Source organism: Steroidobacter agaridevorans (assembly GCF_009932555.1).
GTDB lineage: Bacteria > Pseudomonadota > Gammaproteobacteria > Steroidobacterales > Steroidobacteraceae > Steroidobacter > Steroidobacter agaridevorans.
The window spans coordinates 115,447-329,757 of sequence record NZ_BLJO01000008.1 but is presented as its reverse complement, the minus strand read 5'-3'; the positions used below and the strand labels follow the sequence as shown (position 1 = coordinate 329,757).

The following is a 214,311-nucleotide window of genomic DNA, read 5'->3' as shown; positions in this document are numbered from 1 at the left end:
ACCGTCATGACGGCGCTCGACTGCACCGACCACGGCGCCGGATCGCCGTAGCCGTTGATCGCACGCAGCACCACGAACGCCGCGAGAAAGCTCAGGGCCAGCAGCAGCACATTGCGGCGTCGCTGCTCTGACTCCTGGCGGAAGATGAATCCCAGTCCATAGCCCAGGCACATGACACCGAACCACGGGATCGCCGGATAAGGAATGAAGCCGCGAAGAAACAACGTCGGCCCGGGCTGCATGGTGAGAAACCACGCCTGCGTCCATGGCCCCAACTGCGTGGCATCGATCGCCGAGGCCACGAACTGATGACCGACGACGATCGCCGCGCCCAAGGCGAGCACGGTCATCGCCGGCAATCTCACCACCAACGACATGAGCACCATGCTGGCGCCGATGGCCCAGATCACCTGTCCGAAAGCGAGCGGCGGGCCCCAGTTGAAGCCGAAGCCGATAAGGGTGAACTCGAGCACGATCAACCACAGCCCGCGCGTCAGCAGGAATCGGCTGAGCGCCGCCGGCGCTTTGCCATTGGCCCGCTGCATGAAGATCGACACGCCGGCAAGAAACACAAACGTGGGCGCGCACAGGTGCGTGACCCAGCGCGTCATGAACAGCAGCGGAGTGGTCTGAGTCAGATCGGTCGCGCTGAAAAGGAATGCCGGCGCATGCACATAGTCACGAACATGATCGAGCACCATCAGCACGATCACCAGACCGCGCAGCAGATCGATGGCATCCAGACGCAGCGCCCCGGCGCGCGTCAGCGCAACTTCTTTCGCAGCGGTTGCTGCCGAACTTTCGCCGACGCCGACGAATTCGGGAGACACAACGGGGGCTAGGGCGCGTTCGTCCATGCTGACTCCAAGGGCCGAGCAGATTCCCGGGCCGAACGGCCGGGATGCGCATTTGCGCATATTGCGCGGGCCAATGCGTACCTACTTTGGTCAGCGCCCGTGCCTCGCGCAAGCCATTGCGCAGTGTGGCACTATCGCCGCCCTGTCACTCGAGGGTGTTCTATCGATGTTGGCCCAAAGCGCCACGAATGACTGGCCTGCTGCCGTCGAAATCCTCAACGAACACGGCCGCTCGCCGTTCGTGCTGATCTGCGAGCACGCCTCGAATCACATCCCCGCGGAGTACAATAAACTCGGACTGGACGAGAAGGAACTGATACGTCACATCGCCTGGGACATCGGCGCGGCCGAGGTCACACGTGCTTTGTCGAAGCGACTCGACGCATCGGCGTTCCTCGGCGGTTATTCCAGACTGCTGATCGATCTGAACCGTCCGCTGCACGTCGCCGACAGCATCCCGCTGCGCTCGGAAGCAACGGACATTCCTGGAAATCTCTCTCTGGAGGCCACGGAGAAGGAACGACGTCGCCGATTGATGTTTCATCCGTTTCAGGATCGGCTGCGCACGCATCTCGAAGAGCGCAATGCCGATGGGCGGCGCAATGTGCTGGTCGCGATTCACAGCTTCACGCCCGTGTATCTCGGGCAGCAGCGTGTGTGGCATGCCGGCGTGCTGTTCGACAAGGCCGCGCTGATGGGCCAGGCGCTGATCGCTCAGCTCAGCCGGGATCCACTGCTCAATGTCGGCGCCAATGTTCCGTATGGCGTGAGCGCCGATGCCGACTATGCGTTGGTCGTGTACGGGGACCAGTTGGACAATCCGGCCGTGCTCATCGAGATCCGCAACGATCTGATCGCGGATCCCGATGGAGTCGGAGTCTGGACGCGCAAGTTGGAAGACGCATTGCGCGCCGTTGAACAGTTGAGCTAACGCGCGACGTACATCTCGCGCCCGCCCACCACGGTGCGCACGACCTTCACGTTGATGATCTCTGTCGCCGGCACCGCGAACAGATCCTTCGACAGCACGGCGAAATCAGCCAAAGCGCCCTGCTTCAACACGCCGACTTTTCCTTCCTGAAATCCCGCCCAGGCGTTCTCGGCGGTGTATGAACGCAACGCCTCGGCAACGGTGATCTTCTGCTGCGGCAACCAGCCATTCGGATTCGCGCCGTCTGCAGTGCGCCGCGTGACGGCAGCATAAATACCCGTCAGCGGATCGAGCGGCGCCACCGGCCAGTCGGATCCGAACGTGAGATGCGCGCCGGAGTCGATCAGGGAACGAAACGCATAGGTGCCTTTGAGACGCTCCGCACCGATGCGCTTCTCCGCCCAGCGGCCATCGTCGATCGCGTGCGCCGGCTGCATGGACGGAACAACGCCCAGCAGCCCGAATCGTTTGATTGCAGCGGGCGTGAGGTGTTGAGCATGCTCGATACGGAAGCGCCAGTCCTGCTTCGGCCCGGCCTGCTCCACTTTCTCGAACGCGTCGAGCAGCCAATCGTTCGCACGATCCCCGATCGCATGCACGGCGACGTGCAGACCCGCTTTGCTGGCAGCCGTGATCGCGGTACGCAGTTGCTCGGGGTCCACCATCGTCAGGCCGGTGGTATTCGGCGCATCGTCATAGGGTTGGTGAAACCAGGCGGTGGTCGAGCCAAGCGAGCCGTCCACAAAACCTTTCAATCCGCCCCAACGCAGCCACGCATCGCCCGAGCCGTTGCGCTGCTTGTATTCCGCGGCCTTCTGCCAGTCGGCCAGTGGCGCAAAGGAATAAATGCGCAGGCGCAGTTTGTCGCTCGCCCTGGCGCGTCGATACAACTCGATGACTCGCCAGTCTTCGATGCCGCCCATGTCGTGCACCTGGGTCACTCCACGAGCGACGGCGTGCTCCATCGCGCGCTCCAGCCCGTCGGCCAGTTCCTGATCCGAGAGCGGCGGAATCGCCTGGTTGACCAGGTTCATCGCGTTGTCTTTCAGAACGCCGGTCGGCCGGCCGTTCTGGTCCCGAACGATCGTGCCGCCTTCGGGATCGGCGGTGTTCTCGTCGATGCCCGCCAGTTTCAACACCAGCGAATTCGCCAGCGCCATGTGACCATCGAGGCGCGAGATGAACACTGGCGTATTGGCCGTGTCCTTGTCGATCCAATCGCGCGTCGGCAGCTCGCCGCCCCACAGCTCGTGATCCCAATTGCCATCCTTGACCCACTGGCCCTTCGGTGTTTTAGCCGCGGCCTGTGCAATTCGCTTCGTGAACTCAGCGCGAGTCGCGGCGTCACGCAGATCGACCTGCGCGAGCGCCATGCCGCCGTTGATGAAATGCACGTGGTTGTCGATGAAACCGGGCACCACGAACGCGCCTTGCAGATCGACGACGCGAGTCTTCGGGTCTGCGAGCTTGCGGACCTCGGCAGTGCTGCCGAGAGCGACAATGCTGCCGTCATCGATGGCGATCGCTTCAGCTTTCGGCTGCCGGGCATCGCCGGTCCACACATTCGCGTTGAAATAAACGGCATCGGGCGCCGCTGACGCCGCACCGCCCGCCGCCTGCAACACGAGCGCGGCCACCGTGACGCTGATCGTTTTTCTTAACATTGTCGGCTCCCTCGCCATCGTCCCTGCGTATCTGGCCTTAGTGCAACCTCGTCATCCCCACAGCGCCGGCGTCGGCCAGGACATCACACCGGTGCGGTCGTACTGGATCGGATTCGCCCAATCTTCAGCCTGCAACAGCGGGCCGTCGAGATCCACGACTTCACACAGCTGCGCGAGCACCATGCCCGGCGCCATGCCGACAGAGCCGGTGACCATGCAGCCGACCATCAATCGCAAGCCTTCGGCGCGGGCTGCCTGTGCAAGCTCCAACGCGGCGGTCAAACCACCGGTCTTGTCGAGCTTGATGTTCACGAACTCATAGCGGCTCTTCAAACGCGGCAGATCGTCGATGGTGTCGATCGATTCGTCCGCGCACACCGGGATGGGCGAACGCCCGGCGACCAGATCGTCATCGCCGCCGACTTTCACCGGCTGTTCCAGCAAATCCACGCGCAGCTCCGCGAGCTTGGGGCCCAGCGCATACAGCGTCGGCACATCCCAAGCCTGGTTCGCATCGACGATGAGGCGAGAATTCGGAGCACCACGGCGCACCGCTTGGACACACGCCAGCGGGTCTTCTTTGTTCACTTTGATCTTGATCCACCGGTAATGCGCCAAACCGCGGGCGGTCTTCTCATATCCCTCGATGGAACGGATGCCGATGGTCATGGCGCTCGCGATTTCGCGAGTGTTGCCGACACCAGCCAGGTCCCACGCGCGGCGACCCGTGCGCTTCGCTTCCAGATCCCACAACGCCGCATCGACGGCATTGCGGGCGCCCCCGATGGGCAACAATTTCAACAACTCAGCGCGCGTGATGCCCGATTCGATCCTGGTACGCACCGCTTCGAGCTGCGCCAGCATCGAATCGGGCGTCTCGCCGTGGTAATCGACGCCCGCCGCTTCGCCGCGACCGACATGGGGGCCATCCTGCAATTCGACGATGATGACATCGCTGGTCGTGTACGTACCGCGCGCAATGACGAAAGGCTCGCGCAGCGGCCAGAGTTTCTTTTGAACGGTGAGCTTCACACGGACTCCTGATGCATCCCGAGGGTCTGGGCGAACGGCAAGGATACCGAAAATCTGGGGCCGTCAACGGAAACGCCGGTCGGCGACGAATGGATTGGTCTGGCGCTCCTGCCCGAACGTGGACAGCGGCCCATGCCCCGGCACGAAGCGCACGTCGTCGCCGAGCGGAAACAGGTTCTCGCGAATCGATCTGACCAGCGTGTCGTGATCGCCGCGCGGAAAATCGGAGCGGCCGATCGAGCCGGCGAAAATCACATCGCCGACCCAGGCGAATTTCTGTCTGGCGTGAAAGAAGATCACATGGCCGGGAGTGTGGCCGGGACAGTGCCGCACCTCGAGCGTCTCCTCGCCGACCGTGACCTGATCGCCCTGCTCCAGCCAGCGATCGGGCGTAAACGCCTCAGCCTGCGGAAAGCCGAAACGCTGCGTCGCTTCGGGCAATTGATCGATCCAGAATTGATCGTCCCGATGCGGCCCCTCGATCGTCAGCCCACGCAGCTTCGCGAGCTCCGCCGTCGCCGCCGCGTGATCCAGGTGGCCGTGAGTCAGCAGAATCTTTTCCAGCTGCAAGCCTTCACGATCCACTTCCGCCAACACCCGATCCAGATCTCCGCCCGGGTCGACCACCGCGGCGCGCTTGCTGCGCTCGTCCCAGATGATGGAACAGTTCTGCTGAAACGGCGTGACGGGAACGATCAGGGCTTTCATGGTCCGGCATGGTACCCCATCGGGTAGAATCCTCGCCCATGCCGATTCAAACCCTTTTCCCCACCTACATTTACAGTGCTCCGTTGCAGCGGAGCGATTGGCGCAAGTTCAACAAGCAGCTGCTGCGCGAGTGCCTGCAACTGCAGTTCGACGATGAAGCGGGCCAGAAATGGTCCGAGAAAAACTATCCCGGCGGCTATACGTCGTATCACTCGGCGCACCGGATGCAGCAGGTGTCGCCGACCTTCCAGCAGTTGGAAAAATATTTGCGCCGGCACGTGAGCGCGTTCGTCAAAACGCTCGAGCTCGACATGACGGGGCGCGAGCTGGCGATGACGGACTGCTGGGTGAACATCATGCCGCAGCAGGTGGCGCACAGCATGCACCTGCATCCACTCTCCACGATCAGTGGCACGTACTACGTGCAGACACCGAAGGGCTGTGCCGGCCTGAAGTTCGAGGATCCGCGCCTGGAAAAATTCATGGCCGCGCCGCCGCGCCGGGCCGATGCGAGCCCGGCGAATCGTGCATGGTCGGTGGTGCCCGCCGAAGCGGGCAAGGTCGTGCTCTTCGAAAGCTGGCTGCGGCACGAGGTGCCGGCGAATCCGGTCGTCGGCGAGCGCATCAGCATCAGCTTCAACTACAACTGGTTCTAGCCGAACACTGCCGGCAGTTCGCGCAGCACCCGATGCACGAACTGCACGCAGATCGAGCCTTCGCCGACGCCTGAAGCAACGCGCTTCACGCTGCCCGAGCGCACATCGCCCACTGCAAACACACCCGGCAAGCTCGTTTCCATGATGTACGGCGCGCGGCTCAGCGGCCAGCGTGCGGCCGTCAGCTCGTCCTTGCTCAAGTCGGCGCCGGTGCGCACGAATCCCTTCTCATCGAGATTCACGCAATGCTTCAGCCATTCGGTGTTCGGCGCGGCGCCCGTCATTAGAAACACGTGCCGGATCGGCCGCCGCTCCCGCTCGCCCGTGCGCGCGTCGGTCCAGGTCACATGCTCCAACTCGTCTTCGCCTTCCAGGCAAGCAATCTGCGTGCGTGTGTGCAAAGTGATGTTGGGCGACTCCTGGATGCGTCGGATCAGATAGTGAGACATTGTCTCGGCCAGGCCCTCCGAGCGCACCATGATGTGCACGTGCCGGCAGCCGCCCGCCAGAAACACCGCCGCCTGGCCTGCGGAGTTGCCGCCGCCGACCACGATGATCTCCTCGTTCTGGCACATCTTGCCTTCCAGGTGCGTGGCCGCGTAGTACAAGCCCACGCCGGCATACTTGTCCAAGTTCGGCAGATCGGGCTTTCGATACTGCGCACCCGTCGCGATGAGCACAGTGCGGGCGCGCGCGATGCGACCGTCGGCCATCTCGATGCGATACGGCCAGCTATCACAATGCAATGCCACGGCGTCGCATGCGACATGAAACCTGGCGCCGAACTTCTGTGACTGCACCAACGCGCGCCCCGCCAATGCCTGGCCGGTGATGCCCGTCGGAAATCCCAGATAATTCTCGATGCGTGAGCTGGTGCCCGCCTGGCCGCCGGGAGCGAAGCTGTCGATCACTCGCACGTCCAGCCCTTCCGACGCGGCATACACCGCACCCGCCAGGCCTGCAGGGCCGGCGCCCACGACCAGCACGTCGTGAATCGCCTCGGGATCGATCTCCGGATTGATCTCGAGGAACTCCGCCAACTGCCGCAAGCTTGCGTGACTGAGCGCGCGGCCACGACCGATGACAGCGGGCACATCAGCCGCGGTCAGGCCGGCCCGTTGTAATAATTCCGCCGCTTCCTTGTCCGCGTCGGCGTCGAGATAAAAGTGTGGATGCGCATTGCGCGCCAGGAACTCCCGCAACATCAACGTGTGACCGCAGTAACGCGAGCCGATCAGCGTCATCGCGCTGTTGGGTGAGGAGATCAATCCCATGCGACGCAGGATGAACGCGCGCATGAAGATCTCGCTGAGCTCGGCATCCGTTTGCACGACGACGCGCAGATCGCTGTCGGTAACGACGAGCACCTCGCCCGCTTCGCCGACCTCCACGCGGGCGAAGCCAGGCGTGCCTCGCAGTGTGCTCATCTCGCCGGCGAAATCGCCCGGAACGAGCGGCTTGATGACCTGCTCATCGACGCCAGGCACTGTGACCTTCAGGCTGCCGGCGAGCACCACGATCATCTTGCGCTCATGATCGCCGGGCTCGATCAATACCGTTCCTTCGGTGGTCTGCAGATGCACGCCATGCGGCTCGAGGCGCGCGATCTGCGCCTTCGTGAGCTTTGGAAACATCTGCTCCCGACGCTTTTCATACAGCTCGTTTGGCATGAGCGCACCGTGTTACCTGGCGAGGAGAGCCGCCACTTTGTCGAACAGCGATTGCATGCCGGCGGACACATCGTGAATCTGGCCGTTCACGAAGATGCCGGGGGTGCCACGCACACCGCTGCGCCGGCCGCTATCGATGTGCTCGCGAATCCGCTGCCGGTAGATCTCGTCGTCCATCTCGGCGCTGTAACGCGCCATGTCGAGATTCAGCTGCTCGGCATAGTGCTGCAATTGATTGGACTTCAGGTGCAGCTGATTGACGAACAGCAGGTCGTGCATCTCCCAGAACTTGCCCTGCGCAGACGCCACCTCGGACGCTTCCGCGGCACAAAGCGCGTGTGGATGCACTTCTTCGAGCGGGAAGTGACGGAACACGATCCGCACCTGCTCCGGAAAGCGGCTCAGCAACAGCTTCAGCGAAGGCGCGGCCTGCTTGCACGTCGGACATTCGAAATCGCCGTACTCGACGATGGTGACTGGCGCGTGCGCGGGCCCGCGCGAGTGATCGATCGTGGTGACTGGCGTCGCCAGGTCGTGCTGCTGATTCATGCATCCTCCTGCGCCGGCCGGCAGCCGGCAACCAAGCCCGATACTACCGCCGATCGTGGGCACCGGAGTTGAATCTCAGTGCTTTTCGGTCGGGATGTGCTCCATAGCAGAGGAGCGGTGCGCGCATATCGGTAATTTCTGGGCGAGTGAGCCCGAAATGCGAGGCTTTGGCGCTGCCCGTGGTGCTTACATAGACGCATGGACACTGCACACAACCTCGCAGCTCGCAAGACAGTCGTACGACTCATTGTCGAATCTGCGCTCGTCGCGGGCGCCGCGCTGAGTGCACCTGCCCTCGCGCCAGCAGCGCCGCCGCCACTCTTGCTCGCCAACGACTACGACGACGCGGAAGTGGATCTGTCGCGCTACTGGGTGAGCGAGAAATACGACGGCGTGCGCGCTTATTGGGACGGCAAGCGCTTGGTCACTCGCGCTGGCAACACGATTCATGCTCCAGAATGGTTCACGCGCGACTGGCCCACCGACCCTCTCGACGGCGAACTTTGGGCAGGCCGAGGGCGATTCGAGCAAGTCACCGCAACGGTGCGAGACCTCGAGCCCAACGACAGTGCCTGGCGTCACATCCGCTTCATGGTCTTCGATCTGCCCGCGCACGGCGGAATCTTCAGCGCGCGGCTGGAAACACTGCGAGCTTTGCTCGCGTCGACGCACATCGACTGGCTACGTGAAGTAACACACTCGCGCGTCACAGATGAGGCCGCACTCCACCTTCAACTGGAGACCGTCGCCGCGGCTGGTGGCGAGGGCTTGATGCTGCATAAGGAAGATTCGCTGTATCGCGCCGAGCGCAACGACGATCTGTTGAAGTTCAAGCCCTATCAAGACGCCGAGGCGCGGGTCATCGCGCACCTGCCTGGCCAAGGCAAGTATCTCGGCATGCTCGGCTCACTGCTCGTGCGCACCGCCAACGGCACGGAGTTCCGCATCGGCACCGGCTTCACCGACGAGCAACGCCGTCTGCCACCGCCCATCGGCAGCTCGATCACTTACAGCTATCACAACCTGACCGCTCGCGGCATCCCGCGTTTCGCTCGCTTTCTACGCGCGCGACCGCCGGATGAGGGGGTCCAGGATCCGGATTGATTTCATGTACAGATAGATGTACATTTTGGCGAATGGAGCAAAGCTATTCCATCGCCGAAGCTCGAGCCAACTTGCCCACCCTCATCGACCAGGTGGAGGCGGGCGTGGCCGTTGAATTGACTCGCAGAGGCAAGGGAGTCGCAGTCATGATCTCAGTCGCCGAATATCAACGCCTGCGCAGCAAGCGCACCTCCTTTCAGGACGTCTATCAGAAGTTCCTGAAGAAACATTCGCTCGCCGAGGTCGGCCTGGAAAAGGACTTCGCCCGCAAGCTCCGCGATCGGAGCCCCGGACGCAAAGTCGAATTTTGAGTCCGCGCCGTGCTGCGTTACTTGCTGGACACCAATGTGGTGTCGCAGCCGATGATGAAAACGCCTTCGATCGGCGTCCTGCGGAAGCTCGCAGCGATCGCGGATGAGTGCGCGATCGCTGCGCCGGTGTGGCACGAGCTGCAGTTCGGCTGTAAACGTATGCCCGCCGGCAGACGGCGCGACGCTTTGCAAGACTATCTCGCGGATGTGCTCAGCACCTTCGAGATCTTGGCGTACGACGACCTGGCGGCAAAGTTGCACGCGATCGAGCGCGCGCGCCTGGAGGAACAAGGTATGACAGTACCCTTTGTTGACAGTCAGATCGCCGCCATCGCACAGATCAATGAGCTCGTACTCGTGACGGAAAACGTGCGCGACTTCGCGCCCTTCAAAGGGCTGACGGTAGAGAACTGGTCTTAAGTTAGAATCGGCTCATCTTCCGCAGGCAGGATGACGCCGTTGCAGCTCTCACACGTCGACTCGGCGGTTATCGGCGTCTGGCGCTGGCAGGCAGCCATCGCCACTTTCATTGTCGCGGTTCCCACGTTCGCATTCGGCCCCTCAATACCCTGGCTCTGGCCGCTCGCGCCGGCGCTGGTAATCCTCTGCGGCGGCTTCCTCACGTGGTGGTGGCCGGCGCTTTCGTATCGGCACTTGCGCTTCGGTGTTGACGAGACGGGCATCGCGATCGAAAGAGGCGTGATCTGGCGGTCGCGGATTGCGCTCCCGCGCGTTCGCATTCAACACACCGATGTCTCGCAAGGCCCGCTCGAACGCCGTTACGACATTGGCACCTTGAAGATGTACACGGCGGGCAGCAGGCACACGATGATCGAGCTGCCTGGATTGCGGCACGAGGACGCCATCGCTCTGCGCGATGCGCTGCTCGCCGAAGGAGCCGGCAGTGGCGTCTGACGGCAACTTTCAGCCGACGCTTCGGCTGCACTCGCTGTCATGGGTGTTCGGCCTGAGCAACGCGATCAAACAAATGGTCCTGCCGCTGATCGCCCTGCTCTTCTTCAACGTGCGAGACGACACGCCGGGGCCGTTCGGTCCCTGGATCGTGCCCGCCATCGTCGCGTTCGTCGCAATTCGCGCCGTGTGGGTCCAGCTCACGTTCCGCTATGGCTTCAGCCCGACGGGCCTGGTCGTTCGCGAAGGCATGATCTTCCTCAACACGCGTTACATCGAGTACGCACGCATCGAAAACATCGACACGGAACGTCGCTTGTTACATCGCCTGCTCGGCGTCGCCGAAGTGCGCGTGCAGACATCCACGGGCGGCAAGCCGGAAGCGCTGATCAGCGTGCTCGACCTGGCCGCCGTACAAGACATGCGCGACCGAGTTTTCTCGGAAGCCAGGCCCGCCGAGCAGACAGTTGCGGCGCCCGCTGAAGACACCCTGCTCCACCTGGGCATCGGCGAGCTCGTGCGTCACGGCCTGATCGACAATCGCGGAATGATACTGGTCGTGGCGGCCTTCGGCGTGTTGCACGAAGCAGGCGTGTTCGTCATCAACGAAGAGCTGTTCGATCGCGTGCTGCATTCCCCATCCGCGGCCGGACTCGCCGCACTCGGCCTGGTGATGCAAATCGGGCTGGGCATTCTCACGATACTGGGCGCCATCGTCGCCGTGCGCATCCTGTCGGTGATACTGGCGATCGTCACGTTCTACGATTTCAGATTGACGCACGTCGCCGGCGATCTACGCGTCCGTTATGGGCTGTTCACGCGCGTCGCCCTGACCTTGCGAACGCGGCGAATTCAAGCCGTCCATCAGAACGAATCGCTGCTGCATCGCTGGTTCAAACGTGTGTCGCTGAATGTCGACCTCGCCGGCGACAGCGGCGTTGGCGAGGGCAGCGGCGATAGTTCACGCAACAAGACGCGATGGCTCGCTCCCGTTTGCCCAGCAGACGCCGCCCCCGAACTCATCGCCGCCGCTTTGCCCATGCTGGATCTGAGCGCCGAACCCAACTGGCAACCATTGGCGCCCGGCGCGCGAGGCCGCATCTTTCGCAAAGCGTTGCTGTGGTCAGTTTTGATTTTGACTGCGCCGGCCATCTGGTATCTGCATGCAGGCGCGATCGTCATCGTGCTCGGCTGCATTCCCCTGGCCTGGATGCATGCCCATTTGTACGTGAAGAACACTCGCTGGGCGCTGGCGCGCGACGCCGTGCTGTTTCGATGTGGCTGGCTGAATCGCCGGCTCTCCATCGTGCCGCGCAATCGAGTGCAGACCTTGAGCATCGAAGCGACGCCCTTCGATCGACGCAGCCGCATGGCGAGCATCTACGTCGACACCGCCGGCGCCAGCGCGATGACGGCGGGAATCAGGATTCGTTATCTGGGCGCCGACGTGGCGCAGAGATTGGCGGCCGCTCTGTATCGAACGGCCGGCGTGACGGCGTAACAGCGTCAATCGCGTGCGAGCGATAACACTCGCGAGAACGGCGAATCCGTCTTGCGCCACAGGCGACGGCGCAGCGACGCCATCGCGATGATCATGCCCGGCAGGATGCCGCTGAGCGCGCTGTACAGATAATTGCGATCGGTGACGTGATCGGCCTGCACCAGCAGCGCCAATCCAAGCAGCGTGCCGAACACGGCGCCTATGAACGAGACCTCGAATCTGAACCTGCCGGCGGCAATCCGCCAGCGACGCGTCACGTAGTCCATGCTGCTGGCCCATACCGAGCCGCACAACATCATCACCAGGCCGTTGCTGAGGCCGGACAACTTTTGCGCGACGACCAGCACCAGGCCGATCCACATCACGGTCGCGATGAACGCCGCGATGACGTGGCTGCGGTAACGCGAGCGGAAAAACGTCTCGCAGAACTCCACCATCAACGCCGTGCCTATGCCGACGGCGATGCCGGAGGGATACATCCATTCATGAATGCGCCCGATGCTCAGGCTGTCGAAGTAAGCGAACAGCGCACCGGCAATCGTGCCCAACGCGATCGAGCGACCGAAGGCGTTGAAGATCGCGCCGGCAGCGTCGTCTTCGCGGCGCGCGACGATGCGACTCTGCAATTCACGCAGCGATTCGAAGCGAGCATCCGGCCGCGGTGACATCGCACGCATGATGGCGCGAGCGATCTGGCGCGGAATGTCGCGACGGACCCGCTCGATCGGCTGCACGGCGCCCATCGGCACGCGACCCGTCAACAATTCATACATGAGCACGCCGAACGCGTATTGGTCGGCACGCCAGTCGACTTCCTTCGCATCGGCGTGCTGTTCGGGCGCCATGTAGTAGGCGGTGCCCAGGTTCATGCCGGTGCGGGTCAGCTCGTTGTTCTGATAGGCCCGCGCGATGCCGAAGTCCATGAGCTTCACGACGCCGCTGCTGTCGATCCAGACGTTCTCGGGCTTGAGATCGCGATGAACGATGAAACGATGCGCGTGACGCAGCGCTTCGAGCAACTGCTCGCCGATCGCGGTCGCTTCCTCGACCGGGAACGGCTTGCCGGTTGCGAGCTGCGCCTGCATGCGACGACGCAAGCTCACGCCGCGCAGGCGCTCCATCGTGAAGAAATATCGGCCGCTGGCCACGCCCACGTCGAACACGCGAACGATGTTCGGATGAGCGAGCTTGCAGGAAACCTTCGCTTCGGCAAGGAAACGAGTGCGAGCGGCATTGCTCGACAGCAACTCGTTGCGCAGCACCTTGATCGCGACTTCTTCGTCCTTCAGACGATCCCGAGCCGCGAACACACGACCCATGCCGCCGTCGCCGAGCACTGCCTGAATCTCATAACGCCCCTGGAGCACGACGCCCGGGCCGATGACGACGTTCGAGCCCTGATGAACCTGAGTTTCCTGCTCGCCGACGTCATCCATACGCATCATGGTGACGGCTTCGCGATTGACCTGGCGGGTCGCAGGCTCGGTGGCGCTGCGCGCAGTCTGATAGGCGGCGACCAGTCGGGCCAGATCCTGTTGGGCCGATTCCTGGGCTGCCGGAGTCTCAGCGTTGATGAGCTTGTGCTGGAGAACCGCCAGACGATCCGTATAGTTTTGCCATAACGTGGCAGGATCGTCGGCTGACTCCAGCCCGAGCAGCATCAGAGCGTTCTCCAGACGGCTGGACATAGTAGTTAGCGCTTACTTCCGTGCAAAAACCAAAGCAACGTTTCATCCCGGACTTTTTGTAATCCCGCGTATCGATTCCGGGGGGGACACATTGCACTAGGGCTGACTGCTTGAAAAGTGCCTCCACCAGCAGACACTGCCCATGACAGCGGAAACCTGATAGCACTGCCTCCGGCGAGGCTGCGCCAAGGTCCATTCGACCGATTATCGGCCTTGCAATGCCAGTCGTCGGGCGGCGAACTTTCGGCAACCCTGCCGCCATAGGAAGGTTCGCGCGCCTGTCGCCGATCACCCACTGCGCTTGCGCAAAAGTTAGCTGCCGCCCCGGGCCGTTTGCAACACGGCCCTGGAATGATGAACGAGACTTCAGTTTCTATTGGCCGTGCCGGCGATGCTTGCAACGCATGGCCCATTGGTGACGGGCATGCAGACGCTCCGCTTCGCTATCGGCTTCCGGCGGCAATTTGCGAATCGCCTGCAAGGCGGTGGAGTGCGCGATGGCCACTTCGGGATCGGTTTGTAACAGCGCGCGATAGCGCTCCAGGAAGGCCTGCTCGACCGGCGCCCCGACTCCCGACAGCAGCGCGACCGCATGGGCGCCGATGGCTGCGATTTCGGACACGGGCAGGTCGCCCTCGTGCAGGGCGTGATCGACGTCGGCGATCAACTGATACAGCGGCCGCAGCCATTCCCATTGGGGATCCCCCATGATCTGACGCAACAGGGCCAACGGCGATTGCTGACTGCCGAACTTGCGCTCGACCGCGATCACCACTCCCAACAGTCCGCGCAGGGCCCGGCTCGCATCCTCCAACGCATGCAGATCAGGCGAATCGGCTCGAGTCATGGGCAGCAGCTCCGGTTGGCATTGCGCCTATCCTGCGCCCATCCCCCCCTATTTTTCACGTCGACGGCACGCTCCGCGCAATGCCCTGGTGGCACGCCCGGGGGCTCAAACCGACATCCGCAACGATCTCTCGCCTTAGAGAGACCCTCGCTCGCATGGATGAAGCCTATGTAGCGGCGAGAGTCAGCAGGTCACCGCGCCCGGTTCCCCCTGGCGCGGCAGCTCCTCCTCCGCAGCGATGGGGCCGGGCGAGGGTCTTCTCTTTCACTCAGGATCGGGCGCGTCGGCGCTTGGGCGCCGCTGCTCCCGCCCGGCCAGCGTCGCTGACACGCACTCGAACCGCGTGCGTCGACTTCACTTCTTCCAGCACGAAGTACGTTTGCGTGTGACGGACGCCGCGCACGTTGACGATCTTGTCGCCGAGCACGCGCCGATACTCATCCATGTCCTGCACGCGCGTCTTGATCAGATAGTCGAAGCCGCCGGCCACCATGTGGCACTCGACAATCTCCTCCACCAGCTGCACGGCTTCCTTGAAGCGCTGAAACACGTCCTGAGTGGCGTGATCGAGCGTGACTTCGGTGAACGCCAGCATGCTCTGCCCGAGGCGCTTCGAGTTCAGGTGCGCGTAATAGCCGTCGATGAATCCTTCACGCTCCAGGCGGCGCACACGCTCGATACAAGGGGTCAGCGTTAGATTCACGGTGCGTGCGAGCTCCGCGACGGTCAGCCGCCCGTCGGCCTGCAATAGCGACAAAAGCTGTCGGTCGACGCGATCCAGTTCACGGCTTGGCGGATTGCTGCTCATGGCGATCTAGTAATTCCTCCTATTCTGGCTCGCTCGTTTGGCAGACTCTACTGCCAAACACTCGGTATTGTAGCGCAATATGCTCCGGGACAGGCGGAGCGGACCAGCACCCGCTTCGCTACCACCATAACTCCAGCGAACTTCCGACCAGCAATGTTCGACCATCCTTCGTTCGACCGGCACGAGCGCGTGGTCTTCGCGCACGACGCCGCCACCGGCTTACACGCCATCGTGGCTGTCCACTCCTCCGCCAGAGGCCCGGCCGCCGGCGGCTGCCGCTTCTGGCACTACAACTCCACGCAGGACGCCGTCGCCGATGCCCTGCGCCTGTCGCGTGGCATGAGCTACAAGAACGCGATGGCAGGCCTGCCGCTCGGCGGCGGTAAAGCGGTCGTAATGTTGGACACCCACCGGCCGAAGACGCCGGCCATGCTCGAAGCCTTCGGCCGGTTCGTCGATTCGCTGCAGGGTCAATACATCACCGCCGAGGATGTCGGCGCGTCGGTCGCCGATATGGAAATCGTCGCCGGCCAGACGCGTTACGTGAGCGGATTGCCGCGGACCGCAGTGACTTCCGACGGCAATCCCAGCCCGAAGACGGCGCTCGGTGTGTACCTCGGCATCAAGGCAGCGGTGAAATTCAGACTGAAGAAGGACGAACTGCGCGGCTTGACCATTGCAGTGCAAGGCCTCGGCGGCGTGGGTTACGAGCTGTGCAAGCTGCTCGCCGCGGACGGCGCGAAGCTGCGCGTCGCCGATGTTCGCGAAGCCGTGACTCAGAAGGCCGCGACACAATTCGGCGCCGTTGTATCCAGCCCGGACGGGGTTCTGTTCGAGCGCGCCGATGTGATCGCGCCCTGCGCATTGGGCGCGGTCTTCGACGCCAACAGCATCTCGAAACTGCAAGCGTCCATCGTTGCCGGCGCAGCGAACAATCAGCTCGCGACGGCGCAGGACGGCGCGCGACTGCATTCGGCTGGCGTGCTGTACGCCCCCGACTATGTGATCAATGCGGGTGGCATCGTCAGCGTCGGCCGTGAATATCTGGGCGGCGCGACGGCCGAGTCCATCCTCGCCGAGATTCACCGGATTCCAGTTCGACTCACCGAAATTTTTACGCGTTCCAGCGCGACCAATCGTCCCACCAGCGAGCTGGCGGACGAGATGGCCCGTCAGCTGCTTGCGGAGGCCCGATGATGCGATCCCGTTTGCACGTTCCGAGACCGCCGGCTCGTCCCGGCGAGAAACCGGATTTCAGTTATGTCGCGGTTTCTCCGGCAGGCGCTGCCGCCCGGCCCGATCCGAACGCGCCGTTGAACGAGACCGAATTTCTGTCCCGCGAAATGGTCCGCGTGCTCGATGACAAAGGCCGCGCCGTCGGCCCCTGGAATCCGCATCTCGCTGCGGCCGATCTCGAGCTCGGCCTGCGTCACATGATGCTGACGCGCGCCTTCGATGACCGGATGCATCGCGCCCAGCGCGGCGGCAAGATCACTTTCTACATGAAGTCCACCGGTGAAGAAGCCGTCTCGGTGGCCGCCAACATGGCGCTGAAGCCCAGCGACATGATGTTTCCTGCGTATCGCAATCAGGGCCTGCACATAGCGCGCGGCCTGAAGATCGTCGATCTGATGTGCCAGCTGCTGTCCAACAGCCGCGACATGTGCAAAGGCCGCCAGCTGCCCGTGATGTATCACTCCGCCGAAAGCAATCTGTTTTCAATCTCGGGCAATCTCGCCACCCAGTTCCCACAGGCAGTGGGCTGGGCCATGGCCGCGGCCATCAAAGGCGAGGACCGCATCTGCTCGACCTGGCTCGGCGATGGCAGCACGGCCGAAGCCGACTTCCACTACGCGTTGCTGTTCGCGCAAATCTATAAAGCGCCCGTCATCCTCAACGTCGTGAACAATCAGTGGGCTATCTCGACGTTCCAAACGTTTGCTGGCGGTGAGGGCCGCTCGTTCGCCTCGCGCGGCCCCGGCTACGGCATGCCGGGCATTCGCGTCGACGGCAACGATTTTCTCGCCGTTTACGCTGTAACTCAGTGGGCTGCCGAGCGTGCGCGCACTGGCGCCGGCCCGACATTGATCGAGCTCGTCACCTACCGTGCCGCGCCCCACTCGACCAGCGACGATCCGTCGCGCTATCGCCCGAAGGACGAAGAGAAGAGCTGGCCGCTCGGCGATCCGATCGAGCGCTTGCAGGGCCATCTGCGGACGCTCGGCGCGTGGTCCGACGAACAGGAACAGGCGCTCGCGAAAGAATACGAAGAGCACGTCAACCAGGCGTGGAAAGAGGCCAACACCTACGGCACGCTCACCGACGGCCCGCAGCTCGATCCTGAAACCATGTTCCAGGACGTGTTCAAAGAACAAACGCCCAACCTGGCCCGCCAGCGCATGCAGCTGGCGCAGGAATTGAAGGAGCGCGCGCAGAAATGACTCAGATGAATATGATCCAGGCGCTCAACTCCGCCATGGATGTGATGATGGCGCGCGATCCGGGCGTCGTGTTGATGGGCGAGGACGTGGGCTACTTCGGCGGTGTGTTCCGTGCCACCGAAGGCCTGCAACGCAAGTACGGCGAGCATCGCGTGCTCGACTCGCCGATCGCCGAGGGCGGCATCGTCGCCACGGCCATCGGCATGAGCATCAACGGGCTGCGTCCGGTCGCGGAAATTCAGTTCGCCGATTACATCTATCCGGCCTACGACCAGATCGTCAGCGAGCTCGCGCGCATTCGTTATCGCAGTGGCGGCGACTTCTGCGCGCCGGTGACGATCCGCACGCCTTGCGGCGGCGGCATTCGCGGCGGCCAGACTCACTCGCAGAGCCCGGAAGCGCTGTTCGCGCATGTGTCGGGCCTGAAGGTCGTGATGCCGTCCAATCCTTACGACGCCAAAGGCTTGTTGATCGCCTCCATCGAAGAAGACGATCCGGTGATCTTCCTCGAGCCCAAGCGACTGTATAACGGCCCGTTCGATGGCGATCCGAACAAGCCGGCGGTGGGTTGGAACTCGCATGCTCGCGGCGATGTGCCGGAAGGCCATTATCGCGTCGAGCTCGGCGTCGCCGATATCGTTCGCCCGGGCAGCAAGCTCACCATCATCACCTACGGCACGATGGTGCACGTCTGTCTCGCCGCCGCCGAAAAAGCCGGCGTCGATGCCGAGGTGATCGACCTGCGCTCGATCGTGCCGCTGGATGTCGAAACCATCGTCAACTCGGTGAAGAAGACCGGCCGCTGCATCGTCGCGCATGAGGCAACGCGCTTTGCCGGCTTCGGCGCCGAGATCCTGTCGACCGTTCAGGAAGAATGTTTCTGGCACCTGGAAGCGCCGGTCCTGCGCGTCGCGGGCTGGGACACGCCCTATCCGCACGCGTTCGAGTGGGAATATTTCCCTGGCCAGGCGCGCGTCATTGCCGCCATTAAAGCAACGATGGAGGCGTCATGAGCCGTCATGTGGTGAAACTGCCGGATCTCGGCGAAGGCACGGTGTCTTCCGAGGTCGTGGCGTGGAAGGTCAAAGTCGGCGATGTCGTCGGCGAAGACCAGCCCATAGTGGAGATGTCGACCGACAAGGCCGTGGTCGAGCTTCCCGCGCCGGTTGGCGGCAAAGTAGTTTCGCTCGGCGGGCAGCCTGGCGATCAGATCGCGGTCGGTGGCGAACTTTACGTGCTGGAAACGGACGCCTCGGCGGCCGTTGAAAGCGCGCCCGCCGCGGCTCCGGCTCAGGCCGCAGCGCCGGCGAACGCTTCCAGCGCCGCCGCCGCGAGCAACGGCGTCGCTCAGCCTGCAACGGCCAAAGCGTCAGGCGGCCGAGTGATGGCATCGCCTGCGACGCGCGCACGCGCGAAGCTCGCTGGCATCGATCTCACGACCGTCAGCGGCAGCGGCCGCGACGGCCGCATCCAGCGCCAGGATCTCGACGCGGCGATCAATGATCGACAAGCCGGCAAAGCGCCCGCTCCCGCATCCACCCCGAGCGGGCGCCAGGTGCGTACCGGCACGGAAGAGATCCGCATTCTCGGCGTGCGTCGCGTGAGCGCGCAGCGCGTGGCCGATTCGAAGAGAAACATTCCGCACTTCGCGTATGTCGAAGAAGTCGACATGACGGAGTTGGAGCGGCTGCGCAAACATCTGAACTCGCAGCAGCCGAAGGGCTCGCCCTCCTACACCTATCTGCCGTTCCTGGCGATGGCGCTGGTGCGGGTCGTCGAGCAGTTCCCGAAGGTGAACTCGCGTTATGACGCCGAACGCAACGTGCTCATCCGTCACGACGGCGTGCACATCGGCGTTGCCACTCAGACCAGCGATGGTCTGAAGGTGCCGGTCGTGAAGCATGCCGAATCGCTGTCGCTGAAGGAGATTGCGGCCGAGATCCGCCGCGTCACCAACGCGGCGCGCGAAGGAACCGCGAGCCGCAACGAGCTGCAGGGCTCGACGATCACGATCACCAGCCTCGGCAAGCTCGGTGGCATCGTCTCGACGCCCATCATCAACGCGCCCGAAGTTGCCATCGTCGGCATCAACAAGGCGGTCGAACGCCCCGTCATCGTCAATGGCGAGGTCGCGGTCCGGTTGATGATGAACCTGTCCTCCTCGTTCGATCACCGCTTCATCGACGGCTACGACGCCGCCGAGACCATTCAGGCGCTGAAAGAAAAGCTCGAGCAGCCGGCGACGATCTTCATCCGCGATTGATGCTTTCCCCTAAGCGGCGGGCGTGTGATGCAAGTCACACCGCCCGCCGTGCAGGCCGCGGCCGTTGCGCCGCATGACACGATTCCCCGCGGCCTGCTGAGTCGTTTGCGAACGGCTTCTCACCGCGCAGTCAGCCGCCACCTTACATTTGCTGCCTCCCCTGGATCCGTCTATGGACTCGGCAGCCAGCACCATCCGTCAGTTTTTGATCGAAGCGCAGCGACGCATCGGCTGCCATGCGGTCGGCTTCACTTCGCCCTCGCGCGATGACTTCCATTTCCATTGCCGCAGCGACGACGCGCGTGAAGTGGAAGAGATGCTGCGCGGGATTGCCGATACTTTCCTGGCCCAGATCCGCGAGACCAACAGCCCGGTGATTCGCAACCGCGTCCGCTACGAGAATGGCGGGCCGATGATCGGACGCTTCCTGGTCGCGCCGGTGTTCGGGTCGTCCGGCGAACTGGCGGGCGCCGTGATGATGTATCGCCTCGCCACGGAAGACTCCTTCGAGCAGGGCGATCTCAAGAAAGGGGCGCAGCTGAGCCGTCAGCTCGCACGGTTGTTGTCGCTACCCGCTGACCCGGTCACTGGATTGATCGCGCGTGCCGGCATCGAAAAGCTCGTCGATTGGCGCTTGAAGGCGCTCGGCGAACGCGCCAATTCCAGCGTGCTCTACGGCGACATCGATCGGCTGCACGTCGTGAACGACATGTTCGGCTTCGAAGCGGGCGACCGCGCCATCGCAGTCGTCGCGAATGCTCTAGCCGCAGCGCTTGCATCCGAAGACGCGGTGTTGAGCCGCCTGTCGGGCGATCGCTTCACCATCTTTCTTCCCGACTGTCCTCTGCCTCGAGCGCAGAAGATCGCGACGCGACTTCGCGAAGCCGTGCAGGCCCGCTCGCTCGTTGTTGGCGACGACTCGATCCCGCTGTCGATCTGCTTTGGCGCAGCGGTGTTGACGATCGGCGAGCGCAGCTTCGACCACTCCCTCGCCGGCGCCGAAGTCGCCTGCAAAGCCGCCAAGGAGCGCGGCCGCAATCGGGTCGAGGTCTATGAAGTTTCGGACACCAGCATCATTCGTCGACGCGAGGACATTTCCATCGTCGGCCGGCTGCGCAGCGCCCTCGAGGAAGGCCGGTATCAGATCTTCGGCCAGCCGATCGCCTCCCTGCTGACGCGCGACTCGGTGCACCGTTACGAGATGCTGCTGCGGATCATCGACGAGAAAGGCCGCCTGGTACTGCCGGGGTCTTTCATGTCGTCGGCTGCGCGGTATCAGTTGATGCCCCAGATCGACCGCTACGTCATCGCCGATGTGTTCAAACATCTGCGCGGCGCCAGTGCACGACCTGGCTTCAGGCCGCTGCATGTTTCCATCAACCTGTCCGGCCCGACGCTCGGCGACGATGCCTTCCTCGACTGGGTGCAACTGCAGATGGACGAGCACGGCGTGACCGGCGAATGCCTCACTTTCGAGCTGACCGAAACCTCTGCAGTCAACAACATGGAACACGCTCAGCTGTTGATGAGCACACTCGGCGCCCGCGGCTGCCGATTCGCACTCGACGATTTCGGCACCGGCCTGAGCTCGCTCACGCACCTGAAGAACCTGCAGTTCTCTTCGTTGAAGATCGACGGCTCGTTCATCCGCGACCTGCTGCATAACGAACGCTCGCAAGCGCTGGTCGGCGCCATCGCCCAGCTGGCCGGCGCCATGGGCATGGAAACGATCGCCGAGTACGTCGAGACGCCCGAGATCTGCATGCGCCTGATCGAGCTGGAAGTCCAATACGGCCAGGGCTACGCCATCGGCAAACCCCGGCCGCTCAATAGCATTCTCGCCCCCGCCGCCGGCCTGCTGCACGCCAGCTGACGCGTTTGCGCTAAGCTAGCTGCATTCATTCATAAACAGATGGCGCTGCTATGCCCTGGCCGGATCCGATTTCCCTACATGGCGATCATGCCTTTCTCGAGCCGCTGAGCCTGGCCCGGCACGATGAGTTCGTCGAAGCCGTGCAAGACGGCGAGCTGTGGAAGCTGTGGTACACCTTCATCCCCTCGCCCGAGCAGATGAAGTCGGAAATCGACAAGCGCCTCGAGCAGCAGCGCAAGGGAACGATGCTGCCGTTCGCGATCGTCGCCTCGGACACGGGCAAGGCGGTCGGCATGACGACTTACATGAACATCGACGCCGAAGCTCGCCGTGTTGAAATCGGCAGCACCTGGTATCGCAAGCAAGTCCAGCGCACGGCGATCAATACCGAATGCAAGCTGATGCTGTTGACGCATGCGTTCGAGAATCTCAACTGCATCGCCGTCGAGTTCCGTACGCACTTCTTCAATCATCAAAGCCGCCGCGCCATCGAACGGCTCGGGGCGAAGCTCGACGGCGTGCTGCGCAGCCATCGTCGTTCGAGCGACGGCACGCTACGAGACACCTGCGTGTACAGCATCATCGCCAGCGAATGGCCGACGGTGCGCTCACACCTTCGCCATCAACTCGCGACCCGCGGCGTCAAATCTCCTTGAGATTGGCGAGGAACTGCGCTCGCCGCTCGGCATAACCCTGGGCGGCTTTCATCAGGTTCTCCACGTCTTCGTCGGTCAGCTGCCGCGCCACTCGTGCGGGCGCGCCGAGAATCAATGAGCGGTCGGGAAACACCTTCTTCTCGGTGACCACCGCGCCGGCGCCGACCAGACACCCCTTGCCAATGACCGCGCCATTGAGCACGACCGCCTGAATGCCAATCAACGAGCCGTCGCCGATCGTGCATCCATGCAACATCGCCTGATGCCCGATCGTGACGTTCTCGCCGACGTTTAGTTGGATACCAGGGTCCGTGTGGAGTACCGCGCCTTCCTGCACATTGGAGTTCTTACCCAATGTGATGACGTCGTTGTCGCCTCGGATCGTGGCTCCGAACCACACGCTTACGTTTTCCGATAGCACGACGCTGCCGATGACACTGGCATTAGGAGCGACGAACACGCTGTCGTGGACGGAAGGGATGCGTTCGCCGTAGCGGTAAACTGGCATGGGGACTCCGCGGGATCAGATGTTGGTTGCGGCGTGCATTCTAACTGGAGCCGCCGTGGGCATGTCACGCGTCAGCGGCCCGCCGCCTTGAGCTGGGCTCCCATCTTCGCCCCTTCCTCTGCGATCTCAGCGCACTCTCGATACAGCGCGCCGTTCGTGTCCAGCGCTTGTGAGCAGAAGCGCATCAACGCGTCCGTCGCGAATTCGATCTCCTGGCTCGACCACTTTCGCAACAGCGTGCGCTTGTAGTCGACCAGGTAACTTCGGAGGTACCACTCCGCGCTCTCTTCGACATCCGCTTGGGCGGAGAGGTTATTCAACAGTTCGCTGATCGATTGGATGGGGTCCGGCATGCCGGGCATGATACAGGGGGTCGCTGGGCGCAGCCCGCATCACTTTTCGCGCATGGAGAACCGAAACCACTCCCCGTGATCGCGTCGAAGCTCGATCGCCTTGCCCTCGGGAGAACGGAGACGCACGGCTGAGTCAGGGTAAATCTGCAGAAGATCATCCTGCTCGAGAGCCAGTGCGCCAAGGATCTCGATGGCCTCTCGATGATCGCGAGTTACATAGGCGGTCCCCCGGACAAGATCAACGACGGTGCCTGCGGCGACTGGCAGCACTTCCGCTCGAATGACCGGTTCCTCCAACGAAACCGTCTCGGCGGATCGTGGCCTCACAGCCGAATCATCCGGTTCAGACGCGCAGGAAGCGATTGCGCCAGCGACTACGCAGAACAGCACGATGCAGCTCTTTCGCATTCTTCGCTTCCTTCGGCCGTATGACCCCTGGCAAGGGCGTCGTCGTTGATCTTTTGATCAACTCATGAAATGCTATGTTGATGAAAAAGTCAACACCAGCCCTGCCGGAGATCCTGGGCTCGCTCGCCCGCTCGGCACGCGCGCGTAAGTTGAGCGACACAGAATGGGCCGCCCGCGCCGGCTTGCGCAAGGAAACGCTCTCCCGGCTGCGTCGTCGCGACTCCTGTGATTTTGCAACCCTGGATGGTCTGGCAGCCGCAGTCGGCGCGCGCATCGCGGTCGTAAGCGCCGATTGGCCCGAATGCTCGCCCGATGGGCATGTTCCACTGCAAGTCCATCGCGACTACGAAGAACGCCTGCTCGATCTTTGCGCCTCGCAAACGCTCGATCTGCAACGCTGGACCGATCTCGGCCCACGCTTCTTCATGGCGGGCCTCGCGGTGATGCTGGCGAGCGTGCCCGAACTCGACCGCCGCGGCCTGCTTTCGCTCGCGGAGTCACTGCACCCCGGCGCAAGCGAACCCGTCGTGTTCGAACAGTGGCTGAAGCGCAGCCCAGTGCGCCCCTCGCGCTTTCTGCCCATGCTTGCAGCGGAGATGAAACATGCGGCCTAGCCCGTCCGCGCGACCGGAATACGTGGCCGCCTTCAGCGAACTCGTCTCACGCATCGCCCAGCCACTGAGCGCGCTTCCAAAGCGTGCACTTCCCATCAAGATGTATGTTGCCGGCGGCGCCGCCATGCACTTCTACACGGGCTCGCGAACTTCCAAGGATATCGACGCCGCCTTCTCTCATCGCATCGCCCTGCCCGAAGACCTCGAAGTGACGTATCGCGACGCAGACGGCAGCGCGCGATTGTTGTACTTCGATCGACAATACAACGATACGTTCGCACTGATGCACGAGGACGCGCGAGACGACTCGGTGTCGCTGACCCTGAAGGGCATCGATGCCGGAGTTCTGGACGTCCGTTTGTTGTCCGCCCTGGATCTGGCGATCAGTAAGATAGGTCGCTTCAGCAGTCAGGACCGTGAAGACGTGATGACCCTGGCGAAGCATGACCTGATTCGCTCGGCGGTGTTACGAAAACGGGCAAACGAAGCGGTGCAGGCTTACGTCGGCAATCTGGACAGCCTGCGCAGCTCCATCGATCTCGCCTGCAGGATTGTTGAAGATGTGGAGAAGCAGAAATCGTCGGGGCGGGTGAGGAAATAGCGGCCGCAACGGTCAGCCGCATTCACTTATCGGTGGCGCGCCGTCGAGGCTGGCGGATGGCACGAGGATGATGTCGAATGGGTCGAAAGAAAGAACGTTACGCTCCTACCGAACGCATCGGCGTCAATGCCGTAGATGGGATCGTCCTCAAGGAACTAGGCTGGATTTTTCGCGAGCAGCCGATCGTGGACTTCGGCATCGACGCACATATCGAGCTCTCCGCTCATGGCGATCCCACGGGCAAGCTCATAGCGCTGCAAATAAAAACCGACGCCACTCGCTCCAGGTGCCCCAAAGGCGGCTACGTATATCACGGCGATACGACACACCTGGACTATTGGCTGGGTCATGCGCTTCCAGTAATTCTGATAGTGCACTTGCCCAAATGCGGTGAAACCCTTTGGGCACAAGTTACCGCCGATGCAGTCAAGCACACCAGGAACGGATGGAGCATCCGCATCCCCAGGCGGAACAGCCTCGGGCGGGCCACAAAAGCCGCCCTGAAAAAAGTGTTCGAAGGAACGCCAGGGCAGCAGCGCCTGAGGAAACTCACGATCGATCTGCCTCTCATGCGGCACATCAAGGCTGGCAACAAGGTTTCCGTGGAGCTGCAGGACTGGGTGACCAGATCAGTCGGGCGCACCTCCATCAAGGTATTCATTGACGACCGGAGCGACGAGCAGCACTCCAACCACGCGCTCACGTACTTCAGCGGGCACAGCATCAGCGGTGTTGCGCAAGCCCTCTTCCCGTGGGCGAAGGTCAGTCTCGACGAAGACTTCTACGACATGAACGACGAGCTGACGCCACCATGGTACGAAAGCCCGGATCCCGACGCTGATGCCGAGCAGGAAGGAGAGTCCGTTGCCTCCGTCGAGCATGGCCCTCGCATCTATCCCTATGCCGAGCTGGGTGGAGGCGAGGTTCGAGTATATCGACTCCAGCTCGACCTGAACGGCCTGGGCGATGCGTTCCTGACACTGTCGGACCATTTAGAGAGCGAGTGAGGAACGACAGAAAAGTACGTCGGGCCGACGCCGCGCGCCCGCCCGGAACTCCTCCCCCACCCCAGCCCTTCCGCATACAACTCCCTTCCTCTGGGACCTTGTCATGCGCACTCCTACAAAAATCGCGATCACATCATTCACGGCCTCCCTGGTCGCCACCGCCGCTGCGACACATGCCGCCGAAGTCACAACCCAGATGACGCAGGATCAAGGCTACGGCGCAAACCCCGAACTTCCCGCGCCGGACAAATCTCTCATTCCCACGGTGAACGTTGCTGAAGCAAAGCCATGGGCGGCCGACCAGGCGCCGACGCCGGCGAAGGGACTGGCCGTGTCTCGGTTCGCGTGCGAGCTCGATCATCCTCGGTGGTTGTATGTGCTGCCGAATGGCGATGTGCTCGTTGCGGAGACCAATGCGCCCGAGCGGCCGGAAGATAGCAAAGGCATCAAGGCATATTTCCAAGGCAAGGCGATGAAGAAGGCGGGCGCGAAAGTGCCCAGCGCCAATCGCATTACGTTGCTCCGTGACGCCAACAGCGATGGCAAACCGGAGGTGCGCACGAAGTTCATCGAAGGCTTGAACTCGCCGTTCGGCATGGCGCTGGTGGGGACAAATTTCTATGTTGCGAACACCGACGCGATCGTGCAATTCAACTATGAGCCGGGCCTCACCGAGATCAAACAGAAAGGAATGAAGTTCGTCGATCTGCCCGGCGGCCCGTTGAATCATCACTGGACCAAGAATCTGATCGCGAGTCCGCAGGGCGACAAGTTGTACGCCACGGTCGGCTCGAACAGCAATGTCGCCGAGAACGGCATTCAAGCGGAGCAGAAGCGCGCGGCGATCTGGGAGATCGATCGCGCTACCGGCGAGACGCGAGTGTTCGCATCCGGGTTGCGCAATCCGAATGGCATGGACTGGCAGCCGCAGAGCGGCGTGTTGTGGACCGTCGTGAACGAGCGCGATGAGATCGGTCACAACCTCGTGCCCGATTATTTGACGTCGGTTCAGGATGGTGGCTTCTACGGCTGGCCGTACAGCTACTATGGCAAGAATGTCGATGAGCGAGTCGAGGAACAGCGCCCCGACCTGGTCGAGAAGGCGATCGTGCCGGACTACGCGCTCGGCTCGCACACGGCCGCGTTGGGACTGGTCTTTTACAACGGCGAGCTGCTGCCGGACAAATATCGCAACGGCGCCTTCATCGGCCAGCACGGCTCATGGAATCGCGAGCCGCGCAGCGGCTACAAAGTGATCTTTGTTTCTTTCGCGAATGGCCGCCCGATCGGCATGCCCGAAGAGGTGCTGGGCGGATTCATCGGCTCCAAGGGTGAAGCCCGCGGCCGACCGGTTGGCGTGGCGGTCGGCCGCGATGGTGCGCTGCTGGTCGCCGACGACGTGGGCAACTGCATCTGGCGCGTTACGCCGGCTGCGTCGCAGGTAAGCCAAGCTGCAGACGCATCTGCTTCCGGAGCAGAGTCACGCTGATCACGGCCTGCACGGCGCTCGCTACGATCGACAGATACCAGACGTGCTCGATCTGGTAGCCGGGCTGCGACGTGAGCCACATCAGCGGCACTGCGTACACCAGCAATCGCGAGGCCGAGCTGAGCAGTGCCGGCACCGTGTTGCCCAGCGCCTGGAACAAGCCCGAGCAGGTGAAGATCAGCCCGCTCATCACGAAATTCCAGGAGATCAGGTGCAGGAACAACGCGCCGACGCGAATGACTTCGGGATCCTTCGAGAAGAACGCCACCAGCGCTTCCGGCCGCCACTGACACAGCACCATCACTGCCAGCATGACGCTCACACATTGCACGGAGGCCACACGAAACGTCTCGCGCACGCGTTCCATGCGCTTGGCGCCGTAGTTCTGGCCGGCGATCGGCGCGACCACGAACGCAATCGCCATGGCCGGCATGAAGATGCCTTGCATGATGCGTGAGCCGATGCCGAAGCCGGCCTGAGCGGCCGCGCCGAAGTCACGAATCGCCCAATAGGTGATCGCGGTGTAAAGAAACATCAGCGCGAACTCGCCGCCTGCCGGCAGACCGACGCTGAGCATGCGCCGCCATACCGCGACGCGCGGCTGCCATTGCTCGGGATGGAAAGAAACGTACTTCTCCAGCCGCCCGAAATAAACAGACAACAGCACCACGCCGGCCGCAATCGAAATCGTGCTCGCCAGGCCCGCACCGGCAACGCCCATGGCGTAGCCCGTGCCCCAACCGGCGATGAGCACCGGAGCGAGCGCCGTATTGAGTAGCACCGTCAAGACTTGCACGACCATGGTCGGCTTGACGATGCCCGTGCCACGCAATGCCGAGGACATGGATACGAGCGCGAACTGCAGCGCCAGTCCCGGGAAGAACCAATACAAGTAGGCCTTGCCCGCCTCGATCGTCGCTTCGTCGGCGGCGACCGCCTGTAAGTACGGTCCGGCCATGAGATACCCGGCAACGATCACGATCAAACCGCACAGCGCGGCAATGAGCAGCGACTGGTTGAACACCAGATTGGCGTCCTGCTGATCCTTGCGCCCCACCGCGTGCGAGATCAGCGCCACCGTACCGACGCCGAGCACCTGCGTGAGAGCCAGCACGATGAACATGACGTTGCCGGCGGCACTCACGCCCGCGACGGCGGCGTCGCCCAACGCGGCCACGAAGTACAGGTCGACGAAGTAATACAGGGTCTGGAACAGCATGCCCGCCGCCGTCGGCACCGCAAGCGAGACCAGGTGCCCGGCGATGGAGCCTTGTGTGAGATCTTTCATGCGCTGTCGGTCATGCGCCGCCCGTCTCGGGCCAGACGCGGATGCTTCAGAACTGGGGAGACGCGTATTGTGCTCGAAGTCGGGCCCGGTTGCGGGCTTGTATGCGATTTTTGTCGTCCCCATAACCGGGAAATCCGACCCGATCCGGTAACCGACCTCATGAGCGACTCGACCGCTGCCTCCGCCTCCGGCATCCACCTGGTGTGCGGACACTGCGATTCCGTTGTGCGAATTCCCGCCGACCGCCTCGAGCAGGGCCCGAAGTGTCCGAAATGTCATCACGGGCTATTCGAGGGGCATCCGCTGGAGCTGACCGCCGCGGCGTTCGAGCGTCACTTGAGCCGCAGCGGCCTGCCTCTGATCGTGGATTTTTGGGCGCCCTGGTGCGGCCCCTGCAAGATGATGGCGCCGCATTACGAAGAAGCGACCCGCCGCCTGCAGACCAAGGCGCGTTTCGCGAAGGTCAACTCGGACGATGAGCCGTCGCTGTCGGCGCGCTTTGGGATTCGAGGCATCCCGACCCTGATCGTGTTCAAACAGGGCCGGGAGATCGCGCGGCAGTCCGGCGCGATGGATCTCGGGGGGCTGTTACGCTGGTTGCAGCCCCACGTGCAGTAAGGTCAGGCGGAAACGCTAGCCCACAGCTCTTCGATCTTCTTGCGACCGGCGGCGTCCGGCAGGCGCCCGCGACCGGCGAGCTGATTGTCCTTCAGGTGTGTGATCTTGGTCGTGCCCGGGATCACCGCGGTCACGGCCGGGTGCGAGATGTTGTACTTCAAGAACAACTGCGCCCAGCTGGTCACATCGTAATCGGCCGCCCATGCCGGCAGCGGCTTGCCCGCGACTTTGGTCAGCACGCTGCCGCGACGGCCGCCAAGCGGCACGTTGGTCAGCACCGCCACGCCCTTCTCTTTCGCGAGCGGCAGAATCTTCTCCTCCGAGCCGCGATTGTCGATCGAATAGTCGACCTGCAGAAAGTCGAGCTTCAGCCTGTTGAGCGCCTCGATCACCTGCGGATACTGATCGTCGGTGGACGTCGTGATGCCGATGTAACGCACCTTCTTGGCTTGTTTCCATTCCTGCAGCTTCGGAAACAGCGCGTCGATGGCGTTGAAGTTATGAATCTGCAGCAGGTCGATGCGATCGGTCTGCAGTCGCTGGAACGCGAGCTCCAGCTCGCCGTCGCCGCTCGCGGGCTCGCCGCGAATCGGCGTCTTGGTCGCGAGGAAGATCTGATCGCGATTGCCCAGTTCCTTGAGCAGCTTGCCGATGACGACTTCGGATTCGCCATAGCCGCGCGCGGTGTCGATCACTTTCGCGCCGAGCTTGGGAAAGTTCTCGAGCACTTCGCGTCGAGCGGCAATGTCTTCCGGCGCGGTGACGCTGTATTGATTGGTGCCGAGGCCGACCACCGGCAGCTTCTCACCGGTCGAGGGAATCGGCTTGGTGATCGCAGGCAAGCTGTCCGCCGCCTCGGCGATGGCGCCGCTCAATGCAAAGCCGACGCCCGCGGCCATGCCACTTTGAAGAACTTCCCGACGCGTGAACACTGAACTCACAACGACCTCCGAAAAAAGATTCTTCCCCAGGCAGCCACACTGACGAATCCGACTGACCTCACGATGACTCGAAGCTGACAGCAGGCTGACGTCGCGCTCACAAACTGAACGCTTTGGGAGGAGCGCGTTTATGACCTTCGGACACGAAGGCTGTCAATAACATCGGCGTAACACTGCATCCGATCTCTGTTGCATTACCGAATATTGGCATCGAGAGCACCGCCGCTCCGCTTATTTACCAGAGGTCGGAAGTCATGAGATCGACGAGAACTTCAGCGGCATGGGCCGCGGTGGCGATCGCCACCACGCTGCTCGGCGTAACGATCGTCAACGCGCAAACGCAAACCAGCGTCGTGCCGACGAGCGGCGTCGCGAAAGGCGTTACGTTGCCCAACTCGAGCCTGTATGCGCTGACCAGCGACAACTCGCTGTACATCCTCAAGCCCGGCGCCACTTCGTATGTGCGCGGCGGCCGCGTCGACGTCTCCGACGGCGGCAATCTGATCGGCATCGACTTCCGTCCCGCCGACGGTCAGCTGTACGGCCTGACCGATCGCGGCGGCCTGTACACCATCAATCTCACGTCGCGTTACTTCGGCGCGAGCACCAAGGTCAGCCAGGTCAATCCGCGCTTCAGCGGCGGCTTCGGCGCGTTGGTCGATTTCAACCCGGTGTTGAACGCGTTGCGCATCACTGGCAGCAACGACCAGAACATCGCGGTCGTGAACGACGCCAACGGCGGCAACCTGAACACAACCGCGGTCCAGACCAAATTCACTTATGCGCAGGGCGACGTGAACTTCGGCAAGGATCCGGAGATCGTCGGCGGCGCGTACAACAACAACTTCAACGGCGCGACCGCGACGTTGTTCTATCTGGTCGATCACGACCTGGACACGCTGGTCACCATCTCCGGCAAGAACGCCACCGGCAGCTCCAACACCGGCGCGGGCCTGTTGCAGACCATCGGCTCGTTCGTCGATGAGTACGGCAATGCCCTGAACATGTCGCCGACCACCGATTTCGACATCTACACCGATGCGTACGGCAACAACTTCCTGGTCGGCCAGACCACGCGCCTGCTGTTCTCCATCGATCTGACGCAGATCGATCCGAACCTGCCTCTGGGCAGAACGCAGAAGGTGGTCGTGAAGCGCGGCCAGCCGGCGCCGCTGCCGGGCTCGACCGCGCCGATCACTGGCGGCGTGTTCGACATCGCGGTGGTGCCGCGCCGGTAACTGTGCGGACTGCAAACCTCTGGTGAATCCAGGCCCGGACGCCAACGCGAATTTGGGCCACTGACAATCTTCGTTTTCCCGGAAGCCATCGTCGCGGGGCTCGCGGCGGTGGCTCTTTTTTAGGAGTGGCCCTTTTTTTATAGATGGCATTAGTAGGATCATTGCGGTCCGTTCATTTTCGGGCAGCAACAAGGATCCTCGATGCGCACGCGACTGATAACGACAACATTGCTGGCAGCCCTGCTCGGCAGCGCCAGCTTCGCGGAAACCCCGCAAACAGAAAGCTGGAACGCGCTCAACGGCGCACGCTCGCAGGTCAGCGCCGCCACCAGCGTCTCCAAAGAGCGCCTGGCCCGCATCGATACGTTGATGCAACAGTATGTGGACGAGAACCTGATCGCCGGCGCGGTCGCCCTGGTCCTGCAGAACGGCCAGCTCGTGTACCAGCACGCCGCCGGCTGGGCCGACAAGGAAGCCGGCACGCGCATGAGCACCGACACCATCTTCCGGATCGCCTCCCAGACCAAGGCGCTCACCAGCGCCGCCGTCCTGCAATTGCAGGAACAGGGCAAGCTCGTGGTCACCGATCCGGTCAGCAAGTACATCCCCGAATTCGCCAGGACCACGGTAATGGTGAACGGCAGCGCCGTGCCCGCGAAGCGGCCCATCACACTGCGCGATCTGTTGACTCACACCGCCGGCATCTCTTACGGCACCAACCCGGAAATCGCCGCGCTCTACAAGGAGAAAGGCCTCGGACCCGCCGCGGGCATGGGCTGGTACACCGCCGATAAGAATGAGCCGATCTGCACCAGCATGGAGAAACTCGGCTCGCTGCCGTTCGTCGCGCAGCCGGGCGAAGCCTGGGTCTACGGCTACAACACCGACATTCTCGGCTGTGTCGTCGAGCGCGCCTCGGGCATGGCGCTGGATGAATATCTGCGCAAGAACATCACTCAGCCGCTGGGTATGAAGGACACGAACTTCTTCTTGCCGAAGGAGCAGCGCAGCCGGCTGGCCGCCGTGTACGGCACGGGCACGAATGGCAAGATCGCGCGCTCCGCAAACGATGCCAAGGGACAAGGCCATTATGTGGACGGACCTCGCCGCAGTTTCGCTGGCGGCGCCGGCCTGCTCTCGACCGCCGCAGACTATGCGCGCTTCCTCGAGGCGCTCCGCAATGGCGGCGCGCTTGGCAACGCGCGCATTCTTTCACCTCGCAGCGTCGCCTTGATGACCACCAATCAAATCGGCGACATCTACAACAAACCCGATATGGGATTCGGCTTCGGCTTCGAAACGGTCGAACGGTTCGGCGCCAGCGGCCTGGAAGCGCCCGGCGCGTTCGGCTGGGGCGGCGCGTACGGGACCAATTATCGGGTCGATCCCACCTCGGGCCTGGTCGTCGTGCTGATGATTCAGCTCATGCCGAACGGCACCGACTTCCGTGAGAAGTTCGCGAGCATCGTGTATCAGTCGCTGCTGCCTCAACAGTAGCGATCAAGGGTCGGTCGCGAACATCGTGATCAATGTGAGGAATGCGAAAGCCTGCGCCACCGCGTTGACGGCGGCGCTTCCTCTTTCTTGCCGCAACGCGCTTAGCGTTGCGGCAAAACCCTCGGCGAGATCCACCTTGGGCTGCCAGCCCAGCACGGCTTGCGCCTGACGCGAATCGAACGCGGCATCGTTCAAGTAGAAATCCATCCGACGGCGATAGATCGGCGGATTGATGTTGAGCACCTTGCAGGTGTCTTCGACGACGGCCGCCAGCGCCAGCATCGGCTTCAGCGGCAGGCGAGGACCGAACACGGGTCGGTTCGCGGCCTGCGCAATTGTTTCCAACATTTCGCGCAGCGGCACGGCCTTCGGTCCGGCGACGATCAATTCCTGATTCGCAGCCATCGGCGCCGTGCACGCCCGCAGGAAGGCATCGGCCAGATCGGTCACATAGATCATGTGCCGCCGCCCCTCGCCCGGCCCGAACAGCGGGAACCGTCCTTTCTGCACTGAGCGGAACAGTTTCAACAATCGCTCATCGCGCGGCCCGTAGACGGCCGTGGGGCGGAGAATGACGTACTCCATGCCAGCCGAGGTCGCGATGTCCCGCACCTGCTCGTCCGCAGCGAGCTTGCTGCGCTCGTAACTGTTCCAGGGCCGGATCGGCGTGCTCTCGTCGATGGTGCCGGCGACGCGCTGGCCATAGATGCCGGCAGTCCCGCACTGGACGAAGCGTTTGACTCCAGCCGCAGCCGCGGCGCGCGCCACATTCGACGTGCCCTCGACATTCATTCGCCTGAAATAACTTTCGTCGGCGCCGGACTCGCGGAACGCGGCGGCAAAGTGGCAGACGCTGTCCGAGCCTTTCACCATGTCGGCAAACGACTCGGGCTTCAGGACGTCCCCTCGCCGCAGCGATGCGCCGTGCGCGCGTAACCGCTCTATCACCGCTCGATGTTTGGCTCCGTCGCTGCGATACAGGCCGATGACTTCATGGCCTTCCGCCACCGCCCGCTCGACGAAATGCGCCCCAATGAAACCCGTGGCGCCAGTCACGAAAATCCGCATACATCCGCCGATATTGTTACAAACGCATTTGCAAAAGTTATACGTAACGCATGCAAATGCATGAGCACATAGATTCGTTCCAGGGCCGGCCCGGTTATTTCTGAACGACGCCGGCTGTGGCGCCGAGCGCGCAAAGCAACATACCCGTTGCCATTTCATCACAAGCGTATTACATGCTGCCCTGGCCTCAGTCGTTCCGGAGTTACTCATGAACAACAATGCTTCCGGCTCCTTGCGTTTGGCCGCCAGCCTGCCCCTGTTACTGATGACGGCGCCCGCGATGGCGCAGACCGCTGGCGAAGGCAATAAAGAGATCGAACAGGTCATCGTCACCGGCACTCGCGTCGCGAATCGTTCGGCCCTGGACACCGCGGTCCCGGTCGACGTCGTGAGCGGCGAGCAATTGCAAAATCTGGGTGTCTCCGAAGTGAGTCAGGCGCTCTCGGTCACCGTGCCTTCGTTCAACTTTCCGCGCCCCGGACTGAACGACGGCACCGATACGGTGCGTCCAGCGACGTTGCGCGGCCTCGCGCCGGATCAAACATTGGTGCTGGTGAACGGCAAGCGCCGGCATCAGTCCGCGTTGATCAACATCAACAACAGCATCGGTCGCGGCTCGACGGCGGTCGACCTGAACACCATTCCGAACGCGATCATCCAGTCCGTCGAAGTGCTCCGAGATGGCGCATCGGCGCAATACGGCTCGGACGCGATCGCCGGCGTGATCAACCTGCGACTGCGCACCGACAACGAGGGTGGCGATGCCGGTGTCATTTATGGATGGCGCGAGACCAGTTATGACGTCCTCGTGGGCAGTCCGCCCACCAATCCCCCTGGCGCGAACTTCTCCTCACCGCCGAGGCGCAGCCGCGATATGTCCGATGGCGAGACCTTGACGGTGTCTGCCTGGAAAGGCTTGCCCATCGGCACCACCGGCTCGGTGGTCATCGCTGCCGAATATAAAGATCAGGAGCACACCGAGCGCGGCGGTTACGACATGCGTCGACAGTATCCGCTGGTGAATGGCGCATACGATCCGCGTGAAGCGACTTTCGACCGCTACAACTCCTGGTACGGCGAGCCCGAGCTCGATCAGAAGACGGTGTTCGTCAACGCCGAGTACGAAGTGGCGAGCGGCGCGAGCATTTACGGCTGGGCGAGCTGGCAGGATCGCGACGCCGTGTCGGCAGGCTTCTATCGAATCGCGGGCGACGATCGCAACACCATCCAGATCTATCCCGACGGCTTCCTGCCATTGATCGCGCCGGATGTCGTCGACATCTCCGCGGCTGTCGGCACGAGCTGGCGGCTCGGCGAATGGGACATGGACTCCTCGCTCACCTACGGTCGCAACGAAATGGATTACGAGGTGCGGAACTCGTTGAACCGCTCGCTCGGCACGGCCAGCCCGACCACGTTCGATTCCGGCGGCTTCGACTACGATCAATTGACATTGAACGTTTCCGGCGTGCGCACCGTCGACGTCGGCCTCGCCTCGCCGCTCAACATCGCCGTCGGTGTCGAAGCACGGCGAGAAACATTCAGCATTCACGCCGGCGAGCCGAACTCGTATCTCAACGGCGGCGTCCGCCTGGCCAACGGCAACCCCACCCAATCGGGCGCGCAAGTGTTTCCTGGCTTCCGTCCCGAGAACGAAGTCGACGAAGACCGCACCGCTGTCGGCGCGTACATCGACCTGGAAGCAAACATCACAGAGAAGTTCCTGACATCGGTGGCGTTGCGCGGCGAGAGCTATTCGGACTTCGGCGAGAACCTCGCGGGCAAGCTGTCGTTGCGCTATGACTTCGTTCCGCAGTTCGCGATGCGCGCCTCGGTGCAGAACGGCTTCAAGGCGCCGTCGTTGCAGCAGCAGTACTTCTCGACCACCTCCACCAACTTCATCGGCGGGCTGCCGTTCGACATCGCGACGTTCCCGGTGAACAACCCGGCGGCGATCGCGCTGGGTGCGCAACCGCTGGATGCGGAGGAGTCGTTGAACTACTCGCTGGGCGCAGTCGCGCGCCTAGGCGACCTGACGATCACGGTCGACGCCTATCGCATCGATATCGAAGATCGCATCGTGCTGTCGGAGAACCTCACATCCCCCGACGTCGTGAACTATCTCACCGGCCTCGGTTTCGTCGGCATCGGCGGCGGCCGCTTCTTCATCAACGGCGTCGATACGACCACCGAGGGCGTGGACATCGTGATGAGCTATCCCTGGTCGACGGACGCCGCCGGGCGGTTCGACTTCACGGTCACGGCCAACTTCAACTCCACGGATGTCACTAAAGTCCCGACGACCCCGCAGCTGTCGGCGCTGCCCACGCCGCCCATCCTATTCAATCGCTTCAACGTATTGAGCTACGAGGAAGGCACGCCGGAGAACAAGTTCTCGGCAATGATCAACTGGACACTCGGCGGCTGGGGAGCAACGCTGCGCGCGACCCGCTATGGCGAAGTGCTGTCGCCTGACCCGAATCCGACACTGGACTTCACTTTGTCGGCAACGACGCTGGTGGACCTGGAGGCGCGCCTCGCCATCACCGAGCACATCAAGCTCGCGTTCGGCGCGGACAACATCACCGACGAGTATCCCGATCCGCTGCCGCCGCAGAACAATCTCACCGGCACGCAGTCGTTCTCGAACTACTCGCCGTTCGGCCGCTCCGGCCGCTTCGTCTATGGGAGAGTCAACTACACGTTTTAACGAGTAGCCACAGCGACGGCGGCGCAAGCCATCGCGGCCCCCGTGCCACGATTGATTCTGCGTACCGCCGTCGCGCTCTTGAAGACCCGGCGAGCGCGAGCCGCGAGCACTACATAGGCGCCCAACGTCAGCGGCAGCAGGATGGAAATCGCCACGACCATCTCGGCGAAGCCGAGTAGAGTCAGCTTTTCGAGCCGCACGACCGTCGGCAACAGCGCCACGAAAAAAATCATGGTCTTGGGATTGGCGAGCGTCAGCGCCAGACTACCCAGGAACAACTGAAACGGTTTCTGGCCCACCTCGATATCAGGCCCCTCATCCGAGACCGGCGCGGCGGGCGCGGTCCACAGCTTGTACGCGAGATACAACAAATATGCTGCGCCCGCGTACTTCACCACGACGAATACCGCATGCGCGCTCTGAGCGAGCGCCGCAAGCCCCGTTGCCGCAAATGCAAACCAAATGAGATCGCCGACCAGGAAGCCCGCGATGAACGCCGGCGCGCCGCGAGTGCCTTTCGCCAGCGAACGCGCGATCACGGCTGCGACGCCTGGGCCCGGCGTAGCGACCGCCAGCATATAAATCGCGGAAAAAACCAACAGACCGTACAAGGACATAAATTGCTCCTCCCGCCGGCGCACATTCGTTCGAGCCATCCATGCCACGATGTTCGCAGCAACCACGTATTGAGAATAACCCGAAACACTTCGAGGCGCAGTGATCGGCAGAGGAATCTTGCAGCCGTGTGACCGGGCCGCTATCGGATATCCGGTGGTGACGCCTGCCTCACACGGGAATATTCTTTTCTTCGCGGGTGACATTGATGCACTCGTGGATGCGAGAGATCGCATCATGGTGACAGAAGGAAGTGGGGGAAAGATGACCATGAACAGAGTAGTTAATTTCTCAGGAACGATGCTGACGCTCGGAGCTGTCGCGATGAGCGTCACGCTGGGGGGCTGCAGCACGCGCAGCGAATCGTTGCCAAAATCCGTCGTCCAGTCGTTCGAACAGGCGTTCAACGCGGACGACCTCGACGCCACCGTGGCGTTGTTCGATGACGATGCTCAGATCCTGCCGGAGCATGGCCCGGCGATCACCGGCCGCGAAGGCATCTCGGCGTTTCTCAAGGATCAGATGACGCCGGTGGTGTCGTTCAATACCGAGGCCGACATGAGCCTGATCCGCAACGACATCGCGATCGAGCAAGGTCACTATCGCGTGCGCGATGTACGGCGTGGCTCGGATGTCGAGGCAGGCAAGTACATGCACGTGTGGCGCAATCGTGGCCACGGCTGGAAGCTCTATCGTGTGATGTACAACACCGACGTCGCCACGTCGACGGCCGTGTCTGTCGCACAGGCGGCGGAGCAGGACGGCACCGGCTGACCGGTGCCTGATGAATGACTACATCGGACCACCCGCGATGTCGGCGTTGACGTCGATCGAGGTGGTCCGGGACAGCGGGTCACCATTGTAGAACACCGCCGCCTTGATCACCGTCGCGCGCGGCACCTGGAACACATCTGTATACGCCGACGACTTGGCGGTCGGCTCCATGCCATTGGTGGTGTAACGAATCTCTCCGAGCGGCACTTGCTTGGCGAGCTCGACCGAGATGCGTCCGCCCGATTCGCCGCGTTTGAACGCCATTACGCGAAACGCCGCATCGCTGTAGCGTACGCCGAGACGCGAATAGCGCCCCAGCATCGCAACCATGCGCGGTTGAAAATCGGGCCAGCGCAATTCCGCTGACGGCGTCCAGCCGATTTCCGCCAAGGCCGCCGCGCGAGGAAACGTCATCTGCTCGATGGCTTCTTCGTTGCCATCGGTGCTGGTCCACACGCTGGCCTGCACGCCGATCAGACGACTGCGATCCTGCGCCGACAACGCCGCCGGCGCCGGATCGAAACGGTACACATCGCCCAGACTGAGAATCTCGCCGGACTTGCCGCGATCGTTGGGTGCCGTACTCTGCGGACGATCGAGGCTCAGCAGCGTCGCGGACGAGACGATCACTTCATAACCGGACGCGACCGCGCCCAGCGCACCGTCCAGGCCGCGCGCCGTCATGATGATCGAGTCCGCCGGCACGCCGCCGCCGAAGATGGCGTCCCAGCCGACGATGCGCCGCTTATGTTTCTGCGTCAGCTCGCTGATGCGCTCGAAGAAATATCGCTGCAGCCGGACTTCGTTGACGATGCCCAGCTCGCGCATGCGGGCCTGCACGCTGGTCGATTGTTTCCATTGATCCTTGGGAACGTCGCCGGCGCCGATGTGGATGTATTCGCCCGGGAACAGCGCGGCGACGTGCGCGAACACGGCATCGAAGAACGCAAATGTTTCTTCTTCGACATTGTAGAGATTCATGCCGGCGCCCGGCGAGTCGGCCGCACGCAGCGCCGGATAGGCCGTGGCGGCGGCGGTCGCATGCCCTGGCATCTCGAGCCCCGGCACAACCGTCACGTTGCGAGTCGCGGCGTACTCCACCACCTCGCGCACATCGTCGGCCGTATAAGAGCTCAGGCCGCCGGTCAGCTTGGGATATTTCGGAATCTGCAGCCGCCACGCCTGATCGCCGACCAGATGCCAATGCAGGACATTGAGCTTGTGGAGCGCCATGAAATCGATGTAGCGCTTGATGAACGCCACCGACTGGTACTGGCTCGCGGAATCCAGCAGCAGGCCGCGCCAGCGCATGCGCGGCTGGTCGACGATCCGGATGCCAGGAATACGAACCTCCTGCACGACCGTCGACTGCTGGGTGGCCAGCTGCCACAGCGTCACTGCACCGTTGAACAAGCCACGGGGATCCGTCGCCGAGATCAGGGCAGCTTTGGAGGAAACGTCGAGCTGGTAGGCTTCCGGCCCCGCGCCAGGCGGACTACCGCCCAATGCAAAGACAACGGATCGCTTCGGCGCCTCCCCGGCCGACCCCTGAACGATCACGGGGCGTAAACCGCGCGTGCGCTCGATCAGCTCACCAAAGTAGTGCGCAACAGCCCGCGCCCGCGCATCGCCGTAGACGATCTGGGTCTGTGAATCGAGCGTCAACGAGCCGCCCTGCGACTCCACGCTGGCCGGCCAGGGAATCAGCGATATATCGCTGGAACGCTCCGCCCCCAGCGCGCCGGCAGCCAGGCAAAGGAACAGCGAAACAGCAGCGACCAGACGGTTCATCATTATTTTCCTCCCTTCGCCGTCAGATGCAGGAGGTATGCCCATAACGGCTCCACACAATTCTTATGTGGCGGCCGCGCCGGGGCGTGACTCTAATAGTGGCTGCAAGGGGGGATCAATAAGATGCTTGCCAAAGCCGCGATTCGGACTGTCGCATATTCAGCATGGACTGTACTGATAGGGGCACTCACCCTGTCATGCGGCCCGACCCAGGCGCAGGAAGGCGCGAAACCGCCGGTTGCTGCCGATTCCGCCGCCCTCGCCCGCGCCCAGGCAGCCATGGAAACGCCCCATCCCGGCAAGGCTGTCTACGAGCAGAGCTGCGCCGCCTGCCACGCTCATCCCGAAGCCACGCGCGCACCGGCCCTGGATGCGCTCAAGGCGATGCGCTACCAGACCATTCTGTATGCCTTGAATGAAGGCAAGATGAAGGTGCAGGCATCGGCGCTGAGCGCCACGCAGAAGGCGGCGGTGATCGATTATCTGGTCGGCCGCGAAGCCACTTCGGATGAATGGCTCACCACGGCGATGTGCTCGCCCGAGCGCCGCAAGGTCAATCTCGATGCCCCGGCGACGGTCACCGGCTTCGGTTTCGATCCCAAGAATCATCGGCACCTGACCGCCGCCCAAGCCGGACTGCGCACCGCCGACATGCGCAATCTCGAGCTCGCCTGGGCCATGGGCTTCCCCAAGGCCACGCAGATGCGCTCGCAACCCGCCATCGTCGGCACGACCCTGTTCCTGCCCGTCGCCGATGCGCAGCGCGCGTTCGCCATCGATATTTCAGGACCGCCTTGCGTGCAGTGGGTTTACTCGCATGAAACACCACTGCGGACCGGCGCCGCCTTCGGCCAGCTGCCGAACGGTCGCAAAGTCGTCGTGTTCAGCGACGTGGCGTCGAAGGTGCACATGCTCGACGCCGCCACCGGCCAGCTGCTGTGGCTCCAGGCGGTCGGCTTGTATCCGTTGTCGCTGACCACCGGCACGCCGGCGATTCATGGCGATCGCGTCTACGTGCCGATCTCTCAATATGAGATTTCGCTCGGCGGCAACGACAATCACGAATGTTGTCGCACACACGGTGCGGTCACCGCACTCGATGCGATCACCGGCAAACCAATCTGGACCGCGCACACGATGGAAGAAGCCAAGCCCGTGCGCGATCGCGGCGACGGCAAGATGATCTACGGTCCTTCGGGCGCGCCGATCTGGAACTCGCCCGCCATCGACGCCAAACGCGGCGTGCTGTACGTCGGCACGGGTGAAGCGACGTCCGAACCCGCCGCGCCGACGACAGATGCGATTCTGGCCATCGACCTGAAAGACGGCCGGATCCGCTGGTCATTCCAGGCCACCGAGAACGACATCTTCCTCACCGGCTGCGCCCGCAATCGCAACGGATTGAATTGCCCGAAGAGCTCCGTGCATCGTGACGTGGACTTCGGCGCTTCCGTGATCGTCGCGCAACGTGCCGACGGCTCCGATGTGATACTCGCCGGCCAGAAGTCAGGCACGGTGTGGGCGCTCGATCCGGATCGGAATGGCAAGCTGGTGTGGCGCCAGGATTTCGGTGAAGGCTCGCCGCTCGGCGGCATCCACTGGGGCATGGCCTACGACGGCACGCGCGTGTTTGCTCCGATCAATCGGCCGTATGCCTCCGCCGCGAAGGCAGATGGTTCGCAGAAGCCTGGTCTGAATGCGGTGCGCGTAGATACCGGCGCAGTCGAGTGGACCTATACAGCAACGCCCGATTGCTCAGGCAAGCGCGCCGAGCTGGTGAAAGCCTGCGCGACCAACATTGGTTTCTCCGGCGCGCCCACGGTGATCGATGGCGCCGTGGTCAGCGGCAGTCTCGACGGTTTCCTGCACGCGTTCGACGCGAAGACTGGTGAGTTACTTTATAAGTTCGACACCGCGCGAGGCTTCGATACATTCAACGGCGTGACGGCGAGCGGCGGCGCGATCGACAACGCGACCATCGTCGCAGCCAACGGCATGCTGTTCGTGAGCTCCGGCTACGGCTTGTTCGGGCAGATGCCCGGCAATGTGCTGCTCGCGTTCAAGCCGAAGGCGAAGCAGGCGCCGGCGACGACGTCGCCCTGAGCGGATCAGTCGCCGAAGAAACGCCGGTACAACACCAGGAACTGATCCGCCGCGAGCTTGAGATTGGTTTTCCAATCCTGGCCCGAGGCGTGATCGGCGCCGTCGGTCACATACTTCACCGACGTGAACGCGACGCGCTCGAGCAGGCAGACCTTGGCGAGCGCGTAGGCCTCCATGTCCATCACATCGCATTCCATCGCGATCTCGCTCATGACGAACGAGTCGCCGCTGCCGCACTCGCCGCCCGGCAGCTCGGGGAATAGCCGCGGAAATTCCAGTCGCGGCGGGATTTCTTCGAAGGGCGTGACTCCGAGCGGCACACCGAGGCCCGTCACATCCATGTCACGCTGAACAAAGGCGTGACACTCCAGGATCGTCCCGGTGCGATGACGGCGGCTGCCCACCGTGCCGAAGTTGATGACTTGCGGCATGGGCACCCCGGCGCGCACGTATTCGGACAGTCGCCGCGTCAGGCTATATGTCGCATTCACCTTGCCGATACCGGTATACAACACCGGGATGCCGGCGCGCTCGAACACGCCCTGGCTCTCCAGCGGCAGCGCCATCACGATCAAGGGGTCCGAATAATCCTGGTTGTGTACTGAGGCCATAGCGGCGCAATCATAGCAGCAGCCCGCGTGATGGCCGGTGGGCTATGCCTTTACAATACGATGACAGGAACAACGGGGAGCGCCATGTCCTTCTGGAACCGCCGCAAGAGTCTCGAGTCCGTCAGCGCCCGGCAATCGCACAGCGCGCTGCGGCCCACGCTCGGTTGGCTGCATTTGATCAGCCTGGGCATCGGCGGCATCGTCGGCACCGGCATCTATACGCTGATCGGCGTCGGCGCGGGGCTCGCGGGCCCGGCGGTCATCATCTCGTTCGTCGTCGCCGGCCTGGTCTGCGCCTGCGCGGCGCTGGCGTACACCGAGATGTCGACGATGATGCCCATGGCCGGCAGCGCCTACACCTACAGCTATGTGGCGCTCGGCGAGTTGCCGGCATGGTTCGTGGGCTGGACATTGATCCTCGAATACACGGTCGTCTGCAGCGTCGTCGCGGTCGGTTGGTCCGGCTATGCCAGCGGCTTCATCCAGGCGTTGGGCATCGGCGTTCCCGACGCCTTGCTCGCCGGCCCCGCCGCAGGCGGCGTGATCAACGTACCCGCGATCGTGATCGCCTTGGCGGTTGCCGGATTGCTCGCACTGGGCTCGCGTGAGAGCGCGACAGTCAACCTGATCCTCGTGTTCGTGAAACTGGTCGCGCTCGCGACGTTCGTCGCGCTGGCGATTCCGGCGTTCGATGCAGGCAACTTCGAGCCGTTCGCGCCACACGGCTTCGGCGCGACGGAAATCGAAGGCGCCAAGTACGGCATGATGGGCGCCGCGGCGGTGATCTTCTTTGCATTCTATGGCTTCGACGCGGTCTCGACCGCGGCCGAGGAAGCGAAGGATCCGGGACGGGATCTGAAGATCGGCATCATCGGCTCGATGATCGCTTGCACATTCATCTATATGGTCGTCGCAACCGCTGCGATCGGCGGCTCGCGCACCGATGCGCTGGCGGCCAGCGGCGAGCCGCTCGCCATGGTGTTACGCAATCTGGATCATCCGGTCGCGGCGAAATTCATCGGTCTCGCGGCCATCATCGCGTTGCCCACGGTGATCATGGCGTTCATGTACGGCCAGTCGCGCATCTTCTTCGTGATGGCCCGCGATGGGCTGCTCCCTCAGCGCTTGAGCGTCGTCAATGAGAAGTCGGGCACCCCGGCCCTGATGACGATGGTCACGGGTGTGATCGTCGCAATCATCGCCGGTTTCCTGCCGCTGCAACGAATCGCCGAAGTCGCCAATGCCGGAACGCTGGTGGCCTTCATCGCAGTGGCCGTGTGCATGCTCGTGCTCAGGAAACAAGCACCGAACGCGCCACGCCCGTTCCGCACGCCGGCGTACACGATCGTTGCATGGGCGGCGATCGTGGGCTGCGCGTATTTGTTTGTGAGCTTGCCGGGAGTGACGAAGTTGACGTTCGTGATCTGGAACGCGATCGGCATCGTCGTTTACTTCGTGTACGCGAGGTATCAGAGCGCGCTGGCTCGGGCGTAAGGGACGCCAGGCCACATCGAGATGTCACCTGATCTTCTACCATCCATCCTGGAAATCCGACGCATCACCCAGTCGCTTGCGATGCTGGATGCGATCCTGTGCCCCGAATGGGAGTATCGCTACTACAGCTTCAACAGCGGATGGGGGCCGGGCGAAGAGATGGCGTCAATGCGCACTGGCGAGGGCGATGACTGGTTCTTGTTGATCGACGCCACTGGAGCGGCGATCAAAGGCTTCGCCCACGAGCTTGCCGATGACCTCTTGCTTCCACAGAACATCCAGGCGCAGGTTCCACCAGACTTCGCATCGTTCCTGAGCGAGCCCGCATTCTCGATGCAGCAGGCAACTTTCTGCTATTGGCGACGAACCAACGATTCATCTTGGAGCAAGGTGAGCAGCGCACTAACCGATGACGGTTCCGATGACATGCTGAAACTGGTCGTCTCGGACGCATCCGCTTACAAGGAGTGGGCTGAGGGCTACTATGAGATTCCAGTATCGCTGAATGCCGTAGCGGCACTGTTCTCTCATCAGCCACTCAACGACTCGGTCATTCGCGCGCTCAATCCGGACGCCGCTGTGAACTCCGTCTATGCAGAAGCTAGCGAAATTGGCTATCCATATTGAGGCGATAACTTAGATAAATCGCGTCGCCGAGTTATCAGCTACGCCAGCGAAAGGAGACCCATGCCTGTCGTCGAACTACTGCATTCAGCTCTTGAGGCGCACAGCATTGCGAGCACCATCGACGGCGGCTGCGTGCGCCTGCTCGACTCGGATCTGGCGCTCGAACCTCGCGTCTTTGATGGTCCTGACAACGCGCACTCCAAGATCATCCAACTTGATATCGTCGCTCATTCAGCTCGGATCGCACCTCGCTGCATCATTGAATCCATGGCTGGGTTGGGCTCCGATCGCTCAGCAGCGGAAAAAGACGCCTTCGGCAAATTCCTTCTGGGGTCGTTTCATGTCTTGCTCGCGGCTCTAGCCGACCATTCCTGTGAGTCGACTCCCACGGAGTGGCTGCATTGGCCAGGAAGAAACAGTGCGTGGCAGATATGTGATGGGCCGCTATTGGTGCACTCGAGTGGATCCAAAGTGACTACCTACCCAGAATTCATGCCGCAGCTGCAAGAGCTCTTCGTGAACTCGGTGTCGCCCGGCATGCATTGGGTTCGCGTCTTCGTTGCCTCGTTCGATCGAAAAACGGTCGGAGCGGAGGCTCTCTTGGACAACGAGCCATGGCCTGAAGGTGCAGCGCTCGTAAACAGCTGGGACTGGGCCTTTCCAGAAGAGTACCGATCAGTGCGCCACTTCTTCGTGGCCGTGCCTTTGCCAAGCGGTGTTGTAACGCCGGCAGTGATCAGCTAACTCGCCTTCGAGGGCGCGCAGTGCACATGGACTTCAAAGTTGCCGAGACATTCCTGAGCTTGAATGTCGCAGACATGGATCGCGCCGTAAGGTTCTATTCAAGGGTATTGGGGGCGGCGACGACATGGACTTCGCCGCATTGGTCCTCCCTTAACGTAGCAGGAGTTCGCATCGGGCTGTTCGCGAATCCAGGTCATGAAGGCGGTCGCGTTGGCCTTCACTTCGTAGTCAGCGAGCTTGGGGCAGCGTGCGCCTCAGTCACAGATGCAGGCGGCATCATCGTGTCGGCAGCTTCAGAGGTCGCTCCCGGCGTTGTGGTTGCGGAGGCCTCGGACACGGAAGGCAATGTATTCTCGCTTCAAGAAGCCAGGGGCAAGCTTAGAATTTAACAGTTGGCAACTCAGCTGGAGTGTGGTTTGGGACAACTGATGCAATCTCACAGCAAGCCGCTGTTCAGCGTGAAGTTCACATCGTCTCGTACTTCTCCTTGCCCACCGATCTCGCTGGCTCCATGCGCGACACTGACCGGAGTTCCAGGGCGGGCAGAAGTACTCGATGCCCGGAGCGACGATGATCTACCGGTGGGACAGGTCACGCGACAGTTTAATAGAAAGCGAGAGCCGAGCTTGACTGTGGCGCCGGATTGCGTCACATCGAAGCGTCACCCGGCAACGTGACGTCGCTTCATGTCGGCACGCGGACTGCACGTATTCTGATCCGGCGCTGAGCTTCGCATGGCTGACGTTCAAATACGCATCTCAAAACCAATCGCCATCGTTGCTCTTGGCCTTGGCATGCCTGCTATCGCCGTCATCGTGGCTGTGCTTTCGTGGGTGATTGCCACTGAGCTATTCAAGGGTCGATTTGATCCGCTGGCGCTACCCGTAATCTTGATAGTTGCGCTCTTTGGCAGGCTGTTGTGGGTCATGACCCAGCACTGGGAATCGCTGTTTACGACCTTCCGTGTCTCCGATGCTGGCGTCGAGATTGAGAACCGCCGTTACGGCGCGATCGCACTTCAGTGGAGCGAAATCGATTCGGCCTCTTATAACAAGCTCTTCGGGCTGGTAACGCTCCATTCGTCAAAACTGAGCAAGCCCATCGGGATCATGAACAACAACACAGCGCAGATGTCCGAAGAGTTCGAAGCCGCCCTGGAGATGGTGCGGAAGTACCTGGCCGGGCGTATCCAGGAGCAACTCGTGTGATACGAGGGCACGTCCAATCTGGAGTTCTCTATTCCGCCGATACCGGCTTCGCGGAATAACGGAACACGTACTTCATCGCGTCGCCGAGCGTGCCGCCCCACACGCCCCAATTGTGCGCGCCATCGACGATGCGCAATTCCGCCGGCTGCCGATTCGCTCTGAGCAGCGAATATAACTTCGTCGCATCGGCCTCGATCATGAACTCATCGTCGTCGCCGGAGTTGATATACATCGGCACCGGCATCTTCTTCGCCAGGTAGCCCTGCCACAGCGACGGATAGTTCAAGCTCGTCCACACCTGCTCATCGAAGGCCGGCTCGCCGAACGTCCCAACCTTTCGAGCACTCGAATTCGGCGGCGGCAGCGGTGCATAAATCGCGGGCGACAACAGCGCGGCGGCCGCGAACATCTCTGGATACTTCAGGACGAAGCGCAGCGATCCGTAGCCACCCATCGACAAGCCGCCGATCAATCGCCCTTCTCTGGTTCGCAACACACGCAGGGTCTTTTCGACCTCAGGAAACAGATCGCGAAGCACCGCCGTTTCCATCTTCTCCTTGCGATCGACATACCACGTCACGCCCGCGTCGGGCATCACAATTACCGCCGGGGGCATGTCGCCGCTTGCGATCAAGCCATCGGCAACGGACTGAACCTTCCCCTTGTCGACCCAGTCCCGACCGGAGCCCCCATTGCCGTGAAGGAGATACAGCACGGGATAGCTCAACCGCGACGTCTCGTAGCCGGTGGGCAAATAGACCTCGTACTTCCACTCCCGGCCGAGCGCGTTCGATTTGAACTCGCGAGTAACGACATCGCTCGCGAACGCCGCCGAGGAAAGCAGCAGCGCGCCCGCTGCCAGGAACAGGGATCGCCAGACTCGATGGAGTTGATGCATTACTTCGCCGCCGCAGCCTTCTCTTCTTCGCGCGCCCCGGACAGGATTCCCGGCAACGCGTAGTTGCCCTCGTGGCAAGCATACTCGTAGATGTTCCCGTCTGCCGGGACGAACGGCAGCTCACCGGTGATGCGCTCGGTGAACGTCGCCGGATCGTCGACCGTGAAGCGATACACGATCTTGTCGTCCGCGACGCGCGTAAATCTTTCCGTGATCACCGCCTGCTCCGAGGAGCCCCGGAAACTCTGCTCCTGGCGGAAGTTGCGCGTCTGGACGACGAGCGTGTCGCCCTCCCAGCGCCCCACCGAATCGCCCATCCACTTCCGCACCGAGCCCGGCACATGCTCGTCATCGATGCGGATGATACGCGCGTCGTGAACCATTTCGACCAGGATCATCACGTAGCCTGGCGACTGCACGATCTGGTAGTAGCTGTTGTACATGACCGGCAGCATCGGCGGCCCCGACGAGTAGCCGAACGACAGCAAACATCGCTCGCCGAGTGCCCGCCCTTCCGGCCCGTCATTGGAACGACCGATCTTCGTCGCGTCCATCCGCTTCCGCGCAGCCTCCGTGAGCGGCGGCACACGGCCGTTGAGCGGCTCGATGATCATAGAGGTTCGATACTCTCCGTCGATCTGCGCCACGCTCATGCCGCGATCGGTCCAGAACAAGTTGTAATTGCCGACCGGCGGCAACGACGCGGCCGCTTCGATCTTCTTGTCCGGATCGCTGGGCTGGGCGTCGGCTTCCACCGCGGCGATCGCTGCTTTGCTGATTGCCGCCGCCTCTGCATCGGTGAATGCACGACGCGTCCCGAGCTCGACCGCGCGCTCCATCGGTGTCGCCGTTTGATTGGTCCACACACCTTGCAGGTCAGGCGTGCCGTCCGCGAGTCGCGGCGCCTGATAGCGGCGGTTGGCGCCGTCCGCCGAGTGCGCCGTCATGGCTGCCACTGCAAGCGCAACGGCAAGGCCGATCGGCAATCCCTTGTTCATCCCCCACCTCGTCGATTTGTGACGTAGAACGCAGCTGTCGCCGAATTGTATCGATACGTCAACACGACCCCGTCGCAGGACACGCACAAGATTTATTAAGAAGGCGTCGCACGCGCCGATTTGACCCCGCTCGCGCGTGGACAGAGCGCACGCTCCAACGCACACTAACTGCGCCCAATTCACTTTGTCGGCCAATCGGTTAAACGGAATTCACATGCGCAACCTTCATCGTGCCGGGATCCTGCTGTCGTCATTCCTGCTGAGTCCGCATGTGCTGGCCGCGGCCGGCGTCGCGGACAATTTTCGCCTGACGGATCATCAGGGCGTCTCCCACGAGCTCTACTATCTTTCCGACATGAAAGCCGTGGTGCTGCTCGCGCAGGGCAACGGCTGTGACGCGTCCCGCCAGGCAGTCACGACCGTGCAGGCCCTGCAAGGCAAATATGAATCGCAGGGCGTGACGTTCCTGGCGATCAATTCGAACCTGAGCGATTCGCTGCAAGCGGTCGGCAAAGAAGCCACTCAGGCCGGTATCAAGCTGCCCATCATGCTCGACGGCACGCAGCTGGTCGGCGAATCGCTGAACCTGGTCAGCAACGGCGAAGTGCTGGTCCTGAATCCGAAAGGCTGGAAGATCGCCTACCGTGGCGATGCCAGTGGCGTCGCCGGCGCGATCGATGCGGTGATGGCCGGCAAGCCTGCACCCGCCGCCACTGCCGCCAAGGGCTGCGCGATCAAGATGCCCGAGCGCGACAAGCGCAGCGCGCACGCCAACATTTCCTATGAAAAGGAAGTCGCGCCGATCCTCATGGACAAGTGCGTCGTGTGCCATCGCCAGGGCGGCATCGGCCCCTGGCAGATGACCAACTACGACATGATCCGCGGCTTCTCGCCGATGATTCGCGAAGTCGTGCGCACGCAGCGCATGCCGCCCTGGCATGCCGATCCGCACTACGGGGTGTTCAGCAACGATCGCGGCCTGAGCCCGGCGCAAGCGAAGACGCTGGTCCACTGGATCGAAGCGGGCTCGCCGCGCGGCGCAGGCGCCGATCCGCTGTTGTCGCAAAAGAAGGATTGGCCGAAGTGGGAACTGGGCGAGCCGGACCTGGTGATCGAGCTGCCGCCGTTCACGACACCAGCAACGGGCACGATCCCGTATCAGAACATCAAGCTCGACAACCCGCTCGATCATGACGTTTGGGTGCGGGCCGTCGACTTCCTGCCGGGTCAGCGCGCGGTGCTCCATCACATCATCGCGTCGGCGGGCGGCGAGACTCGCGGCAATATCAGCTTGAACAACTACGTGCCCGGCGCGCAGCCGCTGCAGGTGCCGAAGGACAACGGCATTCTGCTGCCAGCGAAGTCGAAGCTGCATTTCCAGGTGCACTACACGCCGAACGGCCAGGTGCTCACGGACGTGACCCGCATGGGCCTGTACTTCATGAAAGAGCCGCCGAAGTACAACTTCCGCAGCATGATCTTCGTCAACGCCAAGCTGAAGATTCCGCCGAACACCAAGTATCACGTCGAGAAGGCCGAGCGTAAGTTCGATCAGGACGCGGTCATCTTCAGCCTGCATCCGCACGCTCACTTCCGAGGCAAGTCCTCGAGCTTCGTCGCGCACTATCCGGATGGGCGTGAAGAAACGCTGATCAACATTCCGACGTATGACTTCAATTGGCAGTCGACCTACGACCTCGCTAAGCCGCTGACCGTCCCGGCCGGCACCCGCGTCGTCTACACGCAGGTGTTCGACAACTCGGTGCAGAACAAGGCGAACCCGGACCCGAACCGCGAAGTCACCTGGGGCGAGCAGACCTGGGAAGAGATGGTGTTCGGCGTGATCCGCTATCGCAACGTCAAAGAAGACCAGAAGCAGCCGAAGAGCTCGGAGCCGAACCAGGCCGAGCTGTTCAGCGATATGCCCAACACCTGATCCGCACCGAGGCGAGCCGGAGGCAATCTCCGGCTCGCCTCCTCGCCGATATATATCGTTACACTGGCCAACGTTTCTTTGCACTGGTAACGATCGCGTCGGTTCTCTGACGCACGCTCCGCGCTGTCGCCGATCGCCGAATTTTGCGCACGGCTTGTAACTCCAGCTTGCAGAGCTAATCTTTCTTTCATCATTCTTCACAAACGCCGCGAATCCGTGCATCATGTGCCTGCGGTTCGATAAAAACAGCTCATAAAAGGCCGCTTCCCTACAGCAAAGAAACATTTAGCGCGCGCGTGTGCATCACAAAACGCGCAGCTCATTCCTGAGCGCGAGGCATTTCACTCGTGCTGAAAAATGCATTGGCTCGTCTTCCTGCGCTGCATACAGTGCGCCCGGTTCAAACGTACCTGTTATGTACCGAGGAGATTTGACGATGCGTATGTTGGCGATGGCGAGTGCGATTGCGGTCTGCACTCTGGCGACGAGCAACCTGGTTTCGGCGGCGGCCCCTTCGTACCTCGCCCAGGCGACGCTCGCGACGCCGGTGTCGGCTGCGACCGAAACCGAAATCTCCGGCGTGACGTGGCGCTGTGAAGCCGACAAGTGCGAGGGCAAGGGCGACCGTCGCGGCAGCCTGGACTCGTACATGAAGGAATGCCGCAAAGTGGCGGAAACGTTGGGCAAGCTCACGTCTTACGCGAGCCGCGGCCGCGACATGAGCGCGCGCGACGTGCAGAACTGCAACAAGCTGGCCGGCAAGACCGAGTGATCGTTCGATCGATGTGAGTTTCGCGCGGCCGGGCAATGCAGCCCGGCCGCACTTCAGCAGAAAACAACGATCAGCTGTCAGCGCGCGTCAGGCTGACGATCTTGCCATCCACGATGACGACGAGCATCGGCAAGGATCGCGACGAATTCCGATAGATCCACCGCTCCGTCACCGTCTGCCTTTCCGTCTTCACACGCGTGCCGTTGACGGTGGTCATGTAAACGTCGTCCTTGGTGACGTTCCGGCTTTGCGGCTCGCCGCATTTGCTGAGCAACTCGCCCACCGTCACGGACTCGCTGACGACCCATTTGCCACAGCGCATGGAATCGGCGCTGGCGGCCACGGGCGCCGCCAGCGCCGTTACACAGACCAGACCAGTTACACGGTTACGGATATCCTGCTCCGAATCAGTCGTCGCTCGCGTAACGATCTCGATCGTCACGTGAGCGCATCTCACGCTCCACGTCCAGGTACGCCTCGGTGACCGGTCGAAACTCCTGTTCCGCTTCCCGGCTCTGCGAGCGCTCCACCTCGTCTCTCATCGCATGATAGCGCTTCGACACGTCGCTGAAAGCCTCCCGCACATCTTCTTTCGAAGAACTGCGATCCTCGACGGTGCGACGAAATTCACGCGCCTCTTCTGCCAGCTCGCTGGCATCGCGCTGGAATCCCGAACGCGCATCGTCATCCCGCGCCTCGTCGTGGAGAGCATACGCATTGCGCTCCAATCGACTTGCCGAGCTGCTCAAGCTGCCGCCGGTCGTGGCGCAGCCGCCGAGCGCCATCAGTCCGATCGTCGCGGCCATCAACAAATTGTTCCTCAACGTCGACATTGCCAACTCCCGCCCCTCGCTTAGAGGCCACATACAAAATGACCGATCGGACTCCTGTCACGACGGTCATGCTGCGAGGAAAAAGCGTGGTTTTTCCTCTCCGCTCGCCGCCTCTGGCGGCGGGGCACATCCATGTACCCTGTGAGTTAGCAAAGAAACGGACTTGACGCCGGGCCGGTTCCGCCTTCAGCGCGGCAGCACGCCGATGCTGCGATAGAGCGCGTCGACTTCGTAAACTTTGCCGTCTTTCACGACCAGGTCGGTATTTCTGATATCGCTGATCCGTCGCGCCGGGTCGCCATCGACCAGGATCATGTCCGCAAATTTGCCAGGGGCGATCGTGCCCAGGTCGGCATCGCGCTCGAGTACTTTCGCGGCATTCAATGTCGCGATACGCAATGTTTCGGGCGCCGATATACCCGCCTGCACATACAACTCCAATTCACGATGCAAGGTAAAACCCGCCAGGTCGTCGGTGCCGGCCACCAGCGTGATGCCCGAGTCGTAGAGCAGCTTGATCATTCGTAGCAACGCATCGGCCGAGTCTTGATACTGCTGCTCGCTGCCTTTCGGAATCGGCAAGCCGCCCGAGAGCAGCGAGCGACGGATTTGCGGCGGCAACCGGCCCGCGATCGGCGCATAACCCGGGCCGACGGTGCCGGGCTGCCGGGTCATCATCGTGTTGAACACGGTGACGGTAGGATCGAGCACGACATGCTTGTCCTTCATCAACTGCACGAAGGAGCGTACTTCGGCCGAGTTGAGATCCAACTTCGACGCACGCTGCGCCACCGTGGTGAAGCGTGCGGGCGTGCGCGTGTCCTGCACTTCATCGAAGAAGAAATTCAGGAAAACGAAATTGATGTGCTGGATCTCCTCCGCGCCCGCTTCGATGAACTGGCGCGCGGTCATGTACGCAGGCACGTGACCGCCGACGTGCAATCCTTTCTCGTGCGCAAGCCTGGCGATGACGGGCACCAGCTCCGGCTTGACGGAGCTGTAGATCTTCACGCCCTGATAGCCTTGCTTCGCGTAGTTGTCGACGGCCTCGCGCGCCTTCGCTTCGTTGTCGACGAGCACCTTCGTCGGGCCGGCAAACGGTCCGGGGCCTTCCATGATGCCGGACATGAAGATGCGCGGACCCACTTCCTCGCCCGCATCGAAGCGACGTTTGAACCCGAGCAGCGCATCAGGATCGTTGGCCATGTCACGAACCATCGTCACACCGGCCGCGAGGTGCTGCACACCCTCGTGCTCACTGAGATGCACGTGCATGTCCGCCAGGCCCGGCAATAGCGCCCGCCCGCGAGCGTCGATCCGCTCGGCGCCAGCGGGAATGGCGACCTTGCCATCGAGGCCGACCGCCTTGATGCGGTTGCCTTCGATCAGCACAGTTGAGCCCGGAATAGATTTACCGGTCTGCGAGTCGAACAGATTGGCATTGACGATCGCGAGCGGCCCCTTCGGCGTCCGCGTCAACGCACGCGCGCTCTCCTGTGTGCGCGCGCTGGAGCGCTTGTCCTGCAATTCCATGAGTTCCGGGACGCTCGATTCCCAGCCCTCGAGGATGAAGGACGACCAACTGCTCACAGCTGCGAAGAACGCGCCGTTCTGATCCAGCCAGATGGTTTCCGGCGCGAAGCCGAGACCGGAGATTTCGTAACTCGTCACCCGACGCGTGCCAGAGGCAGACTTCAGCGTCACCTCATCGCCACGTTGGAGCGTCGCCTGCCCTTCCGGCAGCAGCGCCAACTTTTGCCCGTCCGCTTTCAACAAGGCGTTGGCGAGCAGCGCGCCTTCTTCGGGGACGCTGTGCAGGCTGACATAGAACGCCGGCGCGGTGAGCTTCTTCTCGCCGCTCTCCGCATCGTTCTTCCATCGCGCCACGCCCTGTTCGAGCGTGAACGTCTCCTTCACCGGCACCTTGAGATAGTCGTTGCCGCTAGCCTGCACAGCTACAGGCAACCCGGCTTCGTTGACCTTGATCCGAGCGCTGATCTTTGGCCCACGGCCACGGTCGGTGAATTCGTACGAGACCTCGCGGGTACCGTCGGCAGCGACGTTGGTTACCTGCATGCCGGCCTTGTTGCCGCCGAGGATGATGGTGTGCCGGGTTTCGGCTCCGAGCGCGGGCAAGCAGATGAAGGTGGCAAGGAAAGCAGCCAACGCCATTGAGCGGGTCATGTCGAGGTTCCGTGACGGTTGGAATGGGACGCAGTGTGCCAAGGCGGGTCCTTGCCGCCAAGGCACTTACGGCGTTTACACGGAATGCGGCGGAAAGTTACACCGGCTCAAAGCGCGACCGCCAGCGACACCAGGTAAGCCCGGATCTCCTCCGCTTGCGCCGGCGTCAGCGTCGAGCCGAAGCCCACCATGCCCTTACTCGCACGCTCGCCATCGATCACGATCGACTTGAACGCGTCGCGAGAGACGATGGCATTGGAGTAACGCAGGTCCGGAATCGCCGTCTCGCTTCTGGCATTCATCCCATGGCAGACGGAGCACACGTTATCGTACGTGCGCTGCCCCGACGCGATATTGCCCTCTGCGTTCGCTCGACGCACATCCGGTGGCTTGCGCGTGGTGTTGGAGATCAGCGCCGGCAGCTCCGCCTTGCCACCAATCTTGAACGTCACGACACGTCCATACTTACTGCGGGGCTGCGACGCGCCGAGCACGCCAGCCACCGCCACACCGCCGATGCCCGCCAGCGCAGTCACATATTGTTCGCCATCCAATTCGAACGTCACCGGTCCGCCGAGGATCGCGTTCTGCACATCCTGCGACCACAAACGCGCGCCCGTATCCGCAGCGTACGCGTTGAACATGCCGTCGACCGAACCCTGAAACACCAGCTTGCCACCGGTCGTGAGCAAGCCACCGTTGCCGGCGCGCTGATAATTCACACGCCATACTTCACGCTGAGCCACGGGGTCCCACGCGAGCAGCATCGCTCCGCCCTTGCCTTTAGCCGCATCGGCAACCGTCTTCGCATTCGCGGGATCGCGCGAGATCTGAATGCCCGTATTCCAAGTGCGATCGCGGAACTGAAAACCGTCGTCGTGTTTGTAATAGCTCGACGCTTCCAAGGCCGGGATATACGCCAGCTGCGTCTGCGGACTGAACGACATCGGATACCAGTTGTGCGCACCGAGCGGCCCGGGCGACACCATCGCCGGCTCTCGCAGATAACGCGCCTCGGGCACCATGCCGGGCCGGCCGGTCTTCGGATCGAGGCCGGTCGTCCACGTCACGTGCACGTAGTTCTTGGCGTGGATGAACTCACCCGTGGCGCGGTCGATCACGTAAAAGAACCCGTTCTTGGGCGCCTGCATCAGCACCTTGCGGGCTTTGCCATCGATCGTGAGGTCGGCAAGGATGATGTGCTGAGTCGCGGTGAAATCCCACGACTCCGCCGGCGTCGTCTGGAAATGCCACACGTACTCGCCGCTCGACGGGCGCAGCGCCACGATCGACGACAGATAAAGATTGTCGCCTTCGCCCTTGGAGCGGATCTGATGATTCCAGGGGCTGCCGTTGCCGACACCGATATAAAGAAGATCGAGCTGCGGATCGTACGCCATCGAATCCCACACGGTGCCGCCGCCACCGTACTTCCACCATTCGCCGTGCCAGGTCTTCGCAGCGCGCTCGAGCGCGGGGCTCTCGAATCCGTCTTTGGGATTGCCGGGCACGGTATAGAAACGCCATGCCATCTTGCCGTCGTTCGCATCGTAGGCTGAGACGTAGCCACGCACGCCCATCTCGCCGCCGCCATTGCCGATGATGACTTTGCCCGCGATCACGCGGGGCGCGCCGGTGATGGTGTAACGCTTGGCCGGATCGGTCGTCTGCACGGACCAGGCGAGTTTGCCGGTGGCGCGATCGAGCGCGATCAAACGTCCGTCGAGCGTGCCGACGAACAGACGATTGCCCCAGGCAGCGACACCGCGGTTGACGACATCGCAGCAGGCATCGATGGCCTTGGCGCCGTCGACTTTGGGATCGAAGCGCCACAGCTCGCGACCGGTGCGCGCATCGAGCGCAAATACTTTGCTCCACGACGATGTGACATACATGACGCCGTCGATCACCAGCGGCGTCGCTTCCTGGCCGCGCGTCGTGTCGAACTCGTAGAACCAGGCGAGCTTCAGCTCGTTGACGTTGCCCTGATGAATTTTCGCCAGCGGACTGAAGCGCTGTTCGTCGTAAGTGCGGCCATGCGTGAGCCAGTCAGCGTTGTTGCCAGGAGCGGCGAGCAGGCGGGCGGTATCGACGTCGGCGGCGCCGGCCAAAGTCGAATGAGCAAGGACCGCGAGAATCGCGCCCTGCAAGACAAGCTGTACCGCGCAACGGAATGGCCGCATCGAATCCCCCAATTGAGTCCGCGCCTTGCTGACGGCGCGGTTGGGGGAATCTTATACGTGCGACCCCGGCGGATGCTCCTCAGAAACGACGAGGAGACTTATAAGAAACGTCAGCGTCGGGCGCCGCTCAGCGCAGCGACTGGCGTGCGATGTTGAGCGCCGCCTCGAGGATGTCCTCCATGCGGTCGGACTTGTTATAGGACGGCAGGTACACCCACATCTTCACCACGTCGAGCGACGGCTCGGCGGGCGTGTCCTTCTGCGACTGCGCGCCGACTTCGACCGACAGCGCCCCACTGCGCAGGAAACTGATCGACATCACTTCCAGCTTCATTGCCAACTCCATGCCACGTTATCGTTGATTCTATCGGCGTTGAGCGCTTTAGAACTGGGCCTCGAAGCTGAAGCCCATGAAGTTCACGCCGCCGCCGGTCTCACTGAACAGCCCGAACACGCTGGAGCGGTGCCACACCAGGAACCCCACCGATGCCTCTTCGATGGCCCCGCCGTCGAACAAGCCATGCAGCGGCTCGAACTGGCGCAGCGGCAGGTCGATGGTCCACTCCAGATAATTCATCAACTTTTCCGACTCGGCGCCATCCTTCTTGGCGAAGTCCCGGACCTCGCTCATCGGAATGCGCGACACATAGCTGAGTCCCTCGCCCAGCCCGAGGCGGACTTGCTTGTCGGTCCACGGCAGCTCCCAACGATAGTGCGCCTTGATGAACGCCGTGAGTCCGTAGCCATTCTCCTGATAGCCCTGCTCGTCGAACCACTGCACGCCGACGTTCGCAGTCATCTCCAGCGGCAACGTAAACAGCGTGTCGCTGTACTGGTAGCCGTAGGTCGCGCCGATCAGGTAGTTCGACTCCGGCGACTCCTGGTAATCGCCGATCACCACCGTCGCCAGATCGGTCTCCGACGACTTGTTCCAGTGCACGCGCAGACTCTTCTCGCCCTCGGCATGAGCCATCGGGCTCAGCAAGGCGGCGGTCATTGCAATGGCGGCGAGTGAGCTGCGATACACGTCGGGGTTCCCTCGATTGGCGCTAGGCAAATGGCGAAAGACGAAGCCGGATTGCGCCGGCCGAATCTTAACTATTGACACTCCGAGGCGCTGTACGATGAAACCTTAAGCGCCAGTAGTTTGGCGCGGACACGCGACCGCGAATGTGACGTGGTCGCCATTCAGGCCGTCAGGCTTACAAAACTGCACGCTGCAGGCCCGAATTCACCAGGAATTCAGCTGGCCGGCGCACGCTCCTCGGTCCCTGAAGATTCGCTTTTCGAGCCGGTCCGGATAATCAGGCGTTCGACTATTAGCGCACCGACGGATGTGTAACGGTGGCCGCGCCGGCGAGCTGAGTCTTTGCGAGCCGCGCCGGTTGCCCCAAGATGGCTGGCATGAGCAAGCATCGTAATCCGCAAGCCGAGCAGATGGCCGACGAATCGATGGTCCGCAACCTGCGCGCTCAGGCCGAAGCCATCTGGCCGCAAGAACAATCCTTACTGGCACGCTACGGCCAACCGTCACACATTGCTGACATTGGCTGCGGCAGCGGCGAGATCACCAGCCGTCTGGCGGCCCGATATCCGCAGGCTCAGATCGTCGGCGTGGACATTCTGGAGAGCTCGGCAGCTTACGCACGCCGGGTGCACGCAGCGCTCGCGCCCCGGGTGCGCTTCGAACAGGGCGATGCGTTCGAGTTGAAGTTCGACAGCGGGCAGTTCGATCTGGTCGTGTGCCGGCACATGACTCAAGCGGTGCCCGAGCCGGACAAAGTCATCGCCGAATTGAATCGCATTTGCAGACCGGGCGGCTGGGTGCACGTACTCAGCGAGGACTACGGCATGCTCCATATGCCGGCCGGCGCGGTCGATCCCGATCGGCTGTGGCATGAAGGCGTCGTCGAATACACGCGCCGGACTCACACCGACGCGCGCATCGGCCGCCGCACTTGGGCGATCATGAACGACCTGGGATTGCGGGAATTGCACGTCGACTATGTGGTCGTCGATACGTTGCGCGTGCCCCGTGAGACATTCGCTACCATCATCCAGGCGTGGCGCGACGGATACACCGAAGTCCTCGCTGAACACAGCAAGCTGACGCTCGACGAGGTGCGTGCGTTATTCGATCAAGCGGTGGGCGCGATTCTGGATCCGCGTCAGTACGCGGTCTGGCACATCCCCGTCATCAGCGGCCGCAAACCGGGCTAACGCTTCCAGCCGTAGTCCAGCTCGAATCTCAGGCCGAGCACGTAGGAATCGTCGAGCGTGACATCGGCGCCTTGGACCCGGTCTGCTTCATCCCGATAAGTCAGCTGCCAGGCGTAGCGATGGCGGAAGCCCGGCAGCTCGACACTGCTTTGCCCGTCGCGCGCATCGTAAGTGGCAGCATATTCAGCCACGGTCGGAGTCGTATCGACCGCGTCGCCTTCGACGATGGAAACTTTGTAGGAGGGATAGAGGCTGCGCAGAGCCTTGATGACAAACGAAGTGGCGGCGTCGACCGCCGCTGTCACATCGACGCGGCCGGTGGGTTGTTCGTGCGACGTCCGTTCGCAGTCTTCACACGCCCGGGCGAGCGGACTGGCCATGAGTGCGACAAGAAAAAAGGCCGCCACTTGCGCGGCGGCCGAAAAGCGGTCCATCTCTCACCACTCCCACTCGAATGGCTCTATCTAACGACGCGTGGCCGGAGCCGCTCAAGCGCTGGACCCGTGCATACGGCATCAGGCTTTCCCTGAAGCGGATGACAGTCGTTGCGGAGAATCGCGACCCGCATTGTGTTGACAACGGAAGCCGGCGATGGACAATCGCGTCGAGGCTGCTGTGGTTATTTTTTTGTTTTCCAGGGCTGAACTTCTTTCAACGGAAGGTCGTATTCAGCGGAAGCGGCCGGTAGAAGGTAGCAGGATGGCACAGCACACTCAGGGACCCTGGATCGTCAGTCTCGATCCACGTTATCCCAGCGAGCCGTGTATCGACGCGGTCATCGACGGCGTCGTCTGGCATATCGCCCTGTGCCACAACGCCGCGGGTCCCGACGATGGCAGCGCCGAAGCCAATGCCCGCCTGATCGCCGCCGCCCCCGAACTGCTTGCGACCGTGAAGGACGCGCTGCCGCTGTTACGCGCCGACCGATCGCGATATGAGGCCGCGCTCGCCGTGCTCGCGAAGATCGACGAAAATCACTAAGACTGCCCGCTGAGCAGAACCTGACCGTCGAAGCTGAAGAACGGTCAACGCCGGCTGTGTCGCGCACGGCTTCTGTAATACTCCCCGCTCACGGCGATCGTTTCGATCATCAAGGAAAGGCGGGACGCGATGAAACCGGGCAACGCTGCGAATTCGATTCACCTGTGTGCGGCAATTTGCATGACACTGGGCTCCGCCGCGGCCCTGGCGGACAATTACAAAGCGCCGCGCACGATGCATGGCCACCCCGACCTGCAAGGCATCTGGACCAACGCCACGCTCACGCCGGTCGAACGCCCCAAGACGCTGGGAAACAAACTGGTGCTGAGCGAGCCCGAGGCGCTGCAGATGGAAAAGCGCATGCAGGACTTCGCCGCCGAGTCCGACCGCCCGAGCGACCTGAACAAGGAGCTGCCCAAAGGCAGCGTCGGCGGCTACAACGTGTTCTGGTTCGATCCCGCCAACAAGGTCGCGAATGTCAAAGGCGAACGGCGCAGCTCGTTGATCGTTTATCCCGAGGACGGCCAGGTGCCGGCGCTATCGGAACCCGGCCAGCAGCGACTCGCTGCTCGCACGGCGCGTGCCGCCCAAGGCGCATTCGACGGCCCGGAGCAACGCGCAGTCGGCGAACGCTGCCTGTTGGGTTTCGGGAGCAACTCGGGACCGCCGATGCTGCCGGTGATGTACAACAGCAACTACCAGATCGTGCAATCCGCCGACGCCGTGCTGATTCACGTCGAGATGGTCCACGATGCGCGCATCATTCGGCTCGGCGGCACCCATCCGCCGGATCACGTCCGAAAATGGATGGGCGACTCCATTGGCCGCTGGGAAGGCGACACGCTGGTCGTGGAGACGACCAACTTCAATCCGGCGCAGCCGATTCAGATCGGCCAGGGCGCGAGCTATCGCCTTATTCCCGTGTCACCGAAGCTCAAAGTGACCGAGCGCTTCACGCGCACCGAAGCGCAGACCATCCATTACGAATTCACGGTCGAGGATCCGGACACATTCAGCACGCCGTGGCGTGGCGAAATTCCGTTCCACTACACCGATCAGCCGATCTACGAGTACGCCTGTCACGAAGGCAACTATGCGCTGCCCGGCATCCTTGCGGGCGCTCGTGAAGAAGAAAAACGCAAGTAGCCAATTGTAATCATTCATCGGCGCTTCAGAGTTAGAAACAACACCGATAGGCAAGCGTCGCTCCGCTGATCCCGCGACCCTTTGTGGCGGTCGCGCATCCAGCAGCGAATGTCGCGATCGCTCGCTGCCTATCTGTTCGCCTGCGCCTTACTGGTAAACCCATTCGGCGCAGGAACGTTACGCGCGCAAGACATAAGTAGCGCAGCGCCCAGCGCTCAATTCGTCGTCGGCGAGATTCGCATCGAGGGCTTGCAGCGAATCAGCGAAGGCACGGTCTTCAACTACCTGCCGATCAACATCGGCGACGCCCTCGACAGCCGGCGACTGGCCGAAGGCATTCGGGCGCTCTACGGCACGGGATTTTTCAAGGACGTGGAGCTGCGGCGCGACGGCGGCGTGTTGATCGTCGCGGTGCTCGAACGCCCCACCATCGAGAGCTTCGAGGTCAAAGGCAACAAGGACATCAAGACCGAAGACCTGGAACGCTCCCTGCGCAATGTCGGCCTGTCCTCGGGCAAGACCTTCGATCAGTCGGTGCTCGACGAAGTGCGCCAGTACCTCACCGAGCAATACTTCTCACGCGGCAAATATGCGGTGAAAGTCGATGCGCGCGCCGACGAAGTCCCCGGCAACAAGGTCAAGGTTGCAATCAATATCACCGAAGGCAAGCGCGCCCGCATCCAGCAGATCAACATCACCGGCAATCACGCCTTCACCGACGAGGAACTGCTCAAGCCGTTCGAGCTGAACACGCCGAACTGGCTGTCCTGGTACAAGCAGGACGATCGGTACGCGAAGGAGGCGCTGTCCGGCGACATCGAGAAGCTGCGCTCCTACTACATGGATCGCGGCTACGCCGACTTCGCGGTGAGCTCATCGCAAGTAGCGATCGGCCCGGAGAAGGACGAAATCTACATTACGCTCAACGTGCACGAAGGCGAGGTCTATCGAATCTCGCAGGTGCGACTCAGCGGCGAAATGGTCGTGCCCGAATCGGAGCTGCGTCGGCTGGTCATGATCCAGGCGGGCGATCTGTATTCATTGCGGCGCGTGACGCAGTCCACCGAAGCCATGACCTTGCGACTCGGGCTCGACGGTTACGCCTTTGCCAAGGTGGACGCCGTTCCTCAGATCGACCCGAACACCAAACAACTGTCGCTTGCGTTGGTCGTCGATCCTGGCCATCGCGTATATGTGCGGCGAATCAACTTCAACGGCGCCACGAGCGTGAACGATGTGGTGTTCCGTCGCGAGATGCGCCAGCTCGAAGGCTCTTATCTGTCGAACGCCGCGGTCGAGCGCTCCAAACAACGCATTCAACGCCTGCCCTTCATTCAGAAAGTCGACGTCGAGACCACGCCGGTGCCCGGCACGCCGGATCTCGTCGACGTGGATTTCAAGATCGAGGAAGGATTGCCGGGCCAGTTCGGCGGCGGCATCGGCTACTCGGAATCGCAGTCGTTCATCCTCAACGGCAACATCGTTCATTCCAACTTTCTCGGCACCGGCGAACGCGTCGCGCTCGAGCTGAACTCCGGCAGCTACACCAAGTCCTACGACCTCTCGCACACCAATCCGTTCGTGACGCTCGACGGCATCGGCCGCACGACGAACCTCGCCTATCGCAAAGTCACGCAGCTCACCTCGGACTCCTCGGACTTTTCTACCGAGACCTGGCTGACGGGCATGGACTTCAGCTTCCCGCTCAGCGAATACCAGTCGCTGCGTTTGGGCAGCAGCTGGCAGTCCGTCGAGCTCGCGACGACGATCTACAGCTCGCAGCAGTTCCAGGACTGGGTGCAGGCCAACGGCTCGCCGTACGAGAAGGAGTCGGGCGCCTACGAAATCCTCGGCACCGAATACCAAGTGTTCGAGCTCAATCTGGGCTGGGGTTACGACAGCCGCGATCGACTGCTCTTCCCGACCCGCGGCGCGATTCATCAGCTCTCCCTGAGCGCGACCCCGCCGGGCAGCGACATCGAGTACTACCTCGCGAGCTACAACTTCAAACAGTTTGTCCAGCTCCCCTATCTGAGCTGGATGCCGCTGAGCTTCGGCTCGCGCATCAGCTATGGCGCGGCGTTCGGCGACACGACGGCCTTGCCGCCGCAAAGAAACTTCTTCGTCGGCGGCCCCGGCACGGTGCGCGGCTTCGAGGAATCGCATCTCGGCCCGCGCGACTCGCTGGGCAATCCTTACGGCGGCGACTTCGCGATCACCGGCCAGATCGAAGCCATCCTGCCCATGCCCGAGAAATTCAAGAACAGCGCGCGCATCAGTTTGTTCTATGACTTCGGCCAGGTCGCCTATCTCGGCGACACCCAGTTCACCGATAAAGGCGGCTTCCCCCTCGAGTACGACTTCGACTGGAACCACTTCCGCACCTCGGTCGGCGTCGGCGTGGAATGGCTCGCACCGCTCGGCCTGTTCCGCTTCAGTTATGCAGTGCCCCTCACGTTCCGCAGGGGCACGGAGTTGACGTATGGCGATGAGCTCAAAGGCTTCCAGTTCTCGATCGGCAATGCATTCTAAGGAGCACGCCATGCGCACATGGATCAGGGCTGCCGGCGGTGTCGCCTCGCTGGGCCTGCTCACGGCCTGCAGCAACGGCTCGCTCAACGAAGCCGAGACAACATTTCATCTGCGCAGCCTGAACCTGGTCGAGAACTCTCCCACGCTGCAAATCGATATCGACGACACGACGCTGTCGAGCGCCGGCTATGGCGGCGCCACCAGCTTCTCCGCCGGTCATCCTGGCGAGCACACGCTCAGCTTCAGCGCGATCTTGCCCGCAGACCTCGACGACGATGACGACGACGACGAGACCGAGACACCGGTCAGCGGCGCGTCCGCCTATACCTTCCTCGCGGGGACCGAGTACACCGTCGTGGCCTATGGCCGCATGGAAGATATCCGCACCTACATGATCGAAGGGCTGGATCAGCGCGAGGACGTCGATGACGACAAACTCGTCCTGCAGTTCACGCATGCGTCGCCGGACACGCCGGCAGTGGATGTCTATGTGACGGCGGTGAAGGCTGGCATCACGTCGAGATACTACGTCGATACCTTGGCCATCACCGAGACCACATCGCCGTTGGAGCTGTCCCTGGTACGCGACGACGACGATCTGGATGACGACTCGACGCTGACCGCCGATGTGGTGGTCGAGCTGCTAGCCGCCGGCACCAGCGATGTTTTGTATCGCTCCGAGTCGATGACATTCTCCGAACAGAATCGGGTGATGATGGCAATCGCCGATACCAACGGACCGACAGCGACGGCCACCAAGCTGCTCATCGTCGGCAGCGGCGACGCCCGCGACTATCGGGACGGCGCGGGGCTCAAGTTCGTTCACATCTCGCACGACACACCGGCGCTGGATGTAACCGTCGGCTCGGGGCTCGCCGATCCGCTAGCGCAGAACGTCGGCTTTCGACAGTCGACGGACTATCTGCCGATCGACCAAGGCGAGAACGGCCTGATCGCCGTCCCTGCAGGCGTCGGCTCACCGTATGTGTTCTTCGAGGAGTTCGACGCGGCCGCAGGCGGGCGTTACACCGCGTACGCGATGGGGCCAGCATCCGTTGTCGACGCAGTCGTGCTTTCCGCCGACGCCCGCAGCGTTCCGACGCAGGCAAGCTTTCGATTCCTGCACGGCGCAGGCAGCCTGGAGGATGACGAGCTGCTGGATTTGTATCTGCGTTTGCCCGGCGAGACCGTGGACTTCGAGGACGACGACACCGTGCCGAGCGTTTCATCGCTGGCGTATCAGAACCCTTCCAGCCAGTTCACGCTCAAGGCCGGCGACTACGACGTTTTCTTTTACTTTGCCGGCACGTCGACGCTGGCGATGGGACCGACGCGCTTTCACGTCGACAATGGCGACGTGAAGACGCTCGTTCTGCTCGACAATGAGAGCGGCGGACTGGAGCTGCTGCCCGTCAGCGACGCAACCGCCGCGAATTAGTTGACGAACTCGCTCTTGGCCACGCTGTACTTGAGCCCGCCGAACGTTCCCTCCGTCGTCAACGCCTTGATCTCTCGTCGCAACACTTTCACGCGCTCGGGATAGAGAGCGGAGCCCAGATCGAGCAACGCATCCAACGGCTTCGGATTGGCCAGTGCCGAAACGATGGCCGCGCTTTTGGCGCGGCCTTGGTGTCGAATATCGGCGATCACGAGACAGATCGCAGCCGGCGCGCCGTCGAGGCTGTAACGCTGCGCGTACTGAGCCATATTCCTGCGGAAGTGCGCGATGCCGACCTCGATCTGCATCTGACGATTCAGCGCGTCGTTCTGCGCCCAGTGGACGAACTTCGCAGCCTGAATCACTTCAGTATCTTCGATCTCCATGACGGTCGGATTCAGGTAATCGCACAGCCCGGCCGTCGAGACATCCGACTCGAGCTGCACCGGGCCGCTATCGAGGAGGCGACAGATTCGATCGCCGACGATGGCCAGGTCCGGGAAATATTCCGCAGCCGACGGCAGCTTCAGCAACGCCCGCATATAAACCACGAAGTCGCCATTGGGAACATGCGCAGCGAACTGCAGGAAGGAGAACGTGAAGAACGCGCGGTCGTAGGTGTTCAGCGTGTGAAACAACGCGCCTTCCGCCATAGCGGTCGGGTGAATGAAATCAGCCCAGAAGCCGTATTGGTCGCGGAACTGCCTGCGATCATATTTTTGCAGAGCCGTCCCGCTGCTGTTGGCCAGCCCTTTGCCACCCAGGTACGGCACCCGGCTGCCGATGTAAAAGCGCTTGCCGTCAATTCGGCCGAAGTACTTATTGCCTTCTTCCAAGGAGAAGCTGACAACTTTCATCTTTACCGTCCCTGTGCCGCTGTCGTTGTAGCCGCGATAATATTTGTTTGTTCGCCGTGCGCCCAGCCCATCGAATGGAGCCTGAATATGAGACTGATCCTCTCCTGGCTGATTCTTTCCCTGGCCGTCTGGGTCACCGCCGCCGTCCTGCCCGGCTTCCACATCAAGAACGCCAAGAGCGCGTTCCTGGTCGCTGCGATCTTCGGTGTGCTCAACTTCCTCCTGGGCTGGCTGCTATTCGCGATCTTCACCGTCGCCACGCTGGGCATCGCCTGGCTGCTCGCGTTCATCACGCGGTGGATCATCAATGCGATCCTGCTCGTGATCGTGGACAAGCTGACCGATCACCTGAAAATCGATGGGTTCAGGTGGGCGCTGGGCGGGGCGCTGGTGATGTCGTTGGTGGGAACGTTGGGCGAGTGGATCGTGCGGCGGGTGATTTAGAGCGTCACACACCTCTTTCAAAGATGGTTATGGACGACCAGGCACCACTGCGTGTCCACGTGTATCGGCGCGTGCAGCCGGACATGACAGATCACGATTGAGTATCGCCAAGCCGCAGGGACGACAGTCCCGCCAAGCGCTCCCGCACGTGCGTGTCGTTACACAACACTATGCACCCTCGCTTTGCGCCGCTCTCCTCGGCTGCGCGCAGCGATGGATAGAAGCGATGCATGTCGGTGCGGTTCAGGCGATCCAGATACTCGGCGTTGAGCGCCGCGCCCGGTCCGTAATCGTCATATGCATAGGAATCGCCCGGCACCGCGAAATCGTCGACCATGATCACGGCCTGTTGCCAGTTCGCGAAGATGGTCGTGATCTCCTGCGCCAGCGGCAGATCGGCGTTCCAGTGGGCGTCGAGATAGAAGAACACATTGTGCTTCGGCACCGTCGGATCCGCAGCGAGGCGACTCAGGAAGGAGCGGCTGTCGCCCAATGTGAGATGCACACGGCTCGATTCGCCAAACCGGCAGGCGGCGAAGTAATGAAAGCGCGGCTCGGCTTCGACCGAATAAACCGGCACTGTGAACTGCGCGAAGAACTCGGTGGTGGTGCCGCGAAAGGTACCGGTCTCCACGATCGCAGTGGGTGAGAGCGCGCTCATGATATCGCGGCAGATGCGCAGGCGTCCGGCCTGCCCGTTCATCGGGCCGCCCCAACTCGCGCGCCGACTCGGCTTGAGCCTGTATTCGAGTCGACCGAATTTTTCCGGGCCGACGGCGCGCAAAACAACGGATTCGACCCACTTCGACAGTGCACTCATTGAGTCATAGCCCCGCAGTTGAGCCAATTTCTGGGTTTGAACGCTTGGAGAGCGGCTCGAACTACAACGCACTCGCCGCGGGCGAGAGCTTAATGGCACTACCCCTCCACTTGGCAAGCGTGCAAGGCGCAATCGCAGCAACAGCACGGTCGCAGCACCGCTCGCGTCATGTGATAGCGATATTCGCCAATTGGCGCAACCGGCTGCCGGGCGTATAGAAGTCGCAGAACTATCCGGCGGCCCACCGCCCTGTCGGCGATGCCCAGCCGCTGCGAACACGGGGAGCCTCACATGAAACGCACTTCTCTTGGCCTCGTAACGATCCTGGCTCTGTTTTCTGCGAATGCCGTCGCTGACGACAAGGCGGATCTAATCTCGCTCGACAAGCAGTGGGGCGAAGCGACCGGCAAGGGAGACAAGACCGCCGCAGCGAAATTTGTCGCCGACGGCGTGGTCTCGGTCGACGACCAGGGCATCAAGAACAAACAACAGATGATGGCCGACATGCCGGTGTCGCCCGCGGGCCAGAAATATGAAGGCACCGACTACAAGGTGACGTTCATCAATCCGGATACCGCCATCATGACGCACTCCACCAAAGGCGCCGACGCTCACCACAGCCTGCACGTGTGGTCGCGCAAGGGCGGCACGTGGCAAATCATCGCGACATCATTGACCCCTGCTGCGCGGGAGTAACAGCAAAAAGTGGGACAGATTTATTTCTTGCCAGGCATGGAATAGATCTGTCCCCTTTGTCAAAACCGCGAGAACTGTGGCAAGGTCCCCGGCTATCAACCGCCCTTGGAGATCGCCATGCCGACCGCAAGCGAATTTCACGGTGTTCGATACCAGGTCGCCGACGTCGCCCGATCGGTCAAATTCTACGTCGAGCTGCTGGGCTTCGAGCTGGAGCGGCAGCAGCTGCCAGCGTTTGCCAATGTTTCGCTCGGCAGCCTGCATCTTTTGTTGAGCGGGCCCGGCGCGTCCGGCTCGCGCCCGATGCCGGATGGGAAGCTCCAGGAACCGGGCGGATGGAACCGGATAGTGCTGCGCGTGACCGACCTGACCGATGCCATTGCGAAACTAAAGCAGAGTAACGCGCGCTTCCGCAACGAGATGGAAGAAGGACCGGGTGGCCGGCAGATCCAGCTGCTCGATCCGGACGGCAATCCGATCGAGCTCTTCGAACCCGGGCGGCATTAGGGCGCCACCCGCTGCGGTTTCGGGAATTTCCACGTGCCGTCCAGAATCTCCCTGCGCGGGCGATACATGCGGGCGAGGTAGTTCCAGCCTGGCGTGATGGGCAGGCAGTTCGTGGCCTCGGTATTGCAGCCGCCGAACTGGATGGTGATCGAACCATCGGCGCCGCGCTTCGAAGTCACGTTGTTGAGCGAATAGGCGCCGAGATCGTTCTTCTCGAAAAATCCGTCCTTGTTGTACACGCTGACCGACCAGAACCCGTCCACCGGCACGTCCTTCACCACCACGCGATAGACGGTGCCGCCATCGTTCTGCTCGACGTATTCACCTTCATAGTAAGCATCGGAACGAGGATTGCCGCCCCAGCCGGCGGCTGTGCCCAGCAGGTGCTGCACGACATCCACTTGATCCTTGCGCCCAAACATACGGGCTGAATCGAGGCCCCCATTCGCCTCAGCCACCGCCAGCAGCGACTCCCGCATTTTCTTCAATGACGCGGGATCCCAGTTGGGACTACCCCACGAACCCGCCCCGGCCTGTTCTACTTTCAAAGCGTCCTGCAATGAATGTACTGTTTTGAGATCCGCGGCACTGCTGGGATCGGCAAAAGTGCGCACGACAAACGCCACGTAGCGCGTGCCGATCCGCTCCTTGCTGAACGTGTGGCGCCCCGCGTCGTAGACGACAACCGGCGTGTAGTGATCCTCATCGATCACCTGCATGGCCATGAAGCGTTCGCCGGCGTTCGGTAACGTCACCGTCGCGGGCCCGGCATCCAGGTCGACCACCGCATTTGAATACAGTGTGTCCCGATTCATCCGAATGACGGCCTGGTGATCTATCGACGCGGGCTCGCGCGCGTGTTGGAACATTCCAACGCCGCCTCCCTCTTTGACGAATCGGTCGAAGTATGTGTCCGTTTCGGCACGCTTGAAGTTGTCGACAGTTACACGCTGCGCTGTGCCCGTAGTAGCCGACTCTGATGCGCACATAACCCACTCCACGATGGCTCACGCGCGAGAATGCCGCCATCGCTGCAACCCAACACATACGGATCACGGGCACAGAGGCGCGCCGGGGCCGGCGTGCGGCTCGGGGCATGAATGCCTACAGGAAGGTGTACGTCAGCCCGATCGAAATCATATTGAGATCGTCGACGTCGCTCAGATCGAACCCTTCGTACTCGGCACGGACGCTGAGACTCAAGAAGCGGAACTGCGCACCGACGCCGTAGGCGAAGTCGGTGCCGTCGCTCTCGAGCCCGCCGCTGAAGTTCGAGTCCCAGTTGATGCCGCCGAGCTTGCCGAAAATATCCACGGGGCCGAGGGCGAAGAAACCGACGGCGAAAGCGGAGATGCCATCGGCCTCCGCTTCGAAACGCTCACCGAGCACGGTGGCGTCCGGATTGCCGAAGTCGACGTACGACGCTTCGACTGCGAACCAGTCGAGCGGCCGGAATCCTGCGATCACTTTGAACGCCGTGTCATCCCCGTCGAAATCCGCGGCACTCAATCCGCCGAGATTGTCGACCTTGAGATTGGCCTGGCCGACCGAACCGCCCAAGTAGATGCCGTTGTCCGCAGCAAACACCGAGCCGCTGACAGCGAGCAGAACGATCGCGGCCACAATCGATTTAGTCATGGCGAGTCTCCGGGCGAGTTTGGCGGGCGGATAGAGTACATGGTTCGCGCCTGCAGGTCCGGCGGCAAGTCATGCTCGGGACTACGGGAGTTTGCGTGCGGCCTAACCCGTATTTACAACTCGCCCGTTTTATAAATGTTTCACACCACCTGCACGCGCCCACCGAACCCGGTACGAAACAGAGCTTCATGGGCGGCCTGATCCGGGTCATAGCAGCAATCGCGGACCAGGCGCACGTCATAGTCCGCATCGCTCGCCCAGGTGATGCTTGAAAGAACGACGCCAGTCGTGCTGATCCCGGCCATGACGAGAGTGGTGATGCCGCGGGAGCGAAGGTCGGCATCCAGCGTGTTTCCGTAGAACACGCTGGCGCGCGGACATTCATAGAAAACATCGTTCGGCTCGATCGCGAGTCCCTTCACAGGCCGCGAATTGCGGAAATAACCGCTCGGCACGATCGATGAGATCAGGCGATTGTTCTGCGAAGCGTGTTGGTAATTTCCGCCGAGAAAGAAATTAGGAAACAACACCGGCCGGCCAGTGACGCGCCAGCGCCGGATCAGGTCATTGCACTTATCCAGCAGTGGCGACGGCTGCTCCCCGAACAGGATGGCAAAAACGTCGGCCTGATAATGCATGATGATGAGCGCCGACTCATCGATGTAGCTTCCCTCGAACTCTAGCGACATGAATTCTCCTCTGTCCGCGGCCATGATCATCAAGGAAGCGATAAGGCGCCGGCAAGTTCCTCTGAGGTGACGCCATCCACCTCGACCGTCTTACGACGACTGGTAAGCCCGGCAGTAATGCGGACGCGAGACTTCGCGACGCTCATCTGCTCCGCGACGAACTCGACCAGCGCCGTGTTAGCCGCGCCATCCACCGGCGGTGCTGCCAATCTGATTTTCACGCACCCATCGTGCATCCCTGCGACGACGGTCTTACTCGCCCGCGGCTGAACATATACGTTGATGCGCGCTGAATTGGCCATCGAGGCTCATCGCTCCAGCTGCTGAGCCAACTGGCCGGCGATGCGACGCGCAACGTCATCTTCGTATCGCTCATCGAAGTCAGCCAGCAACAGGCGAGCGACGCGACGGTCGCCGGCATCGCGGGCGAGCTCGATCAGTTTGATGGTGTCTTCGCCTTTCAGCGGCTTGAACTTCACATCTGCCTTCAATTGCGCTCTCGCGACATTCAACGCATCGCCGGTCCGACGGGCCGCCAACAAATGGGGAATCAGCTCCTGCGCCAGCCGATGAGCCAGTCGCTGGTCGGGCCACTGCGATGCGCGTTGAAACAAAACCTGCAGCTCTTCGCTGGGGCGCGGGCTGCTGCTCAAGTGCCTTTCGATGGTACGCCATGCATTGCCGTACGCGCCGCCGCGCCACTCCGCGAAGATACGATCGATGAGTTGATCGATCTCGCGCTGACGCTCGCGCTCTTCTTTCGCCGCCGCCCGCTCCGGTGTATGCGACGGCTCGAAGCCCAGCTCGGCGCGGCGGACATACAAAACACCGCCGATCATCGCAAACGAGGCCAGCCACGCGTACATCAGAATCATGACGCGCACCATGTCGGGCATCGGAATGGAGATGGCGAACGGGAGCTCGGCCATCGGCAGCCACGTAACCAACGCGGCCGCCAGCCACCACGCACCGGCGAGCAACGCGAGAATCAACAGATAGCTGCCCGGAACGCGAACAACGATCTGCAGCAGCTTGAGCGGGTTCAGCGACTCGAAGAAGCCATCCATGACCTGGGTCATGACGATCGCCGGCACCAGCAACAGCCCGATCGCACGCAGCGAGGTCACGGCCTCGGCGCCAAGAGTCGGCTGCAACAGGCCGGTGAGCAAATAGAACAGGCCGACAACGGCCACCAATCCGAGTGGCCGCGACTCGTTGGCCGGATTGACCATCTCATAAGAAAGCACGGGCGGCTCGTTCACGCCGTCGGCGACCTTATCCAACAGAGCGAAGCCGTATTTGAAGAACCAGGAGACGACGATCAGGGCCAGCGGCAGGCCCATCAATCCGCCCCGGCCCGCCAGCAACAACAGGAAACTGAACAGGACGATCAGAACGATCGATGCGCCGCGCAGCGGAATCAGCAGGTATTTGAGCGTTTCCATCGCATGCATGCCGCGACTGTAGTCGCGCGCCCGCGATGGCGGCAAGGTACGGGTTATTTATGCTTTTGTTTGCCGACCCGGCGCTCGTTGAGCCGTTCGGTCAACTCATCCACGTGCCGAGTGACTTCGGTCAGCGTGCCGGCCCGCAAGCCGGTAATTTCGTTGTCACCCTGGGTGATCACATATTGATGCCAGGGGCCCTCGCCGCCTTCGGGCGCGACAGTGGGCGTCACGGAGCGACGTACGAACGGCACCTCGAGCCACGTTTCAGTGGCGCCGGTAAGTTTCATCGCAGCTCCTCATAGACAGGGAACAGCCCCGCGACGCGGATGCGTCGCGGGGCCGTCGAATCACCAGCGACGCGGACCGCCGCCACCACCGCCACCGCCGCGGGGCTTGTCCTGCGCCTCGTTCACCTTGAGCGGACGGCCGCCCATGTTGAAGCCATTCAGGGTCTGGATGGCGCGGGCCGCATCGGCACGGGGCATCTCGACGAAGCCGAAACCGCGAGGACGGCCGGTTTCGCGATCCATGATCAGGGCGACGGACTCAACGGTGCCGTGCTGCGCGAACAGGTCGCGCACGGCGTTTTCATCGGCGGAAAAGGGCAGATTGCCCACGTAGATCTTACTCATTCAATACTCCAACAAGACGCGAACCCGCCGGCATCGAGCCGGCACTCAACGCGCTCCCACCCATCCAAAGCAGGAACGCCTAAACAGGCCGCAAAACGGGCTGTGCACAACGCACGCCCCACCATGGTTCGGCAACGATTCGGTTTAGGTTGAGTTGGTCGCGCCAGGATGGCGCCGGCGAAGGCATGGATGAGGAAATCGCCGCGGACCAAAAAAGATAAAGAGAAAGGTTACGAGCCGTAAGCACTATACACGTCCGCAGGCCTGTATGACGAATATTTTAGATGAATCTACCGTAGGCGGCGCCCGACCCTGGGCCTGACGCCGCCCCCAGGTCAGGATCAGGCGATGAGGCCTTGCGAGCGCAGATACTCGTCGTAGGTGCCCTTGAAGTCGACCAGCTGGCCGCCCGGCCGCACTTCGATGATGCGGTTGGCGACGCCGCCGACGAACTCGCGATCGTGCGAGACGAAGACCACGGTGCCCGGATATTTCTCCACGCCGATCTGCAGCGACTCGATGGTTTCCATGTCCATGTGGTTGGTGGGCTCGTCGAGCAGCAGGACATTCGGCCGCTGCAGCATCAGCTTGCCGTAGATCATGCGGCCCTTCTCGCCGCCGGACAGCACCTTCACCGACTTGCGTGTTTCCTCGCCGGAGAACAGCAAACGACCCAGCGTGGCGCGCACGATCTGATCGTCGTCGCTCTTGCCGCGCCATTCGGTCATCCAGGTGAACAGATCCACCTTTTCCGCAAACTCCGCCTGCGGATCCTGCGGCATGTAACCGACCTTGGCGCTCTCGACCCAGGTGATGGTGCCTTTGTCCGGTTGCAGCTCGCCGGCCAGCAGACGCATCAAGGTGGTCTTGCCGACGCCGTTCTGGCCGATGATGGCGATGCGCTCGCCGGCTTCGACGTTGAAATTCACATTGTCGAGCACCGGCGTGTCCGCGCCGGGATAGGTGAAGCGCAACTCCTCCACCGTCACCGCGTTTCGATACAGCTTTTTTTCCTGCTCGAAACGAATGTACGGATTCTGGCGCGACGACGGCTTGAGCTCTTCGATCTTGATCTTTTCGATCTGACGCTGGCGGGACGTCGCCTGCCGCGCCTTCGAAGCGTTCGCCGAGAACCGGCGCACGAATTCCTGCAGGTCGGAGATGCGCTCCTTCGCCTTGGCATTCGACGCTTCCACACGCTCACGCGCCTGCACGGAGGCAAGCATGAAGTCATCGTAGTTGCCCGGCCAGATTTTCAGCTGGCCATAATCGAGATCGGCCATGTGCGTGCACACCTGATTCAGGAAGTGACGGTCGTGGCTGATGATGATCATGGTCGCGTCGTACTGGTTGAGCACGCCCTCCAGCCAACCGATGGAATGGATATCCAGGTTGTTGGTGGGCTCGTCGAGCAGCAACACGTCGGGACGCGAGAACAGCGCCTGTGCGAGCAACACACGCAACTTCCAGCCCGGCGCGACTTCACGCATCGGGCCGTTGTGATAGGACGGATCGATGCCGGCGTCCTTCAAAATGCTGGCGGCGCGGGCTTCGGCGTCATAGCCGCCGTACTCCGCGAATTTCGCTTCGAGCTCCGCGGCGTGCATGTAATCCGCGTCGCTCGCCTCCGGATTCGCATAGATGCGATCGCGCTCGACCATCGCTTCCCACATCTCCGCGTGGCCTTGCATCACCACGTCGAGCACGCGCTGATCTTCGTACGCGAATTGATCCTGGCGCAGCTTGCCCAGGCGCAGGCCGTTCACCAGCATCACTTCGCCGGAGCTGGGCTCCAGCTCGCGGCCGAGGATTTTCATGAACGTGGACTTGCCGCAGCCGTTCGCACCGATCAGCCCATAGCGGTTGCCGTCGGTGAACTTGACCGAGACCTGTTCGAACAGCGGCTTGGCGCCGAATTGGATGGAGACGTTGGCGGTTGAAAGCATTGCGCGTGTATTCGATTTTGCCGAAGACGAAAATGAAGGCTCAAAGTTGTGGCTGCGGCCGACGGATCAAGAGCAGCGCCAGCAAAGTCAGCGCGCCCGCGGCCGTGAGGTAATAGCCGACATACGCCAGGCCATAGTGCGTGGCGAGCCAGGTGGCCACGTACGGCGCGAGCGAGGCGCCGACGATGCCGGCGAGGTTGAAGGTCAAAGAGGCGCCAGTGTACCGGACCGAGGTCGGAAACAGCTCTGAAAGTGCCGTACCGAGCGGACCGTAGGTCAGGCCCATCAGGCCCAGCCCTAACGCGAGGAATATGACCACACGGAGCGGCGAGGCGGCGCTGAACAGCGGCGCGAAGAACAGGCCGAACGCCATGATGCCGAGCGTCGCGGCGATCAACATCGCGAAACGCCCGCGCCGGTCGGCGATCACCGCGGACACTGGAATCGTCAGCGCGAAGAACAACACGCCGATCATCTGCAGGATCAGGAATTCCTGGCGCGAATAACCCAGCGCGCCGGTGCCCCAGCTGAGCGAGAACACCGTCATCAAATAGAAAATCACAAACGTGGCGGTGGCGGCGAACGTGCCGAGAACCAACGTCACCGGGTGTTTGGTCACCACGGTCAGCATCGGCAGACGCACGCGCTCGTTGTTGTCGATGGCGCGCTGAAATGCCGGCGTTTCATGCAAACGCAGGCGGACATACAAGCCGACGAACACCAGCAACGCGCTCGCGACGAACGGCACACGCCAGCCCCACGCGAAGAACTCCGCATCGCTCAGGAATTCGGTCAGCAGCAGGAACACACCGGTGGAACAAATGAACCCCAGCGGCGCACCGAGCTGCGGGAACATGCCATACCAGGCTCGCTTGCCCGGCGGCGCATTTTCAGTGGCGAGCAGCACTGCCCCACCCCACTCGCCGCCCAAACCCAGCCCCTGGCCGAGACGACATAAAGCCAGCAGCGCCGGCGCCCACAAGCCGATGGTCTCATAGGTCGGCAGCAAGCCGATGAACACCGTCGACAGCCCCATCGTCAGCAGCGCGGCCACCAGCGTCGCCTTGCGCCCGACGCGGTCGCCGAAATGCCCGAACAGCGCCGAGCCCAGCGGCCGCGCGAAAAACGCCAGCGCGAACGTAGCCAGCGACTGCAGCGTTGCCGAGGCCTGATCGCCCGCTGGAAAGAACAGCTGCGGGAACACCAGCACGGCCGCCGTCGCGTAGATGTAGAAGTCGAAGTATTCGATGGTGGTGCCGATCAGGCTCGCAAACAGCACCCGCCGCGGCGAGTTGCCCGCGCCGCTCGACGCCGACGTCTGAGTCATTGGCTTCCGGGGAAGATTTAAGGAGTTTTTCGGGCGCGGATTCTCGCACGAAAGGCCACCGAAATGGGCCATCCGGGGTTCACCGGAGCGACCCCGGGGAACCCCGCGTTCAGCGCCGGCGCCGGGTGGTCGCTATAGGTCAGTGAGACAACTAAAAGGATCAGCAATGACTCTGTTTACCTGGGACTCGAAGAAATACGACGTGTTGGTCGAGGACATGAACCACCAGCACCACCTCATCGTCGACGCCATGAACGCGCTGTATGACAGATCGCACGCAGGCGCCGGCAAAGTCGAGCTGACTCGACTGCTGCAGCACCTGGAGACCATCACGGTGCGTCATTTCCGCGAAGAGGAAGCCATGCTGGCGCGCCAGCACTATCCGCAGGTGGAGATTCACAAGGGCATCCACGCGCGGCTGCTCAAGGAACTGGCGGCCCACAAGCAGGAATTCGCCGCCGGCCCGGGCGTGTTCACCAAGGAATTCTTCGATTACCTCGAGCTCTGGCTGCGGTCTCACATAATGCACATCGACCGCAAATACGGTGAGCACTTCGCCCAGGAAGCGAAGAAGGAACACCGCAAGGCGGGCTGAGCGCCGGCCCTATCGGCCGAGGCGAACCGGCGCGGGCGTGCCCTAAGATCCGCACTCCCGCGCCTGCCTGAAGGTCCTCCATGCTTGCCCGATCGACCCTGTCGAGAATCGTTTGGTTGTTCCTGATCGGCACTTCCTGGGCCTGGGCGGCGCCGGCTCTGCATGCGCCGGCGACGGCGAACATCGGCACGCCGGTGACCATCGCCTTCACGGGCAACGCGAACCCGCGAAACTTCATCACCATCGTCGTCAAGGGCGCGCCTGAAGGGCGTTACGACGAATATGGCTATGCCGACGCCTCCGGCAAGATCGAGCTGCACGCGCCGGCGACGCCCGGCGATTACGAAATTCGTTTGCTGTCAGCCGACAGCCCTTACCCGACGCTGGCTCGCGCGCCGCTGAAAGCCACTGCAGTCACCGCGACGCTCGAAGCGCCCGCCCAGGTCGGCGCCGGCGCAGAGTTCAAGGTCAAGTGGACCGGGCCGAACAACGAGCGCGACTACATCGCCATCGGCAACGCCGAACGGCCGTATCTCGTTTACGAGTACACGCGTTACGGCAACCCGGTGGTGCTGCGCGCTCCCGATGCCGGCGGCGAGTACGAGCTGCGCTATTTCCTGGGGAATGGCGACAAAGTCATCGGCTCGCGAAAGTTCACGATTGGCGCCGTGACCGCGTCGTTGCAGGGGCCGACGGAAGCTGTTGCCGGCAGCACGTTCGCTGTGACCTGGAAAGGTCCAAACAATCCGTCCGACTACATCACCGTGGTCCCGAAAGGTGCGCAGGAAGGCACGAGCGGCAACTATGAATATCCCTCGCGCGGCAATCCGGCGAAGCTGCTGGCGCCGCTGCAGGCGGGGGAATATGAGTTGTGGTACGCCACTGGCCAGACGCACACCACGCTCGCCAAAGCAAACATTCGCATCACACCCGCCAAACAGGAGCCCGGCAAGCTCGTCGTCACCGCGGCTAATGCGGTCGCGACGGGCGGTGGCATCGAAATCATACTCGATGCTTCAGGCAGCATGCTGCAGAAGATGGGCGGTCAGCGGCGCATCGACATCGCGAAACAAACATTGAGCAAGCTCACCTCGAGCGACATCCCCGCCGGCACGCCGTTCGCGCTGCGCGTCTTCGGTCGCGAAGTCGATTCGTGCCAGACCGATTTGGATATTCCCGTCAGCCCGCTCAGCGCTGCAGCCGTGGACGCGAAGATCAAAGCGTTGGAAGCGAAGAACAACGCACGCACTCCGATCGGCGCATCCCTGGAAAAAGTGTCATCGGACCTGGCGGCCATCAGGGGCGAGCGTCTGGTCGTGCTGCTGACCGATGGCGAAGAGACCTGCGGCGGCGATCCGGCCGCGGCCATTGCGGCGCTCACCAAGGCTGGCGCGACGGTGCGCGTCAACATCGTCGGCTTCGCCATCGAAGATCCCAAGCTGGCGGTCACGTTCAGCCACTGGGCAGCGCTCGGCAACGGCAGTTACTTCGACGCGAAAGACGCCGCCGGGTTGAGCAAGGCACTGACGCAGTCGATGCGCCCGAGCTTCGAAGTGGTCACTCCGCAAGGCCAGGTGATCGCGACTGGCGTGGCGGGCGGCGACCCGATCGGCGTGATGCCCGGCAACTACTCCGTGCGCATCAAGGGCCAGACGAGTCGTGCCCAGTCGGTCACGATCGAGTCCAAGGCTACTGCCACAGTGAAGCTTTAGGCTGTTGCGCAAGGGCGGCGAAGACTTTCTTCATCCGGTTCACGCGCGAGATGTAGCCCTGCACGGAATGATCGCCGCAGTGCTGGCCGGGGCGCGGCCGGAAGCCGCGCCGCGCGAACGAGGCGCCCGCGCCGGCACCGCAAACGTGAATCACTGCGGCCAGATCCTGTTTTTGTTTGAGCGTCGCGGAACGGATGCCGTTCCTGGCGAGAATGACCGCGATGCGGCGATCGAGATACGCGGACGTCATCTCTACCGCATGCGATGGAATGACGCGCAGATACAGGCTGTTGAACCAGCATGACTTGAAGTCGTTCCACGGCCCCTCGTCCACCACCTTGTGATCGTGAATGCACAGCCGGCTGGTCTCCTCGAACGTGCCGTCGGTGATCTGATACATCCCCACCGCGCTCGAGGCCGGCCGATAGATGTCGAAGGGCTTGTGCGTGAACGTCCAGCGCCAGTAAGTCCGCACGATGGGATTGCCCGAGCCCTCGACCTGCGCGAGCGCGGCCAGCAATTCAGGACTGACGGTGGCGGTGGAATGTTTGCGGAAGATGGGCTCGTACGACGTCCAGGTCTCGCTGGGCGATTTGTAGAGCGTGCCACTGACCGGGAAGAACAGCTCGGTGGGCTTGCGCACCACCTGGTAGATGATGTTGACCGCGAACCAGGTGGACACGGTCAACAACAGCACCACCACCAACTGCAAGGTCAGCGGCGCTGAACGCAAAATGCGCAGCCACCGCTTGCGGGTGGCTGCGCTCGGCAGAAACTTCGATAGGCTCCAGCTGCGGCGTTTGCCGCGTGGTTTGCTACTGCGTCGACTGCTGATCAGCAGACTCCTTGCTCTCGGATTGGTCCTTGTCCTTTGCCTTGTCGTCGTCCGCGTCTTTGCCGGTCGGACCGCCCACCGCTGCCGCGTAGTTGGCCTTCAGATATTCGCTGATGAGATCGGTGGTCCGCACCAGCATCGCTTTGTCGGTAGCGCCGTAGGACCACGCCGCGCCCATGGCATTCGCGTGCTGATAGAACTGCGGTTCGGCGATCACCTCGCCGGTCGCGGCATCGCTCAGCTTGACCGTGACCAGGACCGCCGTGCCGCCGGCAAACGCACCCTTCCAGAAGCGCGCCTTGCCGCTGATGAATTTCACATGAGTGACTGCCGGTTCGATCTTGAGCGTCTTCGGCGGCGAGCTCTTCGCTTCCTTGGCGTTCCATTCGGTGAGCAGCGGCGGCACGCGCTCGTCGAGATTGACCTGCAGACGCTGCCTGGCGTCTTCGTTCACTTCCTCGCCAGCGTATGGCGCGCCCATCTCGAACGGCACCATCTCGAAACGATCGAAGCTGTTCAACGCCGCCGTCGGCGGCGGATTGCTGATTTCCTTCGGCTCGAAATTGTCGGGCGCGTCACCTTTGGCCCACGACTGCACCGGCTGCACGGCCAGCGCCAACATCAACACTGCAATCCGACTGACTCGCATGAATACTCCAACCAGAGCTCAGCGGGTCGAGCCCACCGGCCACTGACGATTATGAAACCACGCACCGATCGAGCCGCGCAATGCTTCCAGGCTGCCTGGGCTCGTCCAACCGTGCGCCAGGCCCGGCACCAGAATGAGTTGCAGACGCGGCACGGCCATCGCCTCGTAATACGCGGGCATCAATGCCTGATGCAAAGTGCTGGCAACCTCGGGCGTCAGCACTGCTTCGTCGTTCCCATGAATGATCAGCAGTGCCGGCGCCGGGTCACCCTTGGCGATATCCTTCGCACGACCCGCGGCATCCGAGCGCTGCGCAAGTCTACGGGCCGCATCCGTCCAGTTATATGACCCTTTAGTGGCACGCTCATAAGCCTCGACCGATGCACTCAAGCCTGTTGACGCATTCAACGTGACGGCAGCGCCGATTCGCACATCCCTTTCGGCCAACGCATACAACACGGCAGCGCCGCCGGCCGAGAATCCGAACAACCCGATGCGTTCGCCATGCTTCATACAACCGTGTTGTTCGAGCGCTCGAACCACAGCGGGCAACTCCTTGGCCGCTCCCATCACCGCCGGCTCGAACACCAGCGTCGCGAGATCCTCTTGCTGCCGGCGCGCTAATTCCTTCGCGCCTCCTTCGGGCGCACGTGAACCGAACAGCGGCAGGCCGAGATACACTTTTACCGCCGGCACATCATCCAGCGGCAGCGCTTCCATCAACGCTTGCTCGCTCGCAGGCGGGCCGAAGCCGTGCCACAGCACGATGGGTGATTTCCGGATCTCCGATGGGATACGGACCAGCGCGGGCGTTTCACCGAGCGTGGTCTTGATAACAACCGGATCGGCCCCGCCGACACGTGTCGCTGCGCAGTCGAAGTCGCTGTTACTTTGCGCATTCGCGGGACTTGCGATCGCGACGCAAAGGCTTGCGAGCGCGGCATGACTCACACGCATCATCTTCTCCGCAGCAGCTGATGCGAATCAGTATAGCGACGCCGGCTCGCGGCCTGTGGAGGCGAGATGGCTAATCCGTAGCTTCGACTGGCTTGCGTGGTGGAGCGTCGGCGAAGACCAGCCGGAACACCACGCCGCCGCCCGGACGCGGATCGTTGTTGGCGCCGGAGCGCACGCCGGGCGAAAGCTCGCGCGACACGAACATCGAAATGCCCGTGCCTGCTTTACCCGCCGACAAGAACGGCTCGAACACGCGTTTGGAATCGGCGGGACCGATCGCGGAGCCGCGATCGATCACGTCGAGATAACGACGCTGCGTGGTGGCGCTGCGGCCGACCCGAATCTCGATGGGATCGTTGGCGTTGGTGGCGCGCCCGTATTTCAGGAGATCGTTACACAGCGACCACAGCAGCTTTTGCAGATGAGCGGGATCGGCGCGCACCGGCACGCTTTCGCGCGGCGCGCTCAGTCGCAGCGTGTCGGCATCGATGTCTTCGGTCTGCCAGAACTCGGTGAGAAACTCTTTGGACCACGACGCCAGGTCGACGCGCTCCAGGCGCACCGACTCGCGCTTCCCGAACTGCAGCGCGTTGCCGATGATGATGCGCAGGCGCGGATCGTTGTTCGAAAGCATGCTTCCCGGCGGCCGGGTCGGTTGCTGTTGTCGCCGGGGTTGAGCGGCAGTCGTCGCGGGAGCTGACGCAGCCGGTGGCGGTGGCGGCGCCGGCTTGGGCGGATTCTCCCAGGGAGATACTTCTTGAAGCGCGGCACGGAAGGTGTTCTGTCGCGCGACGTTTTCTCTCAGGGTATTGGCTCGATACGCATCCTCCTTGTTGGTGCCCGCTCGCTCCGGACGAGCCGCCTCGACGCGCGGTGGGTTTTGACGTCGCGCGCCTTCTCGAAAAGATGAATCTTCGAAGCGATTGCCGCGGGCCCCGCTGGTGCGTAGCGCACTGACCGGCGACAAGGCGCCCGCATATTGGCCATTCTCGTAAGAGGGCTCGCGCAACGCGCCGGCCGCATAAGGGCTTTCGAAAGCACGCTCTCTGGTCACCTCGCCACGGGCGCTCTGATTGCGCACCGGCGCCGGCGGGGCAGCCGGACGCGGCACCGGCTCACGCGGGGCTGGCACCTGATTGACTTCGACCGTCGCAGGCACCATCGACGCGGGCAACCACGACGCCATGCGCGACTTGTCCTCGACGAAGATGAGCGCCGGGCCTTGCGTGCTGTTGTCGAGCGAGACGAACTTCAGTTGCAGCCGGCGCTCGCCGTCGAAGCCCATCATGGTCGGCGTGCTGCGGCTCTCATCGCAAAAGTAACGGCGCCAGGTGTCCAGCAGGTTGGCGAGCCGGGAGGACACGTCGCTCAATAGCGAGCCTGCCGCCACGCTGCCGCCCTGGAGCAGCGTCGAGGCGGTGTCGCTGATCATCGAAACCTTGTTCTCGCCGTCGACGATGAGCACGCCCTCGCGCAGGTGCTCCGAAAGCGTACGCTGCAGCTCGGTGAGCTCGATGTTGGCGGTTTCGCGCTGCCGGTTGATCTCCTCGTTCTGCCGCATGATGCGTGCGAGCTGCGAAATGCCGAGCGCGATGACGATGGTCAACGCGCCGGAGATCGCCGCCGTCGTTACATCGCTCATCGCGTCGACGTTGGCGAGCATCGAGATGATTGGCTGAACGAGCATGGCCAGCGAGGCCGCCACGGCGATCGCCATGGCCAGCCGCCGGCGCAGGATGAAACTGGCCGCGCCGATGGACAGCACCACCAGCGCCGAGATGCCGCCGTTCACGCCGCCGCTGGCGTAGGTGAGCAGCGACAGCACCAGCACATCGGCGAACACGCCGGTCCATGTCTGCAGCACGATATCGGGCGAGCGCCGCCGGATGCTGCTGATCGAGATCACTGCATACAGGAAATAGGCCGTGGCCGCGCCGGCGAACAGCGCAGGGTCGAGCTGCCCGAAGGTTTCGGGCATGATCGAGACGAACAAAACCGCGAGCGATGACGAGGCGAGCAGCCGCAGCCCATTGACGAAGCCGAGCACGCGCCACGACAGCTCGGCCGTCGATACAGGCACAAAAGTCTCCGGGCTCGATGCCACCGCGCCCTTTCCTCCCATTGGCAAGGCGGGGATTCGCCCACCGCCGAGGTCTGGTTTCATTGTGTGAAAGTCAGGCTCGATAATTAAAGCGCGGGATCGGGCAGCTCGCCACAGTCGCAATAACTGCCGGGATCTCTCAATCGCACTGGACGCTCACCGCCGGGAACGCTAGCGTACCGGCCCGTTTTTCCTGCACCAGCAGAGGGATGTATGCAATTGAGGCTTCTCGTTGCGCTCTTGGCGACCGCTACACCGCTGACCGCCGCGCTCGCCGATCCACCGGCCGCGCCCAACAAGATCTTCCAGGGCCGCGACCTGTTCGATCTGCAATACGCCACCGATCCGCAAATCCGTCCGGACGGTCGGGCCGTCGCCTATGCGCGCCGCTCGTTCGACATCATGACCGACCGCGGTCGCAGCTCGATCTGGCTGGTCGACACCGAGACGGGCGCACAGGCGCCGGTGGTCGCCGGCGCGGGCTCGCACGGTTCGCCGCGCTGGTCGCCCAAGGGCGATCGGCTCGCCTATGTCTCCAGCGCCGAGGACGGCCGGCCCCAGCTGTTCGTACGTTGGATGCAAACCGGCCAGACGGCCAAGCTCGCCGAGCTGCTCGACGCGCCGGACTCGCTGACCTGGTCGCCCGACGGCAAGTGGATTGCGTTCACCATGTTCGCGCCGGACGACAAGAAGCCGCTGGGCGAAGCGCCGCCGAAGCCGGAGAACGCCCAGTGGGCGCCGCCGCTGGAAGTGATCACCGATATCACCTATCGCGCCGACGGCGCCGGCTATCTCAAGCCCGGTTACACGCATGTTTATGTGATCGCCGCGGACGGCGGCACGCCTCGTCAGCTGACCTTCGGCGCGTTCAACGAAAGCGGCCCGCTCACCTGGGCGCCGGACGGCAGCTACATCGTCGCGACCGGCAATCGCAATGAGAACTGGCGTCGCGAGCCGGTGAACACCGAGCTGTACCGCATTGCGCTGTCCGATGGCCAGATCACACCGCTGACCCAGCGCGCCGGTCCGGATGGCTCCGCCCGCGTTTCGCCGGACGGCAAGACCATCGCGTATCTCAGCTTCGACGATAAGTTCATGGGCTACCAGAACGTCGAGCTGCATGTGATGAATGCCGACGGCGGCAATCAGCGCTCGCTGACCGCGTCGCTGGATCGCTCCATCGACGACGTACAGTGGGCGCCGAACGGCCGCGATCTCTACATTCGATATGACGATCACGCCGTGACCAAGGTGGCCCGCGTGGCGCTCAATGGCAAAGTCACACCGGTCGCGCAGGGATTGAGCGGCGCGTCGCTCGACCGTCCTTATACCGGCGGCGACTTCACCATCGCGAACGACGGCACGATCGCCTTCACCAGCGGCAGCGGCGCGCGGCCCTCGGATGTTTCCATTTCGCGCGGCGGCCGTAGCAAACAACTCACCAACCTGAACGAAGGCTCGCTCGGCGGCAAGACGCTGGGCCAGGTGCAGCACCTGGACGTAAAGTCCTCGTTCGATCAGCGCCCGGTCGACGCCTGGCTGGTGCTGCCGCCGAACTTCGATCGCAACAAGAAATATCCGCTGATCCTGGAAATCCACGGCGGTCCGTTCGCTGCCTACGCCCCATTGTTCTCCACGGACTACCAGCTGTATGCCGCGGCCGGCTATGTCGTGCTGTACACCAATCCGCGCGGCTCAACGTCTTATGGCGATGAGTTCGCGAACCTGATCCATCACAAATATCCGGGCAACGATTACGACGACCTGATCAGCAGCGTCGATGCGGCGATCGCCCAGGGCTTCGTCGATCCCGACAATCTGTTCGTCACGGGCGGCTCGGGCGGCGGCGTACTGACGGCGTGGATCGTCGGCAAGACCCATCGTTTCAAAGCAGCCGCCTCGCAGAAGCCGGTGATCAACTGGACCAGCCTGGTGCTGACCACCGACGGCACGGCGTTCATGACCAAGTACTGGTTCGGCAAGACGCCTTGGGAAGATCCGGAGACTTACTGGGCGCGCTCGCCGTTGTCGCTGGTGGGCTCGGTGAAGACGCCGACGCTGGTGGTGGTGGGCGATCAGGATTTCCGCACGCCGCTGAGCGACTCGGAGCAGTACTACCAGGCGCTGCAACTGGCCGGCGTGCCGACGGGCCTGGTGAAAGTGCCCGGCGCCTCGCACGGTGGCTTCACGTCGCGGCCGTCGCAGTCCGCCGCCAAGGCCAGCGCCATCCTGGCCTGGTTCGAGCGTTATCGCGGCAAGTGAGCCCGCGTAGATAAAAAAAGGGCCGGACAATGTCCGGCCCTTTTTCCTTTCCAACTCCAGCGGCGCTCAGCGAACGCTGCCGCGGCGGAACAGATTGACGATAGCGAGCAGAATCACAGCGCCCAGCAGCGATACCAGGAAGGTCGCAACCGAGATGCCCTCGTTGATCGTTCCGACTCCGACCATCGGCGAAATGATGAAACCCGCCAGCAACGCGCCGACGATGCCGACGATCACGTTCAACAGAATGCCTTGCTGCGCATCGGTACGCATGATGATGCTGGCCAGCCAGCCACACACGCCGCCGACGATCAACCAAACGAGAATACCCATAAACCCTCCTCCGGGGCGTCGTAACCACTATCGACGACGAAATGAGGGGGCGCGACGGTTGGTTCCGTCGCCTGCAGCGTTTTAGTCGGTAAAACGGGACACCAGGCGGGCAATCACCGCCTGCTTGGGCTGGTCCGGTAAATAGCGCACGGCCACCGTCGTCCCCACCGCGGGCAACGACGCCCGAAGTTCCTCGGCCGGGCGGCGGTCGATATGGCAACCGCGCACCGTATCCATCCCGGTCGGCTCGAACTCGAAATAGATGCGGGCAAAGGCCCCACGCAGCTTGGGCCGCCAGATGTGCAGGATGCGGCCATGGGCGACGTGGCCCCGTTTCAGGATTTCCTGCTGTTCTTTGACGGCGCGCGATACCGACAACGACGACAAAATCGCCGTGACCATGGCGCCCGAGAGGAAGGCGATAATGGGTATCAATTCTGCGGACATGTTCAATCCAAGAGGTAGGGGCGTGCGCAGGATGCGTGAGCCGCATTGCGACGTTCAGCGCAATACATCACGAATTGGGGGCGATTGCCTTTAGGCGAAGCCTGAATTGCCGCCGACGCGGGTTCTTTCCCTACAACTTAATGTTTGTTGAGCCAGGCGCCCAGGCCCTGCGCATTCAACTCGATGTCGGTGGCGAGGATGTCGCGTAGGAAAGATTCCGGCTGGCTCGAGCCGGAGCGCCGCAGCTCGGCGATATAAATATCGGCAAACGCCCGCTTCAGCTGTTCGTGGCGATCGGGCACGAGCGCGAGCGAGCGGGCCGCCGCGACCATGGCATCGACCTGCGAAAGGAATTGCACCGACAGCTGTTCGGGGTTGGCGACCGCGCCAAAGTGCGTCAGATACATCTGCGCCGGCCGTTGGGCCAGCAGGCGCTTGATCGACTCGTGCAACGCTACCTGATCGAACTGCACCGGCGCCGTAGCCGGCACGACATACGGCCCATTGGGCGTGTGCAACTCCGGATAGGCGATGCCGAAGGTGTCGCCAGTAAACCAGCCGCGGCTGGCTTCATCCCAGATGCAGTGGTGATGTTTGGCATGGCCCGGCGTATCCATGAACTGCAACGGACGCCCGCCCAACATCACGACCATGCCATCGCTCGTGGTTGTGACTCTTTCTTCCGGCACCGGCACCAGCTCGCCGTAATCGCGATTGGCCACTTCGACGCCGTACACGGCGCGCACGCCTTCCATCAGCGCCGTCGGATCGATCATGTGACGCGCGCCGCGCGGATGAACGAGCATCCGGGCGTTTGGCAATTCGCTCATCAGCAACCCTGCTCCGCCGGCGTGATCCAAATGCACATGCGTTGGAATCACATAGTCGACGGCGCTGCGCTCGAGTCCGGCAACGTTCAGCGCCGCCAACAATCTCGGCACGGCGTTGTTCGGTCCGGTGTCGATATAAGCAGCTCGACCGTTTTCGACGACCAGATAAGCGGCATCGAACCGGGGCCGGACAAAGCCGGTATCGATGACGAAGATGCCGTGATCCAGAGGCTGGCAGAACTCGGCGGTCGGCGTGCTCATGGAATCATGACAGCTTGGCTGGGCTGCTCTCGTGCTGCTCGCTGGGCGGCGTATGCTCGCCGAGCATCTTGTCCAGAACACGGCTGACATGCTCCGGCGACTTGGTGCGGCGAGCGAAGATCGAATACACCGCCGGCACGGCAAACAGTGTCAGGACCACAGAAACGATCGTGCCGTAGAACACCACGATGCCGATGGGAATGCGCTGCTCCGAGCCCGCGCCCGTCGCGAACAACAACGGCAACGCGCCGAACGCCGTACACAAGCTGGTCATCAACACCGGGCGCAGGCGCGTCTCGGCGGCCTTCACGACGGCCTCGGTGAACTCCAGGCCCTGGTCGCGCAGCTGATTGGCGAACTCGACGATCAGCACGCCGTTCTTGGCGGCGATGCCGATGAGCATGATCACCGCGATCTGACTGAAAATATTGATGGTCGCGCCGTACAGCTTCAATCCGAACACCGCGCCCAGCAACGCCAGCGGCACCGTCACCATGATGATGGCCGGGTGCACGAAGCTCTCGAACTGCGCCGCAAGCACCAGGAACACGATCGCCAGCGCGAAGAAGAACGTGAGATACATCTGCTGGCCGGCGCGCATGTATTCGCCGGATTCGCCGTCCCACATCACCGTCGCTTCCGGCAGCTCGCGCGCCGCGGTCTCCGTGAACCATTCGATCGCTTCGCCCATCGTATAGCCGGGCGCGAGATCGGCACGAATCTCCACCGAACGCAGCCGGTTGAATCGCGGCAACTGCACAGCGCCCGCGGTCTCCTCGATGTGCACGACGTTGGATAGCGGAATCAGCGTATCGCCACGGGCCGACCGCACCCGAATGTTTGTGAGATCGGTAATGGTCTCGCGCGCCTCATCCGCAGCTTGCAGGATGACGTTGTATTCTCGGCCGCGATCGACGTACGTCGTGACGATACGCGAGCCGAGCACAGTCTCCAGCGTCCGGCCGACGGTCTCCAACGACACGCCCAACTCGGCCGCACGGCTACGATCTACCGAGACACGCAATTGCGGTTTGCGTTCTTTGTAGGTGTTATCGATGTTGCGTAACCCCGGATTCTGGCGCGCCAGGTCGACCATCTGGTTCGACCACTTCGCCAGCGTTTCATAATCGGGACCGCCGAGCACGGCTTCGAACGGACGACCTGAACCCCGCCGGCCCAAGCTGCCCTGCTGGTTTGCCATGGCGCGCACGCCGGGCATGGTCTTCTGTGCTTCGGCGACGATCGCGTCCGCAATGTTCTGCGCCGAGCGCTTTCGATCGTGCCAGTCGGTCAACATCATGAAGACGCGGGCCGAATTCACGTCGCCGGTGCGCACGTCGCCGCCACCATTGCCCGGTACGCGCAGCAGGATGTGCGCGATATCGCCGTGCGTCTGCTTCTCTTTCATGGCGATGGCTTCGAGCTTCATCGCATATTGATACATGTGATCGAAGCTGGTGCCTTCCGGCGCTTCGATGGACACGCTGACGCGGCCCGCATCGGCAAGCGGCGTGAATTCCGACGGCACCGATCGGAACGTCAGCGCGCCGAGCAGGACCAGGGCGCCTACGGCGCCGAGGATCAGCCAGGGCCGGCGAATCAGCGAGCGCAGGCGTGCGTCATAAACTTCAGCGAGCTTGCGGAAGAAGCGATCCACCATCCGCGCGAAACGATTCCGATGGGCGTCCGACTCGGGCAGCTTCGACGCCAGCATCGGCGTCAACGTCAACGCCACCAGCGCCGAGAACAACACCGACGCCGCGAGCGTGAAGCCGAACTCGCTGAACAAACGTCCGATGTCGCCCGGCAAGAATGAAATCGGAATGAACACGGCCGCGAGCGTCAAGGTCGTGGCAATGACGGCGAAACCGATTTCGCGACTGCCGGTCACCGCGGCAACCAACGGCGGCTCGCCGAGCTCGGCGCGACGATGCACGTTTTCGAGCACGACGATGGCATCGTCCACGACCAGGCCGATGGCCAGCACCAGGCCGAGCAAGGTGAGCACGTTGGCCGAGTAGCCCATCGCATACATCACGGTGAACGAAGCGATGATGGACACGGGAATCGTCACAGCCGGAATCAGCGTCGCTCGCAGGCTGCCGAGGAACGCGTAGATCACGGCGAGCACGGAGATCAGCGCGAACACGACTGCAATGATCACTTCACGGAGCGCCGCTTCGATCGCCAGACCGTTGTCGACGCCGACCTCCAGCATCGTTCCGCGTGGCATCGTGTCTTGCAGCCTGTCGATCTCGGCTCGCACCCCACGCACGATGTCGAGCGTGTTCGCCTTCGACTGCGCTTCCACCGCCATCGAGACGCCGGATTGGCCATCGAAGCGCGCGGCGGCGCGATCGTTCTCCGCCGCCAACTGCACGTTGGCCACTTCACCCAACCGGATCAGGTGACCGTCGGAGCCCCGCGTGATGACCAGATCGCGGAAGTCTTGTTCGCTATCCAATCCGACCAGTGTGCGAAGCGTGAACTCGCGCGTCTTCGATTCGATGCGGCCGGCCGGCAGCTCGACGTTCTCTCGCCGGAGCGCGTCTTCGACATCGGTGACGGTCAGCTGACGCGCGGCCAAGGCCTGGCGATCCAGCCAGATGCGCATCGAGTAGCGTCGCGCGCCGTTGATGGAAACTCGCGCCACGCCCGGCACGGTCGACAGCCGGTCGATGAGATTGCGCTCGGCGTAGTCGGTGACTTCCAGCGTCGACATGGTGTCGGAGCTGAACAGGATGTACATGATCGGATCGGCGCTGGCGTCGGCCTTCAGCACTTCCGGCGGATCGGCCTCTTCCGGCAGATTGCCGAGCACGCGCGCCACGCGGTCGCGCACGTCGTTGGCCGCGCCATCGATCTCGCGATTCACATCGAACTCGATGCGCACCGACGAGCGCTCGTCTTCGCTGTCCGATTCGATTTTGAGAATGCCCTCGATGCCGGCGATCGAGTCCTCGATCACCTGCGTGATCTTGGTCTCGATGACCGCGGCCGAGGCGCCGGTATAGGTGGTCGTGATCGACACGACCGGCCGATCGATATCGGGATATTCGCGCACCGCCAGGCGCTGCAGCGATACCAGGCCGAAGATGATCAGCAACAGGCTGATGACGGTCGCGAAGACCGGACGGCGGACCGACAGCTCGGACAGCTTCATGACTTAGGAACTCGTCTTCTGCTCGGCCTGCGCCTGTTGTCCCTGCTCGCGCACTGGCCCGCCATCACGCAGATTCTGCGTGCCTTCGATCACCACGCGCTCATGCTCCTTCAACCCTTCGACGATCTCGACCACGCCCGGACGGCGCTTGCCTAGTTTCACTTCGCGACGCGTCGCCTCGCCGTTCTCGACCACGAACACGAACACGCGGCCCTGCTCCGGCACGATCGCGCTTTCCGAGACCAGCAATGCCGGCGACACCTCGCCCTGCAGCTTCACCGTCATGAACATGCCGGGACGCAGCTCGCCCTTGGCATTGGGCAGCTCGGCGCGCACGGCAATGGAGCGGCTCACCGGATCGACTCGCGAATCGATCTGGCTGACCTTGCCGTTGAACTCGCGCCCCGGCAGGCCGGCCGTGGTCGCGGTCACCGGCAGGCCCTTCGCCAAGGCATACAAATAAGTTTCGGCGACGGTGAAGTCGAGCTTGATGACGGACGTGTCGTCGAGCGTGGTGATCACCGTGCCGGGGCTCACCAGGCTGCCGACGCTGACGCGACGAAAGCCGGTCTTGCCGTCGAAGCTGGCGCGAATGATGGTGTCCGCGAGGCGCGCCTTCGCCACATCGACGCGCGCCTGATTGCCCTTCAAGGTCGCTTCGATCAGGTCGAGCTGCGACACCGACAACGCCTGCTGCGTGTACAGGTCGCGGCTGCGCTTGAAGTTGTTCTGACTTTCCGCCAGCGCAGCTTCGGCTTCCGCCAGCGAGGCGCGGGCTTCGGCGCCGTCGAGCTCGACGAGCACATCGCCCTTGCGGACCCGATCGCCCTCTTCGAAACGAATCGCGGTGATGGTGTTGGAAGCTTTGGAGGTGACTTCGACAGACTCGTTGGCGCGCGCGGTGCCGACCGCTTCGATCTCCACTCCCAGCGGCTGAATCTTCGCTTCGGCGCTGATGACGTCGATGGTCTGCGGCCCGACGACCTTGCCCGGCCCGGCCTGTTGACGCGAGCAGCCCGCGGCCGCGATCAGAAGCATCGCGCACAGGGCCCACTGCGAGGGGGTGGGATGGCGGGGGCGTCGATCTGGCATGAAAGCTCTATCCGTTAGACCTATAACTAGATGACACCGCTGGCGGTGGCATGCAAACGCGCCATGGTAACCCGCTGCCCCGATGGCCCGGGCTAACTGATAAACCTTTAATGGACGTCAGTAATCTTATGCGGCGAAACGTGACGCGAAGCTGACGACTTGCTGAGCAAGCAGCTCGAACTGGGTCTGGATCCGCTCGTCCATACATAAACCGGACGGATCGAATAACGGCATCGCGGTGTTCAGGGTTACCCCGAGCGGCGTCGGCCAGCCGCGCAAGGCATGCACGATGGTGCGCACCGAAGTCAGTGTCGTCCCGGCCCCTTGCCAGCCATATGCCGTCACGATGCAGCCCACCGCCCGCCCATCCAGGTACGGCCGGGGCTCATCTCGCAGGTCCTCGAGCAGATCGATGGCGTTCTTCATCAGCCCCGACATGCCGGCGTGATAGGCGGGCGTGGCGAGAATCAGGCCGTCGGCGTCGCGGACCGTGGCCACGAAGCGCTGTTGCTCCGGCGTTCGGGCGGTCTCTTCCGGGGAGTACAGCGGCAGGCAGGCCAGGGCCGTGCCGGGGATGAGCTGTACTTCCGCGCCCAGGCGCTGAGCCGCCGCGAGGCACGCCGCCAGCGCTTTCTCGGTCGACGAGCCGGCCTTGGTGGTGCCGCCGATACCGACGATACGAAGACGCGGAGCGGAAGGATTCGGCATCGAGGCGAGGGCTCCAGGAACGGGAGCCTCACCATAACACCCGACTCTTATTCTTTGTTGGTGACCGCCGCTGCCGGCAGGGTGAAACGGAAAATCGTGCCGCGGCTGGGCTCGCTGTCCACCGTGATCTTGCCGCCATAACGGCGCACGATGCGGGCGACGATCGCAAGGCCGATGCCCACGCCCGGAAATTCCGACGGGCTGTGCAATCGCTGAAACGGCTCGAACAAACGCTGCGCGCGTGACATATCGAAACCGGCGCCATTGTCTCGCACCGAGAACACGATGCCGCCGGTGGCTTGCGTGCAGCTCACTTCGACGCGCGCGTTCGGTATGCGGCTGGTGTACTTCCAGGCGTTGCCCAGCAGGTTGCCCAACAGGCTCTTCATCAAGCGCGGGTCGGCGTTCACCATGAGGTTCGGCTCGATCATGCACTCGACCTTGTGTCTCGGATATTGCTGGCGCAGATCCTCTACGACGTTTCGAGCCAGCGCCGAAATGTCGACCCGCTCGTTCAACAATTCCTGGCGCGACACGCGCGCCAGCGACAACAAGCCGTCGATGATTTCGGAGGAGCGTGTGACGTTGGACTGAATGCGATCGATACGTTGCGTGATCACATCGGTCATCCCTCTACCGATGTCGTCACGGAGCAGGCCCGCCTGGCCCGCAATCGTTCCCAGCGGCGAGCGCAGATCGTGAGACGCCGACGCCGTGAACGCTTCCAACTCTTCATTGGTGAGCGCCAGCTGTTGATTCGCTTCCTGCAACTCGTTGGTGCGCGCGGCCACGCGACTCTCCAGCTCGGCATTGAGCTGACCCAGATTGGTGTTGGCCTTCTCCAGCCGGTTGATGAAATGCCGGAGCAGCACCGTCATCGCGATAAACAAGATGGAGATGCCGACCAGCACGATCGTCAGGCCGCGCGTGCGCTCGTGCCACTGATACAGAATGGCTTCTTTCTCGCGGCTCGCCGACACCGCCAGCCGATAACCGCCGAGACGGCGGATGGCATACACCCACGTGCCGGTTGCGAACGGGCTCGGCGCTTCGACGAAGCCGCCCTCTTCCGACAACTGCACACTGCCGCGATAAACGTCGCTATCGCGGACGTTGATCTGTTTGGTGTGCGCCAGCGTCGGCGTCGGCACTCGTAATAACAAATCGCCGGCGGTGGACGTGACACTCAACGCCCCGCCACGGATCGCCATGGTTTCGTACAACTGGTCGAGCGCATCGACGCCGAGCAATGCGCCGGCCCACACCGTGGCGCCAGTGCTGTCGACGGTGCGGATCGCGATGGGGAATGCGCGCTGCGCCGATTCGATGGGATCTTCGATCGTGCGGCCGATGAATACGCCGCGCGTATCCTCGATCGCCGGCTGTATCCAGCCCGGCGGCGCATCGAGCGTTTGCGTGTCACGATTGCGAACGGCTGCGACGAATTTATTTGGCGTCATCACGAACAGCGCGCGAACGTATTCGCCGCTGCTGAGCTCACGCGCCAGCAACTGAGCGGCCGTCGTCGATGGAATTTCCGTCATTCCGCCGTTGGCGTCGATCGCCTGCGCAGCGGTCCGCGCCGCGCCCAGGCTGTCGTTCAAGACCGCCTGCAAATGAACGTACATGCCGGCGGCGAGGGCGCTCAGCTCGTGACGGGCGGATTCGAGCGTTTCGGCTTTGTCGCTATAGACCCGCCAGGAGGCGTAGCTCCACAGCGCCACAAGAATGAGAACAGCTTGCGCGACCACCGCTCGTTTCACGAGCATCGGGAGTGCGCCGTCGATGAATCCTCGCTGATGCGTGCTTCCTGCTACGCGCTGCCAGTTGTCCGTCATGAGTTGCCCGTGCGGGATCTTCTTCGCGCCGGCAGTCTCTCACGCGAGGACCGGCGCCCGCCACTGAGATGCAGCGGTTACCGGTCCTCGAAGCCGATCTGACACTCAAGGAATTGTCAGGCTTGTGAGCGAGGTCACATATTGGCCCGCGCGCCGCTCGCCGGAATTTCCGCATCGGGCACGCTGCGGACGATGTGACCTTTGAGTCCGTAGAACACGATGTAGGCGTAGCAGACCGCGGGTACGAAGAACGATGCGAGCAGGCCGATGGTGTCGGCGAAGTATCCCTGGATCACCGGCACGATGGCGCCGCCGACGATGGCCATGCACAGCACGCCCGAGCCTTCGCCGGTGTGACGGCCGAGCTTCGCAACGCCGAGCGTGAAGATGGTCGGGAACATGATCGAGTTGAACAGGCCGATGGCCAGCACGGCCCACATCGCCGTCCTGCCGGCCATGCTCATCGCGATCAGCAGCAGCGCGATCGCGCAGGCCGCGTTGAACGCCAGCACGTGGCCCGGCCTGATCTTGCGAAGCACGACGGCGCCGATGAAGCGGCCGACCATCGCTCCGCCCCAATACAGCGACAGGTACCGGCCGGCGGTGCTTTCATTCAGTCCGCCGACGTCCGGCTGCGACATGAAATTCACCAGCAAGCTGCCGATCGCAACCTCCGCGCCCACGTACATGAAGATGGCAACCGCCCCGAGCACCAGGTGCGAGTGCTTCCACACGCTGGGGACATTGTGATCGTCCGCCGCCGAAGTCGTCGCATCCGTGCCCTTCACCACCGGCAGCTTGAACTGCGAGAACACGATGGCGATCAGGAACAACAGCGCCGCCAGCACCAGGTACGGGCCCTGCACGGTCTGGATTTCCTTTGCCGTATCGACCGCCGTGCCCGCGGTGACAGCCGCCGACAGAATGAACATCGAGCCCAGGAACGGACCGACTGTCGTGCCCAGCGAATTGAAGGCCTGCGTGAGATTCAGGCGGCTGGCCGCGGTGTCGCTCGGCCCGAGGATGGTGACATACGGATTCGCGGCGACCTGAAGCAGCGTGATGCCGGACGCCAGCACGAATAACGCCGCCAGGAACAGCGGATACGACTGCATCGAGGCTGCCGGATAGAAGCCCAGACACGCCACACCGGCCGTCGAGAGCCCGATGATGATGCCGCGCCGGTAGCCCAACTTCTCCACCAGGTAGCCCGAGGGCACCGACATCACGAAGTACGCGCCGAAAAAGCTGAACTGAATCAGCATGGCCTGCACGTAACTCAACGTGAAAATGGCCTTGAGATGCGGGATCAGGATGTCGTTCAGCGAGGTAATGAACCCCCACATGAAGAACAGGGAGGTCAGCACCACCAGTGCAGGCAGGTAGCTCGGCTGTGCGCCGCTATTCGAATTCATTCTCTATCCCCCGGTTTGCTTCCGTTGCCGTCGGTCTAAGGTGACAACGTTGTCAGCATGCCAGAGAGATGGGCCCGGGCGAAAGGGGGCGGATCGGTTGATATCGCTAACTTGGGGTTTTGACGTTCATGAGCCGCCCGCCTTCGCCTCGGCGGCCTTCTGAGCGAATAGCGACTCGCGGACCAGCGCCGGCGGAATGGAGCCGACGCTCAACAGTCGGTCGTAGAACTCGCTCGGCGGATCTGGCTCGCCATATTGCTTGATGTAGTCGGCGCGGATCTGCTCGATCTCCTGCATGCCGATCAGATAACCGAGCACATAGGTCGGCCGCTCGATGTACATGTTCACGTCGAGGCCGGCCGCGTAACGATCGAAGCGGACCTTTTCGGATAAGAAAGTCACCGCGTCGTCGAAGCTCATGCGGCCGGTGTGCAAGCTTACGTCGAGGATCACGCGGGCCGCGCGCCACAAACGATTGCGCAGCTGAGTGAGGCGGACGTCATCGCCTTGCAGGAAGCCCTGCTCGAACATCATCTCTTCGGTGAACAGTCCCCAGCCCTCGGACATGATGGACTCGCGGACGATCTTGCGAAGCAGCCGCGGGCTTTGCTGACGCTTCAGCCCATCGACATGATGGCCGGGATACGCCTCGTGCACGGCAATAATCGGAATCCATGCCGTGTGATGCGAACGCAGCCGGTCTTCGCGTTGCTGCGCCGTCATCCAGTCTTCGATGGGCGTCAGCACCAGCTTGCCTTCCAGATCTTTGCCGAACGGATCGACCGACTGGAACGTGCCGAACGGGGACGAACGCCGCATGGCCGGCGGCGTATCGATGGTGATCACGCGCTCGCCGGGCGGCAACGTGACGATGTGCTTCTCGATTACGAACGCCTTGGCGGCGTCGATCTTGGCCTGATACGCCTGCTTGATGCCGTCCGCCGTCGGATGATCGTCCTTGAGCTTCTCGTACACCTCGGTCCAGTGCTTGGCCTTCGGATCGATCCGCTTCGCGACCTCCTGCGCCAACGCTTCAGTTTCCTCGAATGCCTTCTGGCCACGGGCGAGGATGGCGTCGGCATCGGCGTTCATCATCCAGCGGTGTTGCAGAACGTAGTCGTAGTTCTCTTTGCCGAAGACCCACGATCCGGTCGAGCGCGACAGCAGATCGTCCTTCAGAAATTTCAAATAATCGTCGAGGGCAGCCAGCGCCGTCTTCGTGGCGGCATTCAAAGATTCCTTAGCATCGCCCGCCTGTGCAGCCAGTGTCGGCGCGCTCTCGCGCAGCAGCTTGATCGTGCCTTCGGTCTTGAAGATCGCCGACTCGGTAAACGTGCGCGGCGGCGTTTTCAGATTGCGTCGGGCGTGGTCCAGTCGCGCCGGCAAGTCGTTCAGCACCGCCGTCAGTGATGTCGCGCGCTCCTGCGGCGTGCCCGGCGCCGTCGGTTCGAGCCCACGCCCGATCTCCGGCGCAGGGACATACAACGCCGGATCGTTCTCCCAGATGCGCCGCGCCTCGGCGGTGTGGATCGAGGAATCCAGCAAGCCGATCATCAAGCGCCGATCGATATCCTGGTCGAGCGACAGGCCGTCTTTGCTCACGTGCCGGACCTTTTCCAGCAACTGCCGTCGCACGTCGATTTCCTGTTGGAACCCGGCGGCGGATACGTCGCGCCGCCCGCCCATCTCTTCCTCTTCGAGCCTTTCGATCTGCGCGTACTGCTGAATCAACGGTTCGAGCGCGGCCGCCGACGCCGATGGGCCGGTCGCCGCCGGCGCTTCTTCTTTGCGCGAACAGCCGGACAGTGCGCTTAACGCCAAGGCCGCGCCGATCAGACCGACCCAGCGAGTGGCGCTCATCGAATAACTGCGTGTCATGTTGAGAATCTTCGGATCGCGGAATGCCGAGTTTACTTCCTGGCCACCACCTGGAAAGCACGGCCATCGGCGAGCGCGAAGGTCTTGCCATCGAACGTCGCTTTCAGGCTCGCATCGCGGCGATGGGTCGCCTTCGTCGGCGTCGCTTCCGACCAGCGAATGACCTGCAGATCGTAGGCCGAGCCTTTGCGCTGGAACTTGCCGAAGCCGGTCACCACCGCCCGTTCATCGCCGGCTACCAGCACGAAGTGATCGTCGACCAGCGCGAGCAAGCCGTCCTGCAATTTGTAGATGTCGCCCTGCGCCGGACCGATGCGCTTGAATTTCTGCACCGTGCCGGAGCCGAACACGATGGTCATCGTGTCGCCGGCGCGATCGACTGAGATGTCGTGTTGAGTGTCGCGCCGGAACTTCAGCGCGGGATCTTTGCCGGGCGTGATGCTGATTGTCTGCTCGGCGGTCATGTGAACGCCTCTCGGACCGGCGCTGAAGGGACCGGCATGCGCCATGGCGCCCTGTGCGTCGAACGGCTCGCCGTCGAAGATGGATTGCTGAGCGAACAGCCCGTCCTTGTAGAGGATGACGCCGGTGAGCGGCATCACCTGCCCAGTGCCGCTGGCCAGCAAGGTCGTGTAGGCCCACAGACCTTCCACCGCTTTGACCGCATCCGCGTTGTCGGCCCGCGCGTTGTTTAGCGCCAGCGCCGCGAACACCCAGACGAACGCAAACAAATGCCGCCAACGTCGGTCCATATGCGCCTCGTTCACTCATCAAACGCGATCGTTCGGACATCCTTGTCGCCGCCTGCGACAGCGGTCGCATATCGATGTGCTGCCATCGCCTCGGCTCGGGACAGCTCATCAATACGGCCAGTCTCGAAGTAACCCGGTCGGGACAGTGCTGCACCTGTGGTCCGAATTCAATTACAGCGGCTGCGCGCGTTCGTTGCCTCAGCTGCAACGTGCAAGGCCGTGGGCTCATTGCTCCCGGCGTTACATACGAGGACGTGGCGAAGTAATGCGCTCGCGAGTAAGTGCGGCGAGCGGCACGGGCTTCACTGGCGCTTGTGCCTGAAATGGCCCAACTTCGTCGGGCTGCACGCCGCGCGCATCGGCGATCACGCGCGCGACGTTGTCGCCGCAGAGTCGGCCTTGGCACAAGCCCATGCCGACCCTGGTCAGCAGCTTGGCGGCATCGGCGGAGAGCACATGTTTGTTGTCTGCTAGCGCCCGTTGCAACTCGCCCCGTTGGATGGACTCGCAGCGACACAGGAGGGTGTCGTCGCTCATTGTTTGTAATGCGAGACCCGCAGGAGGTTGCGCAAGCTGCTGAAGCACGGCGGCGAATCTCTGCAAATGTGACAAACGTTTCCTCGCGTTCGACGCCAGACTGCGCGCGCGATTGTCATCGAGGCGACCGAGTGAGCGCAGGATGCCCACCGCCGCGATGCGACCTTTTTCCAGCGCCGCGTCGGCGCCATCGACGCTGGTGATTTCGCCAGCCACGAACAGGTTCTTGATGCTCGATTCGAGCCAGTCATCGTGACGAGCCAGCCAGCCGCCGGCGTGATCCTTCCAATGCATGTCGGCGCCGGCCTGACGCGCCAGTTCGGATGAGGCGAGAAAGCCGTGGCAGACGCCGATGCGGTCGCATTCGAACACATGGGTTTTGTGATGATCGATCGTGCCGCTTGGATTGATCTCAGCGATCGTCGCTTTCTCCACGGCGTGGGCGCCGTCTGCACGCACAATGGTGTGGCCGAAGATGACCGGCACACCGGCTCGGCGCAGTCTGCGCAGGATGTGAGATGTTTCTAGTAATTGCCGATGATGTCTGAGCGCCACGAACGGATGGCGCAACATGCGCAAGGCTTGTTGCTTTCGCTGCGTGAAGACAACGGCTGCCACCTGCGCTCCCGCAGTCAGCAGCTGATCGGCGACGACCAGCTGTAATGGATGGCTGCCCGCAAGCACGAAACGATTGCCCGGCACGAATTGCTGGCTCTTCACGAACCCCTGAATCGCCCCAGCCCCCATCACGCCCGGCAGCGTCCAGCCCGGAAACGCCAGCGGACGCTCGTAACAGCCCGGAGCGAGGAGCACCGCGTTAGCACGGAGCAAATAACACCCCGACGGCCCTTGGATCCACAGCTCGTGCGCACCACCACCAAGCTTCTGGTCCGGACCAGCGACGCTGGTTTGTCTTTCCATGTGGCTGCGGACGGCCGCTGATTCCGGGCCGGCGGCGCCGGACGCGTCCGCACGCAGTGTTCGATACGCCGACGGCCGCAAGATTCCGAGCACCGTCGATTGGAATCGCCAATCGATATCCTGCTGCTCGCTCACCGCATGCAACGCGGCCTTCACGCGGTCGTACAGCTTCGCCGGCAGCCAATGAGCCACAGAGAAATTCTTCGGCGGCTGACGGAGGATCTGGCCACCGGCTCTCGGCTGCTCATCGATGACAGTCACACCGACGCCGTGCTCGCGAAGCACAGCCGCGGCAGCAAGGCCGGACGGGCCAGCGCCAATGATGGCAACATCGCAAGTCGCATCACTCACTTGCTGATCGCTCGCGCCCATCAGCGTCCTTCCGGCACGACGACACGCAACCCAGCGCGCACCGGCGTCAAACAAGCCCGAACGCGCGATGAAACCCTGCCGCCCTCTTCCACTTCGACCAAGCAGTCGAAACAAACACCCATGTTGCAAAAAGGCGTACGCAATCGCCCAAAACTGTCTCGCGACGTCGCAAGCACCCCAGCAGCAATCAGCGCAGTCAGCACGGACTCACCTTCGTACGCCTCGACCGCCTTGCCATTAACGAAGATGCTTACGGGCGACGGCCTCACAACGCCAACGGTAATGCGCTTACTCACGTTTGCTCCCGCACACCGTGGTGTACGCCGCATGACAAAGCAATTGACGAAGCTGCCTTCGGCTCATCACACCGACGCCATGAAATTATTGATGTGACTGAACCGCGCCGGACTATACAAGTCGATGCTCACCGAGGGCCGCCCCTCCAGAATCAACTCACTCACCAGCCGCGCATACGTGGGCCCATGCGTAAACGCCGCGCCGCCCGCAGCAACGAAGAACCCCGGCGCCTCCGGCACTGCGCCGAGCAGCGGCATCTGATCCGTCGTGATCCCAGTAATCCCCGTCCACGAACGTAACAAATGCAACCCGCCAATCGCCGGCACAAGCCGCGCAGCCAACGTCAGATTCGCCATCACATTCTCGACCACAGGATCAGCGCGCCGCTGCGTGCTCATCGCTGAACCCTCGCGCGAGAACCGACTCGGCCAGCCACCGCCTACCAAAACATTCCCCGCCGCAACTTGCTTGAGCGTCAGCCGCTGACTCGCGTGCTGCACGAGATGCGGAATCAGAGGCGCAGCGCGCTCGATGACATTCATCGACAAGGGCACCGCAAAGATCGGCAAGTGCAAATGCGCGAGCGCGCCAATCTCACCAGCCCACGCACCAGCCGCATTGAGCACAGCATCCGCAATCACTTCTCGAGCACGGCCGGATCGATCGACCACAGTGACAACCCACTGCGCACCATCGCGCATGAGCCCCGTCACTCGAGTCTGCGACTGAATGGTCACCCCCAGTTCTTCCGCGCGACGAGCAAACGCCGGCGCGACCAGCCGGGGGTTCGCATGGCCTTCGTGCGGAAAGTAACCGGCGGCAATGACGCTCTCAGCCAGGTACGGAGCCATCCGCCGGACCTCCGCGGCCGACAGCAGCTGAGACGCCAGTCCCCATTTCTCCTGCAGCGCCTGCCTCCTTTCCAGCAGCGCCACATCAGCATCCGACTCAGCCACGATCAAGCCGCCATGCATGCCGACTTCGAGGTCGGCCCGCAGCTCGGCTTCCAGCCCGCGCCAGTCTTCGAGCGCGACCAGACTCAGCGGAATGATCTGGGCGAACTGCGCAGCCAATTCGTCGCCATAGCGAATCAGCCGGTACTCGAGCTGAAAGTGCAGCGAGCCGGCATTGCGGCCGGAAGCTTCGCGATTCAGATCGCCCTGCTCGACCAACAGCACGCCAGCCCCGCGCCGGGCCAGGTAATACGCCGCCGCGCAGCCCACCAGGCCGCCGCCGAGCACCACCACGTTGACGGGTTTCATTGTTCTTCAGGGCTCCGAACCGACCGTCCAGCCGGTTCGCTGGCGATCGGGGGGATAAGTTTGGAGCTGATTGAATCCGGGCGCGACCTCAACATAGACTCGACTTCGTTGCGTTTACTGCAAGTATCGGGGAGAACGCATGCACGGGGAAATTCGACTGCGCTATTTGTACGAGGCAGCGCGGCTCGGGACGATGCGGGCGGCCAGCGATGAGCTGAATGTCGCGACCTCGTCCATCAGCCGGCAGATCGCCGCGCTCGAGAAGGAACTGGGCATGCGGTTGATCGAGGGCGGACGCCGCAAGATCAAGCTGACCGAAGCGGGCAACGCCGCCTTCGCTTATTACCGCGAGATGCAGGCTCACGAAGAGGTGTTCCTGTCGCGGGTCGCCGAGTTGCGAAGCATTCGCAGCGGCACCATCAACCTCGCGGTCGGCGAGGCTTTCATCAGCGACGCCTTCAGTGAAGTCCTGCAGGAGTTCATGCGCCGCTATCCGGGGCTGACGGTGCGCGTGAAGATGAGCGGCACCAACGACGCGGTCGCCCTGGTGCGCGAGGACGAGGCCCACTTCGGGCTCATCTTCGATGTGCCCAAAGACCCGAAAGTCCGCGCGCGACTAACGCTGTCACAACCGCTGAAGGCCATCGTCCATCCCAGGCATGAGCTGGCCGGCCGCAAGAGCGTGAAGCTGGCCGAGCTCAAACAGTACAGCATCGGCCTGCCGGAAGATTCGTTCCGCATCCGCCAGATCGTGCGCGAGGCCGAACATGCCGAAGCCGTGTTCCTCGAGCCGGGGTTGATCGCGAACTCGATGATGCTGCTGAAGGACTTCGCCAAGTGCGGCCGCGGCCTCACATTCCTGCCGGAGTTCCTGGCGCAGCCGCAGCTGAGCGAAGGCAAATTGATCGCGATCCCCATCGAGAACCCGGTGATGAACTCGACCCGCATCAGCCTGATCACGCGCACCGGCCGGCAAGTGCCGAACGGCGTGTATCGATTGATGCTGCGGATCGAGGCGCACCTGAAGAGCTTGATTGCGTAATTAAAAGAGCGACTCGGGCATCCTGCCACTCGCGCTCAGGCGCAGAGAGCAAAAGGCGCGACTTTTGCTCCTGCGCTCGCCGCCTGCGGCGGCGGGCACATCCATGTGCCTGGGGTGGCTCTAGACACAAACACTGGTGAAAAAGATTCCCAACTTTCGCTGGGTGATCGTGCTGCTGCTGTTCGCGGCCACCGCGATCAGTTATGTCGATCGCCAGGTGCTGACCGTGCTCGCGCCGACGTTGCGCGATCAGCTGCAGATCAGCAACACGGGTTACGCATCGATTCTCACGGCGTTCCTGCTCGCGTACACGTTCATGCAGCCGGTGACGGGCTGGCTGATCGATCGCATCGGCACGCGCCTGGGATTCGCGCTCATCATGGCTTGGTGGTCACTCGCTGCCGGACTACACGCGATCGCCGGCAGCGTCGCCTCCTTCGCCGTCTTTCGTTTCTTGTTGGGCGCCGGCGAGGCGGGCAGCTGGGCCGCGTGCGTCAAAGCGGTTTCCGAATGGTTTCCGCAAAAGGAACGGGGCTTCGCGACGGGACTCTGGAGCGCCGGTGTCAGCGCGGGCCTGGTGATCTCAGTCCCCATCGTCGCGTGGATCAATCTCACGTTGGGCTGGCGCTGGGCCTTCATTCTCACAGGGCTCGTCGGCCTCGTGTGGCTCGCGGCGTGGATGTGGCTCTATCGTTTGCCTCGCGCACATCCGGCCGTCACCGATGAAGAGCTGCATCACATCGGTGAGGACGCGGCCGCGCCTGCCAAGCGCACTCCCTACATGAGCCTGCTCCGATCTCGCAACGTCTGGGCCGTGATCGGCGCGCGTGTGCTCGCAGATCCGTGGGTCTGGTTCTACTACTTCTGGATTCCCGAATATCTCACTCGCAGCGCCGGCTTCACTGCGGCGGATATCGGCAAGTACGCGTGGATCCCGTTCGCCGCGCAAGGCGTGGGCATCGTGCTAGGCGGCGCGTTCTCCGATTTGTTATGCCGGCGCGGCTTGGGCGTCATTTCCGCGCGCCTCACAGTGATGCTGATCGGAATGTTGCTGATGACGGCCGGCATCGCTGCGGCCTTCGAACTGAGCATCACGATCATTTTCGCCGGCATCAGCACGGCGATGCTGGGCTTCGGGCTGTGGGCGCCGAATATGATGTCGTTGTGCGCCGATGCTTTTCCGCGCGACTCGGTCGGCTCGGTGGTGGGCTTGGGCGGGATGGGCGCCGGAGCCGGTGGCATGGTGTTCACCATGGCCACCGGCTGGACACTCGATCATTATGGTTACGCACCAGTCTTTCTTGCGGCTGGTGCTATTCCCCTGTTGGCCTTCGCCGTGCTTTTTACTCTCCTAGAGAGACCGAAAGCAAGTGCCGCGAATCCGATCAAGCCGGTGAGGCTTCGCGACAACGCAGGACTTTGAGAATGACTCGCACTGGCGCGACCCTGACTTCATTCCGGGGCCGCGGCGATCGCTTCGATTTCGACCAGGAAATCAGGGAGCGCGAGCGCGGCCACACCGATGAATGTATTCGGCGGCGGCGTGGCGCCACCGAAAAACGCACCGACTTCGCCGAGCACCGGGCCGAGCTTGTCCGGCGTGTGATTCACAACGTAGGTGCGGATTCGAACGATGTCCGCGGGGCTGCAGCCCGCAGCCTTCAACACGGCCTTGAGATTCGCCAGCGCCTGTCGCGTTTGCGCAGCAAGGTCCGAGCCGCCGACTACATTGCCCTCCGCATCCCAGGCAACTTGCCCCGCGAGATGCAGCGTTTTGCCGCCCTTCTGCAGGGTGGCATGCGAGAACCCGTAGCGCACGCTGTCGTAGAGCTCGGGCGGATTGATGCGTTCGACGCTCATGATGTGGTCCTGTTTCGTCAATAGTGGTCCGGACAAATAGCTGAGACTCGCCAGCCGTAGGCGGCGAACTTCAATCTACGAGTTCGAATTGGTGGCCCCACGGGTCGGCGACGTAGATGTTCTTCTTGCCGGCCAGCGGACCGGCGTCCATCGCTATGGTCTCGAGCACCTTGCAGCCCTTCTGCGCCAACCACGACGCCGCGGCGTCAACGTCTTCAACTAGCAAGGCGACATGATGCCCGCCGAGATCGCAATTGCGCGGCATCACCTGGTTGCGATCGCTCGGCTTGTCGTATTGGACCAGCTGCACTTTCAAGTTCGGCGCGAGCTGCAGCATCGCCAGCGTGAGCTTCGCGCCTTGCACACCGACGTGCGTCTCCATCCAGTCCTTGCCATCCGGCCCAGCTGGAATATCCGCCGCGTCGATGGGCCCGATCTGAAACAGCACGCTGGCGCCGAACGCATCCGTGTAAAAAGCGATGGCCGCTTGAATGTCGGGCACCGTGCGAGACACATGATCGACGGCGAGAAAGCGAGGTCGGGCGGCCATGAGCGGACTCCAACGACGGATGTTTGTTTCTACCCCGGGATGAGCGCGAGCACTCGCAGAGGGCTGCCCGATCCGTTGACTATCTTCAACGGCGGCGCGATCACGATGGCGCCGGTCGGCGGCAGCTGATCCAGATTCATCAAGCTCGCCAGGCCGAAACGATTCGCCCCGTGCATCATTGTGTGACACGGAAACATGGGATTGAACGTGGCCGCCTGGCCCGCATCGGTGCCGACGGTCTCGACACCCACGCCGAGAATGTCACGTTGTTGGGTGAGGAACGGCAGCGTGTCGGGATGAAAGCCCGGCGTATGCGGCCCGTCTTCCTTGATGTTCAAAAACTTCTCGGCGCCCGCGCGCTTCGACCAATCGGTGCGAATCAACAGCCAGGCGCTCTTTGGAATGCGGCCGTGCTTCGCTTCCCACGCTTCGATCACATCGGTCGTGACGAGATAGTCGACATTCTCGCGCACCCGATCGCTCACATCGATCACGCACGCGGGACCGATGAGCTTCTGCACTGGAATGTTGTGAGTGGCGTTGTCCGGATAATCCTTGCCGGTGACCCAGTGGATCGGCGCGTCGAAATGCGTGCCGGTGTGCTCGCCGCAGGCAATGTTGTTCCAATACCAGGCCGGACCGCGATCGTCGTAACGGGAGATCTCTTCCAGCGAAAACGGCTTGGAGGGAGCGAACTGCGGCGGCAGTTGAATCGTCGGAGTGGCCGGTTCCAGTGGCACGGTCAGATCGATGACCTTGATGCCTCCATCGAGAATGCCCGCAGCCAGAGCGGCGAGCACCGCGGAACGATCGGCCATGGCTTACTCCTTGCTTATGCGCTGACCTTGCCCAGCTGAACCAGTGTCTGTCTCACAACTCGCACGCCTTCGGGCTCGAGCGGCAGTAGCGGGCGCCGCGGGTATCCGCCCGGCAACCCGAGCTCGTTCAACGCCGCCTTGAAGATGGCCTGCGCCGAGCCGAAGCGCCCCGTGTAATCGGTGTTGAACCACGCACGCATCAGCACTTCGTTTCTATCGCCGAGCCGGCGTGCGCGCGGGATGTCGTTATCCCAAATCGCGTTGAAGTAATCGGGCAGCTCGCGACCGAGCACCGCGCCCGCGCCCATCGTGCCGTCGGCGCCCTGTTGCACGAGCAGGATGCCCAGATCGTTCATCGGCACACCGAACACGCGGACTTTGTCTTTGAGCGCGAAAAACACATCGACGAAGTGCCGCAGATCGGCGGTCGAGTTCTTGATCGCGACCACGTTCGACAGCTCGGCAATCTGTTGCAACAGATCCAGCGACATATCGACGTTGGTGCCGGGCGGCCAGTTGTATACGCAGATTGGCAACGACACCTGATCGTTGACTTCACGATAGAACGCGAGAATCTCACGATCGGTCGGCACCATGTACGGTGGCGGCGTTACCAGAATGCCGCTGAAACCATGATCCGCGGCCAGCTTCGCGTGGGCCGCAACTTCCTGCGAGGTGTAGCCGCTGCAGCCAGCGATGAGAGGAATTTTGCCGCTCAACTTGCGACCGACGGCCTGCATCAGTTGCTTGCGCTCGGCCTGGTTGATCGTGAACCACTCGCCCTGCGTGCCGCCGATGATGATGCCGTGCATGCCTTCCTGATGCAGCCAGCCCAACAGCCGGTCCAGGGCGTCGAGATCGAGCGCTCCGTCGCCGGTGAACGGCGTCGTGATCGCCGGAATGTATCCCCGCCACTGGACCGAATGCCTGTCCATACTCAAGACCTTCTAAGCTTCGACGCCTGACACGCTAAGAAGAATGCCAGGCCTGTTCAATAGTCCCACGCGCGCCATTACGTTGCGTTCACGGCAACGGCTGGTCGTGACGCACCACCTGGCCGCCCTTCATCACGAAGTTGAGGGTCCGCAATGCGGCGATGTCCTGCGCGGGATTCGCATTCACAGCGATGATGTCCGCGTAATGACCGGGCTTCAGCGAGCCCACTTCTTTATCCATCTCGAGCATGGTCGCCGGCTTGAGCGTCGCCGCCTGCAGCGCCTGCAGCGGTGTCATGCCGGCGGTTACATAAAGCTCCGCCTCGCGCACCGTCGCGGTCGTGCCTGCGTTGGGCTCGAAGGGAAATTGATCCGTGCCCAGCGCAATGTTCACGCCGAGTTTCACCGCGGTTTGCAGCATCTTGAGATGATCGACGCGCGTGCTTTTCACTCGCTCCAGATACCAGGGCGGCGAGCCGATCTTGCGGAAGAACTCCATCGCGCCTTCGTCAGTGACGACCGCAGTGGGCACGAGCCACGCGCCCCTCGCCTTCATCGTGCGCAGCTGTTTCTCTGTCAGGTGATACGCGTGCTCGAAGCAGTCGATGCCGAGCTCGAGCGCCTCGTCCGCCGCCACCGGCGAGCCATTGTGAGCTGTGACCTTCGCGCCGTTTCGATGAGCGACTTCGATGACGGTCTTCATCTCATCGTGCGTCATGGTCGACGCGGCGATGCTGCCGTGAGAATCGGAGATGCCGCCGGAGATCGCGACTTTGATCCACGTCGCGCCGTTCTTGATCTGCGTGCGCACCGCCTTGGACAGCTCGGCGACGCCGTCGGCTTCGAGGAAGCCATGTCCGCCTGTGGTCGCGATGATCTCGCCGGCAGATTGAATACGAGGGCCGAGCGCGGTGCCGTTGTCGATGGCCGCTTTCAGCGCGAAATCACTGCCATGCTCTTCGCCGACCAGACGGACCGTCGTGACGCCTGCATACAATGACTGTCGCGCGTTCTCCGCCATGCGCAGCACGAGTTGCATCTCCGTCTCGTTCTCGAGCGCCGCACCCGCCGGTCCGGGCAACTTCAAGCCGAAGTGGGTGTGCATGTTCAACAAACCGGGCACGAGCCATTTGCCGTCCATGCGGATCTTGTGCACATCGGCCGGCAAATTCACAGTGGACGCGGGGCCAACGGTCTTGATGCGATCGCCTTCGATGAGCACGACCGCATTGGGAATCACCGAGCCGTCTTCGACATTGACGACGGACGCACCCACGATGGCAATCGCTCCCGCCGGCGGCGCCGCCTGCGTGAAAACCGCAGTGGGCACGGCCAGTGACACGCCAGGTACGAGCGACGCCTTCAGCAACAGCACAGCCATCAGCGTCGAGCGCCACATCATCGTTGTCTCCATGGATCGTTGTGACCGTATCATCGAAGCCGCCGCCACCGCAGGTCAATCTGCGCACCGGCCGAAGTTTGTTGCATTGAGCGCAACGACGCGACGGCGCCCCCTGCATTGAACCCACCCGACGCCGGCTGCAAGCTCGAAATCGCCTGACAAAACCCGCGGGTGAACATGGGCGCGCGACACTGGTCCTCGAATCTGCTGTTCCTGATCATCGCCATCGGCACCGAGGCGGGCATCGCCAACGTCTGGAAGTTCAGCTATCTGGCGGGGGCGAACGGCGGCGGATTGTTCGTGGCGCTGTATTTTCTGGCGTTGTTCCTGATCGCGATCCCGGCGCTCATGGCCGAGATGCTGATCGGCCGTCACGGCGGCAAGAGCGTCGTCGGCACCATGCATGTGCTGGTCACACGAGATGGCATCGCACCGTTCTGGAAATCCTTCGGCGCGCTGGCGACCGCAAGTGTGATTCTGATCCTGAGCTACTACTTCGTGATCTGCGGCTGGATGCTCGACTACTTCGTCTTCGGACTGCGCGGCGGCTTCAAGGATATCGATTCCCCAGGCGCTGCGTCGGCGTTTGAGCAGATGCTGTCCAGTCCGACGCGGATGCTGCTGTTCTCGGGGATCATCATTGCGACGACGGCTGTCGTGATCGCGCGCGGGATCAACAAGGGTATCGAGCGCGTCTCGGGAGTGCTCACACCGTTACGCTTCGTCATCCTGTTTCTGCTCCTTGTTTATTCGGCGGTCTTCGCCGACTTCGGGCAGGCTGCGCGCTTTTTATTCAGCGTTGACTGGAGCAAGCTGACCGCCGGCGTGGTCGTGACAGCGTTCGGTCAGGCGTTCTTCTCGCTGGGCATCGGCGTGGGCGTCATGATGATGATGGGCGCGTACATGAAGCGAGAATATTCCATCACTCGCGCTGTGTTCACTGTCGCCGTGGCACAGGGCCTTGTGGCGCTGATCGCGGGCATGTCGATCTTTCCGCTGGTGTTCACGTATGGGCTGGAGCCGACGCAAGGGCCGGGGCTGATCTTCGTTACGCTGCCCGTGGCATTTGGGCAGATGCCGTATGGGCAGATCTTCGGAACGCTGCTGTTCCTGCTACTGTCGTTCGCGGCACTCACTGCGACGATTGTGATTCAAGAGCCGATCGTTGCGGCGCTCGAGGAATACACGAGCTGGTCGCGCCCTGCGCTGGCGTATTCCACTGGGCTCGTCATCTGGCTGATGGGATTCGTCACCGTGCTGTCGTTCAATCATTGGAGCGACGTGCATCCGCTTCGGTGGCTGGGAATTGAATCGACGCGTACACCGTTCGAGCTGCTCGACTACCTCACGTCGAATCTGATGATGCCGCTCGGAGGGTTGATGGTCGCGCTGATCGCGGGGTGGGCTTTGTCCCGGAGTGCCGTGCGAGATGAGCTTGGATTGGGCGATGGTGTTTGCTTCAAGCTGTGGTACGCCGCGACGAGGTATTTGGTGCCGGTGGCGATACTCGTGATCTTTTACTCGGTGGTTTGAGAAAAAAGCCCTTCCCCCCACCGATCTAACGGCAGCCCACGCAAGATGCATACCGGCCTGGAGAGACCCCGAAGGCATTTGCGAACACCCGTGTGAAATGGCTCTGGTCATGAAAGCCGCAGGCCAAGGCTATCTCGAGGAGCGATAGCCGCCGCTGTTTCAGTAATGTCGCAGCGTACTCAACGCGGAGCTGTCGGATGTATTCGCCGATCGTAGCGCCGTAAGCACGTCGAAACGCTTTGGCGAGGTGCGACGGATGCACGCCAGCGATGCCGGCAAGATCCGACAGGCTGATCGTTTGTGTGAACCTGGAATGAAGGTACTCGCGAACACGGCCGAGCCACAGCGGTTCGCCGCCATTGCGCATCAGTGTGCCTCGCGTTATCGAGACGATGAGCTCGTACACGTGCGCCTCGATGGCGAGGAGCGAAACACTATCAGGGTTGCGAGATTCGAAATCGAGCCGCCGAGCGAGCACGGCGAAGCGTGGCGATTCCAGGTGACTCGGTGTGTCCAGGACGCGGGTCTCGCATCGAATTTCGTCCAGCGCGTGCGGGAGAAATTCGATGATCAGCGTGCGCGAGGGTGCGCACGCTGGGTACCTGTTGGCGTGCGGCTCGCCGCCGGGGCGGATCAATAGCGACCTGTTGCTCACCTGCCGCCACTTTGTGCCAAAGGTCTCTTCGAACGGCCCTTCCACGCAAAAGGCCAAATTAGTCAGATCGTGCATGTGTCGCGGTACGGCCAGCCCGGCCGGGCGCCAGGTCGTGGTCACGCGCAACGCACGGTGCATCACCTCGTGATCGGCGGGGAAGCGTGTCAACGGTAGGGACGTCGTGGTCATCGTCGCAAAGCCCGCGTCATGCCGCGCGTAGCTCGCAGAATAGTCAGACTGCCACTGCGGTACAAGGAGGCAAGGTCGATGCAAGACGCGCGGCTGCGCTTGAATCAAACTCCGCTGGAGAAACAGCAAGCGCGAGCGGAGGCGGATCCAGATGAACAGCCGGATGGTTCCCAGTCTCGTTGTGTTGCTGATTTATGGATTCGGACCACCGGCTGCCGCTCAGTCGTCCCCGGAATGGCCAATCATCGAGCTGCGCCAATACACGCTCCGCCCGGCAGCGCGCGATGTCCTGATCGACCTGTTCGAAGCGAAGTTCGTGGAGAGCCAGGAAGATGTCGGCATGAAGATCGTCGGAACCTTCCGCGACCTCGATCGACCCGACCGCTTCGTGTGGCTTCGGGCGTTCAATGATATGCCCTCGCGGGCTGAAGCACTGAACAGCTTCTATTCCGGTCCGGTGTGGAAGGCGCACGGTAAAGCTGCAGCAGCAACCATGATCGACTCCTCCAATGTTCTGCTGCTTCGTGTAACACGTCCGCAATCCGGTTTAGCCCTCACCGGAACACGGCCGCCGCAGGGCGCGACCACTGAACCTCGTGCTCTGATCGTCGTGAATATCTACTCATTCGAACGAGCGGTCGATTCCGCGTTCGTGGAGCTCTTCGAACGTGCTGCCGTCCCAGAGCTCAACGCAGCTGGCATTCCAGTTTTAGCAACCTACGCCACCGAGACCGCTGCGAACAATTACCCGCCGCTGCCAATTCGAGCCGATTGTGTGTTCGTCTGGTTCACGCGGTTTGCAGACCGGGCCGACTACGACAGCCGCATGACTGCGCTGCGCAGCTCTGCGCGTTGGAACAACGTGGCCGCGAGACTGCGGAGCACGTTGAAGTCGGCACCTGACGTTCTGCTGCTACAACCTACGCCTCGCTCGCTTCTCGGTGGTTGACTGCGCTGTTCGTGAGCACGGACCACACACATTACACGCGCCCTCAAGAGGTTTCGTCCATGGCACGACTGTCTTTGCGGATCATCCTGGCAAGTTCACTACTGCTGCTGACCGGTTCGGCCGTCGCTCAATCCGCTTTGAACGATATCCCCGAGGTGCCGACAGAACAGCGGGAAGCGGAGATGGCGCTCTCGGCCGCGCCGGAGCACCTGCGCGAGGGTGCCGGTGTGTATGTGCTCACGCCCTCGGGATACAAGCAGACGCGCCGAAGCACGAACAAATTCACATGCATCGTGAACCGCGATCATCCCAAAGCGCTGAAGCCGACCTGCTTCGACGAAGAAGGAACCGCAACGATCCTGCCGAAGATCCTGCGAGTGGGCGAACTGATGATGCAGGGCAAGTCCCTCTCCGAAATCGCCGCGGACCTGCGGGCCGGTTTTGCGAACGGCAGGTTCGTGTCGCCTCGACGTCCTGGCGTCGCGTACATGCTTTCTGGTGACATTCGCAATGTGAATCCGGCAACCGACGCCGTTTCCTCCTTCCCCCCGCATGTGATGTTCTATGCACCAAATCTGACGAACGAAGACATCGGAGCGAATGGCACGTCGGGACTGCCATTCATTGCGTATCAAGGGCCTCACGGCTACATGATCATGCCCGTCCAGTCGAATCCCAGCTCTCACGATGCCAGGTAAGTTCTTTCTTCGTGCCAAGCGAATACAGCGAATCGGGCAGGATCATTAAAAAAGGCCGGCAGCCCAACGAAGGACCACCGGCCTCAGGCCTCGGGAGTGCTGGATCGAACTACTGAAACTTGTACGTCAGACTCACCCCAAACACCCGTGTCGACGGCTCCAACTGCACGCCGCCATAGAACGCCTTCTCGTACGTATTCGAGAAGTAATCCTCATCGAACACATTCTCCGCATACGCCACCACTCTCAGCCTCTCACCTTCCACTCCCACGCGAAGATTCGTCACGTCATAGCTCGGCGCGATGAACGGCCATACGTGATAGCGATAAACATAGGGATTCGAGAGCGTCTCGGCCCGATAATTCCACTCTGCTCTCGCGAAAGCGTCGAACGTCGAAGAGATCGGCATCGTGTACTGCCCCTGCATGCCCGCGGTCCACTTCGGCGCATCGACGAGCGGCTTACCTGATAAATCCAACACCTGGCCGTCGATCAACGCCGCGGGGTAATCCTCGTAGTTCGCCCGCAAGTAACCCAGCTGCGCACTCAGCTTGAACCGCTCCGTCACCGCCGCGTCCGCGCTCAACTCCGCGCCGTAGCTTCTCGCCTTCGCCGCGTTCGCAATGCCGCTCACCGCGCGGATGGCGCCGTTGTCGAGGTATTGGAAGCGGATGACCTGTTGCACGTCCTTCCAATCCATATAGAACAAGGTGCCATCCAGTCGCAGCCGGCGATCCAGCAGGTCGAGCTTCAGGCCGGCCTCGTAGTTCCACAGGATTTCCGGTTTGAACTCATTGCTCAGATTGATGTTGTTACTGCTCTGAGTGCCACCCGACTTGAACCCTCGCGACGCCGTTGCGTACACCAGCACGTTCGCCGCCGGCTCCCAGCCGACCGTGAACCTCGGCGAGAAGTCGTCGAAGTCGACGGTGCGATCGTTGATGCCCGTGACCACCAGGTTGGAGCGTGTCACCGCATACGTATCGATTTCCTCATACGAGTAGCGGCCGCCCAGCACCATGTGCCAATGATCCGCGAACCGCCACGTCGCCTGACCGAACACCGCCCAGTACTTCGACGACGCGACCGAGTCATCGCCGGTCGTTTCGGTCCCTTCCGGCATGCGCTGCGGGCTCTCGCGACCGTGATACGTGGATTGATCCATCGTGCCCTCGTCCTTGCCGATCGACGCGCCGATGCTCCACTCCAGCGTCTTCGTTCCCAGCGACTGCAGTCGCAGCTCGCCGCTGGTCGACTCGCGATTCAACAGCAGATCTTCGTAATAGAAGTCGTGACTGCCGCCGTCCACGTCGCCGTAGTTGAATAGATCCGATTCGATCCTGCCCGCCACCGCCGTGAGCGCCATGGTGTCGAACTCGTACACGGCTCGCGTGCTGTAGTACTTGTATTCGCTACCCACGCTCTGCGGGCGATTGAAATTCACGCGGTCATCGTTCTCCGGATAGAAGCCGACACCATCCGGGTCGGTGATGTTGCCCGGTTGATTTCCGTAGTACACGGCTCGCCACGTCGCCGTGATGAAGCCAGTCGGCACGCCCACTCGCATGCCGGTTTCTTCATCGCTGTAGCTATACGAGAAGTCCCAGGTCAGACGATCGTTGGGCGTCAGGCGCGCCTGCACGCGGCCGGTTTTATAGTCGTAGTCGTTGCCGCCGCCGACCGGATTGATGTTCTCGATCCAACCGTCCGATTCCTCGATCTGTCCTGAGGCGCGAATGGCAAAAACGCCGTCGACAACCGGAATGTTGACGACGCCGTGGCCGCTGCGAGTGTCGTAACTGCTGTAGTCCAGGCCGATCTCGCCATACCATTCGTTGTCGGGCTTCTTGGTGATGACGTTGATCGCACCGCCCACGGCGTTACGGCCGAAATACGTGCCCTGCGGGCCGCGCAATACCTCGATTCGTTCCAGATCGACGATCTGCGGATTGCTGGTGCCGGCGACGACATTGAATTCATCGATGTAGAACGCATAGGTCGCCGGCCGCACGTTCGCGTAAGGATTGAGCTGGTTGCTGATGCCTCGCATGCTCAAGTCCTTGCGATCGCGGGAGCCGTTGCTGCGGAAGCTCACGTTCGGCGTCAGCGCGAAGTAATCCTCGATGCCATTGACGTTCTGATCGCGCAACGTTTGCTCACCCACGGCGGTGATGGCGATCGGCACATCCTGAATGGACTCGGAGCGGCGCTGCGCCGTCACCACCACTTCATCGATGGTCGGCTCCTGGGGATCGGTGGCAGCGTCCGCCTGCACGCCGGCGAGCAAACAAAGCGCCGGTGTGAGACGTCGTAGCGACGGCCGGAACCGAAGTGGCAGTTGCATGATGTACCCCATACATTCTTGTGGTGAGCTCAGCAGCGTTGCCTTGACCATAGAATGCTCTTCGCACATGCGGGTACAAGCACATGCGCGCGCGATGTTTGTTGCGCCCGACGCAACGTCCGGGCGCGATAGGAGCCGGTGGGAAGGAATGGCGCGACAGCGCCATTCCGGTGCGATCAAACTCGCAGACGCCCTAGTTCGGCGAGCACGCCGGGCGCAGCCGGACCGATGAGGATGTGAATACTGTTAGCCATCGGGCGTGCAATACCTCGCACGCCTGCGAGCTTGGCAACATCAGCTGAAACGGCCGCATCATCGCGAACCGTGAAGCAAATGCGGCTGGCAGCCGCTCGCATGTCGCGAATGTTCTCGATACCGCCGAGCGATTGCAGCAATTGCTTGGCGGAGAGGCTGCTCGTTGCAATCGGCGCAGCGACATGGGATGCGGGCGGTGTGTCCGCAACGCTTGCAGGCAGCCTGAGTCCAGCACGAATCGACGAAGCCAGCTGATCCGCGATGGGACCCACCACGACTTGTAATGTTTGCTGTGACGGCCGCACGAAACCTCGGGCGCCGAGCGCTTTGAGCGCCGCTTCATTCACCGCCTTTTGATCGGCGATCGACAATCGCAGTCGGGTCGTGCACGCATCGACAGCAACCAGATTGCTTGCGCCGCCGAGCCCGCGAATCCAACCCTGAACGGCGTCGTCCTGCGTGCCGGCGTCGCTGCTCGCGCTCGCCGTGTCTTCGACCTCACGCCCCGGTGTCGCGAGATTGAAACGAGCGATGAAGAATCGGAACAGGCCGTAGTACAACGCGAAGTACACCAGACCGATCGGCAGCAGCCATAGCGGCTGCGTGGCCTTGCTGTAGTTCAACACGTAGTCGAACAAGCCGGCCGAGAAGCCAAAGCCCAGCCGCACGTTCAACAGATCCATGACGACCATCGCGACGCCGGTCAACACGGCGTGAATGCCGTACAACACCGGCGCCAGGAACATGAAGGAAAACTCGATCGGCTCGGTCACGCCCGTGAGAAACGACGTCAGGGCCATCGAGAAGAACATGCCGCCCACGGCGGCGCGACGCTGCGGAAGCGCCGCTCGATACATGGCCAGGCACGCTGCCGGCAAACCAAACATCATCACGGGGAAGTGGCCCGACATGAAGGCGCCCGCGGTCGGATCGCCGGCGAAGAAACGTTTCAGGTCGCCGGTCACGCCCTGGTAGTCGCCGAGCAGGAACCAGGCAACGTTGTTCAGAATGTGATGCAGCCCGGTGACGATGAGCACGCGGTTCAACACACCGTAGGCGAACACTCCGATGGAATCGGACGCCAGGATCGCTTCGCTCGTCGCATCCATGCCGCGCTCGAGGATGGGCCAGCCGAAACCGAACGCCAACGCGAGGACGATGCCGGCGGTGCCGCTTGCAATCGGCACGAAGCGCCGGCCGCCGAAGAACGCCAGATAGGCCGGCAGACGAATGTCGCTGTAACGGTTGTACAGGTAGCCTGCGACCAGACCGTTGATCAAGCCGGCGGGCACACTGAGCTTGGCAAGCTCACGTTCGCGAAACGCCGCGATTGCGAAGTCGCGCGCTTGACCGGCCAACTGCGCCGTTACTTCCGGCGGCACGGAAATCAGCACTTCAGCGCCCTTCGTTGTCACCAAATAGCCGACCACGCTCGCCAGGCCCGCCGCGCCGTGATTCTCGCGCGCAAGACCGACTGCCACGCCCATCGCGAACAGCAGGCCGAGATTGGAAAAGATGGCGTCGCCGGCAGCAGCAATCGCGGGAATGTCGAGCAGATCCTGCTGCCCCAGGCGCAGCAGCAGCGCCGCCACCGGCAGCACGGCGATCGGCAGCATCAGCGCGCGGCCGATGGACTGCAAGCCGGTAATTATGTTTTTCATCACCTCACCCCCTGCGGAAGCTCTGCTATTCCGCCGCCAGCAAGCCTCGCGCAGGCGTCATTGCTTCATTGGCCAATGCTCGCACTGCTTCTGCCGTATCCATCGCCAGCGCGCGCTCGGCCAGCGAGCGACAGGCGTCGACGGTCACAGTGCGAATCAGACTTTTCAATTGCGGCACCAGTGTGGGCACGACCGAGAGCTCACGCACACCGAGGCCGATGAGGATCGGCACGGCCGCCGGTTCGGACGCCAGGCCGCCACACACCGCGACCAGCTTGTCGTGTTCGTTGGCCGCGTCGACGGTCATCGCGATCAGGTTCAAGACCGCCGGATGCAAGCCGTCGATGCGATGTGCCAGCTCGGCGTGGCCTCGATCCATCGCAAGCGTGTACTGCGTGAGATCGTTCGTGCCGATGCTCAGGAAATCCACTTCACGCGCGATCCGGTCGGCGATCACAGCGGATGCGGGCGTCTCGATCATTGCGCCTACTTCCACCGGCGAGCCGATGCCCAACTCACGGCGCACTTCATCGAGCATCCGACGGACCGCGCGAATCTCGGCCGGATCCGTGATCATCGGCAAAAGCACACGACACTGCTCGACGGGCTGCACCCTGAGGATGGCTCGCAGCTGGACTCTCAGCAGATCCGGACGCCACAAACTCGTACGCACGCCGCGGAGGCCGAGTGCCGGATTCTCTTCGGCGGGCAATGGCAAGTACGGAATGGGCTTGTCGCCACCGATGTCCAATGTGCGAATGACGAGTGGCCGGTTCTCGAGCGCGCGTGCGATGCCTTGGTACTGCTGGAGCTGTTCGTCTTCGCTCGGAGGCGCATCGCGCTCGAGGAAGAGGAACTCGGTGCGGAGCAAACCGCAGCCTTCTGCGCCGTGCGCGACTGCCACTTGTGCCTCGGCGATGGAGCCGAGATTCGCGAACACTTCGATGCGCTCACCGTCGGCTGTGCGACACTCCACATGCGCTGCCGCCCGCTCGCTTTGCTGACGCTGCTTTCGCTGCGTCAATGTTTGTTCGGCGGCGGCGAGTGCGACTTGATCCGGAGAAATCGTTAGCGCGCCCTGCTCGGCGTCGAGTACGAGCCAGGCGCCGTCTTCAATACTTAGCACGGACTGGCCGAGCGCGACGAGCGCGGGCACGCCCATCGCAGCTGCGAGGATCGCAACGTGCGAGGTTGGGCCGCCTGCCGCAAGACAGATGCCGGCGAGTCTGGTGGCGTCGAGCGAAACGAGTTGCGATGGTTTGAGATCGTCGGCGACGAGGATGGCGCGGTCGGGGAGTTGAGGAATCGCGGCCGGCGCTTCGCCGCTGAGGGCGAGCAGGACTTGAGATTCCAGATCGATCAGGTCGTCGACTCGTTCGGACATGCGCGGGTCGCCGAGTGCACGCAGTGTGTCTGCGCTGTCTCGTACAGCGCGACGCCATGCGAAGGCGGCGCTCTTGCCACGAGAGATCGCGCGCCGAGCCGAGGCGACGAGCTCCCAGTCGTCGATGAATTCGAGATGGGCAGTGATGACTTCCTTCGCCGCGCCCTGCGAGTGCTGAGCGAGTTGGTTGAGCCTGGTCCGTACTTCCTCGCGCGCGCGCTCGAACTCGGCGCTTTCGTGAGCGATGCCCCGGCCGGCTTCGACGACGGCGATCTCGGCGGCCTTGAGAGTGACCGCACGACCGACCGCGAGACCGCGACTGGCGATCACACCGCGCAGCCGGTTGGAGCTGGCAGGCGGCGACGCTGCGACTGAGACAGCGTTCTGCGCCAAAGCCTTCGCCTCTCCGACATGCGGCGCTTCCTTGATGTTAAGGACCAGCTGCTTGAGCTGCTCGAGCACAGTGGCCGCGCCAGCGCCGCGAGCGATCAGCGTCATCTCATCGCCGTGCTTCACGCCCAGCGCCATCAACGACACCGCGCTTCTCGCATTAGCGCTGCGACCATGCGCTGAAACTGTAATCTCACCCGCCTGGGTCTTCGCGAAGTTCGCAATCAACGCCGCCGGCCGCGCATGAATCCCGTGCTCTAACGGCACGACGAAGCTCAACGCCTGCTCCTGCTCCGCGCCGCTCGAAGCCGCCGCAGCGTTTGTTCCCGTCGCGACCACATCGAACAGCGCATCGCCAACCTCAACCGCCACCCCGACGCACGCGTTGGCCATCGCGAACCGATCGCCATTAGTAATCAGCATCGGCGTAATCAAGCTCTTCGCGCCGCGAGCGAGCACATCGAGGTCTAACTTCAATAGCGGCTGGCCGCGACTGACTCGCGCACCCGGTTGAACCAAAGTCTCGAATCCGTTGCCGCCGAGCGCAACGGTATCGATGCCAACGTGCAGCAGAATCTCCGCGCCGTTCTCCGCTCTCAACGCAACCGCATGCTTGGACGCAGCCACAGACACAATCTCCCCGTCACAAGGCGCGTGCAGCGTATCGCCCGTGGGATCGATAGCCACGCCGTCACCGAGGAAACGTTGCGCGAACACCTCATCGGGCGTTTCATCCAGCGACGCGCACCAGCCGCGCAGCGGCGAGTGGAGCTTCAGCAGATTTGCAGAACTGCTCATTCCGTCCCCGCCACCGAAGTGGTTTTCAATTCGATGGAATCGATGACCCAGATCGGGTCGATGCTCTTCCGGGTGAACGTGAGACACAGATCGTGCCTGCCCTCACGCGGCGTGATGTTCGCCGCCGGCAAAGTCGTCACGGCGAAATTCCCGACCGCGGGCGCCAGCGGCAGCACCGCAATGCGCTCGCCGTTGCAATCGTCGAGACGCACTTCCAGCTCGCCGGCGGGCGTCGCCGGTTTGTGCAAAGGAATCTCCTTTACCGCAGCGCCGATCTGGAAATTGAAGGGCACCTGGCCCACAGAGGCCACCAACGCGTTGACCTTGGAAAGGTCCGCGCCTTTGAACAGCCAGCAAGGATTCATGATGTCGACTTTGAAGACGGCGCGAGTGCCCGTGATCGGCGCATCGTCTTCCAACGACAGCGCAATCTTGTCCGTGCACAGCGCCATCTCGTGACTGATGCGCCGGAGCGGGTCCACAGGCCTCGGCAGGGGCGCTTCGGCAAAACGGACATCGAGCAATTTGTAACGCTCCAGCTGCGCCGGCATCCGTTCGGAGAACCCGACCCAATCCTTGGCCGGCGACCAACCGACCTCGGCGAGCGCGGCCGCACGCGGGAAGGCCATGAACTCGACTCGATCCGGTGTACGGATATGTTCCACCCAGATGTTCGCCTGCACGCCGAGGATATGCTTGCGCTGCTCTTCGCTGATCGCCGCCGGCGCGGGATCGAACGCATACACGTTCTCCAGCGTCGAGATCTCGACACGCCCCGGCGAGCTCGGCGTCTCGAAAGGCCGTCGATCGAAGTAAAGCGTCGGCTGCGGCGACAACACCGTGTCGTGCCCGGCCGCTGCAGCCGCAACAGCTCCATCGATGCCACGCCATGACATCACCGTGGCATTCGGCGCCAGACCGCCTTCGAGAATTTCATCCCAGCCGATCATGCGCCGGCCTTGGCCAGTCAGGAACTTTTCCATGCGCCGGATGAAAAGACTCTGCATCTCATGCTCATCCTTCGCACCCAACTCACGCATGCGAGCCTGCACACGACGCGAAGCCTGCCACTGATCCTTGACCGCCTCGTCGCCGCCGACGTGGATGTATTGTCCCGGGAATAGCGTGACGACTTCTGCCAGCACGTCTTCGAGGAACTGGAAAGTCGACTCCTCGACATTGAACAGATTGGGATACACGCCCCAATCGGCCGGCACATCGGCGGAGGGCCGGTCGATCACCGCCAGCTTTGGATAAGCAGCGATGGCGGCGCTGGCGTGACCGGGCATGTCGATCTCGGGAACGATGGTGATGTTGCGAGACTTCGCGTAAGCGACGAGCTCTCTCACCTCCTCCTGCGAATAGAAACCGCCGTACAGGCGCGGCTTGCCGGTGGCCGGATCGATATCGGCAGCAGCCGCGGGACCCGCTGGCACGCGCCACGCACCCACCTCCGTGAGGCGCGGATATTTCTTGATCTCCAGACGCCACGCCTGGTCGTCGGTGAGATGCCAATGCAGCACATTCAATTTATGCAGCGCCATCACATCGATGAACTTGCGGATGAACTCGGGCGGTTGATAGTGACGCGCCGAGTCCAGCATCAATCCACGCCAGCCGAAACGCGGCGAGTCTTCGATGGTGACGGCAGGAACGATGAACCCGTCCTTCTGCTTCGACAGCAACTGCCAGAGGGTCACTGCACCGTAGAAAAGGCCGCGAGAGTCGCCGGCGGAGATGACGATTCGTGAGGGGGAAGACAACAGCGAATAGCCTTCAGGGCCGGCCGCGCTCTCGCTGGCCGTGAGCTCGAAACGAATCACATTGGAATTGGGAGCATTGCCGTTGGCGCCCAGGCCAATGCCGTAAGTCTTTTGTAACAAGTCGGTGAGATAACCGCCGAGGCGCGCGCCGTCGACGCCGTCGCCGAACTCGAGCCGTGTGTCGCCACCGAGCACGAACACACCGGCCCCGGCTTCGACCTTGCGAGGCGCGGGAACGATGGAAATCTTCTCTGCTACCGCCGGGCTCGAAGGCTGCGGCGCTTTGTCGCCACAGGCCGCCAGCACGAGAGCGGCCAACACCCCCATGACAGTGGGGTTCGCAACGGTCATCCGTCTTTGCTTCATGCGTGAGTACTCGCCGGCTTCAGACGAGGCGTCTGCCGTGGATACGAGCTTGGATCAGGGCCGCGGATGTTTCAATCCGCGGCCCATGATCGGTGGGTTACAGGGAGAAGCGCACTCCGGCGAAGTACCGGCGGCCGTTCTTGTACAGATTCAGCAACCGGCTCTCCTCGCCCGCGTACTCGTAGTGCGTCTCGTCCAGCATGTTGAGTATCTGAGCCGTCAGCTCGATATTCTCGGTCAGGCGCCAGCCGAACGCAGCGTCCAGCTGCGCATACTCGTCGGTGGTCACCGCCACACCATTGCGGCCGATCTCACGGAAGTACTTCGAACGCCAGCCGTAGGTCAGGCGGGCGTTGATGGTGCCGTTGTCGTAGTACGGCGTGAGATTGATGGTGTGTTTCGAGCTGAACGGAATCTGCAAGCCTTCATCCGTGCTGCCATCGGCGTAGGTGTAGTTGGCCTGCAGACCGAAGTCGCCCCACAGGCTGGTCTGGAAGGTCAGCTCCGACCCCTGGATTTCGCCGCCCGCGCCGTTGCGCGGACGAGTGACATCGAAGGTCTCGGTCAGGCCGGAGTTGGTGTCGAACTGCTGCTCGGGCGAGGACTGGCCGACGATGAAGGAACGCACGTCCTTATAGAACAGCGTCACCGCCAGCAGGCCCTCATTGCCCAGATACCACTCGGCCGACAAGTCGAAGTTGCTGGCGCGGTAGGGATCGAGATTGGGATTGCCGCCGCGGCCGGAATTGGTGGTGTTGTCCAATTCCAGGAACGAAGCCAGATCGGCGAAGTTGGCGCGAGCCATGGTGCGTGACGCCGACAAGCGCACCACCACGTCATCCGCTACGTCCATCGCGAAGTTGAAGCTCGGCAGCCAGTCGTTGTAATCCCTCGAGAAAGAATTGGGCACGAACACGCCGCCCCCGACTCCCGTGAAACCCGAGCTGGACTGGTCGGTCATCACGTAGCGCAAACCGAGATTGCCGCGGAAGCCCGCGCCGGTGAAGTTGAATTGCGTGTAGGCGCTGGTGATCTCTTCTTCCACGTTGAACATGGCATTGGGGAACGGCGTGAATACGCCGACGCCCAGCGGCGTGACGGGGGTCGTGAACGGATTCACCAGAGGCGCGCCCGCTACGAAATTCTCCAAGGCGCCGCGGTCCACGGTCATCCAGCGCTCCAGGCCGGAGTTCGCGTCGGCGCCGTCCAGCATGTTTCCGGGCGTCAGGCCGCCCGCAAAGTCATCCAGCCCCTGTCCGGCAAGCGCGCTGCCGGCGATGTTTCCAAGGCGCGAGTCCTGATCCGTCTTGTGCTCGCGATATTTCACGCCCACCAGCAACTGATTGATCGGGCCCCAGCCCAGGTCGCGCGTGAAATCGGCCTGCACATACTGCTCTTCGTCATGCGTCGGCTGCTGACGCGACTGGCCGAAGCCGATGCCGGGCATGGAAGCGGGGTTGGCGGGGTCGTTGGCGAAAGTGACCGACGCGCGCTCCTTGCCAATGTCGTAGGAGAAGCCGCCCAAGCCTTCGTACTCGAGGAAGTATTGCTGCTGAGTGCCGCCGTCGGCTTCGGTCGTGCCGATGGTGCCGCTCGCGCTCCAGCCATCGCCGCGCCAGTCAGCCTTCAGATCGACTGCATACGTTTCCACTTCCGAGCGCCGGGAGATCGCGTCGAGCAGCGTCAGGCCGTTGGAGAAATCGGCGCTGGTGATCAAGCCGTCGCGGACGGTGGCGCGGGTGACGTTCGGCGCCGACAGGTTATGGCCGAAGAAGGCATAGCGGCTCTGGTTGTAGTTGTCGTATTCCGCCTTGACGTACAGGCCGTTGAGATTCAGCTCGAAGCTGTCGCTCGGCTTCAATTGCAGGCCGATCGTGCCGCTGGTGCGCGTGCGATCCTGCTTGAACAGCGCCGAGTTGATCGCGTTCGGGAACACGGCCGAGCCATCCGGCACGACGCTGGTCGGCATCTTGGCGCCGCTCGCCGTCGGATAGCTGAAAGTCTCGATGCCGTGACGCTCCAGTTCCTCTTCGGACCGCAGCGCCGTGACGATCACGCCGAAGGTATCGGCATCGTTCTTCCAGCTGTAGAGCGCGGAGTAGTTCGGCTTGCCCTCTTTGGCGCGGTCGTTGTACGCATAGTCGAGCGAGGTGCGCAGCGTGCTCTCCGGCAGATCGAGCGGCCGATGCGTGTTGAGAATCACGGTGCCGCCGATGCTGCCTTCGTCGATGCGCGCTTCCGGGCTCTTGTAAACTTCGAGGCTGGAAACGATCTCGGGCGCGAGCAGCGTGTAGTTGAACGTGCGGCCCGGCGAATCGAGAATGAACCAGTCGGCGGAAGCCACCGTCTGCCCGTTGAGCAGGGTGCGGTTCAATGCCGGATCCGTGCCGCGGATGCTGACGCGTTCGCCCTGACCGAACTGGCGATCGATGTTGACGCCAGGCACGTGCGACAACGATTCGGCCGCGTTCTTGTCGGGGAACTTGCCCATGTCTTCGGAGGAGATCACGTCGACGATGGCGCTCGCCTCGCGCTTGGTCTCCACCGATTCGCGCAAGCTGCCGCGAATACCGGTAACAACAACCTCCTCGACCTCGTTGCGATCGGTCGTCTGCGTCTGCGCGACCGCGGCCTGCTGGAACAACGCCAGCGTGACGGCGGCACCGATCAGAGATGTGCTTCTCTTGCTCATCGCTCCCTACCCCTTGGTTGTGTTTTGAATCGGACCAATATGGGTCCAATATAGTACCAGTCTGAGCAAAAAGCCAAGCCTAGTTAGTACCATTAGTTTTTAATAGAGTTTTTCAATGAAAATACAGCGGTTTAGAGGTTCACACAGGCATAACCACTCGGCTATTGGTATTGCATTGGTAATATTCCGATGGCATCTTGCTACCCTAGAAGTGCACCACAACAGCCCGATCCAGCCGCGAGGACCTTCGGTTTGACGCCACTCTCCGAGCATCTGCAGCCACTCGATGAAGCGAGCACCCTGCCGCTGTATCAGCAGCTGCAACGCAAGTTGCGACTCGCGCTCGAAAACCGCGTTCTCGGCGCCGACGACGCGTTGCCGCCCGAGCGCGATCTCGCCGAAGAGCTGAACGTTTCGCGCATCACCGTGCGCAAAGCCATCGACGGACTGGTCGACGAAGGCCTGCTGATTCGCAAGCAAGGCTCCGGCACGTTCGTTACCAATCGAGTCGAAAAGAATTTCGCCAAGTTGACCTCGTTCTCCGAAGACATGCGCGCCCGCGGACGCAAGCCCCGTAGTGTCTGGCTCGATCGCGCGGCCGGCACGGTGACTCCAGGCGAATCGCTCACGCTGCGCTCCAGCCCGGGCACGCCCGTGTATCGATTCAGTCGAATTCGTTATGCCGACGACGCACCGATGGCGATCGAGTATGCGACGGTGCTGGCCGACTGCCTGGCGTCGGTCGAAGCGGTGGAGACATCCTTGTATGAAGCCCTGGAACGCACCGGCAACCGCCCCGTGCGCGCCTTGCAGCGATTGCGTGCTGTTCTGCTCACGGCCGAGCAGGCGCAGTTGTTGAAAGCGCAAGAGAAGGACGCAGGCTTGCTGGTCGAGCGCGTCGGCTTTCTCAAGGACGGCCGCGCCGTCGAATTCTCACAATCGTTCTATCGCGGCGACATCTATGATTTCGTCGCCGAGCTCAGCGCCTCCTCATGACCATGGGAACGGACAGCCGCATGTTCAGCGAAGCCGCGCAGGCACCGAACGTGGTGCGCGGACAGCTGGAAAACAATGCGGTCAACGTGCGCCGCATCGGCGCCCTGTTGAGAGAAATCAGTCCGCGCGCAGTCGTTACTTGCGCACGCGGCAGCTCGGATCATGCAGCGACATTTGCGAAGTATTTGATCGAGTCGCACACCAAACTGCTAACCACGTCGGCGGCGCCTTCGATGAGCTCGTTATACGACGCGCAGCCGGATCTGCGCGGCGTGGTGTTTCTCGTGATCTCACAATCGGGCAAGAGTCCCGACCTGCTCGCCTCCGCGGAGAACGCCAAGCGTAACGGCGCCTGCGTGATCGCCTTGTGCAACTCGCCGGCTTCGCCGCTCGCGCAGCTGGCGCATCACACGATTCCGTTGAGCGCCGGGCCGGAAACGAGCGTCGCGGCAACGAAGTCTTATATCGCGTCGCTCAGCGCCATCGTGCATCTGGTGGCGTGCTGGACGTCGGATCAATCGTTGATCAACTCGCTCATGCACGCGCCGGAGCAACTCGAGCAGGCCTGGCAGCTCGACTGGAGCGCGGCGGTGCCGATATTGCAGCGGGCGAACAATCTCTTCGTGGTCGGCCGTGGTTACGGGCTTGGCGTCGCGCAGGAAGCGGCGTTGAAGTTCAAGGAGACTTGCGGCCTGCATGCCGAAGCGTTCAGCGCGGCCGAAGTGAAACATGGACCGATGGCCCTGGTCGGACGTGGCTTCCCGGTATTGATGCTGTCGCAGGACGACGAGAGCCGTAGCGGCGTCGAAAAGCTCGCTGCCGATTTCGTCGCACGCGGCGCGGACGTACTGATTGCCGGTCCGCGAGTGACAGGTTCGATCCCCCTGCCGACCGTCGCTGCGCATGCGGTGATCGAGCCGCTGCTCATGGTCCAGAGTTTCTATCGGATGATCGCATCGCTCGCGCCGGCGCGCGGCTTCGATCCCGATCGTCCGCCGCATCTGAACAAAGTGACCGAGACGCTGTGATGACGCTCGCGCTGGTCAATGGCCGCCTGCTGCGCGACTCGGGATGGGTCGAGGATCAAGTCGTGCTCATCGAGGGCGCGCGCATCGAGCAGATCGTGTCGAGCGATTCCCAGTGGCGCGCCGATGCCACTTACGATCTGCGTGGTCAGACACTCCTGCCCGGCTTCATCGACGTGCAAGTCAACGGTGGCGGCGGCGTGCTGTTCAACGACGATCCAAGCGTCGCATCGATTCGAGAGATCGGTCGTGCGCATCGACGTTTCGGCACGACCGGGTTTCTACCCACGCTGATCAGCGACGATCTCGATGTGGTCTCGCGTGCAGTGAAAGCGGCACAAGATGCGATCGAGGCTGGTGTGCCGGGCGTGCTGGGCATCCACATCGAAGGCCCGTTCTTGAATGAAGCACGCAAGGGCGTGCATGACGAGACCAAGCTGCGTTGGCTCAACGAAGATGCGTTGGGACTGTTGACGTCACTCAAAGGCGGCAAGACGCTGGTGACGCTGGCGCCCGAGCGCACGACGCCGCAAATCATTCGCAAGCTCGCCGATGCGGGCGTGATCGTCTCGGCCGGCCACACGAACGGCACCTACGACGAAATCCGTACCGCGCTCGACCATGGCTTGACCGGCTTCACTCACCTGTTCAACGCGATGTCACAACTCTCCGGCCGCGAGCCGGGTGCGGTGGGCGCGGCGCTGGACGATGAGAACAGCTGGTGTGGAATCATCGTCGACGGCCATCACGTCGATCCCGTCGTGTTGAAGATCGCCATGCGCAGCAAGCGCCGGGATCGTTTCATGCTGGTGACCGACGCCATGCCGACCGTCGGCGCGCCCAACAAGACGTTCAGTCTGCAGGGCCGGCCGATCTCGGTGGCTTATGACAACATGCTGGTGGACGAAAACGGCCGCCTCGCCGGCTCCGACATCGACATGGCGACCGCGGTCCGCAACTCCCTGGAAATGCTCGACCTGGATTTGCCGCACGCCGCCCGCATGGCCAGCCTGTATCCCGCCACGTTCCTCGGCCTGGATCGCGAATTGGGCCGTATCGAGCCCGGTTATCGCGCCGATCTGGTGCTGGTGGACGCGGGCCTCAACGTGCTCGAGAGCTGGATCGCGGGCCAAGCCGCGCACTGAGCCACTATCTGCAGGACCGCGGCTGAAGCGGTACGATGCTGCCCCTGACCTAGGGGGCCTGATGCGCGGTAAGGGTAAAGCCACGTCGTTCGACATTGCCTATCGGGCCGGTGTGTCGCAGCCCACCGTGTCGCGCGCCCTGCGCGGCAGCCCGACGGTCAATGAGCAGACGCGCCAGCGCATCCTGCAAATCGCTCACGAGCTCAACTACAAGGTCGACAAGAACGCCTCCAACCTGCGCAATCAGCAGTCCGGCACGCTGGCGCTGCTGTTCTTCGAAGACCCGACGCAGGACGACTCGCTGATCAATCCGTTCTTCCTGTCCATGCTCGGCTCGTTGACCCGCGCCTGCGCCGTGCAGGGCTACGACCTGCTGATCTCGTTCCAGCAGCTGTCCAGCAACTGGCACGTCGAATATGAGGACAGCAAGAAAGCCGACGGCCTGATCCTGCTGGGCTACGGCGACTATCTGGAGTACGTGTCGCGTCTGGAGCTGCTCGTCGAGCAAGGCACGCACTTCGTGCGCTGGGGCGTGGTGCTGCCGGGGCAGCCCGGCGTGACGATCGGCTGCGACAACTTCCAGGGCGGCCGCGACATGACCCGGCATCTGCTCGAACAAGGCCGACGCAACATCGCGTTCATCGGGCATGCGTCGGAACACTATCCGGAGTTCCTGGAAAGATACAAAGGCTATTCGGACTCGCTGCGCGACGCTGGCGCGCCGGTGCAACCCGGGCTGCAGATCGACGCGTTCACGACCGAGCGCTCCGGCTACGACGCGGTGAATGCGCTCATCGAGCGCGGTGTTTCATTCGATGCGTTGTTCTGCGCGAGCGACTTGATTGCAATCGGCGCGATGCGCGCACTGGTGGATCGCGGAGTGCGTGTGCCGCAGGACGTGGCGGTAGCAGGCTTCGATGACATTCCCATCGCGAGCTTCACCAATCCCAGCCTCACGACCGTGCAACAGGATACGAAGGCCGCTGCGACGCTGCTGGTGGAAAGTTTGCTCGCGTTGATTCAGGACGAGCCGGTGCAGAGTTACACGATTCCGGCGAAGCTCATGATTCGCCAATCGACAAGATAAACGAGGGATCGGGCATCCTGCCACGACCCTCGTGCGAGTCGGCAAAAGGCGCGACTTTTGCCGATCGCCGCCGCCGCTGGCGGCGGGGTACATCCATGTACCCGGGGCGGTCCTAGCTCGCGCCGATCAGCCTTATGCGCGTAATCTCCGACGGCGCGCCGAAACGTTTCGGCGGCCCCCAGTAGCCTGTGCCTCGGCTCGTGTAGACCCACAGCGAGTCGAGCCGATCCAATCCCGCGGTGAACGGCTGCTGGAAGCGAACGAAGAAGTTCCAGGGCCAGAACTGCCCGCCGTGCGTGTGCCCGGAAAGCTGCAAATCGAAGCCGGCCGCCGCGGCTTGCGGCGCCGAACGTGGCTGATGCGCAAGCAATATCTTTGCTCCAACATCCGCTGGCGCATCGGCGAGCGCCGCCGCTGGATCGCTACGATTCACGGGATCGAAGTGATGCGCACTGAAATCCGTCACGCCCGCGATCACCAGCCTCGCGTCGTTGTGATCGACGACCACATGTTCGTTCATGAGCACCCGCATTCCCAGGCGACTCAGCTCCCTCGTCCACGCGCGCTCACCGGAGTAGTACTCGTGATTGCCAGTGACAAAGAATGTTCCGTATCTGGCGCGCAGTTGCGCCAACGGTTCTACATGCGAGGCCAGCTCCCGCACGCTGCCATCGACCAGATCGCCGGTGGTGGCGATCGCATCGGCGTCGAGTCGATTCACGGCCGCGACGATACCCTCGACGTAGTTGCGACGGATCGTCGGCCCAACGTGAATGTCACTGATCTGCGCAATCGAGAACCCACGCAATGCCGGCGGCAGATTGGCGATGGGCACATCGACGTGAACGACACGCGCAACGCGGCGAGCGTTGATAAATCCAATCAGCGTGGCAAGCGCCGCGGCGCTAACGACAATCCATGCGGACGTGGTTTGCACTCGTGCGGTAGCCGCCGCTTGCGTGAACAACACCGCGACCAGCAAAGCTAAATCCCGCAACAGGGTGAACACGAACAACGACGAGAACAGCCCCATCGCGATGAGCGCGGTCCATACCAGGCCATCCGCGCCATCGCTATTCGTCTGCCTCGAGCGCGCCGTCAGGCCCATCGGAATCAGGATCCAGGAGGCCACCAGCAGCAGCCCACCGATGACCTGGCCCAGCACACCGAGAGACAGCGCCGGCAATAGCCGCACGCCAATGTAGACATGCAACAGGCCGAGCAGGCCCAGCATCATCGAGAAACCGCGTCGCAAGGAATCCGCTCCAGCCGCATGCACCCGGGAATGCAGCGGTCACGATATAGAGCCGGATTAGATGGCCCTGGGCGGAAGGATTACAAGACCGGTCGTTACGATCAGGAGACCTTGATGTTCAGCCACGCCCGGGCAAAGCGCAGCTCGCGCACCACCGCGTCGGGGCGCAGATCCAGCAAGCGGGCCGTTTCCTTGATGCTGACGCCGGCGAAGTAGCGCAGATCGATCATCCGGGCACAGAGCGGATCCATGGCGTCCAGCCAGGCGAGCCACGCTTTCACGTCCGCGAAGGTCACGTCGGTGCCGCGCACCCGATGGTTCAGATTGGCCGAGCCGATCACCAGCCGGCGCACCAGCGGCGCCACGAAGAACAGAAACCGCAGCCGCTCGAACCCCTCGTGGTGACCGCCAAAGCGGTTCACGAACAGGGTTTCCAACGTAGCGCGCAGCCGGGACGAGCAGTCCGCGGCGTGCTCGCAAAGCTCCTCCCGAGTGGACGAGGACAGGCTTGCCAAGACTCGGGCGGCCAGGCCGGGCATGGAAACAGGCGTGGGATGAATGGCGTCTGCCGTGCTCATTGGCCGGACCTTGCTACTTACCACTATATGGGCTGAATCGAGACTCCGAGTCGTGCGCGCGCTCCGGGCTCGCGCCGGGCAATCTCTTATTCAGACGTGGCAGCTCAGCAAAAACCTCAAGCAAACGTCACATCTTTCGTGCTAGCACAGCAGCCGTTATTTCATGCCGAGCAATTCTTTCCGCACATCCAGCAGCAGCATCAAGAATCGGTTGAGGTGTCGATAAACGTTGTATTCCGTTTTTACTCGAATGCCGAACATCTCCTCCAGCGCCTCGAACAGGTGACGGGAGAAGATCAGGGTCACCTCGTCCGGCTCACACTGCCAGTCGTCGATCAGCCCGCGTTCGCGCCACTCGCGCAGTGACGTCTCTACGTCGGCGAGGATGAAATAGAGATAGTTGAACAGGCTGATCCGCCACTTGTACCAGACGAATTCGCTGAAAGGATAACCCCAGGTGTTGTAGGTCTCGCGCCAGGACCAGGCGTGCGGCATGTCAGCCGGCGACCGCAGTCCACGCCGCCGCCGCAACTCCCAATCCACCTGCAGCCCCTCGAAATCTCTATAAAGAAAGCGGCCCAGCGGAGTCAGGTCCGGGGCCAGCATCAGCATGAGATCCTGAGCATGAGCCTCCAGCACCAAACCCAGACGCATGCTCATGTCCAACCACAACCGGGCGAATGGAGCGCAGAGCATCTCTTCCACCAGTTGCCGTGGCGGCATGCCGCTGCGTTCGAGCAGAGTCAGCAAGAGTGGCACGTGACCGCCATCGCCCCCCAGCAATGAAAACAACGGTGCGACCAGGATCCGGCCCTGCTTGATCTCTTCGGGTATCGAGCGAACGATGGCTCCGCTGTCCGGCAGCGAGCGCGGCACAAAACCCACCGACTCCGACAGATAGTCCAACGTGGCCGGAAGGTCCGCTCGTGCACTTTGCATGAGCCCGGAGAAGCCCACGCTGCGGCCGACTGTCCTCAGATACAAGCGTCGGTCCCCGAACATCGGGGACTGCAGCGAGGTCTTGACGAACAGCGCGGTGCCGGGCGCTCGATCCTGCCATGCCAACAGCGTTCTGGTGCTCGAAGTCGGCACGGCCCAGATGCACACGCCTTGCTTCGACGCCTCCACGGCATCCACGTCCGACAGGAACTTTCTGTAGTGATCCAATGACGAGGGATGAATTGGCAACAGCACGCGCTCGTCCAACCCATGGCCGGAGAACAGTTGCAATTCGCCGCCGTTCGCCGCCTGCCGGCCATAGATCTGCAAATACTTCCGACGGACCCAGAAGCAGGGCAACCTGAAAGCGCCGCAATTCTGGGGCAGGTAGCGCGGATCGAAGGCGGGATCGCGGGACCTGTTCTGGAACAGATCCACCTTGTGCAGATGAAAGCGTTCCAGCGCCAGCCATTGCTGCAAACCCGCCGGCAACTGACCGATGACGTCCTGATCGTCGATGGGCTGGGCTGACATCGATCGCTCCTTGTCGATGCATCAGAGCCAATCATTGGTAGCACAGACCGGGCCGGCGGTAAACGCGAGCGAGTGAATGCAAATAATCAAAGACTGTCACCCGCCGCAGTGGAGCGCGAAGCACCCCCGGTGCACGGAGCCAGTCCGGACGCGATAGGTCAACCCTCAAAGGCAACGTGAAATTTCGTCGCGGTGAACGTCGCAACCAGACGTGCTGTCAGACTTTTGACCTTGGCAGCGCACCGATGCACACGTGCATACATCCCGCTGCAATACGCTCCGACACTCGAACGCGATACGTGTCCAACGGTTCGTATATTCCGCCCGGACAACCTCACGAGCTGCGCCGGGGGGCTTGTAGCCGGATGACTTTTGCAAACATCCTCTGCGCGCCATCACATGACGGGTGGCGAGCAAGCAAAGGAGTAGCAACATGATCAAGCTGGGAAAAGTGTCTAAAGAAACCAAGGGCGTGAAGGTTGTCGTTGCCTCGGAATCGACCGGCATGCCTATCTATCCGGTGTAAACCTCAGTTGGCACTGCCAACAAAGAGGTGGGGCGCGCTGCTCGAGAGCAGCGCGCCTCTTGCTCAGAGGGTGGCATTCTCACGCAGGTTGATCATGGCCGAATACTTCCTTCCGCCGCACGTCCACTTTTGCAGCCGCGGCGATGACCTGGTGTTTCTGGACCTGAAGCAGGACGACTACATGCTCATCAACGGAGCGACCGCGGCGGCCCTCCGGGCGCTCGCTCCAAGCGGCCGACTGGACGAGTCGAGGCCGGAAGCCGCGGATGCCTTGCAGGAACTGCTGGCGGGTGGGCTGCTGGTCACCGATCCGAGACAGGGCAAGAGCATCCGCCCGACACAGGCGGAAGTAGCGATGGAACCCTTGATCGATCCCGAGTCCGTGCCACGAGTACGGCTGCGCGTCTCGCATTTCTATAAGTTCATCGCCGCGTGCACTACCGCGGCGGCACGACTTCGCTGGCAGCGGATCGAGCACACGGTCAAAGCCGTGGAGCTGCGCAAAGCCCGTTACAACTCGAACGGTACGTTCGACATCGACGCGGCGCGCGAGCTGACCGCGGTGTTTCAGACGCTCAGAACTTTGTTCCCGCGCGATTATCTCTGCCTCTTCGACTCGCTCGCCCTGCTCGAATTTCTCGCCCGCTACCGGATTTTTCCCACCTGGATGTTCGCGGTCCGGCTCGAACCCTGGAACGCGCACTGCTGGGTGCAGCAGGGGCAATTCATTTTCAACGAAGACGTGGAAACGGCGGCCGGCTTCACGCCCATCATGACGGTCTGAAGCCAGGCACGGAGCATCAGCCAAGGACACGGCCATGCAGCGCTATCTCGCCCTGCTCTGGGATCCGCTCAATCTCGAGAGCGTGCGGACATTTCAATCGTTCGGCCTGAGTAGCAGCACCAAACCCGCTGCGTGGGTCACCGCCTGCGACGCATCCGGCATGTTCGTGATGCACACTGGAATGCGGCGCGACGCGGCCGGAGCGTACCCGTTGCCGCACGGTGGCGGCGTGGTGCTCGGCAGAATATTCGACCGTCATCATGGCGACTACACGAGCATGCGCCAGATCGTTCTCGATGGCGCGGCGGCAAGCGAAATCATCGATAGCGGCGGCCAGCAACTGGTCGATCGCTACTGGGGCACCTACTTCGCCATCGTTCATGACGTGACCGCGGCCAGGTATCACGTGTTCCGCGATCCGCTTGGCAACATGCCCAGCTATCACATGCGGTTCAAAGGCGTCGAGATCTTCTTTTCTCACATCGAAGATTGCGCTCGTCTGCTGCCACTTCGCTACTCAGTCGATCGTCAGTATCTCGCTCGTTGGCTGATGTTCGGCAATCTGACCTTCGAAGCGACCGGCCTCGAAGGCGTGGCGCCCGTACCGGCCGGAGATCGCCTCACATTCTCCCAGGGACGCATGACGCGCTCCGTGTTGTGGGATCCGATCGCGATCGCGAGCGCCGCAGATCTCGAGCAGTTGGATGCAGCCGCAAGCGCGTTGCGTGCAACGGTACAGGACACTGTCAATGCATGGGCCTCGTGCTACGAGAACATCACGCTGCGGCTTTCTGGCGGACTCGACTCTTCCATCATCGCTGGATGTCTCGCGCACGTGCCGTCAGCGGCACGGATCAGTTATCTGAACGTTTGTATCGACATCGATTCGGGCCACGAGCAGGTGGCGATTGCCGGCGTCGACCGGCGGACCGCGGACAAGATTCGCGCGATCGTCGGCAGCGGAGACGAAAGATACTTCGCGCGCCTGGTGGCCGAACGATGGCGAACCGAGCTGATCGAACGGCAGCGAGCGCTCGTCATGGACTTGACGCGGCTTTGGGATACCGCGCCGACGGTGAGTCCCAACCTGTATTTCACGGTGATGGAGCAGGAGGACATCCTGCTCGACCTCATCGGGAGCCGCGATACCCAGGCGTTCTTTTCGGGGCAGGCGGGCGACTCGATTTTTCAAGCCACGGTGCAGCCCTTGCCCGCCATGGATCAGGCGTATCTGCACGGCTTCAGGTCCGGCCTCTGGGAACAGATCCTGGCGACCTCGCGGCTCAGCAAGGACTCGGTCTGGTCCGTGCTGGGCAAGACCGTGCGCCACGGCTTGCTGCGTCGTCCCTATCTCAGTCCTTTCGCGATTTTGAATCTACCCACATTGGTGAACGCCGAGCTCACCGCGGGCCTGAGCAATCAGGACTTCGAAAGCGAGCTGTCGAAACGAATCTCGCGCTCCTCGTTGCCGCCGGGCAAGAAAGATCACGCCAAAGGCCTGACCTGGTCGGCCTGGTACGATTTCGTTTTCGACAGCGGCAGAAGCACGGACCATATCGATCCGCTGAACTCCCAGCCCGTGTGGGAGACGATGTTGCGGATTCCGACCACCACCGTGCTCGCCGGGGGCATCAGCCGCGGGCTGGCACGGCGCGCTTTCGCCGATCTGCTGCCTGCCGAGATCCGCAAACGCCAGGTCAAGGGATCGGGCAGTTCCTTCTATCAGCAAATCGTCAAGCGCAATAGAACGTTGCTTCGCGAGCGGCTGCTCGATGGCCTGCTGGTCGAACAGGGCTATCTGGACCGTGGCCGGCTCGATGCATGCCTCGCCGCGCCGGAGCCTTCGCTCACGGTCCCTGCCCCCATCCTGTTGTCTTATCTGACGGCGGAAGCCTGGTTACAGAAATGGGCCGGAACCGTGCAGACCGCCGTCGCAGCTCACTCTTTATCGTTGTCAGCGCAATAGGCCCGGAGCGCGCGCGGATTGAGACACTGCAGCTCGCGTAGCGCTCGCCAGCGTCGATACTGGTCGGCCTTCTCCGCGCTCGGATCTTCGTAGTCCTGCAGCCAGAACCGATACCAGTCGAGATTGCGGTTGTAGATTGCGTAGCGGTGCGCGGGCTGCCACTTCTGGTGATATTCGTCCTGAAAGATGAATGCTTCGTAAGGCTTCCGTGCATCGCTGAGCCGGTATTGCAGGCGCATGATCCCAATTGCCTCCCGATCGGCGATGTGCATCAGGATCGGCGCCTCGATCGAATCCATGTGGTCGGCAAGATCGATCTGCGCCCAGTACTCGGCGGCTTCAGGCCGCTTCACGCCACCGCCAATTCGCTTTGCAATCTCGGCGCCGTAACTCGTCTCGAGATATACATCGATCTGCGACAAACTCGGCCCGCTCACCGACACCGCCGACAAACGATCAAGCTTCTGTAGCGCATACAGAGACGCCATCGCTCCCTGACTCAATCCCCCCATGCCCACGCGAGTCTCATCGACCCAGCCGCGCGCGACAGCCGCGTCCAAGCCACGCATCGTCGATTCCATGAGCATGGTCATGTGGGGAAACCCATGCTCGGCAGAAAACATCTTCTCGTACAGGGTGCCCCCGTCGGCGGCCCCCATATCGCCCAAGGGCAACAGAAAAGCTGTGTCGAGAACGACGAAGCCGTTGGCCGCATAGACCAGCATCGGCTGCTCGTCGCCCACGTCCCCGCGGATGAAACCCTGCGCCCCATAAGGAGCGATCAGCACGGGATATTTTTTATTGGGATCGAAGTCCGGCGGATACACGATGTAACCGTAAGCCCGCTTCGAATAGCCCAGTCGCACAGTGTCGGGTGGTGCATCCCACTCGAAGCGCTCGACCTTGGGCAGGCGCAGGTTCTTGAACTCGGGATTGAAATCGGCCAGCACCGAAGTGCGGCCGGAACGAGTGTCGATGCTGACGATGTGTGCCGGTTGAAGTCGCGTTTCATGCACGCAGATCAGGCGCTGACCCAGCAGCTCGCATTCCTTGAAGCGATCCCCCGAGGCGCGCTTCAACGGCTTCACAACGCCGCTCGCGGGGGTCCAGGAATAGATTCCCTGGTCGCTGAAATTGATGCCCTCTTCGCGCCAGAAAATGACCTGCTTGCCGTCGGGGCTCCACCAGACTTTGGAAAAGATCTGCGCGACACACTCTTCCGCGTTACACGCGATCGGCTGCGAACCGTCCGGCCGCAACGAGGCCGTCAAACGCAGCTTCGGCAAGAAACCGCGCTCCGAAGGGTCGACGCGGACCAGCGAGGCCCGAACGCCATTCTTGCCGACCACCGGCGGCGCCCCCGAGCCGCCAAAGTCCTCCACCTTCATCGTTTGCGAGTAGTCGCGTCCCCAGGAATACCCGCGCCGCAGGCCCTCTTCGAATTGTTTCCTCCCGGCGGCATCCGCCGGACGTTCGTCGCGGCCGTCGCTGGCGACGGCCCAGACGGTCAGATCCGTCTCGATAGGTCCCACTGGCGTCGCCCGATAAACCATTTCGGTGAACCACTGAAACTCTTGCAGCGGGAACCCATCGCGACCACCTTTCTCCTCGCGAGCGCGCTGTGCTGAGCGAGTGCTGCCGACGGTAAAGAACAGGGTGCGCCCGTCCTCGCTCCAGGCGAAATCGCGCACGTCGGCTTCGTTGTGAGTGAGCTGCTGTTGAATCTTGCCGTCCACGCTGCTGCGCCAGAGCTGTATCTCGCCATTACGCTGCACGGTATAGGCGATCCACTGGCCGTCCGCCGACCAGCGGCTGCTGGAGCCGACAAGGTCCCCTCCGCATCGGCCGGTCATGATTCTCATGAGCCGCGCTTCGCCGCCATCACCTGCGGACGTGAGCGCGCCATCGTCGGTCGAACCGATGAACCATCCGGTGCGATAGCCGTTCGCGACCGGATCCGCCTGCCGTATCAGCACCGCGAATTTTTTTCCGTCGGGCGACAGGCTGAAGGAATCGATGTCGCGCAACGCGATGAGATCATCCGTCGTGATGAGCCGCTTCGGGCCCTGCGCGACCTGCGGGATGGTCAGCGACGCGCCTTGGTGGTTTGAGGACTGGCTCCAGGCCGTCATTGCGACGGCCTGGAGCGACAGCGACATGGCAAGCAACCAACCAGAACCAGTTACCACGTCTTGGTGAACTCCAGCGAGATGAACCGGCCCAGCGCACTCGCGTTGGCAGGATCGAAGCCCAGGTCGAAACTCGGCGCGCCCGGAGCGGACAGAACCTGCGTGCCCGGCGGATCCTCATCCAACAGGTTCAGCACGCTGGCGCCCACCGTCACTCCCGACAGGAAACCGCTGCTCGACCCCGTCGGGAAGGAATAGGCCACGCGCGCATCGACCGTCGTATAGGCGTCGACCGACACCGGGGTGGTGATCAATCGATTGTCCGTATATGAATCGGTGTAGTTCACGAACGTATTCGCGCTCCAGCCGCCGCGCTGCCAGCTGGCCATCGCGCGCATGCGCAAATTCGGCGCATTGCCGAATGTATCGTCCGTTTCGAATGGCGCGCTGGTAGTGGTGATCTGCTGCTCGATCTGCAGCACGTAGGTCGCGTCGATGCCGAGGGCGACATTGGACGAGCCGACGGCGAAATCGTAGCGCGTGGAGAAGTCCACGCCGTTGGTTTCCACCAGGCTCAGGTTGCGTCGCCTGGTGTCCACGATGACCTCGATCGACGCCGGGTCGAAATTCGGATCGAAGGTGAAGTCGATCGGGCTGAGCGGGATGAAGCCCAGCTGGCCGCGCTGCGCGATGGCGATGAACTGATTGACCTGATCGACCGTCGGATTGCGAATGAACAGGCTGCCGAAGGAGGCCGGATCGCCGAGCAATACCGTAGGCAACGGCGGATTGGTGATCCGGTTGCGATACTTGATCTGGTAGTAGTTGAGATTCACGGCCAGCCCCTTGATCGCTTCCGGAGTGAACTCCAGGCCGAACGAGGAACTGGTCGACTCCTGCGCTTGCAAGGCATCCACGTCGATGCCGACAACCTGCAGCTGGTAACTGAAGCCGAACGGCGACAGCGGGTCCTGCGCCAGAATTGCCGCGGCGGAATTGGTGCCGAAGGTGTTTTCGACCAGATTCGGCGCCTTGTACGAGGTGCCGTACCTCGCGCGCAGGCGCAACCCGCCGACCGGCTCCCACATCAAGCCGTACTGCGGGTCGAAGGAAGAACCGAAGGTCGAATAGTCGTCGTAGCGTCCAGCCAGCGACACTTCCAGGGCGTTCACCCCGGCCACCGCATTGGGACTGCCGACCAGCGGGATGTAAAGTTCGGCGAACGCCGAACTGACATCCTGATCCGTGTCGGTGCTGTTGGTGACGATGCCACCTGCGACCGTGGTGAGGTCCTCATAAGTCTCCGAACGATAGTCGGCGCCGATGGCCATACGCAGGTTGCCGCCTGGCAAGCCGAGCACCGTACCGTCCGCCTTGATTCTGGCCGCCTCGCTCTCGAACTTCGAATCGAACGAACTCACTGCCACGGCGCCCCCTCCCCGTACCACTTCGAGTTCGTTGCTGCCATACGAGCCGGACACTTCGAGCTGCCAGTCCCCACCCAGCCCGAAGTTCATCCCCAGCGTCGCGTTGAGCTGGGGATTGTCCACGTCGTTGGGCGTTTCGTTGAACAGGGGCGAAACGCGCCCTGCCCGATTGAAACTATCGCGCTGCGAGAAGAGCACGTCGGCAAATGCGCTGATCGATCCGGAGAGCTGCTGCTCACCGGTGAACACGGCCGAGTAATTCTCGTCTTCCGGCAACAGCCCTGGAGCGACGACATTGGCGGGAATGTAGTCACGATCGCTCGCGAGCAACTCGTCCCGCTTGTAATACTCCAGGGACAGCAGGACGTTGCCCGAATCCCAGGAGTTGCCCAGCGCCTGACTCACACGGTACTCATCGGTGCCGTCGGCGGCGCCGGCGCGCAGCCGGGTTTCCGCGCCTTCGAAGTCTTCTCTGAGAATGAAGTTCACGACGCCGCCCACCGCGTCGGAACCGTAGATCGCCGAAGCACCGTCGGTCAGGATCTCGACCCGCTCGATCGCGGTCAACGGCAGCGAAGAGATATCGGCGGCAGCGGATCTGAAGCCGGGCGCCAATCGACGGCCGTTCAACAACACCAGCGTGGTGCCTTCGCCGATGCCGCGAAGGTTGATGGACGAACCCTGTTCCGAGACGCTGCTGACTTGCCCCGTACCGTTCGCCTGCAGCCCGCTCTGATTCGCGAGCGCAAAGTTCTGCGGCAGCGATTCGATCAGCTTGGTCGTGGTGCTGAAGCCAGTGGAATTGATGTACTCCCTGGACAGCACGATCACAGGCGCCGTGCTGTTCTCGATGCCGCGGATGTTGGTGCCGGTGACGATGATCTCTTCGATATCGAGCAGCGGCTTGCCGTCGACAATACGCGTCCGCGGACCGGCGCCCTCGCCGGTTTGTGCCTGAGCCAGGCGAATGCGTCCATCGGCGCCATAGCTGGCGCTGGTGGTTATCGAAGGATCCGTGCTCGCCAGCTGAATCGTGACGGTCTTGTCGTCGAGATGGCGATAAGTCAGGCCGGTGCCTTCCAGCACTTGTTTCAATGCCTGCTCGGTCGTGGCCTTCATCTTCAGCGGCGGCGCCGACTGGTCGTTGACCAGCTTCCTGTCGAAAATGATGTTGCTGTCAGTCTGAGCGGCGATCTCCCGCAACGATTTCGCCAACGGCTGCTCGGGAAGATCCCATTCAGTCATTGCTTGAGCGTTGCCTGCGGTAGCGAGAATGGCCAGCACACTCCCTGTCAGCGTCGCGGCGCGGGGCGCGTGGCGAGCGCTGCTATGAAACATCCTATTGTTCATGCTCAAAGTGATCTCCTAACCGATGAATCCCCAATCCCCAGGTCCTGAGCAAACGTCAGGATTTTTGACACATCGTTAGTTCGACGTTGCAGCCGATGGAAATCCTCACTGAACGGGTTTGCCAGACAGAATTATTTCATCGCCGCGCGCGGTGACTGTCAGACCATAAGCTTGTGCGACAGCGTTGGCGAAGTGCGTGGAGTCGCCCGCCTGGAATAAACCATTGATGGGAATCGCGGCGGCCTCCGGATCGGTCACGATCAGTTTGGTTTCGTTATATCTGTTCATTTCGGCGACGGCAGTTTGCAGCGGCGTGTCATCCAATATGACCTGGCCGCGGCGCCATGCCGTCGTCTTGTCGATGGAAGGGGTATCGAGCTTGGTTGCCGCACCGCCGCTGAACGTGAGCCGTTGGCCGGCCGCAAGCTTGAACTGGCCGCCGCCAGCTTCGGCAGTCGTCGCAGGTGTTTGCTCGATCGCGCCAGGCGCATCGATCGTTGGCTGGACCTGCTCGGGCAGTGACGGCAGCACCGGCGTCACCAGCACGCTGCCTTCCACCAGCGTCACCGCGAGCCGCTCGGCATCCTTGCGCACGACGAATGAAGTGCCGAGCGCCTTCACCTGCCGATCGCCCGCGACCACGATGAAAGGCCAGTCGCTGCGCTTGGCCACGTTGAACAACGCTTCGCCCCGACGCAGCTCGACCCGACGCGCCGTGTCGTCGTATTTCACGACGATGCGCGTGTCCGTATTTAAAAATACGCGAGTGCCGTCCTCGAGTACCAACTGGCGCTGCTCCCCGACCGCAGTGGCGACGACACCCACGTATTGAAACCAAACGATTCCGACGACGGCCAGCGTCAGCATGCAGGCGAACGCGACCAGTAATGCTCCACCCCGACGCGGCCGATGCTCGACGTGAGTCAGCGGGCGAAAGGGCACGACGCTGCGCAGCTTCTCCGATTCTTCCCAGACTTCGGTGGCCAGTTCGAACGCGCGCGCATTCTCAGGATGCGCGTGCAGCCAGCGGCGCAGGCCATCTTCGACGGCGCGGCCCCGAGCGTCACCGTGCAGCTTCGCGATCCACACGCTGGCTTCGGCGAGTCGCTCCGGCGGCACAGGCTCGCTGGTTGATGCTTCCGTAGGGCTCATTCCCGTTGTCGTTCGATGGCGAGAATCGTGACGGCGCTCGCAACATGCTTCTCCACGGCGCTGACGCTGATCCGCAAGCGGCGCGCGATCTCAGCGTGACTGAAGCCGTAGAGACGATGCATGAAGAAAACTTCCCGTGTCCTGGGATTGGCGCGATCGAGCGCATCCCGCATCCTCATCAGACGTTGCTCAGCGGCAAAAACCTCATCCGGGGTGGGCTCGAGATCGGGCAGCTCGAGATCTTCGATGGGATCGGCCTCGTAACAGTCGAGCCGGGCGTGCCGATGTTGATCGACCGACAGATTGATCGCGGTCCGGGTCAGGAAGGCTTCCTGGTTCTGGACCTGGCCGCCCTGGCGGGTATACGCGTGCAGCCTCAGCACCGCTTCCTGCACCAGGTCTTCCGCCTGTTCCGGCGTGGCGCCCCGCCGGCGCAATAATTTCTTCAGGCCACGCAGCTGCCTCAAGAGCACATCCATATGAAGCCTCGTCTTTGAGCAACCAATGTCGCTACCGGCATCCCTGCTGGTTCCCGCTGAACCGTGAAACGCGCGGCATATTGCTCGATTCGACCGGCGCGTGACAACGGAGTCTTTCCGAGCCTGGTTACTGCCGGAATAAACAAATGCCCGCGCACCTGCAGCATCGATTCGGTAATAATCGGCAGCTGAAACTACCGCACGGTATGTGCCCGAACCGATAAGGAGCTGCTGCTAGTGAGTACTTGCTTCGTAGCACGAGCGATTGCATTGACAGTGATTGGCCTGGCGAGCACCTCGCTGCAAGCCGCCGAGCGCCGGGCGATCACACACGAAGATGTGTGGCTGTCGCCGCGAGTCGGCGCTCCGGCTGTCAGCCCCGACGGCAAGCTGGCAGTGTTCAGCGTGACCGAGCCGGCGTATGCCAACGATCAACAGGTGAGCGACCTATGGCTGATGGCCACGGACGGCAAGAGCCCGCCGCGCCGGCTGACACAAACGCGCGCAACGGAATCAGGCATGACGTGGAGCTCGGACAGCAAACGCGTTGCCTTCGCTTCGAAGCGCGATGGCGACGAAGTCAATCAAATTTATATCCTGGACATCGCAGGCGGCGGCGAAGCGCTGCGAGCAACCACGATCAGCACCGGCGCGCGCCTGCCGAAGTTCTCGCCGGACGGCCGCAGGATCGCATTCACCAGCGACGTGCCGCCGGAAAGCCGCAACGACGAGGACAGCAAGCGCATCGTCGCGGAAGAGAAGGCGCGCAAATATAAGGTACGCGCCTACGAGGGCTTCCCGATTCGCAATTGGGATACGTGGCTGCCGGAGAATCGCGAGCCGCACGCCATCGTGCAAACGATCGGCGCAAACGACGCGCGCGATCTGTTCGCCGGCAGCGAAATGATCAAGCAGCCGGGCTTCGATGGCCGCAGCACGCAAGGCGCGAGCGAGCTGGATTTGCTGTGGACGCCCGATGGAGAAGGCCTGATCTTCGCCGCCTCCCGCAACGCCAACCGCGGCGCTTTCGATTTCACCAACACCGAGCTGTGGCAAGTCGCGGTCAGCGGCGGCGAGCCGAAACGGCTGACGGGCAGCGATGAACTGAAGGGCGGCGATGGCTGGAGCGAACCCGAGTTCAGTCCTGACGGCCGCACTCTTTATGCACTTCGAGAAGTGCGTGGCAAGACGGTATTCGGCCCGACGCATCTGTCGTCCTTCGATTGGCCGTCACTGAACCCCCGCACCGATGTCACATTGCCGGCCGAGCGTGACGCGCTGAACTTCGTGGTCGCGCCCAACAGCCGCGACATTTATCTGCTCGCCGAAGACGCGGGACATTCGAAGATCTATCGCGGCAAGAGCAGCGGCGGCGAAGCGGCGCTCGCGTTCGACATGAAGGCCGGCGGATATGGCAATCTCGTGGGCGCGGATCGCTCCGGCTCACCGGTGTTGATTGCGAATTTCGACAGCGCCGTCAGCCCATCGGAAGTCGTGCGCATCGATCTGCAACGTGGCAATCATCAGGCACTGACGCGCTTCACTGCGGACAAGATGGCGCAGCTCGATCTGGCGCCCGTCGAACATTTCTGGTTCGACAGCAAGCGCGGCGCGCGCATCCACAACATGATCGTCCGCCCGCCCGGTTTCGATCCCGCGAAGAAATATCCGTTGCTGGTCCTGATGCACGGCGGCCCGCACACCATGTGGCGCGATACGTTCTTCCTGCGCTGGAACTTTCACTTGCTCGCCGCGCCCGGTTACGTCGTGCTGCTCACCAACTACACCGGCTCCACCGGTTTCGGCGCCGCGTTCTCGCAGGCCATTCAAGGCGATCCTCTGGAAGGCCCGGCACTCGAGATCAATCAAGCCGCGGATGAAGCGATCGCACGCTATTCATTCATCGACGGCACGCGCCAATGCGCTGGCGGCGCGAGCTACGGGGGCCACCTGGCGAACTGGATGCAGGCAAGCACCACTCGCTATCGCTGCCTGATCAGCCATGCCGGTTTGATCAATCTGGAAAGCCAGTGGGCGACCAGCGACATCGCCTATCCGCGCGAGCGGAACATGGGCGGTCCGCCGTGGCAGCAGGGCGTGGATTGGAACAAACAAAATCCCATCCGTTATGCGGCCCAGTGGAAGACGCCGGTGCTGGTGACGGTCGGCGAGCGCGATTTCCGGGTGCCGATGAACAACACGCTCGAGTATTGGAGCGTGCTGCAGCGGCAGCGGGTCGAGAGCCGCCTGCTGATCTTCCCGGAGGAGAATCACTGGATCCTGCAAGGCGAGAACAGCCGGCAGTTCTTCAACGAAGTCGACCGCTGGCTGGCGCGCTGGCTGAAGAACTGAACGACACCTAAACGCCGTCACGCGCCGACGCGTGACGGCGGCCTCCCACCGCAGCGCTGTTGCCTCGGGTGCCGCAAGCTCAGTAACGTTAGCGGTTCCACAACAGGAGAATTTGCAATGTCTACACGCCGCCAGTTCCTGAGCCAGTCCAGCGCTGCTCTTGCTGGATCGACACTCCTGGGCGCGAGCTCCTGGTCCTCGCTGGCGGCTGCGGCAAGTGAGCGCACCATGCTGAAACGAACCATTCCTTCGAGCGGCGAGAGCGTGCCGGCCATCGGCATGGGCACCTCGGGCAGTTTTGAAATCACGCAGGGCAGCCCGGAATACACTGCGCTCAAAGAAGTGCTGAAGCGCTTCTTCGACGCCGGCGCGACATTGATCGACACCGCGCCGACCTACAGCAACGCCGAGGACATCCTTGGCCCGCTGCTGGCCGACGCCAAGCTGCGGCCGAAAGCATTCATCGCGACGAAGCTGTCCGGCGTCGTCGGCCGCGACAAAGGTCTCGCGCAATTCCAGAAGACGCTCAAGTCACTGCGCACGGACAAGGTCGAGCTGCTTCAGGTCCACAATCTCGGCGACTGGAAGACCCAGCTGGCGCTGGCGCGCGAGCTGAAGGAACAGGGCAAAGTGAAGTACACCGGCATCACCCACTATCTGGACACCGCTCACGACCAGCTCGCCGATGTAGTCCAGGAAACCAAGCCGGACTTCCTGCAGATCAACTATTCGGTCACCAACCGGGGCGCCGAAGAGCGCCTGTTCCCCATGGCCAGGGACCTGGGCGTCGCGGTGCTCGCCAATCGCAACTTCAACGACGGCAAGCTGTTCAATCAGGTCCGGGACAAACAGCTGCCGGGCTGGGCCGGCGAAGTCGGCGTGACTTCCTGGGCGCAAATGTTTCTCAAGTTCTGCTTGAGCCACGAAGCCGTGACGGCCGTGATCCCCGCCACCGGCAAGCCCGATCGCCAGTCCGACAATCTCAAAGCCGGCTACGGCCCGCTGCTGTCGGCCGCGCAGAAGAAGGAACTGATTCAGCTGGTCGGCTGATATCACATGTTTGCTGCCGCGGGTGATGAATATCCCGCGGCAGCCCCACCTTAAAAGTCTCAGGTCGGATTTCCGGATGGCTCAGGCGCTCGCCAAGAAGACCGGGTTGTCGCGCGAGACGCTTTATCGAACGCTGTCCGCGGAGGGCAACCCGCGCTTGGACACACTGGACTTGCTTCTGCGAGCGTTTGGCCTGCGACTCTCTGTGCAACCCGCGCAGAAATCCCGCGCTCGCCGAAGCGCGCGAGCGCGCACCTGATACCTGCGATCGTCGCGCCTCTCAGCTCTTTGTCTTGGCGGCCGCCGCGTCGGGGTTCGCCATCGGCACCAGCGCCGAGACCGTCAGTTCCGGTGTTGAATATGACACCTGGCGTGGGATGCACTGCACGCGATCGGTCTGGATCTTCACCGAGAGCTTCGGCAGGACGTGGTCGCGCAGACCTTCCATCAGTTCGCAGTCGCCCGGCTCGAGATCGAGCTTGCGGTCGCGGGACAGCTCGACGGTTTTCCATTCGGCGGGGAATGTTTCATCGAGCTTCGCGGCCGCGACGCCCAGCCGCTTGAGCAACTCGTCGCGACTGGTTTGAGCGGGCGTTTTGGACAGATCCGCCACCGGCACAGGCGTCGCAGTCGTGATGGTGATGAAAAAGTTTCGCGACGGGCGATTGAACGTACAACCCTGCGCGGACACGCGCGTTTGCTCGTGTGCGCCGAGCGCCCGCAGGATTGCCTTGATCCGATCCTCGGCCGCATCGCAGTCATACGCGGTGGTGAAGCCGGTATAGCTGTAACGGATCTCCTGAGTCTTCCAGCCGGCCTGAACCGGCGCTGAATCCTCGGCGTGACTCGCGAGCGGCAACAGCAGACCGCCGCAGCACGCCGCGAGGAACGTGATTTTCGATGTGTGGGCCGCGTCTCGCATGGAAGCTCTCCGAAACACCCTATCTGTCATCGGGCCTGTACTGCTTGGACGAATGACGCGTCGGCATGTTCCCCCCGTCGAGGGCCCGCCGCCATGAAAAGTCGTTCATGAAGTGAATTCCTGCCGCTGCTCCAACAGGAACGGCCGGTCGATCTGTTCCGCGTACAGAGCGATGTCGCCGCGGGTCACCCCGCATTCCGCGTAATGTTTCTGCCAGTCGTTCACGACGGCGACGACTTCGCGCACCTGGCGGATCGCCGCATCTTTCTTCAGCGAGAACAGCGGCGCCATCGACAGCGCGTTGGCGAGCGTCGAATCGGCCTCGTCCTCGCCGACCCGCATCTGCTGAAAGCCCAGCGCCTGCCCGGAAGGCAGCACATCGTACGCCGGCGACAATCGATACTGCTGGGCGTCGGTCGCGATCAGGGCGTGATTCTTCTCATGATCGTCGGTGTTATCGATGAGGATGTTGAACACCATGCGGCGAAACAGCTCGTGCATGTCGCGCTCGTTCTGATCTTGCTCGACGACACCGCGCCGGCGTAGCAGCTGCGCCAGCTCGGGATAGCCGAATCGCTCGGCCGCGGCTCGCAACGCAACGCTCGCGGAGAGACAGTGCAGCCTCGCGCCTCGCTCCCGGTCGAAACGCTTGATCGCGACAGCATGCCCGTGCGTGAGCCGCACAGCCCGCGTCTGCGCGACACGAATGTTTGCATTCTGCGCGAGCAGCATGGTCGCGTGCTCGATCAAGGGCGTGTCCGCCGGCTCGCCATCCGAGAATTTGATCACCCATTGCTCGCCGGCGATATCCAGCAAAGCTTTGGGCCGCGCCCCGCCGAGCGTCACGCCGGGAGAGATCAAACGTTTTTGCGATTCCGGCACCGGCTCGTTGTCCTGCACTTTGCGGATCAGCTCGTGGATGGTGTCGGTATCGCCCAGCGCCGGCAGCGGGCCGAGCTGCCTTGGCTGATAGGCCTCCGCCGAAGTGGAGACACCGAGCGCGCCGAAACGATCGTCGCCGGCAAAGTACAAATATTCGAGCAGCGACAAGCGCGGCGGCTTGTCGAGAAAGCGAATGACGCGCTCGCCCCATCGATCCGGCCGGGCATCGTCCACCGCGCCGATCGCGATACCGGGCTCGGTGGGCAGCAACTCCTCGCCGATCAACGGCAGGTCTTCGCTGAGCGGAAAGCCTCGCTCCAACCATTCCGGCGCGTACCGCAACGACACGCCGCGCGTGGTCCTCACCAGATGCAGCTCGCCGATCAGCACTGGCTGTGCCGGCTGAGTGACCAGCCACAGATAAAGCTGGTCGGTCGGTTTGTAAGCTGCCGGCTTGCGCGCGAGACTCATGAGCGCTCCTGCTTCTTGGGCCGTGTGCCACGAGCGAGGCGGGCTTCGACCGAAGCGGCGGACCGGACGGCCCGGCGCTTCAGAGCACCGCGCACGTCGCTCTCCAATGCGCCCTTGTCCTCGGCTGGCGCCGCGACGGCAGGCAAGGCATTCACGCGCCCCATCAGCCAAAGGGCTGTCGCGTAGATGCCCACGCTCACTCCGGGATCGCCGCGCTCCATCCGGATCAAGGTGGGCACCGAAATGCCTAATCGCTTGGCCCAGGCGCGCTGGGATTCCCGGCGCCGGACCCGGGCAATCGCCAGGTTTTCGCCCAGGGTGTGCAGCGCCTGGGTGGCGGCCGGCGGCAGCGACTGCAGGGCTTGGGGGGTGCTTGGCATAACATAGAGTTTATCAATCTGGCCATTTTGGTCAACTCTATGTTAGTCCAGGCTTCTTCCACCGTGCTTGCCTTGGAATCCCGGCAGGCCGCCCCCACGCCTGCGGACCCGCCCGAAAAAACCCGACGACACATGACGCCCGAAGACGCGCCTTCCAATCTGGTCGAGGTTTTTCGCTCGCTGCGGATGCCCGATTGCGACCAGCAGACTTTGATCCTGTCGGCGGTCGGCATTCATTCCTGGACCGTCGTGCGAGGCGGCGTATTCGTGGTCGTGGTGCCCGAAGAGTCGGCCGCGCTGGCGATTCGCCACCTCACCGAAGTGGCCCAGGAAGCCAGGGCCCCCGTTCCCATCGCCAAACCGCCCAAGCTGCAGCCCCGCGCCTGGACCGGATCGATTCTCTACGTGCTGGTGATGATGGCCGTTGCCTATGCGGCGGGCATCGATGCGCTCGGATTCGATTGGCTCGAGGCAGGCGTCCTGCACGGCGCGATCCCGACGACGCACGAGTGGTGGCGCGTGATCACCGCGCTCACGCTGCACGCCGATGTTGGCCATTTGCTGAGCAACCTCGCGTTCGGCACGGTGTTCGGTTTTCTCGCGTCACGCGCATTGGGCGGCGGCGTCGCGTGGGCCGGCATTCTGATCGGCGCGATGATGGGCAACGGACTGGACGCGATCGTGATGCCGACAGAACAACGCTCGCTCGGTGCATCGACCGCAGTGTTCGCGGCGCTCGGCATATTGAGCGCATACGCATGGTCGCTGGAGACGCAGAGCAATCTGCGCTGGGCGAAGCGGCTCGGCCCCTTGATCGCCGGCGTGATCCTGCTGGGTTTTCTCGGCGCCGGTGGCGAGCGCACCGACGTCACGGCGCACGTGACTGGATTCTTCAGCGGCTGTCTGCTGGGTGTCGCGCTCGGGAAGATTCCCGAGCGCCGCTTCGATTCACCTGCCCTGCAGCTCGCGGCCGGTGCATTCACCATCGCGGCGATTGCCGCCGCGTGGTTGTTCGCAATGCGCTGAGCCTTATTCCTCGAGCTGGAAATTCAAGCGCAGCCGATAGCGCTGGTTCTTGCACTGGCTGCTCATGATCATCGCGCCCACCGCCTGCACCGCGCCTTGATCCAGACGAGGCGACAGGCTGCTCGCGATCACCTTGATATCGGTGGGGCTGGCAGCCTTGCCCGGTACGGTGAACTCCACGACCACCGGGCCCTGCTCATCCGCCTCGCGCGCCTCCGGGGGATAGAAGTCGGAAATATTCACCGGCTTCACCACTTCATATTTGCAGCCCGCTTGCGTGTCGAGCGGCGGCAGCGGCGGACGGGGCTTGCAGGACGCTTCGAAGGTCGCCGCATTGACGCCCTGGTGCGCCATGCTGGCGATGACCGCACGAACCGATTTCCTCAGCACCACGGCCTGCGCTTCGGGCTGCGCATTGCCTTTCGCATCGGCGCCTTCGTATTTGATGTAGGCCTTGCACTCCAGCTCCTGCTCGGAGCCATTGGTGACGAACACCGTGCGCCTCACGCAATGCTTCTCGCTGTCTCCGCAGTAACGCGGCGTGTCGTCGCGGATCAGCGTGTAACTCCACGCACCACCCTGCAGCTCGAACGAATAGCCATCGGCTTCTTTCACGATGTTGCTCGGCATGGGCGTGCCGCCGGGAGCCGGCCCGGGGGTTCGATTTTTCGCCGCGGCCATGTGAGAGCTGCAATCCGCGGTCTTGCCGCCGGCGCCGCCCTTGGTTTTTTGAAACGCCTCCACCTGAGCGTTGTAGCAAGCCGCCAGGCCCGCCAGCTCGTCGGTGGTCGCGTTGTGCGAGTCGACATATTCCTGGACCAGCTTCTGACGCGTGGCCTCGTCCTTGCCCACCGTCGCCTGGCTGGCGTCGCCCTTGATACAGCGCAGGTACTCGCCCATCTCCTGATCGAGCTTCACCAGCGTCTGGGCCGCCGTTTTCATCTCCGCTTCGGTCGCCGCTGCGCCGTCCGGCACGGTGATCTTGAAATTCGGCCGCGTGCAGGCCGCGTAAGCCGAGCCGAGCGGCAGGGCCGCGACCAGCCCGATTGCCGACAGCACGGCCATCTTCGAAGCAATCACTGCGAATCGCATATCCCCACATCTCGAAGCTTTCGGTGCACGGATTGTCCGCGATGCGTAGCGGCGGCGCCAGCGGCGAGACTCTGACTGAACCTTCGCGCCGGGAGCGCCTCTATTGGCTGGAGAACGGCCACTATTCAATGGATTATTGGGGACTGCGTGGCGGCGAGGGATTTTCTGCAGGATGACCGCCCGGCTCGGCCGGCGATCTTCACACTGGTCGTGGCTGCGCATCTGGCGGTATTGCTGGCCCCCTGGGACGAGCGCATCCGCGCCATCGATGGCGCCACGCGTAGCACTTTGCTGCTGATTCCACAGCGAATCGACATCCGGCCACGCCTGTCCCCCGATCCCGCCGTCGAGATCTCAGCGGTGAATGTCGACGCTCCGTCTCCGCCGAGTCTGGCCCCGATGTATTTGCCGACCGAGACGCCAACTGGATCGGCCATGGCCCCGCCCGATTGGAAACAATCCGGCGCAGAGGCCGCGGCGGACGCCGCACGAGACAACTATCGGGCCCTCGGCCCACGACCCGCGGAGCCTGGCGTGAAGCTTCCCGCTTCGCCGTTCGCTCCGCCGCCTCGTCATAAATTCGGCGAGACTGACGTGGACGAGCAGAGAAATCCCATCCTATGGCTGAGCGATCACTGCTGGCTGCGCCCAAGGAATTTCGCCGCACAGCCGGGCGACCCGTTCGCCGCCGTTCCCATGACTTTTTGCAGCTATCCGTTCGGCAGGAAAGAACCCAGAGGCGACCTCTTCGACCATCTGCGCAAGACGCCGCCCGTGCCGTAGTTCGTGTACTCTCGGCCGATCATGAGCCGCGTGGACCATGTCACCCTCGATGAGACGTTACGTCAGGCGTTGACGCAGGGCCTGGCTGCGACCGAGCTGTGGTCATTGTTGCTATCCGTCTTGGAGCAGCGAGCCGCGCAGCGCACGCCTGCGATGGTTCGTCAGCAGTGGGAGAGCGATCGGTTCGTGCAGCCCTGCGCGGTGAATCAGCGCATCTTGAACGAACTGGACTCGCATCTGCTCGCAGCCGCCGCCGATTTCGAAGCGCTCGAACTGTCGCCGCTCGCGCCGCTTGCCTCGTGCTCGAGCGTCGCGCTCACCAGCCAGAACCGAATTGTTTCCACCGCGCGCGGCACCGAGGTTGTTTCCGATCCGACCAATGTGCTCGCGCTGGAATGCGCCAAACGGCTACGAGAGGCGCCGGGTGCGACGATCAAACTCACGACCAGCCATCGTTGCGTGCGCGCGCAAGCGATACCGAAGCGCCCAGGATTCGCGGCGCACTTTCGAATGTTTTGTCTGGCGTCGGCCGCGCACGAGCGCAAGGATCACGGCTTCACCACCGAAGCGCTGATCGACCATATCCGCACACACATCGCGGCGCTCGATCGCCTGGAGCAGCACGGCTATCGCTTTCCTGACCGCACACTGCGCCTGCTCTGCACGCCCGAGCGTTTGCACCTGGCGACGCGTATTGCCGAGGCGATCCCTGAAATGCCGGCGACCCTGGCGCCGCTCGAGCACAAGTATTACGACGGCCTGAGATTCATGCTCGACGCGGGCACACCGGATGGCAACGCAATTCCATTGATCGACGGCGGCGCGTTCGACTGGCTGCGCAAGCTCACTGACAATCAACGGATGGTATACATCGCGAGCGGCATGGGCTCGCAACTCGCGGCGCTGCTATTTCGCCGCGTCGCTCAGATCGCCTGACTCAGGCGCGGCGACGGAACGGCGAAGTTGTCGCGGTCGCGGCGCGCTCGGCGGAAAGAATCGTGTTGTGCAGGAGCATGGTGACCGTCATCTGCCCGACGCCGCCCGGCACCGGCGTGATGTACGACGCCTTCTCTTTCACGCCTTCGAAATCGACGTCGCCGACGATGCGGCCATCGGGCAATCGATTGAAACCCACGTCGATCACGACCGCGCCGGTCTTCACGATCTGCGGCACGATCAGGTTCGGCACGCCCGCAGCGACCACCAGAATGTCCGCAAGCAACGTGAAATGCCCGAGGTCGCGCGTCTTCTTGTGACAGATGACGACCGTCGCGTCCTGCTGCATCAACATCAGCGCCGTGGGCTTGCCGACGATGTTGCTGGCGCCGACCACGACCACGTTCTGGCCTTCGACGCGAATGTTTTCGTGCTCGAGGATCTTCTGCACACCGTATGGCGTGCACGGCGAGAACACGGTGTTGCCGGTGACCAGGCCGCCCATGTTGTACAGATGAAAGCCGTCGACGTCCTTCTCGACGGAAATCCTTTCCAACACGCTCGACACCCTGATGTGGGCCGGCAGCGGCAGCTGCACGAGGATGCCGTGCACGGTCGCGTCGTTGTTGAGTCGTTCGATGTGCTCCAGCAACTGCTCTTCGGTCGTGCTGGCAGGCAGCTCGACCAGCTCGGAGCGGATGCCAACCTCCTTGCAGCCGGCGATCTTGCCGCGAACATAGGACTGCGATGCCGGGTTGTCGCCGACCAGAATGACGACCAGCGCCGGCGTTACGTTATAACGTGAGCGCAACACATCGACGCGCGCGTGATATTCCGCCCGCAGCTTCTTCGCGATCGCCTTGCCGTCGATGATCTTCGCAGTCACTTCAGTACCACCGTCTTGCTGCCGTTGGTGAACACGCGGCGCTCGGCATGCCACTTCACGGCGCGATTCAATACCACGCTCTCCAATTCCGAGCCGATGCTGACCAGCTCTTCCGGCGTCATGGTGTGATCCACACGCGCCGTTTCCTGCTCGACGATCGGGCCTTCGTCCAGATTCGTCGTCACGTAATGCGCCGTGGCTCCGATGAGCTTCACGCCGCGCGCGTGCGCCTGGTGATAAGCCTTCGCGCCCTTGAAACCGGGCAGGAACGAATGATGGATGTTGATCGCCCGGCCGGCGAAATATTCGCAGGCTCGCGGGCTCAGGATCTGCATGTAGCGCGCCAGCACCAGCAGCTCGCCGTCGACCTTTTCGAACAGCTCGATGATGCGCTCTTCCTGCTCGGGCTTGCGTCCGTCGATCACCGGCAGATAGTGATACGGCACGCCATGCCATTCGCTCAGGCTGCGCATCTCCTGATGATTGGAGACGACCGCGACGACTTCAATGGGCAGTGTGCCGGTGCTCCACCGATGCAGCATGCTGTTGAGACAGTGACCGTGCTTGGACACCGCCAGCACAGTGCGGCACTTGCGCTGGGCTTCGTGAAATTTCCAGCGCATGCCGAAGCGCTGCGCGACCGAATTCGAGAACAACGCGTCCAGCTCGCGCAGCCCCGGCGCACCGTGGCCATTGTCATGAAACACGGTGCGCATGAAAGACGTGTCCGAAATCGGATCGTCGTAATGCTGGGCCTCGGTGATGAGGCAATTGTTCCCAGCGAGGAAACTGGCCACGGCTGCCACGACACCGGTGGTGTCGGGGCAGGCCGTGGTCAGAACCATGCTTGGCGGCTTCGCCATGTTTTATCAGTAGCGGTAGTGATCTGGCTTGTACGGACCGGCCTTGTCGACGCCGATGTACTTCGCCTGCTCGTCGGTCAGCTGCGTGAGCTTGACGCCGAGCTTGGCCAACTGCAGTCGCGCCACCTTCTCGTCCAGGTGCTTCGGCAGCACATAGACGCCGACCGGATACTTCGCCGTGTTCGCGAACAGCTCGATCTGCGCCAGGGTCTGGTTGGCGAAGGACGAGCTCATCACGTACGACGGATGACCGGTCGCGCAGCCCAGGTTCACCAGGCGGCCTTCGGCCAGCAGGATGATGCGCTTGCCGTCCGGGAAGATGATGTGGTCGACCTGGGGCTTGATGTTCTCCCAGGTGTACTGCTTCAGCGACGCCACATCGATTTCATTGTCGAAGTGACCGATGTTGCAGACGATGGCGTTGTTCTTCATCGCCTTCATGTGATCGTGGGTGATCACGTGGAAGTTGCCGGTGGTGGTGACGAAGATGTCGCCGATCCTGGCGGCCTCTTCCATCGTCACGACGCGATAACCTTCCATCGCCGCCTGCAGCGCGCAGATCGGATCGATCTCGGTGATCAGCACGGTGGCGGACAATGCACGCAGCGCCTGCGCCGAGCCCTTGCCCACATCGCCGTAGCCCGCGACCACCGCGACCTTGCCGGCGATCATCACGTCCGTGGCGCGCTTGATGCCGTCGACCAGCGACTCACGGCAGCCGTACAGGTTGTCGAACTTGCTCTTGGTGACCGAGTCGTTGACGTTGATGGCCGGGAACGCGAGCTTGCCTTCCTTCGCCATCTGATACAGCCGCTTCACGCCGGTGGTGGTCTCCTCGGTCACGCCCTTCACCTGTTTCAGGCGCGTCGAATACCACTTCGGGTCGGTCTTCAGCTTGGCCTTGATGGCGTTGAACAGGCAGGTCTCTTCCTCGCTGCCGGGATTGTTCAGCACGCTGATGTCGCTTTCCGCGCGCGTGCCCAGATGCAGCAGCAGCGTTGCGTCGCCGCCGTCGTCGAGGATCATGTTCGAGTAGCCGCCGTCCGGCCAATCGAAGATGCGGTGGGTGTAATCCCAATATTCGTCCAACGACTCGCCCTTATATGCGAACACGGGCGTGCCCTTCACGGCGATCGCCGCGGCGGCATGGTCTTGAGTCGAGAACACGTTGCACGAGGCCCAACGGACCTGCGCACCGAGCGCCTGAAGCGTCTCGATCAGCACGGCGGTCTGGATGGTCATGTGCAGGGAGCCGGTGATGCGGGCTCCTTTCAAAGGCTGGGACTTCGCGAACTCTTCACGGATGGCCATCAGACCGGGCATTTCGGTCTCGGCGATCAGGATTTCCTTGCGGCCCCACTCGGCGAGGGACAGGTCGGCAACGTGAAAATCGCCGCTGGAAGCAGGCTTGGCGACTGCGCTCATATGAATCTCCGTCAATGGTTGGAGGGCGCCGTTGCCTAAAAGGCTTGCGAGCCGAGCCTGGCAGGTCTCGGAAGAACTCCGGAACTGCTGCAGCGCCCCTCGGATCGCGGAAAACGTAGCTTATCAGGGCGAGCTCGAAGAACCCACCCCTTGCCCCTCCCGAAGGGAGGGGACGGATATTTGTTGGTCGTGGGGGCTTCGCCCCCACACCCCCGAATCTGTATCAGGCGTTCGCGGCGCGCTTTGCGCCCGCTTCCGCCGCCAGCAACTCGGCCTTGTCGGTCTTTTCCCAGGTGAATTCCGGCTCGCTGCGGCCGAAATGGCCGTAGGCGGCGGTCTTCTGATAGATCGGACGCAGCAGGTCGAGCATCTGGATGATGCCTTTGGGACGCAGGTCGAAATGTTTCGCGACCAGCTCTTCCAGGCGCTCATCGGACACTTTGCCGGTGCCGAATGTGGTGACCATGATGCTGGTCGGCCTGGCGACGCCGATGGCGTACGACACCTGCACCTGAGCCTTGGTGGCCAGGCCCGAAGCGACGATGTTCTTGGCCACGTAGCGCGCGGCGTAAGCAGCCGAGCGGTCCACCTTCGACGGGTCCTTGCCGGAGAACGCGCCACCGCCGTGGGGAGCCGCGCCGCCGTACGTGTCGACGATGATCTTGCGACCGGTCAGGCCGCAGTCGCCCTGCGGACCGCCGACCACGAAGCGGCCGGTGGGATTGATCAGATAGTTCACTTTCTTGCCGATCATTTCTTTCGGCAGCACCGGCTTCACGATCTCTTCGATCACCGCCTCGGTCAGCTGCTTGTGCTCGATGTCGGGGTGGTGCTGCGTGGACAGCACGACGGTATCGATTTCCCTGGGCTTGCCATCGATATAACGCACCGTGACCTGCGACTTCGCATCCGGACGCAGCCAGGGCAGCTTGCCGTTCTTGCGCAGCTGCGCCTGACGCTCGACCAGACGGTGCGAGAGATAGATCGGCAGCGGCATCAGGCCGGCCGTTTCATCGCAGGCGTAACCGAACATCAGGCCCTGGTCGCCGGCGCCCTGATCCAGGTCGATGCCGCGGCCTTCATCCACGCCCTGCGCGATGTCCTGCGACTGTTTGCCGTAGGCCACCAGCACCGAGCAGCCTTTGTAGTCGATGCCGTAATCGGTGTTGTCGTAGCCGATGCGCTGGATGGTGTCGCGCGCGACTGCCTGGAAATCGACGACGGCGCCCGTCGTGATCTCACCCGCCAGCACCACCAGACCCGTGGTGCACAGAGTCTCGGCGGCGACGCGCGAGTACTTGTCTTGCGCCAGGATGGCATCCAGCACGGCGTCGGAAATCTGATCCGAAACCTTGTCCGGATGGCCTTCCGAAACCGATTCGGAGGTGAAAAGGAAGCTGCTGCTGCTCATTAAGAAGGTCCTTTGACTTGAAGCCGGATGCTAACCCGCCGATGGTTACAGTGGGGTGCCAAAATTCTCCCGATAGCGGGTAGCAAATTCGTCGCGCGTGAACCGATGGTTCTGCGTGCCGCGGGCTTCGATCTTGATCGCGCCCAACAACGAGGCGATGCGCCCGGTGGTCTGCCAGTCCCGGCCGTGCAGGAGACCGTGCAGCAGACCCGCCCGATAGGCGTCGCCGCATCCCGTGGGATCGACCACGGCCTTCGGTTTGGCCGGCGGAATGACGATTTTGCCTTCTCGCGTATGAATCTCCGAGCCCTCCGCGCCCCGCGTGACGATCAGCGCCTGGACGTGGTTGAGTATTTGGGCTTCGCTCCAGCCGGTGCGCTGCTGGACCACCTGCCACTCGTAGTCGTTCAACGCCAGATAAGTGGCCTGGGAGATGAAGGTCTTCAAGTGCTCGCCATCGAACAGCGGCATGGCCTGACCGAGATCGAAAATAAATGGAATGCCGGCGGCCGCGAACTGGGCGGCGTGCTGGATCATGCCGTCACGGCCGTCGGGCGCGACGATGCCGACTTTGATCGGCTGCTCGGCCTGCCGCGCGGCCTGCGACACTTCATTGACATGCGAGTGCTGCATGGCGCCCGGGTGAAAGGCCCAGATCTGATTGTCATCGAGGTCGGTCGTCACGAAGCCCTGCGCGGTGTGCTCGCTCTCGAGCACCCGCACGTAGTCCGTCGGGATGCCGTTCTGCTGCATCCATTCCAGGTATAAGCCGGCATCGCGGCCGACCGTCGCCATGAGGTATCCCGTATCGCCCAGCAGCTTGAGGTTATAGGCGATGTTGCCGCCGCAGCCGCCGAATTCGCGGCGCATCTGCGGCACCAGGAACGACACGTTCAGCATGTGAATCTTGTCGGGCAGGATGTGATTCCGGAACCGGTCCTCGAACACCATGATGGTGTCGAACGCCACCGAGCCGCAGATCAGGGCCCGTCCACCGGCCTGTGCATGCTGAATCAAACGCTTGTTCTCCTGCCTTGAATGTATTGGCTCACGTCGGCAAGTGGCGACTGGGCACACTGGCGAGCCGCCGCGATTGTAGGCGTCCGCTGCCCGTCCTACTACCTGACACTTCCAGCGGGCCCGCCCGACGAACGGGCCGACGAATGGCGCAATGAATGGATTCGGCGGTGAACCCGTAGGTCGGTTCAAGCGTTATCGGAGCTATCCAAGGCGGGGTCCCCGCCCGAAGGGGAGTGACGGATTGATCAACGTGGAGCCTCGCAGCCGCTTCGATCGCTCGACCGGGCAGGGCTCGTCGTCGGATGACGACGGCTCGACTGGCCGTGGCGCGGGCGCCGGGACCGAGCCGCACCCGGCGTCGATCCTCATCGTCGAGGACGAGGGCATCGTCGCGCAGGACCTCATGGAAGCCCTCACGCGCCTCGGCTACCGCATCAGCGGCGTGGCCAGCGAAGGCGCTCAGGCCGTGGCCATGGCGACGCAATTGCAGCCCGAGCTGGTCGTCATGGACGTCAGCCTGCGTGGCGAGATCGACGGCATCCAAGCCGCGCGCCTGATGCACGAGCACGCCCATGTGCCCATCATCTTTCTCACCGGTCATCGCGACAGCGAGACATTGCAGCGCGCGGTGCTGACCGGTCCGCTCGGTTATCTCATCAAGCCGTTCCAGGAAGACGAGCTGCGCTGTGCAATCGAGGTCGCGATTCACAAGCACCGCTCCGAGCAGCAAGTCCGCGAGCGCGAGGAAGAGCTGCGCCGAAGCGCCGAGCTGTTGCAGAACCTGTCGCTGATCGATGAGCTCACCCAGCTGCGCAATCGCCGCGGCTTTTTCGAGCTGGCCCAGCAGGCGCTGAAGGTCGCCCAGCGCGAGCATTACGCGATGGGGCTGTTTTTCATGGACCTGAACGGCCTGAAGCGCATCAACGACACGCTCGGCCATCAGGCCGGCGACCAGGCGTTGCGCGATACCGCGGAAGTGTTGCGCGATACATTTCGCAGCTCGGACATCCTGGCGCGCATCGGCGGCGACGAATTCGTCGCCATGGCGCACGTGCATTCCACTCAGGACCTGCACGCGCTGGCCAGCCGGCTGCGCGATCATCTGCAGATCTTCAATCAGGCCCATCGTCGGCCGTATCCGCTGAACATCAGCGTCGGCATGACGCTGGTCGACATCCCCACCGAAGAAGACCTCGAGTCGCTGCTGGCGCGCGCCGACGCCGCCATGTACGAAGAGAAGCGCGCCGTCTCCAGCCGGGCGTAAGCCTCGGATATCATCGGCGCCTCGATCCGCGCCTATGAGACCCGCCGATGTCGAATGCCGCTGCCACCGACGCTCCGTCACGGTGGCTGGAAACCGTTGCCGCCAGCGACCCCGAGCGCCTCCTGCTGGAGACTGGCGAGGGGCGTCGACTGAATTATGGTCAAATGGCCGCGCTGACCCGGCGGCTCGCGGGCTCTCTCACGGCGCTCGAAGTGAAGCCGGGAGACCGCGTCGTCGCCCAGGTCGAGAAATCCCCCGAAGCGATCGCGCTGTATCTCGCCTGTCTGCACCTCGGCGCGACGTTCGTTCCTCTCAACACCGCTTACACCTTCGCCGAGCTCGAGTATTTTCTCGGCGACGCTGCCCCGACCGTCGCGGTCGTGCGGCCAGCCGATCGCCAGCCAGTGCAAGCGATCGCGGCGACCTGCGGCGTCAAGCACGTAGAAACATTGGACGATCGCGGCGGCGGCTCGCTGCTCGATATCGCCGGCACCGCGCCTGAAAGCTCGGCGCACGCTCCGGCCACGCTGGCGGCATTGCTCTACACCTCTGGAACCACCGGCCGCTCCAAGGGCGCGATGCTGACGCGGGCGAATCTGTCATCCAATGCGCTGACACTGGCGCACGCATGGCGTTTCAGCTCCAGCGATGTGTTGTTACATGCGCTGCCCATCTTTCACGTACACGGCTTGTTCGTGGCCATCAACACCGTGCTGGCGTCCGGCAGCTCGATGCTGTTCCTGTCCAAGTTCGATGCGGACCAGGTCGTGCGGCTGCTGCCTCGAGCCACCGTGATGATGGGCGTGCCGACGTTTTACACACGCTTGTTACAACATCCCGGCTTGCATCGGGACGCAGTCGGCAATGTGCGCTTGTTTGTTTCGGGCTCGGCGCCGCTGCTGGCCGAGACGCATCGGGAATTCCAGGCGCGTACCGGCCACGCCATCCTGGAACGGTACGGCATGAGCGAGACGCTGATGAACACCTCCAATCCGTACCAGGGCCGTCGCATCCCCGGATCGGTCGGACCGGCGCTGCCCGGCGTCGAAGTGCGCATCACGGATCCGGACAGCGGCGCGCCACTGACCGAAGCCGACGCCATCGGCATGATCGAGGTCCGCGGCCCCAATGTCTTCTCCGGTTACTGGCGCATGCCGGAGAAAACCGCGGCCGAATTTCGCAAGGACGGTTTCTTCATCACAGGCGATCTCGGCAAGCGCGATGCGCAGGGCTATGTCTACATCGTCGGCCGCGGCAAGGATCTGATCATCACCGGCGGCTACAACGTCTATCCCATCGAGGTCGAGCTGGAAATCGATGCGCTGCCGGGCGTGAACGAAAGCGCCGTCATCGGCGTGCCGCATCCGGATTTCGGCGAAGGCGTCACCGCCGTCGTGGTGCCCAATAAGAATCAGACGTTGCAGGAGACCGAAATCCGCAACGCGCTCGAGCAGCGGCTCGCCAAATTCAAATTGCCCAAGCGCATCGTGTTCGTCGACGAGCTGCCTCGTAACACCATGGGCAAAGTGCAGAAGAGCGCCCTGCGCGAGCGCTATCGTGATCTTTATAACTAATCAGGAATCCCGAGCATGACCGCCACTTTGATCGATGGCCGCGCCGTCGCCGAACGGCTGCGCGAGCGCGTTGCCGCCCGTACCGCCGAGCTCGCCAGGCATGGTGTGATTCCCGGCCTCGCCGTCGTGCTGGTCGGCGACGATCCGGCCAGCCAGGTGTATGTCGGCAGCAAGACCAAACAAGCCGCCGCCGCGGGCCTGAAGCATTTCGATCATCGCCTGCCGGCGACCGCCAGCACCTCGGAGTTGATTGCGCTGGTGGAGCAATTGAATGCGCGCAGCGACGTGCACGGCATCCTGGTGCAGTTACCGCTGCCGGCCGGCGTGGACAGCGCAGCGGTGCTCGCCGCCATCGATCCGGCCAAGGATGTCGACGGCTTTCATGCGGTCAATGCCGGCCGGCTGGCGCTCGGCCAGGACGCAACCGTGCCGTGTACACCGCTCGGCTGTTTGATCCTGATTCGTGAAGCGACCCGAGAGCTTGCCGGCAAACGCGCCGTCGTGGTGGGACGCTCCAACATCGTCGGCAAGCCCATGGCGCAACTGCTGTTACAAAACGACTGCACTGTAACGATTGCCCACTCGCGCACGCGCGATCTGCCACAGCTCTGCCGCGAGGCCGAGATTCTGGTGGCGGCGATCGGACGGCCGAAAGCGATCGCGGGCGACTGGATCCGCACCGGGGCCATCGTCATCGACGTGGGCATCAATCGCGTCGCCGGCCCCGATGGCAAGAACAAACTGGTGGGCGATGTCGATTTCGACGCGGCGCTGTCACATGCGGGTGCAATCACGCCCGTGCCTGGCGGCGTCGGGCCGATGACCATCGCCTGTCTGCTGATGAATACGGTGAACGCCGCGATCCGCACCCGAGCCGGCGCGCTCGGCCCCCTGATCGGATTAAAATGATCAGCCTGAATTAATCGGGCGCTAACGTCATGCGCGGCCGCACGGCCGCGCATTTCCCGGCAATCACTCCAAAAATAAATCTATTCGGCGTCGCCGACGCTTTCGCCGCCGTTGCCGATGGTGGCCGACAGCTTGTCGATGATGGAATAAAGCGACGAGCGCTCCGCTTCGTTCAAGGTCAGCAGCATGTCCGCCTGACGTTTGCGCGCCACGGGCAGCACCGCCTTGTACAACGACGTGCCTTTGGGCGTGATGGAAACCATCACCGGCGCCGCCAGCGCTTCGGTCGAGCGCGAGCCGCGCTCCTTGATGGTTTTGGTTTTGGTCAGTCCGCGCGTCGCCATGACTCGCAAGGTCCGGCTCACCTGGCCCTTGTCCATGCCGCTGCGGGCCGTCACTTCCGAGAAGCGCATCGGCGCGAAGCGCGCCACCAGGGCCAGCAAGCGCCACTCCGGCAAGCTCAGATCGAATTGTTCGAGATAGGGCTTGGTGAGATTGGTGCGCAAGGCGTTCGACAGGCGCGTCAATCGAAACGTGAGGAAGTCCTCCACGTTCAGATGCGAGCCGCTGCGCGACACCGCCGTCCAGGGCGAGGTTGTTTTGCTTGTCGACCGCTCACGCGGCTTCTTCTGCGAAGCTTTCACTGACGTGCCAATTCGGGTTTGCCGAAGTGATTAGGAAGGACGCGGATTCTGCCGCAAGCAATCGCCTTTGAATAGAACATCGCACCTAACAATGTTGCAAACATGCGCTCCTCGACACTTCAGTGCGTTATGCAATCATCGAAGCAAACGCTGAACGCGGCGTGAATGTTTCTGCGCGAGAATTTGCCGTGTTTTCTGGGTCGGCCGAACGCGTCTCGCCGGCGCCGTACCTGACAAATTTTGTCCATTTGTTACGCGCCACACGCTATCTGCCTGTTTGCACGCCGCGAATTGCAAGTGACGTTTCGCGACCACGCGGGCCTGTGAGGGTGGAAAGAAAAAAACTGATGCGGCGAGAAAAACGGGCTGCTATGTTCCGGCGCGCTCCGGGGAGCGCCGCATGCAACAACCAGAAGCCCAAGCCCGCGTCATCGAAGAGTGGTTCCGGTTGCCGGAATCGCGCCGGCTGCACGCGACCGATGCGGTGGCCTTCGCCTTCAGACTGTTACAGGACCAGCCGGAGATGTTCGCGCGCCACCGCGAGCGGGATCAGGTCGATCACGATGTCATCGTGGAGTGGCTGCTGCCCTATCTGAACAGGCAGACGAACTGAGTCGTCCGCGCGCCGGCGTCACGCGCCCTGCAGGGCCTGACCGATGCCGCTGACTGTCGCCAGCAACGCCGACAACAGCTCCCGATCTTCCCGTTTGCCGGCGCGCCAGCGCCGTAACAGATCCACCTGCGTCAGATGCATCGGATCGATGTACGGGTTACGCAGCATGATCGAGCGCTGGACCGTCGAGGCGCCCTCCAGCAACTGCTGGCAGCAACGGATGTTCAGCACCTGCTGGCGCGCCAGATCGTATTCGGCGCGCAGGATGGGAATGAAACGACGATATTTTTCATCCACCAGTTGCTCGTAAGCCCGCGCGATGTCCAGGTCCGCGCGCGCCAGCGACAACTCGATGTCATCGACAAGATTCGTGAAGAAAAACCAGTGCTCGTGCATGTCTCGCAGGACAGCGTCGCCGAGCGTGCGTGACGCCAGCGCCAGCGCCGAGCCGGCGCCGAACCAGCCGGGCATCATGTAACGACACTGCGACCAGGCGTGCCACCAGGGGATGGAACGGATGGCGCCGATGCCGACCCGGTCCAGGCGCGAGACCGGACGCGAGCCGAGCTGCATGCGCTCGATCACATCGATGGGCGTGAGTTGACAGAAGAAGTCGTGGAACTCCGGATCGTCGAACACCAGGCCGCGATACACGCGCGAGCTTTCCTTGCTCATCAGCTCCAGCGCCTCGCGCCAGGCCGGCTCGACCCGCTCCGGCGGCATCACGCCCGCGCGGGACAACGACAAGGCATTGAACGCCTGCTCGAACACGCGCAGGGCGATCGGGCGCAGGCCGTATTTCTCGTTGATCAACTCGCCCTGCTCGGTGATGCGCAACCGTCCACGACGCGCGCCGTTCGGAGCGCTCCGGACCAGCACTTCGGTGCGCCCGCCGCCGCGATCGATGCCGTCGGCCTGACCGTGAAAAAGTGTCAATTCGATGCCGGCGGCGTCGGCCGCCGCGAACAACGACTCCTGCGCCTGACGGATCAGCCAGCGGGCGCGCACGATACCGCTTTCCTTGTTGCTGGCCGAATAGCCGATCATCACGTACTGATGATTGGCGCGTCCTTTGAGGTGACGTTTGTAAACCGGCTCTTCGAACAACTGCTTCATCATCTCGCCGCAGCGTTGCAGCGACTCGGCCGATTCGAACATCGGCGCGACATCGGTCGGCACGTCGCCGCTGCGACGGTCGGCGGTATCGGCCCAGCGCGCCAGCAACAGCAGGGACAGCACGTCGTCGATGCCCTGGGTCGAGCTCACCACATAGGCGCCGATCGCCTCGTCGCCATAGCGATGACGGCAATGCGCCAGCGCTTCGAGCACCCACAGGCTGCGCTTGCCGCTCGCGTCGAGCACGTTGCTGGGACCTTCGTCCCGCTCGAGCGCATCTCGCAAACGATCGGTGCGCTCCGCACTGGTGCGGCTCGCCCAGCCGGCATCGTTGAATCCCTGGGCGATGACGGCCCGATGCGCGGCGGCGTTCTGGCGGATATCCAGCGTGGCCAGATGAAAACCAAACGTTCGAATCCGACGGATCAGCCGACGCACCTGAAACAAGCCGGCATGTTCGCCGTGGTTGGTGCGCAGGCTGTCGGCGATCAGATTGATGTCGCCGAGGAATTCGTTGACGTTCTCGTAATGATTGGCGCGTCCCTCGTAAGTGGCGCGCAACCGCTCCATCACCTGCCCGAGAAATACGCGATAAGGCATGCGGTCATGGCGAGCCGGCGACAGGCCGGCTCCGCCCGAAGGCAGCAGCACCGAATATTGGTCGAGGCGCGCCGTCAGCTCCGGCGAGATCCCGACGCGCGATGCGCTCTGTGACAACGTTTCGGCGAGGCTTTTACATTCCAGGAAGTAGTTGTTGACGATGACCTGCTGATGACGCGCCAATGTCTCGCGCAGCGTCTTGGCATGCACGTCGGGATTGCCGTCCATATCGCCGCCGACCCAGGAGCCGAAACGCAGGATCTCCGGCAATTCGCGCTCGCGCGCTTCCGGCCCGTAAGCCTGCTCGAGCGCCGCCTGGATCTCTTCATAGAAGGTCGGCACGATCTTGTAGAGCACTTCGGCGATGAAGAACAGCACGTGCTCGCGCTCGTCGGCGACCGTCAGGCGCTCGCGTGAATTCTCCGCCGTCTGCCAGCCCGAAGTGATCTCGTTCCGGATCCGATCCCACAGCACGCGCGTCTCGTTGGCGCTGCGTGGCAGGCCCAGCCGTTGCAACAGCAGTTTGGCGATCTTCTGTTGCTTGCGCAGGATGGTGCGGCGGGTGGATTCGGTGGGATGCGCCGTGAACACCGGCTCGACCCACATCTGCAGCATCAGGCGCCAGACGTCCTCCAGCGACAGGCCCTGCGCCTTGAGCTTGTTGACGGCTTCGATGATGCCGCTGGGCTGGATCTTGCCTTCGTTGAAATACTGGCGGCGGCGGCGGATGCGATGGACCTTCTCCGCCATGTTGACCATCTCGAACCAGGTCGAGAAGCCACGCACCAGGTCGCGTGCCTGTTCCGGCGGCACGTTGCGGGTCCGCTCGGTCAACTCATGGCCGCTGGCCGTGTCGCCTTCGCGGCGCGCGATGGCCGATTGCCGGTCGCTTTCCACAGCTTCGAACAGAACGTCGCCGCCCTGCTCGCGAATGACCTGGCCGACCAACCCGCCGAGCATGTGGACGTCTTCCCGCAGCTCGGCGTCTTTTTGCGGAAAGCTGATGTCGGAGCGAGGCATAAGGGGCGCGGAGTTTAGCAGGGATGCCCGGCCCCGGCGCTCAAAACGCTGTTGGCATCAGGCAACGCGTGCTGGAAAAGTCTTCAGCAGCGACTGCTTGCACGTGCTGCAGGCCCCGGGCTCGAGCCGCGGCAAGGAGCTTTCGGCCGCGATCGCCAGCGTCTGCTGCGCGTCCTCGATCTCCTCCCAGGCCCCCAGACGAACCTGGATCCGCCGGCACCACATACAACAACGCAGGCTGCGCTCATCGCGCGGATAGGCCGGATCGAGCAAAGCCACCGCCGGTCGCGCCTCGCTCCACACCGGCTCGCACACGTGACGGATGGAGCCGTCGGCCAGCGGCGTCAGCTCGATATCGATGAGCCGGCGCTCGTCGACCCGATCGGCGCGCGTCGGCACGAACACACTGCCGCCTGCCGCTCGCACGCGGGCGTAGAGCAATTCCCACAGCTGCCGCACGACGCCCTCGGGAATGCGATTCCAGATGGGGCGGCCGAGCACTTCGGACAAGCCCGGTCCGTGGCCGCGCGCCGGCGCCATGAAACGGCTCCACGCGGGATTGACGAACACGATGCGGTCGCGTGCATCGATGATGTAGACGGGGCGGGGATCCGCCAGATCGTTGACCATAAGCCCTCACGACGACGGGTAGCTGAACAGTGACGAAAGCGCCGTCGTGACAAATCACATCATCGGCCCGGTGTCAGACTCGGCCCATGAGGCTGGCCCTGAATGCCGCCCCCGCCCGAGCGCGCTATGCGGCTGATACGATCGCCACTTCGCGCCCGATCTGTGACGCAGCCGGCTTAAGTTTTTGCTGCGAGCCGGCGCGGGCCTATGACGAGAAACACATGACTTTGACAGGACAAATCGCTGTTTTTCTGGGCGCCACGGTGCTGGCGGTGCCGATGTTCCGGCGCCTGAAGCTGAGCTCCATCCTGGCGTATCTTGCTGCAGGCGTGGCGATCGGGCCGTTCGGGCTGGCGGTGATCGACGACATCGAAGGCGTCATGCATCTCGCCGAGTTCGGCGTGGTGCTGCTGTTGTTCGTCATCGGCCTGGAATTACAGCCCTCGCGTCTGCGCGCGCTACGACGCTCGATTTTCGGGCTCGGCCTCGCGCAAGTCGTTGTCACCACGTGCGCGTTCACAGTGCTCGCGCATCTGCTCGGGCTGCCGATGAATGCCGCATTCGTCACTGGCTTCGCACTGTCGCTCTCGTCCACGCCGCTGGTCCTGCAACTGCTCGCCGAACGTCACGAACTGAATACTCGACACGGCCGCCCGGCGTTCGCCATCCTGCTGTTTCAAGACATCGCAGTGATGCCGGTGCTGGCCATCCTGCCCCTGCTGGGCACGACTGGCGCTACACAGTCGCTCGGCGCAACCGTGCTCGGCGCAATCAAAGGTCTCGGTGTGCTTGCGCTGCTGGTATTCGGCGGCCGCTATGTACTGCGCCCCGTGCTGAGATTCATCGCCGAAACAAAAGTCTCTGAAGTGTTCACGGCCGCGGCGTTGCTGGTAGTCATCGGCACCGCGCTGCTCGTGGATGCGGTCGGCATGTCCATGGCGCTCGGCGCCTTCGTTGCCGGCCTGCTGCTCGCCGAGAGCGAATATCGCCACGAGCTCGAAGCCGACATCGAACCGTTCAAAGGCTTGCTGCTCGGCTTGTTCTTCATTTCCGTAGGCATGACCACCAACATCAGCCTGCTGCTGAAGCATCCCGTGTTGATCGCGAGCCTGGTCATCGGTTTGCTCGCCATCAAGGGATTGGTGTTGTGGGTCGTTGCGCGGGTCGCGCGAATCTCGGCGCGAACTGCTTCACCGTTGGCCGTTTCGTTGGCGCAAGGCGGCGAGTTCGGTTTCGTGCTGTTCGCGCTCGCGGTCAGCTATGGCGTGATGGAACGGAGCCTGGCGCAGATCCTGGTGATTGTCGTCACCATCTCGATGGCCATGACGCCGCTGGTGATCAAGCTGCACGCCGCCTTCATCGAGCCGCTCTTCAACAAGGGCGAGCCGCTGCGCGACTTCGACACGATCGAAGATCACAACAGCCGCGTGCTGATTGCAGGCTTCGGTCGCGTCGGGCAGGTCGTCGCTCGCGTGCTCCGCATGCGACGCATCTCCTTCACCGCGCTGGAATCGAGCGTGGCGCAAGTCGACTTCGTGCGCCGCTTCGGCAACAAGGTTTACTACGGCGATCCGTCGCGGCTCGAATTGTTGCAAGCGGCCGGCGCCGGGCGCGCCGAGATCTTCGTGCTGGCGATGGACGACATCGAGGCGTCGGTGCGCACCGCCGAGCTGATCCAGAAACATTTCCCGAATCTGAAAGTGTTCGCTCGCGCCCGCAACCGTCAGCACGCGATCCGCCTGATGGAGATGGGCGTGCGCTATTTCATGCGCGAGACGTATTTCTCCAGCCTCGACATGGCGCAGAACACGCTCGAAGCATTGGGGCTGTCGCGTGCCGAAGCGTTGGAAAGCATCCGGCGTTTCGATGCGCACGACCGCAAGCTGCTGGAACAGCAGCGGCTGGCCGGCGATGACGAGCAGAAACTGATCCAGACGGCGCAACAGGCCGCGCGGGAACTGGAAGGGCTGTTCGAAGAAGACGTGCGCGGCGCCGAATCGGCTGCGACCGAGCGGGATGAGAATCAAGCGACGGCTTGAAGGAACGCGCTCAGGAGCGCCGGCTGAACTTGCTGAGCGCGCGCTTCGCCACTCGGCGTGCACGCCACCATTGAATCCCCAAGGGAATGATTCGCCAGGCGATGGCGCCGTCCAGGCCGCGCACCGGCAATAGATTGACTGCCGCCATGATCAAATTGGTCCGGCCCAGGATCGCCACCGCGAGCCCCGCGTGGCCCAGATTCTCGCGGCCGACCAGCGCCGCCAGGGTCACCATCGGCAGGGCCACCGCGAGCTGCGCGAGCACGCCGCCCCACACGATCATGACGTGGTGTTCTTCGGTCTCCGGCGCCTCGAACTCACATCGGCCATGCCAGCCTGACAGCCGGACCGCCTCGACCTCGTAGCCCAGTCGATGGGCCACGAACGCATGCCCGGCCTCGTGCAGCAGAATCAGGGCGAAATAGCAGACCGCGGCGGTGATCGCGAGCCACGGACCGACCAGAAACGACAACGACACCAGCAGCGCCGCGATCAACGGCACCGACCAGTGCACATACAACGGCGCGCCGAAGATCCGCACCTGCCGCACCCGCAGCCACTTCCGCATCCATCGCCCTTTTATTCGAATATCCGTGGGGCGATGCTAGCAGCTGCCGCGGCCCATGCAGCGAACTGGTTCTAGTTGCCGACTTCGTCCTCGCCGTCGAACTGGAAATCGCCGTAGAACTCTTCGACACAGCTGCGGCAGATGGTGGCCGCCGGCGCTTCGATCAGACCCTCGACTTCGAACGGACGCTTGCCGCAGAAGGAACATTTCAAGCCGGCCGTTTCGGAGTCGTAGTACGCCAGCGCTTCTTCGAGGGTGACATGGGTGTCGATCCAGCGCTCGCTCACGCCGGGATAGATGCGCTCGATGGCCTGCTTCGCCTGTTCGACGGTTTCCGCATCCGAGATGCCGAGCGAAATCCATTCCTCGTCGCAATGGAACACCAGCGGACCGGGCTGCGCGCCCAACCCGACCGCGATCGCCAGCCGCGGCACCTGAGCAATCATTGCCTCGTCGGTGAACAGCGAGCCGACATGGCAATAGGGAATGTCGTCTACGAACGCGTACGACACCACACGTGCTGCGTCGATGACGGGCGGGGGTGGACTGCGATGCTCGTTGCTCATGCGGGCGAATATGGGGACGCTGTCAAAAATAGGAACGTCAGAACCGCGAATAAGATCCGTGGATCCATCACAGGGCGCGAGCTGTCATGCCCGCCTCCACTCTATTGTGTGTCTTCCGGCCGCCCGACCGGTTCACTTAACCTGCGATGTATCGGTAGCGCATACATTCCGACAGGCATGCTTTCCGGCAACGTCGTACTTATCCAGGCAGCCACGCCGGAACTCATCGCCCTGACCCGCGATTTATTTCAAGAATACGCGCTCGCCATCGGCATCGATCTCGAATATCAAGGATTTGCCGCCGAGCTCGCCGCGTTGCCGGCGCCCTATGTGTCGCCGCACGGTGTGTTGTTCATTGCATACGTGGATGGTGAAGTGGCCGGCTGCGCCGCGCTTCGACCGTTGGGTGACGGCGAGGGAGAAATGAAGCGGCTGTACGTGCGTCCCGCCTTTCGGAAAGTGGGCGTGGGCCGCCGCTTGGTCGACGCCATCGTCGCTGCCGCCCGGCATGCAGGCTGTCACACCCTCCGTCTGGATACCCTGCCAAGCATGACTTCAGCTCAAACGCTGTATCGCCAGCTCGGCTTCATCGAGACGCCGCCCTACAACGACAAATATCTGCCCGGCACGCGCTTCTTTGCGCTCGATCTACGGTCACCCCAGTAGGGTGAGAGAGCTGGTCAGTCTGAACATTCGCTGCTGGAGCCCGGCGACCTCGGACTGATGGGCAGCCTCAATCTTCAGCATCGAGATAGAGGGTGACCATGCCATCCTCGCCGGCCGTCAGATGGTATCTACCCGATGTTCGCAACTCACAACGCGCACACCATCGCCGCCGTGCTGGAACTGCGACCGCCGGGAGCGAAGTAATCGCAGCAAATCCTCGTCCGCAGCAAAATCAATGCCGCCATCGCTAAAGGTGCACGATGCACGACGTGAGTCGATCAATCGGCAAGATCGCTTCCGCGGCCTCCATCCATTGCTCACGGGCCCGGTAGAACTCGGCTTGCGCCTGTAGCTGCCGATTCAGCGAGGCTGTGACTGCAGCCTGCTTTTCCGGCTGCAGCTCTGGCGGCAACTGCGCCAATACCGCAGCGAATTGAGCTGACGACTCGGTAACAAACTTGCTGAATGCCTGTTTGTGAGCAGCGACCAGGTGACGAAGCTGCTCGAGCGCAGCGAGTGACGTCTGCGCGCCCTCGGCGGTGCAAAGCCGTTCTTGCGACAACAGCAGGTCGAGCCGCAGTTGCCGCTGTCCCTGCTCGAAGGTTTGCGCCACTTGCGCACCGACGGCCGCGAATCGGCGGGCAACGTTGACGAGTTCGGCTTCGGCTGGATGCATGGCCATCTGCAATAAAAAAGCCCTTCCGGCAGGAAGGGCTTTTCCAATATCACAAGCGCGCTTATCCGGGGAAGAAGTCGATCGGCTTGCTGACCGTGATCGTGCCGACGTCCTTCGCTTCGAAGCGGAACGACTTCACGCGGGCCACCAGCTTGCGCTCCAGCTCGGGGTCGTTGAGCTCGCTGGAGACGATTTCGCAGCGTTGCACCGAGCCGTCGGCCGCGATGGTCAGCTCCAGCACGACCTTGCCTTGCAGGTCCGGCTTGTCGCGCAGGGCGCGCTGATACATCGAGTCGATGGCGCCCTTGTTACGAACGAAGACCAGCGCGATCTCTTCTTCGCTGCGCGAAGCCTTGCCACTGCCGCTGCCCCGCTGCACTTTGTCCTGCGCCTGCTGAGTGAGCACGGCAGACGTTGCGGTAGTCGTCGAGCCGCCTTCAAGGGCTCCCTGGCCGCCACCGTAACCGCGGCTCAGCCCGGCAGTGTTGATGCCGCCGCTGCTCGCGCCAACCTTCGAAGTCAGCAGCGAACGTTCCGAGCGCGTCGACTCACCGACCTTGCCGCTGAGGTTCTTGGTCTGCATGGCCTTGTCGGCCACCGACATGTCGCGCAGCTCGGCAAACTGATCCATCACCTGGGCCATCTGCTTCTGCGCACGGTCGCGAGCGGTCGGCTGCGGCTTGGGCTCGGGCTTCGGCTGCTCCACCGGCTTGACCGGCTCCGGCTTCTTCTCCTCGAGCTTGGGCGGCGGAGGCGGCGGTGGCGGCGGCGCCTTCTTCTCGATCACCAGCTTGACGATGCGATCCGGAATGTCCGGCGCCTTCACCAAGGTTTTTTCCGGCACCGGAATCAATGGAATCAAGATCGCCAGGATGGCGAACACGATGAACGCGTTGCGCACCACCTTGCGGAAGCGGGCCTCGACCTCCTCGGTCGGCGACCAGGGCAGGTCATATAAACGATAGTAAGGGGCGAGTGTGCTCATGAGTGGCCGGCTCCTCAGCTACCCACGGCGTTCGACGGCGAGGCATTGAATGCCGCCGTGCGCCCGCTCGCGCTCGGGCTGACGGCATTCGCGCCCTCGCGCTCGACCACCGCCAGCGACACCTTGCCGTAATCCGCATCGGTGCACGTCGCCATGATCTTGCGAAGCACGCTATACGGCGTGTTCTTGTCGCCCATGATGGTGACTTCCCGGTCCTTGATCTCCTGCCGGGCCGCGTCCACCAGCACGGTGTCGGCCTGGCCCTGCAGCGCCTGCTTCAGCGGCTGGATCACCGCCTCCCGCGAGGCGATCACATCGGCGACCTTGGCGATCGGCCGGCCATCCACCAGCAGATCTTCCTTGGTGATCATCACCACCACGCTCGGCCGCGGCTTCTTGTCCGAGAGCGACGCCGGAATGGAGATCGCCTTGGTGTTCGGCAGGATGTCCGTATCGGAGTTATGCACCAGCAGGAACACCGTGAGGATCATCAGCATGTCGATGAACGGCACCAGCGTCATGTGGCCGGCCGCCTCGGCGCCGCCATGCTTGCGACTGCGATGTCGTTTGATTCGATTGATCATGTCGGCGCGTCTCCCACGGACACATCCGGGAACAGCTCGCCATACGTCCAGCTGTTCTCGCCCACACTGAAGACACGCACCGTGTCCATCACCTGCACCAGCGTGTCATAGGCAATGTCCTGCTCGAGCAGGATGGTCGCGTCGGTCTTGTCGGGATACTTGGTCTTCACCAGCTTCAGGTAGTCCTGCAGCCCGGTCAGATCGTAGCCAGTGGCGTTGGTCGGCACGCTCTTGAGCAGGCCGGTGCCGCGATCGGCGACTTCGATCTTGTCCTTGCGGATGATCACTTCCAGGTTCAACCCCTCGGGCAGGTCCGGCACCGCACTGTCGGCGCCCGGCAGGTTGAGCTCCAGAATATTCGTCTTGGTGAACACCGCGGTGAAGATCAGGAAGAACACCAGGATGATCATCATGTCGATCATCGGCACGACGTTGATCTCGTGGCGGCCGCGGTAGCGCGCATGATTGCGCATCACCCGCCGCTGTGCCTTGGACTGAGCCATCGTTTATCCCTTTATGGACCAGTGGCGCTGTAACGCTCTCAGGCCATCCCGTGAGCGGCGCGGCCGCGCGGCTGCGGGGCGGCGAGATCGTCGTTGCCGACTTCCACGTCCTGACGGCGCTCGACCACCGAGTTCATGAACTTCACCGAAGCGATCTCCAGGCTGTCGATCATCTTGGTGGTCTTGGCTTCCAGGAACATGTGCGCCAACAGCAGCGTGATGGCGACGAACAGACCGGACGCGGTGTTGTTCATGGCGACCGAGATGCTGGCGGCCAGCAGGCTGGCCTTTTCCGCCGGGTTGGCCTGCGCGATCGAGGCGAACGCCGCGATCAGGCCGATGACGGTGCCGAGCAGACCGGTGAGCATGCCGATGTTCGCCAGCGCCGAAAGATAGTGAGTGCGCTTCTCGGCGCGCGGAATGATTTCGAGCAGGCTCTCGTCCATGGCCTTCTCGACGTCATCGCGGCGGCGGGCGCTGGCGAGGCGAGCGATGCCGTAGTTCAGCACGGTCGCGATCGACGCCTTGGACTTGGAGGTGATGGCCACCACCTGTTTGAAGTTGCCGCTGTTGATCAGCGGCACGACCTGCGCCCACAGACGACGGTTCTGGGTCGTCTCGTTGGTCAGGTAGATGAAACGCTCGATGGCGATAGCGACGCCGATCACGAAGATGGCGGCCAGCGGATACAGGAAGAATCCTCCCTCGCGGAAGAAATTCACCATGAAATGTACCAATTCCATCGTCAGGACTCCTATGCGGTGCGGACTCGAATCAAAACAAAAGGCGCTCGCTCATTGCCGGGCCAGCGCATAACTGAATAAGGCGCGCTTTATCGCCTTACATAAATACTGCCCGCTGCGACCTACTTCTCAGTGCTCGGAGGTTGCGAAGGTGGCGCATCGGCGCCACCGTTAATTGCACCGTAGTAGGTCACTTCACGACGAAAAACGTCACGGTCGACTGGCGTCAATGCCTCGTCCAGCAGCGTGTTGAACGGCTGCGCGGGCAGATCGCCGAGATCCGATTTCTTCCAGGGCACCACGTACATCACCTTGGGCAGCTCGCGGTTGCCAGTCACCGTCGTGGTCTCCAGATCGAGTCGATCGTTGCGCACGACTGCACGCGGGCCTCCTGCTCGTTCCGACGAAGTCGACGGCTCCGCTGCCGGCGGCGCTTGATCAGCCGATACATTCGTCGTCTTGCTGGTATCGACAGCAGGACCCGCCGCTGTCGCCTCTTTGGATAACGTGCCCTGCTCCTCGGCCGCAAACACGGCGACCGAAGCAAACATCAGTAGCAGAGACAGAGTGAAACGCTTTGTGCTCATGGTGCTTCGCCAGTTTGGGCACTTCGCGGATCGGCGCCGATCCGTTTCTTCAGTTCGGTCACCCAGCCGTTGACCTTCGCGTCAGGCGAGCTCGCCGTCGACAGGTAGCGCTCATACGCTTCGAGCGCACGCTGCGGCTCCTGCAGATACAGATCGCACAGCACGCCGAGATTCAACCAGGCCAGCGCATAGTTCGGATCGATCTGCACCGCGCGCGTATAGGCATCGTTCGCTTCCTTGAACTTGCCTTGTTTGCGCTGGACGATGCCGAGTTGATTGAACGCCGCGGCGTTGTTGCCATTGCGCGCGATCGCGTCGCGAATGGCTTTTTCCGCCTCGTCCAGCTTGCCAGCCTTGGCGTGCAGGATGCCAAGATTCAGCAGCGGGCCGGAATACGATGGATACGCAGTCGCGAGCGCACGGAACCCCTGCTCGGCGCTGGCGAGATCGCCCGAGCTCATCGCTTGCACGGCGCGCTCGAACTGTTGCACCGCTTCGGGCGGCAGCACCGGTTCGACCGGCACACCCGCGGCAGCTTCGGCGGCGGCTTTCTCCTGCTGCGCGTCCGAATCTGTCGGCGCAGAACCGCAGCCTGACAGCAAAAGACCGAGCAGCGAGGCGACGATCAGGCCGCGCCAGCCACGAGCTTCCGAATGAGCGCTGTCAAGGCAACGTCGGCACATAATCTTCACTGATCTCGGTCTTGGCATAGCGCGCCGGCTTCAATTTCGCCAGCACATCGAAGCTGCGCTGGACCCATTGATCGTAAACGCCATCGCCGGTGCGCTGCGCATTGGTCTCGTGCAATTCGATGGCCTTTTCCTCGAATGGGAAGGCCTGTTCCTCGAGCAGCACGTCGTACTGTTCCTTGGCCTCCTCGTCCAGGTTCTTCGGCCGTTCCGACGCCATCAGGTCCGCGCCCAGCTGACGATACAACTCGGCCATGCCGAAGGTGGCCTGAGTGGTCACCTCCGCGACGCCGTAATCGAGCGCCTGACTGTAGACAGCCAGCGTCTTTTCCATCGCCTCGCGCTTGGTCTTCAGCGACTTGTTCAATGGCGCGGTCAGTCTGATCGAATTGAACATCGCCACCGGCAGGTCGGCGGTTTCGATGGTCGCCTTCGCGGCCAGATATTTGCTGCGATCGGTGCGCGCCGCGCCGGCCGATTTGTCGGCGCGGATGATTTCATCCAGCCACTGCGACCGGACTTTCACGTCGTTCTGCGCCTTCGCCATGTCGGCGAGCTTCTGCCGCGCATCCATCGCAGCATCGAGTGGCGACGGATATTGCTTCACGTAGCTTGCATACAAACGTGCCGCGTTGGTCGGCGAGGCTGCCTTGTCATAGAGCTCGGCCGCCTGCCATAGAGCAGCGCGCCGGACTTCGACAGGCTCTTGCTCACGCGCAGCCACACGCTCCAACTCGGCAGCGGCTTGCGTGCCGCGACCCAGTTCGAGATAGGCGACCGCGAGCGAACGCGTCGCGTCCGGCACCAGCTCGTGATTGGGATAGTTGCGACGGAATGTTTCCAACACCTGCGCGGCCCGCTCCCACTGCTTGTCCTGCAGCAGGATGCTGGCGGCATCGTACTCAGCGTTGGAGCGCGCCTTCGAGTTCGGCGCCAGCGCCGCGACCCGCAGGAAGTCGTCGACCGCACCGGTCGAATCGCCCGCCGTGCGCTTCGCTTCGGCTTGTTTGTAAATCGAAGCGGCGATGCGCTCTTCGATGTTGGCGCGATCCGGATCGTTGGCAGGCAGGAAGCCCTGCACCTTCACGTAGGCCGCTTCAGCCTCGCCGAAGCGACCGCGATCGAACAGCGAGTGCGCCAGCAACGTGGTCGCCGTGCGCGCCAGCTTGCGATCGACCGGCGGATTGCGCTCCAGAATCGATGTCGATACTTCGATGACGCGGTCGAAATCGTTGAGCGCGAACAGATCTTCGTCGGCCTTGGTCTGTACGCGCGCCGACTCCGGATGCTCGGGGAAGCTGGTCGCAAACATCAGCGCGCTCTCGATGCCCTGCTGATGCCATACCGCTTTGGACTGACCCTGCAGCGTCGGCTCGTGCTTCTGATAAGAGACCAGCGCGGCGTAACCGGCGGCCGAAGACTTCGGATGCGCCGGATAGTCGTACGCCGCCGTTTCATATTCCTTGGCCGCTTCGGCGAAGCGCCCGGACTCGAACAACACTTCACCCAGCACGAAGCGGTTCGCCGGCGCTTCCGGATCTTGCGGGAACGAGTCGAGCATCGCGCGATACCAGCGCGCCGCGGACGCATAATTCTCCGGCTTCTTATCCTTCTGCGCGAGCGCATAGTAGAACTCGGCCAGGTCCTTCTGGTTGGACTTCAACTGCGCAGCCACTTCGGGCGCATCGGCAACGGTGCGCTCACGCCAGAAGGCGGAGCCGAACGCGTAACGCTCGACGAATGCCTGCTTGCCTTCGATGACCAGCGACGCCAGGCGGCCCTTCTGATAGGCATCGATGGTCCGCATCTGCAACGACGGCGCATAACGGTCGTCGGGGCGCCGCTTGGCGAACGCTTCGAACGCCACGGCCGCGTCCAGATAGCGTTCCTTCTCCAGATAGAAATCGCCGAGCGCTTCGTACACCAGATGCGCGTACGGCGGATCGCCTCGCTGTGTCATCGTGGCATCGAGCGTGGCCGGCCCGTCGAGATCCGAGAAACTGATCGCCATTGCGCGCAACGCATCGGTCGTGAGCTCGCGCTCCGGTCGCGTCAAAGAATCTCGCGGCCGCAACTGACCATCCCGCACGAGGATGCGATCGAGCAGCCGCATGAAGGCGGAGACACTTTCCTCGCCGAGCGATTGTTTGAACAGCGACCAACCGAGCTTGTAGAGGCCCTGCTCGAAGAAGCCCGTATCCGCGCCCGGCGTGGTCACCGCCACGTACGCGTTCTCGGCGTCTCGATAACGACCGAGACTGAACAGGATCTCGCCGCGACGGAACTGCGATTCGACCAGCCATTGGCTGCGTGGATAAGTCGCCACCAACTGGTCGAGCACCGTCAGCGATTTCTCGAGCTGGCCTTTCGCTTCATAGGCACGCGCCAGCTGATACATGACGACGTCGTTGCGCTCGTAGTTCGGGTAGGACTTCAGCAGTCCTTCGTACAGCTGCACGGCTTCGTCGACGCCGAGACCGCCAAACGCACCTTCGGCCGTGCGCGCGCTCTCGTCTTCGACCTGCAGGTCGCCGAGACGACGCATGGCTTCGGCGCGCAGCTTCTCGTTCTGCGATTCCATTTCGAGGAAGCGGCGGTACTGCTCGATCGCCTGCTGCATCTTCACGTCGCTCGGCGGATCGCGATTGACCTTGACCTCTTTCTTGTCGAGATCGCGGATGGTTCGCGGCGCCGGCTTGACTGGCGGCGGCTCGGCGGCGAACGCCGGCATCGCGATGGCACTGGAAAGCGCGACGGCGACCAGGAAACGGAGCTTGTTAGATCCGCTCATTCCGCGCCTCCCTTGTCGACGCCGCCCTCGCCGGCGGCGTTGTTGCCCGTCGCCGCCTTGTCATAGATCGAAGCCAGCGCGAAGCGCGCCTGCAACGAATAGGAGGCCAGGCGTTGCTTTTGCGACTCCAGTTCCTTGATCGCAACAGCCGCCAGATAGCGGTTCTGAGCCTGGGCGGTCGCTTCCAAGCGCGCGCTCAAGCCATCGAGGCGCGGCGGCAACGTAGCCACACGGCGTGCAAACTCCTCAGTACGGGCGGGATAGTCACCACGCGCGCGCTCGACGAGCACCGACCGGCGACGCGCTTCTTTATAAGCGACATCCAGCTCACGCAGTTCCTTGCGAGCACGCCACTGGCGGGCCTTGAAGCTGCCATTGAAATCCCAGAGCAGCTTGCCGCGGATCAGGCGCGCCTTCTCGCGCATCTCCTGCACCATCGGGTCGTTCTGGTCCGCCTTCGCGAGCACAGCTTCGATCTGCTGCACCTTGGCCCATTGTTCCTTTTCGCGCGACGTGGCGAGCGCAGTCACATCGTCGTCGCGCTCGGTCGCGGCCAGCCGCGACTCCAGCTCGTTCTTGTGAGCTTCCATCGCGTCCAGGTCGACGGTGTCGAGCGTCTTCTGCAAGCCCGGCAGACGCTGATCGTAGGCACGGCGGCGCGTGTCCACCATGTCTTCGAACGCCTGCACGCTCAACGCCCACGTTGCGAGGTTGCGCTGCATGAGCCGCAGGTCGCGATAGTTCTTCAAGCCTTCCTGGAACTCGTGCGTGGCCAGCAGGTGATACAGATAACGGGTCTCGGGCGCGTCCGGCAGATTCTGCAGCTGCCAGTACCAGCCGACCTGATCGGCCTTGTCGTTCTCGACGATGGCGTCGAGCAGCTTGCCGTCGCGGATCGCCTGAATGGATTGATCGATGCGCTGGGACTCGGCCGCGAACGCTTCAACCGCGTTCACATACTGTTCCGCCGCCTGACCTGTTGCATCGAGCTGCGCGTATGCATAAGGAATGGCGAGATACGATTCCTGCACCGCTGCGTCGAGGATGTCGCGATCGCGCAGCTCCGTCCACGGCGCGAGCGCCTTGTTGAACTTTTTCTCCGCCGAGTCGGCCCAGCCCACTGCCAGCAGCGCCTTGTTCGACTGCGGGCCTTCCAGCCGCACTCGTTGCAGCACCTTCTTCGCGTCTTCGGGACGGTTGGCCTTGAGCCAGGCGAAACCGAGCGCGAGATTGGCTTTATCGCGCAACGCTGCAAGCTCTTCGGTCGGCACCGCGATCTGGCCGACTTCATTCAACAACTCGGCCGCTTCCTCGACTCGTTCCTGACGGACCAGTGCGACACCGATGTTGAAGCGCGCGTACGACGACCAGACATCGCCGCCGGCGCCCACCGGTTGCCACCGCTCCAACGCGCGGATCGCGTCGTCGTAACGGTTGAGATACATCAGCACCTGCGCTTCGAGCAGATGACGCTCCGGCTCGAGATCGCCGGGCAGCGCGCCGCGGATCGAAGCCAGCGCGGTCGCGGCGTCTTCCAGATAGTCGCGCTGATACCAGACCTTCGCGAGGTAGAACCAGGCGCGATTGCGCACATCGAGCGGCACGTTGTCGTTCAGCAACGATTTGAAGATGCGGCCGGCTTGTTCATGCTGACCGAGCGACAGATACAAACCGCCCTTGAGCAACTCGGCCTCGACGCCGTGGTGCCCGATGCGATTGAAATCCTGCGAGGCGCCGAGGCGCGTCAGCGCCTGCAGATAGTCGCCCTGATAGAAATAAAACAGCACGTCGCCCCAATGCAGATCGCGCACGACCTGAGGCGTGCCGACCAACGGCCGCGGCTCGGGAGGTTTCTTCTCCTTCGCGATCGCGCTGGTCACTCCTAGCGCGAGCAGCACGGCAACGAGAACTTTGTTACATCGTCCGGTCACGGGTTATTCCCATTCCTTGACGATGAACTCGGGCTGCGCCTTGACGGCTTTGTCGCTGATCTTCAGTTCGACATATTTGGCGCCGACGCCTTTCTCGAGCTTGATGGTCGCGCCACGGCGGTAGTCACGCTGGTTCGGGCCCTGGCCGGTGAACAGCGCGATCAACTCGTGCTCGCCCGCTTTCAGATTGCCGATGAACACGCGATGCACGCCGCCCCTGAGCAGCGCCTGCGCCTCGCGCTCGGTGTACAGATAGTTGGCGACTTCCTTGTTATCGAGCTTCAGGGTCACCGAGTCGAGCGCGAAGAACTCGCCCACGTCCATGGAAACGAACACCGCCACCTGGGTATTGGCCGGGAACAGCAGCTCTTCCTCCAGCACGAACAGCTCGCGGTTCAGGTCGAGCACTTCTTTCTTCAGTGCCTGCACTTCTTCGTCGAGGCTCTTGAAGCTGTCGCCGCCGGCCGTTGCCGAAGGAGCCGGCGCGCTGGTGTCGGTGAGTGGCGCAGTGGCCGCATCTTGGGCGGTTGCCAGCCCGGCCGCGAACAGCAGGGGCAACAGCGTGACAGTTATTTTCAGGAGGCTCTGACGCAGCATGGCAATGTCCGGGAAATCCGTGGATGGTGCTCGAGAGTTCGATACGAGTTCGGTGCAGTGGGCGAAGCGGATGAGCGGTTGGACGCGAGTCACTCGTTCAGCAGTTCACGCAGCTTTTCGGTGTAGCGCGTTTCATATCCGGCCTTGTAGCCCTCGGAGATGTAGCGCACCACCCCTTCACGATCGATCAGTACGGTCAGCGGCATGGTGCTCGCCTGATAGGCGCGACTCACTTCCTTGCGAGCATCGAACAGCACCGGATAACTCACTCGCAGCGTCTTCGCCATTTCACGCGCCGCATCGAGATTGGTTTCCTCATCCAGGTTGACGCTGAACAGCACCAGGCCGGCGCGGCGGTACTTGCCATAGATCTCATCGAGCAATGGCATCTCCTGGCGGCAAGGCCCGCACCAGGTTGCCCAGAAATTGATCAGCACCACTTCGCCGGAGTGTTCAGACAGGCGCATGTTCGCGCCGTCCCACGAGCGCAATGCGAAGTCGGGCGCGGGCTGGCCGACGAGCTGGGTTGCCGGCACGCATACCGCAGGCCCGAGCAGCAACAACGCCAGCAAGGCAAAGCGCGGCATCCGTGCGGAAGCCCGGAGCGGCGGACGAGCTTGTGAGAACTGTGACATCGAACTTTTATTCGTCGCCGGACACGCGTGAGGCAGCCGATCGGCGCCTCCACATGAATGAGAGGCCGGCGCTGGCAACCCCGCTGTCCTAGGATCATTCCCTTAGACCGGTGGCTTTGCGTCCCCACCTTTCGGTGAGTTTGCCCTTGCTTGAGGCGGCGCCTGACTCGAGTGTGGCAACACCTCTGACAACGCCAGCTAGGGTGCTATACGCAGCGCAAATATGTCAACGAACGAAGTGTGATGCCAGCGGCGCAAAAACGCGACGGGCCTGTGACTTGCCGCACATTTCAAAAGTCTGTCGGTAGGCGACGACAACACTGTCGGCGCCTTGTATCCGTACGCAGACGACTGACAGCCTGCCCCTTCCCACGATGTGTATCGATGAGCAGGCGGCGTGCGACCGGCGGGAGGGATCCGGTCGCACGCACTGTTACGCCTGCAAGTCAGATGGGCGCTTTCAGACCTTCGTAGTCGGTCGATGCGGCGGTGGCCTTCCACATCGCGATCTGCTCCGGAGTCACGGTCGACACACTCGAGCCCTGCTCCGAGGTCAATGTGTCCGACGGCAACGTGATCTGCTGCTGCTCGACCATCGCGGCCTGCTCGTGGCCATACAGGAACGTGCTGGCGACCGCGGTGCCGAGCGTGAGCAACATGGCGGCGCCAAGGGCGATACGACGCTTTGTCATCTCTATCTCCAACTCGAATTCAAAACGGGCGAAAAGGATTCGTTTGTTAAGCGAGCACCGGACGCTTGCCGCCGGTGTCACCATCGGCGAGGTTCAGCACCGGGCGCTTACCGCCGGTATCGCCATCGGCCAGCACCGGACGCTTGCCGCCGGTGTCGCCGTCGGTGAGGTTCAGCACCGGACGCTTGCCGCCGGTATCGCCATCGGCCAGCACCGGGCGCTTGCCGCCAGTGTCGCCATCGATAATGTTGAATACCGGGCGCTTGCCGCCGGTATCGCCGTCGGCCAGCACTGGACGCTTACCGCCGGTGTCGCCATCGACAATGTTGAATACCGGACGCTTGCCGCCGGTATCGCCGTCGGCCAGGACCGGACGTTTGCCGCCGGTGTCGCCGTCGGTGATGTTGAATACCGGACGCTTACCGCCGGTGTCGCCGTCGGCCAGGACCGGACGCTTGCCGCCCGTGTCGCCGTCGACAATGTTAAATACGGGGCGCTTGCCGCCCGTATCGCCGTCCGCCAGCTGCGCGCCAGAGGCCGCGTTGAAAGCAAACAGAGCGCCCGCCACCGCCATCGACATTGCAAATACGTTACGCATGACAACAACCCCTCCCGGGAAAAGTGCTAAAAAACGCCAGTCCTTACTGGCTCGATCACTGAGTTAAGCGATGTCCCCTTGAGAATCCCGTCACAGCCCCCTGGACAAGCGGAAGAAAAAAGGAACAATCAGTACATCGCTCAACCGGGATTTCGGGAGATCCCGGAAATCAATCGGTTGGGCCGGATTCAGGGACGGCCGTAAGGCGGTTTTGGCTTGGCGACGCGGTACAGCCGGCGCGCCAGGTGAGAAACTGTCGCACTCGAGCCCGTAAACTAGAGAACCGTCGAAAACGCCCAGGCGTTTTCGGTTGGAAGAACAGACAGGCCCCGAATCGGAGACCCGCAACTGAGCAACACAATCGCAGCGGCCATTCCACCGCCCGACCGCCAGGCAGTGACACGGCTGTTGTCTGCGTGGCAGTCAGGGGACACCCGCGCCCTGGAACGACTGACGCCGCTCATATATGAGGAGCTGCGTAACCGGGCTCGCCGCTATATGAAACGCGAGCGGCCGGGCCACACCCTGCAGGCCACCGCCGTCGTGCACGAGGCATTCGTCAAGCTCGTCGAGATGAATGTCTCGTGGCAGGACCGTGCTCATTTCTTTGCTGTGGCCGCGCGGCAGATGCGACGTATTCTGGTGGACCACGCCAAGAGCCGGTTTCGTGACAAACGCGGCGGCACCACCACGGGCTCGCTGAACGACTTCGACATGGACGTGCTCGAGCTCGGCCCCGCCACCGCGGGCGACATCGACGTGCTGGAAATCGACGAGGCCTTGCAGCGCCTGTCCGGCAACAATCCTCGGCTCGCGGAGATGGTGGAGCTGCATTACTTCGGCGGCCTCACGTATCAGGAGCTGTCCGAGACCCTGAAAGTGTCCGAGGCCACCGTCGACCGGGAGATCCGGCTCGCCAAGGCCTGGATCCTGCGCCAGATCCGACCGCAACGGAATCGCGAACCCGAAGCCTCATGACGACCGGACAACCAGGGAAGACGGTCGACGATCGCTGGGAGCGGTTGCAGGACCTGTTCTCCCGCGCCGTCGAGTTGCCGGAACACGAACGCGAAGCTTTCATCGCCGCCGAGACCGGCGACGACAAGGACCTGAAAAACGAGCTGCTCGAGCTGCTTGCCTGCGATGTCGGCCAGTCCACCGGCCCGCTGACCCATGCACTCGGCGCCGCCATCGACGCCACCACCCGCGACCGGCGCAAGGCGCTGGTCGGCCGCGTCATCGGCAATTACAAACTCGCCTCCATCCTCGGCCACGGCGGCACCGGCACGGTTTATTTGGGCGAGCGCGCCGATCGCCAGTATTCGGCGCAGGTCGCGGTCAAGATCGTCGACAACGCCCCCATTCATGGCGACCTCGGCCTGCGGTTTCGCGCCGAACGGCAGATCCTCGCCAGCCTGAATCATTCCAACATCGCCCGGCTGCTCGACGCCGGCGAAACCAAGGATGGCCAGCCGTACCTGGTGATGGAATACGTGCACGGGGAGCCCGTCGATCGCTATTGCGACCGCCAGCAGCTCGATCTGAACGCGCGGCTGAAGTTGTTTCTGGAAATCTGTAACGCCGTCCAGTACGCGCACCAGAACCTGATCGTGCATCGCGACCTGAAGCCGGCCAACATCCTGGTGACCGCCGAAGGCTCGCCCAAACTGCTGGATTTCGGCATCGCCAAGCTGCTCGATACCGGCGATGCCGCCGCCATGCTGGCGCTGACCCGCATGAACGACCGGCTGCTGACGCCGGAGTACGCCAGCCCCGAACAGATTCTGGGCCGCCAGGTCACGACCGCCAGCGACGTTTATGCGCTCGGCGTCGTTTTATATGAATTGCTCACCGGGCTGCGGCCGTACACCGTGCCCTCCTCGGCCAGCCAGCTCGAGCTGGAACGTTCCATTTGTATCAGCGATCCGCAGCGCCCGAGCACCGCGGTCAAGAAAGCGATGGAAGCGGCCGAGGCTATCGAAGGCGAATCGCCGATCGCGGCCATCGCGCTGGCTCGCTGCCTGCAGCCGGATCGATTGCAGAAGCGGCTGCTCGGCGACATCGATGCGATCGTCATGCGCGCGCTTCGCAAGGAGCCGCAGCATCGCTATGGCTCGGTCGAACAGCTGGCCGCCGACGTTCGTCGTTATCTGTCGGCCGAGCCGGTCGTCGCACGCCAGGGCAACTGGCTGTATTACTCGCAACGTTTCGTGCGGCGTCATGCATTCGGCGTGTCGGCGGGCGCATTCCTCATCGTCGTCATCGTCGCATTCGCGGTCGCGATGTCGGTGCAGAATCAGCGCATCGCCGCCGAGCGCGACCGGGCCGCGAACGAAAGCAAATCGGCGCAAGCCGTGTCCGAATTCATGTTGGATGTGTTCTCCGCGGCCGAGCCGTTCAAGGCGCAAGGCAAGGAGATCACCGCACGGCAGCTGCTCGAACAATCGGGCATGCAAGTGCGTGCCGATAAAGGCATGCGCCCCGAGGTTCGCGCGCGGCTGCTCGCCTCCATCGGCCGGGCGTTTCGTCGCAGCGGCGATCCGGAACGTTCGCTGAGTTATCTGGAAGATGCCGTGCATCTGCGCCGGCAAATGGCGAACGGCGGCGGCCTGCCGGCGGCCGAAGATATGTCCGAGCTCGCGATCACGCTGCGAGCGCTGGGCGACATGAACGGTTCCGCGCGCGTCATCAACGAAGCGATGGCCCTGTGCGAGCGCATTGGCGGCCAGCGCACTCCGACCTACGCAACCTTGCTGACCAATCGCGGTCGCGTGGAATTCGCCAGCGGCGATGTCAGCCGCTCGCGGCAGTCGTTCGAACATGCGTTGGCGTTGAACCGTCAGGTGCGCGGTCCGAACGATCAGGAAATCGCCGTCGTGCTGCTCGACCTGTCGCTGGTATTCATGTGGATGGACGACATTCCGTCGGTGGAGCGCGTGACGCGCCAGGCCGTGGATATCTTCCGTCTGACCGCCAACGATCTGCATCCCGACCGCGTGCTCGCCGAAACGCGTCTCGGCGAAGCCTTGCTGATGCAGAACCACATCAACGAAGCGGGCGTGATGTTCGAGAGCACGCTCGAGAAGCAGCGCATCCTGTTCGGCAACAACAGCCGCCAGGTTGCGGAAGTGCTCGACTCGCTGTCGCAGATCCGGCGCGCGCAGGGCCAGCTGGCCGAGTCGGAACAGTTCGCCGCCGAAGCGCTCGGCTCCGCTGTAAACGCGCTGGGCGCCGAGCATGCGTACACACCGTATTTCCGCACGGCTTATGCGTCGGCGCTCATGCGCCGCGCGAAATACACAGAAGCCGAACGCGAATTGCGCCATTCGCTCGACACGTTGGCGAAGACGCGGCCGGCCGATCATCAATACGTGTGCTCGGCGGAGCATCTGCTCGGTGAAGTGCTGCTCGAGACCAATCGCCTGGCGGATGCCGAAGGGATGCTGACGGCGGCGATGAATCGCTGGAAGCGCACCGATGCGCCGGCCTGGCGCGCAGCCCGTTCGGCGAGCGCGCTCGGCGAAGTGTTCTATAAGCAGGGCCGCATGCGCGAGGCGGAGCAATACCTGACGCGCGCTTACACCGAGCTCGCCGCCGACGACAGCGCCGATCGCGACGTGCGCATCAAGGCGCGCCAGCGCGTCGAGCACTTCTTCATCGCCAACGGCCAGCGCGAAAAGCTCAACGACCTGATGCTCGCCACCAGCGGCGCCGCTCCCAACAAGACGCCGCAAGCCCGCCCGAATTGATCGCCAGGAATCCGCCTCGGGCTTGAACCCACCGCTTCTGTTAAAGTCTCATGACGAGAGTTACTTGTTTGTAGGAGTGACGCCAACGATGCGCACACGACCCAATCCGTTCGCGACCCGGCTCGCGGTGCTGCTGCTTTCCTGCGCCATTACAACGGGCGCTGTCGCCGGCGAGCGGCAGGATGGACGGCTGCTCACCTCGACACAGGTGCTGAGCGAGCTGATGAGCATGCCCGAGCAAAATATTCCTACCTGGTTGATGGAGCGCGCTTACGCGGTTGCCGTCATCCCTTCCGTCATCAAGGTCGGTCTGGGCATCGGCGGTCGTCGCGGCAAGGGCGTGCTGGTGGTGCGCAAGGACACCGGCGCGTGGAGCAACCCGATTTTCATCAACCTGACCGGCGGCAGCTTCGGCTTCCAGGTCGGCGTGCAGTCCGCCGACGTCGTGCTCGTTTTCACCTCAAAGCAAAGCATCGAAGGCATCGTCGGCGGCAAGGTGACGCTGGGCGCGGACGCGTCGGTCGCGGCGGGCCCGGTCGGCCGGCAGAGCTCGGCGGCTACCGACATCGGACTGACCGCGCAGGTGTATTCATATTCGCGCGCCAGCGGCTTGTTCGCCGGCGTCGCGCTCGACGGCTCGGCCATCACCATCGACAGCTCCTCGAACGAATCGTTCTATAAGAAGCCCGGCATCCTCGCCAGCGAGATCATCCGTGCGGACGCACCGACCGCGCCGGCTCCTGCGGATCAGTTCGTGGCAGCCGTGCAGCGCTCGGCGAACGGCAATGCGCCGGCCGCCCCGGCAACGACCCCGGCGCCCGCTGCCCCGGCTCAACCGCCGGCGTCCACGGCCGACAGCTCGGCGCCGAGCGGCGTGCAGACCTACCCCCTCGAAGACCCACAGCCGGGTCAGGAACCGCCGCAGTAACAATGCAGCGAATCTGTGCCGCGAGCGGAGTCGAACTCGCGGCAAGATCCCCCATCTAATCCGCTCGGAGCCGGCGGGATCCGCAGTCCCCAGTTTGCGGACAGGGGCCATCCGGATATGATCCGCGCGTCCCGACACGGCAGTCGGCATGTCATACAGCGCAACGAGATTGCAATGAAATCGACTCAAAAATTCCAGCGCAGCGGCGGTTTTACGCTCATCGAGATCATGGTCGTCGTGGTGATTCTCGGCATTCTGGCCGCGATCGTCGCGCCGAACGTCATGCGTCGCATCGACGATGCGCAGCTGACCAAGGTCTCCAGCGACCTGCGCACCATCGAGACCGCGATGAATTTGTATCGCATGGACAACTTCCGTTATCCGACCACCGAACAGGGCATCAAGGCGCTGTACGAGAAGCCCAACGACTCGAGCGTGCGCAACTGGAAGCAAGGCGGCTATCTCGACGCCACCGCGAGCAAGGATCCCTGGGGCAACGACTATCGCTACGTCTACCCGGGCACGCACGGCAAAGAGTTCGACCTGTTCACCTACGGCGCCGACAACCAGGAAGGCGGCGAGGGCCTGGACGCCGACATCGGCAACTGGGTGAGCGAGAAGCAGCAGTAACCTGCCTACCTAAAAGCCGACTTACGACAGCGAGGTCGGCTCGTTAGAATTTGGCGCCATGAGCGCCTATACCGAGAGCGCGCCGTCGCGCACTGAAGTCGATGCCTTGCCGGGCGCGACCGTGATCGAGTTCGGCACCAACTGGTGCGGCTTCTGTTCCGCCGCCCAGCCGCACATCGAACAGGGCCTGGCCGCCCATCCCGACCTGCGGCATCTGAAGATCGAAGATGGTCCCGGCCGGCCGCTCGGCCGGTCGTTCCGCGTGAAGCTGTGGCCGACGCTGATCTTCATGAAGGACGGGGCCGAGGTCGCGCGCGTCGTCCGCCCCAGCTCGGCCCAGCCCATTCGCGACGCCGCCAGGCAAATCGATTCCACCGAATAGGCGCACGCCCGCGCATGTGAGCACCGCGCCCTCCTCAGCCGTCCAACGTTACCTGCCGTGGCTGGTCGGCGTCGTGCTGTTCATGGAAACGCTCGACTCGACCATCGTGAACACGGCCGTGCCGAGCATGGCGCGCAGTCTGGAAGTCACTCCGCTCAGCCTCAAAGCCATCGTCACCAGCTACATCCTGGCGCTGGCGGTCGGCATTCCCGTGAGCGGCTGGCTGGCCGATCGCTTCGGCACGCGGAAGTTGTTCATCTCGGCGGTCGCCATCTTCACGCTGGCTTCGATCCTGTGCGGCCTCTCGGTGAACGCACCGATGCTGGTCGCTGCCCGCATCCTGCAAGGTCTCGGCGCGGCGATGATGACGCCGGTCGGACGGCTCGCCATCGTGCGGACGTTTCCCAAGTCACAACTGCTCGACAAGATGAACTTCGTCATCATCCCGGCGTTGATCGGTCCGCTGCTGGGCCCGACGGTCGGCGGTTTGATCGTGCACTGGTGGTCGTGGCGCGAGATTTTTTTCGTCAACGTGCCGGTGGGTCTCGCGGCGCTGTGGCTGAGCCGCCGTTACATGCCGGAATATCGCAGCGACTCGCCCCGACCGCTGGATGCGATCGGTGTGGTGCTGTTCAGCTCGGGCGCGGCGCTGTTGTCATGGCTGCTCGAAGTGTTCGGCGAGCATCGCCTCGATGTGACATCGGGTGCGATTCTTTTCTTGCTGTCGTTCGCGCTGCTTGGCGCTTACGGCTTGCATGCGAATCGCACCGAGCATCCGCTGCTGAATCTGCGGCTGTTCCAGGTGCGGACATTCCGAGTCTCGGTGCTCGGCGGGCTCATCACGCGACTCGGCATTGGCGGTCTGCCTTTCCTGCTGCCGCTGTTCTATCAGCTCGGCATGGGCATGCCGGCGTGGCAGTCGGGCCTGATGATGATGCCTTCGGCCATCGCCGCGATGACGGTGAAGGCGCTCTCCCCTCACTTGCTTCGACGCTACGGCTATCGACGCATTCTGATCGTGAACACCGTGTTGATGGGCGTCGTGATCGGCTTGTTCGCGCTGGCGGATCAAAGCACGCCCATCGTCGTGATCGTGCTGCTGAGCTTCCTGGTGGGATCGGGCAGCTCGATGCAGTTCTCCAGCATGAACTCGCTCGCCTTCGCCGACATCGACGCGCGCAACTCGAGCATGGCGAACACCATTGCCAGCTCCATGCAGCAGTTATCGATGAGCTTCGGCCTGGCGTGCGGCTCGCTGCTGACGGGCTGGTATCTGGGAGGACTGCCGCAGACCGATCAGATCGCAGTCACGAATGCGCTGCATGCGGCGTTCATTACTTTGGGCATCGCGACGGTCGTCTCGTCGCTCAGCTTCTGGACTCTGCGTGCGGGGGATGGGCACGCCCTCACGGCGAAAAACGAAGCGCCGGTCGCGACGCGCGAGCCCGTCACTGATTAGTAACGAGACTCGCGCGCCTCTTTACCGGTAATCAGCGAGCGAGATCCTTCAACACGCTGTTCCAATGCGCCAGCGCGCCGTCGATGGACGACACCGGCACGCGCTCGTCGAGACCATGCGAGAACTCATCCGAGTCCTTCATGAACAGCCCCGACACGCCGTAGCTCGGCACACCGTTCGCACGGAAATGCATGCTGTCGGTCGCGCCGGCCGACATCGACGGCACGATCGACAAGCCCGGATAGTTGGCGTGCACCGCCTTGGTCACGGCAGCCATCACATCCTTGCGCAAGGGGGACGCGTCGGCCGGAACCGAGCCTGTGACCACCTGCGTGATTTTCACTTCCGGATCGGCTGCCACCTGGCCGAGCGTTTTCTGGACTTCCGCTATCGGCGTGCCCGGGAAGATACGGCAGTTGATGTTCGCCACCGCCTTCTGCGGGAGCGCATTCGTCGCGTGACCGCCTTCGATCATCGTGGATACGCAAGTGGTGCGCAGCTGGCCGACGTAACTGGGGTCGTCCGACAACGTCGCGATCGCCTGTGCGTCCTCGGGATTCGCCAGGTAGCGCTTGACGGCGTCGGCCGTGGGCCCGGACAACTTCGGCAGGCTCGCAGTGAAGTACGCCGTGGTCAGCTCGTTGCGCATGACCGGGAACTGATACTTGCCGATGCGATCCAGCGCGGCGGCCAGCTGGTTGATGGCGTTCACCTTGCTCGGACGGCTGGAATGTCCGCCAGGATTGGTGACGGTCAGCTTGAAGTCCGCATAGGTCTTCTCGCCCGCCTGCAGGCCGTATACAACCGGCTGGCCTGCTTCGGAGAGCAAGCCGCCACCGGCATCGCCGTTCAACGCCAGCTCCGCATCCTTGAACTGCTCGGCGAGCTTGCGTGTGCTGACCATCGCCGTTTCTTCGTCGCCGGAGAACGCGAGGATCACGTCGCGCTTGGGCTTCCAGCCCTGGCGTTTCAGGTTGGTCAGGGTGGCGGTGATCATGGACACGTCGAACTTGTTGTCGGCCGAGCCTCGGCCGAACACATAGCCGCTTTCGAGCACCGGCGTGAACGGATCGCGCTTCCAGTCCTCGCGCTTCGCTTCGACGACATCCATGTGGCCGATGACCAGCAACGGCTTCTTCTTGCTGTCGGTGCCTTTGTAGCGAGCAACGAAGGTGGCCGTGTTCGCGACCGGCTCGATCTCGATGTCGCCAGGCGCATAGCCGGCTTCGACCAGCACGCTCTTCAGATACTCGGCATACGCCGGCACCTGGCCCGCGCCATCCACGGTCCGGAAACTGATCGACTTCTGCAGGATTTCCAGCGCCTGATCGTGCAGAGCCTTATCCACCGCCGGCTTGCTGCCGGAGGCTGCGGCGCCGACGGCAACGCTCATCGCGGCACAGCCGATGAGCGCGGAGACATAATTCTTCAGGAGCGAGCTGGACTTCACTTCGAACCTCATTCGAAACGCCATGGCCATGGCAAGCGCGCATTGTGGCCACGGCGCGGCCGTTTAGAAAGAGGTTTGCCCGCCCGCGGCCCTGACCGCAGGCGTGGGCGAGGATGAAACGTTTTTAATGCGGGCGGATTGGATACAACGCCGCCCGCGGGGCGCGAGCTCAGTCCGCTATCGATACTCGCTCGACCAGGAAATCCATGAACACTCGCACCCGCGCCGCCAGTCGCGCATGGCCGATGTAGAGGGCGTGGATATCTTCACTGTCCGCCTTGATGTGGTCCTGTAGCAGCGGGACAAGGCGGCCGGCACGCACATCGTCTCCGACTAGAAAATCCGCCAGGCGCGCAATCCCCGCTCCGCCCACGCACATCAGTCGCAGCGACTCGCCGGAGTTCGCTATGAAATTCCCCGTGACATGAAATTGTTTGCTCCGCTGGCCGGCGCGAAACGTCCAGCCTTCGATCGTGCGGCGGTAGTTGAAGTTCAGGCAATTGTGTCGATCCAGATCCGCCGGTGTCTGCGGCGTGCCGTGACGCTGCAAATATTCCGGCGCGGCAACGACGAGCCAGCGACTGCTCCCGAGCTTGCGCGCCCGTAGCGACGAGTCTCGCAACGCGCCGTGACGGATCGCGACATCGGTGCGCTCACTGACCAGATCGACCAACGCGTCGGTCAGCGACAGGTCGACCGTGATCTTCGGATAGCGCTGCAGGAACTCCGGCAGCACCGGTATCACCCGATGAATTCCAAACGGCGTCGATGCGCTCACTCGCAACCGCCCGCGCGGCTCGCTCTTGTCGGTCGTGAACGAGCGCTCCAGCTCATCCAGGTCCAACAGCAGCTTTTGCGCCTGGACCCGAAACTTCTCTCCTTCCGGCGTCACCGAGAGCGAGCGTGTCGTGCGCGTCAGCAATCGCACTCCAAGGCGAGCTTCGAGCCGCGCGACGCTGCGGCTCACCGCTGACGGTGTTTGCCGCAGGGCCTTGGCCGCCGCGGCGAAGCTGCCGCCCTCGACACTGCGCAAAAAGGCTTCGATTTCGCCGGTTCTGTTATCCATAAAGGCGTCCCGATTCGTTCATTCAATGCACGACGGTCGTGTATGCCCACATTCTTATCAACAATCGAAGGCGCCCGCATCATTGCCTTCCCTCAAGACTTCTCGGGACAGGTCATGCCTCTCGCCTTGTATGCGCTCGCGGTCGGCGCCTTCGGAATCGGCGTCACCGAATTCGTGATCATGGGACTGCTGCTGGAAGTCAGCGGCGACCTCAACGTGTCCATCTCCGCCGCGGGCATGCTGATTTCAGGGTATGCACTCGGCGTCATGGCTGGCGCGCCGATCATGACGGTGGTCACTGCTCGCTGGCCTCGCAAGGCGACGCTGCTCGCGTTGATGGCGATCTTCACGATCGGCAATCTCGCTTGCGCCATCGCTCCCACCTACTTCGGGCTGTTAGCCGCCCGCGTGCTGACGGCTTTCGCGCACGGCACGTTCTTCGGCGTCGGCTCGGTGGTCGCGACACAACTGGTCGCGCCTCAACAGCGCGCGTCGGCGATTGCGATCATGTTCACTGGTTTGACGATCGCGACGGTGCTCGGCGTTCCGTTCGGCACCTGGCTCGGTCAGCTCGCAGGATGGCGCGCGACATTCTGGGCCGTGGTCGGCATCGGCGCCTTTGCGCTGGCGGTCATCGCCGTGCTCGTGCCGCGCGACGCCGGACAGATCGAAGAAGGCAACTGGCGCAGCGATCTGCGTGCGCTCGGCCGCGGCCCGGTCGTACTGGCATTGCTAACAACAGTGTTCGGCTTTGGCGGGATGTTCGTTGTGTTCACCTACATTGCGCCGCTGCTGACTCAGCTCACGCACGTCAGCGAGCAGGCCGTGTCGTTGGTGATGCTCGTGTTCGGTGGTGGCCTGGTCGTCGGCAACATCGTCGGCGGCAAGCTGGCGGATCGCTATCTGGAAGCCACGCTGATCGGTTCGCTGCTCATGCTGGCGGCCGTGCTGGGCCTGATGACGTTCGCCGTTCATGACGGCATCGCCATGGTGATCTTCGTGGCCCTGCTCGGTGCGGCATCCTTCGCGACGGTGCCGCCGCTGCAGATGTGGGTGCTGGAAAAATCCAATGGAGCGGGCCAGAGCCTCGCGTCGAGTTTCAACATCGGCGCGTTCAACCTCGGCAACGCGCTCGGCGCATGGCTGGGCGGCACGGTCATCGATCATGGCCCCGGCTTGCCGGCGCTGCCTTGGGTCGCTGCGGTGCTGCCGCTGCTTGCAGCCGCGCTGGCGCTCAAAGGGCTGCGCGCCTCGCGAGTTGCGGCAGCGACCTGCTAACCCGTAACCGCTAGAGCAATGACGCCGGTAACGATGAGCACGGCTCCCGTCAATCGGATCGGCGTCACTTGTTCCTGCAGCAACCGAGCCCCGAAATAAGTGCCGATCAATGTCGCCAGCTCGCGCATGGGCGCGACGTGTCCGATGGGAGCATGTTTCATCGCGTACAACACCAGGATGTAGCCCAGCGGGCCGAGCACCGCGACGATGAGAATGGGCGAGCGATACATCCGCCATTCCGCAAGCAGCGCAGGCGGGTCTCTCAGCGCCATCGGCGCCAGCACCGTGAGGCGAAGCATGTTGCCGGTGAAGTCGATGAGGAACGGCGACAACATCAGCGTCTTCACGGCCCAGCCGTCGTTGATCGTATAGCCGGCGATGAATACGCCGGTGAGCAGGCCCAACGCGATGCCGGCGCGCGGCGCTTTGTGAGCTTCGTTCGCAAGACCGGACACCATCAGAATGCCGCCGACGATCAACAGCACGCCAAGCACAGAGAAGATGTTGGCCGGCTCATGCAGGATAAACGTGGCCGCAAGGAATGACAGCAACGGGCCGGTGCCACGCGCCAGCGGATAGACCAGCGACAAATCGGAAACCCGGTAGCCGGCCTGCAGCGTGAGCGAATAGCCCATGTGCAGAATGCCCGTCATCAACAGCGCCACCCAGTGGGCCGTTTCGAACTCCAGCTGAGTGGTCGAAAGAACCCATATCACCGCCGGTGCGTACAGCACGACCGAGCCCAGCGAATACAACCAAACGAAATGACGCGAGCCCGACGCGCGTTTGGCGGCCAGATTCCAGGTGGCATGAGTGAACGCCGCCAGCAGGACGGCCGCGATCGCAAGGGGATGCATGCGGCGATGTTAACAGGCACTGGCCGGCGGCCACGGAAGAAACGTCGGCAAGAAGCGGAGTGCCCCCCGGCGACCGCGGCGGCAATGTGGCGCCATCGATTCGCCCATCCTGGAGCCGACCATGAGCTTTCAAATCACCGGACTGCCATTGAGCCAGTTCTCGCCGTTGTTCTCGATGTCCGATGAAGAACTGGCGCAGCAGGGCGCGATTCGCGTAACCGCCGACGAACGCCCCGGCTTTCCCTGCCGCGTCAGCCTGCAAGACGCCGAGGTCGGCGAGAAGCTGATCCTCCTGAACTACGAGCACCTGCCCGTCGCGACACCCTATCGCTCACGGCACGCCATCTACGTCCGCGAAGCCGCGAGCGAAGCACAGCTCGCCATCGACGAAGTGCCTCAACAAATGCGCCCTCGCCTGCTGTCCCTCCGCGCCTTCGACGCCGACGGCATGATGAAAGCCGCCGACGTAGCCCCTGGGACGGCCATCGAAAAGCTTATCGAGCAGATGTTCGCCAACCCGAGCATCGCCTTCCTGCATGTTCACAATGCGAAGTGGGGCTGCTACGCCGCCCGGGTGGATCGCGCGTAGCCATTCAAGTGGCGTCGAACGAGTTGGGCGATGAATTGCGGGCGCCGCAGAAGGGGCAGACCACGGCAGTGTTGAGATGAGCGCGGTCGCAGTGGCGACACTTGATCAGTTCCTTGCTCAGGTCCACCGCGCCGTCGGCGACGCCATCCAGCAAATCGGTGCTCTCCGCGTCGTTCAGCCTGGGCCCGCAGCCGCTGGATGTCGGAGTCTTGGAACAGGTTCCAGATGAAGTCGATCATGAGCTGTCCTTGGCTTAATACATTGAGCTGGCTCCGACATGCTATCGTCGGGCATGCTCAAAACATACTCAGGCAGCTGTCATTGCGGGGCGGTGCGGTTCGAGGCGGAGATCGATCTCACGCTGCCGACTTATCGCTGTAATTGCTCAATTTGCGCGAGAAACCGGTTCTGGCCGGCGATCGTGATGCCGGAGCAGTTTCGCCTGCTGGCCGGCGAGGCGGAGCTGACAAAATATTTGTTCAACACACGCCGCAACGAGCATTACTTTTGCAAACATTGCGGCGTGCGCTCGTTCGGCATCGGCAACACGCCCGACGGGCAACGAATTTATGGCGTGAACCTGGGCTGCCTGGAAAACGCGACGCCCGAAGAGCTGGCCGCGGCGCCGATCGTGTACGTCGACGGCAAGCACGATAATTGGAACAACGCCCCGGCGATCACGAGCTATCTGTGAGACGGAGCCAGCGATCACGGCCAATCTCCGAGACCGCGCCAGCCATCGCCGGCTATATCTGAGCAGGCATCAACCTTCCCTGCGCCCATCGCAGGGTCCGCCGTTCAGCACGTGATCCTTCTTGGCCCCGCAGGGAAAAAATAAAAAAAGAAATTTCCCCCTCTCCCATCGGGAGAGGGGGCCAGGGGGTGAGGGTCTTCTTTAGCTCGCCTTAGACACTTCGACGATCCCACCCGACTGCCGCTCAAACAAACGCCGATAGTGCCCATGCGACCGGCGCAGCAGCGCCTCGTGCGACCCTTCCTCGACGATCCGGCCGTGCTCGAACACCAGGATGCGATCCATCGCTCGCACCGTCGACAGTCGATGCGCGATCACGATGGACGTGCGGCCCGACATCAAGCGATCCATCGCCTGCTGGATCAGCGCTTCCGACTCCGAGTCGAGGCTCGAAGTCGCCTCGTCGAGAATCAGAATCGGTGCATCCGCCAGGAACGCCCGTGCCAGCGCCACACGCTGCCGCTCACCGCCAGACAGCTTCACACCTCGCTCGCCAACCAGCGTCTGGTAGCCACGCGGCAGGCGCACGATGAAGTCGTGTGCATTCGCCAGCCGCGCGGCCCGCTCGATCTCCTCCATCGTCGCATCCGGCCGGGCATACGAGATGTTCTCGGCCAGGCTGCGATGAAACAGGATGGGCTCCTGCTGCACGATCGCGATCTGCGAGCGCAACGACTCCTGCGTGGCATGCGTAACGTCCTGCCCATCGATCAGCACGCGCCCCTCGGTCACGTCGTACAGCCGCTGGATCAGCTTCACGAACGTGGTCTTGCCCGAGCCGGAATGCCCGACCAGACCGATGCGCTCGCCCGGCGCAATCCGCACGTTCAGATCCCGGTACAGCGGCGTGTGCTGGCCGGCGTAACAGAACGTCACGTGATCGAACCGCACCTCGCCTGCATCGATGCGCAACGGCCGCGCGCCGGGCGAATCCGCCACGCCCAACGGTTCCGCATGCAGCTGAACCATTTCTTCCATTTCGTTCACGGCACGCTGCAGGTGATGCACGTGCTGGCCGATGTCACGCAGATAACCGTGCACGACGAAGTACGTCGTCAGCACATAGGTGATCTCACCCGGCGTCGCACGTCCCTGCCACCACAGCCACAAGGCAGTCGCCGTAATGGCCGAGCGAACGAACCAAAGCAGCGCGAGCTGCCCGGTGCCGCTCCACGTGTGAAGCATCCAAGTACGATGCGTCCGACGCGACCACTTATTGATGACCCGGCCGAGTCGCGCGTCCTCACGGGCTTCCGCACCGAAGGACTTCACAACCGCATTGCCGCCGAGCGCATCGGCAAGCACACCGCCGATGCGCGTGTCCTGCGCATTGGAAAGGCGCGAAGCCGGAGCGATGAGACGAGTCGCAAGCGTCACCGTCAGCAGCACGTACGCAATGGAGCCGAGCGCCATCACGACGCCCATGATCGGCCAGCGCTGACCGAGCAGGAACACCGTGCCGACCAGCACGACCAATGACGGCAACAGCGCCAGCAGCAGCACGTCATTGATCATGTCGAGCGCCCACATGCCGCGCGTGATCTTCCGCACGATCGAGCCGGCAAAACTATTGTTGTGCCAATCCGTCGAGAAGCGTTGCACGCGATGAAAAGCACCCTGCGAAACTTTCCGCATGATGTTCAACGTGAGCGGCACGACCGACCACCACGCCAGATGCCGGAGCACCACCATCGTCAATCCCAAGCCCGCCATGACGAGGAAGGAATGAAGGGCGACGTCGGCAAACTCACGCCCCTGCGCGAGCGCGTCGACGAGCCGGCCGGCATAAACCGGCACGATGACTTCAGTGACTGTCGCCAGCATCATGGCCAAAGCCACGACGAGGACCAGACCCTTATGCTCCGCCCAATGGCGGAACGTGAAAACAAGCACATTACGGAGGACCTGCGAGCCCTCGACGCGGGATTTGACCATGATGAGCGAGCGCGTTAACCGCGCTGTCCTTGCGAAGCCGATGGAACCTGTCGGATGGCGACGAACACCCCCATGTGGGGATGGAGCCGCAGTTTTTCTACCGGGAGCCCGGAGTTACCGGGTACGGACCGGTGGGAGGTGCATGCTGAATGGGATCATCGGTGCCCTCCTTGCTTCGCGACGGGCCAATGAGAGGAGCGAACATTCAATCATTGTTTGCTGCTTTGAGCAAGCGCCGTTTGCAGCGTCTCTACATACATCGCAGTAGCAGAGATTGTGTTGTGACCGGTGTCCGGGATGATTCGCCGAGTCGCAATCCCGGGCCGAAAGGCTGCGTACAAAGCGTCGGTGCTGGCGCGTGGAATAATTTCATCGTGCTCGGCGACGACGAGCAGCGTCGGCACGTCGACGCGCGGCGCGTATCGAAAGGACTCGTACTTGTCACGAATCAGCCACTTCACCGGGAACATCGGGAACTGGCTGGCGCCCAACTCGGCAATGCTTGCAAAGGGAGTGATCAGCACCAGCCTGGTCGCCGGCCGCTGAGTCGCCAGTCGAATGGCCACACCCGAGCCCAGACTCCGCCCCATGACGATGACGTTCGGATGCCTGGCATGCACGTAGTCGAACAACGCCAACGCATCCTGCGAAATCGCCGCCTCATCGGGACTACCCGAGCTGCCGCCATAGCCGCGGTAGTTCATTAGATACAGCGCATGGTCGGGGAAAGCGTCGGAGAACGACGGCAGGTTGTACGTCACATTCTCGCCGTTGCCGCCAAAGTACACGATCGCATTCGGCCCCTCATGCGCGCGGACGCTGATGACCAGCTCCGCCCCATCCACCGATAACGGCAGCGTCGCCGAGGTCTCACCGTGCGGCCGCGGCTGCGGGTAATAGATCATCGAACGCTGAAAGAAGAACAGCGCGGCACACAGGCCGACGTAGACGATCGCGAGAAAGATGCCGAAGCTGAGCAATGTCTTCACGACTCACATCGCCAGCGGCGGCACTCCGATCAGCCAGGCATGCAGCCAGAAGACGAAAATGACATACAACGCGAGACCGCCGACCACGGCAATGAGATCGTTGTACTTGCCGGGCGGCGGTCCCGGCACGGGCCGGACCACGGCGCGGCGCTTCACTGAAATACGATCGGCCACGGCCCAGAGCAGAAACCCGCCAAACAACAGCAAGTCCGCGAGCATGCCGTTGGCGAGCAAATGCGCGAATGCCCAGGCCTTTACCGCGGCCAGCATCGGATGTTTCACCGCTGCCTTGATGCGCCCGGGCAGGTAGGCTGCCAGGAACAACGGGAACACCGGCAACATCAATAGCAAAGTGAGATGCCGCATCCACAGCGGCGGCGCGTACACGAGGATGGGATCCTGGCGAGCCACGCCGTAACCCCACACCAGCAACACGAACCCGATGATGGACAACAGCGAATAGATGCCCTTGTATGGCTTTTCGCCAGATCGCGCGACCGCCCTGCTCCGGAACGTCGGCGAGACGATCTCCACCGAGTGCACGCCGAGAAAGATCACCAGCCCCAGGATCAGGTACAGCATCGTGACTCCCGCTCGAGTGGTTTACGATTTCTGCGCAGCGTTGCGAATCGACTGCAAGGTCGCGTTCGGCGTGATCGCTTCCGGATCGATGCGAACTTCGATCAATGCCGGCTTGCCCGCCTTCAGGGCGCGCTCCAACGCCGGTCCAAATTGCTCGGTGCTCTCCACCAATTCACCGTGCGCTCCAAACGCCGTGGCAAACGCCGCGAAGTCCGGATTCACGAGCGATGTGCCGTACACCCGAGCCGGATATTCGCGCTCCTGGTGCATTCGGATCGTGCCATACATGTTGTTGTTGACCACGATGATGATGACATTCAGTTGATATTGAACCGCGGTCGCCAGTTCCTGGCCCGTCATCAGAAAGCAACCATCGCCAGCAAACGAGACGACGGTGCGCGTCGGATACAAAGCCTTGGCCGCGATGCCGGCGGGCACGCCGTATCCCATCGCACCCGACGTCGGCGCCAGTTGCGTCCGGAAGCCGCGGTAGCGATGGAACCGATGCGCCCAGGTCGTGTAGTTGCCCGCGCCGTTAGTCACGATGACATCCGGCGGCAGCACGCGATCCATGTGCTGGATCACGTCCCACATCTGCACCTTGCCCGGAATCTCTTTGCGTCCTTGCCACGCTCGATACTCGGCATTCGCAGCCACGACCTGCGCGTTGGACTCCTCGCGCGTGACCTTGGGCAGCGCCGCCAACGCGCGCGTCATGGCGGGCATGGTGGCGTTGATCATCAGTTCGGCGTGATAGAAGCGGCCGAGCTCGTCGGCTTCCGGATAGATGTGCACGAGCCGCTGCGCCGGGACCGGACCGGCGATCAGTCCGTAGCCGCTGGTGGTGATTTCGCCAAGCCGCGCGCCGAGCACGATCAGCAGATCCGATGCCTTCACCCGCTCGGCCAGCTTCGGGTTGATGCCGATGCCGATATCGCCTGCGTAATTGGGGTGCGCGTTATCGAACAGATCCTGCGAGCGAAACTCGCATCCCACCGGAATGTGCTGCGTTTCGGCGAAGCGCTGCAATTGATTGCAGGTTGCTTCGTCCCAGCCACTGCCGCCAACCAACAGGAACGGGCGCTGCGCTTCGCCCAGCATCTGCGACAACTGGCTGAGCGCCTCCGGCGCCGGTGCAGATTCGATCCGCTGCCACGGCCGCGCATCGGCGACGGCTGCGGTGCCGCTCAACACATCTTCTGGCAGCGCCAGCACCACCGGCCCCATGCGTCCGCTGGTTGCTACTTGATAAGCACGCGCGATGAACTCGGGAATCCGATCGGTGCGATCGATCTGCGCCACCCACTTCGACATCGGCCCGAACATGCGCCGGTAGTCGATCTCCTGAAACGCCTCGCGCTCCATGAAGTCGGTGCCGACCTGGCCGATGAGCAGAATCATCGGCGTCGAATCCTGGAAGGCAGTGTGTACACCGATGGATGCGTTGGTTGCGCCCGGCCCGCGCGTCACCAGGCAGATGCCGGGCTTGCCAGTCAGCTTCCCATAAGCCTCAGCCATGTTGGCCGCGCCGTTTTCATGACGACAGCTGATCAGCCTGATGCGATCGCGCACGGTATACAGCGCGTCGAGCACAGGCAGATAACTTTCGCCGGGCACGCAAAAAGCAAGCTCGGCTCCATGCGTCAGCAGTTGATCGACAATGAGTTGCCCGCCCGTGCGCTGCGGCTGGCTCGAGCTCGAAGTCATGGCGCCCACCTATCGTGGAGAAAACGCCAATCTTACCGCGAGTGCCAGGTTACCGGCTGCCGATGGCGAGCTTCAGCGCGTCCGCGAGCCCGGCCTCATCGACATGTCCGATAGTGCGCTCCGCCGCCGCGATGACCTCAGGATCGGCGTTGCCCATGGCAATGGGATGACCCACGACCCGCAACGCCGACAGATCGTTGCCCGAGTCGCCGATGTACATCACGTCGCGCATGTCGACGCGATACGCAGCAGCGATCTCACGCATGGCGACGCCTTTGCTCACACCGTGACGGGTCAGGCCAATGAATCGAACGTCAGGCATGAGCGGCGAACTCGAGTCAGCCATCTCGAGATCCGGAGGTGCGACGACTCGCCTGGCGTCTTCGGGCGAAAGCAGCCACTGCGCGCGTACCCATGGCGGCGACAATGTTTCATAGGGTCGCGGCTTGAACGGCAGACCGAGCAGCTCGGCATGTTCCTTCGCCCACGGCGCCTGGCTCTCGACGGCGTAATCGTCATCGCCATACAACTCGAGTACGTGACCGGTTTCGCGCGCATGTGAGATCAAGCCGCGAACGGATCCTTCAGGAAGCGGCGTGGAGCGCGACTCATGAGTCGCGAGGTTCACGACGCTCGCCCCGTTTTGAAAGATGTGCCAGCCGTCGTCGTCCAGACGACGCGCGTATTCCGCAGCCACGCCGAACGCGGGGCGGCCCGAACACAAGGCGAGATGAATTCCTTTGGCGCGCGCCTCGGCGGCGAGCCGCCAGATAACGCCCGGCACCTCGCCGGAGCTGCCGATCAAGGTGCCATCGACATCGATGCCAATCAGAGCAATCAACGGTGTCTTCCCAACGCGAGCACGGATGCCGAGTGTAGCGTGACCAGTGGACCCGCGGGCGAGTACAGCCGTCAGATTCGTCTCACCCGCGATCGAGCCTGGGCGTCAGCGCGGCACGCCCATCAGCGCCAGGCCTTGGGCGACCGAGGAAAACTCGTCGCCGCCGACCAGCTTGTCCGCTCCAAATTTCCTTGCGAACAGCTCGCGCACTGCTGGCACCAGCGCGGTGCCGCCCGTCATGAACACGCGGGTGAGATTTGCGGGATTCACACCTGCGGTACGGACCGCCTCGTCCGCGGTCGCCTCGATGCGGGACAGATCATCGGCGATCCATTGCTCGAATTCGGCGCGCGCGACCATGCGATCGATCTCGATCGGGCCCGCCTTGAAATTGAGCTTCGCAGTGTCCTGAGTCGTGAGCGTTTGCTTCACTCGCGACACGGCCTGAAACAACGTGAAGCCTTCTTCGTTGCGAATGACATGCACCAGCCCTTCGAACGCTTCCTGGTCGACGGCGGTGCGCAGAATGTCAGTGATGTGTCGCAGCGTCTGACGATTGTTCATCATCGACAGCTGATGCCAGCTCGCGAAGTTGGCATAGATCCACAACGGAATCGGCAGCTTCTTGGTTTCGGGCTGGAACTGCGAGCCCATGCCGAGCGCCGGACACACCGCGTTGTAGACGATCTGATAGTCGAAACGATCGCCAGCGATACCGATACCGGTCTGCGCCAGCGGCGTGAGCTTCGGCTGCGCCCCTTCAGCATTCACTTCGACGATCGAGAAGTCGCTGGTGCCACCACCGAGGTCGGCAACGAGCACCAGATGACGGCCCTTCGCTCTGCTCGCAAATGCGTACGCGGCGGCTTCAGGCTCCGTTCCAATTCGATCGGCCTCCCGCCCCGCGAAAGCAAAAGCTGCCTTCAGTCTCGTTTGCGCGAGCTCATCGTCCGGCGATGCGCCCGCAAATTCGATGGGCCGGCCGATGACGAGCGGCGCCTGAGTCAGCAGCTCTCGCGCGCCGGTCGCGTCATACAGATGCTGAAGCAATGTTCCAATCAACGACTCCAGCGTGTAGGTGTGCGTAAACACCTTGGTGTCGACGAATGCCCGGCTGCCGAGAAACGACTTCATCGATTGCACGAGCCGCGCCGGCCCGGTGCGCGAAATATAGTCGGCGATAGCGTCCGCACCGGCACTGCTGATGGGACGCTCTCGCGGATTCGGTTCCGCCGGCCGGAAACACAGAATCGATGGCAGGGCCGTACCCTCGCCGACTCGCGATGGCACTTTGAGCACGGTCGAGCCCAGATCTGCACCCACCACGGCAATAACGGTATTGCTGGTGCCGAAATCGACACCAATGGAAATGGGCTGCATGGGAGGTCGCCGGGGTAAAACGGCCGGCCATTGTAGCAGCTCGGCGGCCCGCTGCCGCCCCCGAATTCTCAGCGCAACAACGATCGGGGAGTCGGGGCAAGCCTCAACACCTGCGCGGCCCGTTCCTGATAGTCCTCGAGTTCGCGCCCGATGGCGCTACCGTCTAGTTTCCTGCGCAACGGATCGTAACCCGCCGCATCTTGCATCCGAGTAAACCAAACGAACACCTTCTCATGCTGCCGCACCGGCAACGCCGGGAAATTGTTCGGTGTCGCCTCAGTGACATAGCCCCCGAGCACAGGCACGCCCGCCGCTGTCAGTTCCGGCTTGAGTTTCTCGGCAAAAAAACGAGTGAAGCCTTCCGATGGGTCCTTCCACAGATAGTAGATCGTCACGACGATGATATTCGCCGCCGTTGGCTGATCGCCCGACTTCGTTCGCTCACTCGCTGCCGGAACACTGAGCGCCAACTCTGCCGTCGCGGGCTTTAGGAGCAGGACGTTGTCATTGTCCTCCAGCAGTGGATTCGCTTCACCACGATGCGCCTTCCACACCGGGCCGGTGTAGAAATCAGTGAGCGCCTTGCCGCGCGCGTCCATGTTTGGAAACTCACGCATCCACGTGAACCGGTTTGGATCGTCGAGATCGCGGAATTGACCGAGCAAGCGCATGCCGACCGCTTCCTGCCCTTCGATCAGCTTGCCGTCGAACACTGCGATCATTTCATCGCGCTTGTCCGCGAAGATCTTGTATTGACGCAGTTCGAGTACGGTCGGCGTTGTGACGGTCGAGTCTGCATGCGTGGTCATGGTGAATATCGCCAGTAATGCCGCCAGCAGGGTGCGCATCGGCAGGTCCTCCTCGAGGACGCCATTCCATAACGATCGTTCTGTTTTGTCAATGACGCCGCCTCAGGGCGCGAGTCGCTCCCGCAACTCAGGCAAGCATTGCAACAGCGGCGCGGGCGATTGTTGGACTTTGCATAACGCCATCGCGCCTGAATACACGGCAATGATGTACGCCGCGAGCGGCCCCGGCTTGGATCGCGGCAGCAACTGCTCATTCATGTCCTGTTTCAGCTTCGCCTCGATCTCGCTCTGCCAGTTCGCAAACACTCTCGCGAGGCTTCCTTGAAATTCCGGATCCGCGAACGCGAGCTCCAAGGTGAGATTGTTGAGCGGGCACCCGCGCACTGCGCTTCTCGCTTCCAGCTGCGCCGCGATGTTCTTGAACACCGCCGTCACTCCTTCGAGCGTCGACTTCGCCTCTCGCACTGGCGCAATCCACGTCTGCTCGACCTCCACAGCCACGCGCTCCTCGATCACCGTCAACCCCAGATCTTTCTTCCCAACGAAATGATGGTAGAAAGCGCCAGCCGTCACACCCGCTGCCTCGAAGATCGCCTGCATGCCAGTGGCGCAATAGCCTCGGCTTTGGAACAGCTCGGCTGCGACATCGAGAAAGCGCGCCCTCACGCCTTCCGGATCGTTCTTGCGTGCGGGCATGTAGCCCGCCTTTTTCTTTTTCGCCGCCATCGCCCACCTCGCACTCAACGCCGTACAAATCATACCAAGTTGAGATCGCCGACCGCTGTCGGCACACTGGCGCGATGGACGAATGGGTACTCAATGCATTGAAGCGCTGGCCGAACGTGCCGGCGTTGTTTGGCTGGCTGGGTCTGGATCGGCGCGGTCGGTGGCTCGTGCAGGGCGAGGCGATCAGCCATCCTCGCATCATCGACGTGATCAATCGGAACTACGCGGCGGACGAGCATGGCCGCTGGTATTTTCAGAACGGTCCACAACGCGGCTACATGCAACTCGAATCGACGCCGCTGATCCTGTTCGTTGCGGATGACAACGAGCATCTCACCACTCACACCGGGCTCGCGGTCGCGCAGCTTCACGCTGCTTATATAGATGAGGAAGGCTCGCTGGTGCTCACAACCGAACACGGTCCAGGCGAGCTCCGCGGCACGGATCTGCAGTGGGCCCTGGACAGATTGTCCATCGACGGCAACCCGGTGGACGACGATGCGCTCGCCACCGCACTTGGGCTGCCTTCCCAATCCCGCACCGACATCACACTGACGGTCGGCTCATCTCGACTAGCGCTGCAACGCCTGGACTTCGCTGGAGCGCCGTCGGCGTTGAGCTTCGATCGCGCGCCCGCGCCCCGCGAGGGAGAAAAGGTCTCGACGCGCGCGATGGATTGATTCAGCGCCCCGGACGGGGCCCGTGCTTTGCGTACTCTTCCACCAGCTTCGAGTAGTCTTCCATCGGTGGAAAACTTTCGTAACTGTGACTCGCACCGGTAACCGCCGAAGGCAGCCGCGTCTGCGTGCATGTTTCGATGAATGGCGCGACCCACGAAGCCTCGTCCAACAACGTCGGCCGCACGTTGACGAAATGATCCAGTCCTTCCGGCCGGGTGAACATCCAGCTCTTGCAGTGAGGACAGAAGAAGTGGCGTGTCGCCCCATGCAACCCGCCAATGACAGGCTCGCCTTGCGTGATCGCGAATCCTTCGACAGGAATTGCCGCGCTCAGTGAGTAGGCGCTGGCGCTCATACGCTGACAGCCTCGGCAATGACACGCCATGGTCAGCAATGGCGCGACGCTGATCCGGAAGCGCACCTGCCCGCATCGGCAGCCGCCATCCCAGGGAAGTTTCCAATCGCTCATGTTCAGGCCCGTGGTGAATTCGGCCCACTGTAAGGCACTGCAGCGAAGAAATCATCGCCCCGAGGTTTTCACGGATTTTTCACGCGTGGTATCACCCGACACTCACGACCGAAGAGCACTGTCGCGCACCGAAGCAACCAATGTGGGGAGACCGCTATGCGCACCAAGTTCTGCCTGGCCGTCGCCGGCTCGCTCTGGCTGGCCGCAGCCGCGCACGCCCAAGTGCCGGTTCATAAACATTATCAGGAGCACGAAGCCTTCGACTCGACCTCGCCCTCGGGCGCCGTCGCTCCCCGGCTGCAGAACGTGGGCAAGCACACGTTTCCCGTGACGACCAAATCGGAGCAGGCGCAGCGCTTCATGAACCAGGGATTGAACCTCACCTACGGTTTCAACCACGCCGAAGCCGGGCGAGCGTTCGCTGAGGCAGCGCGACTGGACCCGAACGCCGCCATGGCCTACTGGGGTCAGGCGCTGGTGCTCGGCCCGAACATCAATGCCGCGATGGAACCGCAGCAGGAACCGAAGGCGCTCGAGCTCATCAAAAAGGCCCAATCGCTCAAGGGCAATGTGAGCCAACGCGAACGGGACTACATCGACGCGCTCGCCCTGCGGTTTACCGGCAAGCCCGAAGATCGCGCCGCCGCGGATCAAGCCTACGCCGGCGCGATGCGCATCGTGCAGGAAACCTATCCGGACGATCTCGACGCCGCGACGCTGTACGCCGAGTCGGTGATGGATCTGCGCCCGTGGAATTACTGGACTCGCGATGGCCGCCCCTATGATCAAACCCACGACATCATCAAAGCGCTCGATCGCGTGCTCGCGAACAACCCGGATCATCCGGGCGCGCTGCACTACTACATCCATCTCTGGGAGGCGAGCAATACGCCGGAAAAAGCCGAAGCTGCGGCTGATCGGCTGTTACCTCTCGCGCCGGCAGCCGGTCATCTCGTGCACATGCCGGGACATATTTTTCAACGCGTAGGCCGCTATGCCGACGCGATGAAAGCCAATCAGATGGCCATCCTCGCCGACGAGGATTACATCACTCAGTGTCGTGCGCAGGGCCTGTACCCGCTGGGCTACTACCCTCACAACGTGCACTTCCTGTGGTTCGCGGCCAGCATGGCGGGTCAAAGCAAGATCGCGATCGACTCGGCCAACAAGACCGCGCAAGCGATTCCAGCCGAGGCGCTCAAGGAAATGCCTCTCCTGCAAACCTTCGTGCTCCCGCCGGACTTCGCCCTGGTGCGCTTCGGCAAGTGGGATGAGATCCTCGCCGCGCCGGCGCCTCGAGCGGACACGCTCTTCACGCGCGGCGTGCGTCACTACGCGCGCGGCATGGCCTTCATTCGCAAGAACGACTTGGGCGCTGCGAAGCAAGAGATCGAGGCCGTGCGCAAGATCGCGAAAGATCCGAAGCTGACCGCAGCGCCGACCTCGATGTCGCTCAATCTCGCCGACTCCGTGTTGCGAGTCGCGGTTGAGGTGCTCGATGGCGAACTGGCCGCCGCGCAAGGCAACTACGACGTAGCCATCGCTCATCTGGATCGCGCCGTGAGATATCACGACAACCTGATCTACACCGAGCCCGACGATTGGCATCAGCCGGTCCGTCACGCGCTCGGCGCGGTGCTGCTCGATGCAGGCCGGCCGGCCGAAGCCGAAGCGGTGTATTGGGAAGATCTGCGTCGCAATCCGAAGAACGGCTGGTCGTTGTTCGGCTTGCACAAGGCACTGCAGGCGCAGAACAAGCTGGAGCAAGCCAAGCTCGTCGAGGCCGACTTCAAGAAGGCTTGGGCGGATGCCGACGTAACACTCACTGCCTCACGCTTCTAAGTATCGAACATGAGTGGCATGCAATTTCATCGACCACTCGCGGCGCTGCTGTGGATCATCGCCACGGCAGCACCGGTTTACGCCGACGGTCCGGGCGCTTATCGCCCGCCGCCGCGCTCCGCTCCGCCGCCGGCGATCTCGGAGCAGAGTGCGATCGACGCGTACAACGTGGGCTATGCCGCGATCCAGCGCGCGGATCATTCGCAGGCGCTGGCCGAAGCTTCAAGTGACGTGAAGGAAAAAGCCGAGGCGGAACGCGCCGCGCGCGATTCGTACAAGGAATCCTTGGGACATTTCGAAGAAGCCGTGCGACTCGATGCGTCGATGCACGAGGCTTACACCTACCTCGGTTATGCGAACCGCAAGCTGGGCAACCACGACAAGGCGCTGGCGGCGTATCAACAGGCGTTGCAGATCTCTCCCGATTATCCGCACGCCATTGAGTATCAGGGCCAGGCATTCCTCGGCCTGAATCGTCTCGATGAGGCGCGCTTCAACTATCTGCGCTTGTACGCGCTCAACAAGGGTCAGGCCGCGAAGTTGCTAAAGGCAATGCGCGAATGGGTTGCCGCTCATCAGAACGATTCCATCGAAGGCGTCGACGTGAGCGGCTTTGGCGAATGGGTCGCGCAACGCTCGGAGATCACGCGCGACGATGTGCCCTCGTCGGGCTGGTGAGCCCCATCACACCGTGATCTCGATCCGATTGCCATCGGGATCGAGCACCACGCTTTCGTAGTAACCGTCGCCGGTGCGGCGAGGCCCATCGAGCACCGGATAGCCGTCGTCTTTCAAACGCTGCGTGAGTGCGTCGACGCGCTCTTCGGAACCCACCGACATGGCGAAGTGAGTCAGTCCCATGCGCTGCGCGCCCGCTTCGATGACAACTGGAGACAGCGTGGCGGTCTTCATGAATTCCAGGCGCGCGCCGTCGCTGAAACTGAGGAAGACGGATTCGAAACCCTTGGCAGGATTGCGATAGCCGCTGCCGGCGACGGCGTCGAAGTAGGTGACGTAGAAATTCCTGATCCGAGTCAGGTCGTCCGTCCACAGAGCCAGATGTTCGATGCGCATGTGTTATATCGCCTGGGCCTGTTTCCATTCGCGCGGCGACAGTCCGCTCTGCACTTTGAATGCGCGAGACAGCGCCGCTTCGCTGCCGTAGCCCACTTCGACGGCAATCATTTTGAGCGAGCGCCCTTGGCGTAGCGCCTGCTGCGCCAGACTCACGCGCCAGTTCTGAAGATAAGCACCGGGCGTGAGACCGACGGCGTCGCGAAACGCGTTCGCAAACACACTGCGGGACATGCCCGCCTTGTCCGCCAACTCTTCCAGCGACCACTCGTGCGCGGGCTGCTCGTGCATGGCGACCAGCGCATGTCGAAGCTTTGGATGGCCCATACCCGCCAGCATGCCGCTGCGAATCTGTCCGCTCTCCATCAGGTGGCGCAACACTTGAATCAACACCACTTCGAACAAGCGATTCACCAGCGCCTGACGGCCGCAACGCTGATTGAAGGCTTCATCGAAGAGCAACGACAGCACGCCGTCCGCACCTTCGATGTCAGCCAGCGGCGCGCAGATGACTGGCGGCAACGCGGCTGCGATTGGATTGGCCACGCCACCATCGAAGTGCAAGTTCGCACAGGCGAGGTCGGCGCCGCGTTTCGCATCAGTGACAAAGCGATGCTTCAGCGGCCGTGGATACAGCAGCAAGCTGGGCTCGACAACATGCATCGGGCTTTCGCCGTCATGCGTGACCTCAACCGGCCCCAGCTTGATGAGATGCAGTTGCCCCGTGTCCGGCAAAGTCGGCACTTCGTTCAATCCGCAGAGCGCCCCGGAGTGGAACATGCGGGCATGCACCGCAAAGTGCGTCAGCAGGGACTCCAGACGGTCGACCATTCCCATATTCCTGATCAAGTTTTGCGGATTTTAGGTGAGCTGGGGTCCGGGCTGCACGCGTACAGTCTCTCCCACTGACGCACACCACCCACACAACCCAAGGAGCACGTCATGTCGATCGAGAAAGTTCTATACACCGCCCAGGCCACCGCCACCGGGGGCCGCGATGGCCGAGCCAAGTCTTTGGACAATGTCCTCGATATCCAGCTGTCCACGCCGCGCGAACTGGGTGGGGCAGGCGGTCCGGGCACGAATCCGGAGCAACTGTTCGCCGCCGGCTACTCGGCATGCTTCCTGGGCGCGCTGAAGTTCGTGGCCGGCAAGGAAAAGGTCGCTCTGCCGGCGGACACGACCGTCACCGGCCGCGTCGGCATCGGCGCAATCCCGACCGGCTTCGGCATCGAAGCCGAGCTGCGCATCAACGTGCCCGGCCTGCCGAAGGATCAGGTGCAGAAGCTGGTCGAGAAGGCGCACATCGTTTGCCCGTACTCGAACGCCACTCGCGGCAACATCGATGTAAAGCTCGTCGTGGTCGAGTGACGCCTGGTCGAGCTGTTCGGCGAGCTAGCCCTCGCTGAACAGCTCGGTGTAACGCCGTTGCATTTCTTCCGGCGTGACATCTTCGATGTGACCGCCGAGCAGCCATTCGTGACCGAACGGATCGCGCACGGTGCCGGAACGCTCGCCATAGAATTGATTCTGCAAAGGGCGCACCACGGTTGCGCCCGCCGCGACCGCCTGCTCGAACAAGCGATCGACGTCACTGGCGTGAATGTGGATCGACACGCTGGTGCCGCCGATCGAGCGCGGCCCGCGAATGCCCATCTCCGGATATTCATCCGACAACATGAGCGTCGCCGGCCCGATCTTCACCTCGGCGTGACCGACTTTGCCGTTGGGCTCGACCAGCCGGAACAATTCCTTGGCGCCGAACGCGCGCGCATAGAAATCGATGGCTGCCTTGGTGTCATGCAGCCGCAAGTAGGCATACACGTCGTGAATGGTCTGCTCGCCCTTATCGCTCATGGCCGCTCCTGGTGCGCGCAAGGATGTCTCGCGCTGGAGCATAGTGTCACGCCTGGCGGCGCACGAGTCTTGAAGCTTTTTTACCTGGCGTGACGAGGTGGTGATGCTCGCTATTCGCCGCTGGCGGGCAATAGGCGGACGGCGCGACGCCGGCGAGCTCGCGGAACTCCCGGGAGAAGTGCGCCTGATCCGCATAGCCGGCGGCAAACGCCACGTCGGCGAGTTTCGCCCCACCGTCGCTCGAACCTCGAGCCAACCGAGCGAGCGTGCTGGAGAAACGCTGCACGCGATAGAAGTGCTTCGGCGTGAGGCCCACGGCCGAATGAAACAATTCGATGAAGTGACGCGGGCTGTAACCGGTGCGGCGTTGAATCTCCTCCACGCGCGGAGTGCCGAGCCCTTCGGGCCGTAACGCGTACGCAACGGCCGGATGAATCAACAACGGCCGGCGGATCCTCGCGATCAACTCCGCTTCCAGCGCTCGGCACACATCCATCGGCTCGCGGATCGAGGCCAGCCTGTCGTGCAGCTCGTGCCCGCGATAACCCCACAGCTCCTCGATGGAAACGTGACGATCGCGCAGCTCATCCAACGATACGCCGAGAATCGCCGCCGCCATGCCGACCCGAAACGATGCGCCGACCACGACGCCCGGTGGCTTCGGCCCGGCGAGGTAATAACGGGACTGAGGACCATGAACCACGCCGCGAGCCCACGAATGCCATTCGACTTTGCTGCCCGGCGCGGCCCAGTGAATGGGCGTGTCATGCAACGGGATGACGAGCTGCGCCTTGCCAGAAGGCAGCATGTGCTCCCAGTGCTGGTAATGCTCGCGGCGCTGACTCAGCCAGATGCAGTCGATCGCGGCATCCAGCGGAGGGGCGGGACTGTATCGGATCATGGCTCCTTATACTCCCGGCCGGCCGGGCGCGCGATGCGATGGACACACCGGTCCCTGGAGTTGTACTCTGACGCCCTCAGCGCAGCCTTCAGCGCCCCGGGCATCGGCCAGACCGGCCATCGAGAGCGAGCGCTCGCCCGCAGCCCGACCTTTTTCCAGCCTGTTACATATTTCCCACGACGGAGCGATCCGCCGTTATTTCCCGTATGCGAAGACATCCTACGTTCCTGATCATCGTGCTCGGCTTCTTGAATGCGCTGACACCGTTCACCATCGACCTGTATCTGCCGGCGTTTCCGCAGATCGCAGCGGACCTTGGCGTCGCGGTGTCGCGCATGTCGCTGAGCGTGTCGGTGTACTTCATCGGCTTTGCGCTCGGGCAGGTCATCTACGGTCCCTTGCTCGATCGCTTCGGCCGGCAGCGGCCGATCTACGGCGGCCTGGCCATCTATGTGCTCGCCACGCTCGGCTGCATGACGACCACTTCGTTCGAAGGCTTGCTGATATATCGATTCATTTCGGCGCTCGGCGGCAGCGCGGCGTCGGTCGGCGCCATTGCGTTGGTCCGCGATCACATTCCCGCTGAAAAGGCGGCTCGCGCCTTTGCGACGCTGATGCTCGTGCTGAGTGTGTCGCCGCTGCTCGCACCGAGCATCGGCAGTTTGATCACGACCGTCGCGAGCTGGCGGGCGATCTTCGCTGTCCTGGCCGCACTGGCCATCGCCGATCTGGCGCTCGTGATGTTCGCAGTGCCTCGCACGTATTCGCCCGATCCCACGGTGAGCCTGCGACTCACGCCGATTCTTCGTACGTTTCGCGACGCCCTCGCCCAGCCTCAGTTCCGGACCTACACGCTCGCGGGCTCATTGTCCTTCGCCGGCTTGTTCGTATTCGTTTCCGGTTCGCCGGCGGTCTTCATGGACGGCTTCGGCGTCGGGCCGGGCGGCTTCGGCGCAATCTTCGCCATTCTCGCCGGCGGCATGATTCTCGGCGGCCAGTTGAATCATTTGCTGTTGAAACATTTCTCCAGCGAGCTGGTGTTCCGTCGCGCTTTGTCCGTTCAAGTGATCGGCGGCATCGCATTCCTGGCGCTGTCGATGACCTTCGATCTCGGCAAGTGGGCCACGGTCGTGCTGTTGTTCGTATTCCTGCACTGTGCCGGCATCACCTATCCGAATGCCGCGGCATTGGCGCTGAAGCCCTTCACCAAGAACATCGGCAGTGCATCGTCGCTGCTCGGCTTTCTGCAACTGGGCATGGGGGCGCTCGCGGCTGCATTGGTCGGCGTGCTGGATTTGACCGGCCCGCTTCCCATGGCCTTTGTCATGGCGATCTGCTCGACCGCGGGCTGGATCCTGCTGAATTCGACGCGTCGCTCGAGCAGTGAGGAAGTTGGCGAACAAACGTCGGGATAGGCCTACTCGGAATTCCCAGAATGCAATCGAACGGCTGCTGGCTATTCTGCCCTCATGCAGGTTCGCCGGCTCCGCTCCCTGATCGTCGCGCTCTGCGCGCTCAGCTGCGTATCGCATGCAGCCGAGGCTCCGGTGGAGTTCGATACAGCCGGCGGCGACGCATGGACCTTCGACAAATACATCGAAGGTCGAGTCGACCCATCGGCTTGCGACGAAGTGCTGATTCAAGGTCCGGCCGCAACCTCGGTCGCAACCCTTCAAGACCATCGATTCCGCGCGTCCGTGCCACTTCGCAGTGGCGGCAACGACCTTCGCGCGCGATGTATTCGAGACGGACGCGAGGTCGCACGATCTTCCACTCAACGTTGGCAGGTTCGTATCGAGGACCGGCCACGCGCCTGGATCCGCACTCGCATCGACGGACGAAATATATTGATGGATGCCGCTGGCAGCGAGATGGCGCCCGGCGCTGCGGCGCCGATCGTGCACTATGATTGGCGACCCCGGCGAGGCAATGCAGCGCCGCTGACGCTCACCTCCCGATCTGTGCTCGATGTCACGCCGGCGACCACACCGACGATCCAGATCGAGCCGCCGGATGTGGACGGAAAATATTACGTGACGCTGCGCGTGACGGATGCGCTTGGCCGCAGCGATGAAAGCACCAGCGTCTTCAGCATCACCGACGGCTCGCCGGAAGAGATCGACCTCGACGATCACCGCCCGCCGTGGATCTCACGAAGCGTTCTGTACGGCGTGGCTCCTTTTGCATTCGGTCACAACGGTTACGACGATGTGCGCAAACGCTTGCCGGAGATCGCCGCGCTCGGCGTCTCAGCGATCTGGTTGTCGCCCGTCACTGGCGCACCCACCGAAGACTTCGGCTATGCGGTGACGGATCATTTCCAGTCGCGCGCCGAATTTGGAACGAAACTGCAGCTCGAGGCGCTGATCGCAGCAGCGCACGCTCACGGCCTGCGCGTACTCATCGATTTCATCCCGAATCATCTGGCGGCAGCGCATCGCTATTACATCGATGCCGCCGACCGTCGGCAGCGTTCGCCCTACTTCAACTGGTTCGAGCGCGGCCCGGACGGCCAGGTGACGAACTACTTCGACTGGGAGCATCTGAAAAATCTCGAGTACGACAACCCCGAAGTGCAGCGCTACATGATCGAGGCCTTCAGCTATTGGGTACGCGAGCTCAACGTCGATGGCTTCCGCGTGGATGTGAGCTGGGGCGTGCGCGAGCGGGCGCCCGAGTTCTGGCCTCGCTGGCGAGCGGAGCTGAAGCGCATCGATCCGGATCTGCTGCTGATTGCGGAAGCCTCCGCCCTCGATGGCTATTACTTCCAACACGGCTTCGATGCCGCGTATGACTGGACAATGAAACTCGGCGAATGGGCCTGGAACGATGCGTTCGCGAGCAAGCCACCCGATCTGAACAAGCTGCGCGCGGCGCTATTGAAGAGCAGCCAGGGTCTTCCCGAACCTGGCCTCGTGCTGCGGTTCCTGAACAACAACGATACTGGTGACCGCTTCATCACGCGGCATGGCGCCGGGCTCACTAGGGTCGCAGCCACCATGCTACTTACTCTGCCGGGCTTGCCTCTCATATATAACGGCGATGAAGTGGGTGCGGAGTTTCTGCCGTACGACGAGCAGCCCCTGTCGTGGGAGGATCGTCACCGCCTGGTAGCCCATTACACCAAGCTCGTTCGACTCCGAAAGGAAATCGCAGCCTTGCACTCACCCGACATGGAGCTGCTTGCGTCGAATCGAGACGACGCGGTGCTTGCATACATCCGTCGCCCGAGCGAGTCGGTCGCGGACTGCTATCAATCTGGAAGCGCGCTAGTGCTGCTGAACTTCAGCGACCGATCCATCGACCTGAATCTGTCGTCTGCAGCCGCGGCCGCTCGGATGCTGCTCGAGAGCCGCCTGCAAGATCGCCTGACAGGCGATTACTTCGCCCCTGCATCGAAGTCTTTGCATCTCGAGCCTTTCGAGGCCCGCATTCTGACTGCTGACATCGAGTCCTGCGACTGAGCCGAGCACCGGAACCAATCGGCCAGTCATGGATTGCTCGGACAGAGGCCGATCCGGTGATGTCACCCAGCTACACACCTTTCAGCGATCGCCGGGACGCCGGACGACAGCTGGCCGCAGCCCTTCAGGAACATCCGTTCGCCGATCCCGTCGTGCTGGCGCTACCGCGTGGCGGCGTGCCTGTGGGATATGAAGTTGCACACACGCTGCACGCTCCGCTCGACGTGCTGTTGGTACGCAAGCTCGGCGCGCCCGGCTATGAAGAGTTTGGCATCGGCGCACTCGTGGACGGCGCCGATCCCCACGTCGTGCTCAATGAGGATGCCATCGAGATGCTCCACGTGCCGCCGACCTATATCGAGCAGGAGTGCGACCGGCAACTCGCCGAGGTCGAGCGCCGACGAAAACTATATTGCGGAAATACCCAGGCAGTCGCGGTGGACGGCCGCACTGTCATCATCGTCGACGATGGCGTTGCCACGGGCGGGACCGTGCTCGTGGCCATCAAGGCGATTCGCGATGCATCCGCCGAACGCGTGGTCGTGGCAGTCCCTGTTGCGCCCCCGGACATCCTCGTCAAACTCATCCGAGAAGCCGACGAGGTCGTGTGCCTGTTCTCACCCGCGAATTTCAGCGCCGTCGGCGCTCACTACACCGACTTCGAGCAGACCAGCGACGCGGAAGTCATCGAACTACTGGCCGCGCAACGGGCCGAGCGCGCTCAGTGAGCAAACACGTCGAAGTGCCGCATCTCGCCCTTGGTCGCGTGTAGCGCCACATCCATGGAAAGAAACGGCTCATCGGCGCTGGTCTGACCCAGCAACTGACCTTCTGGCGAGATGATCCACGCCTGACCGCCGAACGCGCCAGATCGGTTCGACGACACCGCAAATGCGTGCGCATGCTGAGCGAGCGAACACGCGCGCTGCATGGTATCGCCCAGCGCCGGGATGTCGCCGGCCCTGGGAATTGCCAGGACATCGACGTGCTCCGCTTCATAACCGCGAGGCGCCCACATCTCGCTGCCGATCAACATGGCGACGCGCAAGCCTCGCACTTCGACCGGAACGAACTCCGCCGTTGCGCTGTCGTACCACGATCCTTCGCGCGCACCTTTGGCGTCCGGCAGGAAAGATTTGGCGTGCACCGAGAGCATGCCCAGCGGCTCTTCCCAAAGAAAGCCTTCGTCATATCGCTCGTTGCCGAAGTCGACCGGCCGGGACGCCATCACGATCGCCGGACTCAGATCGCGCAGCCGAGACTCCCATTCGTCATGAGAGCGGACCGCCGCCGCCCACACCTCCCGATCGAATCGATCGGAGCTCGCAAACCAACTGCTGAAAGGCATATCCGGCAGCACGACCAGATCGCTGTGCTCGGCGCGCACGTGGTCCACGAGGTCTCCCCACGCCGTATCG

General features: G+C 62.6%; 197 protein-coding genes and 2 riboswitches (1 of these 199 only partly in view). Of the genes, 80 read left to right on the top strand and 117 right to left on the bottom strand.

Going from position 1 to position 214,311, the window contains the following annotated elements; all coding sequences use genetic code 11:
- Window positions 1-857, bottom strand: an 857-nt coding sequence (locus tag GYH35_RS27250; protein WP_161830054.1) for a DUF1624 domain-containing protein, incomplete at its 3' end; no start/stop codon positions are given.
- Between the two features lie 166 nt (window positions 858-1,023).
- Between GYH35_RS27250 and GYH35_RS27245 the strand changes: the two genes are divergently transcribed.
- Window positions 1,024-1,788 carry an N-formylglutamate amidohydrolase gene (locus GYH35_RS27245; RefSeq protein WP_161830053.1) on the top strand — a complete coding sequence of 255 codons (765 nt, stop codon included), beginning with the start codon at window positions 1,024-1,026 and terminating at the stop codon, window positions 1,786-1,788.
- Here GYH35_RS27245 and GYH35_RS27240 read toward each other — a convergent pair.
- The 3 genes from GYH35_RS27240 to GYH35_RS27230 form a co-directional block, all read right to left on the bottom strand.
- Entirely contained in the window at window positions 1,785-3,452 is a 1,668-nt protein-coding gene (locus tag GYH35_RS27240) for an amidohydrolase (protein ID WP_161813368.1), read from the bottom strand. The genes GYH35_RS27245 and GYH35_RS27240 overlap by 4 nt on opposite strands.
- Window positions 3,453-3,503: 51 nt before the next feature.
- Window positions 3,504-4,484: an N-acetyl-D-Glu racemase DgcA gene (dgcA, locus tag GYH35_RS27235; RefSeq protein WP_161813367.1), complete on the bottom strand. Its 981-nt coding sequence runs from the start codon at window positions 4,482-4,484 to the stop codon at window positions 3,504-3,506.
- 63 nt (window positions 4,485-4,547) lie between these two features.
- A complete protein-coding gene (locus GYH35_RS27230; protein ID WP_161813366.1) occupies window positions 4,548-5,192 on the bottom strand; it encodes an MBL fold metallo-hydrolase in 645 nt (214 codons plus the stop codon).
- Between the two features lie 38 nt (window positions 5,193-5,230).
- Here GYH35_RS27230 and GYH35_RS27225 point away from each other — a divergent pair, with 38 nt between their 5' ends.
- Window positions 5,231-5,848 (top strand): TIGR02466 family protein, encoded by a 618-nt coding sequence (locus tag GYH35_RS27225; protein ID WP_161813365.1) that lies wholly within the window; start codon window positions 5,231-5,233, stop codon window positions 5,846-5,848.
- On the opposite strand, the gene GYH35_RS27220 is transcribed toward GYH35_RS27225, so the two are convergent.
- Together GYH35_RS27220 and GYH35_RS27215 are read right to left on the bottom strand one after the other, a co-directional pair.
- Window positions 5,845-7,518, bottom strand: a complete 1,674-nt coding sequence (locus tag GYH35_RS27220) for an FAD-dependent oxidoreductase (RefSeq protein WP_161813364.1) — start codon at window positions 7,516-7,518, stop codon at window positions 5,845-5,847. The two genes, GYH35_RS27225 and GYH35_RS27220, sit on opposite strands and share 4 nt — an antisense overlap.
- 12 nt (window positions 7,519-7,530) lie before the next feature.
- Entirely contained in the window at window positions 7,531-8,067 is a 537-nt protein-coding gene (locus GYH35_RS27215; RefSeq protein ID WP_161830052.1) for a DsbA family protein, read from the bottom strand.
- Window positions 8,068-8,265: 198 nt separating this feature from the next.
- Between GYH35_RS27215 and GYH35_RS27210 the strand changes: the two genes are divergently transcribed.
- The 5 genes from GYH35_RS27210 to GYH35_RS27190 are packed head-to-tail and all read left to right on the top strand — an operon-like array spanning window position 8,266 to window position 11,895.
- Complete coding sequence (locus GYH35_RS27210) at window positions 8,266-9,171, top strand: DNA ligase (protein WP_161830051.1); 906 nt, start codon at window positions 8,266-8,268, stop codon at window positions 9,169-9,171.
- 32 nt (window positions 9,172-9,203) lie between these two features.
- Complete coding sequence (locus GYH35_RS35185) at window positions 9,204-9,482, top strand: type II toxin-antitoxin system Phd/YefM family antitoxin (protein WP_161813361.1); 279 nt, start codon at window positions 9,204-9,206, stop codon at window positions 9,480-9,482.
- A 9-nt stretch (window positions 9,483-9,491) separates the two neighbouring features.
- Complete coding sequence (locus GYH35_RS27200; protein WP_161813360.1) at window positions 9,492-9,902, top strand: type II toxin-antitoxin system VapC family toxin; 411 nt, start codon at window positions 9,492-9,494, stop codon at window positions 9,900-9,902.
- Window positions 9,903-9,941: 39 nt separating this feature from the next.
- Window positions 9,942-10,397 carry a PH domain-containing protein gene (locus GYH35_RS27195; protein ID WP_161813359.1) on the top strand — a complete coding sequence of 152 codons (456 nt, stop codon included), beginning with the start codon at window positions 9,942-9,944 and terminating at the stop codon, window positions 10,395-10,397.
- Window positions 10,387-11,895, top strand: coding sequence for a PH domain-containing protein (locus tag GYH35_RS27190; protein WP_161830050.1), 1,509 nt, complete (start codon window positions 10,387-10,389; stop codon window positions 11,893-11,895). Before GYH35_RS27195 ends, GYH35_RS27190 begins: the two co-directional genes overlap by 11 nt.
- A gap of 5 nt (window positions 11,896-11,900) precedes the next feature.
- Here GYH35_RS27190 and GYH35_RS27185 read toward each other — a convergent pair whose 3' ends face one another.
- The 3 genes from GYH35_RS27185 to GYH35_RS27175 all read right to left on the bottom strand — a co-directional run bounded on the left by GYH35_RS27185 (window position 11,901) and on the right by GYH35_RS27175 (window position 15,238).
- A complete protein-coding gene (locus tag GYH35_RS27185) occupies window positions 11,901-13,583 on the bottom strand; it encodes a serine/threonine-protein kinase (protein WP_161813357.1) in 1,683 nt (560 codons plus the stop codon).
- Between the two features lie 373 nt (window positions 13,584-13,956).
- A complete protein-coding gene (locus tag GYH35_RS27180; protein ID WP_161830049.1) occupies window positions 13,957-14,430 on the bottom strand; it encodes a hypothetical protein in 474 nt (157 codons plus the stop codon).
- Between the two features lie 268 nt (window positions 14,431-14,698).
- A complete protein-coding gene (locus GYH35_RS27175) occupies window positions 14,699-15,238 on the bottom strand; it encodes an Lrp/AsnC ligand binding domain-containing protein (RefSeq protein ID WP_129642550.1) in 540 nt (179 codons plus the stop codon).
- Between the two features lie 153 nt (window positions 15,239-15,391).
- Between GYH35_RS27175 and GYH35_RS27170 the strand changes: the two genes are divergently transcribed.
- The 6 genes from GYH35_RS27170 (at window position 15,392) to GYH35_RS27145 (ending at window position 22,471) form a co-directional block, all read left to right on the top strand.
- Entirely contained in the window at window positions 15,392-16,435 is a 1,044-nt protein-coding gene (locus GYH35_RS27170; RefSeq protein ID WP_161830048.1) for a Leu/Phe/Val dehydrogenase, read from the top strand.
- On the top strand, window positions 16,432-17,679 hold the full coding sequence (locus tag GYH35_RS27165; protein WP_161813354.1) for a thiamine pyrophosphate-dependent enzyme: 1,248 nt from the start codon (window positions 16,432-16,434) through the stop codon (window positions 17,677-17,679). The genes GYH35_RS27170 and GYH35_RS27165 overlap by 4 nt, the downstream gene beginning before the upstream one ends.
- Entirely contained in the window at window positions 17,676-18,692 is a 1,017-nt protein-coding gene (locus GYH35_RS27160; protein WP_161813353.1) for an alpha-ketoacid dehydrogenase subunit beta, read from the top strand. The genes GYH35_RS27165 and GYH35_RS27160 overlap by 4 nt, the downstream gene beginning before the upstream one ends.
- A complete protein-coding gene (locus tag GYH35_RS27155) occupies window positions 18,689-19,942 on the top strand; it encodes a dihydrolipoamide acetyltransferase family protein (RefSeq protein ID WP_161830047.1) in 1,254 nt (417 codons plus the stop codon). Before GYH35_RS27160 ends, GYH35_RS27155 begins: the two co-directional genes overlap by 4 nt.
- Before the next feature lie 172 nt (window positions 19,943-20,114).
- Window positions 20,115-21,815, top strand: a complete 1,701-nt coding sequence (locus tag GYH35_RS27150) for an EAL domain-containing protein (protein ID WP_161830046.1) — start codon at window positions 20,115-20,117, stop codon at window positions 21,813-21,815.
- Window positions 21,816-21,865: 50 nt separating this feature from the next.
- Window positions 21,866-22,471, top strand: a complete 606-nt coding sequence (locus GYH35_RS27145; protein WP_161830045.1) for a GNAT family N-acetyltransferase — start codon at window positions 21,866-21,868, stop codon at window positions 22,469-22,471.
- On the opposite strand, the gene GYH35_RS27140 is transcribed toward GYH35_RS27145, so the two are convergent.
- The 3 genes from GYH35_RS27140 to GYH35_RS27130 all read right to left on the bottom strand — a co-directional run bounded on the left by GYH35_RS27140 (window position 22,458) and on the right by GYH35_RS27130 (window position 23,740).
- A complete protein-coding gene (locus GYH35_RS27140) occupies window positions 22,458-22,979 on the bottom strand; it encodes a gamma carbonic anhydrase family protein (RefSeq protein WP_161813349.1) in 522 nt (173 codons plus the stop codon). The genes GYH35_RS27145 and GYH35_RS27140 overlap by 14 nt on opposite strands.
- A gap of 71 nt (window positions 22,980-23,050) precedes the next feature.
- A complete protein-coding gene (locus GYH35_RS27135; protein ID WP_161813348.1) occupies window positions 23,051-23,332 on the bottom strand; it encodes a hypothetical protein in 282 nt (93 codons plus the stop codon).
- Between the two features lie 39 nt (window positions 23,333-23,371).
- On the bottom strand, window positions 23,372-23,740 hold the full coding sequence (locus GYH35_RS27130; protein WP_161830044.1) for a hypothetical protein: 369 nt from the start codon (window positions 23,738-23,740) through the stop codon (window positions 23,372-23,374).
- 80 nt (window positions 23,741-23,820) lie between these two features.
- Between GYH35_RS27130 and GYH35_RS27125 the strand changes: the two genes are divergently transcribed.
- The 4 genes from GYH35_RS27125 to GYH35_RS27110 all read left to right on the top strand — a co-directional run bounded on the left by GYH35_RS27125 (window position 23,821) and on the right by GYH35_RS27110 (window position 27,451).
- Window positions 23,821-24,354, top strand: a complete 534-nt coding sequence (locus GYH35_RS27125) for a hypothetical protein (RefSeq protein WP_161830043.1) — start codon at window positions 23,821-23,823, stop codon at window positions 24,352-24,354.
- Complete coding sequence (locus GYH35_RS27120) at window positions 24,344-24,955, top strand: DUF6036 family nucleotidyltransferase (RefSeq protein ID WP_161813345.1); 612 nt, start codon at window positions 24,344-24,346, stop codon at window positions 24,953-24,955. Before GYH35_RS27125 ends, GYH35_RS27120 begins: the two co-directional genes overlap by 11 nt.
- Before the next feature lie 77 nt (window positions 24,956-25,032).
- Complete coding sequence (locus tag GYH35_RS27115) at window positions 25,033-25,962, top strand: DUF4365 domain-containing protein (RefSeq protein ID WP_161830042.1); 930 nt, start codon at window positions 25,033-25,035, stop codon at window positions 25,960-25,962.
- Between the two features lie 103 nt (window positions 25,963-26,065).
- On the top strand, window positions 26,066-27,451 hold the full coding sequence (locus tag GYH35_RS27110) for a PQQ-dependent sugar dehydrogenase (protein ID WP_161830041.1): 1,386 nt from the start codon (window positions 26,066-26,068) through the stop codon (window positions 27,449-27,451).
- Here the strand turns inward: GYH35_RS27110 and GYH35_RS27105 are convergent.
- Entirely contained in the window at window positions 27,384-28,739 is a 1,356-nt protein-coding gene (locus GYH35_RS27105) for an MATE family efflux transporter (protein WP_161830040.1), read from the bottom strand. The two genes, GYH35_RS27110 and GYH35_RS27105, sit on opposite strands and share 68 nt — an antisense overlap.
- Window positions 28,740-28,898: 159 nt before the next feature.
- Between GYH35_RS27105 and trxC the strand changes: the two genes are divergently transcribed.
- Window positions 28,899-29,357: a thioredoxin TrxC gene (gene trxC / locus GYH35_RS27100; protein WP_161830039.1), complete on the top strand. Its 459-nt coding sequence runs from the start codon at window positions 28,899-28,901 to the stop codon at window positions 29,355-29,357.
- Window positions 29,358-29,359: 2 nt separating this feature from the next.
- Here trxC and GYH35_RS27095 read toward each other — a convergent pair whose 3' ends face one another.
- Window positions 29,360-30,298 carry an aldo/keto reductase gene (locus GYH35_RS27095; protein ID WP_161813340.1) on the bottom strand — a complete coding sequence of 313 codons (939 nt, stop codon included), beginning with the start codon at window positions 30,296-30,298 and terminating at the stop codon, window positions 29,360-29,362.
- A 254-nt stretch (window positions 30,299-30,552) separates the two neighbouring features.
- Here GYH35_RS27095 and GYH35_RS27090 point away from each other — a divergent pair, with 254 nt between their 5' ends.
- Together GYH35_RS27090 and GYH35_RS27085 are read left to right on the top strand one after the other, a co-directional pair.
- Complete coding sequence (locus GYH35_RS27090) at window positions 30,553-31,536, top strand: DUF4394 domain-containing protein (RefSeq protein WP_161813339.1); 984 nt, start codon at window positions 30,553-30,555, stop codon at window positions 31,534-31,536.
- A 201-nt stretch (window positions 31,537-31,737) separates the two neighbouring features.
- Window positions 31,738-33,033, top strand: a complete 1,296-nt coding sequence (locus GYH35_RS27085; protein ID WP_161813338.1) for a serine hydrolase domain-containing protein — start codon at window positions 31,738-31,740, stop codon at window positions 33,031-33,033.
- A 3-nt stretch (window positions 33,034-33,036) separates the two neighbouring features.
- Here the strand turns inward: GYH35_RS27085 and GYH35_RS27080 are convergent, their stop codons facing one another.
- Window positions 33,037-34,089 (bottom strand): NAD-dependent epimerase/dehydratase family protein, encoded by a 1,053-nt coding sequence (locus GYH35_RS27080; protein ID WP_161830038.1) that lies wholly within the window; start codon window positions 34,087-34,089, stop codon window positions 33,037-33,039.
- Window positions 34,090-34,309: 220 nt separating this feature from the next.
- On the opposite strand from GYH35_RS27080, the gene GYH35_RS27075 reads away from it, so the two are divergent.
- The gene (locus GYH35_RS27075; RefSeq protein WP_161830037.1) at window positions 34,310-36,811 is read left to right on the top strand and encodes a TonB-dependent receptor plug domain-containing protein; all 2,502 of its coding nucleotides are present in this window, start codon (window positions 34,310-34,312) and stop codon (window positions 36,809-36,811) included.
- Here GYH35_RS27075 and GYH35_RS27070 read toward each other — a convergent pair.
- On the bottom strand, window positions 36,808-37,428 hold the full coding sequence (locus tag GYH35_RS27070) for a LysE family translocator (protein WP_161830036.1): 621 nt from the start codon (window positions 37,426-37,428) through the stop codon (window positions 36,808-36,810). The genes GYH35_RS27075 and GYH35_RS27070 overlap by 4 nt on opposite strands.
- 268 nt (window positions 37,429-37,696) lie before the next feature.
- Between GYH35_RS27070 and GYH35_RS27065 the strand changes: the two genes are divergently transcribed.
- Window positions 37,697-38,200: a YybH family protein gene (locus GYH35_RS27065; RefSeq protein ID WP_161813334.1), complete on the top strand. Its 504-nt coding sequence runs from the start codon at window positions 37,697-37,699 to the stop codon at window positions 38,198-38,200.
- Between the two features lie 18 nt (window positions 38,201-38,218).
- Here the strand turns inward: GYH35_RS27065 and GYH35_RS27060 are convergent, their stop codons facing one another.
- The gene (locus tag GYH35_RS27060) at window positions 38,219-39,994 is read right to left on the bottom strand and encodes a beta-N-acetylhexosaminidase (RefSeq protein ID WP_161830035.1); all 1,776 of its coding nucleotides are present in this window, start codon (window positions 39,992-39,994) and stop codon (window positions 38,219-38,221) included.
- Window positions 39,995-40,114: 120 nt separating this feature from the next.
- Between GYH35_RS27060 and GYH35_RS27055 the strand changes: the two genes are divergently transcribed.
- Window positions 40,115-42,094: an outer membrane protein assembly factor BamB family protein gene (locus GYH35_RS27055; RefSeq protein WP_161830034.1), complete on the top strand. Its 1,980-nt coding sequence runs from the start codon at window positions 40,115-40,117 to the stop codon at window positions 42,092-42,094.
- 5 nt (window positions 42,095-42,099) lie between these two features.
- Here GYH35_RS27055 and GYH35_RS27050 read toward each other — a convergent pair whose 3' ends face one another.
- Window positions 42,100-42,705 (bottom strand): phosphorylase family protein, encoded by a 606-nt coding sequence (locus tag GYH35_RS27050; RefSeq protein ID WP_202624750.1) that lies wholly within the window; start codon window positions 42,703-42,705, stop codon window positions 42,100-42,102.
- 84 nt (window positions 42,706-42,789) lie between these two features.
- On the opposite strand from GYH35_RS27050, the gene GYH35_RS27045 reads away from it, so the two are divergent.
- The 5 genes from GYH35_RS27045 (at window position 42,790) to GYH35_RS27025 (ending at window position 46,778) form a co-directional block, all read left to right on the top strand.
- Window positions 42,790-44,199 carry an amino acid permease gene (locus tag GYH35_RS27045; protein ID WP_161813331.1) on the top strand — a complete coding sequence of 470 codons (1,410 nt, stop codon included), beginning with the start codon at window positions 42,790-42,792 and terminating at the stop codon, window positions 44,197-44,199.
- A gap of 81 nt (window positions 44,200-44,280) precedes the next feature.
- Window positions 44,281-44,826, top strand: coding sequence for a hypothetical protein (locus GYH35_RS27040; RefSeq protein ID WP_161830033.1), 546 nt, complete (start codon window positions 44,281-44,283; stop codon window positions 44,824-44,826).
- Window positions 44,827-44,886: 60 nt separating this feature from the next.
- Window positions 44,887-45,570 carry a DUF6348 family protein gene (locus GYH35_RS27035; RefSeq protein ID WP_161813329.1) on the top strand — a complete coding sequence of 228 codons (684 nt, stop codon included), beginning with the start codon at window positions 44,887-44,889 and terminating at the stop codon, window positions 45,568-45,570.
- Window positions 45,571-45,596: 26 nt separating this feature from the next.
- Window positions 45,597-45,959 (top strand): VOC family protein, encoded by a 363-nt coding sequence (locus GYH35_RS35525; RefSeq protein WP_161813328.1) that lies wholly within the window; start codon window positions 45,597-45,599, stop codon window positions 45,957-45,959.
- A 345-nt stretch (window positions 45,960-46,304) separates the two neighbouring features.
- Window positions 46,305-46,778, top strand: coding sequence for a YdbT family protein (locus GYH35_RS27025; protein ID WP_161830032.1), 474 nt, complete (start codon window positions 46,305-46,307; stop codon window positions 46,776-46,778).
- Between the two features lie 28 nt (window positions 46,779-46,806).
- Here GYH35_RS27025 and GYH35_RS27020 read toward each other — a convergent pair whose 3' ends face one another.
- Entirely contained in the window at window positions 46,807-47,676 is an 870-nt protein-coding gene (locus GYH35_RS27020; RefSeq protein ID WP_161830031.1) for an alpha/beta hydrolase, read from the bottom strand.
- A complete protein-coding gene (locus tag GYH35_RS27015) occupies window positions 47,676-48,674 on the bottom strand; it encodes a hypothetical protein (RefSeq protein WP_161830030.1) in 999 nt (332 codons plus the stop codon). The genes GYH35_RS27020 and GYH35_RS27015 overlap by 1 nt, the downstream gene beginning before the upstream one ends.
- A 214-nt stretch (window positions 48,675-48,888) precedes the next feature.
- Between GYH35_RS27015 and GYH35_RS27010 the strand changes: the two genes are divergently transcribed.
- Entirely contained in the window at window positions 48,889-50,610 is a 1,722-nt protein-coding gene (locus GYH35_RS27010) for a redoxin domain-containing protein (protein WP_161813324.1), read from the top strand.
- 436 nt (window positions 50,611-51,046) lie between these two features.
- Complete coding sequence (locus GYH35_RS27005) at window positions 51,047-51,382, top strand: CC_3452 family protein (RefSeq protein ID WP_161813323.1); 336 nt, start codon at window positions 51,047-51,049, stop codon at window positions 51,380-51,382.
- A 70-nt stretch (window positions 51,383-51,452) separates the two neighbouring features.
- On the opposite strand, the gene GYH35_RS27000 is transcribed toward GYH35_RS27005, so the two are convergent.
- From GYH35_RS27000 to GYH35_RS26975, 6 genes are all read right to left on the bottom strand, one after another.
- A complete protein-coding gene (locus GYH35_RS27000; RefSeq protein WP_161813322.1) occupies window positions 51,453-51,824 on the bottom strand; it encodes a DUF2845 domain-containing protein in 372 nt (123 codons plus the stop codon).
- Window positions 51,790-52,215 carry a hypothetical protein gene (locus tag GYH35_RS26995; protein ID WP_161813321.1) on the bottom strand — a complete coding sequence of 142 codons (426 nt, stop codon included), beginning with the start codon at window positions 52,213-52,215 and terminating at the stop codon, window positions 51,790-51,792. The genes GYH35_RS27000 and GYH35_RS26995 overlap by 35 nt, the downstream gene beginning before the upstream one ends.
- Before the next feature lie 186 nt (window positions 52,216-52,401).
- Window positions 52,402-54,399, bottom strand: a complete 1,998-nt coding sequence (locus GYH35_RS26990) for an amidohydrolase family protein (RefSeq protein WP_161830029.1) — start codon at window positions 54,397-54,399, stop codon at window positions 52,402-52,404.
- A 107-nt stretch (window positions 54,400-54,506) separates the two neighbouring features.
- The gene (locus GYH35_RS26985) at window positions 54,507-56,582 is read right to left on the bottom strand and encodes a PQQ-dependent dehydrogenase, methanol/ethanol family (RefSeq protein ID WP_161813319.1); all 2,076 of its coding nucleotides are present in this window, start codon (window positions 56,580-56,582) and stop codon (window positions 54,507-54,509) included.
- A 127-nt stretch (window positions 56,583-56,709) separates the two neighbouring features.
- Window positions 56,710-56,916, bottom strand: coding sequence for a hypothetical protein (locus GYH35_RS26980; protein ID WP_161813318.1), 207 nt, complete (start codon window positions 56,914-56,916; stop codon window positions 56,710-56,712).
- A gap of 48 nt (window positions 56,917-56,964) precedes the next feature.
- A complete protein-coding gene (locus GYH35_RS26975) occupies window positions 56,965-57,609 on the bottom strand; it encodes a hypothetical protein (RefSeq protein WP_161830028.1) in 645 nt (214 codons plus the stop codon).
- A 377-nt stretch (window positions 57,610-57,986) separates the two neighbouring features.
- On the opposite strand from GYH35_RS26975, the gene GYH35_RS26970 reads away from it, so the two are divergent.
- The gene (locus tag GYH35_RS26970; protein ID WP_161813316.1) at window positions 57,987-58,802 is read left to right on the top strand and encodes a class I SAM-dependent methyltransferase; all 816 of its coding nucleotides are present in this window, start codon (window positions 57,987-57,989) and stop codon (window positions 58,800-58,802) included.
- Here GYH35_RS26970 and GYH35_RS26965 read toward each other — a convergent pair.
- Entirely contained in the window at window positions 58,799-59,236 is a 438-nt protein-coding gene (locus GYH35_RS26965) for a hypothetical protein (RefSeq protein ID WP_161813315.1), read from the bottom strand. The genes GYH35_RS26970 and GYH35_RS26965 overlap by 4 nt on opposite strands.
- Window positions 59,237-59,393: 157 nt before the next feature.
- Between GYH35_RS26965 and GYH35_RS26960 the strand changes: the two genes are divergently transcribed.
- The 4 genes from GYH35_RS26960 (at window position 59,394) to GYH35_RS26945 (ending at window position 64,899) form a co-directional block, all read left to right on the top strand.
- Entirely contained in the window at window positions 59,394-59,783 is a 390-nt protein-coding gene (locus GYH35_RS26960; RefSeq protein WP_161813314.1) for a hypothetical protein, read from the top strand.
- A 180-nt stretch (window positions 59,784-59,963) separates the two neighbouring features.
- Complete coding sequence (locus tag GYH35_RS26955) at window positions 59,964-60,929, top strand: hypothetical protein (RefSeq protein ID WP_161830027.1); 966 nt, start codon at window positions 59,964-59,966, stop codon at window positions 60,927-60,929.
- 108 nt (window positions 60,930-61,037) lie between these two features.
- The gene (gene bamA, locus GYH35_RS26950; protein ID WP_161830026.1) at window positions 61,038-63,461 is read left to right on the top strand and encodes an outer membrane protein assembly factor BamA; all 2,424 of its coding nucleotides are present in this window, start codon (window positions 61,038-61,040) and stop codon (window positions 63,459-63,461) included.
- A 10-nt stretch (window positions 63,462-63,471) separates the two neighbouring features.
- Window positions 63,472-64,899, top strand: coding sequence for a DUF4397 domain-containing protein (locus GYH35_RS26945; RefSeq protein ID WP_161830025.1), 1,428 nt, complete (start codon window positions 63,472-63,474; stop codon window positions 64,897-64,899).
- Here GYH35_RS26945 and GYH35_RS26940 read toward each other — a convergent pair.
- A complete protein-coding gene (locus tag GYH35_RS26940; protein ID WP_161830024.1) occupies window positions 64,896-65,756 on the bottom strand; it encodes a hypothetical protein in 861 nt (286 codons plus the stop codon). The two genes, GYH35_RS26945 and GYH35_RS26940, sit on opposite strands and share 4 nt — an antisense overlap.
- A gap of 87 nt (window positions 65,757-65,843) precedes the next feature.
- Here GYH35_RS26940 and GYH35_RS26935 point away from each other — a divergent pair, with 87 nt between their 5' ends.
- The gene (locus GYH35_RS26935; protein ID WP_161813309.1) at window positions 65,844-66,200 is read left to right on the top strand and encodes a phage holin family protein; all 357 of its coding nucleotides are present in this window, start codon (window positions 65,844-65,846) and stop codon (window positions 66,198-66,200) included.
- 91 nt (window positions 66,201-66,291) lie between these two features.
- Here GYH35_RS26935 and GYH35_RS26930 read toward each other — a convergent pair whose 3' ends face one another.
- Entirely contained in the window at window positions 66,292-67,020 is a 729-nt protein-coding gene (locus tag GYH35_RS26930) for a class I SAM-dependent methyltransferase (RefSeq protein ID WP_161813308.1), read from the bottom strand.
- Window positions 67,021-67,311: 291 nt separating this feature from the next.
- Between GYH35_RS26930 and GYH35_RS26925 the strand changes: the two genes are divergently transcribed.
- The gene (locus GYH35_RS26925) at window positions 67,312-67,716 is read left to right on the top strand and encodes a nuclear transport factor 2 family protein (protein WP_161813307.1); all 405 of its coding nucleotides are present in this window, start codon (window positions 67,312-67,314) and stop codon (window positions 67,714-67,716) included.
- Window positions 67,717-67,833: 117 nt separating this feature from the next.
- Window positions 67,834-68,223 carry a VOC family protein gene (locus GYH35_RS26920; protein WP_161830023.1) on the top strand — a complete coding sequence of 130 codons (390 nt, stop codon included), beginning with the start codon at window positions 67,834-67,836 and terminating at the stop codon, window positions 68,221-68,223.
- On the opposite strand, the gene GYH35_RS26915 is transcribed toward GYH35_RS26920, so the two are convergent.
- From GYH35_RS26915 to GYH35_RS26875, 9 genes are all read right to left on the bottom strand, one after another.
- The gene (locus tag GYH35_RS26915) at window positions 68,220-69,212 is read right to left on the bottom strand and encodes a DUF1254 domain-containing protein (RefSeq protein WP_161830022.1); all 993 of its coding nucleotides are present in this window, start codon (window positions 69,210-69,212) and stop codon (window positions 68,220-68,222) included. The two genes, GYH35_RS26920 and GYH35_RS26915, sit on opposite strands and share 4 nt — an antisense overlap.
- A 115-nt stretch (window positions 69,213-69,327) precedes the next feature.
- On the bottom strand, window positions 69,328-69,861 hold the full coding sequence (locus GYH35_RS26910) for an outer membrane beta-barrel protein (protein ID WP_161813304.1): 534 nt from the start codon (window positions 69,859-69,861) through the stop codon (window positions 69,328-69,330).
- A 140-nt stretch (window positions 69,862-70,001) separates the two neighbouring features.
- Window positions 70,002-70,550 carry a cysteine hydrolase family protein gene (locus GYH35_RS26905; RefSeq protein WP_235936866.1) on the bottom strand — a complete coding sequence of 183 codons (549 nt, stop codon included), beginning with the start codon at window positions 70,548-70,550 and terminating at the stop codon, window positions 70,002-70,004.
- Window positions 70,551-70,579: 29 nt separating this feature from the next.
- Entirely contained in the window at window positions 70,580-70,852 is a 273-nt protein-coding gene (locus tag GYH35_RS26900) for a DUF167 domain-containing protein (protein ID WP_161813303.1), read from the bottom strand.
- A 6-nt stretch (window positions 70,853-70,858) separates the two neighbouring features.
- Window positions 70,859-71,995, bottom strand: a complete 1,137-nt coding sequence (locus GYH35_RS26895; RefSeq protein ID WP_161830021.1) for a hypothetical protein — start codon at window positions 71,993-71,995, stop codon at window positions 70,859-70,861.
- Between the two features lie 53 nt (window positions 71,996-72,048).
- Window positions 72,049-72,285, bottom strand: coding sequence for a hypothetical protein (locus tag GYH35_RS26890; RefSeq protein WP_161813301.1), 237 nt, complete (start codon window positions 72,283-72,285; stop codon window positions 72,049-72,051).
- Between the two features lie 60 nt (window positions 72,286-72,345).
- The gene (locus GYH35_RS26885) at window positions 72,346-72,630 is read right to left on the bottom strand and encodes an RNA recognition motif domain-containing protein (protein WP_161813300.1); all 285 of its coding nucleotides are present in this window, start codon (window positions 72,628-72,630) and stop codon (window positions 72,346-72,348) included.
- A gap of 341 nt (window positions 72,631-72,971) precedes the next feature.
- Window positions 72,972-74,576, bottom strand: coding sequence for an ABC-F family ATPase (locus GYH35_RS26880; protein WP_161813299.1), 1,605 nt, complete (start codon window positions 74,574-74,576; stop codon window positions 72,972-72,974).
- 40 nt (window positions 74,577-74,616) lie between these two features.
- A complete protein-coding gene (locus GYH35_RS26875; RefSeq protein WP_161830020.1) occupies window positions 74,617-75,903 on the bottom strand; it encodes an MFS transporter in 1,287 nt (428 codons plus the stop codon).
- A gap of 166 nt (window positions 75,904-76,069) precedes the next feature.
- On the opposite strand from GYH35_RS26875, the gene GYH35_RS26870 reads away from it, so the two are divergent.
- Both GYH35_RS26870 and GYH35_RS26865 read left to right on the top strand, forming a co-directional pair.
- Window positions 76,070-76,498: a bacteriohemerythrin gene (locus GYH35_RS26870; protein ID WP_161813297.1), complete on the top strand. Its 429-nt coding sequence runs from the start codon at window positions 76,070-76,072 to the stop codon at window positions 76,496-76,498.
- 80 nt (window positions 76,499-76,578) lie between these two features.
- Window positions 76,579-78,210, top strand: coding sequence for a vWA domain-containing protein (locus GYH35_RS26865; protein ID WP_161830019.1), 1,632 nt, complete (start codon window positions 76,579-76,581; stop codon window positions 78,208-78,210).
- Here the strand turns inward: GYH35_RS26865 and GYH35_RS26860 are convergent.
- The 4 genes from GYH35_RS26860 to GYH35_RS26845 all read right to left on the bottom strand — a co-directional run bounded on the left by GYH35_RS26860 (window position 78,188) and on the right by GYH35_RS26845 (window position 82,731).
- Complete coding sequence (locus tag GYH35_RS26860) at window positions 78,188-78,943, bottom strand: transglycosylase SLT domain-containing protein (RefSeq protein ID WP_161830018.1); 756 nt, start codon at window positions 78,941-78,943, stop codon at window positions 78,188-78,190. The two genes, GYH35_RS26865 and GYH35_RS26860, sit on opposite strands and share 23 nt — an antisense overlap.
- 82 nt (window positions 78,944-79,025) lie before the next feature.
- Entirely contained in the window at window positions 79,026-79,694 is a 669-nt protein-coding gene (locus tag GYH35_RS26855; protein WP_161830017.1) for a hypothetical protein, read from the bottom strand.
- 18 nt (window positions 79,695-79,712) lie between these two features.
- Complete coding sequence (locus GYH35_RS26850; RefSeq protein WP_161830016.1) at window positions 79,713-80,651, bottom strand: alpha/beta hydrolase family protein; 939 nt, start codon at window positions 80,649-80,651, stop codon at window positions 79,713-79,715.
- A 70-nt stretch (window positions 80,652-80,721) separates the two neighbouring features.
- Entirely contained in the window at window positions 80,722-82,731 is a 2,010-nt protein-coding gene (locus GYH35_RS26845) for an ATP-binding protein (RefSeq protein WP_161830015.1), read from the bottom strand.
- Between the two features lie 234 nt (window positions 82,732-82,965).
- Between GYH35_RS26845 and GYH35_RS26840 the strand changes: the two genes are divergently transcribed.
- Window positions 82,966-85,014 carry an alpha/beta hydrolase family protein gene (locus GYH35_RS26840; protein WP_161813291.1) on the top strand — a complete coding sequence of 683 codons (2,049 nt, stop codon included), beginning with the start codon at window positions 82,966-82,968 and terminating at the stop codon, window positions 85,012-85,014.
- A gap of 66 nt (window positions 85,015-85,080) precedes the next feature.
- Here GYH35_RS26840 and GYH35_RS26835 read toward each other — a convergent pair whose 3' ends face one another.
- From GYH35_RS26835 to GYH35_RS26775, 13 genes are all read right to left on the bottom strand, one after another.
- Entirely contained in the window at window positions 85,081-85,347 is a 267-nt protein-coding gene (locus GYH35_RS26835) for a GlsB/YeaQ/YmgE family stress response membrane protein (RefSeq protein ID WP_129642487.1), read from the bottom strand.
- Between the two features lie 81 nt (window positions 85,348-85,428).
- Window positions 85,429-85,794 (bottom strand): DUF3592 domain-containing protein, encoded by a 366-nt coding sequence (locus tag GYH35_RS26830; protein ID WP_161813290.1) that lies wholly within the window; start codon window positions 85,792-85,794, stop codon window positions 85,429-85,431.
- A 137-nt stretch (window positions 85,795-85,931) separates the two neighbouring features.
- Window positions 85,932-86,885, bottom strand: a complete 954-nt coding sequence (locus GYH35_RS26825; protein ID WP_161813289.1) for an MBL fold metallo-hydrolase — start codon at window positions 86,883-86,885, stop codon at window positions 85,932-85,934.
- A 4-nt stretch (window positions 86,886-86,889) separates the two neighbouring features.
- Window positions 86,890-90,048 carry an efflux RND transporter permease subunit gene (locus GYH35_RS26820; protein WP_161830014.1) on the bottom strand — a complete coding sequence of 1,053 codons (3,159 nt, stop codon included), beginning with the start codon at window positions 90,046-90,048 and terminating at the stop codon, window positions 86,890-86,892.
- Window positions 90,049-90,051: 3 nt separating this feature from the next.
- The gene (locus GYH35_RS26815) at window positions 90,052-91,140 is read right to left on the bottom strand and encodes an efflux RND transporter periplasmic adaptor subunit (protein ID WP_161813287.1); all 1,089 of its coding nucleotides are present in this window, start codon (window positions 91,138-91,140) and stop codon (window positions 90,052-90,054) included.
- A gap of 126 nt (window positions 91,141-91,266) precedes the next feature.
- A complete protein-coding gene (locus GYH35_RS26810) occupies window positions 91,267-91,848 on the bottom strand; it encodes an NADPH-dependent FMN reductase (RefSeq protein WP_161830013.1) in 582 nt (193 codons plus the stop codon).
- Between the two features lie 47 nt (window positions 91,849-91,895).
- Window positions 91,896-93,686, bottom strand: coding sequence for a sensor histidine kinase (locus tag GYH35_RS26805; RefSeq protein ID WP_161830012.1), 1,791 nt, complete (start codon window positions 93,684-93,686; stop codon window positions 91,896-91,898).
- 134 nt (window positions 93,687-93,820) lie between these two features.
- Window positions 93,821-95,101: a sugar MFS transporter gene (locus GYH35_RS26800; RefSeq protein ID WP_161830011.1), complete on the bottom strand. Its 1,281-nt coding sequence runs from the start codon at window positions 95,099-95,101 to the stop codon at window positions 93,821-93,823.
- 126 nt (window positions 95,102-95,227) lie between these two features.
- Window positions 95,228-96,979 carry a DUF885 domain-containing protein gene (locus GYH35_RS26795; RefSeq protein WP_161830010.1) on the bottom strand — a complete coding sequence of 584 codons (1,752 nt, stop codon included), beginning with the start codon at window positions 96,977-96,979 and terminating at the stop codon, window positions 95,228-95,230.
- 32 nt (window positions 96,980-97,011) lie between these two features.
- Entirely contained in the window at window positions 97,012-97,731 is a 720-nt protein-coding gene (locus GYH35_RS26790; RefSeq protein ID WP_161830009.1) for a hypothetical protein, read from the bottom strand.
- Window positions 97,732-97,971: 240 nt separating this feature from the next.
- Window positions 97,972-99,540 carry an FAD-dependent oxidoreductase gene (locus tag GYH35_RS26785; RefSeq protein WP_202624748.1) on the bottom strand — a complete coding sequence of 523 codons (1,569 nt, stop codon included), beginning with the start codon at window positions 99,538-99,540 and terminating at the stop codon, window positions 97,972-97,974.
- A 20-nt stretch (window positions 99,541-99,560) separates the two neighbouring features.
- A complete protein-coding gene (locus GYH35_RS26780) occupies window positions 99,561-99,857 on the bottom strand; it encodes a (2Fe-2S)-binding protein (protein WP_202624746.1) in 297 nt (98 codons plus the stop codon).
- 66 nt (window positions 99,858-99,923) lie between these two features.
- Window positions 99,924-101,120 carry an NAD(P)/FAD-dependent oxidoreductase gene (locus GYH35_RS26775; protein WP_161830006.1) on the bottom strand — a complete coding sequence of 399 codons (1,197 nt, stop codon included), beginning with the start codon at window positions 101,118-101,120 and terminating at the stop codon, window positions 99,924-99,926.
- A gap of 139 nt (window positions 101,121-101,259) precedes the next feature.
- Here GYH35_RS26775 and GYH35_RS26770 point away from each other — a divergent pair, with 139 nt between their 5' ends.
- Together GYH35_RS26770 and GYH35_RS26765 are read left to right on the top strand one after the other, a co-directional pair.
- Window positions 101,260-102,162 carry a LysR family transcriptional regulator gene (locus GYH35_RS26770; RefSeq protein ID WP_161813278.1) on the top strand — a complete coding sequence of 301 codons (903 nt, stop codon included), beginning with the start codon at window positions 101,260-101,262 and terminating at the stop codon, window positions 102,160-102,162.
- A 136-nt stretch (window positions 102,163-102,298) separates the two neighbouring features.
- A complete protein-coding gene (locus GYH35_RS26765) occupies window positions 102,299-103,585 on the top strand; it encodes an MFS transporter (protein WP_161830005.1) in 1,287 nt (428 codons plus the stop codon).
- A gap of 29 nt (window positions 103,586-103,614) precedes the next feature.
- On the opposite strand, the gene GYH35_RS26760 is transcribed toward GYH35_RS26765, so the two are convergent.
- From GYH35_RS26760 to GYH35_RS26740, 5 genes are all read right to left on the bottom strand, one after another.
- Window positions 103,615-104,022, bottom strand: coding sequence for a RidA family protein (locus GYH35_RS26760; RefSeq protein WP_161830004.1), 408 nt, complete (start codon window positions 104,020-104,022; stop codon window positions 103,615-103,617).
- A 70-nt stretch (window positions 104,023-104,092) separates the two neighbouring features.
- Complete coding sequence (locus tag GYH35_RS26755) at window positions 104,093-104,572, bottom strand: VOC family protein (protein WP_161830003.1); 480 nt, start codon at window positions 104,570-104,572, stop codon at window positions 104,093-104,095.
- Window positions 104,573-104,601: 29 nt separating this feature from the next.
- On the bottom strand, window positions 104,602-105,390 hold the full coding sequence (locus tag GYH35_RS26750; protein ID WP_161830002.1) for a cyclase family protein: 789 nt from the start codon (window positions 105,388-105,390) through the stop codon (window positions 104,602-104,604).
- Between the two features lie 14 nt (window positions 105,391-105,404).
- A complete protein-coding gene (locus GYH35_RS26745; RefSeq protein WP_161830001.1) occupies window positions 105,405-106,325 on the bottom strand; it encodes a dihydrodipicolinate synthase family protein in 921 nt (306 codons plus the stop codon).
- 88 nt (window positions 106,326-106,413) lie between these two features.
- Window positions 106,414-107,727: an amidohydrolase family protein gene (locus tag GYH35_RS26740; RefSeq protein ID WP_202624744.1), complete on the bottom strand. Its 1,314-nt coding sequence runs from the start codon at window positions 107,725-107,727 to the stop codon at window positions 106,414-106,416.
- A gap of 177 nt (window positions 107,728-107,904) precedes the next feature.
- Here GYH35_RS26740 and GYH35_RS26735 point away from each other — a divergent pair, with 177 nt between their 5' ends.
- Window positions 107,905-109,260, top strand: coding sequence for a sodium-dependent transporter (locus GYH35_RS26735; protein WP_161830000.1), 1,356 nt, complete (start codon window positions 107,905-107,907; stop codon window positions 109,258-109,260).
- A gap of 25 nt (window positions 109,261-109,285) precedes the next feature.
- Here GYH35_RS26735 and GYH35_RS26730 read toward each other — a convergent pair whose 3' ends face one another.
- A complete protein-coding gene (locus GYH35_RS26730) occupies window positions 109,286-110,035 on the bottom strand; it encodes a helix-turn-helix transcriptional regulator (RefSeq protein WP_161829999.1) in 750 nt (249 codons plus the stop codon).
- Between the two features lie 220 nt (window positions 110,036-110,255).
- On the opposite strand from GYH35_RS26730, the gene GYH35_RS26725 reads away from it, so the two are divergent.
- On the top strand, window positions 110,256-111,053 hold the full coding sequence (locus tag GYH35_RS26725; protein WP_161829998.1) for an NIPSNAP family protein: 798 nt from the start codon (window positions 110,256-110,258) through the stop codon (window positions 111,051-111,053).
- Window positions 111,054-111,112: 59 nt separating this feature from the next.
- On the top strand, window positions 111,113-111,751 hold the full coding sequence (locus GYH35_RS26720; RefSeq protein ID WP_161829997.1) for a hypothetical protein: 639 nt from the start codon (window positions 111,113-111,115) through the stop codon (window positions 111,749-111,751).
- 109 nt (window positions 111,752-111,860) lie between these two features.
- Here the strand turns inward: GYH35_RS26720 and GYH35_RS26715 are convergent, their stop codons facing one another.
- The 5 genes from GYH35_RS26715 to GYH35_RS26695 form a co-directional block, all read right to left on the bottom strand.
- Window positions 111,861-114,095, bottom strand: a complete 2,235-nt coding sequence (locus GYH35_RS26715; protein ID WP_161829996.1) for a TonB-dependent receptor — start codon at window positions 114,093-114,095, stop codon at window positions 111,861-111,863.
- A 176-nt stretch (window positions 114,096-114,271) separates the two neighbouring features.
- Complete coding sequence (gene nagE, locus GYH35_RS26710; RefSeq protein ID WP_161829995.1) at window positions 114,272-116,011, bottom strand: N-acetylglucosamine-specific PTS transporter subunit IIBC; 1,740 nt, start codon at window positions 116,009-116,011, stop codon at window positions 114,272-114,274.
- Window positions 116,012-116,036: 25 nt separating this feature from the next.
- A complete protein-coding gene (gene ptsP / locus GYH35_RS26705) occupies window positions 116,037-118,583 on the bottom strand; it encodes a phosphoenolpyruvate--protein phosphotransferase (RefSeq protein ID WP_161829994.1) in 2,547 nt (848 codons plus the stop codon).
- Window positions 118,580-120,712: a family 20 glycosylhydrolase gene (locus GYH35_RS26700; protein ID WP_202624742.1), complete on the bottom strand. Its 2,133-nt coding sequence runs from the start codon at window positions 120,710-120,712 to the stop codon at window positions 118,580-118,582. The genes ptsP and GYH35_RS26700 overlap by 4 nt, the downstream gene beginning before the upstream one ends.
- A gap of 97 nt (window positions 120,713-120,809) precedes the next feature.
- Window positions 120,810-123,404: a TonB-dependent receptor gene (locus GYH35_RS26695; RefSeq protein WP_161829993.1), complete on the bottom strand. Its 2,595-nt coding sequence runs from the start codon at window positions 123,402-123,404 to the stop codon at window positions 120,810-120,812.
- A gap of 252 nt (window positions 123,405-123,656) precedes the next feature.
- Between GYH35_RS26695 and GYH35_RS26690 the strand changes: the two genes are divergently transcribed.
- The 4 genes from GYH35_RS26690 to GYH35_RS26675 all read left to right on the top strand — a co-directional run bounded on the left by GYH35_RS26690 (window position 123,657) and on the right by GYH35_RS26675 (window position 127,657).
- On the top strand, window positions 123,657-124,400 hold the full coding sequence (locus tag GYH35_RS26690) for a GntR family transcriptional regulator (RefSeq protein WP_202624740.1): 744 nt from the start codon (window positions 123,657-123,659) through the stop codon (window positions 124,398-124,400).
- Window positions 124,397-125,428: an SIS domain-containing protein gene (locus GYH35_RS26685; protein ID WP_202624738.1), complete on the top strand. Its 1,032-nt coding sequence runs from the start codon at window positions 124,397-124,399 to the stop codon at window positions 125,426-125,428. Before GYH35_RS26690 ends, GYH35_RS26685 begins: the two co-directional genes overlap by 4 nt.
- A complete protein-coding gene (nagA, locus tag GYH35_RS26680) occupies window positions 125,428-126,570 on the top strand; it encodes an N-acetylglucosamine-6-phosphate deacetylase (RefSeq protein WP_161829992.1) in 1,143 nt (380 codons plus the stop codon). The genes GYH35_RS26685 and nagA overlap by 1 nt, the downstream gene beginning before the upstream one ends.
- 61 nt (window positions 126,571-126,631) lie before the next feature.
- Entirely contained in the window at window positions 126,632-127,657 is a 1,026-nt protein-coding gene (locus tag GYH35_RS26675) for a LacI family DNA-binding transcriptional regulator (protein ID WP_161829991.1), read from the top strand.
- Window positions 127,658-127,769: 112 nt separating this feature from the next.
- Here GYH35_RS26675 and GYH35_RS26670 read toward each other — a convergent pair whose 3' ends face one another.
- From GYH35_RS26670 to GYH35_RS26660, 3 genes are all read right to left on the bottom strand, one after another.
- Window positions 127,770-128,894: a metallophosphoesterase gene (locus tag GYH35_RS26670; protein ID WP_161830133.1), complete on the bottom strand. Its 1,125-nt coding sequence runs from the start codon at window positions 128,892-128,894 to the stop codon at window positions 127,770-127,772.
- 119 nt (window positions 128,895-129,013) lie between these two features.
- Complete coding sequence (locus GYH35_RS26665) at window positions 129,014-129,490, bottom strand: ECF-type sigma factor (RefSeq protein ID WP_161813261.1); 477 nt, start codon at window positions 129,488-129,490, stop codon at window positions 129,014-129,016.
- Window positions 129,491-129,646: 156 nt separating this feature from the next.
- On the bottom strand, window positions 129,647-130,963 hold the full coding sequence (locus GYH35_RS26660) for a hypothetical protein (protein WP_161829990.1): 1,317 nt from the start codon (window positions 130,961-130,963) through the stop codon (window positions 129,647-129,649).
- 620 nt (window positions 130,964-131,583) lie between these two features.
- Between GYH35_RS26660 and GYH35_RS26655 the strand changes: the two genes are divergently transcribed.
- Entirely contained in the window at window positions 131,584-132,273 is a 690-nt protein-coding gene (locus GYH35_RS26655; RefSeq protein WP_161813259.1) for a lasso peptide biosynthesis B2 protein, read from the top strand.
- Between the two features lie 34 nt (window positions 132,274-132,307).
- The gene (locus GYH35_RS26650) at window positions 132,308-134,239 is read left to right on the top strand and encodes an asparagine synthase-related protein (RefSeq protein ID WP_161829989.1); all 1,932 of its coding nucleotides are present in this window, start codon (window positions 132,308-132,310) and stop codon (window positions 134,237-134,239) included.
- Here the strand turns inward: GYH35_RS26650 and GYH35_RS26645 are convergent.
- From GYH35_RS26645 to GYH35_RS26630, 4 genes are all read right to left on the bottom strand, one after another.
- Window positions 134,212-136,398, bottom strand: a complete 2,187-nt coding sequence (locus GYH35_RS26645) for an Atxe2 family lasso peptide isopeptidase (protein ID WP_161829988.1) — start codon at window positions 136,396-136,398, stop codon at window positions 134,212-134,214. The genes GYH35_RS26650 and GYH35_RS26645 overlap by 28 nt on opposite strands.
- Before the next feature lie 23 nt (window positions 136,399-136,421).
- Window positions 136,422-139,145, bottom strand: coding sequence for a TonB-dependent receptor (locus tag GYH35_RS26640; protein WP_161829987.1), 2,724 nt, complete (start codon window positions 139,143-139,145; stop codon window positions 136,422-136,424).
- 105 nt (window positions 139,146-139,250) lie between these two features.
- The gene (locus tag GYH35_RS26635; RefSeq protein ID WP_161829986.1) at window positions 139,251-140,297 is read right to left on the bottom strand and encodes a FecR family protein; all 1,047 of its coding nucleotides are present in this window, start codon (window positions 140,295-140,297) and stop codon (window positions 139,251-139,253) included.
- Entirely contained in the window at window positions 140,294-140,776 is a 483-nt protein-coding gene (locus GYH35_RS26630; protein WP_129642453.1) for an RNA polymerase sigma factor, read from the bottom strand. The genes GYH35_RS26635 and GYH35_RS26630 overlap by 4 nt, the downstream gene beginning before the upstream one ends.
- A 237-nt stretch (window positions 140,777-141,013) precedes the next feature.
- Between GYH35_RS26630 and GYH35_RS26625 the strand changes: the two genes are divergently transcribed.
- The 3 genes from GYH35_RS26625 (at window position 141,014) to GYH35_RS26615 (ending at window position 144,437) form a co-directional block, all read left to right on the top strand.
- A complete protein-coding gene (locus GYH35_RS26625; RefSeq protein ID WP_202624736.1) occupies window positions 141,014-143,128 on the top strand; it encodes a S9 family peptidase in 2,115 nt (704 codons plus the stop codon).
- Between the two features lie 117 nt (window positions 143,129-143,245).
- Window positions 143,246-144,178 carry an aldo/keto reductase gene (locus tag GYH35_RS26620; RefSeq protein WP_161813254.1) on the top strand — a complete coding sequence of 311 codons (933 nt, stop codon included), beginning with the start codon at window positions 143,246-143,248 and terminating at the stop codon, window positions 144,176-144,178.
- A gap of 25 nt (window positions 144,179-144,203) precedes the next feature.
- The gene (locus tag GYH35_RS26615) at window positions 144,204-144,437 is read left to right on the top strand and encodes a helix-turn-helix domain-containing transcriptional regulator (protein ID WP_161813556.1); all 234 of its coding nucleotides are present in this window, start codon (window positions 144,204-144,206) and stop codon (window positions 144,435-144,437) included.
- A 21-nt stretch (window positions 144,438-144,458) separates the two neighbouring features.
- Here GYH35_RS26615 and GYH35_RS26610 read toward each other — a convergent pair whose 3' ends face one another.
- The 3 genes from GYH35_RS26610 to GYH35_RS26600 all read right to left on the bottom strand — a co-directional run bounded on the left by GYH35_RS26610 (window position 144,459) and on the right by GYH35_RS26600 (window position 146,833).
- A complete protein-coding gene (locus tag GYH35_RS26610) occupies window positions 144,459-145,100 on the bottom strand; it encodes a hypothetical protein (protein ID WP_161813253.1) in 642 nt (213 codons plus the stop codon).
- Window positions 145,101-145,205: 105 nt separating this feature from the next.
- Window positions 145,206-146,453 (bottom strand): type II toxin-antitoxin system HipA family toxin, encoded by a 1,248-nt coding sequence (locus GYH35_RS26605; protein WP_161829985.1) that lies wholly within the window; start codon window positions 146,451-146,453, stop codon window positions 145,206-145,208.
- The gene (locus GYH35_RS26600) at window positions 146,450-146,833 is read right to left on the bottom strand and encodes a helix-turn-helix domain-containing protein (RefSeq protein ID WP_161813251.1); all 384 of its coding nucleotides are present in this window, start codon (window positions 146,831-146,833) and stop codon (window positions 146,450-146,452) included. Before GYH35_RS26600 ends, GYH35_RS26605 begins: the two co-directional genes overlap by 4 nt.
- 132 nt (window positions 146,834-146,965) lie before the next feature.
- On the opposite strand from GYH35_RS26600, the gene GYH35_RS26595 reads away from it, so the two are divergent.
- Entirely contained in the window at window positions 146,966-147,859 is an 894-nt protein-coding gene (locus GYH35_RS26595; protein ID WP_161813250.1) for a rhomboid family intramembrane serine protease, read from the top strand.
- 3 nt (window positions 147,860-147,862) lie between these two features.
- On the opposite strand, the gene GYH35_RS26590 is transcribed toward GYH35_RS26595, so the two are convergent.
- The gene (locus GYH35_RS26590) at window positions 147,863-148,951 is read right to left on the bottom strand and encodes an energy transducer TonB (RefSeq protein ID WP_161813249.1); all 1,089 of its coding nucleotides are present in this window, start codon (window positions 148,949-148,951) and stop codon (window positions 147,863-147,865) included.
- A gap of 147 nt (window positions 148,952-149,098) precedes the next feature.
- On the opposite strand from GYH35_RS26590, the gene GYH35_RS26585 reads away from it, so the two are divergent.
- Both GYH35_RS26585 and GYH35_RS26580 read left to right on the top strand, forming a co-directional pair.
- On the top strand, window positions 149,099-149,734 hold the full coding sequence (locus tag GYH35_RS26585; protein ID WP_161829984.1) for a hypothetical protein: 636 nt from the start codon (window positions 149,099-149,101) through the stop codon (window positions 149,732-149,734).
- 30 nt (window positions 149,735-149,764) lie between these two features.
- Window positions 149,765-150,670, top strand: a complete 906-nt coding sequence (locus tag GYH35_RS26580) for a hypothetical protein (RefSeq protein ID WP_161829983.1) — start codon at window positions 149,765-149,767, stop codon at window positions 150,668-150,670.
- A gap of 1 nt (window position 150,671) precedes the next feature.
- On the opposite strand, the gene folD (GYH35_RS26575) is transcribed toward GYH35_RS26580, so the two are convergent.
- The 5 genes from folD (GYH35_RS26575) to GYH35_RS26555 form a co-directional block, all read right to left on the bottom strand.
- A complete protein-coding gene (folD, locus tag GYH35_RS26575; protein WP_161829982.1) occupies window positions 150,672-151,556 on the bottom strand; it encodes a bifunctional methylenetetrahydrofolate dehydrogenase/methenyltetrahydrofolate cyclohydrolase FolD in 885 nt (294 codons plus the stop codon).
- Window positions 151,553-152,419, bottom strand: coding sequence for a formyltetrahydrofolate deformylase (purU, locus tag GYH35_RS26570; RefSeq protein ID WP_161829981.1), 867 nt, complete (start codon window positions 152,417-152,419; stop codon window positions 151,553-151,555). Before purU ends, folD (GYH35_RS26575) begins: the two co-directional genes overlap by 4 nt.
- Window positions 152,420-152,425: 6 nt before the next feature.
- On the bottom strand, window positions 152,426-153,844 hold the full coding sequence (gene ahcY, locus GYH35_RS26565; protein ID WP_161813244.1) for an adenosylhomocysteinase: 1,419 nt from the start codon (window positions 153,842-153,844) through the stop codon (window positions 152,426-152,428).
- 16 nt (window positions 153,845-153,860) lie between these two features.
- Window positions 153,861-153,951: riboswitch (S-adenosyl-L-homocysteine riboswitch) on the bottom strand.
- A gap of 116 nt (window positions 153,952-154,067) precedes the next feature.
- On the bottom strand, window positions 154,068-155,255 hold the full coding sequence (gene metK / locus GYH35_RS26560; RefSeq protein ID WP_161813243.1) for a methionine adenosyltransferase: 1,188 nt from the start codon (window positions 155,253-155,255) through the stop codon (window positions 154,068-154,070).
- Window positions 155,256-155,300: 45 nt separating this feature from the next.
- Complete coding sequence (locus GYH35_RS26555; RefSeq protein ID WP_161813555.1) at window positions 155,301-156,206, bottom strand: carbohydrate kinase family protein; 906 nt, start codon at window positions 156,204-156,206, stop codon at window positions 155,301-155,303.
- 319 nt (window positions 156,207-156,525) lie between these two features.
- Here GYH35_RS26555 and GYH35_RS26550 point away from each other — a divergent pair, with 319 nt between their 5' ends.
- The 3 genes from GYH35_RS26550 to folD (GYH35_RS26540) are packed head-to-tail and all read left to right on the top strand — an operon-like array spanning window position 156,526 to window position 160,022.
- The gene (locus GYH35_RS26550) at window positions 156,526-157,539 is read left to right on the top strand and encodes a diguanylate cyclase domain-containing protein (protein ID WP_235936870.1); all 1,014 of its coding nucleotides are present in this window, start codon (window positions 156,526-156,528) and stop codon (window positions 157,537-157,539) included.
- A gap of 47 nt (window positions 157,540-157,586) precedes the next feature.
- Window positions 157,587-159,113, top strand: a complete 1,527-nt coding sequence (locus GYH35_RS26545) for a malonate--CoA ligase (RefSeq protein WP_161829980.1) — start codon at window positions 157,587-157,589, stop codon at window positions 159,111-159,113.
- Window positions 159,114-159,128: 15 nt separating this feature from the next.
- Window positions 159,129-160,022, top strand: coding sequence for a bifunctional methylenetetrahydrofolate dehydrogenase/methenyltetrahydrofolate cyclohydrolase FolD (gene folD, locus GYH35_RS26540; protein WP_161829979.1), 894 nt, complete (start codon window positions 159,129-159,131; stop codon window positions 160,020-160,022).
- Window positions 160,023-160,102: 80 nt separating this feature from the next.
- On the opposite strand, the gene GYH35_RS26535 is transcribed toward folD (GYH35_RS26540), so the two are convergent.
- The gene (locus GYH35_RS26535) at window positions 160,103-160,666 is read right to left on the bottom strand and encodes a MarR family winged helix-turn-helix transcriptional regulator (RefSeq protein ID WP_161813239.1); all 564 of its coding nucleotides are present in this window, start codon (window positions 160,664-160,666) and stop codon (window positions 160,103-160,105) included.
- 400 nt (window positions 160,667-161,066) lie between these two features.
- Between GYH35_RS26535 and GYH35_RS26530 the strand changes: the two genes are divergently transcribed.
- Complete coding sequence (locus GYH35_RS26530; protein ID WP_161829978.1) at window positions 161,067-161,279, top strand: hypothetical protein; 213 nt, start codon at window positions 161,067-161,069, stop codon at window positions 161,277-161,279.
- A gap of 18 nt (window positions 161,280-161,297) precedes the next feature.
- Here the strand turns inward: GYH35_RS26530 and GYH35_RS26525 are convergent, their stop codons facing one another.
- Entirely contained in the window at window positions 161,298-164,015 is a 2,718-nt protein-coding gene (locus tag GYH35_RS26525; protein ID WP_161829977.1) for a phosphoenolpyruvate carboxylase, read from the bottom strand.
- Window positions 164,016-164,072: 57 nt separating this feature from the next.
- Window positions 164,073-164,645 carry a nitrogen regulation protein NR(II) gene (locus GYH35_RS26520; protein ID WP_161813236.1) on the bottom strand — a complete coding sequence of 191 codons (573 nt, stop codon included), beginning with the start codon at window positions 164,643-164,645 and terminating at the stop codon, window positions 164,073-164,075.
- Between the two features lie 221 nt (window positions 164,646-164,866).
- On the opposite strand from GYH35_RS26520, the gene GYH35_RS26515 reads away from it, so the two are divergent.
- A complete protein-coding gene (locus GYH35_RS26515) occupies window positions 164,867-166,684 on the top strand; it encodes a monovalent cation:proton antiporter-2 (CPA2) family protein (RefSeq protein WP_161829976.1) in 1,818 nt (605 codons plus the stop codon).
- 10 nt (window positions 166,685-166,694) lie between these two features.
- Here GYH35_RS26515 and GYH35_RS26510 read toward each other — a convergent pair whose 3' ends face one another.
- Together GYH35_RS26510 and GYH35_RS26505 are read right to left on the bottom strand one after the other, a co-directional pair.
- Window positions 166,695-167,252 carry a zinc metalloprotease gene (locus GYH35_RS26510; RefSeq protein ID WP_161829975.1) on the bottom strand — a complete coding sequence of 186 codons (558 nt, stop codon included), beginning with the start codon at window positions 167,250-167,252 and terminating at the stop codon, window positions 166,695-166,697.
- Window positions 167,253-167,323: 71 nt separating this feature from the next.
- Window positions 167,324-167,818, bottom strand: a complete 495-nt coding sequence (locus GYH35_RS26505; RefSeq protein WP_161813233.1) for a ClpX C4-type zinc finger protein — start codon at window positions 167,816-167,818, stop codon at window positions 167,324-167,326.
- Between GYH35_RS26505 and GYH35_RS26500 the strand changes: the two genes are divergently transcribed.
- Complete coding sequence (locus GYH35_RS26500; protein WP_202624734.1) at window positions 167,804-168,484, top strand: GNAT family N-acetyltransferase; 681 nt, start codon at window positions 167,804-167,806, stop codon at window positions 168,482-168,484. The two genes, GYH35_RS26505 and GYH35_RS26500, sit on opposite strands and share 15 nt — an antisense overlap.
- Before the next feature lie 247 nt (window positions 168,485-168,731).
- On the opposite strand, the gene GYH35_RS26495 is transcribed toward GYH35_RS26500, so the two are convergent.
- The 13 genes from GYH35_RS26495 to GYH35_RS26435 all read right to left on the bottom strand — a co-directional run bounded on the left by GYH35_RS26495 (window position 168,732) and on the right by GYH35_RS26435 (window position 180,495).
- Entirely contained in the window at window positions 168,732-169,160 is a 429-nt protein-coding gene (locus GYH35_RS26495; RefSeq protein ID WP_161829974.1) for a hypothetical protein, read from the bottom strand.
- Between the two features lie 61 nt (window positions 169,161-169,221).
- Entirely contained in the window at window positions 169,222-170,145 is a 924-nt protein-coding gene (locus GYH35_RS26490; protein ID WP_161813230.1) for an AgmX/PglI C-terminal domain-containing protein, read from the bottom strand.
- Between the two features lie 14 nt (window positions 170,146-170,159).
- Window positions 170,160-170,729: an ExbD/TolR family protein gene (locus tag GYH35_RS26485; RefSeq protein WP_161813229.1), complete on the bottom strand. Its 570-nt coding sequence runs from the start codon at window positions 170,727-170,729 to the stop codon at window positions 170,160-170,162.
- Window positions 170,726-171,232, bottom strand: coding sequence for an ExbD/TolR family protein (locus GYH35_RS26480; RefSeq protein WP_161829973.1), 507 nt, complete (start codon window positions 171,230-171,232; stop codon window positions 170,726-170,728). Before GYH35_RS26480 ends, GYH35_RS26485 begins: the two co-directional genes overlap by 4 nt.
- A gap of 38 nt (window positions 171,233-171,270) precedes the next feature.
- The gene (locus GYH35_RS26475; protein ID WP_161813227.1) at window positions 171,271-171,975 is read right to left on the bottom strand and encodes a MotA/TolQ/ExbB proton channel family protein; all 705 of its coding nucleotides are present in this window, start codon (window positions 171,973-171,975) and stop codon (window positions 171,271-171,273) included.
- Between the two features lie 122 nt (window positions 171,976-172,097).
- Window positions 172,098-172,562: a hypothetical protein gene (locus GYH35_RS34680; RefSeq protein ID WP_202624733.1), complete on the bottom strand. Its 465-nt coding sequence runs from the start codon at window positions 172,560-172,562 to the stop codon at window positions 172,098-172,100.
- Entirely contained in the window at window positions 172,559-173,245 is a 687-nt protein-coding gene (locus GYH35_RS26465; RefSeq protein WP_161813226.1) for a tetratricopeptide repeat protein, read from the bottom strand. Before GYH35_RS26465 ends, GYH35_RS34680 begins: the two co-directional genes overlap by 4 nt.
- Complete coding sequence (locus GYH35_RS26460) at window positions 173,226-176,042, bottom strand: tetratricopeptide repeat protein (RefSeq protein ID WP_161813225.1); 2,817 nt, start codon at window positions 176,040-176,042, stop codon at window positions 173,226-173,228. The genes GYH35_RS26465 and GYH35_RS26460 overlap by 20 nt, the downstream gene beginning before the upstream one ends.
- Window positions 176,039-177,973, bottom strand: coding sequence for a tetratricopeptide repeat protein (locus GYH35_RS26455; protein WP_161829972.1), 1,935 nt, complete (start codon window positions 177,971-177,973; stop codon window positions 176,039-176,041). Before GYH35_RS26455 ends, GYH35_RS26460 begins: the two co-directional genes overlap by 4 nt.
- 3 nt (window positions 177,974-177,976) lie before the next feature.
- Window positions 177,977-178,570: an AraC family transcriptional regulator gene (locus GYH35_RS26450; RefSeq protein WP_202624731.1), complete on the bottom strand. Its 594-nt coding sequence runs from the start codon at window positions 178,568-178,570 to the stop codon at window positions 177,977-177,979.
- Between the two features lie 89 nt (window positions 178,571-178,659).
- The gene (locus GYH35_RS26445) at window positions 178,660-179,205 is read right to left on the bottom strand and encodes a TlpA family protein disulfide reductase (RefSeq protein ID WP_202624729.1); all 546 of its coding nucleotides are present in this window, start codon (window positions 179,203-179,205) and stop codon (window positions 178,660-178,662) included.
- A gap of 70 nt (window positions 179,206-179,275) precedes the next feature.
- Window positions 179,276-179,360: riboswitch (cyclic di-GMP riboswitch) on the bottom strand.
- A 291-nt stretch (window positions 179,361-179,651) separates the two neighbouring features.
- Entirely contained in the window at window positions 179,652-179,897 is a 246-nt protein-coding gene (locus GYH35_RS26440) for a hypothetical protein (protein WP_161829971.1), read from the bottom strand.
- Between the two features lie 46 nt (window positions 179,898-179,943).
- Window positions 179,944-180,495 carry a hypothetical protein gene (locus GYH35_RS26435; protein ID WP_161829970.1) on the bottom strand — a complete coding sequence of 184 codons (552 nt, stop codon included), beginning with the start codon at window positions 180,493-180,495 and terminating at the stop codon, window positions 179,944-179,946.
- A gap of 396 nt (window positions 180,496-180,891) precedes the next feature.
- Between GYH35_RS26435 and GYH35_RS26430 the strand changes: the two genes are divergently transcribed.
- The 6 genes from GYH35_RS26430 (at window position 180,892) to GYH35_RS26405 (ending at window position 187,643) form a co-directional block, all read left to right on the top strand.
- On the top strand, window positions 180,892-181,473 hold the full coding sequence (locus GYH35_RS26430) for an ECF-type sigma factor (protein WP_209005447.1): 582 nt from the start codon (window positions 180,892-180,894) through the stop codon (window positions 181,471-181,473).
- The gene (locus GYH35_RS26425) at window positions 181,470-184,244 is read left to right on the top strand and encodes a serine/threonine-protein kinase (RefSeq protein ID WP_161813221.1); all 2,775 of its coding nucleotides are present in this window, start codon (window positions 181,470-181,472) and stop codon (window positions 184,242-184,244) included. Before GYH35_RS26430 ends, GYH35_RS26425 begins: the two co-directional genes overlap by 4 nt.
- A gap of 88 nt (window positions 184,245-184,332) precedes the next feature.
- Window positions 184,333-185,172 carry a lipid-binding SYLF domain-containing protein gene (locus tag GYH35_RS26420; protein WP_161813220.1) on the top strand — a complete coding sequence of 280 codons (840 nt, stop codon included), beginning with the start codon at window positions 184,333-184,335 and terminating at the stop codon, window positions 185,170-185,172.
- A 174-nt stretch (window positions 185,173-185,346) separates the two neighbouring features.
- Complete coding sequence (gspG, locus tag GYH35_RS26415; RefSeq protein ID WP_161813219.1) at window positions 185,347-185,802, top strand: type II secretion system major pseudopilin GspG; 456 nt, start codon at window positions 185,347-185,349, stop codon at window positions 185,800-185,802.
- Window positions 185,803-185,860: 58 nt separating this feature from the next.
- Window positions 185,861-186,184, top strand: coding sequence for a thioredoxin family protein (locus tag GYH35_RS26410; RefSeq protein WP_161813218.1), 324 nt, complete (start codon window positions 185,861-185,863; stop codon window positions 186,182-186,184).
- A gap of 82 nt (window positions 186,185-186,266) precedes the next feature.
- Window positions 186,267-187,643, top strand: coding sequence for a DHA2 family efflux MFS transporter permease subunit (locus GYH35_RS26405; RefSeq protein ID WP_161813552.1), 1,377 nt, complete (start codon window positions 186,267-186,269; stop codon window positions 187,641-187,643).
- A gap of 31 nt (window positions 187,644-187,674) precedes the next feature.
- Here the strand turns inward: GYH35_RS26405 and GYH35_RS26400 are convergent, their stop codons facing one another.
- Window positions 187,675-189,105, bottom strand: coding sequence for a M20/M25/M40 family metallo-hydrolase (locus tag GYH35_RS26400; RefSeq protein ID WP_161829969.1), 1,431 nt, complete (start codon window positions 189,103-189,105; stop codon window positions 187,675-187,677).
- A 157-nt stretch (window positions 189,106-189,262) separates the two neighbouring features.
- A complete protein-coding gene (locus tag GYH35_RS26395; protein WP_161829968.1) occupies window positions 189,263-190,159 on the bottom strand; it encodes a LysR family transcriptional regulator in 897 nt (298 codons plus the stop codon).
- 114 nt (window positions 190,160-190,273) lie between these two features.
- Between GYH35_RS26395 and GYH35_RS26390 the strand changes: the two genes are divergently transcribed.
- The gene (locus GYH35_RS26390) at window positions 190,274-191,437 is read left to right on the top strand and encodes an MFS transporter (RefSeq protein ID WP_161813551.1); all 1,164 of its coding nucleotides are present in this window, start codon (window positions 190,274-190,276) and stop codon (window positions 191,435-191,437) included.
- Here GYH35_RS26390 and GYH35_RS26385 read toward each other — a convergent pair.
- Complete coding sequence (locus GYH35_RS26385; protein ID WP_161829967.1) at window positions 191,434-192,294, bottom strand: DMT family transporter; 861 nt, start codon at window positions 192,292-192,294, stop codon at window positions 191,434-191,436. The two genes, GYH35_RS26390 and GYH35_RS26385, sit on opposite strands and share 4 nt — an antisense overlap.
- A gap of 148 nt (window positions 192,295-192,442) precedes the next feature.
- On the opposite strand from GYH35_RS26385, the gene GYH35_RS26380 reads away from it, so the two are divergent.
- Window positions 192,443-192,883, top strand: a complete 441-nt coding sequence (locus GYH35_RS26380) for a DUF1203 domain-containing protein (RefSeq protein ID WP_235936862.1) — start codon at window positions 192,443-192,445, stop codon at window positions 192,881-192,883.
- 277 nt (window positions 192,884-193,160) lie between these two features.
- Window positions 193,161-193,577 (top strand): GFA family protein, encoded by a 417-nt coding sequence (locus tag GYH35_RS26375; RefSeq protein WP_308683812.1) that lies wholly within the window; start codon window positions 193,161-193,163, stop codon window positions 193,575-193,577.
- Window positions 193,578-193,778: 201 nt separating this feature from the next.
- On the opposite strand, the gene GYH35_RS26370 is transcribed toward GYH35_RS26375, so the two are convergent.
- From GYH35_RS26370 to GYH35_RS26335, 8 genes are all read right to left on the bottom strand, one after another.
- Window positions 193,779-195,572 carry an ABC transporter ATP-binding protein gene (locus tag GYH35_RS26370; protein ID WP_161813212.1) on the bottom strand — a complete coding sequence of 598 codons (1,794 nt, stop codon included), beginning with the start codon at window positions 195,570-195,572 and terminating at the stop codon, window positions 193,779-193,781.
- A 209-nt stretch (window positions 195,573-195,781) separates the two neighbouring features.
- Window positions 195,782-196,561 carry an alpha/beta hydrolase gene (locus tag GYH35_RS26365; protein ID WP_202624723.1) on the bottom strand — a complete coding sequence of 260 codons (780 nt, stop codon included), beginning with the start codon at window positions 196,559-196,561 and terminating at the stop codon, window positions 195,782-195,784.
- Between the two features lie 3 nt (window positions 196,562-196,564).
- Window positions 196,565-197,143 carry an NnrU family protein gene (locus GYH35_RS26360; protein ID WP_161813211.1) on the bottom strand — a complete coding sequence of 193 codons (579 nt, stop codon included), beginning with the start codon at window positions 197,141-197,143 and terminating at the stop codon, window positions 196,565-196,567.
- 21 nt (window positions 197,144-197,164) lie between these two features.
- Window positions 197,165-198,850, bottom strand: a complete 1,686-nt coding sequence (locus GYH35_RS26355) for a thiamine pyrophosphate-binding protein (RefSeq protein ID WP_161829965.1) — start codon at window positions 198,848-198,850, stop codon at window positions 197,165-197,167.
- Window positions 198,851-198,899: 49 nt separating this feature from the next.
- Entirely contained in the window at window positions 198,900-199,691 is a 792-nt protein-coding gene (locus tag GYH35_RS26350; protein ID WP_161829964.1) for a Cof-type HAD-IIB family hydrolase, read from the bottom strand.
- Window positions 199,692-199,796: 105 nt separating this feature from the next.
- On the bottom strand, window positions 199,797-201,071 hold the full coding sequence (locus tag GYH35_RS26345) for an Hsp70 family protein (protein ID WP_161829963.1): 1,275 nt from the start codon (window positions 201,069-201,071) through the stop codon (window positions 199,797-199,799).
- A 68-nt stretch (window positions 201,072-201,139) separates the two neighbouring features.
- Entirely contained in the window at window positions 201,140-201,919 is a 780-nt protein-coding gene (locus GYH35_RS26340) for an NIPSNAP family protein (protein WP_161829962.1), read from the bottom strand.
- 63 nt (window positions 201,920-201,982) lie between these two features.
- Window positions 201,983-202,606 carry a TetR/AcrR family transcriptional regulator gene (locus tag GYH35_RS26335; protein ID WP_202624721.1) on the bottom strand — a complete coding sequence of 208 codons (624 nt, stop codon included), beginning with the start codon at window positions 202,604-202,606 and terminating at the stop codon, window positions 201,983-201,985.
- Window positions 202,607-202,680: 74 nt separating this feature from the next.
- Here GYH35_RS26335 and GYH35_RS26330 point away from each other — a divergent pair, with 74 nt between their 5' ends.
- Window positions 202,681-203,286: a DUF2946 family protein gene (locus tag GYH35_RS26330; protein WP_161829961.1), complete on the top strand. Its 606-nt coding sequence runs from the start codon at window positions 202,681-202,683 to the stop codon at window positions 203,284-203,286.
- A gap of 1 nt (window position 203,287) precedes the next feature.
- Here the strand turns inward: GYH35_RS26330 and GYH35_RS26325 are convergent, their stop codons facing one another.
- Window positions 203,288-203,755 (bottom strand): GFA family protein, encoded by a 468-nt coding sequence (locus tag GYH35_RS26325; RefSeq protein WP_161829960.1) that lies wholly within the window; start codon window positions 203,753-203,755, stop codon window positions 203,288-203,290.
- Window positions 203,756-203,911: 156 nt separating this feature from the next.
- On the opposite strand from GYH35_RS26325, the gene GYH35_RS26320 reads away from it, so the two are divergent.
- Both GYH35_RS26320 and GYH35_RS26315 read left to right on the top strand, forming a co-directional pair.
- The gene (locus GYH35_RS26320) at window positions 203,912-205,597 is read left to right on the top strand and encodes a tetratricopeptide repeat protein (protein WP_161813204.1); all 1,686 of its coding nucleotides are present in this window, start codon (window positions 203,912-203,914) and stop codon (window positions 205,595-205,597) included.
- A 9-nt stretch (window positions 205,598-205,606) separates the two neighbouring features.
- Complete coding sequence (locus tag GYH35_RS26315; protein ID WP_161829959.1) at window positions 205,607-206,275, top strand: tetratricopeptide repeat protein; 669 nt, start codon at window positions 205,607-205,609, stop codon at window positions 206,273-206,275.
- Window positions 206,276-206,281: 6 nt separating this feature from the next.
- Here GYH35_RS26315 and GYH35_RS26310 read toward each other — a convergent pair whose 3' ends face one another.
- Window positions 206,282-206,671 (bottom strand): VOC family protein, encoded by a 390-nt coding sequence (locus GYH35_RS26310; RefSeq protein WP_161813202.1) that lies wholly within the window; start codon window positions 206,669-206,671, stop codon window positions 206,282-206,284.
- Window positions 206,672-206,674: 3 nt separating this feature from the next.
- The gene (locus GYH35_RS26305) at window positions 206,675-207,502 is read right to left on the bottom strand and encodes an AraC family transcriptional regulator (RefSeq protein WP_161829958.1); all 828 of its coding nucleotides are present in this window, start codon (window positions 207,500-207,502) and stop codon (window positions 206,675-206,677) included.
- Window positions 207,503-207,613: 111 nt separating this feature from the next.
- On the opposite strand from GYH35_RS26305, the gene GYH35_RS26300 reads away from it, so the two are divergent.
- Window positions 207,614-208,042, top strand: coding sequence for an organic hydroperoxide resistance protein (locus GYH35_RS26300; RefSeq protein WP_161829957.1), 429 nt, complete (start codon window positions 207,614-207,616; stop codon window positions 208,040-208,042).
- Between the two features lie 24 nt (window positions 208,043-208,066).
- Here the strand turns inward: GYH35_RS26300 and GYH35_RS26295 are convergent, their stop codons facing one another.
- Both GYH35_RS26295 and GYH35_RS26290 read right to left on the bottom strand, forming a co-directional pair.
- A complete protein-coding gene (locus GYH35_RS26295) occupies window positions 208,067-208,528 on the bottom strand; it encodes a VOC family protein (RefSeq protein ID WP_161829956.1) in 462 nt (153 codons plus the stop codon).
- Between the two features lie 46 nt (window positions 208,529-208,574).
- Complete coding sequence (locus tag GYH35_RS26290; RefSeq protein WP_161829955.1) at window positions 208,575-209,429, bottom strand: helix-turn-helix transcriptional regulator; 855 nt, start codon at window positions 209,427-209,429, stop codon at window positions 208,575-208,577.
- A gap of 206 nt (window positions 209,430-209,635) precedes the next feature.
- Here GYH35_RS26290 and GYH35_RS26285 point away from each other — a divergent pair, with 206 nt between their 5' ends.
- The 3 genes from GYH35_RS26285 to GYH35_RS26275 all read left to right on the top strand — a co-directional run bounded on the left by GYH35_RS26285 (window position 209,636) and on the right by GYH35_RS26275 (window position 213,621).
- On the top strand, window positions 209,636-210,844 hold the full coding sequence (locus tag GYH35_RS26285) for a multidrug effflux MFS transporter (RefSeq protein WP_161829954.1): 1,209 nt from the start codon (window positions 209,636-209,638) through the stop codon (window positions 210,842-210,844).
- Window positions 210,845-210,976: 132 nt separating this feature from the next.
- Window positions 210,977-212,893, top strand: a complete 1,917-nt coding sequence (locus GYH35_RS26280) for an alpha-amylase family glycosyl hydrolase (RefSeq protein WP_161829953.1) — start codon at window positions 210,977-210,979, stop codon at window positions 212,891-212,893.
- 59 nt (window positions 212,894-212,952) lie between these two features.
- Window positions 212,953-213,621, top strand: coding sequence for a phosphoribosyltransferase (locus tag GYH35_RS26275; protein ID WP_161813195.1), 669 nt, complete (start codon window positions 212,953-212,955; stop codon window positions 213,619-213,621).
- Here the strand turns inward: GYH35_RS26275 and GYH35_RS26270 are convergent.
- On the bottom strand, window positions 213,615-214,311 hold the 3' portion of the coding sequence (locus tag GYH35_RS26270) for a nitrilase-related carbon-nitrogen hydrolase (protein WP_161829952.1). Its footprint extends 44 nt past the window's final position; the window shows 697 of its 741 coding nt (coding positions 45-741); its start codon lies off the right edge, out of view; it ends in the stop codon at window positions 213,615-213,617. The genes GYH35_RS26275 and GYH35_RS26270 overlap by 7 nt on opposite strands.

What these genes read in the sequence shown, in the direction of transcription:
- GYH35_RS27245 (WP_161830053.1), top strand. Translation starts at nt 1,024, where the DNA reads ATGTTGGCCCAAAGCGCCACGAATGACTGGCCTGCTGCCGTCGAAATC.
- GYH35_RS27240 (WP_161813368.1), bottom strand. Translation starts at nt 3,452, where the DNA reads ATGTTAAGAAAAACGATCAGCGTCACGGTGGCCGCGCTCGTGTTGCAG.
- GYH35_RS27230 (WP_161813366.1), bottom strand. Translation starts at nt 5,192, where the DNA reads ATGAAAGCCCTGATCGTTCCCGTCACGCCGTTTCAGCAGAACTGTTCC.
- GYH35_RS27225 (WP_161813365.1), top strand. Translation starts at nt 5,231, where the DNA reads ATGCCGATTCAAACCCTTTTCCCCACCTACATTTACAGTGCTCCGTTG.
- GYH35_RS27220 (WP_161813364.1), bottom strand. Translation starts at nt 7,518, where the DNA reads ATGCCAAACGAGCTGTATGAAAAGCGTCGGGAGCAGATGTTTCCAAAG.
- GYH35_RS27215 (WP_161830052.1), bottom strand. Translation starts at nt 8,067, where the DNA reads ATGAATCAGCAGCACGACCTGGCGACGCCAGTCACCACGATCGATCAC.
- GYH35_RS27210 (WP_161830051.1), top strand. Translation starts at nt 8,266, where the DNA reads ATGGACACTGCACACAACCTCGCAGCTCGCAAGACAGTCGTACGACTC.
- GYH35_RS35185 (WP_161813361.1), top strand. Translation starts at nt 9,204, where the DNA reads ATGGAGCAAAGCTATTCCATCGCCGAAGCTCGAGCCAACTTGCCCACC.
- GYH35_RS27185 (WP_161813357.1), bottom strand. Translation starts at nt 13,583, where the DNA reads ATGTCCAGCCGTCTGGAGAACGCTCTGATGCTGCTCGGGCTGGAGTCA.
- GYH35_RS27180 (WP_161830049.1), bottom strand. Translation starts at nt 14,430, where the DNA reads ATGACTCGAGCCGATTCGCCTGATCTGCATGCGTTGGAGGATGCGAGC.
- GYH35_RS27175 (WP_129642550.1), bottom strand. Translation starts at nt 15,238, where the DNA reads ATGAGCAGCAATCCGCCAAGCCGTGAACTGGATCGCGTCGACCGACAG.
- GYH35_RS27170 (WP_161830048.1), top strand. Translation starts at nt 15,392, where the DNA reads ATGTTCGACCATCCTTCGTTCGACCGGCACGAGCGCGTGGTCTTCGCG.
- GYH35_RS27165 (WP_161813354.1), top strand. Translation starts at nt 16,432, where the DNA reads ATGATGCGATCCCGTTTGCACGTTCCGAGACCGCCGGCTCGTCCCGGC.
- GYH35_RS27160 (WP_161813353.1), top strand. Translation starts at nt 17,676, where the DNA reads ATGACTCAGATGAATATGATCCAGGCGCTCAACTCCGCCATGGATGTG.
- GYH35_RS27155 (WP_161830047.1), top strand. Translation starts at nt 18,689, where the DNA reads ATGAGCCGTCATGTGGTGAAACTGCCGGATCTCGGCGAAGGCACGGTG.
- GYH35_RS27150 (WP_161830046.1), top strand. Translation starts at nt 20,115, where the DNA reads ATGGACTCGGCAGCCAGCACCATCCGTCAGTTTTTGATCGAAGCGCAG.
- GYH35_RS27145 (WP_161830045.1), top strand. Translation starts at nt 21,866, where the DNA reads ATGCCCTGGCCGGATCCGATTTCCCTACATGGCGATCATGCCTTTCTC.
- GYH35_RS27140 (WP_161813349.1), bottom strand. Translation starts at nt 22,979, where the DNA reads ATGCCAGTTTACCGCTACGGCGAACGCATCCCTTCCGTCCACGACAGC.
- GYH35_RS27135 (WP_161813348.1), bottom strand. Translation starts at nt 23,332, where the DNA reads ATGCCGGACCCCATCCAATCGATCAGCGAACTGTTGAATAACCTCTCC.
- GYH35_RS27130 (WP_161830044.1), bottom strand. Translation starts at nt 23,740, where the DNA reads ATGCGAAAGAGCTGCATCGTGCTGTTCTGCGTAGTCGCTGGCGCAATC.
- GYH35_RS27125 (WP_161830043.1), top strand. Translation starts at nt 23,821, where the DNA reads ATGAAAAAGTCAACACCAGCCCTGCCGGAGATCCTGGGCTCGCTCGCC.
- GYH35_RS27120 (WP_161813345.1), top strand. Translation starts at nt 24,344, where the DNA reads ATGCGGCCTAGCCCGTCCGCGCGACCGGAATACGTGGCCGCCTTCAGC.
- GYH35_RS27115 (WP_161830042.1), top strand. Translation starts at nt 25,033, where the DNA reads ATGGGTCGAAAGAAAGAACGTTACGCTCCTACCGAACGCATCGGCGTC.
- GYH35_RS27110 (WP_161830041.1), top strand. Translation starts at nt 26,066, where the DNA reads ATGCGCACTCCTACAAAAATCGCGATCACATCATTCACGGCCTCCCTG.
- GYH35_RS27105 (WP_161830040.1), bottom strand. Translation starts at nt 28,739, where the DNA reads ATGAAAGATCTCACACAAGGCTCCATCGCCGGGCACCTGGTCTCGCTT.
- trxC (WP_161830039.1), top strand. Translation starts at nt 28,899, where the DNA reads ATGAGCGACTCGACCGCTGCCTCCGCCTCCGGCATCCACCTGGTGTGC.
- GYH35_RS27090 (WP_161813339.1), top strand. Translation starts at nt 30,553, where the DNA reads ATGAGATCGACGAGAACTTCAGCGGCATGGGCCGCGGTGGCGATCGCC.
- GYH35_RS27085 (WP_161813338.1), top strand. Translation starts at nt 31,738, where the DNA reads ATGCGCACGCGACTGATAACGACAACATTGCTGGCAGCCCTGCTCGGC.
- GYH35_RS27075 (WP_161830037.1), top strand. Translation starts at nt 34,310, where the DNA reads ATGAACAACAATGCTTCCGGCTCCTTGCGTTTGGCCGCCAGCCTGCCC.
- GYH35_RS27070 (WP_161830036.1), bottom strand. Translation starts at nt 37,428, where the DNA reads ATGTCCTTGTACGGTCTGTTGGTTTTTTCCGCGATTTATATGCTGGCG.
- GYH35_RS27065 (WP_161813334.1), top strand. Translation starts at nt 37,697, where the DNA reads ATGAACAGAGTAGTTAATTTCTCAGGAACGATGCTGACGCTCGGAGCT.
- GYH35_RS27060 (WP_161830035.1), bottom strand. Translation starts at nt 39,994, where the DNA reads ATGATGAACCGTCTGGTCGCTGCTGTTTCGCTGTTCCTTTGCCTGGCT.
- GYH35_RS27055 (WP_161830034.1), top strand. Translation starts at nt 40,115, where the DNA reads ATGCTTGCCAAAGCCGCGATTCGGACTGTCGCATATTCAGCATGGACT.
- GYH35_RS27050 (WP_202624750.1), bottom strand. Translation starts at nt 42,705, where the DNA reads ATGGCCTCAGTACACAACCAGGATTATTCGGACCCCTTGATCGTGATG.
- GYH35_RS27045 (WP_161813331.1), top strand. Translation starts at nt 42,790, where the DNA reads ATGTCCTTCTGGAACCGCCGCAAGAGTCTCGAGTCCGTCAGCGCCCGG.
- GYH35_RS27040 (WP_161830033.1), top strand. Translation starts at nt 44,281, where the DNA reads ATGCTGGATGCGATCCTGTGCCCCGAATGGGAGTATCGCTACTACAGC.
- GYH35_RS27035 (WP_161813329.1), top strand. Translation starts at nt 44,887, where the DNA reads ATGCCTGTCGTCGAACTACTGCATTCAGCTCTTGAGGCGCACAGCATT.
- GYH35_RS35525 (WP_161813328.1), top strand. Translation starts at nt 45,597, where the DNA reads ATGGACTTCAAAGTTGCCGAGACATTCCTGAGCTTGAATGTCGCAGAC.
- GYH35_RS27025 (WP_161830032.1), top strand. Translation starts at nt 46,305, where the DNA reads ATGGCTGACGTTCAAATACGCATCTCAAAACCAATCGCCATCGTTGCT.
- GYH35_RS27020 (WP_161830031.1), bottom strand. Translation starts at nt 47,676, where the DNA reads ATGCATCAACTCCATCGAGTCTGGCGATCCCTGTTCCTGGCAGCGGGC.
- GYH35_RS27015 (WP_161830030.1), bottom strand. Translation starts at nt 48,674, where the DNA reads ATGAACAAGGGATTGCCGATCGGCCTTGCCGTTGCGCTTGCAGTGGCA.
- GYH35_RS27010 (WP_161813324.1), top strand. Translation starts at nt 48,889, where the DNA reads ATGCGCAACCTTCATCGTGCCGGGATCCTGCTGTCGTCATTCCTGCTG.
- GYH35_RS27005 (WP_161813323.1), top strand. Translation starts at nt 51,047, where the DNA reads ATGCGTATGTTGGCGATGGCGAGTGCGATTGCGGTCTGCACTCTGGCG.
- GYH35_RS26995 (WP_161813321.1), bottom strand. Translation starts at nt 52,215, where the DNA reads ATGTCGACGTTGAGGAACAATTTGTTGATGGCCGCGACGATCGGACTG.
- GYH35_RS26990 (WP_161830029.1), bottom strand. Translation starts at nt 54,399, where the DNA reads ATGACCCGCTCAATGGCGTTGGCTGCTTTCCTTGCCACCTTCATCTGC.
- GYH35_RS26985 (WP_161813319.1), bottom strand. Translation starts at nt 56,582, where the DNA reads ATGCGGCCATTCCGTTGCGCGGTACAGCTTGTCTTGCAGGGCGCGATT.
- GYH35_RS26980 (WP_161813318.1), bottom strand. Translation starts at nt 56,916, where the DNA reads ATGAAGCTGGAAGTGATGTCGATCAGTTTCCTGCGCAGTGGGGCGCTG.
- GYH35_RS26970 (WP_161813316.1), top strand. Translation starts at nt 57,987, where the DNA reads ATGAGCAAGCATCGTAATCCGCAAGCCGAGCAGATGGCCGACGAATCG.
- GYH35_RS26965 (WP_161813315.1), bottom strand. Translation starts at nt 59,236, where the DNA reads ATGGACCGCTTTTCGGCCGCCGCGCAAGTGGCGGCCTTTTTTCTTGTC.
- GYH35_RS26960 (WP_161813314.1), top strand. Translation starts at nt 59,394, where the DNA reads ATGGACAATCGCGTCGAGGCTGCTGTGGTTATTTTTTTGTTTTCCAGG.
- GYH35_RS26955 (WP_161830027.1), top strand. Translation starts at nt 59,964, where the DNA reads ATGACACTGGGCTCCGCCGCGGCCCTGGCGGACAATTACAAAGCGCCG.
- bamA (WP_161830026.1), top strand. Translation starts at nt 61,038, where the DNA reads ATGTCGCGATCGCTCGCTGCCTATCTGTTCGCCTGCGCCTTACTGGTA.
- GYH35_RS26945 (WP_161830025.1), top strand. Translation starts at nt 63,472, where the DNA reads ATGCGCACATGGATCAGGGCTGCCGGCGGTGTCGCCTCGCTGGGCCTG.
- GYH35_RS26940 (WP_161830024.1), bottom strand. Translation starts at nt 65,756, where the DNA reads ATGAAAGTTGTCAGCTTCTCCTTGGAAGAAGGCAATAAGTACTTCGGC.
- GYH35_RS26935 (WP_161813309.1), top strand. Translation starts at nt 65,844, where the DNA reads ATGAGACTGATCCTCTCCTGGCTGATTCTTTCCCTGGCCGTCTGGGTC.
- GYH35_RS26930 (WP_161813308.1), bottom strand. Translation starts at nt 67,020, where the DNA reads ATGAGTGCACTGTCGAAGTGGGTCGAATCCGTTGTTTTGCGCGCCGTC.
- GYH35_RS26925 (WP_161813307.1), top strand. Translation starts at nt 67,312, where the DNA reads ATGAAACGCACTTCTCTTGGCCTCGTAACGATCCTGGCTCTGTTTTCT.
- GYH35_RS26920 (WP_161830023.1), top strand. Translation starts at nt 67,834, where the DNA reads ATGCCGACCGCAAGCGAATTTCACGGTGTTCGATACCAGGTCGCCGAC.
- GYH35_RS26915 (WP_161830022.1), bottom strand. Translation starts at nt 69,212, where the DNA reads ATGTGCGCATCAGAGTCGGCTACTACGGGCACAGCGCAGCGTGTAACT.
- GYH35_RS26910 (WP_161813304.1), bottom strand. Translation starts at nt 69,861, where the DNA reads ATGACTAAATCGATTGTGGCCGCGATCGTTCTGCTCGCTGTCAGCGGC.
- GYH35_RS26905 (WP_235936866.1), bottom strand. Translation starts at nt 70,550, where the DNA reads ATGTCGCTAGAGTTCGAGGGAAGCTACATCGATGAGTCGGCGCTCATC.
- GYH35_RS26900 (WP_161813303.1), bottom strand. Translation starts at nt 70,852, where the DNA reads ATGGCCAATTCAGCGCGCATCAACGTATATGTTCAGCCGCGGGCGAGT.
- GYH35_RS26895 (WP_161830021.1), bottom strand. Translation starts at nt 71,995, where the DNA reads ATGGAAACGCTCAAATACCTGCTGATTCCGCTGCGCGGCGCATCGATC.
- GYH35_RS26890 (WP_161813301.1), bottom strand. Translation starts at nt 72,285, where the DNA reads ATGAAACTTACCGGCGCCACTGAAACGTGGCTCGAGGTGCCGTTCGTA.
- GYH35_RS26885 (WP_161813300.1), bottom strand. Translation starts at nt 72,630, where the DNA reads ATGAGTAAGATCTACGTGGGCAATCTGCCCTTTTCCGCCGATGAAAAC.
- GYH35_RS26880 (WP_161813299.1), bottom strand. Translation starts at nt 74,576, where the DNA reads ATGCTTTCAACCGCCAACGTCTCCATCCAATTCGGCGCCAAGCCGCTG.
- GYH35_RS26875 (WP_161830020.1), bottom strand. Translation starts at nt 75,903, where the DNA reads ATGACTCAGACGTCGGCGTCGAGCGGCGCGGGCAACTCGCCGCGGCGG.
- GYH35_RS26870 (WP_161813297.1), top strand. Translation starts at nt 76,070, where the DNA reads ATGACTCTGTTTACCTGGGACTCGAAGAAATACGACGTGTTGGTCGAG.
- GYH35_RS26865 (WP_161830019.1), top strand. Translation starts at nt 76,579, where the DNA reads ATGCTTGCCCGATCGACCCTGTCGAGAATCGTTTGGTTGTTCCTGATC.
- GYH35_RS26855 (WP_161830017.1), bottom strand. Translation starts at nt 79,694, where the DNA reads ATGCGAGTCAGTCGGATTGCAGTGTTGATGTTGGCGCTGGCCGTGCAG.
- GYH35_RS26850 (WP_161830016.1), bottom strand. Translation starts at nt 80,651, where the DNA reads ATGCGTGTGAGTCATGCCGCGCTCGCAAGCCTTTGCGTCGCGATCGCA.
- GYH35_RS26840 (WP_161813291.1), top strand. Translation starts at nt 82,966, where the DNA reads ATGCAATTGAGGCTTCTCGTTGCGCTCTTGGCGACCGCTACACCGCTG.
- GYH35_RS26835 (WP_129642487.1), bottom strand. Translation starts at nt 85,347, where the DNA reads ATGGGTATTCTCGTTTGGTTGATCGTCGGCGGCGTGTGTGGCTGGCTG.
- GYH35_RS26830 (WP_161813290.1), bottom strand. Translation starts at nt 85,794, where the DNA reads ATGTCCGCAGAATTGATACCCATTATCGCCTTCCTCTCGGGCGCCATG.
- GYH35_RS26825 (WP_161813289.1), bottom strand. Translation starts at nt 86,885, where the DNA reads ATGAGCACGCCGACCGCCGAGTTCTGCCAGCCTCTGGATCACGGCATC.
- GYH35_RS26820 (WP_161830014.1), bottom strand. Translation starts at nt 90,048, where the DNA reads ATGAAGCTGTCCGAGCTGTCGGTCCGCCGTCCGGTCTTCGCGACCGTC.
- GYH35_RS26815 (WP_161813287.1), bottom strand. Translation starts at nt 91,140, where the DNA reads ATGCCAGATCGACGCCCCCGCCATCCCACCCCCTCGCAGTGGGCCCTG.
- GYH35_RS26810 (WP_161830013.1), bottom strand. Translation starts at nt 91,848, where the DNA reads ATGCCGAATCCTTCCGCTCCGCGTCTTCGTATCGTCGGTATCGGCGGC.
- GYH35_RS26805 (WP_161830012.1), bottom strand. Translation starts at nt 93,686, where the DNA reads ATGACGGACAACTGGCAGCGCGTAGCAGGAAGCACGCATCAGCGAGGA.
- GYH35_RS26800 (WP_161830011.1), bottom strand. Translation starts at nt 95,101, where the DNA reads ATGAATTCGAATAGCGGCGCACAGCCGAGCTACCTGCCTGCACTGGTG.
- GYH35_RS26795 (WP_161830010.1), bottom strand. Translation starts at nt 96,979, where the DNA reads ATGACACGCAGTTATTCGATGAGCGCCACTCGCTGGGTCGGTCTGATC.
- GYH35_RS26790 (WP_161830009.1), bottom strand. Translation starts at nt 97,731, where the DNA reads ATGGACCGACGTTGGCGGCATTTGTTTGCGTTCGTCTGGGTGTTCGCG.
- GYH35_RS26775 (WP_161830006.1), bottom strand. Translation starts at nt 101,120, where the DNA reads ATGAAACCCGTCAACGTGGTGGTGCTCGGCGGCGGCCTGGTGGGCTGC.
- GYH35_RS26770 (WP_161813278.1), top strand. Translation starts at nt 101,260, where the DNA reads ATGCACGGGGAAATTCGACTGCGCTATTTGTACGAGGCAGCGCGGCTC.
- GYH35_RS26760 (WP_161830004.1), bottom strand. Translation starts at nt 104,022, where the DNA reads ATGAGCGTCGAACGCATCAATCCGCCCGAGCTCTACGACAGCGTGCGC.
- GYH35_RS26755 (WP_161830003.1), bottom strand. Translation starts at nt 104,572, where the DNA reads ATGGCCGCCCGACCTCGCTTTCTCGCCGTCGATCATGTGTCTCGCACG.
- GYH35_RS26750 (WP_161830002.1), bottom strand. Translation starts at nt 105,390, where the DNA reads ATGGCCGATCGTTCCGCGGTGCTCGCCGCTCTGGCTGCGGGCATTCTC.
- GYH35_RS26745 (WP_161830001.1), bottom strand. Translation starts at nt 106,325, where the DNA reads ATGGACAGGCATTCGGTCCAGTGGCGGGGATACATTCCGGCGATCACG.
- GYH35_RS26740 (WP_202624744.1), bottom strand. Translation starts at nt 107,727, where the DNA reads ATGATGTGGCGCTCGACGCTGATGGCTGTGCTGTTGCTGAAGGCGTCG.
- GYH35_RS26735 (WP_161830000.1), top strand. Translation starts at nt 107,905, where the DNA reads ATGGGCGCGCGACACTGGTCCTCGAATCTGCTGTTCCTGATCATCGCC.
- GYH35_RS26725 (WP_161829998.1), top strand. Translation starts at nt 110,256, where the DNA reads ATGAACAGCCGGATGGTTCCCAGTCTCGTTGTGTTGCTGATTTATGGA.
- GYH35_RS26720 (WP_161829997.1), top strand. Translation starts at nt 111,113, where the DNA reads ATGGCACGACTGTCTTTGCGGATCATCCTGGCAAGTTCACTACTGCTG.
- GYH35_RS26715 (WP_161829996.1), bottom strand. Translation starts at nt 114,095, where the DNA reads ATGCAACTGCCACTTCGGTTCCGGCCGTCGCTACGACGTCTCACACCG.
- nagE (WP_161829995.1), bottom strand. Translation starts at nt 116,011, where the DNA reads ATGAAAAACATAATTACCGGCTTGCAGTCCATCGGCCGCGCGCTGATG.
- ptsP (WP_161829994.1), bottom strand. Translation starts at nt 118,583, where the DNA reads ATGAGCAGTTCTGCAAATCTGCTGAAGCTCCACTCGCCGCTGCGCGGC.
- GYH35_RS26700 (WP_202624742.1), bottom strand. Translation starts at nt 120,712, where the DNA reads ATGAAGCAAAGACGGATGACCGTTGCGAACCCCACTGTCATGGGGGTG.
- GYH35_RS26695 (WP_161829993.1), bottom strand. Translation starts at nt 123,404, where the DNA reads ATGAGCAAGAGAAGCACATCTCTGATCGGTGCCGCCGTCACGCTGGCG.
- GYH35_RS26685 (WP_202624738.1), top strand. Translation starts at nt 124,397, where the DNA reads ATGACCATGGGAACGGACAGCCGCATGTTCAGCGAAGCCGCGCAGGCA.
- nagA (WP_161829992.1), top strand. Translation starts at nt 125,428, where the DNA reads ATGACGCTCGCGCTGGTCAATGGCCGCCTGCTGCGCGACTCGGGATGG.
- GYH35_RS26675 (WP_161829991.1), top strand. Translation starts at nt 126,632, where the DNA reads ATGCGCGGTAAGGGTAAAGCCACGTCGTTCGACATTGCCTATCGGGCC.
- GYH35_RS26670 (WP_161830133.1), bottom strand. Translation starts at nt 128,894, where the DNA reads ATGATGCTGGGCCTGCTCGGCCTGTTGCATGTCTACATTGGCGTGCGG.
- GYH35_RS26665 (WP_161813261.1), bottom strand. Translation starts at nt 129,490, where the DNA reads ATGAGCACGGCAGACGCCATTCATCCCACGCCTGTTTCCATGCCCGGC.
- GYH35_RS26660 (WP_161829990.1), bottom strand. Translation starts at nt 130,963, where the DNA reads ATGTCAGCCCAGCCCATCGACGATCAGGACGTCATCGGTCAGTTGCCG.
- GYH35_RS26655 (WP_161813259.1), top strand. Translation starts at nt 131,584, where the DNA reads ATGGCCGAATACTTCCTTCCGCCGCACGTCCACTTTTGCAGCCGCGGC.
- GYH35_RS26650 (WP_161829989.1), top strand. Translation starts at nt 132,308, where the DNA reads ATGCAGCGCTATCTCGCCCTGCTCTGGGATCCGCTCAATCTCGAGAGC.
- GYH35_RS26645 (WP_161829988.1), bottom strand. Translation starts at nt 136,398, where the DNA reads ATGTCGCTGTCGCTCCAGGCCGTCGCAATGACGGCCTGGAGCCAGTCC.
- GYH35_RS26640 (WP_161829987.1), bottom strand. Translation starts at nt 139,145, where the DNA reads ATGAACAATAGGATGTTTCATAGCAGCGCTCGCCACGCGCCCCGCGCC.
- GYH35_RS26635 (WP_161829986.1), bottom strand. Translation starts at nt 140,297, where the DNA reads ATGAGCCCTACGGAAGCATCAACCAGCGAGCCTGTGCCGCCGGAGCGA.
- GYH35_RS26630 (WP_129642453.1), bottom strand. Translation starts at nt 140,776, where the DNA reads ATGGATGTGCTCTTGAGGCAGCTGCGTGGCCTGAAGAAATTATTGCGC.
- GYH35_RS26620 (WP_161813254.1), top strand. Translation starts at nt 143,246, where the DNA reads ATGTCTACACGCCGCCAGTTCCTGAGCCAGTCCAGCGCTGCTCTTGCT.
- GYH35_RS26615 (WP_161813556.1), top strand. Translation starts at nt 144,204, where the DNA reads ATGAATATCCCGCGGCAGCCCCACCTTAAAAGTCTCAGGTCGGATTTC.
- GYH35_RS26610 (WP_161813253.1), bottom strand. Translation starts at nt 145,100, where the DNA reads ATGCGAGACGCGGCCCACACATCGAAAATCACGTTCCTCGCGGCGTGC.
- GYH35_RS26605 (WP_161829985.1), bottom strand. Translation starts at nt 146,453, where the DNA reads ATGAGTCTCGCGCGCAAGCCGGCAGCTTACAAACCGACCGACCAGCTT.
- GYH35_RS26600 (WP_161813251.1), bottom strand. Translation starts at nt 146,833, where the DNA reads ATGCCAAGCACCCCCCAAGCCCTGCAGTCGCTGCCGCCGGCCGCCACC.
- GYH35_RS26595 (WP_161813250.1), top strand. Translation starts at nt 146,966, where the DNA reads ATGACGCCCGAAGACGCGCCTTCCAATCTGGTCGAGGTTTTTCGCTCG.
- GYH35_RS26590 (WP_161813249.1), bottom strand. Translation starts at nt 148,951, where the DNA reads ATGCGATTCGCAGTGATTGCTTCGAAGATGGCCGTGCTGTCGGCAATC.
- purU (WP_161829981.1), bottom strand. Translation starts at nt 152,419, where the DNA reads ATGGCGAAGCCGCCAAGCATGGTTCTGACCACGGCCTGCCCCGACACC.
- ahcY (WP_161813244.1), bottom strand. Translation starts at nt 153,844, where the DNA reads ATGAGCGCAGTCGCCAAGCCTGCTTCCAGCGGCGATTTTCACGTTGCC.
- metK (WP_161813243.1), bottom strand. Translation starts at nt 155,255, where the DNA reads ATGAGCAGCAGCAGCTTCCTTTTCACCTCCGAATCGGTTTCGGAAGGC.
- GYH35_RS26555 (WP_161813555.1), bottom strand. Translation starts at nt 156,206, where the DNA reads ATGGTGTTCGAGGACCGGTTCCGGAATCACATCCTGCCCGACAAGATT.
- GYH35_RS26545 (WP_161829980.1), top strand. Translation starts at nt 157,587, where the DNA reads ATGTCGAATGCCGCTGCCACCGACGCTCCGTCACGGTGGCTGGAAACC.
- folD (WP_161829979.1), top strand. Translation starts at nt 159,129, where the DNA reads ATGACCGCCACTTTGATCGATGGCCGCGCCGTCGCCGAACGGCTGCGC.
- GYH35_RS26530 (WP_161829978.1), top strand. Translation starts at nt 161,067, where the DNA reads ATGCAACAACCAGAAGCCCAAGCCCGCGTCATCGAAGAGTGGTTCCGG.
- GYH35_RS26525 (WP_161829977.1), bottom strand. Translation starts at nt 164,015, where the DNA reads ATGCCTCGCTCCGACATCAGCTTTCCGCAAAAAGACGCCGAGCTGCGG.
- GYH35_RS26520 (WP_161813236.1), bottom strand. Translation starts at nt 164,645, where the DNA reads ATGGTCAACGATCTGGCGGATCCCCGCCCCGTCTACATCATCGATGCA.
- GYH35_RS26515 (WP_161829976.1), top strand. Translation starts at nt 164,867, where the DNA reads ATGACTTTGACAGGACAAATCGCTGTTTTTCTGGGCGCCACGGTGCTG.
- GYH35_RS26510 (WP_161829975.1), bottom strand. Translation starts at nt 167,252, where the DNA reads ATGCGGAAGTGGCTGCGGGTGCGGCAGGTGCGGATCTTCGGCGCGCCG.
- GYH35_RS26500 (WP_202624734.1), top strand. Translation starts at nt 167,804, where the DNA reads ATGCTCGTTGCTCATGCGGGCGAATATGGGGACGCTGTCAAAAATAGG.
- GYH35_RS26505 (WP_161813233.1), bottom strand. Translation starts at nt 167,818, where the DNA reads ATGAGCAACGAGCATCGCAGTCCACCCCCGCCCGTCATCGACGCAGCA.
- GYH35_RS26495 (WP_161829974.1), bottom strand. Translation starts at nt 169,160, where the DNA reads ATGCATCCAGCCGAAGCCGAACTCGTCAACGTTGCCCGCCGATTCGCG.
- GYH35_RS26490 (WP_161813230.1), bottom strand. Translation starts at nt 170,145, where the DNA reads ATGAGCACACTCGCCCCTTACTATCGTTTATATGACCTGCCCTGGTCG.
- GYH35_RS26485 (WP_161813229.1), bottom strand. Translation starts at nt 170,729, where the DNA reads ATGATCAATCGAATCAAACGACATCGCAGTCGCAAGCATGGCGGCGCC.
- GYH35_RS26480 (WP_161829973.1), bottom strand. Translation starts at nt 171,232, where the DNA reads ATGGCTCAGTCCAAGGCACAGCGGCGGGTGATGCGCAATCATGCGCGC.
- GYH35_RS26475 (WP_161813227.1), bottom strand. Translation starts at nt 171,975, where the DNA reads ATGGAATTGGTACATTTCATGGTGAATTTCTTCCGCGAGGGAGGATTC.
- GYH35_RS34680 (WP_202624733.1), bottom strand. Translation starts at nt 172,562, where the DNA reads ATGAGCACAAAGCGTTTCACTCTGTCTCTGCTACTGATGTTTGCTTCG.
- GYH35_RS26465 (WP_161813226.1), bottom strand. Translation starts at nt 173,245, where the DNA reads ATGTGCCGACGTTGCCTTGACAGCGCTCATTCGGAAGCTCGTGGCTGG.
- GYH35_RS26460 (WP_161813225.1), bottom strand. Translation starts at nt 176,042, where the DNA reads ATGAGCGGATCTAACAAGCTCCGTTTCCTGGTCGCCGTCGCGCTTTCC.
- GYH35_RS26450 (WP_202624731.1), bottom strand. Translation starts at nt 178,570, where the DNA reads ATGCTGCGTCAGAGCCTCCTGAAAATAACTGTCACGCTGTTGCCCCTG.
- GYH35_RS26445 (WP_202624729.1), bottom strand. Translation starts at nt 179,205, where the DNA reads ATGTCACAGTTCTCACAAGCTCGTCCGCCGCTCCGGGCTTCCGCACGG.
- GYH35_RS26440 (WP_161829971.1), bottom strand. Translation starts at nt 179,897, where the DNA reads ATGACAAAGCGTCGTATCGCCCTTGGCGCCGCCATGTTGCTCACGCTC.
- GYH35_RS26435 (WP_161829970.1), bottom strand. Translation starts at nt 180,495, where the DNA reads ATGCGTAACGTATTTGCAATGTCGATGGCGGTGGCGGGCGCTCTGTTT.
- GYH35_RS26425 (WP_161813221.1), top strand. Translation starts at nt 181,470, where the DNA reads ATGACGACCGGACAACCAGGGAAGACGGTCGACGATCGCTGGGAGCGG.
- GYH35_RS26420 (WP_161813220.1), top strand. Translation starts at nt 184,333, where the DNA reads ATGCGCACACGACCCAATCCGTTCGCGACCCGGCTCGCGGTGCTGCTG.
- gspG (WP_161813219.1), top strand. Translation starts at nt 185,347, where the DNA reads ATGAAATCGACTCAAAAATTCCAGCGCAGCGGCGGTTTTACGCTCATC.
- GYH35_RS26410 (WP_161813218.1), top strand. Translation starts at nt 185,861, where the DNA reads ATGAGCGCCTATACCGAGAGCGCGCCGTCGCGCACTGAAGTCGATGCC.
- GYH35_RS26405 (WP_161813552.1), top strand. Translation starts at nt 186,267, where the DNA reads ATGGAAACGCTCGACTCGACCATCGTGAACACGGCCGTGCCGAGCATG.
- GYH35_RS26400 (WP_161829969.1), bottom strand. Translation starts at nt 189,105, where the DNA reads ATGAGGTTCGAAGTGAAGTCCAGCTCGCTCCTGAAGAATTATGTCTCC.
- GYH35_RS26395 (WP_161829968.1), bottom strand. Translation starts at nt 190,159, where the DNA reads ATGGATAACAGAACCGGCGAAATCGAAGCCTTTTTGCGCAGTGTCGAG.
- GYH35_RS26390 (WP_161813551.1), top strand. Translation starts at nt 190,274, where the DNA reads ATGCCTCTCGCCTTGTATGCGCTCGCGGTCGGCGCCTTCGGAATCGGC.
- GYH35_RS26385 (WP_161829967.1), bottom strand. Translation starts at nt 192,294, where the DNA reads ATGCATCCCCTTGCGATCGCGGCCGTCCTGCTGGCGGCGTTCACTCAT.
- GYH35_RS26375 (WP_308683812.1), top strand. Translation starts at nt 193,161, where the DNA reads ATGCTATCGTCGGGCATGCTCAAAACATACTCAGGCAGCTGTCATTGC.
- GYH35_RS26370 (WP_161813212.1), bottom strand. Translation starts at nt 195,572, where the DNA reads ATGGTCAAATCCCGCGTCGAGGGCTCGCAGGTCCTCCGTAATGTGCTT.
- GYH35_RS26360 (WP_161813211.1), bottom strand. Translation starts at nt 197,143, where the DNA reads ATGCTGTACCTGATCCTGGGGCTGGTGATCTTTCTCGGCGTGCACTCG.
- GYH35_RS26355 (WP_161829965.1), bottom strand. Translation starts at nt 198,850, where the DNA reads ATGACTTCGAGCTCGAGCCAGCCGCAGCGCACGGGCGGGCAACTCATT.
- GYH35_RS26345 (WP_161829963.1), bottom strand. Translation starts at nt 201,071, where the DNA reads ATGCAGCCCATTTCCATTGGTGTCGATTTCGGCACCAGCAATACCGTT.
- GYH35_RS26340 (WP_161829962.1), bottom strand. Translation starts at nt 201,919, where the DNA reads ATGCGCACCCTGCTGGCGGCATTACTGGCGATATTCACCATGACCACG.
- GYH35_RS26335 (WP_202624721.1), bottom strand. Translation starts at nt 202,606, where the DNA reads ATGGCGGCGAAAAAGAAAAAGGCGGGCTACATGCCCGCACGCAAGAAC.
- GYH35_RS26330 (WP_161829961.1), top strand. Translation starts at nt 202,681, where the DNA reads ATGGACGAATGGGTACTCAATGCATTGAAGCGCTGGCCGAACGTGCCG.
- GYH35_RS26325 (WP_161829960.1), bottom strand. Translation starts at nt 203,755, where the DNA reads ATGAGCGATTGGAAACTTCCCTGGGATGGCGGCTGCCGATGCGGGCAG.
- GYH35_RS26320 (WP_161813204.1), top strand. Translation starts at nt 203,912, where the DNA reads ATGCGCACCAAGTTCTGCCTGGCCGTCGCCGGCTCGCTCTGGCTGGCC.
- GYH35_RS26315 (WP_161829959.1), top strand. Translation starts at nt 205,607, where the DNA reads ATGAGTGGCATGCAATTTCATCGACCACTCGCGGCGCTGCTGTGGATC.
- GYH35_RS26310 (WP_161813202.1), bottom strand. Translation starts at nt 206,671, where the DNA reads ATGCGCATCGAACATCTGGCTCTGTGGACGGACGACCTGACTCGGATC.
- GYH35_RS26305 (WP_161829958.1), bottom strand. Translation starts at nt 207,502, where the DNA reads ATGGTCGACCGTCTGGAGTCCCTGCTGACGCACTTTGCGGTGCATGCC.
- GYH35_RS26300 (WP_161829957.1), top strand. Translation starts at nt 207,614, where the DNA reads ATGTCGATCGAGAAAGTTCTATACACCGCCCAGGCCACCGCCACCGGG.
- GYH35_RS26295 (WP_161829956.1), bottom strand. Translation starts at nt 208,528, where the DNA reads ATGAGCGATAAGGGCGAGCAGACCATTCACGACGTGTATGCCTACTTG.
- GYH35_RS26290 (WP_161829955.1), bottom strand. Translation starts at nt 209,429, where the DNA reads ATGATCCGATACAGTCCCGCCCCTCCGCTGGATGCCGCGATCGACTGC.
- GYH35_RS26285 (WP_161829954.1), top strand. Translation starts at nt 209,636, where the DNA reads ATGCGAAGACATCCTACGTTCCTGATCATCGTGCTCGGCTTCTTGAAT.
- GYH35_RS26275 (WP_161813195.1), top strand. Translation starts at nt 212,953, where the DNA reads ATGTCACCCAGCTACACACCTTTCAGCGATCGCCGGGACGCCGGACGA.